The sequence below is a fragment of the Streptococcus infantis ATCC 700779 genome (assembly GCF_000187465.1).
Taxonomy (GTDB): Bacteria; Bacillota; Bacilli; order Lactobacillales; family Streptococcaceae; genus Streptococcus; species Streptococcus infantis.
Window position 1 is genome coordinate 149341 of sequence record NZ_GL732439.1, and the last position, 230686, is coordinate 380026.

At 39.6% G+C, this 230686-nt stretch carries 225 protein-coding genes, 1 other RNA gene, 5 pseudogenes and 1 riboswitch; of the genes and pseudogenes, 185 read left to right on the forward strand and 46 right to left on the reverse strand.

All coding sequences use genetic code 11. From position 1 onward, the window contains the following. Window positions 1–116: 116 nt before the first annotated feature. The 4 genes from folP to folB are packed head-to-tail and all read left to right on the forward strand — an operon-like array spanning window position 117 to window position 3770. Window positions 117–1061 (forward strand): dihydropteroate synthase, encoded by a 945-nt coding sequence (gene folP, locus HMPREF9423_RS03035; protein ID WP_006147869.1) that lies wholly within the window; start codon window positions 117–119, stop codon window positions 1059–1061. A 1-nt stretch (window position 1062) separates the two neighbouring features. Beyond that, a complete protein-coding gene (locus HMPREF9423_RS03040; RefSeq protein ID WP_006147870.1) occupies window positions 1063–2361 on the forward strand; it encodes a bifunctional folylpolyglutamate synthase/dihydrofolate synthase in 1299 nt (432 codons plus the stop codon). A gap of 3 nt (window positions 2362–2364) precedes the next feature. After that, window positions 2365–2919: a GTP cyclohydrolase I FolE gene (gene folE / locus HMPREF9423_RS03045; protein WP_006147871.1), complete on the forward strand. Its 555-nt coding sequence runs from the start codon at window positions 2365–2367 to the stop codon at window positions 2917–2919. A 38-nt stretch (window positions 2920–2957) separates the two neighbouring features. Further along, entirely contained in the window at window positions 2958–3770 is an 813-nt protein-coding gene (gene folB / locus HMPREF9423_RS03050; RefSeq protein ID WP_006147872.1) for a dihydroneopterin aldolase, read from the forward strand. 28 nt (window positions 3771–3798) lie between these two features. Here folB and HMPREF9423_RS03055 read toward each other — a convergent pair whose 3' ends face one another. Further along, window positions 3799–4116 carry a DUF960 domain-containing protein gene (locus HMPREF9423_RS03055; protein ID WP_004251754.1) on the reverse strand — a complete coding sequence of 106 codons (318 nt, stop codon included), beginning with the start codon at window positions 4114–4116 and terminating at the stop codon, window positions 3799–3801. A gap of 204 nt (window positions 4117–4320) precedes the next feature. Between HMPREF9423_RS03055 and ccpA the strand changes: the two genes are divergently transcribed. Then, window positions 4321–5328, forward strand: a complete 1008-nt coding sequence (ccpA, locus tag HMPREF9423_RS03060; RefSeq protein ID WP_004251755.1) for a catabolite control protein A — start codon at window positions 4321–4323, stop codon at window positions 5326–5328. Window positions 5329–5366: 38 nt separating this feature from the next. On the opposite strand, the gene HMPREF9423_RS03065 is transcribed toward ccpA, so the two are convergent. Further along, window positions 5367–6329, reverse strand: a complete 963-nt coding sequence (locus HMPREF9423_RS03065; protein ID WP_006147873.1) for an asparaginase — start codon at window positions 6327–6329, stop codon at window positions 5367–5369. Window positions 6330–6394: 65 nt separating this feature from the next. On the opposite strand from HMPREF9423_RS03065, the gene HMPREF9423_RS03070 reads away from it, so the two are divergent. Continuing rightward, window positions 6395–7786, forward strand: a complete 1392-nt coding sequence (locus tag HMPREF9423_RS03070; protein ID WP_006147874.1) for a Cof-type HAD-IIB family hydrolase — start codon at window positions 6395–6397, stop codon at window positions 7784–7786. A gap of 33 nt (window positions 7787–7819) precedes the next feature. Here HMPREF9423_RS03070 and HMPREF9423_RS0101970 read toward each other — a convergent pair whose 3' ends face one another. Further along, complete coding sequence (locus HMPREF9423_RS0101970; RefSeq protein WP_006155803.1) at window positions 7820–8272, reverse strand: universal stress protein; 453 nt, start codon at window positions 8270–8272, stop codon at window positions 7820–7822. Window positions 8273–8416: 144 nt separating this feature from the next. On the opposite strand from HMPREF9423_RS0101970, the gene HMPREF9423_RS03075 reads away from it, so the two are divergent. Both HMPREF9423_RS03075 and HMPREF9423_RS03080 read left to right on the forward strand, forming a co-directional pair. Then, on the forward strand, window positions 8417–9256 hold the full coding sequence (locus tag HMPREF9423_RS03075; RefSeq protein WP_006147876.1) for a metallophosphoesterase family protein: 840 nt from the start codon (window positions 8417–8419) through the stop codon (window positions 9254–9256). A gap of 70 nt (window positions 9257–9326) precedes the next feature. Then, complete coding sequence (locus HMPREF9423_RS03080; RefSeq protein ID WP_006147877.1) at window positions 9327–9758, forward strand: Rrf2 family transcriptional regulator; 432 nt, start codon at window positions 9327–9329, stop codon at window positions 9756–9758. A 321-nt stretch (window positions 9759–10079) separates the two neighbouring features. Here HMPREF9423_RS03080 and HMPREF9423_RS03085 read toward each other — a convergent pair whose 3' ends face one another. Next, window positions 10080–13817 carry a pullulanase gene (locus tag HMPREF9423_RS03085; protein ID WP_006147878.1) on the reverse strand — a complete coding sequence of 1246 codons (3738 nt, stop codon included), beginning with the start codon at window positions 13815–13817 and terminating at the stop codon, window positions 10080–10082. A 218-nt stretch (window positions 13818–14035) separates the two neighbouring features. After that, window positions 14036–14614: a class I SAM-dependent methyltransferase gene (locus HMPREF9423_RS03090; protein ID WP_006147879.1), complete on the reverse strand. Its 579-nt coding sequence runs from the start codon at window positions 14612–14614 to the stop codon at window positions 14036–14038. 219 nt (window positions 14615–14833) lie between these two features. On the opposite strand from HMPREF9423_RS03090, the gene recJ reads away from it, so the two are divergent. The 13 genes from recJ to glnA all read left to right on the forward strand — a co-directional run bounded on the left by recJ (window position 14834) and on the right by glnA (window position 30509). Further along, window positions 14834–17053, forward strand: a complete 2220-nt coding sequence (gene recJ / locus HMPREF9423_RS03095; RefSeq protein ID WP_006147880.1) for a single-stranded-DNA-specific exonuclease RecJ — start codon at window positions 14834–14836, stop codon at window positions 17051–17053. A 213-nt stretch (window positions 17054–17266) separates the two neighbouring features. Continuing rightward, the gene (locus HMPREF9423_RS03100) at window positions 17267–17923 is read left to right on the forward strand and encodes a COG3942 and LysM peptidoglycan-binding domain-containing protein (protein WP_006147881.1); all 657 of its coding nucleotides are present in this window, start codon (window positions 17267–17269) and stop codon (window positions 17921–17923) included. A 323-nt stretch (window positions 17924–18246) separates the two neighbouring features. Then, window positions 18247–19908: a ribonuclease J gene (locus HMPREF9423_RS03105; RefSeq protein ID WP_006147882.1), complete on the forward strand. Its 1662-nt coding sequence runs from the start codon at window positions 18247–18249 to the stop codon at window positions 19906–19908. A 68-nt stretch (window positions 19909–19976) separates the two neighbouring features. Beyond that, window positions 19977–20756: an alpha/beta hydrolase gene (locus HMPREF9423_RS03110; protein ID WP_006147883.1), complete on the forward strand. Its 780-nt coding sequence runs from the start codon at window positions 19977–19979 to the stop codon at window positions 20754–20756. Window positions 20757–20862: 106 nt separating this feature from the next. Then, on the forward strand, window positions 20863–21564 hold the full coding sequence (locus tag HMPREF9423_RS03115) for a M57 family metalloprotease (protein WP_006147884.1): 702 nt from the start codon (window positions 20863–20865) through the stop codon (window positions 21562–21564). A 69-nt stretch (window positions 21565–21633) separates the two neighbouring features. Further along, window positions 21634–23460, forward strand: a complete 1827-nt coding sequence (gene uvrC / locus HMPREF9423_RS03120) for an excinuclease ABC subunit UvrC (protein WP_006147885.1) — start codon at window positions 21634–21636, stop codon at window positions 23458–23460. Between the two features lie 68 nt (window positions 23461–23528). Then, window positions 23529–24479 carry a 16S rRNA (cytosine(1402)-N(4))-methyltransferase RsmH gene (rsmH, locus tag HMPREF9423_RS03125; protein ID WP_006147886.1) on the forward strand — a complete coding sequence of 317 codons (951 nt, stop codon included), beginning with the start codon at window positions 23529–23531 and terminating at the stop codon, window positions 24477–24479. Window positions 24480–24488: 9 nt separating this feature from the next. Then, window positions 24489–24806, forward strand: coding sequence for a cell division protein FtsL (ftsL, locus tag HMPREF9423_RS03130; RefSeq protein WP_006147887.1), 318 nt, complete (start codon window positions 24489–24491; stop codon window positions 24804–24806). A 3-nt stretch (window positions 24807–24809) separates the two neighbouring features. Beyond that, entirely contained in the window at window positions 24810–27065 is a 2256-nt protein-coding gene (pbp2x, locus tag HMPREF9423_RS03135; protein ID WP_006147888.1) for a penicillin-binding protein PBP2X, read from the forward strand. A gap of 1 nt (window position 27066) precedes the next feature. Further along, window positions 27067–28047 (forward strand): phospho-N-acetylmuramoyl-pentapeptide-transferase, encoded by a 981-nt coding sequence (mraY, locus tag HMPREF9423_RS03140; RefSeq protein WP_006147889.1) that lies wholly within the window; start codon window positions 27067–27069, stop codon window positions 28045–28047. A 119-nt stretch (window positions 28048–28166) separates the two neighbouring features. Beyond that, window positions 28167–28688, forward strand: coding sequence for an FUSC family protein (locus tag HMPREF9423_RS03145; protein WP_006147890.1), 522 nt, complete (start codon window positions 28167–28169; stop codon window positions 28686–28688). Window positions 28689–28770: 82 nt separating this feature from the next. Then, window positions 28771–29127 (forward strand): transcriptional repressor GlnR, encoded by a 357-nt coding sequence (gene glnR / locus HMPREF9423_RS03150; RefSeq protein ID WP_000659542.1) that lies wholly within the window; start codon window positions 28771–28773, stop codon window positions 29125–29127. A gap of 35 nt (window positions 29128–29162) precedes the next feature. Then, window positions 29163–30509 carry a type I glutamate--ammonia ligase gene (glnA, locus tag HMPREF9423_RS03155; RefSeq protein WP_006147891.1) on the forward strand — a complete coding sequence of 449 codons (1347 nt, stop codon included), beginning with the start codon at window positions 29163–29165 and terminating at the stop codon, window positions 30507–30509. 89 nt (window positions 30510–30598) lie between these two features. Here the strand turns inward: glnA and HMPREF9423_RS12575 are convergent, their stop codons facing one another. Beyond that, on the reverse strand, window positions 30599–30736 hold the full coding sequence (locus HMPREF9423_RS12575; RefSeq protein ID WP_029689678.1) for a hypothetical protein: 138 nt from the start codon (window positions 30734–30736) through the stop codon (window positions 30599–30601). Between HMPREF9423_RS12575 and HMPREF9423_RS12580 the strand changes: the two genes are divergently transcribed. From HMPREF9423_RS12580 to HMPREF9423_RS03170, 4 genes and pseudogenes are all read left to right on the forward strand, one after another. After that, a complete protein-coding gene (locus HMPREF9423_RS12580; protein WP_080555153.1) occupies window positions 30683–30832 on the forward strand; it encodes a cell envelope in 150 nt (49 codons plus the stop codon). The two genes, HMPREF9423_RS12575 and HMPREF9423_RS12580, sit on opposite strands and share 54 nt — an antisense overlap. 374 nt (window positions 30833–31206) lie before the next feature. Beyond that, window positions 31207–32472: pseudogene (locus tag HMPREF9423_RS03160) on the forward strand (restriction endonuclease subunit S); the annotation flags it as partial. 56 nt (window positions 32473–32528) lie between these two features. Beyond that, the gene (gene psrA / locus HMPREF9423_RS03165) at window positions 32529–33326 is read left to right on the forward strand and encodes a tyrosine-type DNA invertase PsrA (protein WP_006147894.1); all 798 of its coding nucleotides are present in this window, start codon (window positions 32529–32531) and stop codon (window positions 33324–33326) included. Between the two features lie 43 nt (window positions 33327–33369). Continuing rightward, a pseudogene (locus HMPREF9423_RS03170) lies at window positions 33370–33945 on the forward strand (restriction endonuclease subunit S); the annotation flags it as partial. Here the strand turns inward: HMPREF9423_RS03170 and HMPREF9423_RS12195 are convergent. From HMPREF9423_RS12195 to hsdR, 3 genes are read right to left on the reverse strand one after another with little or no spacing between them, the layout of a single operon-like run. Beyond that, window positions 33893–35458 carry a restriction endonuclease subunit S gene (locus HMPREF9423_RS12195; protein ID WP_006147896.1) on the reverse strand — a complete coding sequence of 522 codons (1566 nt, stop codon included), beginning with the start codon at window positions 35456–35458 and terminating at the stop codon, window positions 33893–33895. The pseudogene HMPREF9423_RS03170 and the gene HMPREF9423_RS12195 sit on opposite strands and share 53 nt — an antisense overlap. Then, the gene (locus HMPREF9423_RS03180) at window positions 35458–36921 is read right to left on the reverse strand and encodes a class I SAM-dependent DNA methyltransferase (RefSeq protein ID WP_000029046.1); all 1464 of its coding nucleotides are present in this window, start codon (window positions 36919–36921) and stop codon (window positions 35458–35460) included. Before HMPREF9423_RS03180 ends, HMPREF9423_RS12195 begins: the two co-directional genes overlap by 1 nt. Before the next feature lie 12 nt (window positions 36922–36933). Then, the gene (gene hsdR, locus HMPREF9423_RS03185) at window positions 36934–39267 is read right to left on the reverse strand and encodes an EcoAI/FtnUII family type I restriction enzme subunit R (protein ID WP_006147897.1); all 2334 of its coding nucleotides are present in this window, start codon (window positions 39265–39267) and stop codon (window positions 36934–36936) included. 354 nt (window positions 39268–39621) lie between these two features. Between hsdR and HMPREF9423_RS12770 the strand changes: the two are divergent. From HMPREF9423_RS12770 to dnaJ, 7 genes and pseudogenes are all read left to right on the forward strand, one after another. Beyond that, window positions 39622–39839: pseudogene (locus tag HMPREF9423_RS12770) on the forward strand (DUF2812 domain-containing protein); the annotation flags it as partial. 21 nt (window positions 39840–39860) lie between these two features. Next, window positions 39861–40373: a DUF2812 domain-containing protein gene (locus HMPREF9423_RS03190; protein ID WP_006147898.1), complete on the forward strand. Its 513-nt coding sequence runs from the start codon at window positions 39861–39863 to the stop codon at window positions 40371–40373. Between the two features lie 162 nt (window positions 40374–40535). After that, on the forward strand, window positions 40536–41570 hold the full coding sequence (gene hrcA, locus HMPREF9423_RS03195) for a heat-inducible transcriptional repressor HrcA (RefSeq protein ID WP_006155718.1): 1035 nt from the start codon (window positions 40536–40538) through the stop codon (window positions 41568–41570). Between the two features lie 26 nt (window positions 41571–41596). Then, a complete protein-coding gene (gene grpE / locus HMPREF9423_RS03200; RefSeq protein WP_006147900.1) occupies window positions 41597–42112 on the forward strand; it encodes a nucleotide exchange factor GrpE in 516 nt (171 codons plus the stop codon). 259 nt (window positions 42113–42371) lie between these two features. Further along, window positions 42372–44195, forward strand: coding sequence for a molecular chaperone DnaK (gene dnaK, locus HMPREF9423_RS03205; protein WP_006147901.1), 1824 nt, complete (start codon window positions 42372–42374; stop codon window positions 44193–44195). 10 nt (window positions 44196–44205) lie between these two features. Beyond that, window positions 44206–44649 (forward strand): hypothetical protein, encoded by a 444-nt coding sequence (locus tag HMPREF9423_RS03210; RefSeq protein ID WP_006147902.1) that lies wholly within the window; start codon window positions 44206–44208, stop codon window positions 44647–44649. A 280-nt stretch (window positions 44650–44929) separates the two neighbouring features. Continuing rightward, window positions 44930–46066, forward strand: a complete 1137-nt coding sequence (dnaJ, locus tag HMPREF9423_RS03215; protein WP_004251795.1) for a molecular chaperone DnaJ — start codon at window positions 44930–44932, stop codon at window positions 46064–46066. 69 nt (window positions 46067–46135) lie between these two features. On the opposite strand, the gene HMPREF9423_RS03220 is transcribed toward dnaJ, so the two are convergent. The 3 genes from HMPREF9423_RS03220 to HMPREF9423_RS03230 form a co-directional block, all read right to left on the reverse strand. Beyond that, entirely contained in the window at window positions 46136–46777 is a 642-nt protein-coding gene (locus tag HMPREF9423_RS03220) for a hypothetical protein (protein ID WP_006147903.1), read from the reverse strand. An 83-nt stretch (window positions 46778–46860) separates the two neighbouring features. Further along, the gene (locus HMPREF9423_RS03225; protein WP_004251799.1) at window positions 46861–47148 is read right to left on the reverse strand and encodes a hypothetical protein; all 288 of its coding nucleotides are present in this window, start codon (window positions 47146–47148) and stop codon (window positions 46861–46863) included. A 9-nt stretch (window positions 47149–47157) separates the two neighbouring features. Beyond that, the gene (locus tag HMPREF9423_RS03230) at window positions 47158–47568 is read right to left on the reverse strand and encodes an HIT family protein (protein ID WP_006147904.1); all 411 of its coding nucleotides are present in this window, start codon (window positions 47566–47568) and stop codon (window positions 47158–47160) included. A 67-nt stretch (window positions 47569–47635) separates the two neighbouring features. Between HMPREF9423_RS03230 and HMPREF9423_RS03235 the strand changes: the two genes are divergently transcribed. The 24 genes from HMPREF9423_RS03235 (at window position 47636) to groL (ending at window position 67251) form a co-directional block, all read left to right on the forward strand. Further along, entirely contained in the window at window positions 47636–48367 is a 732-nt protein-coding gene (locus tag HMPREF9423_RS03235; RefSeq protein WP_006147905.1) for an ABC transporter ATP-binding protein, read from the forward strand. Further along, window positions 48364–49413 carry an ABC transporter permease gene (locus tag HMPREF9423_RS03240; protein ID WP_006147906.1) on the forward strand — a complete coding sequence of 350 codons (1050 nt, stop codon included), beginning with the start codon at window positions 48364–48366 and terminating at the stop codon, window positions 49411–49413. The genes HMPREF9423_RS03235 and HMPREF9423_RS03240 overlap by 4 nt, the downstream gene beginning before the upstream one ends. Before the next feature lie 47 nt (window positions 49414–49460). Then, window positions 49461–50255, forward strand: a complete 795-nt coding sequence (ccrZ, locus tag HMPREF9423_RS03245; RefSeq protein ID WP_006147907.1) for a cell cycle regulator CcrZ — start codon at window positions 49461–49463, stop codon at window positions 50253–50255. Further along, window positions 50252–50887 (forward strand): tRNA (guanosine(46)-N7)-methyltransferase TrmB, encoded by a 636-nt coding sequence (gene trmB, locus HMPREF9423_RS03250; protein WP_006147908.1) that lies wholly within the window; start codon window positions 50252–50254, stop codon window positions 50885–50887. Before ccrZ ends, trmB begins: the two co-directional genes overlap by 4 nt. A 170-nt stretch (window positions 50888–51057) precedes the next feature. Next, the gene (locus HMPREF9423_RS03255; RefSeq protein ID WP_006155737.1) at window positions 51058–52209 is read left to right on the forward strand and encodes a glycoside hydrolase family 3 protein; all 1152 of its coding nucleotides are present in this window, start codon (window positions 51058–51060) and stop codon (window positions 52207–52209) included. Between the two features lie 165 nt (window positions 52210–52374). After that, entirely contained in the window at window positions 52375–52854 is a 480-nt protein-coding gene (rimP, locus tag HMPREF9423_RS03260) for a ribosome maturation factor RimP (RefSeq protein WP_006155725.1), read from the forward strand. 41 nt (window positions 52855–52895) lie between these two features. Further along, window positions 52896–54032: a transcription termination factor NusA gene (nusA, locus tag HMPREF9423_RS03265; protein ID WP_006147911.1), complete on the forward strand. Its 1137-nt coding sequence runs from the start codon at window positions 52896–52898 to the stop codon at window positions 54030–54032. Between the two features lie 21 nt (window positions 54033–54053). Next, a complete protein-coding gene (gene rnpM / locus HMPREF9423_RS03270) occupies window positions 54054–54347 on the forward strand; it encodes an RNase P modulator RnpM (RefSeq protein ID WP_006147912.1) in 294 nt (97 codons plus the stop codon). After that, window positions 54340–54639 carry a YlxQ-related RNA-binding protein gene (locus HMPREF9423_RS03275; RefSeq protein WP_006147913.1) on the forward strand — a complete coding sequence of 100 codons (300 nt, stop codon included), beginning with the start codon at window positions 54340–54342 and terminating at the stop codon, window positions 54637–54639. The genes rnpM and HMPREF9423_RS03275 overlap by 8 nt, the downstream gene beginning before the upstream one ends. 16 nt (window positions 54640–54655) lie before the next feature. After that, window positions 54656–57397 (forward strand): translation initiation factor IF-2, encoded by a 2742-nt coding sequence (infB, locus tag HMPREF9423_RS03280; RefSeq protein ID WP_006147914.1) that lies wholly within the window; start codon window positions 54656–54658, stop codon window positions 57395–57397. 250 nt (window positions 57398–57647) lie between these two features. Then, window positions 57648–57998: a 30S ribosome-binding factor RbfA gene (gene rbfA, locus HMPREF9423_RS03285; protein WP_004251823.1), complete on the forward strand. Its 351-nt coding sequence runs from the start codon at window positions 57648–57650 to the stop codon at window positions 57996–57998. Between the two features lie 118 nt (window positions 57999–58116). Further along, complete coding sequence (locus HMPREF9423_RS03290) at window positions 58117–58896, forward strand: hypothetical protein (RefSeq protein ID WP_006155731.1); 780 nt, start codon at window positions 58117–58119, stop codon at window positions 58894–58896. Between the two features lie 101 nt (window positions 58897–58997). After that, complete coding sequence (locus tag HMPREF9423_RS03295; protein ID WP_000368732.1) at window positions 58998–59231, forward strand: DUF1858 domain-containing protein; 234 nt, start codon at window positions 58998–59000, stop codon at window positions 59229–59231. Continuing rightward, window positions 59231–60565, forward strand: a complete 1335-nt coding sequence (locus HMPREF9423_RS03300) for a DUF438 domain-containing protein (RefSeq protein WP_006147917.1) — start codon at window positions 59231–59233, stop codon at window positions 60563–60565. Before HMPREF9423_RS03295 ends, HMPREF9423_RS03300 begins: the two co-directional genes overlap by 1 nt. 9 nt (window positions 60566–60574) lie before the next feature. After that, on the forward strand, window positions 60575–60829 hold the full coding sequence (locus HMPREF9423_RS03305) for a DUF1912 family protein (RefSeq protein WP_000119707.1): 255 nt from the start codon (window positions 60575–60577) through the stop codon (window positions 60827–60829). A 235-nt stretch (window positions 60830–61064) separates the two neighbouring features. Next, the gene (locus HMPREF9423_RS03310; RefSeq protein WP_006147921.1) at window positions 61065–61355 is read left to right on the forward strand and encodes a DUF4651 domain-containing protein; all 291 of its coding nucleotides are present in this window, start codon (window positions 61065–61067) and stop codon (window positions 61353–61355) included. Further along, window positions 61352–61669, forward strand: a complete 318-nt coding sequence (locus HMPREF9423_RS03315; RefSeq protein WP_006147922.1) for a thioredoxin family protein — start codon at window positions 61352–61354, stop codon at window positions 61667–61669. The genes HMPREF9423_RS03310 and HMPREF9423_RS03315 overlap by 4 nt, the downstream gene beginning before the upstream one ends. Window positions 61670–61678: 9 nt before the next feature. Further along, window positions 61679–62329, forward strand: coding sequence for a YtpR family tRNA-binding protein (ytpR, locus tag HMPREF9423_RS03320; protein WP_006147923.1), 651 nt, complete (start codon window positions 61679–61681; stop codon window positions 62327–62329). 134 nt (window positions 62330–62463) lie between these two features. Then, window positions 62464–63135: a CPBP family intramembrane glutamic endopeptidase gene (locus HMPREF9423_RS03325; RefSeq protein ID WP_006147924.1), complete on the forward strand. Its 672-nt coding sequence runs from the start codon at window positions 62464–62466 to the stop codon at window positions 63133–63135. Window positions 63136–63409: 274 nt separating this feature from the next. Further along, a complete protein-coding gene (locus HMPREF9423_RS03330) occupies window positions 63410–63571 on the forward strand; it encodes a hypothetical protein (protein WP_006155717.1) in 162 nt (53 codons plus the stop codon). A 222-nt stretch (window positions 63572–63793) separates the two neighbouring features. Next, window positions 63794–64555 carry an SDR family oxidoreductase gene (locus HMPREF9423_RS03335; protein ID WP_006147925.1) on the forward strand — a complete coding sequence of 254 codons (762 nt, stop codon included), beginning with the start codon at window positions 63794–63796 and terminating at the stop codon, window positions 64553–64555. Window positions 64556–64628: 73 nt separating this feature from the next. Continuing rightward, a complete protein-coding gene (locus tag HMPREF9423_RS03340; protein ID WP_006147926.1) occupies window positions 64629–65024 on the forward strand; it encodes a single-stranded DNA-binding protein in 396 nt (131 codons plus the stop codon). Between the two features lie 307 nt (window positions 65025–65331). Next, window positions 65332–65616 (forward strand): co-chaperone GroES, encoded by a 285-nt coding sequence (gene groES / locus HMPREF9423_RS03345; protein WP_006147927.1) that lies wholly within the window; start codon window positions 65332–65334, stop codon window positions 65614–65616. 15 nt (window positions 65617–65631) lie between these two features. After that, window positions 65632–67251 carry a chaperonin GroEL gene (groL, locus tag HMPREF9423_RS03350; protein ID WP_006147929.1) on the forward strand — a complete coding sequence of 540 codons (1620 nt, stop codon included), beginning with the start codon at window positions 65632–65634 and terminating at the stop codon, window positions 67249–67251. An 86-nt stretch (window positions 67252–67337) separates the two neighbouring features. Here the strand turns inward: groL and serS are convergent, their stop codons facing one another. The 3 genes from serS to HMPREF9423_RS03365 all read right to left on the reverse strand — a co-directional run bounded on the left by serS (window position 67338) and on the right by HMPREF9423_RS03365 (window position 70564). After that, entirely contained in the window at window positions 67338–68612 is a 1275-nt protein-coding gene (gene serS / locus HMPREF9423_RS03355) for a serine--tRNA ligase (RefSeq protein ID WP_006147930.1), read from the reverse strand. 213 nt (window positions 68613–68825) lie between these two features. Further along, the gene (locus tag HMPREF9423_RS03360) at window positions 68826–69197 is read right to left on the reverse strand and encodes a DUF956 family protein (RefSeq protein WP_004251868.1); all 372 of its coding nucleotides are present in this window, start codon (window positions 69195–69197) and stop codon (window positions 68826–68828) included. Between the two features lie 2 nt (window positions 69198–69199). Then, complete coding sequence (locus HMPREF9423_RS03365; RefSeq protein ID WP_006147931.1) at window positions 69200–70564, reverse strand: aspartate kinase; 1365 nt, start codon at window positions 70562–70564, stop codon at window positions 69200–69202. A 101-nt stretch (window positions 70565–70665) separates the two neighbouring features. On the opposite strand from HMPREF9423_RS03365, the gene HMPREF9423_RS03370 reads away from it, so the two are divergent. The 15 genes from HMPREF9423_RS03370 to HMPREF9423_RS03440 all read left to right on the forward strand — a co-directional run bounded on the left by HMPREF9423_RS03370 (window position 70666) and on the right by HMPREF9423_RS03440 (window position 82759). After that, window positions 70666–71226, forward strand: a complete 561-nt coding sequence (locus tag HMPREF9423_RS03370; RefSeq protein ID WP_006147932.1) for a hypothetical protein — start codon at window positions 70666–70668, stop codon at window positions 71224–71226. 109 nt (window positions 71227–71335) lie between these two features. Then, on the forward strand, window positions 71336–72121 hold the full coding sequence (locus HMPREF9423_RS03375) for an enoyl-CoA hydratase (RefSeq protein ID WP_006147933.1): 786 nt from the start codon (window positions 71336–71338) through the stop codon (window positions 72119–72121). Between the two features lie 92 nt (window positions 72122–72213). Beyond that, window positions 72214–72648, forward strand: coding sequence for a fatty acid biosynthesis transcriptional regulator FabT (gene fabT, locus HMPREF9423_RS03380; protein ID WP_006155724.1), 435 nt, complete (start codon window positions 72214–72216; stop codon window positions 72646–72648). Further along, on the forward strand, window positions 72648–73622 hold the full coding sequence (locus tag HMPREF9423_RS03385) for a beta-ketoacyl-ACP synthase III (protein WP_006147935.1): 975 nt from the start codon (window positions 72648–72650) through the stop codon (window positions 73620–73622). Before fabT ends, HMPREF9423_RS03385 begins: the two co-directional genes overlap by 1 nt. Window positions 73623–73680: 58 nt before the next feature. Further along, window positions 73681–73905, forward strand: coding sequence for an acyl carrier protein (locus HMPREF9423_RS03390; RefSeq protein ID WP_000257840.1), 225 nt, complete (start codon window positions 73681–73683; stop codon window positions 73903–73905). Window positions 73906–74021: 116 nt separating this feature from the next. Further along, entirely contained in the window at window positions 74022–74996 is a 975-nt protein-coding gene (gene fabK, locus HMPREF9423_RS03395; RefSeq protein ID WP_004251880.1) for an enoyl-[acyl-carrier-protein] reductase FabK, read from the forward strand. Further along, the gene (gene fabD / locus HMPREF9423_RS03400; RefSeq protein WP_006147936.1) at window positions 74989–75909 is read left to right on the forward strand and encodes an ACP S-malonyltransferase; all 921 of its coding nucleotides are present in this window, start codon (window positions 74989–74991) and stop codon (window positions 75907–75909) included. The genes fabK and fabD overlap by 8 nt, the downstream gene beginning before the upstream one ends. Window positions 75910–75941: 32 nt before the next feature. Then, window positions 75942–76676: a 3-oxoacyl-[acyl-carrier-protein] reductase gene (gene fabG / locus HMPREF9423_RS03405; RefSeq protein WP_004251884.1), complete on the forward strand. Its 735-nt coding sequence runs from the start codon at window positions 75942–75944 to the stop codon at window positions 76674–76676. 22 nt (window positions 76677–76698) lie between these two features. Beyond that, window positions 76699–77934 carry a beta-ketoacyl-ACP synthase II gene (gene fabF, locus HMPREF9423_RS03410; RefSeq protein ID WP_006155727.1) on the forward strand — a complete coding sequence of 412 codons (1236 nt, stop codon included), beginning with the start codon at window positions 76699–76701 and terminating at the stop codon, window positions 77932–77934. A 2-nt stretch (window positions 77935–77936) separates the two neighbouring features. After that, window positions 77937–78419 (forward strand): acetyl-CoA carboxylase biotin carboxyl carrier protein, encoded by a 483-nt coding sequence (gene accB, locus HMPREF9423_RS03415; RefSeq protein ID WP_006147938.1) that lies wholly within the window; start codon window positions 77937–77939, stop codon window positions 78417–78419. Beyond that, window positions 78416–78838 carry a 3-hydroxyacyl-ACP dehydratase FabZ gene (gene fabZ, locus HMPREF9423_RS03420; RefSeq protein WP_006147939.1) on the forward strand — a complete coding sequence of 141 codons (423 nt, stop codon included), beginning with the start codon at window positions 78416–78418 and terminating at the stop codon, window positions 78836–78838. Before accB ends, fabZ begins: the two co-directional genes overlap by 4 nt. 11 nt (window positions 78839–78849) lie before the next feature. Next, the gene (gene accC, locus HMPREF9423_RS03425; RefSeq protein ID WP_004251889.1) at window positions 78850–80217 is read left to right on the forward strand and encodes an acetyl-CoA carboxylase biotin carboxylase subunit; all 1368 of its coding nucleotides are present in this window, start codon (window positions 78850–78852) and stop codon (window positions 80215–80217) included. 32 nt (window positions 80218–80249) lie between these two features. Further along, window positions 80250–81113 carry an acetyl-CoA carboxylase, carboxyltransferase subunit beta gene (accD, locus tag HMPREF9423_RS03430; protein ID WP_004251892.1) on the forward strand — a complete coding sequence of 288 codons (864 nt, stop codon included), beginning with the start codon at window positions 80250–80252 and terminating at the stop codon, window positions 81111–81113. Next, window positions 81113–81880 (forward strand): acetyl-CoA carboxylase carboxyl transferase subunit alpha, encoded by a 768-nt coding sequence (locus tag HMPREF9423_RS03435; protein ID WP_004251895.1) that lies wholly within the window; start codon window positions 81113–81115, stop codon window positions 81878–81880. The genes accD and HMPREF9423_RS03435 overlap by 1 nt, the downstream gene beginning before the upstream one ends. A 153-nt stretch (window positions 81881–82033) precedes the next feature. Next, a complete protein-coding gene (locus HMPREF9423_RS03440) occupies window positions 82034–82759 on the forward strand; it encodes a CPBP family intramembrane glutamic endopeptidase (RefSeq protein WP_004251898.1) in 726 nt (241 codons plus the stop codon). 53 nt (window positions 82760–82812) lie between these two features. Here HMPREF9423_RS03440 and nusB read toward each other — a convergent pair whose 3' ends face one another. From nusB to gatC, 9 genes are all read right to left on the reverse strand, one after another. Next, entirely contained in the window at window positions 82813–83235 is a 423-nt protein-coding gene (gene nusB / locus HMPREF9423_RS03445) for a transcription antitermination factor NusB (protein ID WP_004251901.1), read from the reverse strand. Beyond that, a complete protein-coding gene (locus tag HMPREF9423_RS03450) occupies window positions 83228–83617 on the reverse strand; it encodes an Asp23/Gls24 family envelope stress response protein (protein ID WP_004251907.1) in 390 nt (129 codons plus the stop codon). The genes nusB and HMPREF9423_RS03450 overlap by 8 nt, the downstream gene beginning before the upstream one ends. A gap of 21 nt (window positions 83618–83638) precedes the next feature. Next, window positions 83639–84199: an elongation factor P gene (efp, locus tag HMPREF9423_RS03455; RefSeq protein WP_004251910.1), complete on the reverse strand. Its 561-nt coding sequence runs from the start codon at window positions 84197–84199 to the stop codon at window positions 83639–83641. An 80-nt stretch (window positions 84200–84279) separates the two neighbouring features. Beyond that, complete coding sequence (locus tag HMPREF9423_RS03460) at window positions 84280–85485, reverse strand: SPFH domain-containing protein (RefSeq protein ID WP_006147942.1); 1206 nt, start codon at window positions 85483–85485, stop codon at window positions 84280–84282. 9 nt (window positions 85486–85494) lie between these two features. After that, window positions 85495–86481: a zinc-ribbon domain-containing transport protein gene (locus HMPREF9423_RS0101985; protein ID WP_006155736.1), complete on the reverse strand. Its 987-nt coding sequence runs from the start codon at window positions 86479–86481 to the stop codon at window positions 85495–85497. A gap of 49 nt (window positions 86482–86530) precedes the next feature. Next, entirely contained in the window at window positions 86531–86923 is a 393-nt protein-coding gene (locus tag HMPREF9423_RS03465) for a hypothetical protein (RefSeq protein ID WP_004251919.1), read from the reverse strand. A gap of 50 nt (window positions 86924–86973) precedes the next feature. Next, on the reverse strand, window positions 86974–88419 hold the full coding sequence (gene gatB / locus HMPREF9423_RS03470) for an Asp-tRNA(Asn)/Glu-tRNA(Gln) amidotransferase subunit GatB (RefSeq protein ID WP_004251921.1): 1446 nt from the start codon (window positions 88417–88419) through the stop codon (window positions 86974–86976). Continuing rightward, window positions 88419–89885, reverse strand: coding sequence for an Asp-tRNA(Asn)/Glu-tRNA(Gln) amidotransferase subunit GatA (gatA, locus tag HMPREF9423_RS03475; protein ID WP_006147945.1), 1467 nt, complete (start codon window positions 89883–89885; stop codon window positions 88419–88421). Before gatA ends, gatB begins: the two co-directional genes overlap by 1 nt. After that, window positions 89885–90187 carry an Asp-tRNA(Asn)/Glu-tRNA(Gln) amidotransferase subunit GatC gene (gene gatC / locus HMPREF9423_RS03480; protein WP_006147946.1) on the reverse strand — a complete coding sequence of 101 codons (303 nt, stop codon included), beginning with the start codon at window positions 90185–90187 and terminating at the stop codon, window positions 89885–89887. Before gatC ends, gatA begins: the two co-directional genes overlap by 1 nt. Before the next feature lie 212 nt (window positions 90188–90399). On the opposite strand from gatC, the gene HMPREF9423_RS03485 reads away from it, so the two are divergent. The 3 genes from HMPREF9423_RS03485 to HMPREF9423_RS03495 all read left to right on the forward strand — a co-directional run bounded on the left by HMPREF9423_RS03485 (window position 90400) and on the right by HMPREF9423_RS03495 (window position 93555). Continuing rightward, window positions 90400–91074 (forward strand): YwaF family protein, encoded by a 675-nt coding sequence (locus HMPREF9423_RS03485; protein ID WP_006147947.1) that lies wholly within the window; start codon window positions 90400–90402, stop codon window positions 91072–91074. A 34-nt stretch (window positions 91075–91108) separates the two neighbouring features. Beyond that, window positions 91109–91801 carry a YwaF family protein gene (locus HMPREF9423_RS03490; protein ID WP_006147948.1) on the forward strand — a complete coding sequence of 231 codons (693 nt, stop codon included), beginning with the start codon at window positions 91109–91111 and terminating at the stop codon, window positions 91799–91801. A 209-nt stretch (window positions 91802–92010) separates the two neighbouring features. Next, window positions 92011–93555, forward strand: coding sequence for a peptide chain release factor 3 (locus HMPREF9423_RS03495; protein WP_006147949.1), 1545 nt, complete (start codon window positions 92011–92013; stop codon window positions 93553–93555). A 275-nt stretch (window positions 93556–93830) separates the two neighbouring features. Here the strand turns inward: HMPREF9423_RS03495 and HMPREF9423_RS03500 are convergent, their stop codons facing one another. The 4 genes from HMPREF9423_RS03500 to trkA all read right to left on the reverse strand — a co-directional run bounded on the left by HMPREF9423_RS03500 (window position 93831) and on the right by trkA (window position 98178). Next, a complete protein-coding gene (locus HMPREF9423_RS03500; protein ID WP_006147950.1) occupies window positions 93831–94535 on the reverse strand; it encodes a CPBP family intramembrane glutamic endopeptidase in 705 nt (234 codons plus the stop codon). A gap of 59 nt (window positions 94536–94594) precedes the next feature. Then, the gene (locus HMPREF9423_RS11850; RefSeq protein ID WP_006147951.1) at window positions 94595–95221 is read right to left on the reverse strand and encodes a hypothetical protein; all 627 of its coding nucleotides are present in this window, start codon (window positions 95219–95221) and stop codon (window positions 94595–94597) included. 164 nt (window positions 95222–95385) lie between these two features. After that, window positions 95386–96825 carry a TrkH family potassium uptake protein gene (locus HMPREF9423_RS03505; protein ID WP_006147953.1) on the reverse strand — a complete coding sequence of 480 codons (1440 nt, stop codon included), beginning with the start codon at window positions 96823–96825 and terminating at the stop codon, window positions 95386–95388. A 3-nt stretch (window positions 96826–96828) separates the two neighbouring features. Next, window positions 96829–98178: a Trk system potassium transporter TrkA gene (gene trkA / locus HMPREF9423_RS03510; protein ID WP_004251938.1), complete on the reverse strand. Its 1350-nt coding sequence runs from the start codon at window positions 98176–98178 to the stop codon at window positions 96829–96831. Between the two features lie 424 nt (window positions 98179–98602). Between trkA and HMPREF9423_RS03515 the strand changes: the two genes are divergently transcribed. From HMPREF9423_RS03515 to HMPREF9423_RS03575, 13 genes are all read left to right on the forward strand, one after another. Then, the gene (locus HMPREF9423_RS03515; RefSeq protein WP_006147955.1) at window positions 98603–99106 is read left to right on the forward strand and encodes a tRNA (cytidine(34)-2'-O)-methyltransferase; all 504 of its coding nucleotides are present in this window, start codon (window positions 98603–98605) and stop codon (window positions 99104–99106) included. Between the two features lie 53 nt (window positions 99107–99159). Continuing rightward, window positions 99160–99378, forward strand: a riboswitch (FMN riboswitch). 148 nt (window positions 99379–99526) lie between these two features. Further along, window positions 99527–100090 (forward strand): ECF transporter S component, encoded by a 564-nt coding sequence (locus tag HMPREF9423_RS03520; RefSeq protein WP_006147956.1) that lies wholly within the window; start codon window positions 99527–99529, stop codon window positions 100088–100090. Further along, window positions 100080–100730, forward strand: a complete 651-nt coding sequence (locus HMPREF9423_RS03525) for a phosphatase PAP2 family protein (protein WP_006147957.1) — start codon at window positions 100080–100082, stop codon at window positions 100728–100730. The genes HMPREF9423_RS03520 and HMPREF9423_RS03525 overlap by 11 nt, the downstream gene beginning before the upstream one ends. Before the next feature lie 26 nt (window positions 100731–100756). Continuing rightward, the gene (locus HMPREF9423_RS03530; RefSeq protein ID WP_006147958.1) at window positions 100757–101176 is read left to right on the forward strand and encodes a ParB-like protein; all 420 of its coding nucleotides are present in this window, start codon (window positions 100757–100759) and stop codon (window positions 101174–101176) included. Further along, on the forward strand, window positions 101151–101636 hold the full coding sequence (locus HMPREF9423_RS03535; protein WP_006155723.1) for a GNAT family N-acetyltransferase: 486 nt from the start codon (window positions 101151–101153) through the stop codon (window positions 101634–101636). The genes HMPREF9423_RS03530 and HMPREF9423_RS03535 overlap by 26 nt, the downstream gene beginning before the upstream one ends. A gap of 231 nt (window positions 101637–101867) precedes the next feature. Then, entirely contained in the window at window positions 101868–102293 is a 426-nt protein-coding gene (gene rplK, locus HMPREF9423_RS03540; protein ID WP_001085808.1) for a 50S ribosomal protein L11, read from the forward strand. 96 nt (window positions 102294–102389) lie between these two features. Further along, entirely contained in the window at window positions 102390–103079 is a 690-nt protein-coding gene (rplA, locus tag HMPREF9423_RS03545; RefSeq protein WP_001085672.1) for a 50S ribosomal protein L1, read from the forward strand. Window positions 103080–103282: 203 nt separating this feature from the next. Next, window positions 103283–104983: an acetolactate synthase large subunit gene (locus tag HMPREF9423_RS03550; protein ID WP_006147960.1), complete on the forward strand. Its 1701-nt coding sequence runs from the start codon at window positions 103283–103285 to the stop codon at window positions 104981–104983. Further along, complete coding sequence (ilvN, locus tag HMPREF9423_RS03555) at window positions 104976–105452, forward strand: acetolactate synthase small subunit (RefSeq protein WP_004251957.1); 477 nt, start codon at window positions 104976–104978, stop codon at window positions 105450–105452. Before HMPREF9423_RS03550 ends, ilvN begins: the two co-directional genes overlap by 8 nt. 167 nt (window positions 105453–105619) lie before the next feature. Continuing rightward, window positions 105620–106642, forward strand: coding sequence for a ketol-acid reductoisomerase (gene ilvC, locus HMPREF9423_RS03560; protein ID WP_006147961.1), 1023 nt, complete (start codon window positions 105620–105622; stop codon window positions 106640–106642). A gap of 80 nt (window positions 106643–106722) precedes the next feature. After that, window positions 106723–107973 carry a threonine ammonia-lyase IlvA gene (gene ilvA, locus HMPREF9423_RS03565; RefSeq protein ID WP_004251960.1) on the forward strand — a complete coding sequence of 417 codons (1251 nt, stop codon included), beginning with the start codon at window positions 106723–106725 and terminating at the stop codon, window positions 107971–107973. Window positions 107974–108055: 82 nt separating this feature from the next. Further along, the gene (locus tag HMPREF9423_RS03570) at window positions 108056–108952 is read left to right on the forward strand and encodes an SPFH domain-containing protein (protein ID WP_004251962.1); all 897 of its coding nucleotides are present in this window, start codon (window positions 108056–108058) and stop codon (window positions 108950–108952) included. A 105-nt stretch (window positions 108953–109057) separates the two neighbouring features. Next, window positions 109058–109273, forward strand: a complete 216-nt coding sequence (locus HMPREF9423_RS03575) for a capsule biosynthesis transcriptional regulator (protein WP_004251963.1) — start codon at window positions 109058–109060, stop codon at window positions 109271–109273. A gap of 84 nt (window positions 109274–109357) precedes the next feature. Here the strand turns inward: HMPREF9423_RS03575 and HMPREF9423_RS03580 are convergent, their stop codons facing one another. Both HMPREF9423_RS03580 and HMPREF9423_RS03585 read right to left on the reverse strand, forming a co-directional pair. Next, on the reverse strand, window positions 109358–110098 hold the full coding sequence (locus HMPREF9423_RS03580; RefSeq protein WP_006147962.1) for an amino acid ABC transporter ATP-binding protein: 741 nt from the start codon (window positions 110096–110098) through the stop codon (window positions 109358–109360). Further along, window positions 110098–111663: an ABC transporter substrate-binding protein/permease gene (locus tag HMPREF9423_RS03585; RefSeq protein WP_006155732.1), complete on the reverse strand. Its 1566-nt coding sequence runs from the start codon at window positions 111661–111663 to the stop codon at window positions 110098–110100. The genes HMPREF9423_RS03580 and HMPREF9423_RS03585 overlap by 1 nt, the downstream gene beginning before the upstream one ends. 130 nt (window positions 111664–111793) lie before the next feature. Here HMPREF9423_RS03585 and HMPREF9423_RS03590 point away from each other — a divergent pair, with 130 nt between their 5' ends. Both HMPREF9423_RS03590 and HMPREF9423_RS03595 read left to right on the forward strand, forming a co-directional pair. Then, a complete protein-coding gene (locus HMPREF9423_RS03590) occupies window positions 111794–113686 on the forward strand; it encodes a DUF2207 domain-containing protein (protein ID WP_006147964.1) in 1893 nt (630 codons plus the stop codon). 61 nt (window positions 113687–113747) lie between these two features. After that, the gene (locus tag HMPREF9423_RS03595; protein WP_006147965.1) at window positions 113748–114593 is read left to right on the forward strand and encodes an undecaprenyl-diphosphate phosphatase; all 846 of its coding nucleotides are present in this window, start codon (window positions 113748–113750) and stop codon (window positions 114591–114593) included. A gap of 34 nt (window positions 114594–114627) precedes the next feature. Here the strand turns inward: HMPREF9423_RS03595 and dinB are convergent, their stop codons facing one another. Then, window positions 114628–115689 carry a DNA polymerase IV gene (dinB, locus tag HMPREF9423_RS03600; protein ID WP_006155720.1) on the reverse strand — a complete coding sequence of 354 codons (1062 nt, stop codon included), beginning with the start codon at window positions 115687–115689 and terminating at the stop codon, window positions 114628–114630. A gap of 239 nt (window positions 115690–115928) precedes the next feature. On the opposite strand from dinB, the gene pflB reads away from it, so the two are divergent. Further along, a complete protein-coding gene (gene pflB, locus HMPREF9423_RS03605; RefSeq protein ID WP_006155735.1) occupies window positions 115929–118244 on the forward strand; it encodes a formate C-acetyltransferase in 2316 nt (771 codons plus the stop codon). Window positions 118245–118648: 404 nt separating this feature from the next. After that, window positions 118649–120751, forward strand: a complete 2103-nt coding sequence (locus tag HMPREF9423_RS03610; protein WP_006147968.1) for an AAA family ATPase — start codon at window positions 118649–118651, stop codon at window positions 120749–120751. 58 nt (window positions 120752–120809) lie between these two features. Here HMPREF9423_RS03610 and HMPREF9423_RS03615 read toward each other — a convergent pair whose 3' ends face one another. Further along, a complete protein-coding gene (locus tag HMPREF9423_RS03615) occupies window positions 120810–121292 on the reverse strand; it encodes an S-ribosylhomocysteine lyase (protein ID WP_004251981.1) in 483 nt (160 codons plus the stop codon). A 205-nt stretch (window positions 121293–121497) separates the two neighbouring features. Between HMPREF9423_RS03615 and HMPREF9423_RS11740 the strand changes: the two are divergent. Continuing rightward, window positions 121498–123479 (forward strand): annotated as a pseudogene (locus tag HMPREF9423_RS11740) (peptide ABC transporter substrate-binding protein). 77 nt (window positions 123480–123556) lie between these two features. On the opposite strand, the gene pbp1a reads toward HMPREF9423_RS11740, so the two are convergent. Next, entirely contained in the window at window positions 123557–125707 is a 2151-nt protein-coding gene (gene pbp1a / locus HMPREF9423_RS03625) for a penicillin-binding protein PBP1A (protein WP_006147971.1), read from the reverse strand. Continuing rightward, complete coding sequence (recU, locus tag HMPREF9423_RS03630; RefSeq protein ID WP_006147972.1) at window positions 125704–126300, reverse strand: Holliday junction resolvase RecU; 597 nt, start codon at window positions 126298–126300, stop codon at window positions 125704–125706. The genes pbp1a and recU overlap by 4 nt, the downstream gene beginning before the upstream one ends. A 67-nt stretch (window positions 126301–126367) precedes the next feature. Here recU and HMPREF9423_RS03635 point away from each other — a divergent pair, with 67 nt between their 5' ends. From HMPREF9423_RS03635 to tig, 16 genes are all read left to right on the forward strand, one after another. Beyond that, the gene (locus HMPREF9423_RS03635) at window positions 126368–126895 is read left to right on the forward strand and encodes an SLOG family protein (RefSeq protein WP_006147973.1); all 528 of its coding nucleotides are present in this window, start codon (window positions 126368–126370) and stop codon (window positions 126893–126895) included. A gap of 69 nt (window positions 126896–126964) precedes the next feature. Beyond that, entirely contained in the window at window positions 126965–127300 is a 336-nt protein-coding gene (gene gpsB / locus HMPREF9423_RS03640; RefSeq protein WP_006152068.1) for a cell division regulator GpsB, read from the forward strand. An 18-nt stretch (window positions 127301–127318) separates the two neighbouring features. After that, window positions 127319–127700: RNase P RNA component class B (rnpB, locus tag HMPREF9423_RS11855), an RNA gene on the forward strand. A gap of 82 nt (window positions 127701–127782) precedes the next feature. Continuing rightward, window positions 127783–128961 carry a THUMP domain-containing class I SAM-dependent RNA methyltransferase gene (locus HMPREF9423_RS03645; RefSeq protein ID WP_006147975.1) on the forward strand — a complete coding sequence of 393 codons (1179 nt, stop codon included), beginning with the start codon at window positions 127783–127785 and terminating at the stop codon, window positions 128959–128961. Further along, entirely contained in the window at window positions 128954–130405 is a 1452-nt protein-coding gene (mapZ, locus tag HMPREF9423_RS03650) for a cell division site-positioning protein MapZ (RefSeq protein ID WP_006155728.1), read from the forward strand. Before HMPREF9423_RS03645 ends, mapZ begins: the two co-directional genes overlap by 8 nt. 76 nt (window positions 130406–130481) lie before the next feature. Then, a complete protein-coding gene (gene gndA / locus HMPREF9423_RS03655) occupies window positions 130482–131906 on the forward strand; it encodes an NADP-dependent phosphogluconate dehydrogenase (RefSeq protein ID WP_006147977.1) in 1425 nt (474 codons plus the stop codon). 11 nt (window positions 131907–131917) lie between these two features. Next, window positions 131918–132607 (forward strand): response regulator transcription factor, encoded by a 690-nt coding sequence (locus HMPREF9423_RS03660; protein ID WP_006147978.1) that lies wholly within the window; start codon window positions 131918–131920, stop codon window positions 132605–132607. Between the two features lie 94 nt (window positions 132608–132701). After that, window positions 132702–133703: an N-acetylmuramoyl-L-alanine amidase family protein gene (locus tag HMPREF9423_RS03665; RefSeq protein ID WP_006147979.1), complete on the forward strand. Its 1002-nt coding sequence runs from the start codon at window positions 132702–132704 to the stop codon at window positions 133701–133703. Between the two features lie 122 nt (window positions 133704–133825). Next, complete coding sequence (mvk, locus tag HMPREF9423_RS03670; protein WP_006147980.1) at window positions 133826–134704, forward strand: mevalonate kinase; 879 nt, start codon at window positions 133826–133828, stop codon at window positions 134702–134704. Further along, window positions 134686–135639, forward strand: coding sequence for a diphosphomevalonate decarboxylase (mvaD, locus tag HMPREF9423_RS03675; RefSeq protein WP_006147981.1), 954 nt, complete (start codon window positions 134686–134688; stop codon window positions 135637–135639). The genes mvk and mvaD overlap by 19 nt, the downstream gene beginning before the upstream one ends. Further along, window positions 135626–136639: a phosphomevalonate kinase gene (locus HMPREF9423_RS03680; protein WP_006147982.1), complete on the forward strand. Its 1014-nt coding sequence runs from the start codon at window positions 135626–135628 to the stop codon at window positions 136637–136639. The genes mvaD and HMPREF9423_RS03680 overlap by 14 nt, the downstream gene beginning before the upstream one ends. Next, window positions 136617–137618: a type 2 isopentenyl-diphosphate Delta-isomerase gene (gene fni, locus HMPREF9423_RS03685; protein ID WP_006147983.1), complete on the forward strand. Its 1002-nt coding sequence runs from the start codon at window positions 136617–136619 to the stop codon at window positions 137616–137618. The genes HMPREF9423_RS03680 and fni overlap by 23 nt, the downstream gene beginning before the upstream one ends. 98 nt (window positions 137619–137716) lie before the next feature. After that, complete coding sequence (liaF, locus tag HMPREF9423_RS03690; RefSeq protein ID WP_006147984.1) at window positions 137717–138415, forward strand: cell wall-active antibiotics response protein LiaF; 699 nt, start codon at window positions 137717–137719, stop codon at window positions 138413–138415. Further along, a complete protein-coding gene (locus HMPREF9423_RS03695; RefSeq protein WP_006147985.1) occupies window positions 138412–139401 on the forward strand; it encodes an envelope stress sensor histidine kinase LiaS in 990 nt (329 codons plus the stop codon). The genes liaF and HMPREF9423_RS03695 overlap by 4 nt, the downstream gene beginning before the upstream one ends. 18 nt (window positions 139402–139419) lie before the next feature. Then, window positions 139420–140052, forward strand: coding sequence for a response regulator (locus HMPREF9423_RS03700; protein WP_006147986.1), 633 nt, complete (start codon window positions 139420–139422; stop codon window positions 140050–140052). A 112-nt stretch (window positions 140053–140164) separates the two neighbouring features. Next, on the forward strand, window positions 140165–141448 hold the full coding sequence (gene tig / locus HMPREF9423_RS03705; protein WP_006147987.1) for a trigger factor: 1284 nt from the start codon (window positions 140165–140167) through the stop codon (window positions 141446–141448). Window positions 141449–141493: 45 nt separating this feature from the next. Here tig and recD2 read toward each other — a convergent pair whose 3' ends face one another. From recD2 to rnhC, 3 genes are all read right to left on the reverse strand, one after another. Then, on the reverse strand, window positions 141494–143860 hold the full coding sequence (gene recD2, locus HMPREF9423_RS03710; RefSeq protein ID WP_006147988.1) for an SF1B family DNA helicase RecD2: 2367 nt from the start codon (window positions 143858–143860) through the stop codon (window positions 141494–141496). Between the two features lie 89 nt (window positions 143861–143949). After that, complete coding sequence (gene lepB, locus HMPREF9423_RS03715) at window positions 143950–144564, reverse strand: signal peptidase I (RefSeq protein WP_006147989.1); 615 nt, start codon at window positions 144562–144564, stop codon at window positions 143950–143952. Window positions 144565–144568: 4 nt separating this feature from the next. Beyond that, complete coding sequence (rnhC, locus tag HMPREF9423_RS03720; RefSeq protein WP_006147990.1) at window positions 144569–145450, reverse strand: ribonuclease HIII; 882 nt, start codon at window positions 145448–145450, stop codon at window positions 144569–144571. Window positions 145451–145536: 86 nt separating this feature from the next. Here rnhC and zapA point away from each other — a divergent pair, with 86 nt between their 5' ends. From zapA to HMPREF9423_RS03745, 5 genes are all read left to right on the forward strand, one after another. Beyond that, a complete protein-coding gene (zapA, locus tag HMPREF9423_RS03725) occupies window positions 145537–145839 on the forward strand; it encodes a cell division protein ZapA (RefSeq protein ID WP_004252047.1) in 303 nt (100 codons plus the stop codon). Continuing rightward, window positions 145836–146384 (forward strand): CvpA family protein, encoded by a 549-nt coding sequence (locus HMPREF9423_RS03730; RefSeq protein ID WP_006147991.1) that lies wholly within the window; start codon window positions 145836–145838, stop codon window positions 146382–146384. The genes zapA and HMPREF9423_RS03730 overlap by 4 nt, the downstream gene beginning before the upstream one ends. A 109-nt stretch (window positions 146385–146493) precedes the next feature. Next, window positions 146494–148830, forward strand: coding sequence for an endonuclease MutS2 (locus HMPREF9423_RS03735; protein ID WP_006147992.1), 2337 nt, complete (start codon window positions 146494–146496; stop codon window positions 148828–148830). Between the two features lie 197 nt (window positions 148831–149027). Next, entirely contained in the window at window positions 149028–149924 is an 897-nt protein-coding gene (locus HMPREF9423_RS03740; RefSeq protein ID WP_006147993.1) for a TDT family transporter, read from the forward strand. A gap of 102 nt (window positions 149925–150026) precedes the next feature. Continuing rightward, window positions 150027–150860: a metallophosphoesterase family protein gene (locus tag HMPREF9423_RS03745; RefSeq protein WP_006147994.1), complete on the forward strand. Its 834-nt coding sequence runs from the start codon at window positions 150027–150029 to the stop codon at window positions 150858–150860. A gap of 63 nt (window positions 150861–150923) precedes the next feature. Here the strand turns inward: HMPREF9423_RS03745 and HMPREF9423_RS03750 are convergent, their stop codons facing one another. Beyond that, on the reverse strand, window positions 150924–151733 hold the full coding sequence (locus HMPREF9423_RS03750; RefSeq protein WP_006147995.1) for an amino acid ABC transporter substrate-binding protein: 810 nt from the start codon (window positions 151731–151733) through the stop codon (window positions 150924–150926). A 232-nt stretch (window positions 151734–151965) separates the two neighbouring features. Here HMPREF9423_RS03750 and HMPREF9423_RS03755 point away from each other — a divergent pair, with 232 nt between their 5' ends. The 5 genes from HMPREF9423_RS03755 (at window position 151966) to brnQ (ending at window position 156393) form a co-directional block, all read left to right on the forward strand. Next, window positions 151966–152571, forward strand: coding sequence for a nitroreductase family protein (locus tag HMPREF9423_RS03755; protein ID WP_006147996.1), 606 nt, complete (start codon window positions 151966–151968; stop codon window positions 152569–152571). 9 nt (window positions 152572–152580) lie between these two features. Next, window positions 152581–153981: a dipeptidase PepV gene (gene pepV, locus HMPREF9423_RS03760; RefSeq protein ID WP_006147997.1), complete on the forward strand. Its 1401-nt coding sequence runs from the start codon at window positions 152581–152583 to the stop codon at window positions 153979–153981. A 53-nt stretch (window positions 153982–154034) separates the two neighbouring features. Continuing rightward, the gene (locus HMPREF9423_RS03765) at window positions 154035–154625 is read left to right on the forward strand and encodes a uracil-DNA glycosylase family protein (RefSeq protein WP_006155738.1); all 591 of its coding nucleotides are present in this window, start codon (window positions 154035–154037) and stop codon (window positions 154623–154625) included. Continuing rightward, window positions 154622–154903, forward strand: a complete 282-nt coding sequence (locus tag HMPREF9423_RS03770) for a rhodanese-like domain-containing protein (RefSeq protein ID WP_006147999.1) — start codon at window positions 154622–154624, stop codon at window positions 154901–154903. The genes HMPREF9423_RS03765 and HMPREF9423_RS03770 overlap by 4 nt, the downstream gene beginning before the upstream one ends. 164 nt (window positions 154904–155067) lie before the next feature. Next, window positions 155068–156393, forward strand: coding sequence for a branched-chain amino acid transport system II carrier protein (gene brnQ / locus HMPREF9423_RS03775; protein ID WP_006148000.1), 1326 nt, complete (start codon window positions 155068–155070; stop codon window positions 156391–156393). Between the two features lie 38 nt (window positions 156394–156431). On the opposite strand, the gene HMPREF9423_RS03780 is transcribed toward brnQ, so the two are convergent. After that, the gene (locus HMPREF9423_RS03780) at window positions 156432–156968 is read right to left on the reverse strand and encodes a DUF1307 domain-containing protein (RefSeq protein ID WP_025170152.1); all 537 of its coding nucleotides are present in this window, start codon (window positions 156966–156968) and stop codon (window positions 156432–156434) included. 132 nt (window positions 156969–157100) lie between these two features. Here HMPREF9423_RS03780 and HMPREF9423_RS03785 point away from each other — a divergent pair, with 132 nt between their 5' ends. The 17 genes from HMPREF9423_RS03785 (at window position 157101) to HMPREF9423_RS03865 (ending at window position 174106) form a co-directional block, all read left to right on the forward strand. Then, on the forward strand, window positions 157101–158138 hold the full coding sequence (locus HMPREF9423_RS03785; RefSeq protein WP_006148002.1) for a M42 family metallopeptidase: 1038 nt from the start codon (window positions 157101–157103) through the stop codon (window positions 158136–158138). 1 nt (window position 158139) lies between these two features. Beyond that, window positions 158140–158610 (forward strand): HIT family protein, encoded by a 471-nt coding sequence (locus HMPREF9423_RS03790; protein ID WP_006148003.1) that lies wholly within the window; start codon window positions 158140–158142, stop codon window positions 158608–158610. Between the two features lie 3 nt (window positions 158611–158613). After that, window positions 158614–159330, forward strand: coding sequence for an LD-carboxypeptidase LdcB/DacB (gene ldcB / locus HMPREF9423_RS03795; RefSeq protein WP_006148004.1), 717 nt, complete (start codon window positions 158614–158616; stop codon window positions 159328–159330). 278 nt (window positions 159331–159608) lie between these two features. Then, on the forward strand, window positions 159609–160655 hold the full coding sequence (gene pheS, locus HMPREF9423_RS03800; protein ID WP_025170153.1) for a phenylalanine--tRNA ligase subunit alpha: 1047 nt from the start codon (window positions 159609–159611) through the stop codon (window positions 160653–160655). After that, complete coding sequence (locus HMPREF9423_RS03805; protein ID WP_006148006.1) at window positions 160655–161164, forward strand: GNAT family N-acetyltransferase; 510 nt, start codon at window positions 160655–160657, stop codon at window positions 161162–161164. Before pheS ends, HMPREF9423_RS03805 begins: the two co-directional genes overlap by 1 nt. Window positions 161165–161240: 76 nt before the next feature. Beyond that, window positions 161241–163646 carry a phenylalanine--tRNA ligase subunit beta gene (gene pheT / locus HMPREF9423_RS03810; protein WP_006148007.1) on the forward strand — a complete coding sequence of 802 codons (2406 nt, stop codon included), beginning with the start codon at window positions 161241–161243 and terminating at the stop codon, window positions 163644–163646. Window positions 163647–163842: 196 nt separating this feature from the next. Continuing rightward, window positions 163843–164736, forward strand: a complete 894-nt coding sequence (locus HMPREF9423_RS03815) for an ABC transporter ATP-binding protein (protein ID WP_006148008.1) — start codon at window positions 163843–163845, stop codon at window positions 164734–164736. Beyond that, window positions 164733–165932 (forward strand): ABC transporter permease, encoded by a 1200-nt coding sequence (locus tag HMPREF9423_RS03820; protein WP_006148009.1) that lies wholly within the window; start codon window positions 164733–164735, stop codon window positions 165930–165932. The genes HMPREF9423_RS03815 and HMPREF9423_RS03820 overlap by 4 nt, the downstream gene beginning before the upstream one ends. Window positions 165933–166036: 104 nt before the next feature. Further along, complete coding sequence (locus HMPREF9423_RS12205) at window positions 166037–166165, forward strand: hypothetical protein (protein ID WP_006155734.1); 129 nt, start codon at window positions 166037–166039, stop codon at window positions 166163–166165. Between the two features lie 221 nt (window positions 166166–166386). Next, window positions 166387–166962, forward strand: coding sequence for a TetR/AcrR family transcriptional regulator (locus HMPREF9423_RS03830; protein ID WP_006155739.1), 576 nt, complete (start codon window positions 166387–166389; stop codon window positions 166960–166962). Continuing rightward, complete coding sequence (locus HMPREF9423_RS03835) at window positions 166959–167639, forward strand: ABC transporter ATP-binding protein (protein WP_006148012.1); 681 nt, start codon at window positions 166959–166961, stop codon at window positions 167637–167639. The genes HMPREF9423_RS03830 and HMPREF9423_RS03835 overlap by 4 nt, the downstream gene beginning before the upstream one ends. Before the next feature lie 3 nt (window positions 167640–167642). After that, window positions 167643–168788: an FtsX-like permease family protein gene (locus HMPREF9423_RS03840; protein WP_006148013.1), complete on the forward strand. Its 1146-nt coding sequence runs from the start codon at window positions 167643–167645 to the stop codon at window positions 168786–168788. Between the two features lie 262 nt (window positions 168789–169050). Next, window positions 169051–169185, forward strand: a complete 135-nt coding sequence (locus tag HMPREF9423_RS03845; RefSeq protein ID WP_233419425.1) for a dTDP-6-deoxy-D-glucose-3,5-epimerase — start codon at window positions 169051–169053, stop codon at window positions 169183–169185. A gap of 177 nt (window positions 169186–169362) precedes the next feature. Further along, the gene (rpoE, locus tag HMPREF9423_RS03850) at window positions 169363–169938 is read left to right on the forward strand and encodes a DNA-directed RNA polymerase subunit delta (protein ID WP_006148015.1); all 576 of its coding nucleotides are present in this window, start codon (window positions 169363–169365) and stop codon (window positions 169936–169938) included. A gap of 269 nt (window positions 169939–170207) precedes the next feature. Beyond that, a complete protein-coding gene (locus tag HMPREF9423_RS03855; protein WP_006148016.1) occupies window positions 170208–171815 on the forward strand; it encodes a CTP synthase in 1608 nt (535 codons plus the stop codon). 96 nt (window positions 171816–171911) lie between these two features. Continuing rightward, window positions 171912–172865, forward strand: a complete 954-nt coding sequence (locus HMPREF9423_RS03860) for a class I SAM-dependent methyltransferase (protein WP_006148017.1) — start codon at window positions 171912–171914, stop codon at window positions 172863–172865. Window positions 172866–172915: 50 nt separating this feature from the next. Beyond that, the gene (locus tag HMPREF9423_RS03865) at window positions 172916–174106 is read left to right on the forward strand and encodes an acetate kinase (protein WP_006155691.1); all 1191 of its coding nucleotides are present in this window, start codon (window positions 172916–172918) and stop codon (window positions 174104–174106) included. Window positions 174107–174165: 59 nt separating this feature from the next. Here the strand turns inward: HMPREF9423_RS03865 and birA are convergent, their stop codons facing one another. After that, window positions 174166–175101: a bifunctional biotin--[acetyl-CoA-carboxylase] ligase/biotin operon repressor BirA gene (birA, locus tag HMPREF9423_RS03870; protein ID WP_006148019.1), complete on the reverse strand. Its 936-nt coding sequence runs from the start codon at window positions 175099–175101 to the stop codon at window positions 174166–174168. Window positions 175102–175312: 211 nt separating this feature from the next. On the opposite strand from birA, the gene HMPREF9423_RS03875 reads away from it, so the two are divergent. Then, window positions 175313–176503 carry an O-antigen ligase family protein gene (locus tag HMPREF9423_RS03875; protein WP_006148020.1) on the forward strand — a complete coding sequence of 397 codons (1191 nt, stop codon included), beginning with the start codon at window positions 175313–175315 and terminating at the stop codon, window positions 176501–176503. Between the two features lie 42 nt (window positions 176504–176545). On the opposite strand, the gene HMPREF9423_RS03880 is transcribed toward HMPREF9423_RS03875, so the two are convergent. Continuing rightward, on the reverse strand, window positions 176546–177094 hold the full coding sequence (locus HMPREF9423_RS03880) for an NADPH-dependent FMN reductase (RefSeq protein WP_004252139.1): 549 nt from the start codon (window positions 177092–177094) through the stop codon (window positions 176546–176548). Window positions 177095–177362: 268 nt separating this feature from the next. On the opposite strand from HMPREF9423_RS03880, the gene HMPREF9423_RS03885 reads away from it, so the two are divergent. From HMPREF9423_RS03885 to HMPREF9423_RS03905, 5 genes are all read left to right on the forward strand, one after another. Beyond that, complete coding sequence (locus HMPREF9423_RS03885) at window positions 177363–177851, forward strand: cell wall elongation regulator TseB-like domain-containing protein (protein ID WP_006148021.1); 489 nt, start codon at window positions 177363–177365, stop codon at window positions 177849–177851. Next, a complete protein-coding gene (locus tag HMPREF9423_RS03890) occupies window positions 177848–179026 on the forward strand; it encodes a pyridoxal phosphate-dependent aminotransferase (protein ID WP_006148022.1) in 1179 nt (392 codons plus the stop codon). The genes HMPREF9423_RS03885 and HMPREF9423_RS03890 overlap by 4 nt, the downstream gene beginning before the upstream one ends. Window positions 179027–179175: 149 nt before the next feature. Further along, window positions 179176–180519, forward strand: coding sequence for an asparagine--tRNA ligase (asnS, locus tag HMPREF9423_RS03895; RefSeq protein ID WP_006148023.1), 1344 nt, complete (start codon window positions 179176–179178; stop codon window positions 180517–180519). Window positions 180520–180743: 224 nt separating this feature from the next. After that, complete coding sequence (locus HMPREF9423_RS03900) at window positions 180744–181943, forward strand: MFS transporter (RefSeq protein WP_006148024.1); 1200 nt, start codon at window positions 180744–180746, stop codon at window positions 181941–181943. 67 nt (window positions 181944–182010) lie between these two features. Next, window positions 182011–182778 carry an epoxyqueuosine reductase QueH gene (locus tag HMPREF9423_RS03905; protein WP_004252154.1) on the forward strand — a complete coding sequence of 256 codons (768 nt, stop codon included), beginning with the start codon at window positions 182011–182013 and terminating at the stop codon, window positions 182776–182778. Window positions 182779–182856: 78 nt separating this feature from the next. On the opposite strand, the gene ntdP is transcribed toward HMPREF9423_RS03905, so the two are convergent. From ntdP to HMPREF9423_RS03920, 3 genes are all read right to left on the reverse strand, one after another. Beyond that, the gene (ntdP, locus tag HMPREF9423_RS03910; protein ID WP_004252157.1) at window positions 182857–183390 is read right to left on the reverse strand and encodes a nucleoside tri-diphosphate phosphatase; all 534 of its coding nucleotides are present in this window, start codon (window positions 183388–183390) and stop codon (window positions 182857–182859) included. Between the two features lie 87 nt (window positions 183391–183477). After that, entirely contained in the window at window positions 183478–184254 is a 777-nt protein-coding gene (recX, locus tag HMPREF9423_RS03915; protein WP_006155693.1) for a recombination regulator RecX, read from the reverse strand. 10 nt (window positions 184255–184264) lie between these two features. After that, window positions 184265–185041 carry an aminoglycoside phosphotransferase APH(3') gene (locus HMPREF9423_RS03920; RefSeq protein WP_006148026.1) on the reverse strand — a complete coding sequence of 259 codons (777 nt, stop codon included), beginning with the start codon at window positions 185039–185041 and terminating at the stop codon, window positions 184265–184267. A 55-nt stretch (window positions 185042–185096) separates the two neighbouring features. Between HMPREF9423_RS03920 and rlmD the strand changes: the two genes are divergently transcribed. The 13 genes from rlmD to whiA all read left to right on the forward strand — a co-directional run bounded on the left by rlmD (window position 185097) and on the right by whiA (window position 197645). Continuing rightward, window positions 185097–186464 (forward strand): 23S rRNA (uracil(1939)-C(5))-methyltransferase RlmD, encoded by a 1368-nt coding sequence (gene rlmD, locus HMPREF9423_RS03925; RefSeq protein ID WP_006148027.1) that lies wholly within the window; start codon window positions 185097–185099, stop codon window positions 186462–186464. A 117-nt stretch (window positions 186465–186581) separates the two neighbouring features. Next, the gene (gene tpiA / locus HMPREF9423_RS03930) at window positions 186582–187340 is read left to right on the forward strand and encodes a triose-phosphate isomerase (protein WP_006148028.1); all 759 of its coding nucleotides are present in this window, start codon (window positions 186582–186584) and stop codon (window positions 187338–187340) included. 230 nt (window positions 187341–187570) lie between these two features. Beyond that, window positions 187571–189307 carry an ABC transporter ATP-binding protein gene (locus tag HMPREF9423_RS03935; RefSeq protein ID WP_006155560.1) on the forward strand — a complete coding sequence of 579 codons (1737 nt, stop codon included), beginning with the start codon at window positions 187571–187573 and terminating at the stop codon, window positions 189305–189307. 10 nt (window positions 189308–189317) lie between these two features. Next, complete coding sequence (locus HMPREF9423_RS03940) at window positions 189318–191099, forward strand: ABC transporter ATP-binding protein (RefSeq protein ID WP_006148030.1); 1782 nt, start codon at window positions 189318–189320, stop codon at window positions 191097–191099. Between the two features lie 149 nt (window positions 191100–191248). After that, on the forward strand, window positions 191249–191767 hold the full coding sequence (locus tag HMPREF9423_RS03945) for a Dps family protein (protein WP_006148031.1): 519 nt from the start codon (window positions 191249–191251) through the stop codon (window positions 191765–191767). Window positions 191768–191894: 127 nt separating this feature from the next. Next, window positions 191895–192401 (forward strand): dihydrofolate reductase, encoded by a 507-nt coding sequence (locus HMPREF9423_RS03950; protein WP_006148032.1) that lies wholly within the window; start codon window positions 191895–191897, stop codon window positions 192399–192401. Beyond that, a complete protein-coding gene (locus HMPREF9423_RS12215) occupies window positions 192401–192571 on the forward strand; it encodes a hypothetical protein (RefSeq protein WP_000442255.1) in 171 nt (56 codons plus the stop codon). The genes HMPREF9423_RS03950 and HMPREF9423_RS12215 overlap by 1 nt, the downstream gene beginning before the upstream one ends. A 31-nt stretch (window positions 192572–192602) precedes the next feature. Beyond that, entirely contained in the window at window positions 192603–193835 is a 1233-nt protein-coding gene (gene clpX / locus HMPREF9423_RS03960; protein ID WP_006148033.1) for an ATP-dependent Clp protease ATP-binding subunit ClpX, read from the forward strand. A gap of 8 nt (window positions 193836–193843) precedes the next feature. Continuing rightward, a complete protein-coding gene (gene yihA / locus HMPREF9423_RS03965) occupies window positions 193844–194431 on the forward strand; it encodes a ribosome biogenesis GTP-binding protein YihA/YsxC (RefSeq protein ID WP_006148034.1) in 588 nt (195 codons plus the stop codon). Window positions 194432–194440: 9 nt separating this feature from the next. Then, entirely contained in the window at window positions 194441–194821 is a 381-nt protein-coding gene (locus HMPREF9423_RS03970) for a RidA family protein (RefSeq protein WP_001140424.1), read from the forward strand. Window positions 194822–194872: 51 nt separating this feature from the next. Beyond that, a complete protein-coding gene (gene rapZ / locus HMPREF9423_RS03975) occupies window positions 194873–195763 on the forward strand; it encodes an RNase adapter RapZ (protein ID WP_006155572.1) in 891 nt (296 codons plus the stop codon). Beyond that, the gene (locus tag HMPREF9423_RS03980; protein WP_006148036.1) at window positions 195760–196737 is read left to right on the forward strand and encodes a YvcK family protein; all 978 of its coding nucleotides are present in this window, start codon (window positions 195760–195762) and stop codon (window positions 196735–196737) included. The genes rapZ and HMPREF9423_RS03980 overlap by 4 nt, the downstream gene beginning before the upstream one ends. After that, window positions 196734–197645 carry a DNA-binding protein WhiA gene (whiA, locus tag HMPREF9423_RS03985; RefSeq protein ID WP_006148037.1) on the forward strand — a complete coding sequence of 304 codons (912 nt, stop codon included), beginning with the start codon at window positions 196734–196736 and terminating at the stop codon, window positions 197643–197645. Before HMPREF9423_RS03980 ends, whiA begins: the two co-directional genes overlap by 4 nt. A 31-nt stretch (window positions 197646–197676) precedes the next feature. On the opposite strand, the gene HMPREF9423_RS03990 is transcribed toward whiA, so the two are convergent. Then, window positions 197677–198645, reverse strand: a complete 969-nt coding sequence (locus tag HMPREF9423_RS03990; RefSeq protein ID WP_006155557.1) for an NAD(P)/FAD-dependent oxidoreductase — start codon at window positions 198643–198645, stop codon at window positions 197677–197679. 132 nt (window positions 198646–198777) lie between these two features. On the opposite strand from HMPREF9423_RS03990, the gene cdaA reads away from it, so the two are divergent. The 12 genes from cdaA to HMPREF9423_RS04050 all read left to right on the forward strand — a co-directional run bounded on the left by cdaA (window position 198778) and on the right by HMPREF9423_RS04050 (window position 210234). Beyond that, window positions 198778–199635, forward strand: coding sequence for a diadenylate cyclase CdaA (cdaA, locus tag HMPREF9423_RS03995; protein WP_006148039.1), 858 nt, complete (start codon window positions 198778–198780; stop codon window positions 199633–199635). After that, window positions 199622–200401, forward strand: coding sequence for a CdaR family protein (locus HMPREF9423_RS04000; RefSeq protein WP_006148040.1), 780 nt, complete (start codon window positions 199622–199624; stop codon window positions 200399–200401). The genes cdaA and HMPREF9423_RS04000 overlap by 14 nt, the downstream gene beginning before the upstream one ends. Window positions 200402–200433: 32 nt before the next feature. Further along, the gene (glmM, locus tag HMPREF9423_RS04005; RefSeq protein ID WP_006148041.1) at window positions 200434–201783 is read left to right on the forward strand and encodes a phosphoglucosamine mutase; all 1350 of its coding nucleotides are present in this window, start codon (window positions 200434–200436) and stop codon (window positions 201781–201783) included. 66 nt (window positions 201784–201849) lie between these two features. Next, window positions 201850–202224, forward strand: a complete 375-nt coding sequence (locus HMPREF9423_RS04010) for a DUF1149 family protein (RefSeq protein WP_004252208.1) — start codon at window positions 201850–201852, stop codon at window positions 202222–202224. Between the two features lie 4 nt (window positions 202225–202228). Next, window positions 202229–203077 carry a DegV family protein gene (locus HMPREF9423_RS04015; RefSeq protein WP_006148043.1) on the forward strand — a complete coding sequence of 283 codons (849 nt, stop codon included), beginning with the start codon at window positions 202229–202231 and terminating at the stop codon, window positions 203075–203077. 262 nt (window positions 203078–203339) lie between these two features. Next, window positions 203340–204107 carry a 4-hydroxy-tetrahydrodipicolinate reductase gene (gene dapB / locus HMPREF9423_RS04020; protein ID WP_006148044.1) on the forward strand — a complete coding sequence of 256 codons (768 nt, stop codon included), beginning with the start codon at window positions 203340–203342 and terminating at the stop codon, window positions 204105–204107. Beyond that, the gene (locus HMPREF9423_RS04025; RefSeq protein WP_006148045.1) at window positions 204104–205303 is read left to right on the forward strand and encodes a CCA tRNA nucleotidyltransferase; all 1200 of its coding nucleotides are present in this window, start codon (window positions 204104–204106) and stop codon (window positions 205301–205303) included. The genes dapB and HMPREF9423_RS04025 overlap by 4 nt, the downstream gene beginning before the upstream one ends. After that, window positions 205300–207213, forward strand: coding sequence for an ABC-F family ATP-binding cassette domain-containing protein (locus tag HMPREF9423_RS04030; protein WP_006148046.1), 1914 nt, complete (start codon window positions 205300–205302; stop codon window positions 207211–207213). The genes HMPREF9423_RS04025 and HMPREF9423_RS04030 overlap by 4 nt, the downstream gene beginning before the upstream one ends. Then, complete coding sequence (locus HMPREF9423_RS04035; protein ID WP_006148047.1) at window positions 207168–207761, forward strand: hypothetical protein; 594 nt, start codon at window positions 207168–207170, stop codon at window positions 207759–207761. The genes HMPREF9423_RS04030 and HMPREF9423_RS04035 overlap by 46 nt, the downstream gene beginning before the upstream one ends. Before the next feature lie 141 nt (window positions 207762–207902). Then, the gene (locus tag HMPREF9423_RS04040; RefSeq protein ID WP_006148048.1) at window positions 207903–208415 is read left to right on the forward strand and encodes an adenine phosphoribosyltransferase; all 513 of its coding nucleotides are present in this window, start codon (window positions 207903–207905) and stop codon (window positions 208413–208415) included. 191 nt (window positions 208416–208606) lie between these two features. After that, entirely contained in the window at window positions 208607–209551 is a 945-nt protein-coding gene (metA, locus tag HMPREF9423_RS04045; protein WP_006148049.1) for a homoserine O-acetyltransferase MetA, read from the forward strand. A gap of 8 nt (window positions 209552–209559) precedes the next feature. Next, window positions 209560–210234, forward strand: coding sequence for a DnaD domain-containing protein (locus HMPREF9423_RS04050; RefSeq protein WP_006148050.1), 675 nt, complete (start codon window positions 209560–209562; stop codon window positions 210232–210234). A gap of 46 nt (window positions 210235–210280) precedes the next feature. Here the strand turns inward: HMPREF9423_RS04050 and HMPREF9423_RS04055 are convergent, their stop codons facing one another. Continuing rightward, complete coding sequence (locus HMPREF9423_RS04055; RefSeq protein WP_006148051.1) at window positions 210281–211732, reverse strand: alpha-amylase; 1452 nt, start codon at window positions 211730–211732, stop codon at window positions 210281–210283. 260 nt (window positions 211733–211992) lie between these two features. Between HMPREF9423_RS04055 and HMPREF9423_RS04060 the strand changes: the two genes are divergently transcribed. The 19 genes and pseudogenes from HMPREF9423_RS04060 to tarQ all read left to right on the forward strand — a co-directional run bounded on the left by HMPREF9423_RS04060 (window position 211993) and on the right by tarQ (window position 230513). Continuing rightward, window positions 211993–213156 carry a class I SAM-dependent rRNA methyltransferase gene (locus tag HMPREF9423_RS04060; RefSeq protein ID WP_006148052.1) on the forward strand — a complete coding sequence of 388 codons (1164 nt, stop codon included), beginning with the start codon at window positions 211993–211995 and terminating at the stop codon, window positions 213154–213156. Next, complete coding sequence (gene aroD / locus HMPREF9423_RS04065; RefSeq protein ID WP_004252228.1) at window positions 213153–213830, forward strand: type I 3-dehydroquinate dehydratase; 678 nt, start codon at window positions 213153–213155, stop codon at window positions 213828–213830. The genes HMPREF9423_RS04060 and aroD overlap by 4 nt, the downstream gene beginning before the upstream one ends. Further along, window positions 213820–214674: a shikimate dehydrogenase gene (locus tag HMPREF9423_RS04070; RefSeq protein ID WP_006148054.1), complete on the forward strand. Its 855-nt coding sequence runs from the start codon at window positions 213820–213822 to the stop codon at window positions 214672–214674. Before aroD ends, HMPREF9423_RS04070 begins: the two co-directional genes overlap by 11 nt. A gap of 18 nt (window positions 214675–214692) precedes the next feature. Beyond that, window positions 214693–215760, forward strand: a complete 1068-nt coding sequence (gene aroB, locus HMPREF9423_RS04075) for a 3-dehydroquinate synthase (protein WP_006148056.1) — start codon at window positions 214693–214695, stop codon at window positions 215758–215760. Between the two features lie 9 nt (window positions 215761–215769). After that, entirely contained in the window at window positions 215770–216936 is a 1167-nt protein-coding gene (aroC, locus tag HMPREF9423_RS04080; RefSeq protein ID WP_006148058.1) for a chorismate synthase, read from the forward strand. A 9-nt stretch (window positions 216937–216945) separates the two neighbouring features. Continuing rightward, the gene (locus tag HMPREF9423_RS04085) at window positions 216946–218049 is read left to right on the forward strand and encodes a prephenate dehydrogenase (protein ID WP_006148059.1); all 1104 of its coding nucleotides are present in this window, start codon (window positions 216946–216948) and stop codon (window positions 218047–218049) included. 11 nt (window positions 218050–218060) lie between these two features. Further along, on the forward strand, window positions 218061–218666 hold the full coding sequence (locus HMPREF9423_RS04090) for a hypothetical protein (protein ID WP_006148060.1): 606 nt from the start codon (window positions 218061–218063) through the stop codon (window positions 218664–218666). A 51-nt stretch (window positions 218667–218717) separates the two neighbouring features. Continuing rightward, window positions 218718–219056 carry a YlbF/YmcA family competence regulator gene (locus HMPREF9423_RS04095; RefSeq protein WP_006148061.1) on the forward strand — a complete coding sequence of 113 codons (339 nt, stop codon included), beginning with the start codon at window positions 218718–218720 and terminating at the stop codon, window positions 219054–219056. Between the two features lie 89 nt (window positions 219057–219145). After that, complete coding sequence (aroA, locus tag HMPREF9423_RS04100; protein ID WP_006155563.1) at window positions 219146–220429, forward strand: 3-phosphoshikimate 1-carboxyvinyltransferase; 1284 nt, start codon at window positions 219146–219148, stop codon at window positions 220427–220429. Then, window positions 220422–220898, forward strand: a complete 477-nt coding sequence (locus tag HMPREF9423_RS04105; protein ID WP_006148063.1) for a shikimate kinase — start codon at window positions 220422–220424, stop codon at window positions 220896–220898. The genes aroA and HMPREF9423_RS04105 overlap by 8 nt, the downstream gene beginning before the upstream one ends. Next, complete coding sequence (pheA, locus tag HMPREF9423_RS04110) at window positions 220895–221743, forward strand: prephenate dehydratase (protein ID WP_006148064.1); 849 nt, start codon at window positions 220895–220897, stop codon at window positions 221741–221743. The genes HMPREF9423_RS04105 and pheA overlap by 4 nt, the downstream gene beginning before the upstream one ends. Beyond that, window positions 221740–223068 (forward strand): LCP family protein, encoded by a 1329-nt coding sequence (locus HMPREF9423_RS04115; protein ID WP_006148065.1) that lies wholly within the window; start codon window positions 221740–221742, stop codon window positions 223066–223068. The genes pheA and HMPREF9423_RS04115 overlap by 4 nt, the downstream gene beginning before the upstream one ends. 142 nt (window positions 223069–223210) lie before the next feature. After that, window positions 223211–223570, forward strand: a pseudogene (locus HMPREF9423_RS04120) (LicD family protein); the annotation flags it as partial. A gap of 102 nt (window positions 223571–223672) precedes the next feature. Further along, window positions 223673–224884, forward strand: a complete 1212-nt coding sequence (locus HMPREF9423_RS04125) for a CDP-glycerol glycerophosphotransferase family protein (protein ID WP_006148067.1) — start codon at window positions 223673–223675, stop codon at window positions 224882–224884. Beyond that, the gene (locus HMPREF9423_RS04130) at window positions 224884–225849 is read left to right on the forward strand and encodes a glycosyltransferase (RefSeq protein ID WP_006148068.1); all 966 of its coding nucleotides are present in this window, start codon (window positions 224884–224886) and stop codon (window positions 225847–225849) included. Before HMPREF9423_RS04125 ends, HMPREF9423_RS04130 begins: the two co-directional genes overlap by 1 nt. A 7-nt stretch (window positions 225850–225856) precedes the next feature. Continuing rightward, window positions 225857–226960 (forward strand): glycosyltransferase, encoded by a 1104-nt coding sequence (locus HMPREF9423_RS04135; RefSeq protein WP_006148069.1) that lies wholly within the window; start codon window positions 225857–225859, stop codon window positions 226958–226960. Between the two features lie 12 nt (window positions 226961–226972). Beyond that, window positions 226973–227992: a sulfotransferase family protein gene (locus HMPREF9423_RS04140; protein WP_006148070.1), complete on the forward strand. Its 1020-nt coding sequence runs from the start codon at window positions 226973–226975 to the stop codon at window positions 227990–227992. Between the two features lie 32 nt (window positions 227993–228024). Continuing rightward, entirely contained in the window at window positions 228025–229479 is a 1455-nt protein-coding gene (locus HMPREF9423_RS04145; protein WP_025170155.1) for an O-antigen polysaccharide polymerase Wzy family protein, read from the forward strand. Then, window positions 229479–230513, forward strand: a complete 1035-nt coding sequence (gene tarQ / locus HMPREF9423_RS04150) for a teichoic acid biosynthesis protein TarQ (RefSeq protein ID WP_006148072.1) — start codon at window positions 229479–229481, stop codon at window positions 230511–230513. Before HMPREF9423_RS04145 ends, tarQ begins: the two co-directional genes overlap by 1 nt. The last annotated feature ends 173 nt before the right edge of the window (window positions 230514–230686 follow it).

The window sequence follows — 230686 nt, forward strand, 5'->3', positions numbered from 1 at the left end:
ACACTTTTTTTTTGCGCTCTTTTAAAGTTTGAGAGTAGCGAGGGATAATTGGACAGAATCCAAAAAAAACAGTAAAATAGAGGAATACCAATCTAAATGAAATTTGAGTAATAATCGTGGAAAAAAGAGACAATCATACAAAAACAGCTATTTGCGGTATTATCAATGTCACCCCAGATTCTTTCTCTGATGGGGGCCAATTTTTTGCTATTGAAGAAGCCTTAAAACAAGCTCGAAAATTGATTGCTGAAGGTGCCACTATTTTAGATATCGGTGGAGAGTCTACTCGACCTGGAAGTAGCTATGTTGAGATTGAAGAGGAAATCCAACGTGTGGTTCCAGTCATTAAGGCTATCCGTCAAGAAAGTGATGTTCTGATTTCGGTAGACACTTGGAAAAGTCAAGTTGCAGAAGCAGCTCTAAAAGCTGGTGCCCATATAGTCAATGACATTACAGGTCTTATGGGGGATGAGAAGATGGCGGAAGTGGTTGCTAAAGCTGGAGCTCAGGTAGTCATCATGTTTAATCCAGTCATGGCACGCCCTCAGCACCCTAGTTCACTTATCTTTCCTTATTTTGGCTTTGGAGAGCCTTTTACAAAGGAAGACCTAGATGAGTTTGAAAAACTACCAGTAGAAGAATTGATGACAGCTTTCTTTGACCGTGCTCTAGTAAGAGCGGAAAAAGCAGGAATTTCGAAAGAAAAGATCATGCTGGATCCTGGGATTGGCTTTGGCTTGACCAAAAAGGAAAATCTGCTACTTCTACGTGACCTTGATAAATTACACGAGATGGGCTATCCTATCTTTTTAGGAGTCTCTCGCAAGCGCTTTGTCATCAATATTCTGGAAGAAAATGGTTTTGAAGTAAACCCAGAAACTGAAGCAGGCTTCCGAAATCGTGATACTGCTTCAGCTCATGTGACCAGTATCGCTGCTAGACAGGGTGTAGAAGTGGTGCGTGTACACGATGTAGCCAGCCACAAGATGGCAGTCGAGATCGCGTCTGCTATTCGTCTGGCAGATGATGCGGAAAATTTAAACTTGAAACAATATAAATAAGATGAATAAAAACGAAACGAATCAGTGGATAGCTAACTATCGGACAGACCAACCGCATTTTGGTTTGGAGAGGATGATGAAGCTATTAGCCCTACGTGGCAATCCCCATCTGAAACTCAAGGTTATCCATATCGGAGGAACCAATGGTAAGGGATCTACTATAGCCTTTTTGAAGAATATGTTGGGAAAGATGGGGCTAAGAGTTGGAGTCTTTAGCTCACCCTATCTGATTCATTACACGGATCAGATTGCCATTAATGAGGAATCTATCCCAGAAGCAAGATTAGAGACCATGATGGTAGACTATCGCTCACTACTTGAGGGGGAGCATGCTCAAGCCTTGCAAGGAACGACAGAATTCGAGATTATCACTGCTATAGCCTATGACTATTTTGCTTCTGAGCAAGTCGATGTGGCCATTATGGAAGTCGGTATGGGTGGACTTTTGGATAGTACCAATGTTTGTCAGCCTATCTTAACAGGTATTACGACCATTGGCCTGGATCACGTAGCTTTACTAGGGGATAGCTTGGAAGCTATCGCGGAGCAGAAAGCTGGAATTATCAAACAAGGAGTTCCCTTGGTAACAGGAAATATTGTCCCAGAAGCCCTAGCAGTTATCAACCAAATCGCGGAAGCGAAAGCGGCTCCTAGACTTGTTTATGGGGAAGATTATCAAGTTAGCCATCATGAGAGTATGGAGACGGGAGAAGTCTTTGACTATACAAGCCCGCTTAGACAAGGTCGCTTCCAGACAGGATTGCTGGGTTTGCACCAGATAGAGAATGCTGGGATGGCACTAGCTTTACTTGATACTTTTTGTAAAGAAGATGGTCGAGAACTAGCAAGCAATGACTTGCTTGCTCAAGCTTTGGAAGAAACAAGCTGGCCTGGACGCTTTGAAGTTGTTTCTAGAAGACCTTTGATGATTTTAGACGGGGCTCACAATCCCCATGCTGTCAAGGCTTTGTTAGCTAGCTTGGAAGAACGATTTGCTGATTATCACAAGGAAATACTTTTTACATGTATCAAAACCAAGGCCTTGGAGGATATGTTAGACTTGTTAGAAACTTTGCCAGATACTGAGTTGACGTTGACTCACTTTGATGACGGTCGAGCGACAGACGAAAAAGTACTAAAAAAAGTAGCTTATTCTAGAAATTTCAACTATCAAAGTTGGCAGGAATTTCTAGACCAAAAAATGACAGAAAATGAAGAGAAAAAAACAGTTAGGATAGTAACGGGCTCATTATACTTTTTAGCCCAAGTGAGAGCCTATCTGATGGAGAGGAAAAATTAGAGAATGGATACACAAAAAATTGAAGAAGCTGTAAAAATGATTATCGAGGCAGTTGGTGAGGATGCAAATCGTGAAGGTTTGCAGGAAACACCTGCCCGTGTTGCTCGTATGTACCAAGAGATTTTTTCAGGACTTGGTCAAACTGCGGAGGAGCATTTGTCAAAATCCTTTGAAATTATTGATGACAATATGGTAGTAGAAAAGGATATCTTTTTCCATACCATGTGTGAACATCACTTCTTGCCATTTTATGGGAAAGCTCATATCGCCTACATTCCAGACGGACGTGTGGCAGGTTTGTCAAAGCTAGCTCGTACTGTGGAAGTTTATGCTAAAAAGCCACAGATTCAAGAGCGCTTGAATATCGAAGTGGCTGATGCTTTGATGGACTATCTTGGTGCCAAGGGTGCTTTCGTTGTTATTGAAGCAGAGCATATGTGTATGAGCATGCGTGGTGTTCGAAAACCAGGAACTGCAACCTTGACAACAGTAGCTCGTGGAGTTTTTGAGACAGACAAAGATCTTCGAGATCAAGCATACCGTCTCATGGGGTTATAAAAATCGATTCAAACGATTTTTTCTAGAAAGGACTAGTTATGGATCAATTGCGTATTAAAGATCTAGAAATTTTTGCCTATCATGGTCTTTTCCCGAGTGAGAAAGAACTAGGTCAAAAATTTATCATTGATGCAAGCTTATCCTATGATATGACCAAGGCTGCTACGGACTTAGATTTGGAAGCTTCTGTCCATTATGGCGAGCTCTGTCAGCAATGGACGACTTGGTTTCAGGAAACCACTGAAGACTTGATTGAAACAGTTGCCTACAAACTAGTAGAGCGCACTTTTGAAACCTATCCAATAGTTCAAGAAATTAAACTGGAACTCAAAAAACCATGGGCGCCTATTCATCTACCACTAGACACCTGTTCAGTAACCATCCATCGTTGCAAACAAAGAGCCTTTATTGCTCTAGGTAGCAATATGGGGGATAAAACGGCTAATCTCAAGCAAGCTCTTGAAAAAATAAGTACTCGTGGGATTCGTATTCTCAAAAAGTCTAGTGTGATTACAACTGAGCCTTGGGGTGGTGTCGAGCAAGATAGTTTTGCCAATCAGGTGGTTGAAGTAGAAACTTGGCTGCCGGCTCCAATCTTGTTAGAAACCTTGTTGGACATTGAGGCAGAAATGGGTCGGGTTAGAGAAGTGCATTGGGGACCTCGTTTGATTGATTTGGACTTGCTCTTTGTGGAGGATCAGGTCATTTATAACGATAATCTCATCTTGCCGCATCCTTATCTTGCTGAGCGACTCTTTGTCTTAGAGTCGCTGCAGGAAATTGCACCTCATTTCATCCATCCAGTCCTAGGACAACCGATTCGTCACTTATATCAAGAATTGAAAAAATAAGAAAACTCTAGTCAGAAGGCTAGAGTTTTTAAAATAGGTCATTTTCTTCAGGTAGGAGGATGGTTTCCTTACCGTCCATATCCATAACAAGTACTTTCGGTGGGTACAATGGGTCAAAGGGATGATTAAAATCGAAGTCAATCGTAGTCGGTAGATGCTCACTTGAAAAACGGAAGGTGATGGAACCGTTACTGTTTAAGAGCTGAAATTCTAACTCATCTTCTAATTCAAAAACATGCTTTAAAAAATGATCAATAATGTACCAGATTGAGTCGATAACATCGTCTGGGAGATTGGTTACCACACCAAAGCTGGCACAACGTCTATGAGAATCCGTAAAAGCCATCCATGCCTCCTACTTAATTTTTTATTATCATACTGCAAACTGGCCTAAAAATCAAGAAAAGTAAACTAATTTACAAAAATATGATTATCGGTGAAATTTTTTCAAAGAAAGTTCAATTAATCCTTGAAAATGCTTACAATTAGTGGTAAACTAGTAGTGGTGTAAACATGAAAACAAAATTTTCAACATTAGAAAGGAAACGGTATGAACACAGATGATACAGTAACAATTTATGACGTTGCCCGAGAAGCAGGAGTTTCAATGGCAACTGTCAGTCGTGTAGTCAATGGCAACAAGAATGTCAAAGAAAACACTCGTAAGAAAGTTCTAGAGGTGATTGATCGCCTAGACTATCGCCCAAATGCAGTAGCTCGTGGCTTGGCAAGCAAACGTACAACAACTGTTGGGGTTGTCATCCCAGATATCACTAACACGTATTTTGCTGCGCTAGCAAAAGGGATTGATGATATTGCAGAGATGTACAAATATAACATCGTCCTTGCGAATAGTGATGAGGATGATGAAAAAGAAGTGGCAGTAGTGAATACACTCTTTTCAAAACAAGTTGATGGTATTATCTTTATGGGCTATCACTTAACAGAGAAAATTCGCTCAGAGTTTTCACGTTCACGTACTCCTGTAGTTCTTGCAGGAACAGTGGATGTAGAACACCAGCTTCCAAGTGTTAATATTGATTATAAGAATGCTACTGCGGATGCTGTTCGCCATTTGTTGAAGCGTAACAAAAAAATTGCCTTTGTGAGTGGTCCATTGGTAGATGATATTAACGGTAAAATTCGCTTGGTTGGCTACAAAGAAGCTTTGAAAGCAGCAGGAGTTAACTATAGTGAAGGACTTGTATTTGAATCTAAATATCGCTATGATGATGGTTATGCTCTGGCAGAGCGCTTAGTTTCTTCTAAAGCAACTGCAGCGATTGTGACTGGTGATGAATTGGCAGCTGGTCTCTTGAACGGCTTGGCTGATCATGGAGTTTCAGTACCAGAAGACTTTGAAATCATTACGAGTGATGATTCTCAAATTGCTCGCTTTACTCGACCAAGCCTTACAACTATCGCACAACCCTTGTATGACTTAGGTGCGATTAGTATGCGTATGTTGACTAAAATTATGCATAAAGAGGAATTAGAAGAACGTGAAGTCCTCCTACCTCATGGTTTGACAGAGCGCAAATCAACTCGCAAAAAGTAATAAAAAACCAGGAATCTAGCTGATTTCCTGGTTTTTTATTATCCTTCCATATATGTTTGGAGTTGTTCGCCCTTAAGTCCAGCATTGATTGCGATAAGAAGCTTTAGTCTTGCTTTTTGAGCGTTTAGTTCTTTTACAAAATATACACCATCATTCTGAAGACAAACACCACCGCCTTCGTAGGCGTAAACAGGTTCTGCAATCCCATTGAAACAACGTGAGACTAGTGCAATAGGAAGTCCTGCTTGACTGAGAGATTTTAATTTTTCAGCTGTTTCCTTGGGTACATTTCCAGCACCAAAAGCCTGAATAATCAATCCATCTAGTTGGTCAACAGGAAGTAAATCGAGAAGTTCATCGGTCATGCCCGCATAAACAGGGATAATAGGGACCAACCCTTGAATGCTCTCAAGGTCAAAACGAACACGAGGTTCTGCCGTTTTGAAGTAGAGAATTTCCTGCTTCATAATGAGCCCGAGTGGTCCATGAGTCGGTGTTTGAAAGGTACTAACGTTAGTAGTATGCGTTTTTGTGACATATTTGGCGGCGTGAATTTCATCGTTCATAACGACCAAGACACCCTTATCTGCAGCCTTGTCATCACTGGCCACACGTAAGGCGCTAAGATAGTTGTAGACACCATCACTTCCCAGTTCATTAGAAGATCTCATGGCACCTGTCAGGACGATAGGCATATGAGGTACCTCCATGGTGTCGAGGAAATAAGCCGTTTCTTCTAGTGTATCTGTCCCATGTGTAATGACAACACCATCATAGGACGATGCCTCTTGTTTAATTTTATGGTAGAGGGCTAACATATGCTTAGGCTTGATGTGTGGACTAGGCAAATTTAAAAAATCCAAGGAATGGACTTCGATACCTTCGAGAGGATTAGAGATATGATTCATAGGGTTATCAGCACTAGTCCTTACAGCTCCAGATTCATCTGCCTGCATGGAGATAGTGCCACCAGTATGTAAAACAAGGATTTTCTTAGTCATGATTCACTCACTTTTTCTGAAATGTGGTATAATCATTGTATCATAAAAGAAAGGAATGAGATAGAATGGAAGTCAAAGCTGTGTTTTTTGATATTGATGGAACGCTTGTAAATGATAGTAAGAGTGTTTTGAAGTCCACAAAGGAAGCTATCAAGATTGTGAAAGAACAAGGGGTGCTTGTTGGGGTAGCAACAGGGCGAGGACCTTTTTTTGTTAAGGATTTGATGGACGATTTGGACCTGGATTTTGCAGTGACCTACAATGGCCAATATATCTTTAACAAAGATCGTGTTCTTTTTGCTAGCCCTATTGATAAGAGAAGCCTCAGACAAATCATCTCGTATGCCAAGGAAAATCGAAAAGAGATTGCCATGGGAACGCGACAAGACGTTGTCGGTTCTCGGATTATGTCCTTTGGGCTCAGCCCTCTTTCACAACTCGTCAGTCGATTTGTACCTAAATTTTTGACTCGTACTGTTAGTCATTCCTTTAATCGTATGGTCAGTAAGGCCCTTCCTCAGAAGGAAGATGATTTGTTGAACTTAATCAATCAACCAATCTATCAGGTGCTTATGTTGATGACGCCTGAGGAGACAAACCATGCTGCTGAAGCATTAAATCATTTGAAATTTACCAGAAGTAATCCATTCGCGGCCGATATTATCAATCAAGGAAATTCTAAGTTAGAGGGTATCCGTCGTGTCGGGAAAGAGTATGGTTTTGATCTCAATCAAGTCATGGCCTTTGGGGACTCAGATAATGATTTGGAAATGTTGGCTGGTGTTGGGATGTCTGTTGCCATGGGAAATGGTAGTAGCAGCGTAAAAGAAGTTGCTAAGCATATTACTGCCAGCAACCAAAATGATGGGATTCACAAGGCTTTGGAATATTTTGGAGTTTTGTCTTCTGAAAAAGTCTTTGTCAGTCGTGACTATCATTTTAACAAGGTTAAAACCTTCCATCATATGATGGACGAGCGAACTCAAGAAGAACCAATAGCTTGGGATTTGCAAGGGGCAACTCATCGCGCCGGCTTTAAGATTGAAGAGTTAGTTGAATTTGTCCGTGCTGCAAGCAATTCTGAAGAGGAATTTCAACAAGCTGTACAAGATTTGCACCAGGCACTTGATGTATCAGCAGATAAAGTTTCTCAAAAAATACCGGCTAAAAGTACTTTGGTTGGACAAGTCGATGCCTTGATTGATACTCTCTATTTTACGTATGGTAGTTTTGTACTGATGGGAGTAGATCCAGAGCGGATATTCGAGATTGTCCATCAGGCAAACATGGGTAAAATATTCCCAGATGGCAAGGCACAGTTTGATCCTGTGACTCACAAGATACTTAAGCCAGAAGGCTGGGAGGAGAAGTATGCTCCAGAACCAGCTATCAAGAAGGAACTTGCGCGTCAGATTAGAGCTTATGAACGTCATAAAGAAAGAAAAAATAAACAATAAAAAGGAGCGCATTGGCTCCTTTTTTTAGTCTAATTATAAAGTTTTATCCTTGTCTCGGACGACGAGAAGGTCAACGCTTGTGTGGCGAAGGATATATTCAGATGAAGATCCGACAAGCAACCGTTCGAAGGCGTTAAGTCCTGTTGCTCCAACCAAAATCAAATCAACGTGTTCTTGATCAGGGATTGTTTTAGCCAAAAGAGTTTTAGGATTTCCCATTTCGATGACAACTTGAATATCTTTAAGACCAGCGTCTCTTGCACGCTTTTCGTATTCTGCCATCAACTCTTGTGCCTCGACTTGTAACTCTTCGTAAACTTCTGCATCGAATGTTGAAATGCTTTGAAGAGCACGAGTATCGATTACATGCGCAATGGTTAATTTAGCCTGGTTACGTAATGCTGACTGAACTCCTTTGATAAAAGCCAAATCAGCTTCTTTAGAACCGTCGACTGCTACCATGATGTTTTCGTAACGTTGTGTCATAGCAAAAACCTCCTCATTTCTTATCACCTTCATTGTAATCCTTTTCACTAAAAAAGTAAAGTAAAAAATGATAGCAAACAAGATGCTTTTGACTTTGGTTTTGAGAGTGTTATAATTAAAGGAGAGAAGGCAAGAGGAGATCATATGACAAAAATTGCGGTACTTTCAGATATCCATGGAAATACAAGAGCACTGGAAGCTGTTTTAGCAGATGCGGAGAAGGCAGGCGCTGAGGAATATTGGCTCTTGGGAGATATTCTCATGCCTGGGACAGGACGAAAAAATATTCTCAGACGATTAGAGGACTTGCCGATTACGATTCGAGTTCTGGGAAATTGGGAAGAGAGTTTATGGCGAGCAGCTCATCGAAAATTAGATACAAGTAGACCTAGCCATCGCTACCTCTTGCGCCAATGCCAGTATATTATGGAAGAAATTAGTCTAGATGATATTGAAGCTCTACAGGCATTTCCCATGCACACACACCGCCAGTTTGGAAATCTGAAGGTAGGGATAAGCCATCATTTGCCGGATAAAAATTGGGGGCGAGAGTTGATTCATCTGGGAAAACAAGAGGACTTTGACCGTCTTGTCACCAATCCGGACTGTGATATTGCCATTTATGGTCATATCCATCAGCAGTTTCTTCGCTATGGAAGTGGTGGGCAACTGATTTTAAATCCAGGCTCAATTGGGCAACCGTTCTTTTTATCAGCAAGTCTACGTGAGGATTTGCGGGCCCAGTACATGATTTTGGAGTTTGATGACAGGGGATTAAAAGATATAGATTTTCGTCGTGTTGATTACGATGTTGAGTCAGAATTACAATTGGCTAGAGATTTGAAATTGCCCTACTATGAGGTATACTATGAAAGCTTAGTCAACGGAATTCACCATACCCATAATCAGGACTTGTTGCACGAAATCGCTCAGAGTCAAGGACATGATGTTGAATTGGACGACTGGCTTAGTCGTAACTCTTGACATTACAACTCTAGGAGATATAATAAATATAAGAGAAGAATGAGCTTTGTTGATAATAAAGGAGGACTGCATGCAAATTTCAAGCCGATTTACCATTGCGACACATATGTTGGTAATCATTGCCCTAAAAGGGAAGGAAAGCAAGGTGACTAGTGATTTTCTCGCTAGTAGTGTTGGAGTCAATCCTGTTATTATCCGAAAAACTTTGTCCCAACTGAAAAAAGCAGACTTGATTTCCGTCGCGCGTGGAACTGGAGGGGCAGAGATTATCAAAGAGCTAGAGGACATCAGTCTTTTGGATATTTATCAAGCGGTGGAATGCCTTGGAAAGACTGGACAACTCTTTAGTTTCCATGATAATCCTAATCCTGACTGTCCAGTAGGAGCCAATATCCATGGGGTTTTAGATGAAAAGTTAGATAAAATTCAAGAAGCCATGGAAGAAGAATTAAGCCAAACTAGTCTGGCCCGAGTAGTGGCGGATGCAGAAGCAAGAATCTAAAATTAAGAGGACCTAAGGTCCTCTTTTTATTTTTAGCTAATTATGATGAAATTTAATTAGATAAAGGAGGAAGAAATGTATCTCGTTGTAGGAATTGTATCAGCCTTTATCCGTGAATTTGTAGCTCTATGTGTGACATTAAAGTGGCTCTTTGTGTTCTTCTACGGATTATGATTCCTAGCTCTTCTTTTATCCTATAAGGGAATTCTTTGGTCATAAAAGTCTCTATTTTAACTCGTTCATGTAAAAAAGCAAGAATTTTTTAGTTCTTGCTTTTTTATTGATTATTTATGACGTGCTGTCTTATTGAAGTCTATAGCCCTATTTTTCCTCTTTTTTCTTTAGGAAGCTTCCAAGTCCAAGAAGAGACAGAATGCTGAATCCAGCAAGAGCAAGAGGTGATTTGTTTTCAGTTCCTGTGTTTGGAAGGACTTTTTGAGAAAGACCCTCTACAACAGTTTCTTGAGTTTCAGGCTGGACAGCTAGGTTTTGGGCCTGATTTTGTTCTACTTTCAAGCTAGAAAGATCAAATTCTGGCTTTTCTTCCACAGCTGGAGCGACAATGGCACCACCTTGAGACAAGCGGAGAACGACAGCAGTGAGAGCGTTCAATTTCAAGCCTTTTTCAGTCCATTCGAGACCTTGAGGGTTGGCAATTCCTACCGGTCCTGCTTGGTTTTCATCAGCCAAGACTTCGGCCTTTCTCAAGTGGGCAAAGTCTGTTTCTAGAGTGAATTCACGTTCTTTATCATCTGCATTGACAAAGACAGCGTAGATATCCCCATTTGGAGCAGTAATTTGGTAGCCGATGACCACGTCTTCTTTTTCAACACCATTTTGTCCTGGGACAGTAATGAGGCGGACACGCTCCTTGATATCTTCAAGACTCTTGAGTCGGAAGGCATCTGTAGATTTACGAAGGGCAATCAAACCTTTCATGTAGTCGCGACTCTTAACATTTTCAGGATATGCTTTTTTATCTGTTGCCTTGGTCCAGTCAAATTTGTTGACAGCATCGCTAGAGTCATAAGAGTCATGGATGAAGTAAGGATAGACAAATGGATTGCCATCCTTATCACGCAACAAGTGAGATTTGTTTGGAACCTTATCCTCTGAAACAGGAGTTTTGTAGGCTGGGTCCAAGAATTGTTTGGTACGTCCATATTCCTGACCAGAGTGGATAAATGGTGTTCCTTGTGCTGTTAAGACCATGAGGTTTCCAAGTCGTAAACGACGATGGATTTCCGCATAGTTTTCGGCCTTACTTGGGTCTTTTTTGATAGATTGGGCAATGATGTCAAAGAGAGTCAAGTTATCGTGGGCTGCGATATACTGAATAACATCTCCTGGGTTGTCCGCTTCAAAATTGGTTGGTTGAGCAATGAGGTTCTTAAAGATGGTATTGACATCACGTTTGCCACCTGTGATAAAGGCAGGCTGCCCTTCGTTTGGATAGCCAGACTTGAGGTTGTTGCGGATGTCGTCTGAAAAGACAGCGACAGTATCTGTTTTCTTCATCCAATCTTGGTCAGCAGGTTGTACAGGCGTATTTTCATCACCAGTGTAGGTTCTCCAGCCTTCACCTAACATGATAAGGTTTGGATTGAGGGCGCGTGCAGCCTTGTAAGCTTCTTCGATTGAAGCCGCATCGTGATCACCCATCATATCGAAACGGAAACCATCCACTTTGTAGGTGTCAACCAGATACTTGATAGAGTCTACCAAGACACGTTTAGACATATAATGGGTTGTTCCTAAACGACCACCACCAAAGCTAGTACGTGGCGAACCATCAGCATCCATGAAGTGATAGTAGTTTGGCTCAAGGTCTTCAAAGATATCGACGTTGGCAGTATGGTTGTAGACCACGTCCAAGATAGCTCCCATGCCACGTTTATGGATTTCGTTGATGAGATTTTTGAATTCCGCGATACGTTTTTCTGGATCCTTGGGATTGCTAGAGTACATACCAGTCAAGGAGAAGTAGTTTTGAGGGTCATATCCCCAGTTGTAGTTGCTGTTGCTTGAAGCATAGGCAGATAATCGCTCTTTGTTTTTCAATTCATTGACATAGTAGTAAGACAAGACTGGGAGAAGTTGGATGTGGGTCACGCCCAAATCTTTGAGATAATCGAGCTTCTCGATAAAGGCTTCAAAGGTACCAAATGGCTTAGTCAAGTCTTTTGCGATGGTAGGATCTGAAGTGAAGTCACGAACATGAGCTTCATAGATGACGGCATCTTCACGCGATTTGAAGTTGCGAATCTTACCATAAGTCAAGTTTTGCGGACCTAGTTTTGATGGGTCCACAAAGGCAGCTTTAGCTACTTTATGGGCAGGGTCTGTTTTTGCTAGATCACTATTCCAAGCTGCTAATGATTTGGCATAAGGGTCAAGAACGAGGACAGTTTTACCTTGGCGTTCGATTTGGTAGTGGTAGTAGTAGCCAGTGTAGTTGCTGATGCCAAGTCCTGAATTCTCATCCAAGGTTTGGTTCCAAGTTCCTTTTTCTCCCTTTTTAAGATCGACGGTTCCAACAACTTTTTCAGGGTCCTTCTTGTCATAGACGACAACGGAAACCTTATCAGCACTTGGAGACCAGAGAGTCAAATCAACACGTTTGCCATCTTCTTTAAGAGTTGCACCGAGTGGGCCATCGTAACTATAAGTCTCGTCTTTGAGACGCCAGCTAGAACGTGTGGTAAATCGGTCTGAATTGTAGCTGACAGTGTAAGGGTTTTGAGTGTCAGAGAAGTCGCCGATATAGGTCACTTTCTTACCAGCTTCATCCACTTCCACGTCTGTGATAGCTACTTTATTTCCTTGATAATCAGTGATGCCGGAGTGTTTGAGGATATCGTCTTTCTTAGCTCCAACTAGTGTAGAGAAACTACTTTCGATACGAGATTTAGCCACGTGTTGGGCACCAGTCATACGAATATCGTGCACGTAATAAGGGTTGGTGTAGATGGTTTCATCATCATCCTTGAGGAAAATCTGACTGTGATTTTTTAGATCAGTGAATTTATAATCTTCTTTTCTGATTTTCACATCATCGCCTTTCTTGCTTTCGTCTAGTAGTAAAAATCCAAATTCTCTAGCGGCTTCATTGAGTGGAATATCGATGTAGCGTCCGTGTTTTCCTGTTGCGGTAAAGTCAGTACCGTCAGGCCATTCTCCACTGCTTGGCTTTTTGACATCTCCCCAATACCAGAGTGATTTTTTATCATAGTTACCATCAGTACGGTAGTAGTTGACGCGGACAGTTCCCGCAGGCTGAGGTTGGTAGTTGTAAACTTTGTAGTTTTCATCTAGCCAAGCTTCATTCATTTTTGGAGATAGACGCTCTACAGAACGGTCTCCAGTAAGATTATCCCCTTTTGTATTATTGATGAGGAAGCTGACTTTCTTGGCTTGTTCATTTTTGAGTTTGACATCTAGGTAATAGCCATAATCGTCTTGTTTGGCATCTTTAAATGACTGGGCTCCATTTGGCCAATTTTCAGAAGGTTTTTCTACATCGTCCCAAGTCCAGAGACCTTGAGAATCCTTAGCTTTTTCTGGGAGTTTTTTTACATGGATACGGAAGTAGTTGTCTGCGATTGGAGTTTCAGAATTAGTTTCTACTTTTGTTTTTTCATCTGAAACTGGACTTGCAGCTACTTCAGTTTTTTTATCCTCTGAAGTTGTGGCTGGCTCTTCTTTCTTTTCTACTTGATCGCTAGAAGGATTGGTTGTAGCACCCTCAGCTTTAGCACTTTCAGTAGTTAAAGCTACTTCAGATTCTTTAGCCTTTTCTTCAGTTTTAAGGGAATCGTTTTCATTGTTTTGACCAGAAACAGGAATTGGAGCTGGCATAGAATCTGTATCTGCAGGGTTAACAGTAACAGCGCTTACATTTTCTCTAGTGCTTGATAAATTCTCATCTGCAGCAACATGAGGAGTTGCAAGAGCTAGTAGGATAAAGCTCGCTCCGATAAGGACTGATCCTGTTCCGTTTTTCAAAGAACGGATACTATAAACCATTTTTTTCTCGCGTTGGGGGAATATGTTCTTCATCAATAGTCTCCTATAAATTTATTTTAAAATTAGTATAACACGGGGTAAAAAATTATGCAAGCGTTTTCCTAGATGTTTTTTTATGCCAACAAGAAACTCTCCTTATTCTTTAAGGAGAGTTTTTATAATAGAAGTAGTTGGAAAGAAGTAGATAGAAAAGCTTGATAACTGAAGAAAAAATGAAGTAGAATTATTTCAGCGCTTGTTCTAAGAAGTGATTATCTTATCGCCGATGTGAGAAATAGTTGAGAAGGTTTATCAAGGAAAAGAGTGTCGGAACTATAAAGTATTTGGGTCTGAATGTCTGAGAAGCCATGATTTTTAAGAGTCTCCTCAAGTTCCGAAATAATAAAACCATGGTTTTCTCCATCTGGTACGGTATAATCAGCGATAAATAGTTGTCCTCCGAGAGTCAAATGTTCTTTGAACATAGCTAGACCGGAATCAAAATGAGGCATGTGATGAAGAACACGACTAACGATAATGAGATCGAATGTTTGCTCCAATGGCTTAAGCACTAAGTCTTGTTGAATCAAGTGTAGATTTTCAAGTTTTTGGTTTTCAACCTTGATACGAGCTTGCTCCAGCATTTTTTCTGCGATGTCAACCAAGGTCACTGACTTGGATTGTTTGGCTAGAGGAAGAGCGATAAGTCCAGTTCCTCCTCCAAAATCTAGGATTGATTTGGTGGATAGCTCAGAGACTTGTTGCTTGATCTCTGCATTTACAAGGTCTGCTAGAAATTGGTTTTTGGGAGAATCGAAAGATTCTGCTCGATGATTAAAATGATGTTCCATGTCAATAGTGTAGCATAAAGAGAGGATGTTTTAAAATGTTGGCTAGGTCTTGTTGGAAAGGGATAGAGTTATCGACTGGTGTTTAGCTTCTTTTTTAAGCTTGATAAGGACCAGAGTTTTTTGGGATTTTGATTGAAAGAGTTAAGGAAATAAAGAGGAGAAAAACTTGAAATCATGTTATAATAAAACGATAGAATCGTAAGAAAGAGTGGATGAATTTTGATTATTCCGACTTATAATTGGCAATTTGCACCTCAAGTTGAGGATGCAGATTTTACAAAAATCGCCAAGAAAGCTGGGCTAGGGCCTGAAGCTGCTCGTTTATTATTTAGCCGTGGTATTAAGGATGAAGATAGTTTGTCTCGTTTTTTGGCACCAAGTCTAGATGATTTACACGATCCCTATCTTCTCCACGATATGGACAAGGCAGTGAATCGTATTCGTCGTGCTATAGAGCAGGGGGAATTTATCCTCGTTTATGGAGACTACGATGCAGATGGGATGACATCAGCTTCTATCATTAAAGAAACATTAGAACAATTAGGAGCCGAGTGTTTAGTCTATCTTCCTAATCGTTTTACAGATGGTTATGGTCCTAATGCCAGTGTCTACAAGTACTTCATTGAGCAACAAGGGATATCCTTGATTGTAACCGTAGATAATGGAGTTGCAGGGCATGAGGCTATTGACTTGGCTCAATCTATGGGAGTAGATGTTATTGTAACGGATCACCATTCTCTACCAGAGGTCTTACCAGATGCTCATGCAATCGTTCATCCGGAGCATCCTGAATCAGACTATCCTTTTAAACATTTGGCGGGTTGTGGAGTGGCTTTTAAACTAGCTTGTGCCCTCTTGGAGGAAGTGCAGGTTGAGTTGCTTGATTTGGTTGCTATTGGGACGATTGCAGACATGGTCAGCTTGACAGATGAAAATCGAATCATGGTTCAGTACGGTTTAGAAGTTTTGCGCAATACCCAAAGACTAGGCCTCCAAGAACTATTTGAAATAGCAGGGATTTCTAGCAGTGACCTTACAGAAGAAACTGTTGGTTTTCAGTTAGCACCACGATTAAATGCCCTAGGACGCTTGGATGATCCTAATCCTGCTATTGAGTTACTAACTGGCTTTGATGATGAAGAGGTACGTGAGATTGCCCTCATGATTCAAGATAAAAATGAAGAACGCAAGGAAATCGTTCAAGCCATTTATGAAGAAGCTAAAAGTTTGGTAGACCCTAACAAAAGTGTTCAAGTTTTAGCCAAAGAAGGTTGGAACCCAGGAGTGCTTGGGATTGTAGCTGGTCGCTTGTTGGAAGAATTAGGACAGACAGTTATTGTTCTGAATATTGAAGATGGCCGTGCCAAGGGGAGTGCTCGAAGTATTGAAGCAGTCGATATCTTTGAAGCCTTGAATCCGCATCGGGAACTTTTTATTGCCTTTGGTGGGCATGCAGGCGCTGCAGGTATGACACTTGAAGCGGAACAGCTAGACGCCTTATCGGAAATTTTAGAAACCTATGTAAAAGACAAAGGGATAGATGCCAAGGGCAAGAATACATTATATCTAGATGAAGAATTAGATTTGGAAAGCCTAAGTTTAGAGACGGTTAAAAGTTTTGAACGATTAGCTCCTTTTGGAATGGATAACCAAAAACCTATTTTTTATATTCGAGATTTTCAAGTTGAAAATGCTCGTTCTATGGGAGCGGGAGACAGTCATCTAAAATTGAAGATTTCCAAAGGGACCGCGAGCTTTGAGGTAGTAGCTTTTGGTCAAGGATCAAAGGCTACAGAATTTTCTCAGGTAAAACAACTGGAATTGGCAGTTACCCTTTCTGTTAACCAGTGGAATGGGCAAACAACCCTCCAGTTGATGATGGTAGATGCCCGTGTGGACAGTGTTCAACTTTTTAACATCCGTAGTAAGAGTTTAGAGCTACCAGAGGGAGTGCCTGTCCTAGATTTTACCAGCGATTTACCAGAAATGCTTTCTAGCCCAGCAATCGTTGTAAAAAATATTCCCGAGGATCTCAGTCTTCTCAAACAAGTGTTTCAAGAACAGGATTTCTCTGCTATTTACTTTAAAAATGATATCGCTAAAGCATACTATTTGACAGGTTATGGTACAAGAGAGCAATTCGCTAAGCTTTATAAGACAATCTACCAGTTCCCAGAATTTGATATTCGTTATAAGCTCAAGGACTTATCAGCTTATTTGAAGATAGAACAGATTTTGCTAGTCAAAATGATTCAGATTTTTGAAGAACTTGGTTTTGTCACAATTGATAATGGTGTAATGAAAGTAAATAAAGATGCTGATAAACGGGACATCGCTGAAAGTCAGATTTATCAAAATCTCAAACAAACTGTTAAAGATCAAGAAATGATGGCACTTGGAACAGTACAGGAAATCTATGATTTCCTAATGGAAAAATAGAAGAAAAGAAGCTGAGGTGAATAATCTCAGTTTTTTTAACCACTCTTATTGATTTAATTATTTGTGTTTGTTAAAACTTCATGTATTAAAAATATAACTATTTGTAACATGACTTAAATATAACTCTAAAACAAATGTCATCTAAATCAGGTATGATTCTCTTTGTAAACAACAAATAGGAAATGATAAACAAAATAAAGGGAGAAATTTATTATGAAAAAAACAGTTGCTAAACTGACTCTTGGTTTGACGTCCACCGCTATTTTAGCGTCTGTAGGTGCTCAAACTGTTAGCGCATCTTCTTACGTTGTCCAAGACGGAGATTCATTTTTTGCTATTGCTACTGCAAATGGCATGGATCCTTATGAGTTGGCAGCAAATAACGGGAAAAGCATTTTTGATATGATCCACCCAGGGGATGTGCTAGAAGTAAGCGGTCCAGCTCAGGCTACTTATTCATACGGTGCTCCGGCTTCTGAGGCAACTAGTACTTTGAATCCTGCTTCAGATGATGATGTTGTCGTGAATACTCCGACAGACTATGGAAACTCATATCCTGTTGGTCAGTGTACATGGGGCGTGAAAGAATTGGCTCCTTGGGCTAGTAACTGGTGGGGAAATGCTAATACTTGGGCGATTTATGCTAGTGCTCAAGGTTATCGTGTAGGAGATGTTCCAGTAGTAGGTGCAATCGCCGTTTGGGACGGTGGTGAATATGGACACGTTGCTTATGTGACAGATGTACAAAATGAGAATTCTATCCAGGTATTGGAAGCAAACTACAGACGTCAAAAACAAATTGCTAACTATCGTGGTTTCTTTAATCCACATGAATTTTTAGGTAAAGTTACTTACATTTATCCAAACTAAAGATGATTAAAAAGATTTAGAGTTTCTAAATCTTTTTTTATTTGTGAGTAAGCTCCTTATTACGATTTTTTGCCGAGTAGTTGCTTGTGAAGTAAGGCCCTAGCTCCTTTGGCGGATAGCGATTTCGCAAAGAGAAAACAAAGCAAAGCGATTCGGTTATCAGTGGTGAATGAACTCTAGCTAAAATCCTATCTTCATTTTGAAAATTAGTAAAAAAATGGTATAATGAGAGGAAAAGATTCGGATAAAAGTAAATTGAACTTTTAAAAAAAGAGAGTTGTGAAGACTCTACAAACACGTTATAGTAATGCTTCGGAGGAAAAATGACCAATATTAAATTAACAACTCTGGGCGGTGTTCGTGAAAATGGAAAAAACATGTACATCGCAGAAATTAATGACTCAATCTTTGTTTTAGATGCAGGCTTGAAATATCCTGAAAATGAGCAGTTGGGTGTCGATGTCGTTATTCCAAATATGGAATATCTGTTTGAAAATAGCGACCGTATTGCAGGTGTCTTTTTAACGCACGGACATGCGGATGCGATTGGAGCTCTTCCTTATCTTTTGTCAGAAGTGAAAGTTCCTGTTTTTGGTTCAGAGTTGACAATTGAGCTTGCTAAGCTTTTTGTTAAAGGAAATGATAGTGCTAAAAAATTCGATGACTTCCATGTTATTGATGAAAATACAGAAATCGACTTTGGCGGTACGGAGGTTTCCTTCTTCCGCACAACTCATTCTATCCCAGAGAGTCTGGGTGTCGTTTTAAAAACATCTGAAGGAAGTATCGTTTATACAGGGGACTTCAAATTTGACCAAACGGCTAGCGAATCATACGCAACAGATTTCGGACGTCTAGCTGAAATTGGTCGTGAAGGAGTTTTGGCTCTTCTAAGTGATTCTGCAAATGCTGACAGTAATATTCAAGTAGCCAGCGAAAGTGAAGTTGGTGATGAAATTACGCAAACCATTTCTGACTGGGATGGACGTATCATCGTAGCTGCCGTTGCAAGTAACCTTTCTCGTATTCAGCAAGTCTTTGATGCTGCTGCAGATACAGGACGTCGCGTTGTTTTGACTGGATTTGATATTGAAAATATCGTTCGTACAGCCATTCGCTTGAAAAAATTGTCATTGGCTAACGAAAGTCTCTTGATTAAACCTAAAGATATGTCTCGTTTTGAAGACCACGAGTTAATTATCCTAGAAACCGGTCGTATGGGTGAACCAATTAATGGACTCCGTAAAATGTCAATCGGTCGTCACCGCTATGTTGAAATCAAGGATGGAGACTTGGTTTATATCGTTACAACGCCATCAATCGCTAAAGAAGCTGTTATGGCACGTGTAGAAAATATGGTCTACCAAGCAGGTGGTGTCGTTAAACCGATCACTCAAAGCTTGCGTGTATCAGGACATGGGAATGCGCGTGATCTTCAATTGATGATCAATCTCTTGCAACCTCAGTATCTCTTCCCAATCCAGGGTGAATACCGTGAGTTGGACGCTCATGCCAAGGCTGCTATGGCTGTTGGGTTGTTGCCAGAACGCATTTTTATCCCGAAAAAAGGCACAACCATGTCTTATGAACATGGGGACTTTGTCCCGTCTGGTGCAGTTGCTGCAGGTGATGTCTTGATTGACGGAAATGCCATCGGGGATGTTGGGAACGTGGTTCTTCGTGACCGCAAGGTCTTGTCAGAAGATGGTATCTTTATCGTAGCTATCACTGTTAACCGTCGTGAGAAGAAAATTATCGCTAAAGCGCGAGTACATACGCGTGGATTTGTCTATCTCAAGAAGAGTCGCGATATTTTACGTGAAAGTACAGAGTTGGTGAACCAAACTGTTGAAGACTATCTCCAAGGGGAGGACTTTGACTGGGCTGATCTTAAAGGTAAGGTTCGTGACAATTTGGCTAAATTCCTTTTTGAACAAACGAAACGTCGTCCAGCCATTTTACCAGTAGTCATGGAAGCAAAATAAGGATTAAATAGCAAGAGAGAAAGTCGAGTTTCGGCTTTTTCTTATCTCAAACGAATAAGGAGCAAGTTATGGCAGTAATGAAGATTGAGTATTACTCAGAAGTTTTAGGTATGGAGTGGGGAGTAAATGTACTCTATCCGGATGCATCTCGGGTGACAGAGCCAAACAGTAAAGATATTCCAGTTCTCTATCTCCTTCATGGAATGTCAGGGAACCACAACAGTTGGCTCAAACGGACCAATGTAGAACGCTTGCTACGTGGGACCAATCTGATTGTTGTCATGCCAAATACAAACAACGGCTGGTATACAGATACTCAGTATGGCTATAACTATTACACAGCTCTAGCAGAAGAGTTGCCTAAGGTGCTCAAACGCTTCTTCCCCAATATGACCAACGAGCGAGATAAAACCTTCATTGCTGGTTTATCAATGGGCGGCTACGGTTCCTTTAAGTTAGCACTGTCAACTGACCGTTTCTCCCATGCAGCTAGCTTTTCTGGGGCGCTTAGCTTCGAGAAGTTTTCTCCTGAGAGTCAAGATTTAGGAACGCGTGCCTACTGGCGAGGTGTTTTTGGCAAAGTTAATGATTGGGTGAATAGCCCTTACTCGCTTGAGACCCTTGCCAAAAAGTCAGACAAGGAGACCAAACTCTGGGTTTGGTGTGGCGAACAAGATTATCTCTATTCTGCCAATAATCTAGCAGTTAAAAATCTTAAGAAACTTGGTTTAGATGTGACTTATAGCCATAGTGCAGGAACCCATGAGTGGTATTATTGGGAAAAGCAATTGGAACGTTTTTTAACTACCTTGCCAATTGATTTTGTTTTGGAAGAACGTTTATCCTAATTTTAGCTTTCTTTCAGCTTGTTTTAGTAGAATAAAGAATCTATCTTTAGAATGGGAATCCATGACTTAAAGATGGGTTCTTATTTTTTTAGAAAGGTGGGCAATTATGGGCTGGATTATTCGTGTGTTATGTCGGTTTTTACTAGGGATTTTACGTATGTTTTGGCGCCTTGTATGGACGCTTATCTTCTTCATTCTCATCACTTTTGGGATTCTCTGGTATGTGACAGGTAATTTACCTGCTACTTTAAATCAAGTTAGCAAAGTGGTTCGAGTCGGCCAAGCAGGTTGGGATCAATGGCAAGAAACTGGCAAGTTGCAAGGTTTGTCTCAGACAGATCATCATCAAGATTCAGGAGCAAAATGGTCAAAGGCGCAAGCAACTATCTATATTGATCCTCAAATGGATGCCACTTTCCAAAAGGCCTACCGTGAAGCAATTGCTAACTGGAACCAGACAGGGGCATTTAACTTTGAGCTTGTAACAGAAGCGGATCAGGCCGATATTTTCGCTACCGAAATGAATGATGGTTCGACAGCTGTAGCAGGTGAGGCGGAGAGTCAGACAAATCTCCTAACCAAACAATTCATTTCAGTGACCGTTCGCTTGAATCATTATTATCTATCCAATCCAAACTATGGATATACCGATGATCGTATCATGCATACAGCAGAGCATGAACTAGGTCATGCGATTGGTTTGGAACACACCAATGAAGTTTCGGTTATGCAACCAGCAGGCTCTTATTATGGAATCCAAGCTCAAGATGTAAAAGAAGTTCAAGAACTATATGAGTCTGGGGAATAAGTGATTTTCTAAGGAAACTGGAGCTCTCTGATTTAAGCAATACAGGGGGCTTTTTGCTATAATGGAATTATGAATAACTTGATTAAATCAAAACTGGAGCTCTTGCCTACTAGCCCTGGTTGTTACATTCACAAAGATAAAAACGGCACTATCATTTATGTAGGAAAGGCTAAAAATCTGCGCAATCGGGTGCGCTCCTACTTCCGTGGGAGCCATGATACCAAGACAGAAGCTCTGGTATCTGAGATTGTAGATTTTGAGTTTATTGTTACGGAGTCTAATATTGAAGCCTTGCTTCTTGAAATCAACCTCATCAAGGAAAACAAGCCTAAGTACAATATTATGCTCAAGGATGATAAGTCTTATCCCTTTATCAAAATCACAAATGAGCGCTATCCTCGCTTGATTATCACCCGTCAGGTCAAAAAAGACGGAGGTCTCTATTTTGGTCCCTATCCGGATGTGGGGGCAGCCAATGAAATCAAACGGCTATTGGATCGGATTTTCCCTTTTCGCAAGTGTACCAATCCTCCTTCTAAGGTTTGTTTTTATTACCATATCGGCCAGTGTATGGCTCATACGGTTTGTCGCAAGGATGAAGCTTATTTTAAAGCAATGTCCCAAGAAGTCTCTGATTTTCTCAAGGGACAAGACGATAAAATCATTGATGACCTCAAGGAGAAGATGGCTGTGGCAGCCCAAAGTATGGAGTTTGAACGTGCCGCGGAATACCGTGATTTGATTCAGGCTATTGGCACCCTTCGGACTAAGCAACGAGTCATGGCTAAAGACCTCCAAAACCGTGATGTATTTGGTTACTACGTGGATAAGGGTTGGATGTGTGTTCAGGTTTTCTTTGTCCGTCAAGGTAAACTGATTGAACGCGATGTCAATCTCTTTCCTTATTACAATGACCCAGATGAAGATTTCTTGACCTATGTGGGACAGTTTTATCAAGAAAAATCTCACTTGGTACCTAATGAAATTTTGATACCTCAGGATATTGATGGAGAAGCCGTTAAGGCTTTGGTAGATACCAAGGTTCTTAAGCCCCAACGTGGTGAGAAGAAGCAACTAGTCAATCTGGCTATCAAAAACGCTCGTGTTAGTTTAGAGCAGAAGTTTAATCTATTAGAGAAATCAGTTGAAAAGACTCAAGGAGCTATTGAAAATCTTGGGCGACTTCTACAAATTCCAACCCCAGTCCGTATCGAGTCTTTTGATAACTCTAATATTATGGGGACTAGTCCAGTCTCAGCTATGGTTGTTTTTGTTAACGGAAAACCGAGCAAGAAGGATTACCGTAAGTATAAAATCAAGACTGTGGTCGGACCAGATGACTATGCAAGTATGCGAGAGGTTATTCGTAGACGTTATGGACGGGTCCAGCGTGACGGTTTGACACCGCCAGATCTAATCGTAATCGATGGTGGTCAGGGACAGGTTAATATTGCTAAGCAGGTTATTCAAGAAGAGTTAGGCTTAGATATTCCGATTGCAGGACTTCAAAAGAATGACAAGCACCAAACCCATGAATTACTTTTTGGAGATCCGCTTGAGGTGGTAGAGTTGTCTCGAAATTCTCAGGAATTTTTCCTCTTGCAACGCATTCAGGACGAGGTACACCGCTTTGCCATTACATTCCACCGTCAACTTCGTTCTAAAAATTCCTTCTCCTCTCAATTGGATGGAATTGAAGGCTTGGGGCCAAAACGTAAGCAGAATTTGATGAAATATTTCAAATCTCTGACAAAAATCAAGGAAGCTAGCGTGGACGAGATTGTTGCAGTTGGTATACCAAGAGCAGTGGCAGAGGCAGTTCATCAACACTTAAATCTAGAAGAAGACTCAGCGCTAGCTCAAGTAGCTGAGAAACCTCTTGAATACAAGGAATAAAGTAGCAATGGAATGTTTTGGCTTTAGTGGGTGCAAGCTAGTCGGATTTGTGGTAAAATAGATAAGATATGACAAAAGAATTTCATCATGTAACGGTCATGCTCCATGAGACCATTGATATGCTAGATGTAAAACCTGATGGTATTTACGTTGATGCGACCTTGGGAGGAGCAGGACACAGCGAGTATTTATTAAGTAAGTTAAGCGAGAAAGGGCATCTCTATGCCTTTGACCAAGACCAGAATGCCATTGATAATGCGCAAAAACGATTGGCTCCCTATATCGAAAAGGGAATGGTCACCTTCATCAAGGATAATTTCCGTCATTTGAAGGACCGCTTACATGACTTAGGTGTGACTGAAATTGATGGAATTTGTTATGATTTAGGTGTGTCAAGCCCGCAGTTGGATCAGCGTGAACGTGGTTTTTCCTATAAGAAGAATGCACCGCTGGATATGCGCATGAATCAGGAAGCTAGTTTGACCGCTTATGAAGTCGTTAATCACTACGACTACCATGATTTGGTAAGAATCTTTTTCAAATATGGAGAGGACAAGTTTTCCAAACAGATTGCTCGAAAAATTGAACAGGCGCGTGAACAGAAACCGATTGAGACAACAACCGAATTGGCAGAGATTATTAAATCTGCCAAACCGGCAAAGGAGCTCAAGAAAAAAGGTCACCCAGCCAAACAAATTTTCCAAGCTATCCGTATAGAGGTCAATGATGAACTGGGTGCTGCAGATGAATCAATCCAGCAGGCTATGGATATGTTGGCTCTAGATGGCAGAATATCAGTGATTACCTTCCATTCGCTGGAAGATCGCTTGACTAAGCAACTATTTAAGGAAGTTTCGACAGTGAAGGTTCCAAAAGGCTTGCCATTCATCCCGGATGATCTCAAGCCTAAGATGGAATTAGTCTCTCGCAAGCCGATTCTACCAAGCAAGGAGGAGTTGGAAGCCAATAATCGTTCCCACTCAGCCAAGCTACGAGTAGCTCGAAAAATTCACAAGTAAGGGGATAAAATGGTAGACAAAAGAGAAACGACGAGCCAGTTACTGCAAGCTCGTATCAAGAGATTTTCACGTGTTGAGAAGGCCTTTTACCTTTCGATTGCCATTACAGCCCTGATCTTAGCAGTAAGTGTTGTCTATATGCAAACAAAGCTCCTGCAAGTTCAGAGTGAGTTAACAACAGTTAATAATCAAATCGAAGAAAAGAAGACCGAACTAGATGATGTCAAGCAAGAAGTTAATGAATTGATCCGATCAGAACGCTTGACAGGAATTGCAGACTCGCAAGAGTTGCAATTAAACAATGGAAATATCCGATCGGCGGAGTAATATATGAAAACATGGAAAGAAAAAATAGTACACTTTGCCATTAAGAATCGCAGAACTCCTCTAGAAAACCGCAGACGAGTTGGGAAAAGCCTTAGTCTCTTGGCTGTCATTCTCTTTGCTGTTTTTTTGGTTAACTTTGCGGTGATTATTGGTACGGGAAAGAAGTTTGGTGTTGACCTGGTCAAAGAAGCATATAAGGTTCATCAAACAACTCGAACAGTCCCTGCTAAGAGGGGAACCATTTATGATCGTAATGGAACTCCGATTGCAGAAGATGCAACCTCCTACAATGTTTATGCGGTCATTGATAAGGATTATAAGTCTGCGAATGGAGATATTCTATATGTTGAGGAATCTCAGTACAATAAGGTAGCCGAAATTTTCCATAAGTACTTGGATATGGAGGAGACCTATGTCAAAGATCAACTCTCTCAACCCAATCTCAAACAGGTTTCCTTTGGTACTAAAGGAAATGGGATTACCTACGCAAATATGATGTCCATAAAAAAGGATCTAGAAGCTGCCAAGGTTGAGGGAGTGGATTTTACCACAAGCCCCAATCGAAGTTATCCAAATGGGAAATTTGCTTCATCCTTCATTGGTCTAGCCCAGCTCCATGAAAATGAAGATGGTTCAAAGAGTCTTATTGGAACATCTGGTATTGAAAGCTCCTTGAATAGCTTGTTAGCAGGGACAGATGGTATTATTACCTATGAAAAAGACCGTCTAGGTAATATCGTTCCTGGTACAGAACAAGTCACCCAACAGACCGTAAACGGGAAAGACGTCTATACGACCCTATCTAGTCCTTTGCAGTCCTTTATGGAAAGTCAAATGGATGCCTTTCAAGAGAAAGTAAAAGGCAAGTATATGACAGCGACCTTGGTCAGTGCAAAGACCGGTGAAATCCTCGCTACCACCCAACGACCTACCTTTAATGCAGATACTAAAGAAGGAATCACTGAGGACTTTGTTTGGCGTGATATTCTTTATCAAAGTAACTATGAACCAGGATCAGCCATGAAGGTTATGACGTTAGCTTCTTCTATTGATAATAATACCTTCCCAAGTGGAGAATACTTCAATAGCAGTGAATTTAAAATGGCGGATGCGACGACTCGAGATTGGGATGTTAATGATGGTTTGACTACTGGTGGGATGATGACTTTCTTACAAGGTTTCGCTCACTCCAGTAATGTTGGAATGAGTCTACTTGAACAAAAAATGGGAGATGCTACTTGGTTGGATTATCTAAAACGCTTTAAATTTGGGGTTCCAACTCGCTTTGGCTTGACAGATGAATACGCTGGTCAACTTCCAGCTGATAATATTGTTAGTATTGCTCAAAGCTCATTTGGGCAAGGAATTTCAGTGACACAAACACAAATGCTTCGTGCCTTTACAGCTATTGCTAATGATGGAGTTATGCTGGAGCCAAAATTTATAAGTGCTATTTATGATACTAACAATCAGTCTGTACGTAAGTCACAAAAAGAAATAGTAGGAAATCCTGTTTCCAAAGAGACAGCAAGCACAACTCGAAATCACATGATCTTAGTTGGGACGGACCCTCTATATGGAACTATGTATAATCACTACACAGGAAAGCCAATTATAACAGTTCCTGGACAAAATGTAGCCCTCAAGTCTGGTACAGCCCAAATCGCTGATGAGAAAAATGGAGGATACTTGGTTGGTTCTACCAATTATATTTTCTCAGTTGTGACTATGAATCCTGCTGAAAATCCTGATTTTATCTTGTATGTAACGGTTCAACAACCTGAACATTATTCAGGTATCCAGTTGGGAGAATTTACCACCCCAATCTTGGAGCGTGCTTCTGCGATGAAAGAATCTCTCAATCTTCAATCAACTGCTAAAAGTCTGGATCAGGTTACCACTACGACTAACTATGCTATGCCTTCGACAAAAGACTATAGCCCTGGAGATTTGGCAGAAGAACTACGACGTAACCTTGTTCAACCAATCGTTATCGGTTCAGGAACGAAAATCAAAGAAAGTTCAGTGGCAGAAGGAACCAATCTAGACGCAAATGCGCAGATCTTACTCCTTTCTGACAAGGTAGAAGAGATGCCTGATTTGTATGGTTGGTCTAAGAAGAATGTCGAAACTTTTGCAAAATGGCTGGATATCGAAGTTGAATTTGAAGGTACAGGAGAAACTGTAAAAAAACAAAGTGTTCGTACCAATACAGCTTTAAAAAATATACAGAAAATAAAAATAACTTTAGGAGATTAGAATGCTAGTTTCTATCTTTTCTGGAATCCTTACTTTTGTTCTTACAGTGGTAGGAATTCCAGCTTTTATCCGTTTTTACCGTAAAGCACAGATTACTGGTCAACAGATGCATGAGGATGTTAAGCAACACCAGGCAAAAGCTGGGACGCCGACAATGGGAGGAATTGTCTTCCTCGTAACAAGCGTTTTAGTTAGTTTAGTTCTTGCACTTTTTACTAATCAACTAACCAACAATGTTGGAATGATCCTCTTTATTCTCGTTTTGTATGGTTTGGTTGGCTTCTTAGATGATTTCCTCAAGGTTTTTCGTAAAATCAATGAAGGGCTCAATCCTAAACAAAAGTTCTTGCTTCAATTAGTAGGAGGAGTTATCTTCTATCTCTTTTATGAAAGAGGCGGGGATGTCTTAAATGTATTTGGGTATCCATTGCACTTAGGCTTTCTTTACATTTTCTTTGCTCTCTTCTGGTTAGTTGGTTTTTCAAATGCTGTTAACTTGACTGATGGAATTGATGGCTTGGCAAGTATCTCAGTAGTGATTAGCCTATCTGCCTACGGAGTCATTGCTTATGTACAAAATCAATTGGATATTCTCTTAGTGATTCTTGCCATGATTGGTGGTCTTCTTGGTTTCTTTGTCTTTAACCATAAGCCTGCTAAGGTATTCATGGGAGATGTCGGAAGTCTTGCTCTTGGAGGAATGTTGGCCGCTATTTCTATGGCGCTGCACCAAGAATGGACGCTACTCCTGATTGGTATAGTGTATGTTTTTGAAACAACATCTGTCATGATGCAAGTTACCTACTTTAAGTTGAGTGGCGGAAAACGTATCTTCCGAATGACACCAGTTCATCACCATTTTGAGTTGGGTGGATTTTCAGGTAAAGGTCAAGCCTGGAGTGAGTGGAAGGTCGATTTCTTCTTCTGGGGAGTGGGCTTGCTTGCTAGTCTTCTAACGTTAGCTATTATGTACTTGTTCTAAAAATAGAATGATAAATCATAGAAAAAGAGAAGGATTTTTCCCTTCTCTTTTTCTATTTTTGAATCCTTTTCTCAAAAAAAGTAAAAATATGGTAAAATGGAAAAAAGAAAGTTGAGATTATGAGTTATTTTAAAAAGTATACATTTGACAAATCTAAGTTTAAGTTAGGGATGCGAACGTTTAAAACAGGAATCGCTGTTTTTTTGGTCCTTATGATTTTTGGTTTTTTTGGATGGAAGGGACTTCAAATCGGAGCGCTAACGGCTGTCTTTAGTTTGAGAGAAGACTTTGATAAGAGTGTTCATTTTGGTACTTCTCGTATTTTAGGGAATAGCATCGGTGGTTTTTATGCACTCATTTTCTTCCTCCTAAATAATTTTTTTCATGGAGCCTTTTTGGTAACTCTCCTGGTTGTTCCGATTTGTACCATGTTAACCATTATGACAAATGTCGCCATGAATAATAAGTCGGGAGTCATCGGTGGAGTTGCAGCCATGTTGATTATTACCCTATCAATTCCGAGCGGAGAGACTGTTTTGTACGTGTTTGCTCGAGTTTTTGAGACTTTTATGGGTGTTTTTGTAGCAATTCTAGTAAATTATGATATTGATCGCTTGCGGAGTCTCATACAGAAAAAATAAAATAATGTCATAAGATATGACATTAACAATTGACGATTGAATTTTTTTAGACTATAATAGACAGAAAGAAGAGGAAGTGCACATGAAGGAAAAAGAATTTCGTCGCAATATGGCAGTTTTCCCCATTGGTAGTGTTATGAAGCTGACCGATCTTTCGGCGCGTCAAATTCGTTATTATGAAGATCAGGAGTTGATAAAACCTGATCGAAACGAAGGTAACCGCCGGATGTATTCTTTAAATGATATGGATCGGTTGCTTGAGATTAAGGACTATATCTCTGAAGGTCTGAACATTGCTGCTATCAAGAAAAAATATGCCGAACGTGAGGCGAAAGCCAAGAAACCAGTTAGTCAAACTGAGGTTCGTCGTGCCCTTCGGAATGAAGTTCTTCAACAAAGTCGCTTTGCTTCTCAACAATCACCTTTTGGTCGCGGTTAGGCAACCGCAAGTCGTCATATATAAGGAGAAAAACCATGCCAATCACAGCTGCAGATATTCGTCGTGAAGTTAAGGAAAAAAATGTAACCTTTATCCGTCTCATGTTTTCAGATATTTTGGGAACAATGAAAAACGTCGAAATTCCTGCTACAGATGAACAACTAGACAAGGTCTTGTCAAACAAGGCTATGTTTGATGGATCTTCTATTGAAGGGTTTGTTCGTATCAATGAATCAGATATGTACTTGTACCCTGACCTGGACACTTGGACTGTCTTCCCTTGGGGAGATGAGAACGGTAGTGTCGCAGGATTGATCTGTGATGTCTATACAACAGAAGGAGTGCCATTTGCTGGAGATCCTCGAAGCAATCTTAAACGAGCTCTTCATCACATGGAGAAAGTTGGATTCAAATCTTTCAACCTTGGTCCGGAACCAGAATTCTTCCTATTCAAGCTTGATGAAAATGGAGACCCAACTCTTGAGGTGAATGACAAGGGTGGTTACTTTGATTTGGCGCCTACAGACCTTGCCGATAATACCCGTCGTGAGATTGTAAATGTCCTGACTAAAATGGGATTTGAGGTAGAGGCTAGTCACCACGAAGTTGCCGTAGGTCAACATGAGATTGACTTTAAGTATGATGAAGTTCTTCGTGCTTGTGACAAGATTCAAATCTTTAAACTTGTTGTAAAAACAATTGCGCGTAAACATGGTTTGTATGCAACCTTTATGGCTAAACCTAAATTTGGTATCGCTGGTTCAGGAATGCACTGCAATATGTCCTTGTTTGATGATGAAGGGAACAACGCCTTCTTTGATCCAAATGATCCAAAAGGAATGCAATTGTCAGAAACAGCCTATCATTTCCTTGGTGGTTTGATCAAGCACGCCTACAACTACACAGCTATCATGAACCCGACAGTTAACTCATACAAACGTTTGGTTCCAGGGTATGAAGCACCTGTTTACATCGCTTGGGCTGGTCGTAACCGTTCACCGTTGGTGCGCGTTCCTGCTACTCGTGGAATGGGAACACGTTTGGAATTGCGCTCAGTAGACCCAATGGCAAATCCATATATCGCAATGGCTGTTCTTTTGGAAGTTGGTTTGCACGGTATTGAAAACAAAATCGAAGCACCAGCGCCAATCGAAGAAAACATCTATATCATGACTGCAGAAGAGCGTAAAGAGGCTGGCATCACAGACCTTCCATCAACTCTTCACAACGCTTTGAAGGCCATGACAGAAGACGAAGTGGTTAAAGCAGCTCTAGGTGAACACATCTACACTAGCTTCCTTGAAGCCAAACGAATTGAGTGGGCAAGCTATGCAACCTTCGTTTCACAATGGGAAATTGATAATTATTTAGACCTTTACTAATAGAGAAGAAAGATTGTCTGAGGGTAAGCAGTCATACAGCAGTCTAAGCAATCGAATACTTATAACCCCTAAATTAGCGATTTCGGTCGCTATTTATTTTTCGAAAAATCCTCTTGATTCTTTTGCAAATTAAATCTATCATCAAACGTGTAGAAGAAAACCAAGGAGTCATTATAGAAAAATTCAATTTTGAAAACAATATCGGGAAAGAAAACAAACTGCCTCAAATCGAAATCTACAAGCTCACTAACTTTTGCAAGCTTCAAAATTACACATCTGTAAATATTTTTTTGAAAGATATATTTGAACCTATAGTGAATTGAGACTAGAATAGTACACTGCATCTGCTAAAACATTTCTAGAAATTAATTTAACTTTCCTAATCGATTTGTTCACATCTTATTTCAATCTACTATATTATCCCAATAAATGATGATGGCGATCGTTTTGTTTATGCTTGTCGATTTTTGAATCTTGAACGACCAGAAGAATATTTCTGCCGAGGTTGCTAAACGAAAAAACCTGAAAATATTGAATTTTAGTACGAACAACTATAGGCAGAAAAAGTGGAGGTTTTGAATATTCGTTTGGAAGTAAAAAATTAAACTATCTACAATCTCATCAACAATAAACCTATTTTAACTCCATTATCTATAGGCATATTTTTACGCCTTTTTATATATTTGAAGCACATAAGAAACATTATGAGAAGTTTGCTGATGGAAGCACTCAAGAAATTGATGTTCCTTATGATATTCCTGAGAATTGGAAGTGGGTGAGGATAAAATCAATTTATTGGAATTTTGGGCAAAATAAGCCAGAGAAATTCTTTAGGTATATAGATACGTCTAGTATTGATAGAAAAAAGAATATAATCAACTATAAAAATCTACAATATCTTTCACCTGAACAAGCTCCTTCCCGTGCTAGAAAATTAGTTTCGCAGAATAGTGTCTTATTTTCAACAGTTAGACCATATCTAAAAAATATTGCTGTAGTTAGAGAACTTAAAGAGTATTTGATAGCTAGTACAGCATTTATTGTTTTGGATACTTTACTTAACGAAACATATTTGAAATATTATTTATTATCAGATAATTTTATCAATCGTGTTAATAATAAATCTACTGGAACAAGTTATCCTGCAATCAATGATTATAATTTTAATCTATTGTTAATTGCTATCCCTCCGCTAGCCGAACAACAACGAATAGTAGAAGTAATCGAATCAGCTTTAGAAAAAGTAGATGAATATGCTGAAAGTTATAATAGACTAGAACAGCTAGATAAAGAATTTCCAGATAAACTAAAAAAATCTATTCTTCAATATGCTATGCAAGGAAAATTAGTTGAACAAGACCCAAATGATGAATCAGTCGAAGTTTTACTTGAAAAAATACGAGCAGAAAAACAAAAACTCTTCGAAGAAGGCAAGATTAAAAAGAAAGATTTAGAGATTTCAATTGTTTCCCAAGGAGATGATAACTCTTATTATGAGGAAGTACCAAATACTTGGCAACTTTTTAAATTAAAAAATTTATTGCAATTGGATAATGGAACTAAACAACAAAATGAACGTCTTATTTATTGGGATGTAAAGACTTTACGAGGGATTAAGGATGCTGAATTTAAAGAAAAAGGCAATAAAGTACATTCAAAAGATACAGTAATTCTTGTAGATGGAGAAAATTCAGGAGAGTTATTTATAATACCTCATGATGGATATATGGGGTCAACGTTTAAGAAAATTCACTATCTAGAAGCTGGGTCAAAGAAATATATAGATTTATATATAGACAGTAAAAAAGAACTTTTAAAAAATTCAAAAACTGGATCTGCGATCCCTCATCTTAATAAAACATTATTTAAAGAACTTATAGTCGCCCTTCCTCCAATCCAAGAACAAAAACGTATATCAAGTAAAATCACTCAAATATTCTCACAAATTAATCGACTAATTTAGTATAATAGTTTTACGTGCGGTGGAATTTCTATCAAACATAAGATAGGAGTTTTACGTTGAAAGATTTTGAATTACATTTGAAGAAAGATGGTTTAGCTGAAAATACTGTGCGTTCGTACCTTTATGGTGTTCGATTTTTCTTGGAGAATTACGAACTCAAAATGGAAGATTTATTTGAATACAAGGGATATTTATTAGACAATTTTAAACCTAAAACTGTCAATTTGCGCCTACAAGGAGTAAATAAATATCTGGTCTTTATTGGTCATGATGATTTGAAATTAAAATTTGTCAAAGTACAGCAAAAACCGTTTTTAGAAGATGTCATTAGCCATGCTGATTACCTTTTTCTTAAACGTAGTTTGAAAAAAGATGGTATTTTAAAATGGCATTTTGTCGTTTGGTTTTTAGGTGCAACTGGGGCTCGTGTAAGTGAACTTATTAAACTAAAAGTAGAGCATGTAGAAATCGGTTATTTTGACATTTACTCAAAAGGTGGTAAAATTCGTAGACTGTACATTCCTAAAAAATTAAGAAATAGTTGTCTTAGTTGGTTAGAATCAGAAAATCGCCGAAGTGGTTATTTATTTTTGAATAAATTTAACGAACCAATTACAGCAAGAGGAGTTGCTCAACAGTTAAAAAATTATGCAGATAAATACAAAATGAATTCTAAAGTAGTCTATCCTCATTCTTTTAGACATTTATTTGCTAAGAATTTTTTAGCGAAGTATAACGATATTGCTTTGCTAGCAGATTTGATGGGGCATGAAAGTATAGAAACTACTCGAATTTATCTAAGAAAAACAGCTACCGAACAACAAAATATTGTAGATAAAATTGTTAATTGGTAAAAAAATAACAGGTGGTCAAATTGACTATCTGCTATTTTTTTGTGATTATGGCTCTTATTATGGGAATATACCTATGAATTGGGTTGTTATAAAAATAAAAGATATTTTTTCAATAAATACAGGTCTTTCTTACAAGAAGGGCGATTTAAGCATTAATAATAAAGGTGTTAGAATTATACGTGGTGGTAATATTAAGCCTTTAGAATTTTCTCTTTTAGATAATGATTACTACATTGATACACAATTCATCTCCTCTGAGCAAGTTTATTTAAAACATAATCAGCTAATAACACCTGTATCAACCTCTTTAGAACATATTGGAAAGTTTGCAAGAATCGATAAAGATTATGATGGTGTTGTGGCTGGTGGATTTATTTTCCAATTAACACCATTCGAAAGTTCAGAGATTACTTCAAAATTTCTATTATTTAACTTGTCCTCTCCGTTATTTTATAAACAATTGAAATCAATAACTAAACTATCAGGTCAAGCTTTATATAATATTCCTAAAACTACACTGAGCGAGCTATTAATTCCGTTAGCTCCTTTTGAGGTACAGGAACTTATTACTCAGAAAGTTGAGAAACTTTTTGAAAAAGTAAGTCAATTCCCTGAGTAATACGCATTTGTTCATTCCTAGGTAATACAGGAATCAATATGTTCCCCAAGTTATTTTTACTAACACCTCCAATTATTCCAGATTTATTTTTTTGGAAATCACTTAAAAATTGTGGACTTTGAAGAAAATAATAAAGAAATTTATTTTCTCCGTAGTAAAATGATAAATTGCACAACTTATTACCAAAGCAGACATCTTGTTTCAACAGTCCTATTTTGCGTCCAGCACTGCCACCTTCTAAGCACAGCAATACAGAATTGAAATAGCTAATTTTGAATTTTGACAAATAGTTATCGGGAATTCTAATGCCGTTATCATAATTAATGGTATTATCAAAATTGACATCCTTGGTAGCAATATAATTAATCCCATCTACTCCAGAAAAATATTTTTTCTTTTCAGTAGAGTTAATACTATTTCCAGTGTAGAGATTGGAGACGCTGTCTAGAGTTGAAAGCATCCAGTTTCTCGGTAACTGCTTATAATAAGAGTTATCATCTCCTTGGGAAACAATTGAAATCTTCAAATCTTTCTTTTTAATCTTGCCTTCTTCAAAGAGTTTTTGTTTTTCTGCTCGTATTTTTTCAAGTAAAACTTCGACTGGTTCATCATTTGGGTCTTGTTCTACTAATTTTCCTTGCATAGCATATTGAAGAATAGATTTTTTTAGTTTATCTGGAAAAATTTTATCTAACTTTTGTAGTTGATTGTAGCTCTCAGCATATTCATCTACTTTTTCTAAAGCTGATTCGATTACTTCTACTATTCGTTGTTGTTCGGCTAGCGGAGGCAATAGCATAGGAACTTCATATTTTAAAAATTTTATTGAAGCTAAATTTTTTATCGCTGAACCTATAGAATGCTCTTTTAGTGTATTAATCAAACTCGTAAACATCCATTTAAAATACTGTGAATCTATTATATCTGAGTTTAACGTAAGTTTTAATAATGCTTGATTTATAACTCCATTATAATAATTTGAAGGTATTTGAAAGATTTCTCCAATAGTACCTGCACAAGATATTAAAATATCTCCTGCTTTTATTGAAAAATTTTTTAAACGTATATAATCACTCTCTTTTAACCAATAGTCTCCATAATCTATAGTTTTTCTTATAGCATTACCTTGTTCATAAACCTTATATGTATGTTCTCCTTTCGGAACAAACATTGACTTTGTTATAGAACTACCAAAAGGACCTCTTTTTATTGAGCCGTCCTCTAATGCACAAATGTCTGGTAAATAAACTATGGCCCATCCTTTAGGTATATTATGTTTAAACTCTTTTATACTTCCATCAGCAAACTTCTCATAATGTTTCCCATCATCACCACGAAATATCTCGGTTTCCTTTTTATCTCGTTTGATTTTTCCTTCACTGATAAGTTTTTCTTTTTCAGCTTTAATTCTCTTTAACAATTCACTTGCAGGTTCGTCATTGGGATTTTGCGGCACTAATTTCCCTTCCATCGCTCTTTGGAGAATGCTTGCTTTAAGTTGTTCTGGTGTCATTATTTGTCCTCCAACAACTGCAAAATATCAGCTAATACATTATCAATCTTATGATTTAAAGTTGCTCTTTCCGCTTGATAATTCTGAATCAACTCAAAGGGATTTAAGATTTCCTCTTCCTCTTTTGGAAAACCACACTGGTCTAAATTATAATTCAACTCAGCCAATTCACTAGGTGTAAATGATTTAGATTTGTAGAACTTACCTTCCAGAATCTCTTCACGATTTTCCCACCAGTCACGAACAGGATTGAAGTGTTCTGACTTCATCGGCTTAGTTTTCGAGAAATTTTTATAACCATCTGGCATATCTAAACGATAAAACCAAGTTTCTTCTGTTTTCTTTGTTTTATCAAAGAAAAGAATGTTCGTATGGATTCCTGTATACGGTGCAAAGACACTATGAGGCAACCTAATAATCGTATGCAAGTTGAACTCATCTACCAGTTTTTGTTTCAAGCGAGTTTTTACACCTTCACCAAATAGAAAACCATCAGGTAAAATAACTCCAACACGACCATTTTCTTTCAAACGATACATAATGACAGCCATAAATAAATCAGCCGTTTCAGAACTCCGTAATTCTGCTGGAAAGTTATTTTTTATTGTTTCTAATTCTGACCCTCCAAAAGGTGGATTCATCATAATAATGTCAAATTTTTCATCATCCGTATATTCACGAACATTTTTCTCCAAAGTATTTCCATGAACAATTTTAGGGTCATCGATTTCGTGAAGAAACAGATTTGTAACTGCTAAAAGATGAGGAAATGCTTTCTTTTCAATACCAAAAACAGCTGTATTATATTTTTTGGTATCTTCACTAGTTTTACGTTGACTACTTAAACGGTTCAGAGTCGAAGTTAAGAAGCCTCCTGTTCCGCAAGCAAGGTCTGCCATTGATTCTCCAAGCTTTGGGTCAAGAACTTCGGCGATAAAATCAGTCGCTGCACGTGGCGTATAAAATTCTCCTGAGTTGCCAGCATTTTGAATATCTTTAAGAATTTTTTCGTAAATATCATTAAACGAATGACGATCTTCAGGGCTATTGAAATCAACTTCATCAATAACATTGATGACTTGGCGTAACAAGACGCCATTTTTCATATAGTTGTTCGCATCTTCAAAAGCTGATTTAACAATCGTTTTTCGAATAGGCATATTTGAAGTTATTTCAAGCTCTTTCAACTCTTTGAATAACTTGTTATTGACAAAATCAAGTAATTCATCGCCTGTCAATACCCGTTCCCCATTTTGAGCATGAGCCCAATTCCGCCATTTTAATTCCTCTGGGATAATTGACTCATACTCGTCTTCTTCTAATTCCCAAACCATTTCACGGCTATCATAAATTTTTAAGAATAATAACCAAGACATTTGCTCAATACGTTGAGCATCACCATTAACACCAGCATCGTTTCGAGTGATATCTTGAATTCTTTTTACAAATGATGTAATTGACATACTTTCCTTTCATTAAGCTACTGTAAATAGCTCTTTCTCCAATTCTTTAATTGCTTGTAAATATCGTTTTTTATCTCCAAAATAAGTATTGATGATTTTGAAGGTTCCACCATATATCTGAAATTCTGGAAGTTTTAATGTTTCAATGCTTTCGAGTTCTCCAATACCTTTATCCATGTATTTGTCCAGTAAAATTTCCAAAACAGCACGCGCTTCCTCACTATATTTATATAAATATCCGCTTTGTTTGAGTTTATTGACACGTTCCGTTTTGGTTAATTCTTTTTGACCATAGGCAAGTTTTAGGAGTAAATCAAAATCATCGATTTCTTGTTCTGATATTCCCTCCGACTCTCGAATAGCATCTAGATAAACTCCTTTTTTATAAAGTTCGTCTAAGATAAGCTTCTTTTTATCCGCCGTATGCCAAACTGTGATAAAATCGTTCAAAGTGGCGTAGCTACCTAAGATATTCTTCCGAGTGTAGTCGGTCAGGCTTTCGGTAATCAGTTTCCCATTTTCGTCCAATACTTGAACAGTAGAATTAAGAATGGTAACCTGCTTATCTGTAACGATATATTTTTCTACTGGGTCACCACCTTCGTTTACAAAACCAGGTGTAGTACCATTGTTTGTTTTTGCGCCCGTTTCCAGAACCTTCACTGGTTCACCATCAAAATCAGGGTCAGCAAACAAATTGGTAACATTTCGAAAATCAATAATCGTAAAAAATTCTTTCCCCTTTTGAGGATAAAGACGTGTGCCACGACCAATAATTTGTTTAAATTCAGTCATGGATTGGATATTAGAGTCTAAAACAATCAAACGACATGTTTTAGCATTAACTCCTGTCGTTAATAATTTAGACGTTGTTACAATAGCGGGAAAATTAGAATTGACATCCATAAAGTTATCCAGTTGAGCTTTTCCTTCAGCGTTGTCACCAGTTACTTGCATGACATAACGATAGTCTTCTTGGACTAAGTCTAGATTCTCTTTTACAAGCGCAGCACGCATTCGCTCGGCATGGTCAATATCAACACAAAAAACAATTGTCTTATCAAATCGTGCATTGTTTTGCTTCATATAATCAGAAACAAACTTGGCAACTCTTTGCGTTCTATCATCAATGACAATGGTTTTGTCAAAATCTTTCCTGCCGTAGTACCTATCTTCTATTAATTGTCCGTTAGTATCAACTTTTCCAGTTTCTGGACGATAACCATCCACATCCACATCTAAATTAACCCTCATAACACGATATGGAGCCAAAAAACCATCCTCGATTCCCTGTTTTAAACTATAAGTATAGATTGGCTCACCAAAGTATTCCATATTGGAAGCATTCTTGGTTTCTGTAGGAGTAGCGGTCATCCCAATTTGTGTAGCAGAACTGAAATAATCAATCACCTTGCGCCAGTTACTGTCTTCCTTAGCTGAGCCACGGTGCGCTTCATCAATTATGATTAAATCAAAGAAATCTTTGTCGAACTTTTGATAATGTGTTTCAGTTCCATCTTCACCAGTTAGTTGCTGATAAAGCCCCAGATAAATTTCAAAAGAATTTAATTTTTCAGGAGCAGTCAAAAGTTTTGGTGTAATTTTCGTCATTACCTTTTCGAATGGCTTAAAGTCTTCAGCCATCGTTTGGTCTACTAAGATGTTTCTATCCGCTAAGAATAAAACTCGTTTAGCCAAACCAGCTTTTCGAAGGCGATGAATAATTTGAAAAGCCATGAACGTTTTCCCCGTTCCTGTTGCCATCACAAACATTACTCGTTTTTGTCCTCTGGCAACTGTTTCAATAGTACGGTTGATAGCTATTTGCTGATAATAGCGTGGCGTTTTCATTGAGAAGGCGTCTGTATAGTATGGAGTTGAGATAGCTTCTGTAATTTCGTACGTCAATCCTTTTTCCTTCGTCATACGAGAAAATAATTCTTCACGAGTAGGGAATTCGTCTAACTCCAGTTCACGTTCTTCTCTCGTGATACGGTCGTGTTCAATAAAGCCATCACCATTCGAAGAATAAACAAATGGAACATCTAAAATCTCTCCATATTCAATAGCTTGTTGTAATCCTGCTCGAACGCTGTGTTTATTATCCTTTGCCTCAACAATTGCAATTCGAGTTCCAAATTGGTAATACAGTGAGTAGTCTGATTTTTTTCCTTCTTTACGTCGAGCCTTATCTCCTCTAACCTCAATTCGACCATCAGTGAAGTATTCTTCGTAAGCGATATGCTCACCATTTTTCCATCCTTTGGATACAATAGCAGGAGTGATGAAATTTGCTTTAATATCCTCCTCACTCATTTCTTTCTTAGACTTTATAAACTCAACCATATTGAACCCTCCGCATTCTAAAAATCTACTCCTCCATAAAATAAACTATCAGAACAAATTATACTTCTATTATATCATATTTATAAAAATACTCTGCTAAATTGTTGAAAATAAGTATACAATATACTTTAGCATCGAGTCAGATTATCTCCGCATAACACCGCTATTTTTCGCTGTTTTCGGCAGGCGACTTATTATCATTCTACAAGCACTTTCAGTCGGGCTGGTGAGCTATTTTTCAAAAATAAATAATCACATTTAAACATTTTGAAAGTATAAAATATCTACATCAGCCGTTCAAAAATTGGCGTAAATTTTACCATAATATTTTTGTTTAAATAAAGATTTTTTTATGTCAAACGGATTTTAACAATGCGGATGCTTCCTATTTTGCTTCTCTTTTTACGCTACTACCGGTTTTCTCAAAGTTTGTCAGTGGAGGTAGTTCTTTCAGTTGGGGAATGTTTTTGATTGTTATCATAGACTGTACTTTATTGATAGTTTTCACGATTCAGATTTTTTATATTTTTTGGAGATTGTTTCAAAAGTGGAGAGAATTATCTGATAAATAAAACCATTTTGGAGGTTAGACAATGAATAGCAAAGTACAATTTCGAATGTTTACCATTTTTGATTTGGATAAGGTAGAAGATTATTTGCATGAGATGCATTTGAAAGGTTGGAAATTTAAATCGAATCGTTTTGGCTTTTTCTATTTTGAACCATGCCGACCAGATGATGTGATTTACCGTGTGTGGAATACTAGCAACCTTAGAAAAAATGAGGTAGATTTACAAAATATTAAGGATAGAGGATGGGAATATGTGAAAAATTGTTCTTATACTGTTTTTCAAAAAGCAACTTGTGATGTAGATTTAAATGATCATTCTTTCATGGACAATCGTCTTCGATGGGCTGATGTGAAATCTAGACTTCGTACATCTACAGTTTCTATCTCTGGCGGTCTAGTTGTTTGTATGAGCTTGTTTCGCGAAAGTCTCTCTCAGTCTTTCTTCCTTATCTTTGCCCTTTATGCCCTCATGATTTCCTATCTAATCTATAGTTTTTACAGACTTAAAAAGAAATATCTTGTGAATGTAAGATGATTTTCTAGGTCCTCAGACTGATTTTTAGCACTCTTGATAAAAGAGTGCTAATTTTTTGAGTTTTTGTCTTGACATTCTTTTCTAAGGGTGTATAATAGAATCATAAGTTAGCACTTGGATGCGTCGAGTGCTAAAAAAGATCTATCAGAGAGGAGTGACGAGATGGTTACGGAACGTCAGCAGAATATTTTAAATCTGATTATTGACATCTTTACCAAAACGCACGAACCTGTTGGATCTAAAGCCTTGCAAGAGTCTATTAACTCCAGTAGTGCTACCATTCGAAATGACATGGCAGCTCTAGAAAAGCAAGGTTTGCTTGAAAAGGCACATACTTCCAGTGGTCGGATGCCGAGTGTGGCTGGATTTCAATACTATGTCAAACACTCCTTATCCTTCGACCGTTTAGCCGAGAATCAAGTTTATGAGATTGTAAAAGCCTTTGATCAAGAATTCTTCAAGCTTGAGGATATTCTTCAAGAGGCAACGAAAATCTTGTCAGACTTGAGTGGTTGTACGGTTGTAGCGCTGGATGTAGAACCAAGTAGGCAGAAGCTGACAGCTTTTGATATTGTTGTCCTCGGGCAACATACAGCTCTTGCTGTTTTTACGCTTGATGAGTCTAGAACAGTTACCAGTCAGTTTTTGATTCCGAGAAATTTCTTGCAGGAGGATTTGAACCGCCTCAAGACCATGATTCAAGAACGTTTCCTGGATCAGACTGTTTTGGATATTCACTACAAGATTCGGACGGAGATTCCGCAAATTATCCAACGTTACTTCACAACAACGGATAATGTTATGGATCTTATTGAGCATATCTTCAAAGAAATGTTCAATGAAAATATCGTGGTTTCTGGCAAAGTCAATCTTTTGAATTTCGCTAATTTAGCGGCCTATCAATTTTTTGATCAGCCACAAAAGGTAGCTTTGGAAATTCGAGAGAATCTGATTGGCGACCAGATGCAAAGTGTCCGAGTGGCTGATAGCCAAGAATCTTGTCTTGCTGACTTAGCAGTGATTAGCAGTAAGTTCCTGATTCCCTATCGTGGGTTTGGAATTCTTGCGATTATAGGACCGATAAATCTGGATTATCAACAATTGGTTAATCAACTTAATGTTGTCAATCGAGTTTTGACTATGAAGTTGACGGATTTTTACCGCTATCTCAGCAGCAATCACTATGAAGTGAATTAAGATTGAAATCATTAAAGGAGGCGAAAATGGCCCAAGATATAAAAAATGAAAAAGTAAAAGAAGAGGAAGTTGTTGAACCAGTAGAAGAAACAACTCCCGAGAAGTCGGAATTGGACTTGGCTAATGAACGTGCCGAGGAGTTTGAAAACAAATATCTTCGTGCCCACGCAGAAATGCAAAACATTCAGCGTCGTGCCAATGAAGAGCGCCAACTTTTGCAACGTTATCGTAGCCAAGATTTAGCAAAAGCAATCTTGCCATCGCTTGATAACCTTGAACGAGCTCTTGCTGTTGAAGGTTTGACAGATGATGTCAAAAAAGGACTAGAAATGGTCCAAGAAAGCTTGATTCACGCTCTGAAAGAAGAAGGAATTGAAGAAATTCCAGCGGACGGTGAATTTGACCATAATTACCATATGGCCATTCAAACAGTTCCAGCTGATGATGAGCATCCGGCAGATACCATCGCACAAGTCTTTCAAAAAGGCTACAAACTACATGACCGTATCCTACGCCCAGCCATGGTGGTTGTGTATAACTAGGCTAGAGAACTTAAAAACTTGTCCGAAACGACACTAAACTATGAAGAAAGATAAGAGGCAAGCCGGAGGCTTGCAAGGAAAATATTTCCTGCTGTGTTGAAAATTTCAGTAGCTTGTGCTACTGAAACAGGGGATTTTTGAGACAATAGGCTCAAAAATAAGTGATGAAATCCCGAAGGGAGTTGCTCACGTCCCCACCACTTAAGGGGAATATTAAGAAAAATCAAAAATAGAATATAAAATTTAAGGAGAAGAACACATGTCTAAAATTATCGGTATTGACTTAGGTACAACAAACTCAGCAGTAGCAGTTCTTGAAGGAACTGAATCAAAAATCATCGCAAACCCAGAAGGAAATCGTACAACTCCATCTGTAGTTTCTTTCAAAAACGGTGAAATCATCGTTGGTGACGCTGCAAAACGTCAAGCAGTCACAAACCCAGATACAGTTATCTCTATCAAATCTAAGATGGGAACTTCTGAAAAAGTTTCTGCTAACGGGAAAGAATACACTCCACAAGAAATTTCAGCTATGATCCTTCAATACTTGAAAGGTTATGCTGAAGAATACCTTGGTGAAAAAGTAACCAAGGCTGTTATCACAGTTCCAGCTTACTTTAACGATGCTCAACGTCAAGCAACTAAAGACGCTGGTAAAATCGCTGGCCTTGAAGTAGAACGTATCGTCAACGAACCAACTGCAGCAGCTCTTGCTTACGGTTTGGATAAGACTGACAAAGAAGAAAAAATCTTGGTATTCGACCTTGGTGGTGGTACATTTGACGTATCTATCCTTGAATTGGGTGATGGTGTCTTCGATGTATTGGCAACTGCAGGGGATAACAAACTCGGTGGTGACGACTTTGACCAAAAAATCATCGACTACTTAGTAGCAGAATTCAAGAAAGAAAATGGTATCGACTTGTCAAACGACAAGATGGCTCTTCAACGTTTGAAAGATGCAGCAGAAAAAGCTAAGAAAGACCTTTCTGGAGTGACTTCAACTCAAATCAGCTTGCCATTTATCACTGCTGGTGAGGCTGGACCTCTTCACTTGGAAATGACTTTGACTCGTGCTAAATTCGACGATTTGACTCGTGACCTTGTAGAACGTACAAAAATTCCAGTTCGTCAAGCCCTTTCAGATGCAGGTTTGAGCTTGTCAGATATTGACGAAGTCATCCTTGTCGGTGGTTCAACTCGTATCCCTGCCGTTGTTGAAGCTGTTAAAGCTGAAACTGGTAAAGAACCAAACAAATCAGTGAATCCTGACGAAGTAGTTGCAATGGGTGCTGCCATCCAAGGTGGTGTGATCACTGGTGATGTGAAAGACGTTGTCCTTCTTGACGTAACGCCATTGTCACTTGGTATCGAAACAATGGGTGGAGTCTTCACAAAACTCATCGACCGCAACACAACAATTCCAACATCTAAATCACAAGTCTTCTCAACTGCAGCAGACAACCAACCAGCCGTTGATATCCACGTTCTTCAAGGGGAACGCCCAATGGCAGCAGATAACAAGACTCTTGGACGTTTCCAATTGACAGATATCCCAGCTGCACCTCGTGGTATTCCACAAATCGAAGTAACATTTGACATCGATAAGAACGGTATCGTATCTGTTAAAGCCAAAGATCTTGGAACTCAAAAAGAACAAACAATCGTTATCCAATCTAACTCAGGTTTGACGGACGAAGAAATTGACCGCATGATGAAAGATGCAGAAGCAAACGCTGAAGCAGATAAGAAACGTAAAGAAGAAGTAGACCTTCGTAACGAAGTAGACCAAGCTATCTTTGCGACTGAAAAGACAATCAAAGAAACTGAAGGCAAGGGCTTCGATGCAGAACGTGATGCTGCACAAGCTGCCCTTGATGATCTTAAGAAAGCTCAAGAAGACAACAACTTGGACGAAATGAAAGCAAAACTTGAAGCATTGAACGAAAAAGCTCAAGGACTTGCTGTGAAACTCTACGAACAAGCCGCAGCAGCGCAACAAGCCCAAGCAGGAGCAGAAGGCGCACAAGCAACAGGAAACGCAGGTGATGACGTCGTAGACGGAGAGTTTACGGAAAAATAAGGAAAAAACAATGGTTACTAATATTAATCTATTTGAATCACAAGATTCTAAGCAACAATATGAGGCGTTTGTCAAATTGGCAAATGAAAATTATAATGAGCTCAAGAATCAAATTAAAACACAATTTCAAGATAGTAAAGAAGGATTAGAGGAATATAAAGTAAATATTCTTGCTGAGCATGAATATAAAGAATATGGTATAAATATAATTAACAATGTGCTTTTTGGGATTTTTTTACCCGCTATTATGGTCCATTTAACGACTACGGTTGCGATAAATTTGCAATTAGAGAATAATAATTTAGCTGCAGCTTTAATTGGAACAGTTATAGGAGGATTGTTTGTTATTGTAACGGTTTATTATTTAGGTAAGCAAAGTAAAAATAGTAAAAATAGAAAAAAATCTATTTCTTTAAACAAAGCAATCTTGTTTTTAGAAAACTATGAACTTTAGTTGAATAAATTGAAAAATCCAGAGGTTGCAACCCAGCCTCTGTTTTTCGGTAAAAAGGGAATAAACCTGATTGATGTTGGGTTTGATTCACAATATCAATAGAAAGGAACAAAGAGCGTTCGGGGAATTGAACTCGAGCTCTTAAGTTTCTTACTCAATATGAAAGAAAGGAACTGAACCCGACCTAAATTCTCGGAAAAAAGATAAATCTGTCTAGGAGCATCGCTCCTGCGTCAGATTTCCTATTTTTCAGTCGAATTTTACGGTCTTGGTATCTTAAATGAACAATACTGAATTTTATGACCGTTTGGGCGTTTCAAAGAATGCATCTCAAGATGAGATTAAGAAAGCCTATCGGAAATTATCTAAAAAATATCACCCAGATATCAACAAAGAACCTGGTGCTGAGGAAAAGTACAAGGAAGTTCAAGAAGCCTATGAGACTTTAAGTGACGAACAAAAGCGGGCAGCTTATGACCAATATGGTGCGGCTGGAGCCAACGGTGGCTTTGGTGGTGCAGGCGGTTTCGGTGGCTTCGATGGTGCAGGTGGTTTTGGTGGATTTGAAGATATCTTCTCAAGTTTTTTCGGCGGAGGCGGTTCTTCTCGCAATCCAAACGCTCCTCGTCAAGGTGATGACCTCCAGTATCGCGTCAATTTGACTTTTGAAGAAGCCATCTTTGGTACTGAAAAAGAAGTCAAATACAATCGTGAATCAAGCTGTCGTACTTGTAACGGATCAGGTGCTAAGCCTGGAACAAGTCCAGTTACTTGTGGACGCTGTCACGGTTCTGGTGTTATCAACGTCGATACTCAAACACCGCTTGGTATGATGCGTCGCCAAGTAACCTGTGATGTCTGTCATGGTCGCGGAAAAGAAATCAAAGATCCATGTACAACATGTCATGGAACAGGTCATGAAAAACAAGCCCACAGTGTCCATGTGAAAATTCCAGCAGGTGTCGAAACTGGTCAACAAATTCGTCTAGCTGGTCAAGGGGAAGCAGGCTTTAACGGTGGTCCTTATGGAGACTTGTATGTAGTCGTTTCTGTTGAAGCAAGCGATAAATTTGAGCGTGAAGGAACAACTATTTTCTACAAGTTAAACCTCAATATCGTCCAAGCAACTCTTGGTGATACTGTCGATATCCCAACCGTTCACGGTGATGTTGAATTGGTGATTCCAGAGGGAACTCAAACCGGTAAACGATTCCGTCTACGCGGTAAGGGAGCTCCAAGCCTTCGTGGTGGTGCTGTTGGTGACCAATACGTGACGGTTAATGTCGTGACTCCGACAGGCTTGAACGATCGCCAAAAAGCAGCCTTGAAAGAATTCGCAGCTGCAGGTGATTTGAAAGTCAATCCAAAGAAAAAAGGCTTCTTTGACCATATAAAAGATGCCTTTGAGGGTGAATAAAACAAAAGAGCCATAAGGCTCTTTTTTGTTTGTAGTTAGTAACGGAGAAAAGATTCTCTGACTGATCTGCTATTGATACTTTTGAGTGAGCAGGCCGGCTTCATCCATTTCCTGGATGAGTTGCTTGATTTCCGCTTCTTTACCAGGTTTCACGGTGACAGTATCAATATGCTTAATCGCCGAATTATCCTGAATATCTACCAAGGTCAATGCTTTTTCATAGAATGCGACACCCTTTTTTAGGCTCTCCTGATCCTTCCAATATAGAATTGAGTAATTAGGATTTGGTTTCTTTCCGATTCCTTGTAAATAATTCCTACTTTCCTCCTCTAAAAATTGTATTAAACCATGATTGAATAAGTTATCTTCTACTGAGTGATAGGAGATATCTCCTGTGTTTAAGACATAGACTTTGAGTCGGTTTTTAGTTAGGTTTGGACTTTCTTTAAGGACTGGGTGGCTATTGATGACCTCATCTGAGAAAGTCACATAAAAATCCAAGCCTCCCCCCTCGTATTGATAGTGTCCGTTTGATTCAACTTTCTCAGGAGGCAGGTCAAGGGAGATAAAGATTTGTTTTAAGGTTTCATTTCCTTCTCGGATGTCACTTGATGAAGCCTTGAAAAGATTGGTCACAAGTAGAAATGCTAGGGTTACAAAAAGACAGAAGCAACCAAAAATAATCAAGATGACTTTTAAAAACTGTTTCATGTTTAGTCCCTCCCTTTTCTGTTAGGAGCTGGTAATCCAAGATGGATTTAAGGGGATATAAGGAAAGTTGGATGCTTTCTTTTTTAGTTTTCTTCAGTTTCTCGTAGTTCTTTTATCACAGCAAGTCTTGCTTGGAGGTCTTTCTCTAAGACTTTAAATTTGTAAGTGAGGTCTTCTTGATACTCCTTGATGACTTCTTTTTGTTGATTGATAATTTGTAAGCTATTTTGGATAACATCTAAATCACCTTTGATTGCTTCAACGCGATCAGTTGTATCTAAAACTTCTTCAGTGATAACTTCACGATTTTTAACGAGGAGGTAAGATCCGACTGCTGATCCAGCAAAAAGTAGTAAATTTGATAGTTTCATAGGAACTCCTTAAGCATTTTTGATCGTTTCAGCGACTTGGGCAAGTTTGTCAAAGTCAGGTTCATGGGCAACAAAGTCAATTTTTAGGTCATCATCGGCACCATAACGAGGAACGAGGTGGACATGGGTATGGAAAACGGTTTGTCCAGCGATTTCTTCGCAGTTGGCGATGATATTCATGCCTTCAGCTTGGGTAGCCTTCATGACCTTTTGAGCAATAACCGGAATCTTTGCAAAGAGTTGGCTAGCGCTCGCAGCATCCATTTCTAAAAGATTGCGATAGTGTTCTTTAGGTACGACCAAGGTATGACCAGGTGTTACTTGAGAAATATCAAGAAAGGCAAGGACTTGCTCATCCTCATAAACCTTGGCTGCAGGGATTTCTCCTGCTAAAATCTTACAAAAAATACAATCTGACATAAAAACCACCTCTAGTGTATTGAATTTTGATATAATATAGCTACATTATACCAGATTCGGAGAAAATATGTTAGAAATTAAAAACCTGACAGGAGGCTATGTTCATGTCCCTGTCTTGAAAGATGTGTCCTTTACAGTTGAGAGCGGACAGTTGGTAGGTTTGATAGGTTTGAATGGTGCGGGGAAATCTACGACTATCAATGAGATTATTGGTCTTTTGACGCCATATAGTGGGGCGATTAAGATTGACGGATTGACTCTAGGAGAGGATGCTACGAGCTATCGCAAGAAAATTGGTTATATCCCTGAAACTCCTAGCTTGTATGAAGAATTGACTCTCAAAGAGCATATTGAGACAGTTGCTATGGCCTATGGTATCGAGCAAAATATTGCTTTTGAACGTGTGGAGCCGCTTTTAAAAATGTTCCGTTTGGATCAAAAATTGGATTGGTTTCCAGTTCATTTTTCCAAAGGGATGAAGCAAAAGGTTATGATTATCTGTGCCTTTGTAGTGGATCCTAGTCTCTTTATCGTAGACGAACCTTTCCTTGGTCTTGACCCTTTGGCGATTTCAGATTTGATTCAACTTCTAGAAGCGGAAAAGAAAAAAGGAAAGTCTATCCTTATGAGTACCCACGTTCTTGATTCTGCTGAAAAGATGTGTGACTCTTTTGTCATTCTTCACAAAGGTCAAGTAAGAGCCAAAGGAAATCTCCAACAACTCCGAGAGGCCTTTGATATGTCAGAAGCAAGCCTCAATGATATCTATTTGGCTCTGACCAAAGAGGAGGAGCTATGAAGGACTTGTTTTTAAAACGAAAGCAGGAATTTCGCAAGGAATGCTTGGGCTATCTCCGTTATGTGCTCAATGACCATTTTGTCTTATTTTTGTTGGTGTTGTTAGGATTTTTGGCTTACCAGTACAACCAGTTGCTCCAACACTTTCCTGAGAATCATTTCCCAATCCTAATTTTGATTGGGATGATATCTATTTTACTTTTGCTTTGGGGTGGTATTGCGACCTATCTAGAAGCGCCTGACAAACTATTCCTTTTAGTTGCTGAAGAAGAGGTGAGAAAACACATCCAGAAGCAAAGTCTGATTTCTTTCATCTTTTGGGTCAGTGTGCAGACTCTCTTTTTGCTCCTGTTTGCGCCTTTATTCTTAGCCATGGGTCTTGGTTTGCCGATTTTTGGAGTCTATCTCCTTGTCTTGGGGATAGTAAAATATGTGATTTTTCGCCAAAAGTCTAGCAATTTTTTCCTTGGAAATGGACTTGACTGGGATTATGTTATTGCCCAGGAAAGCAAACGTAAGCAGTTCTTGCTTCGATTTTTTGCTCTCTTTACCCAGGTCAAGGGAATTTCAAACAGTGTTAAGCGCCGAGCTTATCTGGACTTTATTCTCAAGGGAGTTCAGAAAGTACCAGGAAAAATCTGGCAGAACCTCTATCTTCGTTCCTATCTGAGAAATGGAGATTTATTCGCCCTTAGTCTGCGACTCATAATCCTATCTTTGACCGCTCTCATCTTCATTGAGCAATCTTGGATTGCAGTCGCAATTGTAATTTTATTCAATTATCTTTTGTTATTCCAGCTTCTAGCCCTCTATCATGCCTTTGACTATCAATATTTGACGCAATTATTCCCAGGAGGTAAGGGGCAAAAAGAGAAAGGCTTGAAGGAAATTTTGAGAGCGATTGGGGTCTTTGTATTAATCTTGGAAAGTCTCATAGGATTGCTTGTTTTTAAGGACAAAATTCTTGTTCTAGCACTTGTGGGAGCAAGTCTTGTCTTGCAATTTCTTTATTTGCCGTATCAACTGAGAAGATTGGTTGACGAATAGCATAAAAATTAGTAGAATAATAAGGAAACTTTATTCGGAGGAAAGAAATGGACTTGGGTGATATTGAGCTAACGCTAACCCCGATATCTGGGAAGAGCGGAAAAGCTTATATGGGAAGTTATCCTGATGGAAAACGTGTTTTTATAAAAATGAATACTTCTCCAATCCTGCCTGGTTTAGCTAGAGAGCAAATTGCACCACAATTGCTCTGGAGCCGTCGTTTACCAGACGGCCGTGATATGTCCGCTCAGGAATGGTTGACAGGAAAAATTTTGACGCCAAGCGATATGAACCGTAAACAAATTATCGATATTTTGACACGTTTACACTGTTCACGTCCCTTAATGACCCAGTTGACACGATTGGGATATGCAATGGAAACACCTTCGGATTTACTTCAGTCATGGGTAAACAAGGCTCCGGATGCTTTAAAAAACAACCAGTATCTACGTATGGTTTTAGGTGATTTGCGTGAGAATCTTCCTGGCTTTAGGGAAGACTATGCAACCATAGTCCATGGAGATGTTCGTCATAGCAACTGGTTTGAGACAGAGAGTGGCTTGATTTATTTAGTAGATTGGGATTCCGTTCGCTTGACTGATCGTATGTTTGATGTGGCCTATCTGCTCTGTCACTATATTCCAGAGTATCAGTGGCAAGAGTGGCTTGCTAATTATGGCTATAAGTATAATCAAACTGTCTTGAATAAGTTATATTGGTATGGTCAACTGTCATTTTTGAGCCTCATTACCAAATACTATGAAAATCAAGATTTGGATAATGTAAATCGGGAAATCTATGCTTTGCGTAGCTTCCGAGAAAAGTATGGAAAGAAAAAATGAGAGTTAGAAATCGTAAAGGGGCAACAGAACTGTTAGAGGCTAATCCGCAGTATGTTGTCTTAAACCCCGCAGAAGCTAAAGGAAAGTGGCGAGATTTATTTGGCAATGACAATCCAATCCATGTAGAGGTTGGTAGCGGTAAAGGTGCTTTCGTAACAGGAATGGCCAAACAAAATCCTGGAATCAACTATATCGGGATTGATATTCAGAAGTCTGTATTAAGCTATGCCCTAGACAAGGTCTTAGAAGTTGGAGTTCCCAACATCAAACTTTTATGGGTTGATGGTTCAGAATTGACCAATTATTTTGAAGATGGTGAAATCGACCGCTTGTATTTGAATTTCTCGGATCCATGGCCTAAAAAACGCCATGAGAAGCGTCGTTTGACTTATAAGAGCTTCTTGGACACTTTCAAACGAATCTTACCTGAACACGGTGAAATTCATTTCAAGACAGATAATCGTGGCTTGTTTGAATATAGCTTAGTGAGCTTTTCACAATATGGCATGAAACTCAAGGACGTTTGGTTAGATTTACATGCCATCGACTTTGAAGGAAATGTCATGACTGAGTATGAGCAAAAGTTTTCAAGCAAGGGTCAAGTCATTTATAGAGTTGAAGCTCAGTTTTAATGTAAAGACTTGTTAGTGAAAAACTGTCGTTCACTCAAATATAATGTAAATATGTACCTCAAGGATTTAGTTTTGTCTTCGACAGGACTAAATCCTTGAGTTTTTTTAATAGATTTGGGATTTTGATAAGTGTGTACTTGTGCCCTGATAAGTGGTATAATGAAGGGGTTATGAGAAGAAGCATAAAACCTTTTGTAGTCTATCTTTTCTTTCTCCTTGTGATAGGTGGTTTGATTTTTTTGGATCATCAACATCATCGACAGGCAGATGTGCAAGTAGAAAAAGCTGAGAAAACTACTCAAACCAGTGAAACAGATAAGGAAAAGGTTGTTGAAGATAGATTAGCCACAATGACCTTGGAGGAGAAAGTCGGGCAATTATTCTGGGCTAGAGTTCCTGCCGATCATCAAATAGAAGATCTCAAATCCTATCATTTGTCTGGTTATATCTTATTTGGACGAGATTTTGAAGGACGAACCTTAGAGGATATGAAAGTTTTGACAAGTCGCTACCAAGCCGCTTCAAAGACTCCTTTATTGATTGGTTCCGATGAAGAAGGAGGAACAGTAACTCGTATCAGTTCTATTTTGGATACTTCTTTCCAATCTCCTATGACCCTTTATCATCAAGGAGGGATGGAGGATGTTCTTTCTGATACTAGGAAAAAGGCAGAGGTGCTGAAATCTGTTGGTATCAATGCTGGACTCTTTCCAGTTGCGGATCTTGCAGGTGATTCATCAGCCTTTATTTACGATCGGACCATCGGACAAGATGCCCAAACAACTGCAAGTTATGTTAAGCAAGTTGTAGAAGAACTTCAAAAGAATAAGGTCGGTTCAACCTTGAAGCATTTCCCAGGGTATGGTGATAATGGAGACAGTCATACCGACATTATCCAAGACAACCGCTCTTTGGAAGATTTAAGACAAGCAGATTTTCTACCCTTTCAAGCTGGCATAGATGCAGGTGCGGATAGTATTTTAATTTCTCACAACATCCTGACTAAAATTGATACAGTGCCGTCATCTATCTCGCCAAAAATCAACGAAATTCTTCGCAAGGAGCTGAATTTTAAAGGTGTCATAATGACGGATGATTTAGATATGGCAGGATTAGCCGATTTTGTCAGTCAGGATGAAGCTGCTCTCCAGGTAATATTAGCTGGAAATGATCTAATCCTAGGTTCTTCCTACCAAACTCAGATTCCTTATCTATTAAAGAAAATTTCTTCTGGGGACTTGACAGAAGAACGTATTGATGAGTCTGTAAGACGTATTTTAGCATGGAAATATGACTTGGGATTATTCGATATGTCTCAGTAAAAGGAAACGTCATTTATAAAATCATGCAGAAACCTTTGAAGGAAAGCCTTCTATTGGTTGTGAAAAGGTCAAATCCTTGCAGGTTGGATTGATTTGTGTTATACTAATAACAAGAATATAAGAAAGAGAGGCGGGGAGATATCTTCGCCTCTTGCTTATGAGGAGGTGGACGCAATCGCAACTATCGTTGAATTAGTCAGAGAAGTCGTAGAACCTGTTATTGAAGCTCCTTTTGAACTCGTAGATATCGAGTACGGAAAGATTGGCAGTGACATGATTCTTAGTATTTTTGTAGACAAGCCTGAAGGAATCACCTTGAATGATACGGCAGACTTGACTGAAATTATCAGTCCTGTCCTAGATACTATCAAGCCGGATCCCTTCCCAGAACAATATTTCCTAGAAATAACAAGTCCAGGATTGGAGCGTCCTTTGAAAACCAAGGAAGCAGTCGCTGGAGCGGTTGGGAAATACATCCATGTCGGGCTCTATCAAGCCATCGATAAGCAAAAGGTTTTTGAAGGAACCTTGTTGTCCTTTGAAGAGGATGAGTTAACTATGGAATATATGGATAAAACTCGCAAGAAAACAGTCCGAATTCCATATAACTTGGTATCAAAAGCACGTTTAGCAGTAAAATTATAGAAAGAAAGGATAACTTTTGAGAATTCAAAAGTAAAAAGAACATGAGTAAAGAAATGCTAGAGGCCTTCCGCATTTTGGAAGAAGACAAGGGAATCAAGAAAGAAGATATCATCGACGCAGTCGTAGAATCACTTCGTTCTGCTTACCGTAGACGCTATGGTCAATCTGATAGTGTAGCTATTGATTTCAACGAAAAGACAGGGGACTTTACTGTCTATACTGTCCGTGAAGTTGTTGATGAAGTATTTGATAGCCGTTTGGAAATCAGTTTAAAAGATGCCCTTGCTATTAATTCAGCCTATGAGCTTGGTGACAAAATCAAATTTGAAGAGGCACCAGGGGAGTTTGGTCGTGTAGCAGCCCAATCTGCGAAACAAACAATCATGGAAAAAATGCGTAAGCAAACACGTGCCATTACCTACAATACATACAAAGAGCATGAACAAGAAATCATGTCAGGTACAGTAGAACGTTTTGACAACCGCTTCATTTATGTCAATCTTGGCAGCATCGAAGCCCAATTGTCTAAACAAGACCAAATTCCTGGAGAAGTTTTTGCTTCTCATGACCGTATTGAAGTCTATGTCTACAAAGTGGAAGACAACCCTCGTGGAGTTAACGTTTTTGTAAGTCGTAGCCATCCAGAAATGATCAAGCGTTTGATGGAACAAGAAATTCCAGAAGTGTACGATGGAACTGTTGAAATCATGAGCGTAGCCCGTGAAGCAGGTGACCGTACAAAGGTTGCTGTTCGTAGTCACAATCCTAACGTGGATGCTATCGGAACAATCGTTGGACGTGGTGGAGCGAACATCAAGAAAATCACTAGCAAATTCCACCCAGCTCGCTACGATGCTAAGAGTGACCGCATGGTACCGGTAGAAGAAAACATCGACGTTATCGAGTGGGTAGCAGATCCAGCTGAGTTTATTTACAATGCTATTGCTCCTGCTGAAGTTGACCAAGTTATCTTTGATGAAAATGACAGCAAACGTGCCTTAGTCGTTGTGCCGGATAACAAACTATCACTTGCTATCGGTCGTCGTGGACAAAATGTTCGCTTAGCAGCACATTTGACTGGTTACCGTATCGATATCAAGTCTGCAAGTGAATTTGAAGCTATGGAAGAAGCAGGTCAAGTGGATTACGCTGAAACAGACGAATTGACTGAAGAATAAGATCTGCTATAGGAGGGAAAGATGAAAACAAGAAAAATCCCTTTGCGCAAGTCTGTTGTTTCCAACGATGTGATTGACAAGCGAGATTTACTTCGTATTGTCAAGAATAAAGAAGGTGAGGTCTTTATCGACTCGACAGGCAAGGCTAATGGCCGGGGTGCTTATATCAAGCTAGACAATGCAGAAGCCCTAGAGGCTAAAAAGAAAAAAGTCTTTAACCGTAGCTTTAATATGGAAGTCGAAGAAAGCTTTTATGACGAGTTGATCGCCTATGTTGATCACAAAGTAAAAAGAAGAGAGTTAGGACTTGAATAAGCAAAAAGTAAGTAATCTCTTGGGATTGGCTCAGCGAGCAGGGAAAATCATCTCGGGTGAAGAAATGGTAGTCAAAGCCATTCAAGACCGGAAAGTTAAATTGGTATTTCTAGCTTATGATGCTAGCCCAAATCTAACCAAGAAGATTCAGGATAAAAGCCACTATTATCAAGTAGAAGTTATTACCGTGTTTTCAACACTGGAATTAAGCATAGCAGTCGGGAAATCAAGAAAAGTTTTGGCTGTGACAGATGCTGGATTTACAAAGAAAATGAGGTCTCTTATGGAATAGAAGAGGAGGACATGATTTGTCTAAGAAAAGATTGTACGAAATCGCAAAAGAACTTGGAAAAGAAAGTAAGGAAGTTGTAACGCGTGCAAAAGAGCTGGGCTTGGAAGTGAAAAGCCATGCTTCAAGCGTAGAGGCTGCTGCTGCTGAAAAAATTATAGCTAGCTTTAAGCCTGCTGCTCCTAAGGCAGAGGCAAAACCTGCAGCGGCAAAAGCAAGTGAAGCGAAGGTAGAAAGTAAACCAACTACGCCAGCAACTCCTAAGGAAGAAAAAGTTGTAGCTGCAAGACCACAGAGTCGAAACTTTAAGGCGGAACGTGAAGCGCGTGCCAAAGAGCAAGCGGAACGACGCAAGCAAAACAAGGGTAACAACCGCGATCAACAACAAAACGGTAACCGTCAAAAGAACGATAACCGTAATGGTGGCAAACCTGGTCAAGGGAACCGTGACAATCGTCGTTTTAACGACCAAGGGAAGAAACCACAAGGCCAAGGAAATCGTGGCAATGATTATCGCCAACAAGCTGATAATCGTCCCAACCAAGCTGGTCCTCGTATTGACTTTAAAGCTCGAGCAGCAGCTCTGAAGGCTGAGCAAAATGCAGAATACGCACGCTCAAGCGAGGAACGCTTCAAACAGTCTCAAGTTGCCAAAGAAGCCTTGGCTCAAGCTAATAAACGCAAGGAGCCAGAAGAAATCTTTGAAGAAGTTGCTAAACTAGCTGAACAAACTCAGCCTGTAGTTGAAGTAGCTCCTGTAGCCAAAGAGGCTGTGGTGGATACACGTCGTAAAAAGCAAGCTCGACCAGCTAAAGAACGTGATGATTATGATCACGAGGAAGATGGTCCTAGAAAACAACAAAAGAATCGAAGTAGTCAGAATCAAGTGAGAAATCAAAGAAATAGTAACTGGAATAACAATAAGAAAAATAAAAAAGGCAATAAACAAAATAACCGTAATCAGGCTCCAAAACCTATTACAGAGCGTAAATTCCATGAATTGCCAACAGAATTTGAATATACAGATGGTATGACCGTTGCGGAAATCGCAAAACGTATCAAACGTGAACCAGCTGAGATTGTTAAGAAACTATTTATGATGGGTGTTATGGCCACTCAAAACCAATCTTTGGATGGAGAAACAATCGAACTCCTCATGGTTGATTATGGAATTGAAGCTAAACAAAAGGTAGAAGTGGACAATGCGGATATCGAACGTTTCTTCGTAGAAGATGGATATCTAAATGAAGACAAGTTGGTTGAACGTCCACCAGTTGTAACTATCATGGGACACGTTGACCATGGTAAAACAACCCTTTTGGATACCCTACGTAATTCTCGTGTCGCTACAGGAGAAGCAGGTGGTATCACTCAGCATATTGGTGCCTACCAGATTGAGGAAAATGGTAAGAAGATTACCTTCCTTGATACACCAGGACACGCGGCCTTTACTTCTATGCGTGCACGTGGTGCCTCTGTTACCGATATTACGATCTTGGTCGTAGCGGCAGATGACGGGGTTATGCCTCAAACTATCGAAGCCATCAACCACTCAAAAGCAGCTAATGTTCCAATCATTGTTGCTATTAACAAGATTGATAAACCAGGTGCCAACCCAGAACGTGTAATCGGCGAATTGGCTGAACACGGTGTTATGTCAACAGCTTGGGGTGGAGATTCTGAGTTTGTAGAAATCTCAGCTAAATTCAACCAAAATATCGATGAACTCTTGGAAACTGTTCTTCTTGTAGCTGAAATTCAAGAGCTCAAAGCAGACCCAACCGTTCGTGCCATCGGTACTGTTATCGAAGCTCGCTTGGATAAAGGAAAAGGTGCGGTTGCAACCCTCCTTGTTCAACAAGGTACCTTGAATGTCCAAGACCCAATCGTTGTTGGTAATACTTTCGGACGTGTCCGTGCCATGACCAATGACCTTGGACGTCGTGTTAAGGTTGCAGGACCATCAACACCAGTATCTATTACAGGTTTGAACGAAGCACCGATGGCGGGTGATCACTTTGCCGTTTATGAAGATGAAAAATCTGCTCGTGCAGCTGGTGAAGAACGTGCCAAACGTGCTCTTATGAAGCAACGTCAAGCTACACAGCGTGTAAGCCTTGAAAACCTCTTTGATACTCTTAAAGCTGGTGAACTCAAGTCTGTTAACGTCATCATCAAAGCCGATGTCCAAGGTTCAGTTGAAGCCCTTTCTGCCTCACTACAAAAGATTGATGTGGAAGGTGTAAAAGTTACTATCGTCCACTCAGCAGTTGGTGCTATCAACGAATCTGACGTGACTCTTGCGGAAGCTTCAAATGCCTTCATCGTAGGTTTCAATGTACGTCCTACACCACAAGCTCGCCAACAAGCAGAAGCAGACGATGTAGAAATCCGTCTCCACAGCATCATCTACAAGGTTATCGAAGAGATGGAAGAAGCCATGAAAGGTATGCTTGATCCAGAATTTGAAGAAAAAGTTATCGGTGAGGCGATTATCCGTGAAACCTTCAAAGTGTCTAAAGTCGGAACAATCGGTGGATTTATGGTTACTAGCGGTAAAGTTACCCGTGACTCTAAAGTCCGTGTTATTCGTGACGGTGTCGTTATTTACGATGGTGAACTTGCAAGCTTGAAACACTATAAAGATGACGTCAAAGAAGTTACAAACGGCCGTGAAGGTGGTCTCATGATTGATGGCTACAATGATATCAAGATGGATGATGTGATTGAAGCCTATGTCATGGAAGAAATTAAACGCTAAGATTTTTGCTCCTTTCTTAGGTGGTGTGGGACGCAAGCAAACCCAAGGTTTCATTGCTTATTTTTGAGCCTAGAGTCTCAAAAATCCCCAGTGATTGAACTGAATGATCAGCCCAATCACTTTCACCACGGCGAAAGAAGCGGATGATTTCAAATTGAACTTCGTTTCAATTTGAATTGAAAATCAATAAGTTTAAAAATAGCTAGGTCTGCTGGCCTAGCTTTTGATTCAATAGAGAGGAAGGAATAGCATGGGAAATCATTTCCGTACGGATCGTGTAGGCATGGAAATCAAGCGTGAAGTCAATGAGATTTTGCAAAAGAAAGTCCGTGATCCTCGTGTCCAAGGCGTGACCATCACAGATGTTCAGATGCTAGGTGACTTATCTGTAGCTAAGGTTTACTACACCATTTTGAGTAATCTTGCTTCAGATAATCAAAAGGCCCAAATTGGCCTTGAAAAAGCAACCGGAACTATCAAACGTGAGCTTGGTCACAATTTGAAATTGTATAAAATTCCAGACTTGACCTTTGTCAAAGACGAATCCATCGAGTATGGAAACAAGATTGACGAAATGTTACGCAATCTGGATAAGAAATAAGAAAGAGGGATAACCCTCTTTTTTGTATAAAAAATAAGGCAGCGGGTGAAAACGCTTTATATTTTTTTAAATATGTGGTATGATATTGTATAATATAAAATTTAAGGGAGATATTAAAATGGCTGAGCAAGATTTAGCTATGCAAGTATTGGAACAAGTGGTGAAACTACCTGTTGTGAAAGTTGATCGTTCAAAGTTTTTAGTGGATAAGTTTTCTAAAGAATTAGATCCGAAGGATATCTCAACATTATTGGAGCAGGGTCCTTCTAGCTTGCTATCTCAGGAAATCTTAGATAGAGTTGCTAATGCTTGTATTATGGATAATGTCTTGCTGGCCAGTGGGACCTCTGTTTTGGCTGGATTGCCTGGTGGGCTTGCCATGGCAATTACCATACCAGCAGATGTAGCTCAATTTTATGCTTTTTCATTAAAATTAGCTCAAGAATTGGGATATATTTACGGTTACGATGACCTTTGGGCTTCTCGTGATGAATTAAGTGAGGATGCTCAAAATACCCTCTTGCTATATCTTGGTGTCATGCTTGGGGTAAATGGTACAGCTGCCTTGCTTCGAGCAGGAGGTGTTGCTGTTGCTAAGCAAGTGATGAAAACTGTTCCTCAGAAAGCCTTGACAAAGACGCTCTGGTATCCAATTTTGAAAAAAGTTTTGAAAATTTTTGGTGTTAATCTGACAAAGGGAGGCCTAGCCAAAGGAATGGGGAAATTCATTCCTATCTTAGGTGGTATTATTTCAGGTGGCTTAACATTTGCGACCATGAAACCAATGGGAGAAAGCTTGCAACAGGAGTTATCTAAATTAGTTAACTATAATGAAGAGCAATATCAAGAAGATATAGAAACTATTCGAAAAGAAGCAGAAATCATCGAAGCAGAGTAATAGGAAGAAACTAGTAGGCTTGTACTGCTAGTTTTTTTATCCAAGCCCTTGTGGTATAATGAAAAAAGAAAATCCTGTGTGAAAACAGAATGGAGGTTCTCATGGACAATATAATCGATGTATCAATTCCAGTTGCGGAAGTGGTGGATAAACATCCAGAAGTTTTAGATATTTTGGTTGAGCTTGGTTTTAAACCTCTTGCAAATCCCTTGATGCGAAATACGGTTGGGCGTAAAGTATCGCTTAAACAAGGCTCAAAGCTTGAAGGGACTCCTATGGATAAGATTGTGCGTACGCTTGAAGCAAATGGTTACGAAGTGATCGGGTTAGACTAATGACAGATGAACGTATTCATATCCTGCGGGATATTTTATTAGAATTGCATAATGGAGCCTCTCCAGAGTCCGTTCAGGAACGCTTTGATGCGACCTTTACTGGTGTATCAGCTATCGAGATTTCTCTTATGGAGCATGAGTTGATGAACTCTGACTCAGGCGTAACCTTTGAAGATGTCATGGAACTCTGTGATGTTCATGCCAATCTCTTTAAAAATGCTGTTAAGGGTGTCGAAGTTGAGGACACCGATCATCCTGGTCACCCTGTGCGTGTCTTTAAGGATGAAAATCTAGCCCTCCGTGCTGCTCTGATTCGGGTCCGTAGATTGCTCTCGACTTATGAATCTGTGGACGATGAGGAAATGCTGGCGGAGATGCGTAAGGGTTTGGTACGTCAGATGGGGCTTGTTGGTCAATTTGATATCCACTACCAGCGCAAGGAAGAGCTCTTTTTTCCTATCATGGAACGTTATGGACATGATTCACCTCCCAAAGTCATGTGGGGAGTGGATGATCAGATTAGGGATCTCTTTCAAACAGCCTTAGTGGCAACTAAGTCGCTCCCAGAAGTGCCAATTTCCACCGTAAAGGAAGCTTTTGAAGCTTTTGCGACAGAGTTTGAAAGTATGATTTTTAAGGAAGAATCAATCCTTCTCATGATTCTGCTTGAATCCTTTACCCAGGATGACTGGATTCAGATTGCTGAGGAAAGTGATGCCTATGGATATGCTATTATCCGCCCGTCTGAGAAATGGGTTCCTGAACGTCAACGTTTTGTTGAGGAGAAAAGTGTAGAAGAACCAACTCAGCCAGAAACTGTAGATGGACAAGTTCAGCAAGTGATCGATACGCCAGAAGGTCAGTTTACTATCACCTTTACACCAAAGGAAAAGGAAACGGTGCTAGATCGCAATAGCCAGCAGGCTTTTGGCAATGGTTATCTCTCAGTTGAACAAGCCAATCTTATCCTTAATCACCTCCCTATGGAGATTACCTTTGTTAATAAGAATGATATCTTCCAGTATTATAATGACAATACTCCAGCGGATGAAATGATTTTCAAGAGGACACCGTCTCAAGTTGGACGAAATGTCGAACTCTGCCACCCGCCAAAATATTTGGATAAAGTCAAAACGATTATGCAAGGTCTTCGTGAGGGGAAAAAAGACAAGTACGAGATGTGGTTCAAGTCCGAGTCACGAGGTAAGTTTGTCCATGTTACCTACGCTGCAGTACATGATGAAAATGGGGAATTTCAAGGAGTCTTGGAATATGTTCAGGATATCCAACCTTACCGTGAGATTGATACAGACTTTTTCCGTGGATTAGAATAAGGAGAAAAAATGAGTTACGAGCAAGAATTTATGAAGGAATTTGAAGCCTGGGTTAATACCCAAATCATGATTAACGATATGGCACATAAGGAAAGTCAAAAGGTCTATGAAGAAGATCAAGATGAGCGCGCTAAAGATGCCATGATTCGCTACGAGAGTCGCTTGGATGCCTACCAGTTCTTACTAGGTAAATTTGAAAACTTCAAGGCAGGCAAGGGATTCCATGATTTACCAGAAGGTTTGTTTGGCGAGAGAAATTATTAATGTTTAGAAATTGGAAAGGAGGCTGGGACAAAAGTCCTAGCCTCTCAATTGTCTTTGGATTGTCGAGCAAGACGCAGTGGTTGAGTGGGCTCTACTACGCTGATTTTATCAGCTTTTACAGCCCTACTCAACTGTGCGGAGGTGGGACGACGAAATCGAATTCTAACGAATTACCGATTTCTGTCCCACTCTCTTTTTCATTGTTCCTTGAACCTTTTTGTGTTACAATGTTAGCATGAAAACGAAAAATATTATTAAAACAGGTTTAGTCGTGGCAGGGCTTGGAGCACTTGCCTTTGGTGCCAAGAAAGTAGCTGATGATCACAAACTCATGAAGACACAGGAAGAGTTAACTGCTATTGTGCGTGGCTATTTTTCAGAAATGGGTGAGATTGGGACTCTATATGTCCAAGTATACGAAAGTAGCCTAGAACGTCTTGTTGGTGGTGTCATTTTTGAAGATGGTCGTCACTATACCTTTGTCTATGAAGATGAAGATCTCATCTACGAGGAGGAAGTCTTATGATTTCTCCTAAGAGTTTAGAAGAATTAGCGGATTTAGTAGAGCAGGATGGCAAAAAGGTCTTCCTTTTTGTTGCGGATTGGTGTGGCGATTGTCGTTATATCTATCCTGCCTTGCCAGAGATTGAAGAGACAAATCCAGAGTTCACTTTTATACGGGTAGACCGAGATGAGTACATGGAACTTGCTAAACTTTGGGATGTTTACGGAATTCCTAGTCTTGTTGTATTAGACAAGGACAAGGAGATTGGGCGCTTTGTCAATCGTAACCGTAAAACTAAGGAAGAGATTAATCACTTTTTAGCAGGATTGAAATAGGAGAAAAGAATGATTTTTACATACAATAAAGAATATGTCGGCGATGTCCTTATGGTCATCGTGAAAAACAGTGAAGATGCCAAACTAGATGTTGAGCGTAAAGGTAATGTAGCGCGTATTTTCCTAAAGGAAACTGCCGAAACTGTCGCTTGGAATATTTTTGAAGTTTCTAGCTTATTTGAGATTGAGAATCGTGGCCAAGTATTTCTAACAGACGACCAAGTAGCTCGTTTGAATCAAGAATTGCAGGCACAAGGTTTTTCTGAAGAAATCATTAACGACAAGGAACCAAAATTTGTGGTTGGTGAGATTGTAGAGATGGTTGCGCATCCAGATAGTGATCACTTGAATATCTGCCAAGTTGCTGTTGGAAATGACAAAACAGTACAAATCGTGGCAGGTGCTCCAAATGCGCGTGTCGGTTTGAAAACTATTGTAGCTCTTCCAGGAGCTATGATGCCAAAAGGCAATCTCATTTTCCCAGGTGAACTTCGTGGTGAAAAGAGTTTTGGGATGATGTGTAGTCCTCGTGAACTTGCCTTGCCAAATGCTCCACAAAAACGTGGTGTTATTGAATTATCAGAAGACCAGGTAGTTGGAACACCCTTTGACTCAGCTACACACTGGACTCGATTACCAACGACAACAGCGAATTGTTGAGTGTGTAACTTTGCTCGTGAAATCCTAGAAATCTTTTGGCGAAAGTTTTTTAAGTCTTGAATTGTGCACCTAGTTTGACAATTCAGGACAAATGAATAACCATGTCGCCCTACTAACGTTGAGGAGAAATATTTATGCCTGATTTTGCTAAAATAGATAAAAAGTCTGTATATACTACGATCATTGGTTTGTTTCTAATGGCAGCGTTGTCTTTGACAAAGATAATACCTGAACTTTCTTTGTCAGGTCTCACTGTACTGATTGGTATTCTCTTTTTCTTTGTTCTTGAACATTTTGATAAAAAATCACATATAGAATCAGGTTTGCGCTTTAAATCATTTTTCGATGATTTGAAAAAACAAGGGGTAATTCTTTTGGTCTTGCTTCCTGTAGGAACCGCTGCAGCAACTTTGCTTATCGGCGATATGATATTTAAGGGCGCTTTTGCTAGTCATATTTTGGGAAGAACGGATGGTATGTTATCCTTCGATAAAATACCGCTCCTTATGGTTCAAATAGTAATCGCAGCCTTGGGGGAAGAAATTGCATGGAGAGGTTTCTTTCTTGGTAAGTCAATGAGAATTATACCATTTTGGCTTTGTGCCATTCTATCTTCTTTATTGTTCGCGATAGCCCATATTTCTAGTGGAAGCGTTGGGCTTGTAAGCTACGATATTTTCATGATTTTTGTTGATAGTATCATCTATGCAATGATTTATAAAAAGTCTGGGAATTGTTTGATTTCTACACTTTCTCATATTCTTGGAAATGCAACAGGAATTCTTTTGCTAATGATGTATAGCTAGACAGATTTTAATGTTATCTAGCTAATAAAGGATTTTCATTATAGGGAGGAAATGGTCACTATCAGCAAAAGAGGGCTAGATGACTTGATTTATAAAAGTAAGGAATCTTGCTAAAAACTTGAATAATAAAAAGCATTGTTTTGTACAGACCCCAAAAAGTTAGACAATTAATTTATCCAAAGGATTTAGTTCTGTATTGCACAAGACGGAGTCCTTTTGCTATCTTTATAAGTTTTACATGATTTACTTGTGGTTTATCCTCATAATTTCCATAATGGCTATCGGTATTTTATCCCTTGGAGTAGTAGCTGGTATGGGAGGAAAACTTACGTTTGGTTTCTTTGTTTTATCTTTTTTAGGTGTAGTTCTATTTAGTTTCTATATTTTTAGTATTCTAAAAGAGATAAAGGAATTAAAGCAAATAAAAGGTAAGTGAATAGATAGACGTAATCTAATTTGAATTGTCTTTATCTGGGCTATACATCCGTATCTTGAACAGGTTACTAAAAAGTTACTAAAATTTGAAAAATGAGTCTATTTTGAAAGATTCAAAAGTCCTAAAACCCTATTAAATCAAGGATATAAGATTTAAAAAGTGTATTCATAGAACTGTTTAATCACTAAAAGTGATTTATAATCTTTGACAGAGGGAAATAAGATGGCAAAAAATGTAGTCATTACAGGTGCAACATCAGGTATTGGTGAAGCCATTGCGCGTGCTTATCTAGAAAAGGGTGAGAATGTTGTACTCACAGGGCGTCGAACAGAAAGACTCGAGGTCTTAAAAAACGAGTTTTCAGAAGCCTTTCTGAATCAAAAAGTCTGGACCTTTCCATTAGATGTTACAGATATGAGCATGGTAAAAACTGTTTGTTCAGAAATTTTAGAAACTGTAGGTCAGGTTGATATCTTGGTCAATAATGCTGGACTGGCTCTAGGTTTATCGCCTTATCAGGACTATGAAGAGTTGGATATGTTGACCATGCTGGATACCAATGTCAAGGGTTTAATGGCGGTTACGCGTTGCCTCTTGCCTTCCATGGTAGCAGCTAATCAAGGGCATATTATCAATATGGGTTCTACTTCAGGGATTTACGCCTATGCTGGTGCAGCAGTCTATTCAGCAACCAAGGCTGCAGTTAAAACTTTTTCAGATGGGCTTCGGATTGACACCATTGCGACAGATATCAAGGTGACCACTATTCAGCCAGGAATTGTAGAGACTGATTTTTCAAAAGTCCGTTTCCATGGAGATGAGGCACGGGCGGCGACAGTCTATCAGGGACTCGAAGCTTTGCAGGCGCAAGATATCGCTGATACTGTCGTTTATGTGACCAGTCAACCACGTCGTGTGCAAATCACCGACATGACTATCATGGCCAATCAACAAGCAACTGGATTTATGATTCACAGAGATTAACATTATTTAAAAAAGTTACAAATTTTGTAACTTTTTTTGATTTCCTTCGAATAAATAAGTAGGAGGATGAAAAATGTATAATAAAGTTATTATGATTGGACGTTTGACGTTTACACCAGAATTGCACAAAACCAACAATGACAAGTCAGTGGCTCGTGCGACTATTGCTATTAATCGTCGTTTCAAGGACCAAAATGGGGAACGTGAAGCTGACTTCATCAATATTGTTGTCTGGGGGAAACTTGCAGAAACCTTGGCTAGCTACGCGACTAAAGGCAGTCTCATTTCTGTCGATGGGGAGCTTCGTACCCGTAAGTTCGAGAAGAATGGTCAGACCAACTATGTGACCGAGGTTCTCGCTACAGGCTTCCAACTTTTAGAAAGTCGTGCCCAACGTGCTATGCGTGAAAATAATGCAGGCCAAGACTTAGCAGATCTAGTTTTGGAAGAGGAGGAACTTCCCTTCTAAAATGATAGGAGGCTGGGACAAAAGTCCTAGCCTCTCAATTGTCTTTGGATTGTCGAGCAAGACGCAGTGGTTGAGTGGACTCTACTACGCTGATTTCATCAGCTTTTACAGCTCTACAAAACTGTGCGGAGGTGGGACGACGAAATCGAATTCTAACGAATTACCGATTTCTGTCCCACTCTCTTTTTTATGCTATAAATCAGACTTTTTTCTTGACTATTTTTGACCAAGTGATACAATAGAACTATGGTTTAGCACTCATACACAAAGAGTGCTAATGATATGATTGTATTATGGAGGAAGACAAATGTTGAAACCATTAGGCGACCGTGTGGTCTTAAAAATTGAAGAAAAAGAAGCAACTGTTGGGGGATTCGTCCTCGCAAAATCAGCCCAAGAAGAAACGAAAACCGCTACAGTAGTGGCTACTGGACAAGGTGTTCGTACCTTGAGCGGTGAGCTAGTTGCTCCAAGTGTAAAAGCTGGAGATCATGTTTTAGTTGAAGCTCATGCGGGTATTGATGTCAAAGATGGGGATGAAAAATACCTCATCGTGGGTGAAGCTAGTATCTTGGCAATCGTTGAAGAATAGAAGGAGAAAGTAAGTATGGCAAAAGACATTAAATTTTCATCTGATGCACGTTCAGCTATGGTTCGCGGTGTTGATATCTTAGCAGACACTGTTAAAGTAACTTTGGGACCTAAAGGTCGTAACGTTGTTCTTGAAAAATCATTTGGTTCTCCATTGATTACCAACGACGGTGTAACAATCGCCAAAGAAATCGAATTGGAAGACCATTTTGAAAATATGGGTGCCAAATTGGTATCAGAAGTAGCTTCTAAAACTAATGATATTGCTGGTGACGGGACAACTACTGCAACAGTATTGACTCAGGCTATCGTTCGTGAAGGAATCAAAAACGTAACTGCCGGTGCAAATCCAATCGGTATCCGTCGTGGGATTGAAACTGCGGTTGCTGCAGCTGTTGAAGCCTTGAAGAACAATGCAATTCCAGTTTCTAACAAAGAAGCGATTGCGCAGGTCGCTGCCGTTTCATCTCGTTCTGAAAAAGTTGGTGAATACATTTCTGAAGCCATGGAAAAAGTTGGGAAAGACGGAGTTATCACTATTGAAGAATCACGTGGTATGGAAACCGAGCTTGAAGTGGTAGAAGGAATGCAATTTGACCGTGGTTATCTATCACAGTACATGGTGACAGATAATGAAAAAATGGTCGCAGACCTTGAAAATCCGTACATTTTAATCACTGACAAGAAGATTTCAAATATCCAAGAAATCTTGCCACTTCTAGAAAGTATTCTTCAAAGCAGCCGTCCGCTCTTGATTATTGCAGATGATGTTGATGGTGAAGCTCTGCCAACCCTTGTCTTGAATAAGATTCGTGGGACTTTCAACGTAGTTGCTGTTAAGGCTCCTGGTTTCGGTGATCGTCGTAAAGCTATGCTAGAAGATATCGCCATCTTGACAGGTGGAACTGTTATCACTGAAGACCTTGGTCTTGAGTTAAAAGATGCTACCATAGAAGCTTTAGGGCAAGCAGCTAAAGTGTCTGTAGATAAAGATAGCACAGTCATTGTTGAAGGTGCAGGAAATCCTGAAGCGATTGCTAACCGTGTAGCTGTCATCAAGTCTCAAATCGAAACAACAACTTCAGAATTCGACCGTGAAAAACTCCAAGAACGCTTGGCTAAATTATCAGGTGGAGTAGCAGTTATCAAGGTCGGTGCTGCAACTGAAACTGAATTGAAAGAGATGAAACTCCGTATCGAAGATGCCCTTAACGCTACTCGTGCAGCAGTAGAAGAAGGTATTGTTGCAGGTGGGGGTACTGCCTTAGTGAATGTCATTCCAGCTGTTGAAGCTTTAGAATTGACAGGTGACGAAGCAACAGGACGTAGCATTGTTCTTCGTGCCTTAGAAGAGCCGGTTCGCCAAATTGCCTACAATGCAGGCTATGAAGGTTCAATCGTTATCGATCGTTTGAAAAATGCAGAAGCTGGTACAGGCTTCAACGCTGCAACAGGTGAATGGGTGAACATGATTGAAGCAGGTATTATCGATCCTGTTAAGGTTAGCCGTTCAGCCCTTCAAAACGCAGCTTCAGTAGCAAGTCTTATCTTGACAACAGAGGCCGTTGTGGCTAACAAACCAGAACCGGTAGCACCAGCACCAGCTATGGATCCATCAATGATGGGTGGTTACTAATAAATAAAAACAGGTAGAAATCATGATTTCTACCTGTTTTTTAACATGATATGCAAAAGAGGAAGTTATGCTTCCTCTTGTTTATTTTATGGTTTGATAACTTCAGCTCCACCCATGTATGGACGAAGGACTTCAGGAATAGTAACAGAACCATCTTCGTTTTGATAGTTTTCAAGAATAGCAGCAACGGTACGTCCAACAGCAAGTCCAGAACCGTTCAAGGTGTGGAGAAGTTTAACCTTACCATCGGCTTCATCACGGTAGCGGATTTGGGCACGACGTGCTTGGAAATCTTCTGTATTTGAACAGCTTGAGATTTCACGGTAAGTATTTTGTGCTGGGATCCAAACTTCCAAGTCGTAAGTCTTAGCAGCTGAGAAGCCCATATCTCCTGTTGAGAGAGCTACCACACGGTATGGAAGGTTGAGTTTTTGAAGGATATTTTCAGCGTTGGCTGTCATTTTCTCCAATTCTTCATATGACTCTTCAGGTTTAGCAAATTTCACCATTTCAACCTTGTGGAATTGGTGCAAACGGATTAAACCGCGAGTATCGCGACCAGCAGAACCAGCTTCAGAACGGAATGATGGACTCATAGCAGTAAAGTAGATTGGCAGTTCCTTACCATCGATGATTTCATCACGGTAGTAGTTAGTCAAAGGTACTTCAGCTGTAGGAATGAGGACATAGTTGGTATCGCTGATCTCAAAAGTATCATCCTTAAATTTTGGATAATTTCCGGTACCAAACATAGAATCATGGTTAACCATGTAAGGGGTGATGACTTCAGTATAACCTTCTTTTCCGTGTTCATCCAACATAAAGTTGTAGATGGCACGTTCCAAACGAGCTCCGAGGCCTTTATAGAAGAGGAAACGAGCTCCAGTGACTTTTCCACCACGTTCCCAGTCAAGAATACCAAGGTCTTCTCCGAGATCCCAGTGGGCTTTTGGTTCAAAGTCAAACTCACGAGGAGTTCCCCAACGGCGAACTTCTACGTTATCATCTTCGTCTGCCCCAATAGGAACACTGTCAGCTGGAATATTTGGAAGAGTAGTGGTAAATTCTGTCAATCTAGCATCGATTTCAGCTAATTCTGCATCGAGTGCTTTGACTTCGGCAGATAGGGTTTGCATGGCAGCAATCTTATCATCGGCATTTTCCTTATTGCGCTTAGCTTGAGCAATTTCAGCAGAAACCGTGTTACGCTCTGCCTTGAGGGTTTCAACCTTAACCAAGATGTCACGACGTTTAGCATCGATTTCTTTCATCTCGTTCAAGATAGCAGCATCTACACCACGTGTAGCCAATTTTTCTGCGACAGCATCAAAGTCTGTACGAATACGTTTGATATCTAGCATATAAACTCCTTTATGAAAAAAGCACACCTGACAAAGCGTTGGAGTGGCAGAGCCACGGTTCCATCCAACTTCACAGGTGTGCACTTGATTCTGTATTTGATTTAAAACAACGGTAGAATTTCACCTATCTCTCCTATCTGCTCGCAGCACCCGCAGACTTTCTGGAAGAAGAGGATAACCTACTTATCCGTTTCTATGATTATACTAAAATTTCTATTTTTTTGCAAATAGATTTTTGATTTTACGACCGATGATTTGGAGTAAGGTTGGAAGCTTCACAACCTTTTCATTTCCGATTTTTTCCCGAGCAATTTTAAGAATTTTTCCGGAGTCTTTTGAGGCAAAGAGGAATTTTCCTTGGTCTGTAAAAACTTCAAAATGACGACTAACCTTACGGCCTGAAACATTGGCTCCGATTTGATTAACGCTAGACCATGGGATTTGAATATAATCCTCAATATTGCGATCCGAGTAAAACTCCAAGGCTTGGTCTCCTACCAGAAATTTTCCAACTTTTCCTTGTATAGATAGGTAAGAAGTTCCAGTAGTTTGTAAGTCAACGACTTTATTGAGAGATTGTGCCATGTTTAGTCTTCCTTACTTTCACCGAAAAATGCTTGGTAGAGAGCCTTAAGAGCCGCTTTTTCTTGGTCTTTGTGGACAACGAACATGATAGAAACTTCACTAGAACCTTGTGACATCATTTGAATGTTGATATTGTTTTCAGATAAGGCACGAGTGGCTGTAGCAGTTACCCCGATATGGCGCTTCATTTTTTCGCCAACAATCATGATGATAGACAGGTCATGTTCGATTTCAGCGTGGTCGACCTCTGCTTTTTGAACAAGTTGACGGAGGATTTCTTCCTCTTTGATTGGTGTAAGCTCGCGCTCACGAAGGATGATAGACAGGTCATCGATACCTGTAGGCATGTGTTCCCAACCAATATTCAGATCTTCTAGAATTTGAAGTACTTTACGACCAAAACCAACTTCACGGTTCATGAGGTACTTAGACATATTGATGCTGACAAAACCAGAATCACCAGCAATCCCCACTACTGGGAATTCATCACTACTGTGTTTCAGAACGATGCGAGTACCTGGATGGTCAGGATTATTGGTATTTTTGATAACAAGAGGGATTTTCCCGCGGTAGGCTGGAAGGAGTGCTTCGTCATGTAGTACAGAGAAACCTGCATAGGCCAATTCCCGCATTTCACGGTAAGTCAATTCAGGGATTGAGTGTGGCTTGTGAATGATACCAGGGTGGGCAGCGAAAATTCCGTCAACATCAGTAAAGTTTTCATAAAGGTCAGCTTTAACTCCAGCTGCGATAATTGAACCAGTAATATCTGATCCACCACGAGAGAAGGTACAGATTTGATCTTCCTTGGTCACGCCAAAGAATCCTGGGATAACTAGAACTTCTGTACCATTATTGAGCTCTTCAATTTTATCATAACTTGAAGGAATGATGCGAGCATTTCCAGGTTCGCTTGTAACAACAATACCAGCCTCTCGTGGATGAACATAGCGAGCTTCTAATCCATTTTGGTTAAAGTAAGCCGCAATGAGTTTAGCGTTGTTATTTTCCCCTGCAGCAAGGAAGGTATCGTAAAGAAATTCATTGTTTTCAATTGGAAGGGTAGCGAGAGTTCGGATGCTTTTAGAGATTCGTTCTAAAACAGCTGGTTTAAGCCCTAGTTCGCTAACCATTGCAGCGTAACGATCGATAATCCAATTTTGACTAGCACTGATATCATTTCCTGCTACATAATCACGATAATATTTAATCAAAGCATCCGTAACCTTGGTATCTTTAGCATCGCGCTTTCCTGGTGCAGATACAACTACAAAACGACGTTCAGGGTCACTTTTTACAATGTTTAAAACCTTTTTCAATTGGCTTGCAGAGGCGAGTGAACTTCCTCCAAATTTTACAACCTTCATAAAAACTCCTCAGTTTGTATTTTATACGATTATAGCAGAAAGAAGGGCTTTTTTCAATCTGCAATAGGAAAGGCTCATCTGATGAAAGGAGTTGGGGGAAGATGATTAAAAGAGTGGTTTGTTTAATCTTGCTAGTCCTTACCTTCATGATGATTCCTACAAATATCGGAGCCAGTTCTCATCCTCTTCCCAGTGGTCGTTTGAACGGAGAAGAATTAGCGATGGAGTATGCGCAGGAGCGTCAGATTTCAGTTGAGAGGGCTAAAATTATCTTATCTATCGGCTTGTCAGATAGTAAGGCAAGGACCTATCGAATTCTCTCTGAAAAGCTTATCGTCAATCCTAACTATGAAGCTAGAGTCAAGTTTTATTGTCGAACAGATGAAAGTGGACAATATAGAGGAATCACGAAACTCTTAGCTACAAGTCTGGTTAACAAGGACGGAGACAAGGAAGCTCCTTTTACAGGCAATCTTTTTGCCTACCTTGAAGATCCAAATCGTATTTTTTACATGGTTTCAGGAGAATTTTACTATAAAGGATCCAACCAAGAACAGCTCTATCAGAGAGAAGGAGGGCGAATGCTTGAAGTGATTTATGATTTCATGGATGATACAAGTACTGGTTTTCCTGTATTTTTAGAGACCAAACTAAGGTTTTAAAATCGGCCGAGACACTTTCGGTCGATTTTTCTCTTGTCTTATAAACAAGAAAAAGATATACTTTGAAGATAAAATATTTTAATCAGCTTTTTAAATTAAAGGAGTGGCTATGAATCATATTATCTTTCAAATTCAAGACGATTTAGCGGTGATTACTTTAAATCGTCCCGAGGTGGCAAATGGTTTCCATATTCCTATGTGTGAAGAAATTTTAGAAGCACTGGAATTAGCTGAAAAAGACGATTCCGTTTCATTTATTCTCATCAATGCTGCTGGTAAGGTGTTTTCTGTCGGTGGCGATTTAGTTGAAATGAAACGTGCTGTCGATGAGGATGATATTGCTTCCTTAACTCGAATTGCTGAATTGGTCAATACTATTTCTTATAAGATTAAACAGATTCCTAAGCCTGTTATCATGGAGGTAGATGGAGCAGTTGCTGGAGCTGCAGCCAATATGGCCTTGGCAGTTGATTTCTGTATCGCATCTGACAAGTCTAAATTTATCCAGGCTTTTGTAGGTGTAGGATTGGCTCCTGACGCGGGTGGCTTATTCTTGCTGACAAGATCGCTCGGTGCAACTAGAGCAACTCAATTAGCTATGACAGGAGAAGCTTTCACCGCTGAAAAGGCAATGGAGGCAGGAGCTCTATATCGTCTATGTACTAGTGAACAATTAGAAAAAACAAGAGAACAATTGTTGAAGAAGTTGAGACGTGGCTCTTCAAATTCCTATGCTGCGATTAAGAAACTTGTTTGGGAAAGTGAATTCAAGCAGTGGCATGAATATGCTCAACTTGAATTGGAACTACAAAAATCACTATCCTATACGGAAGATTTTAAAGAAGGTGTTCGTGCACATTCTGAAAGAAGACGTCCAAAATTTGTCGGGAAATAAAAAATACTTGCACTATTCTTTGAAGTTTGATATACTTTTTTTGTCAAATGTTTTGATTATTGAACTTTTTTTTGATAAAGGAGGGAAGAGAAATGGACTATCAACAAGTCAATGACTATTTAACATCAATTTTTAACAACGTCCTAGTGATCGAGGAAGTAAGTTTGCGAGGTAGTCGTTTCAAAGACATCTCTATCAAAGAAATGCACACGATTGATGTTATCGGTAAGTATCCAGAAGTGACTCCAAGTCAAGTGTCCAAAGAATTGATGGTAACTCTAGGGACTGTGACAACGAGTTTAAACAATTTGGAACGAAAAGGATACATCGAACGTATCCGTTCAGATAAAGATCGTCGTGTAGTGCATCTGCATTTGACAAAGAAAGGTCGTCTCGTTCACCGTCTTCATAAACGTTTCCATAAGGCCATGGTCGAAAGAATTATCGAGGGCATGAGTCCTGAAGAGATTGAAGTTATGGGAAAAGGGTTGACGAATCTTTATCACTTTTTGGAGGATTTGAAGTAATGGCTTTTGCAAAAATAAGCCAGGTCGCTCATTATGCTCCAGAGCAGATTATCACTAACGAAGACTTGGCTCAGGTCATGGATACGAGTGATGAATGGATTTCAAGTCGGACAGGGATTAAAGAACGCCATATTTCTAAGACAGAATCAACAGGAGATTTGGCTACAGAGGTTGCAAGACAACTTCTAGAGAAGGCAGGGATTTCTGCTGATGAGCTAGATTTCATCATTATAGCGACTATGACACCTGACTCAATGATGCCCTCAACCGCAGCTCGTGTTCAGGCAAAGATTGGCGCTCATAAGGCTTTTGCCTATGATTTAACAGCTGCTTGTAGTGGATTTGTTTTTGCCCTATCGACTGCAGAAAAGTTCATTTCTTCAGGAACATATCGAAAGGGTCTGGTTATCGGTAGTGAGACCATGTCAAAATCTTTGGATTGGTCTGACCGCTCAACAGCTGTCTTGTTCGGAGATGGAGCTGGTGGCGTCCTACTTGAGGCAAGTGACCAAAAACATTTCTTAGCTGAAAATCTCAATAGCGATGGTTCTCGTGGTGAGTGTCTCACTTATGGACAGACAGGATTGATTTCACCATTTTCGATTCAAGAAGAACCAGATGTTTTCTTGAAAATGGATGGGAGAGCAGTTTTTGACTTTGCAATTCGAGACGTGGCTAAATCTATTAAACAGACCATCGAAAAAAGTCCAATATCAGCAGATGAACTCGATTATCTCTTGCTTCATCAAGCTAATATTCGAATTTTAGATAAGATGGCTAGAAAAATCGGTGTCGATCGTGACAAGCTTCCTGCTAATATGATGAAGTATGGAAATACTAGTGCGGCAAGTATCCCGATTTTACTTTCTGAGTGTGTAGAAGAAGGGTTCATCCATTTGGATGGTAGCCAAAATATTCTCTTGTCAGGTTTCGGTGGAGGTTTGACATGGGGCACACTTATTGTTACAATTTAGGTAATCATGTGGTGATCACATTGTTATAAAAAAACTATTTATTTTAAAGGAGTCTATCATGGCAGTATTTGAAAAAGTACAAGAAATTATCGTTGAAGAACTTGGAAAAGATGCATCAGAAGTAACACTTGAATCTACTTTTGATGATTTGGATGCAGATTCATTGGACTTGTTCCAAGTAATCTCAGAAATCGAAGACGCTTTTGATATCCAAATCGAAGCTGAAGACAACTTGAAAACAGTTGGCGACTTGGTTGCTTACGTTGAAGAGCAAACTAAATAATTAGAATAAATAAAGAAGGAGTAGGGGAGACCCGCTCCCTCTTGTTTAGGTAATAGTTTGACCGTCAAATTATAATAAAGTCGAACTATTACGTAAGCAAGACTTATGGAGGCAATATGAAAACACGTATCACTGAATTATTAAATATTAAATATCCTATCTTCCAAGGTGGAATGGCCTGGGTAGCAGATGGCGATTTGGCTGGAGCTGTTTCAAAAGCTGGTGGTCTCGGAATCATTGGTGGAGGAAACGCACCTAAAGAAGTGGTTAAAGCCAACATCGATAAGATTAAATCGTTAACAGACAAGCCTTTTGGTGTCAATATCATGCTCTTGTCTCCATTTGTTGATGATATTGTTGACCTCGTTATTGAAGAAGGGGTTAAGGTAGTCACAACTGGTGCAGGGAATCCAAGTAAATATATGGAGCGATTTCATGAAGCAGGAATCACTGTTATTCCTGTAGTTCCTAGCGTAGCTTTGGCTAAACGCATGGAAAAAATCGGTGCAGATGCTGTCATTTGTGAAGGTATGGAAGCCGGTGGACACATTGGTAAATTAACAACCATGACCTTGGTTCGTCAAGTTGCAGCGGCTGTTTCAATTCCTGTTATCGCTGCAGGTGGTATTGCAGACGGTGAGGGAGCTGCTGCTGGATTTATGCTTGGTGCGGAAGCTGTGCAAGTAGGAACTCGTTTTGTAGTTGCTAAAGAATCAAATGCTCATCCAAACTACAAAGCTAAGATTTTAAAAGCTCGTGATATTGATACAACTATTTCAGCACAACATTTTGGTCACGCAGTTCGTGCCATCAAAAATCAATTGACTCGTGATTTCGAGCAAGCTGAAAAAGATGCCTTTAAACAAGAAAATCCAGATTTAGAAATCTTTGAACAAATGGGTGCTGGAGCCTTAGCTAAGGCTGTTGTCCATGGTGATGTAGATGGCGGTTCAGTAATGGCCGGCCAGATTGCAGGTTTGGTATCTAAAGAAGAAACAGTTGAAGAAATCTTAAAAGATATCTACTATGGTGCAGCTGAGAAAATTCAAAAAGAAGCCGCTCGTTGGGCAGGAGTTACAAGAAATGACTAAAACAGCCTTTCTATTTGCAGGTCAAGGAGCCCAGTACCTTGGAATGGGACGTGAACTATACGACCAATATGCTATCGTCAAGGAAACAATCGACCAAGCTAGCCAGGTCTTAGGTTATGATCTTCGTGACTTGATTGATAACGATGAAACGAAGCTAAATCAGACTCGTTACACACAACCAGCTATTTTGGCTACATCCGTTGCCATTTACCGACTACTAAAGGAGAAAGGTTACCAACCAGATATAGTGGCAGGCCTGTCTCTTGGTGAATATTCTGCCCTTGTAGCTAGTGGTGCCTTGGATTTTGAAGATGCAGTGGCTCTAGTTGCTAAACGTGGGGCTTATATGGAAGAAGCGGCACCTGCTGGGTCTGGTAAAATGGTAGCCGTACTCAATACTCCAGTTGAAGTTATTGAACAAGCTTGTCAAGAAGCTTCTCAACTTGGTGTTGTGACTCCAGCTAACTACAATACCCCAAGCCAAATTGTTATTGGTGGTGAGGTGGTTGCTGTGGATCGTGCAGTTGAACTCTTGCAAGAAGCAGGAGCAAAACGCTTAATTCCGCTAAATGTTTCTGGACCTTTCCATACAGCTTTATTGGAACCTGCTAGTCAAAAATTAGCTCAAGTCCTAGAAGATGTTGAGTTTAATGACTTTGCTTGTCCACTTGTTGGTAATACAGAAGCAAAAGTCATGGAAAAAGAACGAATTGCAGAACTCTTGACTCGTCAAGTCAAGGAACCTGTTCGTTTCTATGAAAGCATTGCAGTTATGCAAGAAGCTGGTGTGACACGTTTTATCGAGATTGGTCCTGGGAAAGTCTTGTCAGGATTTGTTAAAAAGATTGATAAAACTGCTCAACTTGCAAATGTGGAAGATCAAGCAAGTTTACAAGCACTCTTAGAAAATTAGACCAAAATGGTAGAAGTTCTGAAAGGAGAAAAATGAAACTAGAACAGAAAAATGTCTTTATTACAGGCTCAAGTCGAGGAATTGGTCTTGCCATTGCTCATAAATTTGCCAGCTTGGGAGCCAACGTTGTCTTGAATAGTCGTGGTGAAATCTCCGAGGAGCTTCTAGACGAATTTAAACCTTACGGGGTGAAGGTCCTTGCTATTTCTGGTGATGTTTCTGACTTTACGGATGCAAAACGAATGGTGGACCAAGCCATTGAAGAGCTAGGTTCAGTTGACGTCCTTGTTAATAATGCTGGGATTACTCAAGACACTCTCATGCTGAAGATGACAGAAGATGATTTTGAGAAGGTCTTGAAAGTCAATCTAACGGGAGCCTTCAACATGACGCAAGCAGTCTTGAAGCAGATGATAAAAGCTCGTGAAGGGGCCATTATCAATATGTCCAGTGTCGTTGGTTTGATGGGTAATATCGGTCAAGCAAACTACGCTGCTTCTAAGGCTGGTCTAATTGGATTTACCAAATCAGTAGCACGTGAGGTAGCCAACCGTAATGTACGTGTCAATGCCATTGCACCAGGAATGATCGAATCAGATATGACTGCAGTCCTATCTGATAAGGTAAAAGATGCCATGTTGGCACAAATTCCGATGAAACAATTTGGTCAAGCTGAGCAAGTGGCAGAGGTCACAGCCTTTCTTGCAAGCCAAGATTATCTAACGGGACAAGTCATTGCAATTGATGGTGGACTTACCATGCAATAAGAGTTAAAATAGAGGTATGAAAATGAAACTAAATCGTGTAGTAGTAACAGGTTATGGATTAACATCTCCAATTGGGAATACGCCAGAAGAATTTTGGAACAGTTTAAAGAATGGAAAGATTGGGATTGGTGAAATCACCAAGTTTGATCACAGTGCTTTTGACGTCCATAATGCAGCAGAGATTAATGATTTTCCTTTTGACAAATATTTTGTAAAAAAAGATACCAATCGTTTCGATGATTATTCTTTGTATGCCTTGTATGCTGCTCAAGAAGCAGTTGACCATGCTAATCTTGACGTAGAAGCACTTGATAAAGACCGCTTTGGTGTCATCGTTGCATCAGGTATCGGTGGAATCAGAGAAATCGAAGACCAAGTCCTTCGACTTCACGAAAAAGGACCAAAACGTGTTAAACCATTAACACTTCCAAAAGCCTTGCCAAATATGGCTGCAGGAAATGTAGCTATGCGCTTTGGTGCCAATGGTATCTGTAAATCTATCAACACAGCTTGTGCTTCATCAAATGACGCTATCGGAGATGCCTTCCGTTCTATCAAATTTGGTTTCCAAGATATCATGCTGGTTGGTGGCTCAGAATCATCTATTACTCCATTTGCGATTGCCGGTTTCCAAGCCTTAACAGCTCTTTCAACAACAGAGGATCCAACTCGTGCTTCTATTCCATTTGACAAAGACCGTAATGGATTTGTCATGGGTGAAGGATCAGGTATGTTGGTTCTTGAAAGCTTAGAGCACGCAGAAAAACGTGGAGCAACTATCCTTGCCGAAGTTGTTGGTTATGGAAATACTTGTGATGCCTACCATATGACTTCACCACATCCAGAAGGTCAAGGTGCGATTAAGGCTATGAAGTTGGCTTTGGAAGAAGCAGAAATTTCTCCAGACCAAGTAGCTTATGTCAATGCTCACGGTACATCAACTCCTGCTAATGAAAAGGGAGAAAGTGGTGCTATCGTAGCGGTTCTTGGTAAGGAAGTACCTGTATCTTCAACCAAGTCATTTACAGGCCACTTGCTCGGTGCAGCAGGTGCAGTTGAGGCTATTGCAACAATTGAAGCAATCCGTAACAACTATGTTCCAATGACAGCTGGAACAACAGAAGTGTCAGACTACATTGAAGCAAACGTTATTTATGGACAAGGCTTGGAACATGAAATTCCTTATGCTATTTCAAATACTTTTGGATTTGGTGGGCATAATGCAGTTCTTGCTTTCAAACGTTGGGAGAATAAGTAAAAATGAATTTAAATGAAATCAAAGACTTGATGGCACAATTTGATCAGTCAAGCTTGAAAGAATTTTCTTATAAAAATGGAACGGACGAGTTGGTCTTCAGTAAGAATGAAGCGAAACTTGTGGCAGAAACAAGTCCAGCACCTCAACCTGTAGTTCCAGCAGCTGTACCTACAGTTGCACCACAAGCTCCAACTACAACACAAGTTGTAGAAGCAGTTCCAGAATCAAGTGCTAGTGAATCTGTAGCTGAGGGGGACCTTGTAGAAAGTCCACTTGTCGGTGTTGCTTACTTGGCTGCCGGACCAGACAAACCTAATTTTGTTTCAGTCGGTGATACTGTTAAAAAAGGCCAAACCTTGGTCATCATTGAAGCTATGAAAGTTATGAATGAAATTCCAGCACCTAAAGACGGTGTTGTAACAGAAATTCTTGTTGAAAATGAAGAAATGGTTGAGTTTGGGAAAGGCTTGGTACGTATCAAATGATTGATATTCAAGGAATTAAAGAAGCTTTGCCACACCGTTATCCCATGCTCTTAGTAGATCGTGTCTTAGAAGTTAGTGAAGATACAATTGTTGCTATTAAAAATGTAACGATTAACGAACCTTTCTTCAATGGTCATTTTCCTCAATACCCAGTTATGCCTGGAGTCCTCATTATGGAAGCCTTGGCTCAGACAGCAGGTGTTTTGGAATTGTCTAAACCTGAAAACAAAGGGAAACTTGTCTTCTATGCTGGCATGGATAAGGTTAAGTTTAAGAAACAAGTTGTTCCTGGTGATCAGCTTGTCATGACAGCAACTTTTGTCAAACGTCGTGGCACAATCGCCGTAGTAGAAGCGAAGGCAGAAGTAGATGGTAGGCTTGCAGCAAGCGGTACTTTGACCTTTGCTATTGGAAACTAGGGAGGTTTTCCATGTTTCGTAAGATTTTAATTGCCAATCGTGGTGAAATTGCTGTTCGTATTATTCGTGCGGCACGAGAGTTAGGAATTGCTACAGTTGCTGTTTATTCGACTGCTGACAAGGAAGCTCTCCACACGCTTTTGGCTGATGAGGCTATCTGTATCGGCCCTGGGAAGGCTACAGAATCTTATCTGAACATCAATGCCATCCTATCAGCTGCGGTCTTGACTGAAGCTGAAGCTATTCACCCTGGATTTGGTTTTTTAAGTGAAAATTCCAAATTTGCAACTATGTGTGAAGAAGTCGGTATCAAATTTATCGGGCCATCAGCTCGAGTAATGGATGTCATGGGAGATAAAATTAACGCCCGTGCTCAAATGATTAAGGCTAATGTGCCTGTCATTCCAGGATCAGATGGAGAAGTCCATACTGCAGAAGAGGCTCTGGCTATTGCCGAAAAAATTGGTTATCCAGTTATGCTGAAAGCTTCAGCTGGAGGTGGTGGTAAAGGAATTCGTAAGGTTGAAAAGGCAGAAGACCTTGTATCAGCCTTTGAAACAGCCTCTAGTGAAGCCAAAGCAAACTTTGGAAATGGGGCTATGTACCTCGAGCGTGTGATTTATCCTGCTCGCCACATTGAGGTACAGATTCTTGCTGACCAGATGGGACATGTGATTCACCTAGGTGAGCGCGACTGTTCGCTTCAGCGGAATAACCAAAAGGTTTTAGAAGAAAGTCCTTCGATTGCTATTGGGAAAACACTGCGTAATGAAATTGGTGCTGCAGCAGTCCGTGCAGCGGAATCTGTTGGTTATGAAAATGCTGGGACCATCGAATTTCTACTAGATGAAGCAACTGGGAAATTCTACTTTATGGAGATGAATACTCGTGTCCAAGTAGAACATCCAGTAACCGAATTTGTTTCTGGTGTGGATATTGTCAAGGAACAAATCCGTATTGCGTCAGGTCAACCTTTGACTCTGAAGCAAGAAGACATTGTTCTAAAAGGACATGCTATTGAGTGCCGTATCAACGCAGAAAACCCAGCCTTTAATTTTGCACCGAGTCCAGGTAAGATCACTAATCTTTATCTACCAAGCGGTGGTGTTGGCTTGCGTGTTGACTCTGCAGTTTATCCAGGGTATACCATTCCACCATACTATGATAGTATGATTGCTAAAATTATTGTTCATGGTGAAAATCGTTTTGATGCACTCATGAAAATGCAAAGAGCTCTTTATGAACTCGAAATTGAAGGGGTCGTCACCAATGCTGATTTTCAACTCGATTTGATTTCAGATCGTCGTGTGATAGCAGGGGACTACGATACTTCATTCTTGATGGAAACTTTCTTACCACAATATCAAGAAAAAGAATAATATAAAAAGTATGAGACTGAAAAGGGGGATGTATGGCTCTATTTAGTAAAAAAGATAAATATATACGAATTAATCCCAATCGTTCACTTAGAGAAAAGCCCCAAGCCAAGCCTGAGGTTCCAGACGAACTCTTCTCAAAATGTCCAGGTTGTAAACATACCATTTACCAAAAGGATTTGGGGAGTGACCGTATTTGTCCTCACTGTGGCTATACCTTCCGTATTTCAGCTCAAGAGCGTCTTGCTTTAACCATTGACATGGGAAGCTTCCTAGAGATGTTTACAGGAATTGAGACACAAGATCCATTGGAATTTCCAGGCTACCAGAAAAAATTAGCCTCTATGCGTGAAAAAACAGGTCTTGATGAGGCTGTTGTTACAGGAACTGCTTTGATTAAGGGTGAAAAAGTTGCTCTTGGAATCATGGATTCTAACTTTATCATGGCGTCTATGGGAACAGTAGTTGGTGAAAAAATCACTCGTTTGTTTGAATACGCGACAGCTGAAAAATTACCAGTCGTCTTGTTTACAGCATCTGGTGGAGCACGTATGCAAGAAGGAATCATGAGTTTGATGCAGATGGCTAAAATCTCTGCAGCAGTCAAACGTCATTCCAATGCAGGTCTCTTTTACCTAACAATCCTTACTGATCCAACAACTGGTGGTGTTACAGCTTCCTTTGCTATGGAAGGGGATATTATCTTGGCAGAGCCTCAAAGTTTAGTAGGATTTGCTGGACGTCGTGTCATTGAAAATACCGTAAGGGAAGATTTGCCAGAGGATTTCCAGAAGGCAGAGTTTTTGTTAGAACATGGATTTGTGGATGCGATTGTTAAACGGAGAGAATTGCCAGATATGATTGCTCGATTAGTAAGGTTACATAAGGGGGATTGTTGATGAATATTGCAAAAATCGTCAGAGAAGCACGTGAACAAACCCGCTTAACTGCCTTGGACTTCGCAACAGGAATATTTGATGACTTTGTAGAGCTACATGGTGATCGCTCTTTCCGAGATGATGGTGCTGTTATTGGTGGTATCGGTTGGTTGGGAGACCAAGCAGTAACTGTTGTTGGAATTCAAAAAGGTAAAAGCTTACAGGATAATCTTAACCGTAACTTTGGACAACCTCATCCTGAAGGTTATCGAAAAGCCCTTCGCTTGATGAAGCAGGCTGAAAAATTTGGCCGTCCTGTTGTAACTTTTATCAACACGGCTGGTGCCTATCCTGGTGTCGGAGCAGAAGAGCGTGGGCAAGGTGAAGCTATTGCCCGTAACCTCATGGAGATGAGCGATCTTAAGGTGCCAATTATTGCCATTATTATCGGTGAAGGTGGCTCAGGAGGGGCTTTAGCTCTTGCAGTAGCTGACCGTGTTTGGATGTTAGAAAACTCGATCTATGCAGTTCTCAGTCCTGAAGGCTTTGCGTCTATTCTATGGAAGGATGGCAGTCGTGCTATGGAAGCTGCTGAGTTGATGAAAATTACTTCATTCGAATTGCTAGATATGAAAATTGTTGATAAGGTTATCTCTGAGGTAGGTCTATCAAGTAAAGATCTGATCAAGCAAGTCAAAGAACAACTCCGAGCAGAACTTGATGAACTTGGTAAACTGCCACTAGAGCAGCTCATTGAGGAACGTTACCAACGCTTTAGAAAATATTAAAAAGTAAGCTAGGACTAAGATATAGTTCTAGCTTTTTCGATTCTATAAAATACATTTCAGTATGAAAAATTGACTCTTGTAAAAATATCTGTTAATATAACAAGGGATGCGTGTGCTATAAAAATAAGTCAACAAACATTTTTGGGAGTGAGTATGAAAAAACTAGGGCATTTGGGAATCTATACATTACTGGTATTCCTATCAATTTATCTACTAGATTTCAGTAGTCTTTATCTGGCTAAGATGTTTGTCTGGGGTATGGATGGCTATTCTATTATTGTAGCAGTAGAGCAACTAGCTCTTTTAGGGCTATTTATCTATTGGCTTAAAAAGAAAAAAATGCTCTATATTTTTGAGAAAAGGGGCTCGAAAAAATCCAGATTCTTTTACCTTGTAGTTAGTCTAGTGGCTACTTATTTTGTCCGTCAGTTGTTAAGTGCTTTTTACTTACAGTTTAGTCGCTTCATTAATAACAACTATATCTTTGAAGACCTTCTTTCGGTCCTATCCTTCAGTGAGCAATCTACTATTTTAACGACTTGCTTCTCTTTTATCTCCGTTGTCATTTTGGGGCCTATATTGGAGGAGATTGTTCATAGGGGATATTTTATGAACACCTTCTTTCCCCAGTCCAAATACTACTTGGATGTCATCTTATCAGCTCTTATATTTGGGCTCAGTCATTTGGTATTGTCCCATCGCGACCCCATCAGTTTGATGGTTTATAGTTTTTCCGGTCTTTTCTTTGCTTTAGTTTACCGATGGACAAAGAATCTAAAAATCACCATCCTGTGCCATAGTTTTATTAACTTTCTCATTCATGCAGATTTCATCTGGTTGTTGCTTTCTAATTTAATCTATAATCGTTTTTTTAGATAGCATTTGAGGAGACAAATAAAAAGTGTTTGATATCTATCAAACACTTTTTATATTTAATTTTCTTCAGTTACAAATTGACTGAGCAGTCCGTTAATGAAACGGGCTGATTTTTGATCTGAAAAGCTTTTTGCAAGTTCAATAGCTTCATTCACAGCTACAAGTTGAGGAGTATCAAAGGAAGTGATTTCGAAAACTCCTAAACGCAATAAATTCTTTTCAACTAAGGTTAAACGTTCAATCGTCCAACCAGACTTTAAATGCTGAGTGATTTGTTTGTCTAGTTCCTCTTTTTGAGCTTGAACACCAGATACAAGATCGATTAGGAAGCTAGGGAGTTTTACCTCGTCGTCTTCTCGATCATGAGTATAAGCGAAGCGACAAGCAGTTTCAATATCAGAACCATATTCAAGACTCATCAGTGCTTGGAAAGCACATTTTCGTAGTTCGCGTCTAGATTCTAATAATGGACTAGTCATTGAGGAAGTCCTCATCAAACAAATCTTTTAATGCTGGTTTTGGTGTTTTATCTGGTGCAATACCAGCAACGTGAATATTCACAGCATTGAGTTCTACATCAGCCATATTACGAACGGCATCTTTTACAGCTTTTTGAATAGCCATTGCAACCTTAGGAACCTTGACACCATACTCAAGATAGAGATAGATATCAGCTATTAGTTCTTCTTCAGATTCTTTTAGATAGACGCCACGACCGAGTGAAAGTTTTGAAAGGGTGTCAGATACTGATTTGTTTGAAAAAGAGTGGACACCATCAACTTTAGCTGTAGCGATTGCAATGATTTTTTCAAGTACACGTGGGGCGATAACGATTTCGCCTAATTGTTCTTCAATTCCCATAGAATGACCTCTTTCTAGAGATTAGGCACGAGAAACGTAAGTTCCTTCTGCAGTGTTGATAACGAGTTTTTGTCCTGCTTCGATGAAGTCTGGAACGTTCACGACAAGTCCAGTTTCCATTGTAGCTGGTTTACCAGAACCGGTAACAGTTGCACCTTTAATAGATGGTTGAGTTTCAGCAACTGTCAATTCAACAGTTGTAGGTACTGTTACACCGATTACTTCAGTTCCGTAAAATTGAATTTTAACTTCAGAATTTTCAAGGATGTAAAGCAATTCATTTTCAACATTTACAACTGGAATTTCGTATTGGTCGTAAGTTTCAGTGTTCATAAAATAAGCTGTATCGTCCATTTTGTACAAGTATTGTGCTGGCACAGTTTCGATAATCGCTTGTTCAAATTTTTCCTCTGGACGGTAGCTAGTTTCAAATGTTGAACCAGTACGGACATCACGCAATTTCATACGCATGATAGTGTTTCCTTTACCTGGTTTGTGGTGGCTAGCTTCCAAAACGCGGATCAATTTTCCGTCAGCTGTTTCAAAGGTCATACCAGCCTTTAATTTACTTGCTTCGATCATGTTTTTACCTCTTTAATAAAATAATTTACTCTTTATTGTATCATAAGTCGCAAGATTTCTCAAATATCAGGGAAGTGAAATTAGTTGACAGGAACGATGTTTCCTTCTTCGTCTTTGGTTACCAATACGTACTTGCCATCGACTTCGATGTAGAAGTTTTTATTAGTTGGTTGTTCAGGAGTAGCAACTTGCTCAGGACTTGAAGTTTGTACCGGATTAACAACTTGGTTTGGATCAGCAGGTTGTACCGGGGGAACAGTTTGATTTGGGCTAACAGGTTGAGCTTGTTGGTTTAATTGACCACCAAGTGTTTGCCCTAGGTTCATTCCCATAATCATGTTCATACCATTGCCATTACCTTCGTTATTAGCTGCAGCAATAAGAGCTTCGTTACGAGCACGACGTTCTTCAATCTCGATGGTATTGTATTTCATAGCAACGAGTTCGCTGTCAAGTTTACGTACAATCTCCATGCTTTCTTGGTCGTAGCTCAAATCCTCAAGAAGGATATTGGTTGCTTCAATACCGTAAAGTCCTGTCCATACCTTGTTGACTTCTTGTTTAGCAAGTTCATTGAAAGTATCTTGGTTGGCATTGAGGCTATAGATATCAACTCTGTTTTCATTGGTATACTTAGCGATAGCAATTGCGATTTTAGGAGAGATATTTTGTCGAAGTGTTCCTTGAGCAATATCTTGGAGTGTAAATGGTTTATGATCTTCAATTTGTTGACTGATCGAGCTGACATAGAAAAGTACAGGATCAGCAACTTTGATATCAAACAAACCGTAAAAACGGATATTGAGCATTTGTTGGTAACGTTCACTGAAATACTCTACAGCATTTTGGGTACCAAATTTATTCCCTGCGATTGGTTGCATACGGATAAAGATGATTTCTTGTCGAGTAATAACTTGTCCACCAAAAGAGAAGCGGTTTTTGAAGTTTTCCCAAGTACCCTTGATTCCACCTTTTTCAAGGAGCCAAGCGTTATCACCTGCACGCCATTCATGGCTTCCAGCTTCAAGTACATCCCCTAGGAAGGTACCATTATTGACAAGAACAGCAACATATCCTTGAGGAACAATGACAACAGAACCGTCTGTTAATAGTCCTGTATTTTGATTGCTTTGTCTTGAACCACCGTCAGGATCTTTTGTAAGAAGTTGGCCCTTGATGGCCATAACATCTGCAGAGACTTGGTCTGGAAGTACAACGGCTTCCTTGAATTTGCTATCATTAAAACTATTTAGCCCAGCTGAAAGGGCAGCGCGAATAAATCCCATAATTTCCTCCTAATTATAAAGTTCGTCTTCATCCACAACTTCATAGGTGTCAAGAACCCATTGATTTGGACTACGTGTGAGCTCAGCGCCGCAGTATTCACATTGGCTAATAGCTGAGATTTTCAGTGGAGCACCACAGTTTGGACAGTGGTCGCTAACAGCTTCATCTTGAACATTGTTTTCAGTTTGGCTACCATGTTTGCGGATGAAGTTCATTTGATAAACTGTAAATAGATCTTGTTGAGGGTCTCCCTCAATAACCTTACGAGTCTTGTCGTCGATGACATAGTCTCTCAAGGTAGATGATAAGATGACGACTAAAGTATCATTTCCATCTGGATTACTATTGAAATCTTTGATTCGGACATTTTCAACGTAAACGCGTTCCAAAACATTCGTTGTTTGAGATTGGATATAGTCTTCCAGTTGAGCACTGTGTTGAGTATAGAGACTAACACTTTCAAGAGAACGCACCAAGTTCCAATCCTTTTTAGTCCAAGCAGCCTGCAACTGGATATAAACTTCTTTAGCCCATGAAGTGAAAGCAGAGGCATCAAAGTTTGGATCATAGTATCTAAGTCGATCAATGGCTTGTATATTATTTTCAACTCGACGATGGCTAGTTGGTTGTGGTTGGTAGCTAGTAGAACTTCCATAAGATTTACCAGATGATGAATTCTGGTCATTCAGATATTTGATAAGCATGAAGAGTATGAAACCTCCGACACCAAACATAATCAGAATGTTCATGCCAGTGCTTAAAGAATCTCCCAAATTCGAGTAACTACCACCAGAACGATAGCTGCTTCTAGAAGAAGAACTACCACTTGAACGGCTTCGGCTAGAGCTACTACTTCGAGAACTGCTACTGCTTCGTGAGCTACTGCGACTAGAGCTACCACTTCGAGAATGTCCAACACCTGCATCGATGGATTGTAGGGGTGTCACAAATAGAAGAAGCAAGCAAGTAGTGATAAGAGTATATAACTTTTTCATATGTCTCCTAACTATGTGAGTACAAAAATAGTTTTTGCTAAATTTATGTCTATAAAGAGTTTTGGAGTTTTATAGTTTTATTTTCAATAAACCACCCTATAATCCAACCAAATACGAGTATATAATTCTCGATAGCACCAATCGCATTAACAGGAGAATGAAATTCAATAAAATTTAACAAATGATTTGTTCCTATTCCTATACCACCAATAATGAGGGCAAGAAGGGCAATTCTCAGGTAAAACCAATCGTACTTAATATTAACGGCAAGAATAATAATTAAGACAGCTAGATTCCAAATTCCAATTTCTCTTTGCCATCCTGCAGAAACACCGTAACCAGAATGCTCTCCCATATATGATGGGAGAAAGATTTGTAGAATAGAAGCACCCAACATGGCGACGATAACTAAAATAAATAGTACTCGTAAAAATTTGTTCATTTATTCTCCTTTCTATTTTTTAGTAGAAAAGTCTATTAGCGAAAGTATATTTACTCGTTCTCTTTCAACTTAGCCAATTCTTGGGCAAGTAGTTTGAGGGCTACTTGTGGGTTGGCTTGTCCTTTAGTCGCTTTCATGAGGAATCCTGTGAAGGCCTTGTCGGCGTTACGTTTTCCTGACTTGAAGTCAGCAACAGCTGCTTCGTTATCGGCAAAGACTTGGTGGATAATTGGAATCAAGATATCTGGATCTGAGATTTGAACCAAACCAGCTTTTTCCACGTATTCACGAGCGCCTCCACCATTTTTAGCTAGGTGAACAAAGACTTTTTTTGCAATCTTAGATGAGATAGTGCCGTCTTCGATGATGGCAATCATTTCAACCAAGTTTTCTGGTGTCAATTCGATTTGTTCCAGTGTCTTGCCTTCAGCGTTCAAGAATTGAGCGACTTCACCTTGGAGCCAGTTAGAGACTTGCTTAGCATCACCACCAAGTGAAACTGCTTTCTCAAAGAAGTCAGAAGTGACTTTGTTGGCAGTCAACTGGCTAGCATCGTAGTCTGATAATCCGAGTTGAGAGACATAGCGTGCACGGCGCTCTTTTGGAAACTCTGGCAACTCAGTGCGCATTTCATCAATCCACTCTTCTGAGATTTCAAAGAGTGGTAGATCTGGCTCTGGGAAGTAGCGGTAGTCTGCAGCCCCTTCCTTAACACGCATGAGGATAGTTGCCTTGTTGGCTTCATCATAACGGCGTGTTTCTTGGCGGATTTGACCACCTGAGCGAAGGATTTCAGCTTGACGTTGGACTTCATATTCAAGACCCTTGCGAACGTTTGAGAAGGAATTGAGGTTTTTTAACTCAGTCTTGGTACCGAATTTCTCTTGACCATAAGGACGAAGCGAGATGTTGGCATCCACACGCATAGAACCTTCTTCCATTTTAACGTCAGAAATGCCAGCGTATTGGATAACCTCTTTGAGGGCTGTTAGATAAGCATAAGCTTCTTCTGGTGAACGCATGTCTGCTTCAGATACAATCTCAATCAAAGGCACCCCTTGACGGTTGAGGTCAACATAAGAGTAACCATCTGTACCATGCGTGTTTTTACCGGCGTCTTCTTCCAAGTGAGCACGTTCAATACCGATTTTCTTAGTTGTACCGTCTTCTAGCTCCACTTCAATCCATCCATTGTAACCGATTGGTTCATCAAACTGAGAAATTTGGTAGGCTTTAGGATTATCTGGATAGAAGTAGTTCTTACGGTCAAAGTGCATCTTCTTGTGGATGTCCATGTTGAGGGCAAGAGCTGCCTTGATACCAGCATCGACAACACCTTTATTGAGAACTGGTAGTACGCCTGGGAAAGACCAGTCAATCACGTTAGTGTTGGCATTTTGGTCATTCCCAAAGTGGGCAGAAGTAGGTGAGAAGATTTTTGAATTGGTGTTGAGCTCTACGTGGACTTCAAGTCCAATGACTGTTTCAAAGTTCATTAGTTATCACCTCCAAAAATCACGGGTTGTTGTTTGTGGTAGTCTGTTGTTGCTTCAAAAGCAGCAGCAACTTGGTAGATAGTTTCTTCTGAATACTTAGGACCAATCAATTGGAGTCCTACTGGTAGACCTTGAACAAATCCAGCAGGAATAGAAATACCTGGGAGACCAGCTAAGTTGACAGGAATTGTCAAGAGGTCAGCTAAGTACATAGCAACTGGATCGTGGTTGAGTGAATCCAAGTCGTAGGCAACGCTAGGAGCAGTTGGTCCCAAAATCAAGTCGTAATCCGCAAAGACGTTTTCGAAATCTTGGATGATAAGGGTGCGAACTTGTCCAGCCTTCTTGTAGTAGGCATCATAGTAACCTGATGAAAGGCTGAAAGTACCTAGCATGATACGACGTTTAACTTCTTCACCGAAACCTTGGCTGCGGCTGTTTACATAGATTTCATCAAGATTAGTTGCATCTTCTGCACGGTAGCCATAACGGATACCATCAAAGCGTTGCAAGTTTGATGAAGCTTCTGATGAAGCGATGATGTAGTAAACCGCTACACCGTATTTAGAGTGGGGAAGGCTAACTTCTTCGACGATAGCACCAAGTTTTTCAAAGTGCTTAGCAGCATTCAGAATGACTTCCTTAACTTCTGGGTCAATCCCTTCGCCAAGATACTCTTTAGGCAAAGCAATTTTCATTCCCTTGATGTCTTGACCGATTTTTGAAGTAAAGTCAGCAATGCGAATAGGGGCAGAAGTAGAGTCTTTGACATCTTCGCAGGCAATCGCATTGAGCAAGAGAGCATTTTCCTTAACAGTTGGTGCAAAAGGTCCAATTTGGTCTAATGAGCTACCAAAAGCAATGAGACCGAAACGTGAAACTGTTCCATAGGTTGGTTTGAGACCAACAATCCCGTTAAAGGCAGCAGGTTGGCGGATAGAACCACCAGTATCAGAACCAAGTGATAAACGGACTTGCCCTGAAGCTACAGCTGCAGCTGAACCACTTGATGATCCACCAGGAACCTTGCTGTGGTCCCAAGCATTTTTGGTTGCACCGTAGTAAGAAGTCTCACCTGATCCACCCATGGCAAATTCGTCCATGTTGGTTTTCCCAACAACGATCATGCCCTTAGATTTTGCATTGGCAACAGCTGTGGCATCAAAAATAGGTTCGTAGTTATAGAGCATTTTTGAAGCTGCTGTTGTTAAGAGACCATCTGTAGAAATGTTGTCCTTAACAGCTAGGGGAATCCCAGAAAGAACATTGTCAGCGTCAATTCCAGTTTCGTCAATAGCTTTAGCTTGAGCAAGAGCTTGGTCTTCAGCGATTGTAACAAAAGAATTGAGTGCTGTCTCACGAGATTTGATATCTTCAAGAGTTGCTTGTGTTAGTTCTGTTGCAGAAATTTCCTTAGAGACAAGGAGATTGTGCAACTCTTCAATCGTTTTATTGTTAAAAGTCATTAGGCGTCTCCTCCATCATCTAGGATAGCTGGCACCTTGATATAGTAGTTATCTTTTTCAGGTACATTTTTAAATAAGCGATCACGATCTGTTCCTTCTTCGGCCACATCAGGTCGGAGAACAGTTTTACGGTCAGCCATCGTTGTAGTAGGTGCGACACCAGTAGTGTCGACTTCACTGAGCAATTCGACCATATCAACAATTTTTGAGAGTGTTGTCGCAAACTCTGCAGTTTCTTCTTCTGAGAATTTTAATTTTGAAAGATTGGCAACGTGAGTTACCTCTTCTTGCGTAATTTTCATCGGATATCCTTTCGTGAAATGATGATTCTTTATCTGTTCTATTTTACCATATTTTCCTATAAATAAGGCAAGCCAAGCTAAAAAGAAACAGAAATTGAAAAATACTTTTTATTTCGATATAATGGTTGAAATTAGAAGAAAGAATAACAGTCGTTTTTAGTTGGTAAAAAGGATGTAGCATTGACTCAACTAGAACACGTTAAGGATGACATATGACGCTTTGGGAGTTGCTTTTTACCAGTAAAAAGACAGTTCCTCCTCATTTGGGAGCCTGGTACTTTTTATTACCTACTTCTTTGGTAATCATAGCTGTTTTATCGATTCGTTTCGCATCATCTAAAGGTTACAGAAACTTTTGGTATTGGGGACAATTGATTCAGTTGCTCATTATCAACGCTTGGTATATTGCTGCACGTCTGCCCCTATCTGAGGCTCTCCCTTTTTACCATAGTCGCATGGCTATGTGGATGATTCTTTTTGCCCCTAATAAGACCTTTTTCAAGCAATATTTTGCCTTAGTGGGAGTTTTTGGTTCTATCATGGCTTTGGTTTATCCAGTCTTTTATCCTTTTCCTTTCCCTCATGTTTCGTCTGTGAACAATGTTTTCGGACACTGGGCCCTCTTGGCTAACTGCTTGATTTATCTTGTTAGATATTATAAAGTTGAAAAAGGGGATACTTGGAAAATATGCCAGATGACTTTTGGGGTTAATGCCATTATCTTTCTTGCCAACCTCTTGACAGGAGGAAATTATGGCTTTATGAGCAAGCCACCTGTGATTGGAGATCATGGTAGTTTGCTTAACTATTTGATAGTGACCAGTTTGATGACAGGTATTCTCATCCTTATCAATCAACTCGTTAAATATAAACATAAGAATAGTTAATATACAACTGAATTCGTTACCTTAAGGAGACTTTATGCATCATTTTATTACAAGAACCCAAACGACGCCACCGCCTATTCCGATTTTTTGGTATGGAGTTATGATAGGCCTTCTCGCCTTGTCTATTTATGCTTCTCTTACTTACTACAAAAATCCCAAATTTGTTCGATTGTTTAAGTGGATTCAAATAGCGCAATTGCTAGCTCTTTATACTTGGTATATAGGTTTTAGCATTCCATTTTCGAACAGCCTGCCTCTTTACCATTGCCGTTTGGCCATGTTCGCGGTTGTTTTCTTACCTGACAAATGGAAAACCAAGCAGTATTTTGCCCTTATGGGAGCCAGCGGCGCAGTATTTGCTTTAGGCTATCCTGTTTTTGACCCCTATGATTTCCCTCATATTACCAGCTTTTCTTTCCTGATTGGCCATTATGCTCTCTTGGTCAATTCCCTGGTCTATCTCATGAATCACTACGATAAAAACCTACTTAAAAAGTATCGAATTATCGCCTACACTTTTATTCTCAACATTTTCCTAGTTGGGGTCAATCAAGTAACAGGTGGGAATTACGGACTCTTGAATACGACGCCGTTTATTCCAGATGCCCCTATATGGATAAAGTATCTTCTGGTTTCAATCATTCTTTCTTCAGCCTTAGTGCTCTTTGATATTTTGTTTAAAAAACGTTGGGAAAAGAAAATTGCTCTAGAAAAAATAAAATTTTGAAGAGATTGTAACTAGCGATACAAAATAAATATTGAATAAAAGAATCTTATGAGCAGGTCTAGTATCTTGACCTGCTTTTTCTTGTGTAAGCAATTGAAAAACTCTCTAAAATCCGATATAATGGAGTGTTGAAAGGAATGTTAGGGTCCGATGTAATAAAGAGTGATTATAAATTGAAATCATTAAAAAAGTAGAAAGAAAGAGAACTTATGAGTATTCAAGAAGAAATTAAGAAACGCCGTACCTTTGCCATCATCTCTCACCCGGACGCGGGGAAAACAACCATTACTGAGCAATTGCTCTATTTTGGGGGAGAGATTCGTGAGGCAGGTACTGTAAAAGGGAAGAAAACAGGAAACTTTGCTAAGTCAGACTGGATGGATATCGAGAAACAACGTGGGATTTCGGTAACCTCATCTGTCATGCAGTTTGACTACGATGGGAAACGGGTAAACATCCTAGACACTCCAGGACACGAGGACTTTTCAGAAGATACCTATCGTACCTTGATGGCGGTGGATGCTGCGGTCATGGTAGTGGACTCTGCCAAGGGTATCGAGGCCCAAACCAAAAAATTATTTGAGGTTGTCAAACACCGCGGGATTCCAGTCTTTACCTTTATGAACAAGCTGGACCGTGACGGTCGTGAACCACTAGATCTCTTGCAAGAATTGGAAGAAGTCTTGGGTATTGCAAGTTATCCAATGAACTGGCCAATCGGGATGGGGAAGGCCTTTGAGGGGCTCTATGATCTCTATAACCAACGTTTGGAACTCTACAAAGGGGATGAACGTTTTGCCAGCCTAGAAGATGGCGATAAACTCTTTGCCAGCAACCCATTCTACGAACAAGTGAAAGAGGATATCGAACTCTTGAATGAAGCAGGAAATGAATTCTCAGAGGAAGCCATTCTTGCAGGTGATTTGACACCAGTCTTCTTTGGCTCGGCCTTGACTAATTTTGGGGTGCAGACCTTCCTTGAAACCTTCCTTAAGTTTGCTCCAGAACCTCATGGACACAAGAAAACAGACGGAGAAATTGTTGATCCTTATGACAAAGACTTCTCAGGATTTGTCTTTAAAATTCAAGCCAACATGGACCCTCGACACCGTGACCGCATCGCATTTGTTCGAATTGTATCGGGTGAATTTGAGCGCGGTATGAGTGTCAATCTCCCTCGTACTGGTAAGGGAGCTAAACTTTCTAATGTCACCCAATTTATGGCGGAAAGTCGTGAAAATGTGACCAATGCCGTAGCAGGAGATATCATCGGAGTTTATGATACAGGGACCTACCAGGTTGGAGATACGCTTACTGTTGGCAAAAACAAGTTTGAGTTTGAACCACTACCAACCTTCACGCCTGAGATTTTCATGAAAGTTTCGCCTAAGAACGTTATGAAACAAAAATCCTTCCACAAGGGAATGGAACAGTTGGTACAAGAAGGAGCCATCCAGCTTTATAAGAATTACCAAACAGGTGAGTATATGCTAGGTGCTGTTGGACAACTCCAGTTCGAAGTCTTTAAACACCGTATGGAAGGCGAGTATAACGCTGAAGTTGTCATGACTCCAATGGGTAAAAAGACAGTTCGTTGGATTAAACCAGAAGATTTAGATGAACGCATGTCTTCAAGTCGAAACATCTTGGCAAAGGACCGCTTTGACCAACCTGTCTTCCTTTTCGAAAATGACTTTGCCCTCCGCTGGTTTGCGGACAAGTATCCAGATGTGGAGTTGGAAGAAAAAATGTAACTCAGTACCAACAATTGGAACTAAAGTTCCTAATTGTTGGACGCTAGTCGCTATTCGGCGAACTAGCTAACTGCCTTACTAACTACGTTTGGCAAATATAATCGATTTGCCAAACTCTGTGTCGTAATCTAATAAACGGTAACAGTTAAAAAGTGGATTAGCTACCTGCCTCATTAACTTAGTTTGGAATCACTCAAAGAATAAACAAAAAGACTAGAAATTAGATATATTTCTAGTCTTTTTATTTTAAATTATATTAGTAGTGGAACTTCTATTTATTGAAAAGCATCTATACCAACAACTTTGATAAGGAATGTAAGGAGGATAAGCAATAGAATGCTGACTCCATTATTCACTAGGTGCAGTAAGATAGACATCTCTAGACGTTTGGTGCGATAAGCAGTCCAAGTTAAGACTGCAGACATCCAGCCATAGATCAAGAAAGAAGGAAGATTATTTGGGATATGGGCTATAGTGAAGAGAAACCAACCTAAAATATATCCAATTTTCTCGTATCCTTCGAAGAGTTTAGTAGGGATGATACCTCGACAGATAACTTCCTCACAAATAGGTGCCACTAGGGCAACCACGAAAATGCTGGAAATTAGAGAGCTTTCTGACATGATGCTATTGATAGCCTCTTGATTCGAAGTAGTTGTTTGCTTCAGAAGTTGTAACCAAATCGCACCAATCAGATTTCCTGTGACAATGGCTACATAACTAAGAGCAATTCGAGGGGCGTCATTAATAGTAAAGAGTTTTGATTTTAGATTTAATAACTTACTTTTGTGAGCACCATATAAAAAGAGTGTAACAACAGCAGTAGAGACAAGTCCCACTATTAGAGATGACCAGATAGATCCAAGTTGCGTTTTTTGAAGTAACATTAAAGTCACGATAGGAACTTGCGATAGGCACATAGCGACAAGAAAGATTCCTAGCCAAATCAATCGTTTACGATAATCTTTTAAAAAATTCATTCATATATCTCCTAAAAATTTATTTCATTATAGCATACTTCTGACAGGAATTCTATTAACTACCAGAACATAAGCGTAGATAAAACAAGTAAGATGTTTCGAATTAAATGACTATAGAAGGATAAATCTTGTCTTAAGGTTTTAGGAAATAAAAAGTTTAGAAAGCTGACTCCCAAAAGGATATAAAAACTGACAGAAAGAATGGTTAAAGGATTGTGCAGAAAAAATAAACTAAGAAAGATAAGGGTTGTTAGCCTGCCTGTCTTTTTATGAGTTGGTAATTTTCTCCATTTGTTTAACGGCAGAAAGGTAGCAATATCAAGTCCGAAAAGGAAAAAGAAAGAGATGAGTAACAAGTCAACGATTTCTTTTTGTAGTAGAGTGTCAGTGCTTATGCTTTCAAACAAAATAAAACATACTCCAGCAAGGTTAATGATAACCATGCTGCTATACAATAAAAAGAAGGATCGACTACGATTGTGTAGCTGACTATTCACATAATCATGTCCTGAAAGATAGTGGATAAATGTACAGATACCTGCTAAAAACAGTAAGAGAAGTAAAAAGTAAAAGCAGGATTGTTTGAGTGTTAAAGCAATACCAGGCCAAACTAAGCAACTACAGCAGCCTAAATATACCAAGGAAATCAATAAAAGAAGTTGGATTGATTTGTTCATTTTTTCCATATAAAACCCCTACGTTTTTTTAAAATTATAACTAAAATGATTCATGAAAAATCATCATTTTCTCAAGTGTTATTTTTTGACTCTCAACTGTCTTTTAAAAATCTTATCAACAGAAAAAAACATCCCTCATTTTTTGAGGGATGTGCTTTTTGATAATAACATTGCTAACGCTTAGACCAGGTTCGCTTCATAAAGAGTAATATGATTGGATAAATTTCAAGACGTCCTGCAATCATTGCAAAGGATAGGAGGAGTTTTGAAAATGGACTAAAAATTGAGAAACTTGCAGTTGTTCCGAGAATTGGGCCGATATTGTTAAAGCAACTAAAAACGGCACTCGTAACAATCATTAAATTGTCAGCATCTAAACTGATAATGAACATTAAGCTGAGTAGAATCATGACGTAAACTACAAAGTACTTGAGAATCTTGTGCTGGGTATCCTTATCAATTACCGTTTGGTTAACATGGAGAGTTAAAACACGGTGAGGGGATATGGTAGACAAAAATTGATTTTTAGCAATTTTAGCTAGAATAACTCCACGCATCACTTTGAGACCACCAGCAGTAGATCCAGCAGAACCACCAATCGCCATCAACATCAGTAGGATATACTGAGAAAACAAAGGCCAATTGGTTATGTTTCCGTAACCGAAACCAGTTGTAGTGATGATATTAGAAACTTGGAAGAAGGCCATCTCAAAACTTTGTGAAACGCCACTATAAAGGTGGAGTGTATTGAGAGTAATTAAGCCGGTAGAAACGACGACAATCAAGAGATAAGCACGAAGCTCCTCATCGAAAAAGAATTCCTTGACTCGACGAAGCATGAGATAGTAGTAGAGGTTGAAGTTGACACCAAACATCAAGACCCCAACACTCGTCAGATAGGTAATGAGAGAACTGTGATAGTGGGCAATTCCATCATTATAAACAGTAAAGCCACCTGTACCAGCAGTACCCATAGCGATGACAAAACTATCGTAGAGTGGCATCCCAGCAAGGTAATAAATAATTACAAAGAGGGCAAACATAGCCAGGTAGAGGATATAAAGAATTTGAGCTGTATTTTTTAGCTTAGATACAACCTTACCAAATACTGGTCCAGGAACCTCTGCCTTCATAACCTCTAAGTGACTGTTTTTTGCATTGTCCATGATAGCTAGGGCAAAAACCAGCACCCCCATCCCTCCGATAAGGTGAGTAAAACTCCTCCAAAATAGAAGGGAACGGCTTAAGACAGAAACATCATTTAAAATGGTTGCTCCCGTTGTTGTGAAGCCAGAACTAATCTCAAAGAAGGCGTCTATCATATTGGGAATTTGTCCTGAAAAGACAAATGGAAGGGCACCAAAGAATGACCAGAGAATCCAACAGAGAGCTACAATTAAGACCCCTTCTTTTGCATAGATTCGCTGTTTTTTAGGCTTACTGATAATTCCCAGAAGACCTAGAACAACAAGGATTCCGATGGTAGAGAAAAGAGCTGTAAAAACTTGACTCGATTCTCGATAATAAAGAGCAATGCTAACTGGAACTAAGAGTAGACCAGCCTCGATCAAGAGTAGCTTTGCAAGAAGAAATCGTACCATACTTCTATTCATAGCTTACCTCTCTAACAGATCATAGATCTTGGTGATATTTGATAATAGTGTGATGACAACTAACTTATCACCGACTTGAAGGCTATCTTCACCTGTGGGGAAGATTGTTTTTCCATTGCGAATAATAGCAGCAATTAAAATATCTTTTTTGAGTTTCAATTGAGACAAAGGTTTACCAGTCATCTTGTTAGCTTCCTTGATAAGGAATTGAAGAGTCTCAACCTGTCCATTTGCTAGGTGGTGCATCGCTTGAAGATCTGAATATTGGGCATTGGCACGACCATGGATAAAGTGCATAATCGTATCAACAGCGATGGTTTTTGGTGTGATGATACTAGAAAACTCAGGCGCATGGATAATCTCTAAGAGACTAGTTCGATTGACCTTAGTGATGTTTTTCTGAACACCCACACTATCCAAGAACATAGATGTAATAATGTTTTCTTCGTCAACTCCAGTAAGGGTTGCGACCGCATCGTAGTGTTGGGCACTTTCTTCTAGGAGAATATCTTTTGCAGTTCCGTCCCCTTGTACAATATAGAGTTTTGGATATTTTTGACTGAAAAAGGCAGCTCTTTCAGGATTGACCTCAATAACCTTGGTATCGATACGACTGTCTTTTAGCATACCTAAGAGATAGTAAGCAATTTTCCCAGCTCCTATGATGAGTAAACTCTTAACAACTCTGGACTTAATATAGTTGTGGAAGAGCATCATATCGACACGATGTCCTGTCACAAAGATACGGTCTTTATCTTCTAAAATCATATCTCCACTAGGAATCATGAGTTTGTGGTCGCGTTCGATAGCACAGACAATAACATTGCCAAACTTTTTACGGAAATCAGCAATAGACATCTGACAAATATTACTGAAATTTCGTACCTTGAATTCCATTAAGCTGACTAATCCACCTGCAAAACGCTCAACAGAAAGAGCATTGGGGAAGTCTATAATATTAGCGATAGCACGAGCTGCTAGGAGTTCAGGGTTTACAATGAGTGAAAATCCAAGAATATTTTTTTCTTTAAAGTAAGGGTTGGAATATTCAGGATTTCGTACACGAACAATGGTTTCCTTTGCTCCCATTTTTTTGGCTAAAACAGCCGAAACCATATTGACTTCGTCGTATTGAGTCATGGCAATGAAAATATCACAATCTTGAACATTGGCTGCTTCTAACATAGCAAAGTCAGCTCCGTTACCTGCGATTCCCATAATATCAAAACGGCTGGTCAAGTATTTTAGAACAGTTTCGTTCTGTTCAATTAAGACAACATCATGGTTGTCAGCAACCAGTGAACGACAGAGGGCAGAACCTACTTTTCCCCCTCCGACAAGAATAATCTTCATAGTTAGTTAACCTACTTTTTCAATATGTCTCTATCATACCTTTTTTTAGAAAAAAATGCACTCAACAACCGACTGTTTCCTTCTTTAATAAAGGGATTAGGGGAATTCGGATAAATATTTTGCTTTAAACATCATATGCTTATGAAAAAACTTGTTCCGAAAATTCTTAATCAATGTAAATTCTATGATATTGCTTGCTGAAAGTTGAAATTTTAACTTTTGTAAATATGCTTGTAAAAAAAATGAAAAAATCAAGTCATTTCTATTGACAATCAGGCTGAAAGTGTTATACTAAAAAAGTAGTTTCGCTGATTTACTTCAAACCTGTTGTGAGGTAAGTTAACGATGCCTTAACCACGCTGTTTGCTGAGCTTGACTCCGGGCAGTGTGGCTATTTTTTTGCACTAGTGAGAGGAAGCAAGGCATGGCCAATCATATTGTATTGTTTGAACCACAAATTCCACAAAATACGGGAAATATTGCACGAACCTGTGCGGCGACGAATGCGCCCCTTCATATTATCAAACCGATGGGCTTTCCGATTGATGATCGTAAAATGAAGCGAGCCGGGCTAGACTATTGGGACAAACTTGAAATCTATTTTTATGATTGTTTAGATGAATTTATGAAAAAAATAGATGGTCAACTCTACTTGATTTCCAAGTTTGCAGAAAAGGTCTATTCAGATGCTGACTTCACGATAGAAGGAAACCATTATTTTCTTTTTGGACGTGAAGATAAAGGTTTGCCTGAGGAATTTATGCGGGAACATCCTGAAAAAGCTCTCAGAATTCCTATGAATGATGAACATGTCCGTAGTCTCAATGTATCCAATACAGTATGTATGATTGTCTATGAGGCCCTTCGTCAACAAAATTTTGCGGGTCTCGAACTGGTTCATACTTACGAAACGGATAAGTTGAAATAAATACTGAGAAGAGATAAAATGCTTGCGCTTGCAAGCTTTTTTTGTTATCATTAGAGGGTCTTCAGGGCAGGGTGTGATTCCCGACCGGCGGTAAATTTGACTAGCTATTTTAGCTTTCTCTTCGTTGTCTTGTCTCGATATACTTTAAGTATTATCTTCGACTGCGACGTCTAGATAAAACTAAAATATCTTAGCCAAATAAGTCCGCGAGCGCAAGCTGATGTGGTGAGATTCCACAACCGACAGTATAGTCTGGATGGGAGAAGACGAAAGGATAGCTTTGTCTATTCGGCTTCATTGTAATAGAAATAAAACCAGTTTCTTTGTAAGCTTAGGTTGTTTTTTGAGACAGTTAAGAGAGTAGATAGAGAGAAACTTTCCAACTTCTTCTGATTTTATAGAAAATTGGAGGAACCTGTTATGACAAACACACGTCGACTTTCGACCATTGCAATTTTATCAGCACTTTCATTTGTGTTGATGTACTTTGACTTTCCGCTTCTACCGGCAGCAGCCTTTTTAAGGATTGAGTTCAGTATCTTACCAGTTCTTGTAGGTTTGGTAGTCTTGGATTTACCAGCTGCTTTAGGAGTACTATTCCTTCGGTCCTTGCTGAAAATCCTTCTGAACAACCAAGGAGTTAGTACCTATATTGGTTTGCCGATGAATATCGTAGCCTTAGGAGTCTTTGTTCTTGCTTTTGGTCTGATTTGGAAAAAAGAGCGTACAACCATGCGTTTTGTCCTAGCTTCATTAGCAGGGACGATTGGTCTTACTTTAGCCATGTTAGTTCTAAACTACGTTTATGCTGTACCTTTGTACGCAAAATTTGCTAACTTCGATATAGAGAACATTCTAGGACTTAGTAATTACTTGTTGGCAATGGTCTTACCATTTAATTTGATTGAAGGAGTCATCTTTGCCATCTCATTCTGGTTATTATTTGTCCTCTTGAAACCAACTTTGAAATACTATGAAAGATAAACAAACATATTTAACAAAGGGCTCTTTTGCCCTTTTACTATTTGTAATTCTGGGTTATGTCGTTAAGTTTTATCCAGAACAATTGATACCATTTGATTCGTCTATCCAGACAGCAATCCGTGGAGATTTACCAGCTATATTGACAACTATCTTTCGAGGGATTACTCGTCTGATTGACTTACCAATCGTTATTTCTTGGGCAATTCTATTGACTGTTATTTTTTATCTGAAAAAGTGGAAGTCAGAAAGCCTTTTAGTAGCTGGCAATCTTAGTTTGGCTGGAATTTTAATTGTGTCCTTAAAATACATCTATCAACGTCCCCGACCTGAAATTTTACACTTGGTCGAAGAAGAGGGCTTTTCTTTCCCTAGTGGTCACTCGCTAGCAGTAACCCTCCTAATCGGTTCTCTAATTATCATTGTGGGACAGAGAGTGAAAGATAGGACTGTAAAGCTCATTCTCCAGATTTTACTGGGAATCTATCTAGTAAGTGTAATCATTTCCAGAGTCTATCTGGGAGTTCATTACCCATCAGATGTTCTTGCCAGTCTCTGTCTGGGTCTTGGAATTCTATTCATTGAATTTCCATTTTATGACAAACTTCGCTTTCAATGGCGCTTTACAGGCAAACAAAAGTAGATATTAACTCTTCTTGAGGAGAAAAAATGGAAGTCAAGATAAAAAATCTTCATCCAACTCAACTATACTTATCAGAAAAGAAGTTGCAAGATATCCAGATGCTTTATCAGTCGGCTGAAATCATCAATATGGATCCAATCAGTGTTCTTGCATTTGGAGATCGCTTGCTGATTACAGATGGGCATCACAGAGCTTACCAAGCTTTGTTAGCAGGTCGGGATACGATTTTTGCTGAGTGGGATAAAGATGGTGGTGATGAACTATATCATCTCTATGCACAAGCTTGTGAGGAAAGAAAGATTTACTCTGTTCTGGATTTAAAAAATCATATCTTAGCCCAAGATGAGTATGAAGCAAAATGGTATAACTGGTGTGATGGTTTTAATCAAGCAGCGGAGCTAGTATTAGGAGTAGAAAATGATGACAAAAATCATTCAGATAGATGATTCCCTACGTCTAGTTCCTTATTTTTTAGCAGATCATCAGGATGCAGCTTTGGCCTGGTATCAAGATGTGGATTTGGTTGAATTTGTAGATGGAGTCAGAAGCCCCTATAATGTAGAAAAATTGAATGCTATGTATTCCTATTTAGAAAAACACGGGGATTTGTTTTGGATTGAGTTTAGAGAAAAGGGAGAGTGGTTTCCAATTGGGGATGTAACCTTATCTCAGGAGAATCTTCCTATTGTGATTGGCAATCCGACTTATCAACATCAAGGAATTGGACGCAAGGTATTGAAGACTTTGATTGATCTAGCTCGGAAAAAGGGTTGGAAACAATTGAAAGTTCAAGAAATCTATGATTTCAATTATGCCTCCAGACGATGTTTTGAGTCCCTTGGATTTGTGGAAAGTGGAAGTACTGAAAAAGGGAAAAGCCTGCTCTTAAAACTGGATTCCTACTAAACTTTATTATTTCTTATAATCGCTCAAAACAGAGCGGTTTTTTGTTTGTAGTTCAGAACTCTTTCACGAAAGAAATAATAGCCAAATTCAGTAATAAAATTTCTCTAAAAATAGAATTTTTCTCTTGCATTTGAGATAGATTAGTGTATAATAGTGGGGTATGTGTAAAACATACTTGTGGGAGGTAAAAATCTCTAAATTACCGCCAAAACCACAAAGGAGGATTTAAAAATGGCTAAAAAAGTCGAAAAACTTGTAAAATTGCAAATCCCTGCTGGTAAAGCTACACCAGCTCCACCGGTTGGACCTGCTCTTGGTCAAGCTGGTATCAACATCATGGGATTCACAAAAGAGTTCAACGCTCGTACAGCTGATCAAGCTGGTATGATCATTCCAGTTGTTATCTCAGTATACGAAGATAAATCATTTACTTTCGTTACTAAAACACCACCAGCTGCTGTTCTTTTGAAAAAAGCTGCAGGTGTTGAAAAAGGATCAGGTACACCTAACAAAACTAAAGTTGCTACAGTTACTCGTGCACAAGTACAAGAAATTGCAGAAACTAAGATGCCAGATTTGAACGCTGCAAACATTGAGTCTGCAATGCGTATGATCGAAGGTACTGCTCGTTCTATGGGATTCACTGTTGTTGACTAATCAATAACTTCCCTATATAACCCGCAAGACTTCATCATTTCGAGAAGTGACGTGGGAGATGAAAATCGATTGAACCACTTACAAGGAGAATAGAAAATGGCTAAAAAAAGCAAACAACTTCGTGCTGCTCTTGAGAAAATCGACAGCACAAAAGCATACAGCGTAGAAGAAGCTGTAGCTCTTGCAAAAGAAACTAACTTTGCAAAATTTGACGCAACTGTAGAAGTTGCATACAACTTGAACATCGACGTGAAAAAAGCTGACCAACAAATCCGTGGAGCAATGGTATTGCCAAACGGTACTGGTAAAACAGCTCGCGTTCTTGTATTTGCACGTGGTGCAAAAGCTGAAGAAGCTAAAGCTGCTGGTGCAGACTTCGTTGGTGAAGACGACCTTGTTGCTAAAATCAACGACGGTTGGTTGGACTTCGACGTAGTTATCGCTACACCTGACATGATGGCTCTTGTTGGACGTCTTGGACGTGTCCTTGGACCACGTAACTTGATGCCAAACCCTAAAACTGGTACTGTAACAATGGATGTTGCTAAAGCAGTTGAAGAGTCTAAAGGTGGTAAAATTACTTACCGTGCTGACCGTGCAGGTATCGTACAAGCTATCATCGGTAAAGTTTCATTTGAAGCTGACAAGTTAGTAGAAAACTTCAAAGCATTCAACGAAACAATCCAAAAAGCTAAACCAGCTACTGCTAAAGGAACTTACGTAACAAGCTTGACAATCACAACTACTCAAGGTGTTGGTATCAAGGTTGACGTTAACTCACTTTAATTAGTAAATAATCAAAAGGTTGGGACAATTTGTCTCAACCTTTTTTCTATTAAAAGGTAAAAATACATATAAACTTTCTAATCTATTTGATAGTGTAAAGTATCTAGATAGAAAATTCAGAAAATTGTTTCTTTTGTCTTGAAAATTTTTGAAAAAATGGTATTATAGAAACAAGTCATTTTAAGAGAAGAGAAAGGGGAACGATGGAGAAACTCATTTTAGACTCACCAAAGTCAGGTTCGGAACTCGTTTTGGAAACGCTCCGTGACCTAGGAATCGATACGATTTTTGGTTATCCAGGCGGGGCTGTATTGCCTTTATATGATGCTATTTATAATTTTAAAGGCATCCGCCATATTCTAGGTCGCCATGAACAGGGATGTCTTCATGAAGCAGAAGGTTATGCTAAGTCAACAGGGAAACTTGGTGTCGCAGTCGTCACAAGTGGACCAGGAGCTACAAATGCCATTACGGGTATTGCAGATGCTATGAGCGACAGCGTTCCTCTTTTGGTTTTTACAGGTCAAGTGGCAAGAGCGGGTATCGGTAAAGATGCTTTCCAGGAAGCAGATATCGTCGGTATTACCATGCCAATTACCAAATACAACTATCAGGTTCGTGAGACAGCAGATATTCCACGTGTGATTACAGAGGCTGTACATATTGCGACTACGGGTCGCCCAGGGCCAGTTGTTATTGACTTGCCAAAAGACGTTTCTGCTCTTGAAACGGATTTTGTCTATTCTTCAGAGATAGATTTACCAAGTTATCAACCAACTTTAGAGCCTAATGAGATGCAAATCAAGAAGATCTTGAAGCAACTCTCTAAAGCTAAGAAGCCAGTTTTGTTAGCTGGTGGTGGAATTAGCTATGCAGAGGCTGCTGCGGAGTTAAATGAATTTGCAGAACGTTACCAAATTCCTGTTGTAACAACACTTTTGGGACAAGGGACTATTGCCACTAGTCACCCGCTTTTCTTAGGTATGGGTGGAATGCATGGTTCATTTGCAGCAAATATAGCTATGACAGAAGCTGATTTTATGATTTCGATTGGGTGTCGCTTTGACGACCGTTTGACTGGTAATCCTAAGACATTTGCGAAGAATGCCAAAGTAGCGCATATTGATATCGATCCAGCAGAGATTGGTAAGATTATCGCTGTTGATATCCCAGTTGTCGGAGATGCTAAAAAGGCCTTACAGCAGTTACTAGCGGAGCCAATCGTTCGTAACAATACTGAAAAATGGATTGAAAAAGTTACCAAAGATAAGAATCGTGTTCGTTCTTATGATAAGAAGGAACGTGTCGTCCAACCACAAGCGGTTATTGAACGTATAGGCGAATTGACTAAGGGTGATGCCATTGTCGTAACTGACGTCGGACAACACCAAATGTGGACAGCTCAATACTATCCATACCAAAACGAGCGTCAACTCGTAACTTCAGGTGGACTAGGAACCATGGGATTTGGAGTTCCTGCAGCCATTGGAGCAAAAATTGCCAATCCAGATAAGGAGGTCGTGCTCTTTGTCGGTGATGGTGGTTTCCAAATGACCAATCAGGAATTGGCAATCTTGAACATCTACAAGATTCCAATCAAGGTCATCATGCTTAATAACCATTCACTTGGGATGGTTCGTCAATGGCAAGAAGCCTTCTACGATGGTCGAACATCAGAGTCAGTCTTTGACAGCCTCCCAGATTTCCAATTGATGGCTCAAGCCTATGGAATTAAGAATTATAAATTTGATAATCCTGAAACCTTAGAAAAGGATTTGGAAGTCATTTTGGAAGATGTACCAATGTTTATCGAGGTAGATATTTCTCGTAAAGAGCATGTTTTACCAATGGTACCAGCTGGTAAGAGTAATCATGAGATGTTGGGGGTGAAGTTTAATGCGTAGAATGTTAACAGCCAAACTTCAAAACCGGTCAGGAGTTCTCAATCGTTTTACCGGTGTCTTGTCTAGACGCCAAGTTAATATTGAGAGTATCTCGGTAGGGGCGACAGAAAATCCTAATGTGTCAAGGATTACCATTATCATTGATGTTGCATCTCACGATGAAGTAGAGCAAATCATCAAACAACTCAACCGTCAGGTCGACGTTATTCGTGTCCGTGATATCACAGATAAACCACACCTCGAGCGTGAAGTGATTCTGATCAAGGTCTCAGCACCAGCTGAGAAGCGAGCAGAAATTTTAGCTATTATCCAGCCTTTCCGTGCAACTGTTGTTGATGTGGCTCCGAGCTCCATTACTGTTCAGATGACTGGGAATGCTGAAAAGAGTGAAGCTTTGATTCGGGTTATTCGACCATACGGTATCAAGAATATCGCTCGTACGGGTGCAACTGGATTTACCCGCGATTAATACTCTTCGAAAATCAAATTCAAATCACGTCAGCTTTGCCTTGCCGTACTCAAGTACAGCCTGCGCCTAGCTTCCTAATTTGCTCTTTGATTTTCATTGAGTAAAAAATAACTTAAGTTTGTTAAACCAGCCTAAATGGCAATAAATATAGAAAAGAGAGAAAAACTATGGCAGTTCAAATGGAATACGAAAAAGATGTAAAAGTAGCAGCACTTGATGGTAAAAAAATCGCTGTTATCGGTTATGGTTCACAAGGTCATGCTCACGCTCAAAACTTGCGTGATTCAGGTCACGATGTGATCATCGGTGTTCGTCCAGGTAAATCTTTTGATAAGGCAAAAGAAGATGGTTTTGATACTTATACAGTAGCAGAAGCAACTAAATTGGCTGATGTCATCATGATTTTGGCACCAGACGAAATCCAACAAGAATTGTACGAAGCAGAAATTGCTCCAAACTTGGAAGCTGGGAATGCAGTTGGATTTGCGCATGGTTTTAACATCCACTTCGAATTCATCAAAGTTCCTGCAGATGTAGATGTCTTCATGTGTGCTCCTAAAGGGCCAGGACACTTGGTACGTCGTACTTACGAAGAAGGATTTGGTGTCCCAGCACTTTACGCTGTGTATCAAGATGCAACAGGAAATGCTAAAAACATCGCCATGGATTGGTGTAAAGGTGTTGGTGCAGCACGCGTTGGTCTTTTGGAAACAACTTACAAAGAAGAAACTGAAGAAGATTTGTTTGGTGAACAAGCAGTTCTTTGTGGTGGTTTGACTGCCCTTATTGAAGCTGGTTTTGAAGTCTTGACCGAAGCTGGATATGCTCCAGAATTGGCTTACTTTGAAGTGCTTCACGAAATGAAACTCATCGTTGACTTGATCTACGAGGGTGGATTCAAGAAAATGCGTCAATCAATTTCTAACACAGCTGAATACGGTGACTACGTTTCAGGTCCACGTGTTATCACTGAACAAGTGAAAGAAAACATGAAAGCAGTTCTTGCTGACATCCAAAACGGTACATTTGCCAACGACTTTGTCAACGACTACAAAGCTGGACGTCCAAAATTGACTGCTTACCGTGAACAAGCAGCTAACCTTGAAATTGAAAAGGTTGGTGCAGAGTTGCGTAAAGCAATGCCATTTGTTGGTAAAAACGACGATGACGCATTCAAAATCTACAACTAATTTTTGAGAATAAAAATAGAAGGCGAGTTGGGGGGTACCTAACCCGCTTTTTATCTTGAAAAAGAATCAAGGAGAAGATTATGCTTAGTGCAAAAGATGTGGTGAAGGCCCACAAGGTTCTGAGTGGTGTCGTAGCCAATACACCACTTGACTACGATCATTATTTATCAGAAAAATACGGTGCTAAAATTTATCTCAAAAAAGAAAATGCTCAACGAGTCCGCTCTTTTAAAATTCGTGGAGCTTATTATGCCATCTCACAATTGACTAAGGAAGAACGTGAACGTGGTGTAGTGTGCGCATCAGCGGGAAATCACGCTCAAGGTGTTGCCTACACTTGTAACGAGATGAAAATTCCTGCAACAATCTTTATGCCAATTACAACGCCTCAACAAAAAATTGGTCAGGTTCGTTTCTTTGGTGGAGATTTTGTAACCATCAAATTGGTAGGAGATACCTTTGATGCTTCGGCTAAGGCAGCTCAAGACTATACAGTTGCTGAAAATCGTACCTTTATTGATCCCTTTGATGATCCCTATGTTCAAGCTGGTCAAGGAACAGTGGCTTATGAAATTTTAGAAGAAGCGCGAAAAGAATCCATTGATTTTGATACCGTCTTGGTGCCTGTAGGAGGTGGAGGACTCATTGCAGGAGTTTCTACTTATATAAAGGAAACGAATCCGGCTATTGAAGTTCTGGGTGTAGAAGCTAACGGAGCTCGTTCCATGAAGGCAGCATTTGAGGCTGGAGGTCCGGTTAAACTCAAAGAAATTGATAAGTTTGCAGACGGGATTGCTGTGCAGAAGGTTGGACAATTGACCTATGAAGCAACCCGTAAAAATGTTGAAACGCTTATCGGAGTGGATGAAGGTTTAATCTCTGAGACCTTGATAGATCTATACTCTAAACAGGGGATTGTAGCTGAGCCTGCAGGTGCTGCTAGTGTGGCGGCCTTGGAAGTACTGTCAGATTATATAAAGGGTAAGACTATTTGTTGTATTATCTCTGGAGGAAATAACGATATCAACCGTATGCCAGAGATGGAAGAGCGTGCCTTGATTTATGATGGCATCAAGCATTACTTTGTGGTAAACTTCCCACAACGTCCAGGTGCACTTCGCGAGTTTGTAAATGATATTTTAGGACCGAATGACGACATCACTCGTTTTGAGTATATTAAACGTGCCAGCAAGGGAACAGGACCAGTCTTAATCGGGATTGCTCTTGCTAACAAGCATGATTATGCGGGCTTGATTCACCGAATGGAGAAATTTGATCCGTCTTATATTAACTTGAATGGGAATGAAACTCTATATAATATGCTTGTTTAATATCCTATAAAATTTTTATCATATCATTTGCCTAACCTATATACGAGTGCTATAATGTAAGTGAAGAAAGGGGGAGATTCCCATGGTTTTACAAGTTTTACTTGTTCTAGTGATTCTAATGCTTATTGTAGGAGCTATGTTAGTGAGCTCTGTTTATGTCGTTCGTCAACAGTCTGTTGCAATTATCGAACGATTTGGTAAGTATCAAAAGTTAAGTAATAGTGGTATTCATCTACGGGCACCATTTGGCATTGACAAAATTGCAGCTCGTGTGCAGCTACGCCTTTTACAAAGTGAGATCGTGGTTGAAACCAAAACCCAAGATAACGTTTTTGTGACTATGAATGTCGCAACTCAGTATCGTGTAAATGAGTTAAACGTTACAGACGCTTACTATAAATTGATGAGACCTGAAGCTCAAATCAAATCTTATATTGAAGATGCATTGCGCTCATCTGTTCCTAAGTTAACTTTGGATGAATTGTTTGAGAAAAAAGATGAAATTGCATTAGAAGTTCAAAAACAAGTAGCGGAAGAAATGTCAACGTATGGGTATATTATCGTTAAGACGCTCATTACCAAAGTTGAGCCGGATGCAGAAGTCAAACAATCAATGAACGAGATTAATGCTGCCCAACGTAAGAGAGTGGCAGCTCAAGAATTGGCTGAAGCAGATAAAATTAAGATCGTTACAGCGGCAGAAGCTGAGGCAGAAAAAGATCGCCTCCATGGTGTGGGGATCGCAGAGCAGCGAAAAGCAATTGTTGATGGACTTGCTGATTCTATTAAAGAGTTAAAAGGAGCCAATGTCGAATTAACTGAAGAACAAATTATGTCAATACTATTAACCAATCAGTATTTGGATACATTGAATAATTTTGCAGATAAACAAGGAAATAATACAATATTCTTGCCAGCAAATCCTAATGGAGTTGAAGATATTCGAACCCATATATTATCAGCTTTGAAAGCTAAATAATTACAATCTTAACGCAATAATCTAGTTAATATATGTGTTTTAATTGACAAATATTATAAAAACATATAGAATGATGTTGCGTAAAGAAAAAAATAGGAGAATAACATGGCTAAGTCTAACTTTGAAAAAGTAGAAGCAGTTGTTAGCTGGGTTCGTGATAAGAAGATCACAGGGTATCGTATTTCTAAGGAAACGAATGCGCGTGAGATGTCTATCATTGCTTTGGCTCAAGGACGTGCGAAAGTTAAAAACATTTCCTTTGAAACAGCCCTCGGCTTAATTGATTTCTACAATAAAAATCATGAAAAATTTGAAGATTAGTCTTTGGATATAGGCAGGTTCGAAAAGAACCTGCCTTTTCATTTTAGGAAATATAAAAAGACTGCAGGTTGCAGTCTTTTTTGATTATCCAAGATAGCGTTGTAAAAATTCTCTGGTGCGTTCTTCTTTAGGATTGGTAAATAGATCTTCAGGTTTGCCTTCTTCTGCAATAACCCCCTTATCCATAAAGATAACACGGTTTGATACATCGCGAGCAAATTCCATTTCGTGGGTTACAACGATCATAGTCAAGCCTTCTTGAGCTAGTTCTTGCATGATTTTGAGAACTTCACCGACCATTTCAGGGTCGAGGGCTGATGTAGGCTCGTCAAAGAGAATGGCATCAGGATTCATAGAAAGAGCACGAGCAATAGCCACACGTTGCTTTTGACCACCAGAAAGTTGCTTTGGTTTGGCTTGCCAGAAACGTTCTCCCATACCAACCTTTTCAAGGTTTTCTTTTGCAATTTTCTCTGCTTCTGAGTGTTCACGTTTGAGAACAGTTGTCTGTGCCACAATCGTATTTTCGAGAACATTGAGATTTTCAAAAAGGTTAAAGGACTGGAAAACCATACCTAGTTTTTCACGGTAGTGAGTAAGGTTATACCCTTTTTCAAGGACGTTTTCACCGTGATAAAGAATTTCACCTTCAGTTGGGGTTTCGAGAAGGTTGATAGAACGTAGGAATGTTGATTTACCACTTCCGGAACTACCGATGATAGAAATCACTTCTCCTTTATGAATAGTGAGTGAGATGTCTTTTAGGACCTCGTTTTGCCCATAGGATTTTTTGAGGTGTTTGATTTCAAGAATGGGTTGATTCATTATTTCAAATCCTCCGTTTGCATTTGGTTAGCACCTGTTGTGTAGGTATCCATATCCATACGTTTTTCAATGTAACGGAGAATACGCGTTACTGTAAAGGTAAGGACAAAGTAGATAACTGCGATGATGGTAAAGGTTTGGAAGTATTGGTAAGTTTGTGTTGCTACTGTATTTCCTGAGAAGTAAAGCTCTACAACAGAGATAACATTCAATACAGAAGTATCCTTGATGTTGATGACGAACTCATTACCAGTCGCAGGTAGGATATTTCGAACTACCTGAGGTAAAACAATCTTACGCATGGTTTGATTATGTGTCATACCAAGTGCAGTAGCTGCTTCAAATTGTCCCTTGTCAACAGCCAAGATACCACCACGAACGATTTCTGTCATGTAGGCACCGGTATTGATAGAAACGATAAAGATAGCAGCGAGAGTACGGTCTAGGTTGATTCCGAAAGCTTGGGCAGTTCCATAGTAGATAACCATAGATTGTACAATCATAGGAGTTCCACGGAAAATTTCAATATAGATATTGAGAATCCAACCAACTATATTTTGAATGACATAGAAAAAATGATTTTCAGATTGGGGCGCAGTACGGAAAACACCGATAGCAAGACCAATAACGAGACCAACGATAGTACCGATAATGGAAATTAAAAGTGTGATTCCGGCACCTCGCAAGAGTTGTTGCCAGTTTTCACTTAGAATTTTAGCAACTTGGCTAAAGAAATTACTGCTGTTTTCTTCAGTAGTTGTAGCTTGAACAGGTTGTTCTTTAATCATACGATCCATTAGGGCAACTTGTTCTTCTTTAGTGATGGTTTCAATGCTAGCATTGATTTGGCTGATACGTTCGTCATCCTTACGAAGACCGATAGCGATAGAGGTATCCTCTTCTCCAGTTTTAAAACCAGGTTCAGGCTGAATCATTTTAAATTTGGCATTTGCTGATTCAGCAGTTAGAGCCTCTGGTCGTTCAGAAACATAGGCATCAATGACACCAGCTTCAAGAGCTTGACGCATTTGAGCGAAATCACCCATGGCAGTTTCCTTCTGAGCACCTGAGATTTGTGAAATCAAGTCGTAAAGGTAAACACCTTGTTGAGAAGTAATTTTTGCTCCACTAAAGTCATCTAGTGTTTTGGCGTTTGCATAGGCAGAATCTTTTTTGACTAAAAGTACGGGTTCGCTGGTATAGTAACTACTTGAGAAGGCAATTTCTTGCTTACGTTCAGCGGTTGGACTCATACCTGCAATAATCATATCAATCTTACCAGAAGTAAGGGCTGGAACAAGTCCTTCCCATTTTGTTTTTACAATGAGTGGTTCTTTACCCAGATCTTTAGCGATTTTTTTTGCAATTTGAACATCGTAACCGTTAGCATATTGGTTTGTTCCATCGATTTTGACAGCGCCGTTACTGTCGTCGTCTTGTGTCCAGTTGAAGGGGGCGTAAGCTGCTTCCATCCCGATGCGTAAATATTCATCGGCTTGGACCTGGCTAACTAGTCCTAGAGTAAGGGCTAGGCTAGCAAGGATAGATAAGCATAATTTTTTCATGTTTTCTCCTATTTCTAGTCTAAAAATGGCTCCCTCTATTGTATCTAAAAATGGTGAGATTTTCAATACAAGTAAACCCTTACTTGGAAAAAAATGATATAATGAGAAAAAGGTCAAAAGAGGCTATATTATGAAAAAAAGATGGTTAATAGTACTTATATTTACTTGTCTGATAATTGTTCCCAAACTGGTTTTTGCCGTGGAGTTTAGCATTCCATCCTATAATGGAGAACTGTATATTCATGCAGATAATACAGCGGAATTTAGGCAGAAGATAGTTTACCAGTTTGAGGATGATTTTAATGGGCAAATCGTGGGCCTTGGTCGTGCAGGTAAGATGCCTAGCGGATTTGAAATTGATCCTCATCCAAAGGTTGAGGCCTCTAAAAATGGTCATAAAATCGAAAATCTTACTAGCGAAGTAACAGAAGAAACGAATGGTTATACTGTTAAAGTTTATAATCCAGGTCAGGAAGGGGACAGGGTTGAAGTGGAACTTACCTGGCATTTGAAAAATCTTCTTTTCTTATATAATGATATCGCTGAATTAAATTGGCAACCCTTAACCGACAGTTCAGAATCTATTGAAAAATTTGAGTTTCATGTAAGGGGAGATAAGGGGGCCGAAAAACTCTTTTTCCACACAGGGCAACTTTTTAGAGAGGGAAGGATTGAACAGAGTGGTCCTGACTATACTATTCGTTTAGATAATCTTCCGTCTCAGCGTGGAGTCGAGTTGCATGCTTACTGGCCGCGAACCGATTTTGCTAGCGCTATGGATCAGGGCTTAAAAGGAAATCGTTTAGAAGAGTTTAACAAGATAGAAGACTCGATTGTTAGAGAAAAAGAGCAGAGTAAACAACTCGTTACTTGGGTGTTTCCTTCAATACTTTCCATCTCCTTGTTATTGAGTATCTGCTTCTATTTTATTTATAGAAGAAAAACCACTCCTTCAGTCAAATATGCCAAAAATCATCGTCTCTATGAACCGCCGATGGAATTAGAGCCTATGGTTTTATCTGAAGCTGTTTACTCAACCTCCTTGGAGGAAGTGAGTCCTCTAATTAAAGGAACAGGCAAATTCGACTTCAACCAGCTTATTCAGGCTACCTTGTTAGATGTAATTGACCGTGGGAATGTCTCTTTTATTTCAGAAGGAGATGCAGTTATTTTAAGGTTGGTAAAAGAAGATGGCTTGGCAATCTTTGAGAGAACCTGTCTAAATCTGGCCTTTTCAGGTAAAAAAGAAGTTGCTGTTTCTGATTTGTTTGCGGATTATAAGGTCTCTGAGAGTCTTTACCGTGGAGCAAAAGCTGCTGATGAAAGACGGATTCAAACAAAAGGTCGTAAGCTCAAATCCTCTTTCGAAGAAGCATTGAAAGAGATGCAAGAAGGAGTGAGAAATCGGGTTACCTTCTGGGGACTCCCAGATTACTATCGTCCTTTAACTGGTGTGGAAAAGGCCTTGCAAGTGGGTATGGGACTTTCTACTATCCTACCTCTATTTATCGGATTTGGTTTGTTCTTGTACAGTTTAGATGTTCATGCTTATTTTTACCTCCCTTTGTCAGTACTTAGTTTTCTAGGTTTGGTTTTGGCTGTTTTCTATTATTGGAAGCTTCGACTAGATAATCGTGATGGTGTCCTAAATGAAGCAGGAGCAGAAGTCTACTATCTCTGGACCAGTTTTGAAAATATGTTGCGTGACATTGCACGATTGGATCAGGCTGAATTGGAAAGTATTGTTGTTTGGAATCGTCTATTAGTGTATGCAACTTTGTTTGGATATGCTGACAAGGTTAGCCATTTGATGAAGGTTCACCACATCCAAGTAGAAAATCCAGATATCAATCTCTATGTAGCTTATAGCTGGCACAGTATGTTTTATCATTCAACAGCACAAATGAGCCATTATGCTAGTGTCGCAAATACAGCAAGTACCTTTTCTGTATCATCCGGAAGCGGTAGCTCTGGTGGTGGTTTCTCAGGCGGTGGTGGCGGAGGAAGTGTTGGTGCTTTCTAAAGAAAACTAAACACAGCCTTTAAAAGTATGATATAATGGAGGATAGAAAAAGGAGTTATCTATGTATCTTATTGAAATTTTAAAATCTATCTTTTTTGGTATTGTTGAAGGAATTACGGAATGGTTGCCGATTTCGAGTACTGGTCACTTAATTTTGGCAGAAGAGTTTATCCAGTATAAAGATCAGAATGAAGCCTTTATGTCTATGTTTAACGTAGTCATTCAACTGGGTGCTATCCTAGCCGTTATGGTTATCTACTTTAACAAACTTAATCCTTTCAAACCAGGCAAGGATAAAGTTCAAGTTCGTAGAACTTGGCAATTATGGTCTAAAGTATTTGTTGCGACACTCCCTCTTCTTCTAGTCTTTAAGTTTGATGATTGGTTTGATACTCACTTCCATAATATGGTTTCAGTAGCCATTATGTTGATTGTTTATGGAGTTGCTTTCATTTATCTTGAAAAACGCAACAAAGCACAAGCAATTGAGCCAACAGTAACTGAGTTAGATAAGTTGCCTTATAAAACAGCCCTCTATATTGGTCTTTTCCAAGTCTTGGCCCTTTTACCAGGAACTAGCCGTTCAGGTGCGACTATCGTCGGTGGTTTGTTAAATGGAACCAGTCGTTCAGTGGTGACAGAATTCACCTTCTATCTAGGAATTCCAGTTATGTTTGGAGCCAGCGCTTTGAAGATTTTTAAATTCATCAAGGCTGGAGAAGTCTTGACTTTTGGCCAATTCTTCTTACTCTTGGTAGCCATGGTAGTAGCTTTTGCAGTCAGCATGGTTGCTATTCGTTTCTTGACCAGCTATGTCAAAAAACACGACTTTACAATGTTTGGTAAATACCGTATTGTCCTTGGGAGTGTGTTGCTACTTTATAGCTTTGTTCGATTATTTGTATAAGAAAGAAACCTTGAAGGAAGATCCTTCAAGGTTTTTAAAATCCTGTCATAGTGACTCCCAATAAGCGGACACCCTTGTCTTTATCACTCAGTGTTTCGTAGAGTTGGATAATGCTTTGTGCGATTTCTTCAGAGTCTTGTGTTTGTTGGCTCAGTGTTTTTCGTTTTGTCAAAGTAGAAAAGTCAGCATAGCGGATTTTCAAAATGACGATTTTACCACTTTTTTCATGTTTTTGAAGACTAAGAGCCACTTTTTCCGAAAGGAGAGTTAGCTCTTTTTTTATATCTTCATCCAGACTTAAAATCTTACTGTAAGTTTTTTCTTTACCAATAGACTTACGGATACGATTTGATTTAACGGGAGAATTATCAATACCTCTGGCTTTACGATAAAGGTCAAAACCGAGTCGTCCGAAACGATCAATGAGAGTGATTTCAGAAATCTCTAAAAGGTCAGTACCCGTAAAAACGCCCATTTGATGGAGTTTTTCAACTGTTTTCTTACCTACACCGTGGAATTTAGCGACATCCATTTGCTTGAGGAAATTTTCAGCTTCATCAGGGAGAATGACTGTCAAACCACGAGGCTTTTGATAGTCACTTGCCATTTTAGCCAAAAATTTATTGTATGATACACCGGCAGAAGCTGTTAATTGTAATTCATTCCAGATATCCTGCTGAATTAATCGAGCAATTTTTACAGCAGATTTGATACCAAGCTTGTTTTCAGTTACATCTAGATAAGCTTCGTCGATACTCATGGGTTCAATTTTATCCGTATATCGTTTAAAAATAGATCGAATCTGTTGGCCAACAGTAGTATATTTTTCATAGTTCCCAGAAATAAAAATAGCTTGAGGACAGCGTTCATAAGCCTCTTTTGAATTCATGGCTGAGTGGATCCCGAATGCTCTCGCTTCATAACTACAGGTTGAAACAACACCCCTGCCTCCTGTTTTCCTAGGGTCGCTACCAATAATAACAGGTTTCCCTTTAAGCTTAGGATTGTCACGAATTTCTACAGCAGCAAAAAAGGCATCCATGTCAATATGGATGATTTTGCGGGATAAATCATTCATCAATGGAAATATGAGCATGGGCTGTCCTTTCTTTGATGGATTTTCTAGCTTCATTATACCCTTTTTCAGAAAAAATAGGAAATAGCTAATTATTTTTCAAAACTATAATACAGTTTCCAATAAAAAAAACAACTGTATTATAAAAGAAAGTGTTAAAAAAGAGTGATTTCACTTGTTGAAATCGTTTACTGTGTGTTATACTGAATATATGAATGTAACAGATGACTGTTACTAGAAAGATAAAAGAGGACATTAACATGGTTGTTAAGACAGTTGTTGAAGCACAGGACATTTTTGACAAAGCCTGGGAAGGCTTTAAAGGTGTTGACTGGAAAGAAAAAGCAAGTGTGTCACGCTTTGTACAAGCTAACTACACACCTTATGATGGAGATGAAAGCTTCCTTGCAGGACCAACAGAGCGTTCACTTCACATCAAAAAAATCGTAGAAGAAACTAAAGCACACTACGAAGAAACTCGTTTCCCAATGGACACTCGTCCAACATCTATCGCTGATATCCCTGCAGGATTCATCGACAAAGAAAACGAAGTTATTTATGGTATCCAAAACGATGAACTCTTCAAATTGAACTTCATGCCAAAAGGTGGTATCCGTATGGCTGAAACTACTTTGAAAGAAAATGGATACGAACCAGATCCAGCTGTTCACGAAATTTTCACAAAATATGTAACAACTGTTAACGACGGTATCTTCCGTGCTTACACTTCAAACATCCGTCGTGCTCGCCACGCTCACACTGTAACTGGTCTTCCAGATGCATACTCACGTGGACGTATCATCGGTGTTTATGCGCGTCTTGCTCTTTACGGTGCAGACTACTTGATGCAAGAAAAAGTAAACGATTGGAACTCAATCGAAGAAATCGATGAAGAAACAATCCGTCTTCGTGAAGAAATCAACCTTCAATATCAAGCATTGCAACAAGTTGTACGCTTGGGTGATCTTTACGGAGTTGACGTTCGCAAACCAGCGATGAACGTTAAAGAAGCTATCCAATGGGTAAACATTGCCTTCATGGCTGTCTGCCGTGTTATCAACGGTGCTGCTACATCTCTAGGACGTGTGCCAATCGTATTGGATATCTACGCAGAACGTGACCTTGCTCGTGGTACATTTACTGAATCAGAAATCCAAGAATTTATTGATGATTTCGTTATGAAACTTCGTACAGTTAAATTTGCTCGTACAAAAGCTTATGACCAATTGTACTCAGGTGACCCAACCTTCATCACAACTTCTATGGCTGGTATGGGTAACGACGGTCGTCACCGTGTTACTAAGATGGACTACCGTTTCTTGAACACTCTTGACAACATCGGTAACTCTCCAGAACCAAACTTGACAGTTCTTTGGACTGACAAATTGCCATACAACTTCCGTCGCTACTGTATGCACATGAGCCACAAACACTCTTCAATCCAATACGAAGGTGTTACAACAATGGCTAAAGATGGATACGGTGAAATGAGCTGTATCTCATGTTGTGTGTCTCCACTTGACCCAGAAAACGAAGAACAACGTCACAACATCCAGTACTTCGGTGCTCGCGTTAACGTTCTTAAAGCTCTTCTTACTGGTTTGAACGGTGGTTACGACGATGTTCATAAAGACTATAAAGTATTTGACATCGAACCAATCCGTGACGAAGTTCTTGAATTCGAATCAGTTAAAGCAAACTTTGAAAAATCTCTTGACTGGTTGACTGACACTTACGTAGATGCTTTGAACATCATCCACTACATGACTGATAAGTACAACTACGAAGCTGTTCAAATGGCCTTCTTGCCAACTAAACAACGTGCTAACATGGGATTCGGTATCTGTGGATTTGCTAACACTGTTGATACATTGTCAGCTATCAAGTACGCTACAGTTAAACCAATCCGTGACGAAAATGGCTACATCTACGATTACGAAACAATCGGTGAATACCCACGTTGGGGTGAAGATGACCCACGTTCAAACGAATTGGCAGAATGGTTGATCGAAGCTTACACAACTCGTCTACGTAGCCACAAACTTTACAAAGACGCAGAAGCTACTGTATCACTTTTGACAATCACATCTAACGTTGCTTACTCTAAACAAACTGGTAACTCACCAGTCCACAAAGGTGTATACCTCAACGAAGATGGTTCTGTGAACTTGTCTAAACTTGAATTCTTCTCACCAGGTGCTAACCCATCTAACAAAGCTAAAGGTGGATGGTTGCAAAACTTGAACTCACTTGCTAGCCTTGACTTTGGTTATGCAGCTGATGGTATCTCATTGACAACTCAAGTATCACCACGTGCTCTTGGTAAAACTCGTGACGAACAAGTTGATAACTTGGTAACAATCCTTGATGGTTACTTCGAAAACGGTGGACAACACGTTAACTTGAACGTTATGGACTTGAACGATGTTTACGAAAAGATCATGTCAGGTGAAGACGTAATCGTACGTATCTCTGGATACTGTGTAAACACTAAATACCTCACTCCAGAACAAAAAACTGAATTAACACAACGTGTCTTCCACGAAGTTCTTTCAATGGATGATGCATTGAGCTAAGATTTATAAATAGTAAATCAAAAACCAGTCACTCTGACTGGTTTTTTTGTTATAAAATTTTTTAAAAAAAATTAGTCAAATTTGGTCAAAACTATTGACTAAAACTGACCAAAGTGATATACTAAGAACATAAGGATAAGGAAAGTCCTTAGAAAACCTTGATTTTAAGATGATTGTATATACTATCTTAAGATCAAAGTATGGGTAAAACCTAGAAAAGAGGTACAACCTATGGTTAACATTAGTATTTTTAGAAGTCCAATCGAAAAACCTGTATTGGATAAAGAAAAACCTGAAATTATACGTAGAGTAGCAAATAGCTAGTCTAAATTTTTTGAAACAAAGGTCAGAGAAAGTCAAACTATTTTGACTAAGTAAATTTGAAAACAAACGAGGTATGAAATATGAATAACAACTTTAATAACTTTAACAACATGGATGATTTATTTAACCAATTGATGGGTGGTATGCGTGGATACAGTTCAGAAAACCGTCGTTACTTGATTAACGGCCGTGAAGTAACACCTGAAGAATTCGCTATTTACCGTCAAACCGGTCAACTTCCAAGCGAAGGAAGTGAACAAGCTCAGTACGTTCAAGGTAAAGGTGTGAAACAAGATGGGGTTCTTGCAAAACTTGGACGTAACTTAACAGCAGAAGCTCGTGAAGGGAAGTTGGACCCAGTGATTGGACGTAATAAAGAAATCCAAGAAACTTCTGAAATTCTTTCTCGTCGCACAAAGAATAATCCAGTTCTCGTCGGTGATGCTGGTGTTGGTAAAACTGCAGTAGTAGAAGGATTGGCCCAAGCTATCGTGAACGGTGACGTTCCTGCAGCAATCAAGAATAAAGAGATCATTTCTATTGATATTTCTGGACTTGAAGCTGGTACTCAATACCGTGGTAGCTTTGAAGAAAATATTCAAAACTTGGTAAACGAAGTCAAAGAAGCTGGAAATATTATCCTTTTCTTCGACGAAATTCACCAAATCCTTGGTGCTGGTAGTACAGGTGATGGTCAAGGGTCTAAAGGTCTTGCTGATATCTTGAAACCAGCTCTTTCACGTGGGGAATTGACAGTGATTGGGGCAACAACTCAAGATGAATACCGTAATACCATCTTGAAAAATGCAGCCCTTGCTCGTCGTTTTAATGAAGTAAAAGTTAATGCTCCATCTGCTGAAGATACTTTCAAGATTCTTCAAGGTATTCGAGATCTTTATCAACAACACCACAATGTTATTTTGCCAGATGAAGTCTTGAAAGCTGCCGTTGATTACTCTGTTCAATATATTCCACAACGTAGCTTGCCGGATAAGGCTATTGACCTTGTGGATGTGACAGCTGCTCACTTGGCAGCACAACACCCAGTGACAGATGTGCATGCAGTTGAGCACGAAATTCAAGCGGAAAAAACTAAACAAGAAGAAGCTGCGGCTAAAGAAGATTATGAAGCAGCTCTAAATGCAAAAGTCCGTATCGAAGAGCTTGAAAAGCAAATTGCTAATCATACAGAAGATCACAAGGTTACAGCTACTGTAAATGATGTAGCTGAGTCTGTCGAACGGATGACGGGTATTCCAGTATCTCAAATGGGTGCAACCGATATCGAACGCTTGAAAGATATGGGTCACCGTTTGCAAACTAAGGTTATCGGTCAAGACAAGGCTGTTGAAGCAGTCGCAAAAGCTATCCGTCGGAACCGTGCTGGGTTTGATGAAGGTAACCGTCCAATCGGTAGCTTCCTCTTCGTCGGACCTACTGGTGTTGGTAAAACAGAGTTGGCTAAACAATTGGCCCTTGATATGTTTGGTACCAAAGATGCAATCATCCGTTTGGACATGTCAGAATATAGCGACCGTACGGCCGTTTCTAAATTAATCGGTACAACTGCAGGTTATGTAGGTTACGATGACAATAACAATACCTTGACGGAACGCGTCCGTCGCAATCCATACTCTATCGTCCTTCTTGACGAAATTGAAAAGGCGGATCCTCAAGTGATTACCTTGCTCCTTCAAGTATTGGATGATGGTCGTTTGACAGACGGTCAAGGAAATACCGTCAACTTCAAGAATACCGTAATTATCGCTACTTCAAATGCTGGCTTTGGTTACGAAGCCAACTTGACAGAAGATGCGGATAAACCAGAACTCTTGGATCGTTTGAAACCATTCTTCCGTCCAGAATTCTTGAACCGTTTTAATGCTGTCATCGAATTCTCACACTTGAGCAAAGAAGATCTTTCTAAGATTGTAGACCTTATATTGGTTGAAGTTAACAAGACGCTTTCTAAGAAAGACATTGACTTGGCAGTGAGCGAAGCTGCTAAAGAATACATGACTGAAGAAGGCTACGATGAAGTCATGGGTGTTCGTCCACTCCGTCGTGTGGTTGAACAACAAATTCGTGACAAAGTCACAGACTTCCACTTGGATAACCTTGATGCTAAACACCTAGAAGCTGACATGGAAGATGGTGTTTTGGTCATTCGTGAAAAAGCCTAAATCAAGTTTTAGAAAATAAAAAAAGGAACCAGTTCAAAAGCTGGTTTCTTTTTAATTATTAGATGACATGACGTTCAAAGGCATCGTCTGAGATTCCTTGTTGGAGAATCAATTTTGCCCATTCTTTAGCTGAAAATAGGCTGTGATCCTTGTAGTTTCCACAAGATTCAATAGTTGTTCCTGGGACATCTTCCCAAGTTGTTGTCTCAGCGATTTCCTTCAATGAATCCTTGATGACAGCTGCGATTTCAGCGCTAGAATGACGTCCCCACATAATCATATGGAACCCTGTACGACAACCAAATGGTGAACAATCGATCATACCGTCGATGCGAGTACGGATTAGCTTAGCCAAGAGGTGCTCAATAGTATGAAGTCCAGCAGTAGGGATAGAGTCCTCATTTGGTTGAACCAAGCGGATATCAAAGTTAGAAATGATATCTCCTTTCGGTCCAGTCTCTTCTCCAATCAAGCGGACATAAGGAGCTTTTACAATCGTATGATCTAGTTCAAAACTTTCAACAATAACTTCTTTTGACATGGTATTTCCTTTCAACTTTCTTCTTTCATTATATCATAAAGATATAGTTGATAAATGTCAATGATTGAAATTTTCCTAAAAAGATTTTCAAATTAGAAATAGAGGAAGAAAATATTTTCAAATCAATTTGAAAAATTCTGAAAATTGTATTGACACTTAGCAAAAAAGGGACTATAATGTATAAAAAGTCAAAAAGGAGTTTATTATGAAATTTTCAAAAGTAATGGCCCTAGCAGGAGTGACTCTGTTAGCGTCAGGTGTTTTGGCAGCTTGTTCAGGTTCAGGCTCTAGTGCAAAAGGTGAGAAAACTTTTTCTTACGTTTATGAAACAGATCCAGACAGCCTCAACTATCTGACAACAGGTAAGGCTGCGGTTGCTAATATCACAAGTAATGTTGTTGACGGTTTGATGGAGAATGACCGTTACGGGAACTTCGTGCCATCTATGGCAGAAGACTGGTCAGTATCTCAAGATGGTTTGACTTACACTTATACAATTCGTAAAGATGCTAAGTGGTACACTTCTGAAGGTGAAGAGTATGCACCTGTGAAAGCTCAAGACTTTGTAACAGGTCTTAAATATGCAGCTGATAATAAGTCAGAAGCTCTTTATCTTGTTCAAGAATCTATTAAAGGTCTTGACGCTTATGTCAAAGGTGAAGTAAAAGATTTCTCAGAAGTTGGAATCAAGGCAATTGATGATCAAACTGTTCAATACACTTTGAATAAACCAGAAAGCTTCTGGAACTCTAAGACAACCATGGGTATTCTTGCACCGGTCAATGAAGAATTTCTTACTTCAAAAGGAAGTGACTTTGCCAAAGCAACAGATCCAAGCAGTATCCTTTATAACGGTCCTTACTTGTTGAAATCATTGGTAGCTAAATCTTCAGTAGAATTCGAAAAGAATCCAAATTATTGGGATAAGGACAATGTTCATATTGATAAAGTAAAACTATCATTCTGGGATGGTCAAGATACAGGCAAACTTGCAGATACCTTTAAGGATGGTGGCTTCTCAATGGCTCGTCTCTTCCCAACAAGTGCAGGATATCCTGAACTTGAAAAAGAGTTTAAGGATAACATCGTTTATACACCACAAGATTCTGCTACTTTCTTGGTTGGGACAAATATTGACCGTCAGTCTTACAAGTACACTTCTAAGACTACGGATGAACAAAAGACATCAACTAAAAAAGCTCTCCTAAACAAAGACTTCCGTCAAGCCATTGCCTTTGGTTTTGATAGAACAGCTTATGCTTCTCAAGTTAATGGAGAAAGCGGAGCAAGCAAACTTCTTCGTAACTTGTTCGTACCACCAGCTTTCGTACAAGCAGATGGTAAAAACTTTGGTGAGTTGTCAAAGAAAAATTGGTAACCTATGGTGACGAGTGGAAAGATGTGAATCTAGACGACGCTCAAGATGGTCTATACAATCCTGAAAAAGCGAAAGCAGAATTTGCTAAAGCTAAGACAGCTCTCCAAGCAGAAGGGGTTCAATTCCCAATTCATTTGGATATGCCAGTTGACCAAACTAATACGACAAAAGTTCAACGTGTTCAGTCATTGAAACAATCACTTGAAGCAACATTAGGAACCGACAATGTCGTTGTTGATATTCAACAACTTCAAAAAGATGAAGTCTTAAATGTTACCTACTTTGCTGAAACAGCTGCTGGAGAAGATTGGGATCTCTCAGATAACGTTGGATGGTCTCCAGACTACATTGACCCATCTACTTACCTTGATATCATCAAACCATCTGTTGGTGAAAATACTAAGACTTATCTAGGATTTGATGCTGGTACAAACAACGCTGCTGCCAAACAAGTTGGTTTGGAAGATTACGAAAAGATGGTTGTTGAAGCTGGAAATGAAGACACAGATGTTTCAAAACGTTATGATAAATATGCTGCTGCCCAAGCTTGGTTGACAGATAGTGCTTTGATTATCCCAACAACTTCTCAAACTGGACGTCCAATGTTGTCTAAGATGGTACCATTCACCCTTCCATTTGCTTACTCAGGTAACAAGGGTATGAGTGAAGCCCTCTTGTACAAGTACCTTGAACTTCAAGATAAACCAGTAACTGCTGATGAATATCAAAAAGCTCAAGATAAATGGAAGAAAGAAAAAGAAGAATCTAATAAAAAAGCGCAAGAAGATCTTGCAAACCATGTAAAATAAAAAAGGTGGAGTTAGTCATTAACTCCACTTTTTCATTAATAAAAGACCTAGGAAGATGTTTTCTAGGTCTTTTTTGATTATTGTTGCCCTTGAGGATTTGGATTTTGTTGAGGATTTGGATTTTGTTGAGGATTTTGATTTGTATTTGGAGCAGTTTGGTTTTGTCCATTATTTGGGCTAGTAGTTTCAGCTACTGTAGTTTGATTTGCGGTTGTTGTAGTAGGAGCTTCTGTAGTAGCTTGTTGGGTTGTTTGAGGGATCCAGTTACTACGAGCGCCAACTTTGAAGACATACTCACCATTACGATACAAGCCCTCAGGCATTGTCCAATCACCTGGGTGATCATCCTCGGAGAGGTACTCCATCATTGATCGGTAGATGTTGGCCGCTACTCTAAATCCATCTCCTTCGATTGGAGTGAGGCGGTTTGAATAACCTGTCCAAACAGCCATTGAATATTTGCGGGTATATCCTACAAACGTTTCATCAGGTGCGACATAATCGTATCTCTTAATGTAATTTTCAATTTCATCATCTGTATAGTTAGATGTACCCGTTTTACCTGCTTGAGGTAACCAAGACATATAGGCACCACGACCAGTTCCGTAGGTTAATACGGTTTTCATCATTTCTGTCATCATATAGGCAGTAGTCTCCTTCATGGCACGTGAGCCAGGATCAGAGTACTCTTTTGAACTACCGTCACTAAAGACAATCTTGTTGATATACATTGGTTTATGGTAGATACCACCGTTAGCAAAAGCAGCGTAAGCAGCAGCCATTTTTTCGCTGCTTGCACCATATTTTCTATTTGATTCAGTTGTATTACTTGATATAGCATTAGCATAGACCATAGTTGGGTAGTCAATTCCTAGACCATTTAAGAAAGTTTTAGCTTGGTCTAATCCGACCTTTTCAAGTGTTTCGACTGCTGTCACGTTACGAGATTGTTGGATGGCATACTGAAGGGAAATATTTCCGAAGTATGCTTTATCCCAGTTGTAAAGAGGGATATTTGTACCTGGATAGTTGTAGGGAGCATCTTTAAGCATGTAGGCTGTTGAGTCATAAATTCCATACTCTAGTGCGGGAGCATAGTCTGTAATTGGTTTCATGCTAGAACCCCAGTCGCGGTTGGTTTCAACGGCCTGATTGAGTCCGAAGGACACATTGCTAGACTGGTGTCTAGAACCAAGCTGAGCAATAACTTTACCATTTGTAACGTCTACGATAGTAGAAGCTGCTTGAAGTTCATCATCCGGATAATAAACATACTCATCTGTGTTGTATATATCCCAAAGACGCTTTTGAACGTCTTGGTCTACGTTGGTGTAGACGTCCATTCCAGTAGTTAAAAGGTTGTAACCTGTCTCTGTTTCAACTTGTTCAATCACTTCTTTAAGGTAATTATCTAAGTATGGAGGATAGGTGTTGCTTCCCTTCAAACTTTGTAAACCATCAGTAATAGGTGTATTTATAGCCGTTTCATATTGTTCAGCTGTTAGATAGCCTTGCTTTTGCATCTCTGATAGGACTAGATTACGACGTTCTGTTGCTTCTTCTGGATGAGAATAAGGATCATATTGGTTAGGAGCCTGTGGCATTCCAGCTAGAAGAGCAAGTTGTGGAATTGATAGGTCTTTTAAATCTTTACCATAGTAACTTTGAGCTGCAGTTTGCATCCCATAGTTACCATTTGACATGTATACTTTATTGATGTAATATGTCAAAATTTCTTGTTTAGTTGCAGTTCTTTCTAACTGAATAGCTAGCCAAGCTTCTTGGGCTTTACGTGAGATTGTTTGGTCTGACGAAGAAGTTGAAAAGTAAGTTAATTTTATCAACTGTTGCGTCAAGGTTGAACCACCTTGGAGGCCATTGCTACGGAGGTTTCGTAAGAAAGCGCCCATGATACGGATACTGTCAATCCCTCTGTGGTTAAAGAAGCGGTGATCCTCGATAGAGACAATTGCATTAACCAGTTCAATAGGAATTTCATTGCTTTGAGCATTGACACGACGTTCGGCTCCTAAGTCAGCAATCAATTCGTTTTTACTGTCGTAAATCTTACTTGAAGTTGTTGCTACCAGTTTGCTTTCAGAAAGTTCTGGTGCTTTAGATACGTAGTAGAAGAAGACACTCGCACCAATCAATATCGAAGCGATAAAGGCTACTAAGAATCCAATCCCTAGATATTTAGCGATGCGCCAGATAAGTTGTTTGATCATATTGTTTTACCACCTAGTAAATGTTGTTTGACGATATCGAGATAAGGTATTTGAGGAAAGGCTTGTTGTTCAATTACAAAACCGTGCTCTCTGATATAATCAAGCGGCAGTGATTTTTTCCCCATATCCTGATGATAAAAACGGATGAGGTCAATTGCCGGTAATAAATATGTTTCCTGATAAGAAGAAAAATGGATTAGGACGAAGCAAATTCCCTTTTGTTCAAGAACCTGTTCCATATGCTGTATCTGATGAGAATGGAAGTTCTTCATCGGGAAAGCATTTTTTTGTCTGGTTTCCTTTGCTTCGAAATCGATGTAAAATCCTTCATAAACACCCGAGTAGTCAGTAGTTGAAGCTTGTCTAAAATAGGCTTCAACAATTTTAGCGCGACTCCGTTGAGGGTAGTCGACCCGAACAATCTGAACTGGGGTTGGCTTTTTGTGAATGACTGCTATTCCATGTGATAGATAGTAGTCATTGGTAGCATTAATCATCTTTTCAAAGCTCATACCTCGATTTGCGAAATTTTTAGTTTGAGGTAGAGAAGTTTTGCTTGGTTTAGATGAAAGTTTATGTGGATAGTTGACCATAGTCCTCCTTATTGGTACAATAACATCACTCTATTATACCACAAAGGTTTTCAGAAAGGGTGAAAAAATGCATACAGCCTTGGTTTTGGGATACTCAGCTTTTGATTTGGGAGTGTTTAATGAAAAGGACATTCGCTTAAAAATTATCAAAAAAGCCATTCGAAGAGATTTGGAAAGAATGGTTGAGGAAGGGTTGCAATGGCTAGTGTTCACAGGTTCTCTTGGTTTTGAACATTGGGTTTTAGAAGTCGCCAAGGAAATGAAAGATGACTATGGATTCCAACTAGCGACTATTTTTGATTTTGAAACACATGGCTCGAATTGGAATGAAGCAAATCAGATCAAATTGAGTGATTTTAAACAGGTCGATTTTATCAAGTATGCCTATCCGGCTTATGAGCATAAAGGTCAATTGAGAGATTACCAGATTTTTTTACTTGAAAATACAGATGGAGCCTATCTTTTTTATGATCAAGAAAACGAAACAAAACTGAGATTTTTTTACGAACTGATGAAAAAGAAAGACAACTATATTACAAAAAGATTAACATTTGAGGATTTAAACGAAATAGCCGAAAATTTTTCCGAAAATTGAGGCTTTGACCTTGCTTTTTGTTTGCCTTTTTTTATATAATAATACTAGTAACTGAGAATGGAGAGAGACATGGCAAGTATTATTTTTACAGCAAAAGATATTTTTGAGCAGGATTTCGGAAGAGAAGTACGTGGATACAGTAAAGCAGAGGTAGATGAATTCTTAGATGACGTTATCAAGGATTATGAAACCTATGCAGCGTTGGTTAAATCATTGCGCTTGGAAGTCGCAGAATTGAAAGAACAATTGGCGAACAAACCTCAAGTGGAACCTGTATCTGTAACGTCTGAGCCTGCTGAGCTTGGAAGTACGACTTCTATGACTAACTTTGATATCTTGAAACGCTTGAATCGTCTTGAAAAAGAAGTATTTGGCAAACAAATCGTAGAAAATTCTGATTTCTAAGAATCATACAGTTGTGCAATTTTTGGATAATCGCGTGGAGAGTTTATCTTTTCATGAGGAAAGTCCATGCTAGCACAGGCTGTGATGCCTGTAGTGTTTGTGCTAGGCGAAACCATAAGCCTAGGGACGAGAAATCGTTACGGCGAGTGAATAGACTAAGTTTTCGGATATGTTTTAGTAGCTCTGAAAGTGCCACAGTGACGAAGTCTCTCTGGAAACAGAGAGAGTGGAACGCGGTAAACCCCTCAAGCTAGCAACCCAAATTTTGGTCGGGGCATGGAGTGCGCGGAAACGAACGTAGTACTCTGACTGCTAGCAGCTTCTAGCTGTTAGTGGTAGACAGATGATTATCGAAAGAAGTGGTCCTAGTCACTTCTGGAACAAAACATGGCTTATAGAAAATTGCATATAGGTTGGGGCTGAGAAATTTTCTCAACCTCATTTTTTAAAGGTGAACAAGAGAAAGGTCTTTAAAGACTGACATGAAACAAACATTTAATTTAATCGCGACTGCTGCAGCAGGCTTAGAGGCTGTTGTAGGTCGGGAAGTGCGTGCACTTGGCTATGACTGTCAAGTTGAGAATGGTCGCGTTCGCTTTGAAGGAGATATAAAGGCAATTATTGAAACTAATTTGTGGCTACGAGCTGCAGATAGGATTAAGATTGTTGTTGGGACTTTTCCTGCAAAAACATTTGAAGAACTTTTTCAAGGAGTTTTTGCCTTAGATTGGGAAAACTATTTACCACTTGGAGCGCGTTTTCCAATTTCAAAGGCTAAGTGTGTCAAATCAAAACTTCATAATGAACCTAGTGTTCAAGCTATCTCTAAAAAGGCAGTTGTCAAGAAATTGCAGAAACATTATGCTCGACCAGAAGGTGTTCCGCTGATGGAAAATGGTCCAGAGTTTAGAATAGAGGTTTCAATTCTTAAAGATGTTGCGACTATCATGATTGACACAAGTGGCTCTAGTCTTTTCAAACGAGGTTATCGTACTGAAAAAGGTGGTGCTCCTATTAAAGAGAACATGGCAGCAGCAATTCTGCAATTATCAAACTGGTATCCAGATAAACCTTTGATTGATCCAACCTGTGGTTCAGGAACCTTCTGTATTGAGGCAGCTATGATTGCTCGTAATATGGCACCAGGCTTACGCCGTTCCTTTGCTTTCGAAGAATGGAATTGGGTTAGTGATCGTTTGATTCAGGAGATTCGTACGGAAGCTAGCAAGAAGATTAATCGTGAGATTGAGCTAGACATCATGGGCTGTGATATCGATGGCCGCATGGTGGAAATTGCTAAGGCAAATGCTCAGGCTGCGGGGGTTTCTAAGGATATCCACTTTAAGCAGATGCGCGTGCAGGATTTGCGAACAGATAAGATTAATGGAGTTATTATTTCGAATCCACCATATGGGGAACGCTTATCAGATGATGCAGGAGTAACAAAGCTCTATGCAGAGATGGGAGACGTATTTGCTCCACTCAAAACCTGGAGTAAGTTTATCCTGACCAGTGATGAAGCTTTTGAAAGTAAATATGGTAGTCAGGCTGATAAAAAACGGAAACTCTATAATGGTACTTTGAAAGTTGATTTATATCAATATTTTGGTCAACGAGTGAAAAGACAAGATGTCAAAGTGGAAAGGAATGCAAATGAGTAAGAAAAGACGCGATAGCCATCACAAGGATGAGCAAGAATCTAAATTTGAATTTGAAGAGGCTAAAGATTTAACGGTTGGTCAGGCTATTCGCAAGAACGAAGAGGTTGAAGCAGGTGTGACTCCAGATGATACCATCTTAGATAAATATATCAAGCAACACCGTGAAGAAATCGAAGCAGACAAATTTGAAAATTTACAAACGAAAAAAGAGGAGTCTACTCAAAGCTTGGATGATATGATCCAAGAAGTGATAGAAACTACTGAACAAGAAAATGTGTTAAGTCCGGAAGAGGAAGCGATTGCTCTTGTAGTAGCCACAGATACAACTGAAATCGTTGCCCAAGAATCCGAAGAAGAGGAAACGAGAGTTCTCGAGCAACCTTTTAAGGATGAATTGGAAGCTGTGGAAATGGCTGAGGTTGATAGCTCCGAAGTTGCAGTGGTTTATGAGAAAAATGAAGAACAACTTCAACCCTTGTCTCGTTCTGCTCAAGCAGATGATAAACCACAAAATAAAAAGAAATGGGCAATTTTGTCAGCTATTATTTTAGGTTTCCTCTTAATTTTTGGAGGTGGTTATTACGTTTATCGTCAGATTACGCGTTCTTCTCAAGAGATTCAAACGAAGGCGGCGGATTCAGGTTTGGTAAGCAATCAGTCAGTCTATGAACAATTCAATACGCTCTACGACACGTTTTATACTGATGAAAACAAAACAGCTCTTAAAAATAGCCAGTTTAGTCAACTGAATCAATTGAAGGAACTTCTAGATAAACTTGAAGGAGCGAGAGAACATACTCTGGCCAAATCAAAATATGATAGTCTAGAAACTCAAATAAAGGCTATCCAAGAAGTGAACTCTCAATTTGAAACTCCAGCTATTACAGATGGTGTCTTGGATACAAATGCAAAAATCAAAGCGGATGCTAAATTTACAGATATCAAGACTGGTAATACTGAAATTGACAAACTTCTAGATAAAGCAATCAGCCTTGGTAAGAGCCAACTAGCAAGTACAACAACGGCCTCAACAACAGCCTCGACAACAGCAGCGAGCCAGGAAGCGTCAAGCCCAACAACAGAAAGCAGTCCATCTACTTCAACAAGTGATACTGCGGCATCTACTAATAGTGGCTTGTCAAGCGAAGGTGTTAATTTGCAAAGAAGCGCTAGCCGAGTACCGTATAATCAATCTGCTGTAAACGATAGTAGTAATCCTGCCTGGACCTTCGCAGATGGTGTTCTTGAACAGATCCTTGAGACATCCCGTGCGCGTGGATATATCACTGGAAACCAATATATCTTGGAACGTGTAAATATTGTGAATGGCAATGGATATTACAATCTTTACAAACCAGATGGAACTTATCTCTTCACTCTAAACTGTAAGACAGGATACTTTGTTGGGAATGGTTCTGGCCATGCGGATGATTTAGACTACTAGTCAAATTGTTATAAAATTCTTTCTTTTCACAGATAAACGTGATAAAATAAAACATATTAAATAAGAGGAGTGTCACATGACAAAAGCAAACTTTGGTGTTGTTGGTATGGCCGTAATGGGTCGTAACCTTGCCCTTAATATTGAATCTCGTGGATACACAGTTGCTATCTATAACCGTAGTAAAGAAAAAACAGAAGATGTTGTTGCTTGCCATCCTGAAAAGAACTTTGTGCCAAGCTATGATATCGAAAGCTTCGTAAACTCAATTGAAAAACCACGTCGTATCATGCTCATGGTTCAAGCAGGACCTGGTACAGACGCAACCATCCAAGTCCTTCTTCCACACTTGGATAAAGGCGACATCTTGATTGACGGAGGAAATACTTTCTATAAAGATACTATCCGTCGTAACGAAGAATTGGCGAACTCTGGTATCAACTTCATTGGTACAGGTGTTTCTGGTGGTGAAAAAGGTGCCCTTGAAGGTCCTTCTATCATGCCTGGTGGACAAAAAGAAGCTTATGAATTGGTAGCAGATGTTCTTGAAGAGATCTCTGCAAAAGCACCAGAAGATGGTAAACCATGTGTGACTTACATCGGCCCTGATGGAGCTGGTCACTATGTGAAAATGGTCCACAATGGTATCGAGTACGGTGATATGCAATTGATTGCAGAAAGCTATGACTTGATGCAACACTTGCTTGGCCTTTCAGCTCAGGATATGGCTGAAATCTTTACTGAGTGGAACAAGGGCGAATTGGACAGCTACTTGATCGAAATCACGGCTGATATCCTTGGACGCAAAGATGATGAAGGTCAAGATGGTCCAATCGTAGACTACATCTTGGATGCTGCAGGAAACAAAGGAACTGGTAAATGGACTAGCCAATCAGCACTTGACCTTGGTGTGCCATTGTCTCTTATCACTGAGTCAGTGTTTGCACGTTACATCTCTACTTACAAAGAAGAACGTGTTCATGCTAGCAAAGTTCTTCCAAAACCAGCTGCTTTCAAATTTGAAGGAGACAAGGCTGAGTTGATTGAAAAGATCCGTCAAGCCCTTTACTTCTCAAAAATCATTTCTTACGCACAAGGTTTTGCGCAATTGCGTGTAGCTTCTAAAGAAAATAACTGGAACTTGCCATTTGCAGACATCGCATCTATCTGGCGCGATGGATGTATCATCCGTTCTCGTTTCTTGCAAAAGATTACAGATGCTTACAACCGTGATGCAGACCTTGCTAACCTTCTTTTGGATGAGTACTTCTTGGATGTAACTGCTAAGTACCAACAATCAGTTCGTGATATCGTAGCTCTTGCTGTTCAAGCAGGTGTACCAGTACCAACCTTCTCAGCTGCCATCACTTACTTTGATAGCTACCGTTCAGCTGACCTTCCAGCAAACTTGATCCAAGCACAACGTGATTACTTTGGTGCCCACACATACCAACGTAAAGACAAAGAAGGAACATTCCACTACTCTTGGTATGACGAAAAATAAGTAGGTCAGCCATGGGGAAACGGATTTTATTACTTGAGAAAGAAAGAAATCTAGCTCATTTTTTAAGTCTGGAACTCCAAAAAGAGCAATACCGAGTTGATCAGGTAGAAGAGGGTCAAAAAGCCCTCTCCATGGCTCTTCAGACTGACTATGACTTGATTTTACTGAATGCTCATCTAGGGGATATGACAGCCCAGGGTTTTGCAGAACAGTTGAGTCGGACTAAGCCAGCTTCGGTTATTATAGTCTTGGACCATCGAGAAGAATTGCAAGACCAACTTGAAACAATCCAGCGTTTCGCTGTTTCATATATCTACAAGCCAGTCATTATTGATGATTTGGTGGCTCGTATTGCAGCAATTTTCCGAGGTCGGGATTTTATCGACCAACACTGTAGTCAAATGAAGGTTCCGACATCCTATCGCAATCTGCGAATGGACGTAGAACATCATACTGTCTATCGTGGTGAGGAAATGATTGCCCTCACACGTCGTGAATATGACCTTTTGGCTACCCTTATGGGAAGCAAGAAAGTTTTAACTCGAGAGCAGTTGCTGGAAAGTGTTTGGAAGTATGAAAGTGCGACCGAAACCAATATCGTGGATGTTTATATCCGTTATCTACGTAGCAAACTTGACGTAAAAGGTCAAAAGAGTTACATTAAAACCGTGCGTGGTGTGGGTTACACCATGCAAGAATAGAAAAGCAGTTACCTTGTGTAACTGCTTTTTTTGAAATTATTATATATTGACATATAGTTTAGTCTTTGCTACAATCATTTTGGAGGAAGCAAGAATGAAATTTTTGAAAAAAAAGATGCAAGTTGGACTAGCAGTATTCTTCTTAGGTCTTTTAGCGACAAGTACTGTATTTGCGGACGATGCTGATTCAGAAGGTTGGCAATTTGTCCAAGAAAATGGTAGAACCTACTACAAGAAGGGTGACATCAAAGAAACGGCCTGGCGAGTGATTGATGGAAAAACCTATTATTTTGATTATAATGGTGAAATGGTTGTTGGTTGGCAATACATTCCGTTTCCATATCAAGGAAGTACCATTGGTCCTTATCCAAATGGTACGAGGTTGGAATTTATGCCAATGTCAAAATGGTATTACTTTGCTCAAGATGGGGTTCTTCAAGAATTTGTTGGCAAGCAAGTTTTAGAAGCAAAAACTGCTACAAATACCAACAAACATCATGGGGAACAATATGATAGTCCAGCAGAGAAACGAGTCTATTATTTTGAAAATCAGCGTAGCTATCACACTTTAAAAACAGGTTGGGTTCATGATGAGGGGCATTGGTATTATTTACAGGAGGATGGTAGCTTCGATGCTCGTATCAACAGTTTAACGGTTGGGGAGCTAGTGCGTGGCTGGACAAATGATAACTCAACTTGGTACTATCTAGATCCAACAACCGCTGCATTGCAAACTGGTTGGCAATACCTTGGTAACAAGTGGTACTATCTCCGTTCATCAGGTGCTATGGCGACTGGTTGGGTGAAAGATGGTTCAACTTGGTATTATCTTGACGCTGAAAATGGGGATATGAAAACAGGTTGGGCTTCTATCAATGGCTATTGGTATTACTTCCGTTCATCAGGAGCTATGGCGACAGGCTGGCTTCAAGACGGCTCAACTTGGTACTACCTCAATGCAAGTAATGGCGATATGAGGACTGGATGGTTCCAAGTTAACGGTAAATGGTACTATGCCTATAGTTCAGGTGCCTTAGCTGTAGATACCACAGTAGGTGGCTACCAGGTCAACTATAATGGTGAATGGGTCCAGTAATGAAAACAAGCGATTGTGAAGGAAACAATCGCTTTTTTTGTGAAAATATAATAAAATAGAAAGGAATAAAGTTCTAAAATTTTATCTAGAAACAGACGCTTTTCGTCTGATAGTAGGATTAAATGACAAAAGAAGTTGGTGTCGGTCAGGCACATAGTAAAATTATTTTAATAGGAGAGCATGCAGTCGTTTACGGCTATCCAGCCATCTCTTTGCCTCTTTTAGAGGTTGAAGTGACTTGTCGGGTGGTTCCAGCAGCGACACCATGGTGTCTTTTTGAAGAAGACACCTTGTCCATGGCAGTTTATGCTTCCCTAGAGTATCTGAATATCAAAGATGCTTACATCCGTTGCCAAATTGACTCAGCTATTCCAGAAAAACGTGGAATGGGTTCTTCGGCAGCCATTAGCATTGCGGCTATTCGCGCTGTATTTGATTATTACCAAGCAGAACTACCGCGAGATGTGTTAGAAATTCTGGTCAATCGCGCTGAGATGATTGCCCATATGAATCCTAGTGGATTGGATGCTAAGACCTGCCTTAGTGACCAGCCTATTCGTTTTATCAAGAATGTTGGTTTTGAAGAACTAGCCATGGACTTGTCGGCTTATCTGGTCATTGCAGATACAGGAGTCTACGGACACACTCGTGAAGCTATTCAGGTTGTAGAGAGCAAGGGTAAGGAAGCTTTACCTTTCTTGTATGCACTTGGAGAGTTGACCCAGCAAGCAGAAGAAGCAATAAAAGCAAGAGATGCCGTGATGCTGGGAGAGATTTTAACAAAAGCGCATGGAAATTTAAAAGAAATAGGAGTTAGTAGCCTTGAGGCTGATGCCTTGGTGGAAACTGCTCTTCAACATGGTGCTTTAGGTGCTAAGATGAGTGGTGGTGGTTTAGGTGGCTGTATCATAGCCTTAGTAGCCGACTATCACCAAGCTCAAGATTTAGCTGAAAGATTAGAAGAGAAAGGAGCTGTTCAGACATGGATCGAAAGCCTGTAACAGTACGTTCCTATGCCAATATTGCTATTATTAAATATTGGGGAAAGAAGGCAGAAAAAGAGATGGTTCCTGCGACTAGCAGTATCTCTCTGACTTTAGAAAATATGTATACGGAGACGACACTTTCTCCTTTACCAGCAGATGCAACCGCTGATGCCTTTTACATCAATGGTCAGTTGCAAAACGAAGCTGAGCATGCCAAGATGCGTAAAATCATTGACCGCTACCGTCCTGAAGGAGCAGGGTTTGTTCGTATCGATACTAAGAACAATATGCCAACAGCAGCAGGCCTTTCTTCAAGTTCCAGTGGTTTATCTGCCTTGGTCAAAGCTTGTAATGCATATTTCCAACTTGGACTGAATCGCAGAGAATTGGCCTTGGAAGCTAAGTTTGCATCGGGTTCTTCATCTCGTAGTTTTTATGGCCCCTTGGCAGCCTGGGACAAGGATAGTGGAGAGATTTATCCTGTCGAAACTGACTTGAAACTAGCTATGATTATGTTGGTCTTGGAAGACCAGAAAAAACCAATTTCCAGTCGAGATGGGATGAAGCTTTGTGTCGAAACTTCTACGACTTTTGATGAGTGGATTCGTCAATCTGAACAAGATTACAAGGATATGTTAGTCTACCTCAAGGAAAATGACTTTAAGAAAGTTGGAGAATTGACAGAGAAGAACGCCTTGGCTATGCATGCTACGACAAAAACTGCAACTCCATCCTTCTCTTATCTGACAGATGCTAGTTACGAGGCAATGGATTTTGTTCGTCAGCTTAGAGAAAAAGGAGAATCTTGCTACTTTACCATGGATGCAGGGCCTAATGTAAAGGTTCTTTGTTTAGAAAAAGACTTTGAACATTTATCAGAACTTTTAGGTCAACGCTATCGCTTAATCGTTTCAAAAACAAAGGATTTGAGCCAAGATGACGATTGTTAAAACTTGTGGGAAGCTCTATTGGGCTGGGGAGTATGCCATTTTAGAACCAGGACAGTTGGCGCTAATAAAGGCTATTCCCATCTATATGACGGCTGAGATTAAAGCGTCTAATGTTTATCGACTCTACTCAGATATGTTTTCCTATAGTGTAGACTTGCGACCAGATTCTTCATATGCCTTGATTCAAGAAACAGTTGCCTTGGTGGAGGAGTATCTAACTGCCCAAGGAGTTGAACTGCATCCTTTTTCTTTAGACGTTCGTGGGAAAATGGAGCGTGAGGGCAAGAAGTTTGGCCTAGGTTCTAGTGGTAGTGTAGTTGTCTTGGTTATCAATGCCATGCTTGCCTTCTATGAAAGATTAGCTGACAGAGAACTCTTGTTTAAATTGGCGAGTGCTGTACTTCTGAAACGTGGGGACAATGGCTCCATGGGGGACATTGCCTGTATCGTATCAGAAGACCTCGTCCTCTATCAGTCATTTGACCGTGAGAAAGTGGCACAATGGCTAGAAAAGGAAGAACTGCAAGCTGTATTAGCACGTGATTGGGGCTTTTCTATTAGGAGTGTTGAACCAGCTTTGAAATTTGATTTTCTGGTTGGTTGGACCAAGGAAGTGGCTGTATCAAGTCATATGGTTAAGCAAATCAAGGATAATATGAATTCTAGATTTTTACAGGCTTCGAAAGAAACAGTAGCTAACTTGGTAAAGGATTTGGAGGTAGGTCAAGAAGAAACCATTATTGACTTGCTGGAACAAGCCAGCCAACTTTTAGAAGGCTTGAGTTCAGAAATTTACACACCTTCGCTCAGACAACTAAAAAATGCCAGCCGAGATTTGAAAGCTGTTGCTAAAAGCAGTGGTGCTGGTGGTGGAGACTGTGGGATAGCACTTAGTTTTGACCAAGATTCGACCACATTACTGAAAAAACGCTGGGCTGATTTAGGAATTGAGCTCTTGTATCAAGAAAGGATGGAACATGACGACAAATCGGAAGGATGAACACATCCGCTATGCCCTTGAACAAAACAGTACTTATAATAGTTTTGATGAAGTTGAACTGATTCATTCTTCGCTACCCTTATATGACTTAGATGAAATTGATCTTTCGACAGAATTTGCAGGGCGAAAATGGGACTTTCCTTTTTATATCAATGCCATGACGGGTGGAAGCGATAAGGGGAGAGAAATCAATCAAAAGCTGGCTCAGGTGGCAGATGCTTGTGGGATTTTATTTGTGACGGGCTCATACAGCGCTGCACTCAAGGATCCTTCAGATGACTCTTTTTCAGTCAAAACTAGTTACCCTAACCTCCTACTTGGAACCAATATTGGCTTAGACAAACCTGTAGAACTAGGATTACAAACAGTTAAAGAGATGAATCCCCTTCTATTACAAATTCATGTTAATGTCATGCAGGAATTACTTATGCCAGAGGGTGAACGTCAATTTAGATTATGGCAACATAATCTTTCAGATTATGTTGAGCAAATCTCTGTGCCACTTGTTTTAAAAGAAGTCGGCTTTGGCATGGATGTGAAAACCATTGCTAAGGCTTATGAGATGGGAATACGAACCGTTGATTTGTCTGGTCGTGGGGGAACGAGCTTTGCCTATATCGAAAACCGTCGCAGTGGACAGCGTGACTACCTAAATGACTGGGGTCAATCGACCATGCAAGCTCTTCTAAATGCCCAAGACTGGAAAGACAAGATGGAACTTTTGGTTAGTGGAGGAGTTCGCAATCCACTAGATATCATCAAATGCTTAGTGTTTGGAGCCAAGGCAGTTGGTCTATCACGCACTATGTTAGAGCTGGTTGAAAATTACTCTGTTGATGTCGTTATTTCCATTATTGAAAGCTGGAAGGAAGACCTACGCTTGATTATGTGTGCCCTTAATTGTAAAAAAATTGAGGATTTGCAAGAGGTCGACTATCTCTTATATGGAAAATTAAAAGAAGCAAAAGACCAAATGTAAAGAAAGAGGTCGGGATTTTAGTCCCGACCTCTTTATCATTCCTCAGACTGATGTGACTTTTGGGATTTGTGATACAATTAAATAGAGAGGTCGGTTACATGCGAAAATTTCAAATTTTTCTATTTATTGAAGCTTGTTTATTGACAGGAGCTCTGATTATGATGGTATCAGAGCATTTTTCCCGTTTTCTACTGATATTGCTCTTGTTTTTACTGCTGATTCGATATTATACTGGAAAACAGGGGAACAATTTTATTTTAGTGGCAGTGAGCATCCTATTTTTCTTTATCATCATGCTCAATCCCTTTGTCATTTTAGCCATCTTTGTGGCCTTGATATACAGCCTGTTCCTACTTTACCCTATGATGAACCAGGAAAGAGAAGATACCAATCTGTTTTTTGAAGAAGTAGTGACGGTAAAGAGGGAGAAAAATCGCTGGTTTGGGAATCTCCACCATTTTTCAAGTTACCAGACTTGTCGTTTTGATGATATCAATCTCTTTCGCCTTATGGGGAAGGATACCATTCATCTAGAGCACGTGATTTTGAGCAATCATGATAATGTCATCATCTTGAGAAAACTGGTCGGCACAACCAGAATTATCGTACCAGTGGATGTGGAAGTCAGCCTTAGTGTTAATTCTTTGTATGGAGATTTAACCTTTTTTGACCAGCCTAAACGTGCTTTGCGTAATGAGCAATTTCATCAAGAAACCAGAGATTATCTCAAGAGTCCTAAGAGTGTTAAGATTCTTTTGACAACTATGGTTGGAGATGTTGAGGTGGTGAGAGGATGAAAAAGCAACCCTATATTTTAATTGGTCTCACCTCATTTCTCTTTGTTGCTTTTCTATTTCGAAGCATTTTTAAGGTCTTAGATTTGGAATGGACTTCTCTTTTCCAAGATTTAGAAAAGACAGAAAAAGTCCTATTTCTAGCTTTGATGTTTAGTCTTGCTCTAGCCTTTTTATTGGTCTTGTTTTGGACAATGGTTGATGAAATTTCAAGAAGAAGAATCCAAGCAAATCTTAAACGTCTGCTAGCAGGTAAAGATATTAAAAGCCTTGGAGATGCTGATTTAGACGCAAGTTTTAGAAATCTATCAGGCAAGCTTGGTTTATTGACAGAAGCCATTCAAAAAGCGGACAATCAAGCCTTGGTCAAGGAAGAAGTGATTATTGAAAAGGAGCGCAAGCGAATCGCGCGTGACTTGCATGATACGGTTAGCCAAGAAATTTTTGCTGCCCATATGATTTTATCAGGACTCAGTCAACAAGCTTCCAGATTAGACAAAGAGAAGATGCAGACACAACTCCAGAGTGTGACAGCTATTTTGGAGACAGCCCAGAGAGATTTGCGTATCCTACTCTTGCATTTACGGCCAATTGAACTGGAACAAAAGAGTCTAGTTGAGGGGATTCAGTTGCTTCTCAAAGAATTGGAAGAAAAAAGTGAACTCAAAGTCAGTTTTAAATATCAGGTAGACGAATTGCCTAAAAAGATTGAGGAGCATGTCTTTCGTATCGTCCAAGAATTGATTAGTAACACTCTCCGTCATGCCCAAGCTTCTTGTCTAGATGTTTATCTTTATCAAACGGAAACTGAATTGCAGTTGAAGGTAGTAGACAATGGTCTCGGTTTTCAGTTAGATGATGTTGATGAACTAAGCTATGGACTACGCAATATCAAAGAACGAGTGGAAGATATGGCAGGGAGCATACAACTATTAACAGCACCCAAGCAGGGTTTGGCAGTGGATATTCGGATCCCCTTGCTTGATTGACGAACAAAAGGAAATAAAATGAAACTATTATTAGTAGATGACCACCAAATGGTGCGTCTTGGATTAAAAAGTTATTTTGAACTACAAGATGATGTAGAGGTTGTTGGAGAAGCAACTAATGGCGCAGAAGGGATTTCCATGGCCTTGGAGCTTCGTCCAGATGTGATCGTCATGGATATTGTTATGCCTGAAGTCAACGGAATTGACGCAACTCTAGCTATTCTCAAAGAATGGCCGGAGGCTAAAATTTTGATTGTGACTTCTTATCTAGACAATGAAAAAATCATGCCAGTCTTAAATGCTGGAGCTAGGGGTTATATGCTCAAGACATCAAGTGCCGATGAGTTGTTCCATGCTGTTCAAAAGGTGGCAGCTGGAGAGCTAGCTATCGAACAAGAGGTGAGTAAGAAAGTAGAATACCACCGCAATCATATGGAACTTCACGAAGAATTAACTGCGCGAGAACGCGATGTCCTTCAACTGATTGCCAAGGGCTATGAAAATCAGCGCATTGCAGATGAGCTCTTTATCTCCCTTAAGACAGTTAAAACCCATGTCTCCAATATCCTAGCCAAACTTGAGGTCAGTGATCGTACCCAGGCAGCAGTTTATGCTTTTCAACATCATCTGGTGGGTTCTGATGAATTTTAAGAGACATAGGATGTAACTGAAGCATGGACGAAAAGCGCATCCATTACTTGAAAAAGTTCGCTACTATGTGGTATAATGGACTGTATTAAAAATTTTAAGGAGAAATGACAGAATGTCTGTATCATTTGAAAACAAAGAAACAAACCGTGGTGTCTTGACTTTCACTATCTCTCAAGACCAAATCAAACCAGAATTGGACCGTGTATTTAACTCAGTAAAGAAAACTCTTAACGTTCCAGGTTTCCGTAAAGGTCACCTTCCACGTCCTATCTTCGACCAAAAATTTGGTGAAGAAGCACTTTACCAAGATGCAATGAACGCTCTTTTACCAGACGCTTATGAAGCAGCTGTTAAAGAAGCAGGACTTGAAGTAGTTGCTCAACCAAAAATTGATGTAACATCAATGGAAAAAGGTCAAGACTGGGTTATCACTGCAGAAGTTGTTACAAAACCTGAAGTTAAATTGGGTGAATACAAAAACCTTGAAGTATCAGTTGATGTAGATAAAGAAGTAACTGACGCTGATGTTGAAGAGCGTATCGAACGTGAACGCAACAACTTGGCTGAATTGGTGATCAAAGAAGGTGCTGCTGAAAACGGCGACACTGTTGTTATCGACTTTGTTGGTTCTATCGACGGTGTTGAATTTGACGGCGGAAAAGGTGAAAACTTCTCACTTGGACTTGGTTCAGGTCAATTCATCCCTGGTTTCGAAGACCAATTAGTTGGACATTCAGCTGGTGAAACTGTTGACGTTATCGTAACATTCCCAGAAGACTACCAAGCAGAAGACCTTGCAGGTAAAGAAGCTAAATTCGTAACAACTATCCACGAAGTTAAAGCTAAAGAAGTTCCAGCTCTTGACGATGAACTTGCAAAAGATATCGACGAAGAAGTTGAAACTCTTGACGAATTGAAAGAAAAATACCGCAAAGAATTGGCTGCTGCTAAAGAAGAAGCTTACACTGATGCCGTTGAAGGTGCAGCAATCGATAAAGCAGTTGAAAACGCTGAAATCGTAGAACTTCCAGAAGAAATGATCCACGAAGAAGTTCACCGCTCAGTAAATGAGTTCCTTGGGAACTTGCAACGTCAAGGTATCAACCCTGACATGTACTTCCAAATCACTGGAACTACTCAAGAAGACCTTCACAAACAATACGAAGCAGAAGCTGAGTCACGTACTAAGACTAATCTTGTTATCGAAGCAGTTGCCAAAGCTGAAGGATTTGACGCTACTGAAGAAGAAATCCAAAAAGAAATCGAGCAATTGGCTGCAGATTACAACATGGAAGTTGCACAAGTACAAAGCTTGCTTTCAGCAGATATGTTGAAACATGATATCACAATCAAGAAAGCTGTTGAATTGATCACAAGCACTGCAACAGTAAAATAATCTGAAAAGATAAAAAACCACCAGATTCGGTGGTTTTTTTGTGCTTTATTTTCCGAAAAACTCATCAAGATCATCTTGGCTAATTCCAATCATGGCTGGGATACTAGTCCAATTTTCTTCAGTCAGGATGTAAGGTTGATGTGGATCAATCTGGTTTTCTGTTTCAAGAATTGGCTCATTTATTTCTTCAGAGCTTTCAGTTAAGTCGCTGAAACGTTCAATCAGATAGGTTTTTCGAGCTGTTCCAATATGTTTAGTTGCATAATCAAAGGCTTGAAGTTCACCGAGTAGAATGAGTTTGCTTCTAGCCCGAGTAATAGCAGTGTAGATAAGGTTACGCTCCAGCATACGCTTGCTAGCACTGGTGATGGGAAGAAAGACAACTGGGAATTCACTTCCTTGAGATTTATGGATACTCATGGCGTAGGCAAGACGAATTTTATACCATTCGTTGCGTGGATAGACGACTTCGTTCCCATCAAAATCAATCATCATTTCATCTTGTTTTGATTCAGTGTATTTTCCAGGAATGAGGTCTGTGATGTAGCCTAGGTCTCCGTTAAAAACGTTAACTTCTGCATCGTTTACCAAATGAATGACCTTATCTCCGCTACGATACTGAAACTGACTTGCTTCAAAACTAATCTGTCCCTTTTGAAGAGGATTGAGCAGTTCTTGCATGAGTTGATTGATGGCATCGATTCCTGCTGCTCCACGATACATAGGAGCTAGAACTTGGATGTCTCGTGCAGGGATGCCACTTCTGATGGCAGCATCTAGGATTTTTTCAATGGTCGCTGGGATCTGGTTACTAGCGATTTCAAAGTAGGAACGGTCTGCTTTTTTCTGAGTGAAATCTGCAGGTAAAATTCCCTGACGAATCTGACTCGCAAGTGTGACAATGGTTGATTCTTCGCTCTGGCGGTAGATTCTTTCCAAGCGTGTTTGCGGAATACTTGGAATCTGGAGCAAATCAGCCAGAACTTGACCTGGGCTAACCGAAGGCAACTGATCACTATCTCCAACGATGAGAATTTTACTAGTAGAGGAAATGTTTGAGAAGAGTTGATTGGCTAGCCAGGTATCTACCATTGAGAACTCATCCACGATGATAAAATCAGCATCTAGATAATCTTCCAAATGACTGGTATCATCGTCTCCAGTCATACCTAAATGACGGTGAATCGTTGCACTAGGCAAGCCTGTCAACTCATTCATGCGACGTGCTGCACGACCAGTTGGAGCAGCAAGGAGAATCGGTAGATTACTTTTCTTTCGAAGGTCCAGTCCTTCTAATAGAGCATAGACACCAATAATCCCATTGATAACAGTGGTTTTCCCAGTACCAGGTCCGCCAGTCAGGATAAAGACCTTGTTTTGGATAGCATCACAGATTGCCTGTTTTTGAATGGCATCGTATTGGATGCCTAATTCTTCCTCGACAATTGCGATTTGCTCCTGGATGATTTCGGTTTCTTGTTTATCGGTTTCTTCTTTTTCAAGGATACGAATGAGGTGATTGTGAATCCCTTCCTCAGCGAAAAAGAGACTGTTGTCAAAGATTTTGGTGTCAACTTGTTGGACTTTTTCTTCTTCAATGAGATTGGACAATTCTTGAGCAAGTTGACTTGGTTCTAGTTCTACAGGACGTGAGGATTCCAGTAGATTTAGAGTCTTTTCTAATAAGTCTCTAGCTTCAACATAAGTATCCCCGCTTTCCATACAAGCGTTTAAAAGGCTATGAATGAGTCCTGCTCGGAAACGTTCAGGTGCCTGGCTTTCAATGCCCAATTCTTGCGCCAATTGGTCAGCGATGGTAAAACCCAATCCCTTGATATCTTCTACCAACTGGTAGGGATAATTTTCAACGATATCGATGGTTTTCTCTTTATAGGTATCCTGGATTTGAATAGCTAATTTATTGGGAATTCCGTAGTTGGCAAGTTTGGCTAAAACCATTTCTGTCCCGTAGTTGAGGCGAAGCGTAGAAACGAAGGCCTCACGACTTTTAGAAGACAGCCCTGAGATAGTTTCAAGTTTTTCAGGATGTTCAAGGATTTCATCGATAGTATTTTCTCCATAGAGTTCCACAATCTTTTGGGCAGTTTTAAGACCAATCCCTTTGAAATGAGTACTTGAAAAATACTTGACCAATCCCTTACTAGTTGGTTTTGCTCTTTCGTAACGGGAAATCTGCAGTTGTTCTCCGTATTTGGAGTGTTGGATAATCTGCCCCCAGAAAGTGTATTCTTCTCCCTCGATGACATCAGCCATGGTCCCTGTAACAATGATCTCGAAATCATCAAAGTCCTCAGCATTGGTATCCTCTATATCTAAGAGTAGAATACGGTAAAAATTGCTGACATTTTCAAAAATAATACGTTCAATCGTACCTGTAAAATAGACTTCCATATAATTCCTTTACATTCCTAAATGAAATCAAATCATTCAGAATAGAATGAGAAGAGGCTGAGATTCGTGTTCTCGGCCTCTTAGTGTTATTAGAATGTTCCGATACGTTTGAGTGGCCAGAAACGGAATTTGGCTTCACCAGTGATATCTTTTGCCTTAAAGGTACCAACATGTCGACTGTCGCTAGATACCAGACGGTTATCACCTAGGAGGAGGTATTCTCCTTCTGGAACAGTGAAGGTAAAGCTAGTGTTGTAATTAACATCTAGGGTAAAGGTCTGAGCCTTTTGAGCTAAAGTTCTAAAGTAATCTCCCTTTTTACCATCCCAACCAGTTCCAGTATAAGTGCTTTGGAGTTTATCTTCCTTGAAACGCTTAAGGTATTCTGCTAAATAGGGTTCATCGGTTTCTTGATTGTTGATGTAGAGTTTATCATTTTCGTAACGGATGGTATCACCTGGCAATCCGATGACTCGCTTCACGATATCTTTATTCCCTTCATCCTCATGAGCGACAACTATATCAAAGCGATCGATTGGGAGGTGTTTAACAACAAAGAGAATTTCCCCGTCAGCTAGAGTAGGGTCCATGGAATGTCCTTCTACACGAACATTGCTCCATAGAAAGAGACGGCTGAGACCTACTAGGGCAATAATCAGGAAGAAAATTCCCCACTCTTTTAAAAATATTTTAAAATAATTCATACTTTTACCTTTCTAGAAGTTGCTTAGCTTTTTCAGTGTTTTTAAAATGCAGTTTTGCGCAGAAGCTGAGCCCTTTCATTCCATATGCTTGTAAGATTTGACTGGCAACCTTATCAGAAGCGGCACCAGCCCCACTCGGAAGTTGGTATCCCAGCTCTCGTCCTAGGTTTTCAAGATTTTCTAGGAAGAGATCACGCGCAATGATGGAGCTGACAGCGACGGCCAAGTATTTGCCCTCAGCTTTTTCCTCTAGCGTGACTGGATTAGAAAAGTGATTTGCTTCGTTTTTTAGATACTTTTGATAATTTTGTGAGCTTGTAAAGGCATCGATAACAATTTTTTCAGGTTCAACTTCCTTTTGAAGGAGGAGATAGATTGCTTGATTGTGGAGAGCTACCTTGACAGAAACGGCGTTGTAGCGCTCACCGATGACTTCGTTATACTTACTTGGCGAAAGAAGGAGTGCTTGATGCTGAATCTTCTCCTTAAGAAGGGAAGCAAGCTGACGAATCTTTTGGTCAGTTAGTGTTTTAGAATCTCCAACCCCGACTTTTCGTAAAAAGTCATGCTGATCAGGAGTTACAAATGACGCCACTACAGCCAGACCACCGAAGTAGGAACCATTTCCAACCTCATCTGTTCCAATCAAGGGGAAATTTTGCCCGCTAACTACTTGTTCTACTTGATAACCAAAAAATCTAGCATAGCTTTCAGCAGCTTCTCCTTGCAAGAGGACTTTCCCAGATGTATAGACGGAAACACTGGCTTGAGGAAGTTTTAAAAAGTAGCGAATATAAGGATTTTTACTAGGAGTGAGTGCATGTTCATGCTTTTGAACAAAAGTCTGAATTTCCTTTTCACTCGGAGTTAATGTGATACTTGCCATAGTCTCTATTGTACCATAAAAGCGCTAGAATTGGTAAAAACTGACAAACTTAGTGAAATTTGGTATAATATCGTGAGGTGAATTTTATGGCAAATTTAAATCGATTCAAGTTTACATTTGGGAAAAAAACATTAACGCTGACAACTGAACATGACAATCTTTTCATGGAGGAGATTGCTAAAGTTGCGACGGAAAAGTATGAAGCAATCAAAGAACAAATGCCTGGAGCTGATGATGAGACAGTAGCTATTCTCTTAGCGGTTAACTGCTTGTCAACACAGCTCAGCCGTGAGATTGAATTTGATGATAAGGAGCAAGAGTTAGAATCGCTCCGTTATAAAGTGGTTGCGGCTAAACAAGAGCAGAGTAAGATTGAGGATTCCCTATGATTTCCATTCTACTCTTATTAATCCTTGCTTGGAGCTTTTATATTGGCTACCGCAGAGGAATTATTTTACAAGCATATTATCTTGTAGCAACGATTGTCTCAGCTTATTTTGCAAGCAAATATTACCTAGCTTTAGGACAGAAGTTCAATTTATTAATCCCTTATGCTAATCCGCAGGAAGGACAGGGAACTTTCTTTTTCCCACCCAATCAACTTTTCCAACTAGATAAAGTTTTTTATGCAGGTGTCGGCTTCCTCTTAGCCTTTACGATTTTTTACTGCATTGGCCGTTTGTTTGGTCTTTTTCTAAACCTAGTACCAAGTGAGATACTTGATGGGAAATACTACCGTATCGGTGCGGGTGTGCTATCAATCGGTGTGACCTTGTTTGTCCTCCAGATGATGCTAACGATTCTCGCGACTGTGCCATTACAAATTGTTCAAAATTCACTTGAAAATAGCTTTGTAGCTAGACATATCATCCAAAGCATTCCATTCACAACTAATTTTATTAAACATCTTTGGGTTACTAAAATAATCGGTTAAAAAGGGCGGGAACTATTCCTAGCCTTTTGTTTACAATTTCGAAAAGTAAGAGATTGATTTAAAGAATTGAAAATAAGAAAAGCCATAACTTTTATACTAAGGAAATAAGATGAATACAAAAATACTAGAAACGTTAGAATTTAACAAGATTAAGGCTTTATTTGAACCTCATCTTTTGACGGAACAAGGACTAGAACAGTTAAAAGAGCTAGTCCCAACAGATAAAGTTGATAAAATTAGACAGGCCTTTGCAGAGATGAAGGAGATGCAAGAACTCTTTGTTGAGCATCCTCATTTTAGCATTTCGGCAACAAAAGATATTGCGGCTACCTGTAAACGTTTGGAGATGGGTGCTGATCTCAACATAGAGGAATTTCTCCTTCTCAAACGTGTCATATTTGCCAGCCGTGAACTGAAAAATTTCTATGATAATCTTGAAAATGTACGCTTGGACCACTTGGCAAATTGGTTTGAGAAACTTCATGATTTCCCACATCTACAGGGCAATCTCCAGGCCATCAATGAAGCTGGATTTATTGAGAATTTTGCTAGTGAGGAACTAGCACGAATCCGTCGTAAAATCCATGATAGCGAGAGCCAAGTTCGTGACGTCTTGCAAGACCTTCTCAAACAAAAGGCTCAGATGTTGACTGAAGGCATCATCGCTAGTAGAAATGGTCGCCAGGTTCTTCCTGTCAAAAACACCTATCGTAATAAGATTGCCGGTGTGGTTCATGATATTTCTGCCAGCGGGAACACTGTCTATATCGAACCGCGTGAAGTAGTCAAGCTGAGTGAGGAAATCGCCAGTCTTCGTGCAGACGAGCGCTATGAAATGATGCGTATCCTGCAAGAACTCTCTGAGCGAGTGCGACCTCATGCGGCTGAAATTGCTAATGATGCATGGATTATTGGGCATTTGGACTTGATTCGGGCTAAGGTTCGCTTTATCCAAGAGACAGGAGCAGTAGTGCCACAAGTCTCTGAAGGACAGGAGATTCAACTCCTTCATGTTCGTCATCCCTTGGTGCAAAATGCTGTTGCTAATGATGTACACTTTGGTAAGGATCTAACAGCCATCGTTATCACTGGTCCCAATACGGGTGGTAAGACCATTATGCTTAAAACCTTAGGTTTGACGCAATTGATGGCTCAGTCAGGTTTGCCGATTTTGGCGGATAAGGGAAGTCGTGTGGGGATTTTTGAGGAAGTCTTTGCGGATATTGGAGACGAACAATCCATCGAACAAAGTCTTTCAACCTTCTCTAGTCACATGACTAATATTGTTGATATTCTTGGTAAGGTCAATCAAAACTCGCTTTTGTTGCTAGATGAGCTTGGAGCAGGAACAGATCCCCAAGAAGGTGCAGCCCTTGCCATGTCTATCCTAGAAGACTTGCGTTTGCGTCAGGTCAAGACTATGGCAACCACTCACTATCCTGAACTCAAGGCCTATGGGATTGAAACGGCTTATGTTCAAAATGCCAGCATGGAGTTTGATACAGCTAGCTTGCGCCCGACCTATCGCTTTATGCAAGGCGTACCTGGTCGAAGCAATGCCTTTGAGATTGCTAAACGTCTCGGCTTGTCAGATGTCATCGTAGGTGACGCTAGCAAGCAGATCAATCAAGACAATGATGTCAATCGAATTATTGAGCAATTGGAAGAGCAGACGCTTGAAAGCCGTAAACGTCTTGAGAATATTCGCCAAGTTGAGCAAGAAAACCTCAAGATGAATCGTGCCCTCAAAAAACTTTACAATGAGCTTAATCGTGAGAAGGAAACAGAACTCAATAAGGCGCGTGAGCAAGCTGCTGAGATTGTTGACTTAGCTCTGGCAGAAAGTGATGATATTCTTAAAAATCTTCACAGCAAATCTCAACTAAAACCACATGAAATTATCGAAGCCAAGGCCAAACTCAAGAAGTTAGCACCTGAAAAAGTAGATCTTTCTAAAAACAAGGTCCTCCAAAAGGCTAAGAAAAAACGAGCTCCAAAAGTTGGGGATGATATCATCGTTTTAAGCTATGGTCAACGAGGTACCTTGACCAATCAACTCAAGGATGGTCGTTGGGAAGCTCAAGTTGGCTTGATTAAGATGACGCTTGAAGAAAAAGAGTTTGACTTGGTTCAGGCTCAGCAAGAAGCACCAGTCAAGAAAAAACAAGTCAACGTTGTCAAACGGGCAGGTGGTAAAGGTCCACAGGCTCGACTAGACCTTCGTGGCAAACGTTATGAGGAAGCTATGGAAGCCTTGGATGCCTTTATCGATCAAGCCCTACTCAACAACATGGCTCAAGTGGACATCATCCATGGTATCGGTACAGGAGTCATCCGTGAAGGAGTAACCAAATATCTCCAAAGAAACAAGCAGGTTAAGAGCTTTGGTTATGCGCCGCAAAATGCAGGTGGAAGTGGTGCAACAATCGTTACCTTTAAAGGCTAACCAAGCTATAGAATGAAATGTCAAAAAAGTACCTATCAAGTGATAGGTACTTTTTTGATGAATTTATTTTAATCATTATTGTTAGTGAGTATTTTAAAAGGGGACAATCGTTTTATAGCCAAAAAAATTTATGAAGCCTTGTCTAGCTGAGCTTTATTTATGCTATACTGATAGTAACGTCATTTTCGGAGGTTGGTATGAAAAAACTCCCCTTAGCCTTTTCAGGTTGCTTATTGGGATTGGCTGGAGCAGGAAATCTCATCTTGGATATTTTTCCGCTTTTATCACACATCTTTAGTTTGTCAGGCTTGATTTTATGGTTTTATTTTTTGGTGAGCCACCTCAATAACTGGCATGAAAGTAAGCAAGAATTAAAGAAAGCCCCTGTTTTGTCAGGAATGGCAACCTTTCCCATGGCAGGGATGATTTTATCGACGTATTTATTACGAATCTTACCCCCGAACATGAGCATTGTTGCACAGATTCTCTGGTGGTTTGCTTTTCTTCTAGATGTTTACCTCATCTTATACTTTACAAAGAACTATGCCTTGGTTAAACAAAGGGCCAGTGCAACACCAACTTGGACGGTTCTTTATGTAGGAATAGCAGTAGCAACCTTGACCTACCCAGTGGTGGGCATTGTTGGGATTGCCTATGGAGCTTGGATTTTTGGTTTTATCTTAACTCTTATCCTTTACCCTCTAATTTATCAAGATTTAAGGAAAAATCCATTACCGCTCGCTTTGCTGGGACAAGAAGGAATCTATTGTGCTCCATTTTCTCTCCTTTTGGCAGCATTAGTGAGAGTAGGAGGATACAGTCTTCCTAGTTGGATTTTACTAGTTATGATCCTTGCATCACAGACCTTCTTTTTCTTTGTCCTTAGTCGCTTGCCAAGGATTTTAAAACAAGGTTTCCAACCAGCCTTCTCAGCCCTAACCTTTCCAACCATCATCACAGCAACTTCATTGAAAATGTCCCAAGGCATTCTGCAGTTTCCGGTCCTTAACCTTGTCGTTTGGTTAGAGATTATCATTTGTTTAACAATCCTCATCTACGTATTAGTAGAATATGTGAAATATTTAAGGAACTAAAAGAACCCCTAGCACGGAGAAGTGAGATGAAGAAAGGTGCAGACCTATAACGGTGTAAGGGATAGCTAGAATAAATAAATACGAATAAAGAGAGTGTGTAAAATGAACCATAAGATTTCAATTTTATCAGACATTCATGGCAACACGACAGCCTTAGCTGGAGTGCTTGAGGACGCTAAAAATTTGGGAGCGACTGAATATTGGCTTCTGGGAGATATTTTTCTTCCTGGGCCGGGAGCAAATGACTTGGTGGCTCTTTTGAAAGGCCTTCCCATTACAGCATCTGTTCGAGGCAACTGGGATGATTGTGTGTTAGAGGCTTTAGATGGGCAATATGGTTTAGAGGATCCCCAAGAAATCCAGCTTATGCGATTGACCCAGTATCTGATGGAGCGCATAAACCCCGAGCATATTGATTGGTTGAGAAAGCTACCTATGGTAGCCAAGAAAGAAGTAGAAAGCTTGTGCTTTTCTCTTTCACATAATTTGCCTGAGAAGAATTATGGTGGTGATTTGCTGGTTGAAAATGATACCGAAAAATTTGACCAGTTACTTGATGAAACTACTGATGTAGCCGTCTATGGTCATGTTCACAAGCAGTTGCTTCGTTATGGTAGCCAAGGTCAACAAATCATAAATCCAGGTTCGATTGGTATGCCTTATTTTGACTGGATAGGGCTGAAAAATCACCGTGCCCAGTATGCCTTACTTGAGGTTGAAAATGGTGAATTAGTCAATATCCAATTTCGTAAGGTTGTTTATGACTATGAAGCAGAGCTAGAATTAGCCCAGACCAAATATCTTCCTTTCATCGAAATGTATGAAGAATTACGACGTGAGGACAACTATCAAGGCCATAATAGAGATTTGTTAGCTAGTTTAATTGAAAAGCATGGATATGTAGAGGATGTGAAGAATTATTTTGATTTTTTGTAAGAGTTGCTTTAATTAACAGATACTAAATAAACGATTGGACGAGCCAATCGTTTTTAGTATATCTTATTGTAATTGAGATTGATCTGGTAGGTAGGAACCACCGAGATAGGTTTTGCTAAGTTTTTCAAGGGTTCCATCTTGGTAGAGTTCTTTAAGGACCTTGTCAAATTGTTCTTTAAATTCTTTTTGATCGCTTGAGAAGATAATGTAGTTATTTGGATTATCATTGCTTTCCAAGTCGACTACGTTCAAGTCTAATCCTCGGTCTTGGATAATCTTTTGAACAGAGATTTTATCAAAGATTAGGAAATCAAATTCACCATTGGCGAGGTCAGTCAGGCGTTTAGCGACATCCTCACCAGAGTATTGGATGGTGGCAGGATTGTCGGAGTGATTTTGATTCCAGTCCGTAACAACCTTGGCAGTAGAAGTTCCAGTGTCATCCCGAGTAGTTTTACCAGCGATGTCTTGAAGAGAGGTAAGAGCCTTGTCTTTTCTGCTCACGAGAACCAAAGGATTTTTTGCGATTGGGAGTGAGTAGAGGTATTTGTCGGCTCTCTCTTTGGTGTAGCTCAAGTTGTTGGCAGCAGCTTGGTAACGACCAGCATCAACTCCAGGGAAGATACTCTCCCAAGCAGTTTTTTGAAATTCAATCTTGTATTGATCCAGTTTTTCATCGACCACTTTTAAAACTTCAACATCATATCCAGTTAAATTACCATCTTTTTCAAAGTCAAAAGGAGGGATGTCTCCGGCAGTAGCTACGACAATGGTTTTAGGGCTAGCAGTGGAAGTTGAAGTACTATCCTGTTTAGATTGTCCACAGGCGACCAACAAGGGACTAATGGCTAATAATAAGAATAATTTTTTCATGTGTGTCTCCTTTACTTCATGATACCTAGCTTACCAGACAATCAATCAAATAGCCGATATATATTTTTTATGGAAGTGATAGAAAAATATTATAATTTTCAGTTTGAGTTTGTAATCTAAAATTTAAAATCAGATAAGAAAAAGATAATTTAGGCCACAAATGAAAAATCTCTGCAAGCTCTTTCAGAATGTGGTAAAATGGAAGCAGTAGAAATAGAAAAGGAAATCAATTATGAAATTTCTTGAGTTAAATAAAAAACGTCATGCGACTAAGCATTTTATTGATAAACCAGTTGATCCCAAGGATGTTCGAACAGCAATCGAAATCGCAACCTTGGCACCGAGTGCTCACAACAGTCAGCCTTGGAAGTTTGTTGTGGTTCGCGAGAGAAATGCTGAACTAGCAAAATTGGCTTACGGTTCAAACTTTGAGCAAGTAGCATCTGCCCCTGTAACCATTGCCTTGTTTACAGATACTGACCTAGCTAAACGAGCTCGCAAGATTGCCCGTGTTGGTGGAGCAAAGAACTTCTCAGAAGAACAACTTCAGTACTTTATGAAAAATCTTCCAGCAGAGTTTGCGCGTTACAATGAACAACAAATCAGTGACTACCTAGCCCTTAATGCAGGATTGGTTGCGATGAACTTAGTCCTTGCATTGACTGACCAAGGAATCGGTTCAAACATTATCCTTGGTTTTGACAAATCAAAAGCCAATGAAGTCTTGGAAATTGAAGAACGCTTCCGTCCAGAGCTTTTGATCACAGTAGGATATACAGACGAGAAGTTGGAACCAAGCTACCGCTTGCCAGTAGATGAAATTATCGAAAAAAGATAGGAAGTAAAAATGACAGTTATTGATTTTACAGCAGAAGTAGAAAAACGTAAAGAAGCCCTCTTGGCTGACTTGTTCAGCCTTTTGGAAATCAACTCAGAACGTGATGACAGTAAGGCAGATGCGCAGCATCCTTTTGGACCTGGTCCGGTAAAAGCTTTGGAGAAATTCCTTGAAATCGCAGACCGTGATGGTTACCCAACAAAAAATGTCGACAACTATGCAGGACATTTTGAGTTTGGTGAAGGGGAAGAAGTTCTCGGAATCTTTGCCCACATGGACGTAGTGCCAGCAGGTAGCGGATGGGACACTGATCCTTATACTCCAACCATCAAGGATGATCGTCTCTATGCGCGTGGTGCTTCAGATGACAAGGGTCCTACAACGGCTTGTTACTATGGTTTGAAAATCATCAAAGAATTGGGCCTTCCAACTTCTAAAAAAGTTCGCTTTATCATCGGAACTGATGAAGAATCAGGTTGGGCAGACATGGACTACTACTTTGAGCATGTAGGACTTGCGAAGCCAGACTTTGGTTTCTCTCCAGATGCTGAATTCCCTATTATTAATGGTGAAAAAGGAAATATCACAGAATACCTCCACTTTGCTGGTGAAAACAAAGGTGCAGCCCGTCTTCACAGCTTCACAGGTGGTTTGCGTGAAAACATGGTGCCAGAATCAGCAACTGCAGTTGTTTCAGGGGACTTGGCTGATTTGCAAGCGAAACTAGATGCCTTTGTTGCAGAGCACAAGCTTAGAGGAGACATTCAAGAAGAGAATGGTAAGTACAAGGTTACGATTATCGGTAAATCTGCCCACGGTGCTATGCCTGCTTCAGGTGTCAATGGTGCAACTTACCTTGCTCTCTTCCTCAGCCAGTTTGCCTTTGAAGTACCTGCAAAAGACTTCCTTGACATTGCTGGTAAGATTCTTTTAAATGACCATGAAGGCAAAAACTTGAAAGTGGCTCATGTGGATGAAAAGATGGGTGCTCTTTCTATGAATGCTGGTGTCTTCCGCTTTAATGAAACAAGTGCTGACAATACCATTGCCCTTAACTTCCGTTATCCAAAAGGAACAAGTCCAGAGCAAATCAAGTCAGTTCTTGAAAGCTTGCCAGTTGCTTCAGTTAGTCTTTCTGAACATGGTCACACACCTCACTATGTACCAATGGAAGATCCGCTTGTCCAAACCTTGTTAAATGTTTATGAAAAACAAACAGGTCTTCAAGGGCATGAACAAGTTATTGGTGGTGGAACCTTCGGACGTCTCTTAGAACGTGGTGTAGCCTATGGTGCTATGTTCCCAGATTCTATCGATACCATGCACCAAGCCAATGAATTTATCGCCTTGGATGATCTCTTCCGTGCAGCAGCCATCTACGCTGAAGCTATCTATGAATTGATCAAATAATGCTATAGAAGTCTGAGATTTTATGCTTAGACTTCTTTTTGGAGGGAGAGCAGATGTCTCAAATCGAAAGAATCAAACAAGCCATCATGGCTGATCCACAAAATCAACACTATACTGAGCAAGGAATCGAACCTCTCTTTGCAGCTCCCAAAACAGCTCGTATTAATATCATTGGGCAGGCACCTGGGCTAAAAACCCAAGAAGCTGGACTTTACTGGAAGGATAAAAGTGGTGACCGCTTGCGAGAGTGGTTGGGTGTGGATGAGGATACTTTTTACAATTCAGGTTACTTTGCAGTTATGCCCATGGATTTCTATTTTCCTGGACATGGGAAATCTGGTGACTTACCACCACGCCCAGGTTTTGCAGAAAAGTGGCACCCTAAACTTTTGAAAGAATTACCAGATATTCAATTAACACTCTTGATTGGCCAGTATGCGCAGGCTTACTATCTGCATGAGAAAGTCAGTGGCAAGGTAACGGACCGTGTGCATCGGTTTAAGGATTATTTGCCTGATTATTTCCCTTTGGTGCACCCGTCACCTCGGAACCAAATCTGGATGAAAAAGAATCCTTGGTTTGAAGCAGATGTTTTGCCTGACTTGAAAGAAAGAATTCAAAAAATTCTCGGAGAAGAAAAATGAGAGAAATTACTTTTAATGATTTTTACCAACTATACCAGAAAGAGTCGTTTTCTATATTAGATGTGAGAGAAGTAGAGGAATTTGAGACTCTTCATTTAGAAGGCGCTCGTAATTTACCTCTCAGCCAATTAGCTGATGCATATAAACAACTAGATAAGGATAATCTTTACTACGTGATTTGTAAATCAGGAATGCGTTCAGCACGCGCTTGTCAATTTTTAGCAGAACAAGGATATGAGGTTATCAATGTCCAAGGTGGCATGGATGCCTTAGAATAAGAAAATCTCCCTTTAAGACCGAAAATAAGAAAGGTTTTAAAGGGAGTTTATTTGCTCTAAAAATCAGAAAATTGAAAACATTTTAAAATTATTCCGAAATAGCCTTTTCAAGCCTTTAATCATGTTATACTAAGAAAGTATTTTATTTTTTATAAGGAGAGTTTATGGCTAAAAAAGGTGCTTTAACAGGATTACTCCTGTTTGGAATATTTTTTGGTGCGGGTAATTTGATTTTCCCCCCTACCCTAGGTGCTCAATCTGGGGAACACTTTCTCCCTGCCATTGCAGGATTTGTACTTTCAGGTGTCGGACTTGCCGTCTTGACCTTGATCATCGGGACCTTAAATCCTAAGGGATATATCTATGAGATTTCTACAAAGATTTCTCCTTGGTTTGCAACGATTTATCTAGCAGTTTTGTACTTGTCGATTGGTCCATTCTTTGCCATTCCACGTACTGCAACAACTTCTTATGCAGTAGGGATTAGTCCCCTCTTGGCAGATGCTGACAAAGGTCTAGGCTTGATTGTCTTTACCCTTATCTACTTTGTTGCAGCATACTTAATCGCGCTTAATCCTTCAAAGATTTTGGATCGTATCGGCCGTGTTTTGACTCCAGTTTTTGCCCTCTTGATTATCATCTTGGTAATCCTTGGAGCCCTCAAATATGGTGGAAATGCTCCACAAGCAGCTACAGCAGCTTATCAAGCTTCAGCATTTGGAGCAGGATTCCTTGAAGGATATAATACTCTAGATGCTCTCGCATCTGTTGCCTTTAGTGTAATCGCGGTTGAAACCTTGAAACAACTTGGATTTTCGAGTAAAAAAGAGTACATCTCAACCATTTGGGTGGTCGGAATTGTCGTAGCGCTTGGCTTTAGTGCTCTATACATTGGCCTAGGTTTCCTTGGAAATCACTTCCCGATGACAGAAGAAGCGATGAAGGGTGGAACTCCAGGAGTTTATATCTTGTCACAAGCGACCCAAGAAATCTTTGGTTCAACAGCTCAATTATTCCTAGCAGCCATGGTAACAGTAACTTGCTTCACAACGACTGTAGGTTTGATTGTTTCAACTGCTGAATTCTTTAACGGACGTTTCCCACAACTCAGCTATAAGGTTTATGCGACTGTCTTTACCTTGATTGGTTTTGCAATTGCCAACCTCGGTCTTGATGCAATCATCAAATATTCTATCCCTGTCCTAGTTATCTTGTATCCAATTACTATTGTGATTGTTATGATTGTGATTGTGAACAAATTTGTACCACTTTCAAAACCAGGCATGCAATTGACGATGGGTCTTGTTACAGCTATTGCCGTAGCTAGTATCTTGGGAAGTTCATTTGAAGTGACCTTCCTTGCCAACATTGTGAATGCTCTACCATTTTCTAAGGCTTCCTTGCCATGGTTGGTGCCAGCTATTGTTGGAATCTTACTTTCTCTTGTTCTTCCAAATAAGCAAAAGAGTGAAGCTTTTGAGATGGAATAAAAAAACCTTGGCGTATGCCAAGGTTTTTTCAATTACTCTTAGTTAGTTTGTTCTTTATAACCATGTTCTGTTAACATTTTCTTAGAGGCTTTAAAGCTCACGTTTTTTCCAACGCCTGAGTATTCTTCTGGTAAAGCTTCTCTAAGTTCATCTAGACTTGCAACTGAAAGGTCGATTTCAAGATCTTGAACGACTTTACCGTCTTTGATCTCAACTGATAGAGTTACACCTTTGAGTCCCTTGTATCCTTTGTAGGTTTCTTCAATTAGATTTTTTAAATCATCTGCAGTATTGTTTAGGGCTTCAGGGTCAGCGACGTTATGAGCGGTTTGTTTCACAACGTTATCACCATCAACTGTATAGGTCAATGTTGACTGAATACCGGGCTGAGAATCATTTACAAAAGTAACAGTTTTTAGTTCGGATTTCTTTTCAGTAGTTTCAGCTTCAGTCGTTTTTACCTCAGTTGACTCTGCTTTTGAGGAGTTAGAAGTTGTTGATGATTGTTTTGAACATCCCAACAAGAATGCCAACGATAAGGCTAAGAGAAGTGTCGTTTTGAAATATTTGTTCATATTTTTTCCTTTCATCATAAGAACTTTTTTCATTATACCATAAAATGCTTTTGCAATCAAAGTATATTCATTTTTCCTTTTTACACATACTAAAATGGGAAAAGTGATATAATATTAGGAAGAGGTGAAGAAATGAATCAAACTGTAGAATATATCAAAGAACTAACTGCTATCGCATCACCAACTGGTTTCACACGTGAGATTACGAATTATTTGGTTGAGACTCTTGAAAAACTAGGTTATCAACCAATCCGTACTGCCAAAGGTGGTGTCAACGTTACTGTCAAAGGTAAAAATGATGAGCAACAGCGTTATGTTACTGCCCATGTGGATACCTTGGGAGCTATCGTTCGCACTGTTAAACCAGATGGTCGTCTTAAAATGGACCGTATTGGTGGCTACCCTTGGAATATGATTGAAGGCGAAAACTGTACAGTTCATGTGGCCAGTACAGGTAAAACGGTATCTGGAACGATTTTGATCCACCAGACTTCTTGTCATGTATATAAGGACGCTGGCACTGCTGAACGCACGCAGGACAATATGGAAGTGCGTTTGGACGAAAAAGTGACCAATGAAAAAGAAACACGCGCACTTGGTATTGAGGTTGGTGACTTTATCAGCTTTGACCCACGAACTGTCGTAACTGAGACAGGCTTTATCAAATCGCGTCATTTGGATGATAAGGTCAGTGCAGCTATCCTTCTAAATCTCCTTAAAGTCTATAAGGAAGAAGGGATTGAACTTCCTGTCACTACGCATTTTGCCTTCTCGGTCTTTGAAGAAGTGGGACATGGTGCTAACTCAAGTATCCCTAGTCAAGTTGTTGAGTACCTAGCAGTAGACATGGGAGCAATGGGAGATGACCAGCAGACGGATGAGTACACAGTGTCAATCTGTGTCAAAGATGCTTCTGGACCTTATCACTATGAATTCCGTCAACATCTGGTTGCTCTAGCAAAAGAACAAGACATTCCATTTAAACTCGATATCTATCCATTTTACGGTTCAGATGCTTCTGCAGCTATGTCAGCTGGAGCAGAAGTCAAACACGCCCTTCTAGGAGCGGGTATCGAGTCTAGTCACTCTTACGAGCGAACTCATATCGATTCTGTTCTTGCTACTGAGCGTATGGTGGACGCTTATCTTAAGAGTGAGTTGGTGGACTAGGATGTGCCTAATTTGTCAACGAATTGAATGGATTAAGGCAGGGGAAAATCCTTACTTTGTGAAGGAACTGGAAACAGGCTATGTTGTCATTGGAGATCACCAGTATTTTGAAGGCTATACTCTATTCCTAGCAAAAGAACATGTCACAGAATTACACCATATGGATACTCCTGTCAAACTACGATTTTTAGAGGAAATGAGTCTGGTCCAAGAAGCTGTCTCTAAGGCCTTTTCTGCTGAAAAGATGAATGTAGAGTTGTTGGGAAACGGTGATGCACATGCCCACTGGCATATTTTTCCGAGACGAGAGGGTGATATGAAGGGACACGGTCTTAATGGTCGTGGTCCAGTTTGGTGGGTTCCTTGGGAAGAAATGGTCGCTGAAGAATATCAGGTTAAGGGAAGCAAATTAGAAGGTTTGGTTGAAACTTTATCTGAAACTTTGGACCAAATGATAGAAATGAAAGGATAAACAATGAAAAAAAGATACCTTGTATTATCAGGATTGCTAGCCTTGACATTGGCTGCTTGTTCGCAAGAAAAGCCAGCAACTTCAGAAAATCAGACTTCAACTGAAGAAAAAACCGTCCAAGAAGGGACTGTCGGTAGTAAATCTCAGGAAGCAAGCCAGAAAAAGGCAGAAGTAGTTAATAAGGGAGATTACTATAGCGTTCAAGGGAAGTACGATGAGATTGTTATCGCTAATAAGCATTATCCCTTGTCTAAAGACTATAATCCAGGGGAAAATCCCACAGCAAAGGCTGAGTTATTGAAGCTTATTGCTGCTATGCAGGAAGCAGGTTTCCCAATCAGCGACCACTATAGTGGTTTCAGAAGTTATGAAACTCAAACTCAACTTTATCAGGACTATGTCAACAAAGACGGAAAGGCAGAGGCTGACCGCTATTCTGCTCGGCCTGGATATAGTGAACACCAAACTGGACTAGCATTTGACCTTATCGGTACAGATGGAGATTTAGTGACAGAAGAAAAAGCTGCCCAATGGCTTTTAGATCATGCTGCTGACTATGGTTTTGTCGTTCGCTATCTCAAAGGTAAGGAAAAAGAAACAGGCTATATGGCTGAAGAATGGCACCTTCGCTACGTCGGAAAAGAAGCCAAGGAAATCGCTGCAAGTGGTCTCAGCTTGGAAGAGTATTACGGTTTTGAAGGTGGGGACTATGTTGATTAGTCGCAAAATATCTTGCAAGAATGCTTGAAATTTGATAAAATGAATAATAATTAAATAGGAATCTGCAAGACTAGTATCTCAGGGGAAGTATATCAGGGAGGAGAGCCGTGACTGAAAGCTCTCTATATGAAAGCTGGGTGAATTCACTTGCCTATGGATTCAGAAATAAAGGTCTGACTTGTCAGATAAAAACGGATGGTACCGCGTGTCAACGCTCCGAGTGTGGAGTTTTTGGCATGTGGTTTTCTTTTTATCTACGAGAGACTGATGGAGGAATTATGTCAACTATTGAAGAACAATTAAAAGCGCTTCGTGAAGAAACGCTAGCTAGCTTGAAGCAGATTTCTGCTGAAAATGAAAAAGAGTTGCAAGAATTGCGCGTCTCTGTCCTTGGTAAAAAAGGTTCCCTTACTGAAATCCTGAAAGGGATGAAAGACGTTTCTGCAGAAATGCGTCCAATTATCGGAAAACACGTCAATGAAGCTCGTGATATTTTGACAGCTGCATTTGAAGAATCAGCTAAGCTCTTGGAAGAAAAGAAAGTTGAAGCTCAACTAGCAAGTGAGAGCATTGATGTTACGCTTCCAGGTCGTCCAGTTGCGACTGGTCACCGTCACATCCTCACACAAACTAGTGAGGAAATTGAAGACATCTTCATCGGGATGGGTTACCAAGTAGTGGATGGTTTTGAAGTAGAACAAGACTACTATAACTTTGAACGTATGAACCTTCCAAAGGATCACCCAGCTCGTGATATGCAGGACACTTTCTATATCACAGAAGAAATCTTGCTTCGTACTCACACGTCTCCAGTTCAGGCGCGTGCTATGGATGCCCATGATTTTTCAAAAGGGCCTTTGAAGATGATCTCACCAGGACGTGTATTCCGTCGTGATACGGATGATGCAACCCACAGTCACCAGTTCCACCAGATCGAAGGTTTGGTTGTTGGGAAAAACATCTCTATGGCTGACCTTCAAGGAACTCTCCAGTTAATTGTACAAAAAATGTTTGGTGAAGAGCGTCAAATTCGTTTACGCCCATCTTATTTCCCATTCACTGAGCCATCTGTTGAGGTGGATGTTTCATGCTTCAAGTGTGGAGGAGCCGGCTGTAACGTATGTAAGAAAACTGGTTGGATCGAGATTATGGGTGCCGGTATGGTTCACCCACGTGTCCTTGAGATGAGTGGTATCGATGCGACTGTTTACTCTGGCTTTGCCTTTGGTCTTGGTCAAGAGCGTGTAGCTATGCTTCGTTACGGAATCAACGATATCCGTGGATTCTACCAAGGCGATGTCCGCTTCTCAGAACAGTTTAAATAATGATTAGAAAAGTAGAAATAGCAGATGTTGAGGTGTTAGCAAAAATTGCCAAACAAACCTTTCGTGAAACATTTGCGCATGATAATACGGAAGAGCAGTTACAGGAATACTTTGAAGAGGCTTATAATCTGAGAGTTTTGTCAACTGAGTTGGAAAATCCTGAATCCGAAACCTATTTCATTATGCATGAAGAGGAGATAGCTGGCTTTCTCAAAGTCAACTGGGGAAATGCTCAAACTGAGAGAGAATTAGAGAACGCTTTTGAAATTCAACGCCTCTACGTGCTACAAAAATTCCAAGGATTTGGACTTGGTAAGCAACTATTTGAATTCGCTCTGGAACATGCCGAAAAAAATGGTTTTTCCTGGGCTTGGTTAGGTGTTTGGGAGCATAATACAAAAGCTCAAGCATTTTATAATCGATATGGTTTTGAAAAATTTAGTCAACATCGTTTTATGGTTGGGCAAAAGGTAGATACGGATTGGTTACTGAAAAAGAAATTAAGGTAAGAAGATGATTCTTCTAATGAAATGATAGGAAAGGAAAAAAACTAGAGTGACAACTGTCATTCTGGAGAACTAAATTATGCTTGTATCTTATAAATGGTTAAAAGAATTGGTGGACATTGATGTACCATCACAAGAGTTGGCTGAAAAAATGTCAACCACAGGGATCGAGGTAGAAGGTGTGGAATCACCTGCTGCTGGTCTCTCAAAAATTGTCGTCGGTGAGGTCTTGTCTTGTGAAGATGTGCCCGAAACACACTTGCATGTCTGCCAAGTCAATGTGGGTGAAGAAGAAGCTCGTCAAATCGTCTGTGGTGCACCGAATGTGCGTGCTGGTATCAAGGTTATGGTGGCTCTTCCGGGAGCTCGCATTGCGGACAACTACAAGATTAAAAAAGGAAAAATCAGGGGCTTAGAGTCACTAGGGATGATTTGTTCACTAGGTGAGTTGGGTATTTCTGACTCCGTTGTACTGAAAGAATTTGCAGATGGCATCCAAATCTTGCCAGATGAGGCTGTTCCAGGTGAGGAAGTATTTTCTTATCTAGACTTGGATGATGAAATCATCGAACTTTCTATCACTCCAAACCGTGCAGACGCTCTCTCTATGCGTGGGGTAGCTCACGAAGTAGCAGCTATCTATGACAAGGCAGTCAATTTTAAAGAATTTACTTTAACAGAAACAGACCAAGCTGCAGCAGATGCTCTTTCAGTCAACATTGACACAGACAAGGCTCCTTATTATGCAGCTCGTATCTTGGACAATGTGACTATCGCACCTAGTCCACAATGGTTGCAAAACCTCCTCATGAACGAAGGCATTCGTCCGATCAATAATGTGGTTGACGTGACCAACTATATCTTGCTTTACTTTGGTCAGCCTATGCATGCCTTTGACTTGGATACCTTTGAAGGGACTGATATCCGTGTGCGTGAAGCACGTACTGGTGAGAAATTAGTGACCTTGGATGGGGAAGAGCGAGAGTTGGAAACAACTGATTTAGTGATTACGGTTGCTGACAAACCAGTAGCCCTTGCAGGTGTCATGGGCGGACAAGCGACAGAAATCTCTGAAAAGTCTACTCGTGTCGTCCTTGAAGCTGCTGTCTTCAATGGCAAATCTATCCGTAAGACAAGTGGTCGTCTCAACCTTCGTTCTGAATCATCTTCTCGCTTTGAAAAAGGCATCAATGTGGCAACCGTTAATGAAGCCCTTGATGCAGCAGCAAGCATGATTGCAGAATTAGCTGGTGCTACAGTGCGGAAGGGCATTGTTTCAGCAGGCCAGTTGGACACTTCTGATGTAGAAGTTTCTTCAACCCTTGCAGACGTCAACCGTGTCCTCGGTACAGAGCTTTCCTACGCAGATGTAGAAGATGTCTTCCGTCGTCTTGGATTTGGCCTTTCTGGAAATGCAGAAGCCTTCACAGTTAGCGTTCCTCGTCGCCGTTGGGATATCACTATCGAAGCAGACCTCTTTGAAGAAATTGCTCGAATTTATGGTTATGATCGCCTGCCAACCAGTCTTCCAAAAGACGATGGGACAGCCGGTGAGTTGACAGCGACACAAAAATTGCGCCGTCAAGTTCGTACCATTGCAGAAGGTGCTGGATTGACGGAAATCATCACCTACGCTCTGACAACTCCTGAAAAAGCAGTGGAGTTTACGACTGCACCAAGTAACTTAACGGAGCTCATGTGGCCAATGACTGTGGACCGTTCTGTTCTCCGTCAAAATATGGTTTCAGGTATTTTGGATACCGTAGCTTACAACGTAGCGCGTAAGAACAAAGACTTGGCTCTTTATGAGATCGGAAAAGTCTTCGAGCAAACGGGTAATCCAAAAGAAGACTTGCCAAATGAAATCAACAGCTTTGCTTTTGCATTGACTGGTTTAGTCGCTGAAAAAGACTTCCAAACAGCAGCCGTTCCTGTTGACTTCTTCTATGCTAAGGGAATTCTGGAAGCTCTATTTGCTCGCTTGGGTCTTGAAGTGACCTATACAGCAACGCAAGAGATCAAGAGTCTTCACCCAGGACGTACAGCCTTGATCTCACTTGGTGATCAAATTCTTGGATTCCTCGGTCAAGTGCACCCTGTGACGGCTAAGGCTTACGATATTCCAGAAACTTATGTGGCAGAGCTTAACCTTTCAGCTATCGAGAAAGCTCTTCAACCATCAGCAGCCTTTGTGGAAATTACTAAATTCCCAGCAGTCAGCCGTGATATCGCCCTTCTCCTCAAAGCAGAAGTGACTCACCAAGAGGTGGTTGATGCTATTCAAGCCGCTGGCGTAAAACGTTTGACAGGCATCAAACTCTTTGACGTCTTCTCAGGTGAAAAACTAGGACTTGGCATGAAGTCTATGGCCTACAGCTTGACCTTCCAAAATCCAGAAGATAGCTTGACTGACGAAGAAGTCGCACGCTACATGGAAAAAATTCAAGCTTCTCTCGAAGAAAAAGTCAATGCAGAAGTGCGTTAATAGTCTAAAATCCATCCTGAGGGATGGATTTTTTTGTCTTTGTAAATGCCGAATATTGGAAAGAAAAATGAAGTTGAATCTTATTCGGTTTGATATAAAAAATGCCTAGTAAATTCTACTAATAAAAATGTACATAAATCCTTGTAATGACTAAAAAAAGGAGTATAATGAGAGTAAGATTAGTAGGAGGTGGATTATGTTAGAAGTCCGCAATCTTGAAAAAAGTTTTGGTCCCAAACAAGTCTTGTTTGGCGTTGATTTTCAAGCTCGGCCTGGAAGAATTTTAGGTCTAGTTGGGAAAAATGGAGCAGGGAAAACAACCATTTTTCATAGTATTTTGAAATTTTTGGATTATCAAGGAGAAATTCAGTTTGATGACCAGGAAATTCGTCAGGAGACTTACGCTCGGATAGGTTATTTGCCTGAAGAACGCAGTCTCATGCCTAAGTTGACAGTTCTAGAGCAGGTTCGTTACCTAGCCATGTTAAAAGGAATGGATGCCAAAGAAGTCAAAGAAAAACTCCCTCAATGGATGGAGAAGCTGGAAGTCAAGGGGAAATTGACAGATAAGATTAAGAGTCTCTCAAAAGGGAATCAACAGAAGATTCAGCTGATTATTACTTTAATGCATGAACCAGATCTAATTATCCTAGATGAACCTTTTAGTGGACTGGATCCAGTCAATACTGAACTGCTCAAGCAGGTTATCCTCAAAGAAAAAGAACGTGGTGCAACCATTATCTTTTCAGACCACGTCATGACCAATGTCGAAGAGCTATGTGATGATATCCTTATGATTCGTGATGGGCGTGTCGTCTTGCATGGACCAGTCCAAGATGTTCGTAATCAATACGGCAAAACGCGACTCTTTGTTGCAAGTGAAAAGTGTCAGGAAGACTTGGAAAAACTCCCACATGTCACTCATGTTAGTTTGACCAAGCAGGGGATTTGGAAGCTCATCCTAGATGATGAAAATGCTGGGCAGGAGCTCTTTGCTATCTTGACTCAAGGTCAATACATCGCGACCTTTGACCAACAAGCTCCAACAATCGATGAAATCTTTAAACTAGAATCAGGGGTGGAAGTATGAGAAATATGTTGGTTGTAATCAAAGAAACTTATTTACGTCATGTCAAATCCTGGAGTTTCTTCTTTATGGTAATCTCGCCGTTTCTCTTTATCGGCTTGTCTGGCGGAATTGGCTATCTACAAGGCTCCTCCCTGGCTCAGAATAATAAGGTGGCAGTAGTTAGTTCGGTGCCTGCTGTAACAGAGAGTCTTAAATCGACCAATGGCATTAATTTTGACTATAAGGATGAAGCAAGCGCCCAAGAAGCTGTCAAGGATGAAAAAATCAAGGGCTATCTAACGATTGATCAAGAAGGTAGTGTCCTCAAGGCAGTCTATCACGGTGAAACTTCACTAGAGAGTGGCATTAAGTTAGCTGTGACAACTAAGTTGAATGAACTCCAATACCAACTCAATCGTTCGGAGGCACATTTATCTCAGGAACAGGAACAACACTTGGCACAAACGATTCAATTCTCAGAGCAGATTGATGAATCTAAGGAAAGTAAGAAGATGGTCCAAACCTTTGCGGCGGCAGGACTGGGTTTCTTCCTCTATATGATCTTGATCACTTATGCCAGTGTCACTGCTCAAGAGGTAGCCAGTGAAAAAGGGACAAAAATTATGGAAGTGGTCTTCTCAAGTATTCGTGCTAGTCACTATTTTTACGCACGCATGATTGCCTTACTTCTTGTCATTTTGACTCATATTGGTATTTATGTTGTAGGCGGACTTGGAGCTATCTTATTCTTTAAGGATATGCCTTTCTTGGCTAATTCAGGTATTCTAAGCCACTTGGGAGAAGCTTTTTCGGTCAATACCTTGTTGTTTGTCTTGGTCAGTCTCTTTATGTATGTGGTCTTGGCAGCCTTCTTAGGTTCTATGGTTTCTCGCCCTGAAGATGCAGGAAAGGCCTTATCTCCGTTGATGATTTTGATAATAGCTGGTTTTGTTGGCGTTACTGCCCTAGGTGCTGCAGGAGATAATTTGATTTTGAAAATCGGTTCTTATATTCCTTTCATCTCGACCTTCTTTATGCCTTTCAGAGCTATTAATGGTTATGCAAATAGCATCGAGGCTTGGATCTCTCTTGTAATAACAGTTGTATTTGCCGTAACTGCAACAGCCTTTATCGGACGTATGTATGCCAGCCTAGTCCTCCAAACAGATGATTTAGGTATCTGGAAAACCTTTAAACGAGCTTTAAGCTATCACTAAAAGAGACACCTTCAGTGAATACTGGAGGTGTTTTTGCTTTACGAATTCATTGCTGTCTGGTCTTCTTTACTTTATAATTAAAGAAGAATGAAAAGGAGGCGGCCATGAACTATATGGATGTTGCTGAAAATGAGCATTTGTTAATCATTGTCCTTAGGATGATGCTGATCATCCAGATGAGTGAAGATGAGGTGGAGGCGGCCTTGTCGATTGGTATCAACACCTTGACCTAACGGATATCTATGGCTATGGCTAGTGTGAGGTTCTGCTGGGTAAAGTTTTCAAGCGCCGTTCGAATCTTCGGGACTAGATTTAGTATACCAGACGTCACTTGTATCAGTGGGCTGGTTTTTTTGTTCTATGCTTTACAGATTTTTCTTGACAAGTTTTCTTTGTTATGGTAATATTTTAGGCAACAAGTGTTGCGCAACAAATGTTGCACGAAAGGAGTCTTATGCCACCCAAGGTTAAATTTAGTAAAGAGGCTATGATTGGGACAGCTTTACAATTGGTGAGAGAAGAGGGAATAGCTAGTTTAACGGCTCGAGCATTAGCGGAAAAACTGGGAGCCACACCAAGAGTCATTTTTGGGCAATTTGCAAATATGGCTGAGTTACAAGCAGAGGTTATTGTTGCTGCGGAAATGGTCGTGGTGGAGTATATACGAAAGGCTTTAGAAGATGAGAAGCCTTTTCGATCTGTCGGGGTTGCTTATATCCTGTTCGCCTCAAAAGAGCCCCAACTTTTTCAATTGCTTTTCCAAAATCCTAGCAAAGATCCGATTCGTCGCTTTCAAGATTTTCTTCCCATGAAGGATCATAGTTACCAATTGGTTCTGGATTCGATTGTCGCAGACTATCCGTTGACGCTAGAGGAGGCTAGTCGCTTGTACCAGCATCTATTCATCTACTCACACGGCATGGCCTCTATGGTTGCTTCTGGTATTTATCAGTTCAGCATGGAAGAAGTGATTGGTTTATTGACAGAAGTTTGTCAATCTCTCATCAAAGAAATGGTAGGAAAGAAATGATTCAACTAGAAAATGTATACAAAGGCTACGGCCAAACCAAGGTTTTAAAAGGGATTGATCTACAGATTCAAGACCAGGATGATGTAGTTATCCTAGGTCCTTCTGGATCAGGAAAGTCAACCCTCTTAAACGTGTTATCCGGATTAGAAAAGGTAGATGAGGGGCATATTCTCATTCAAGGACAGTATTTATCGCAGCTCACGGATGCTCAATTGACGGCCTTTAGACGTGAGAAGATTGCCTTTATTTTCCAGCAGTATTATTTATTGCCGAATCTCACGGTTAGACAAAATGTTAAGATGGGAGCTGACCTGGCAGACAATCATGATTTTTTGCAGATTATCGAGGATTTGGGACTTGGCGATAAGCTGAACAAGTATCCGAGTGAATTGTCTGGTGGGGAACAGCAGAGAGTCTCCATTGCACGTGCCCTGGCCAAAAAGCCAGAGATTCTTTTCTTAGATGAGCCGACGGGGGCCCTGGATGAAGAAACAGGGCGCAAGATTCTCGACTATATCTGGAAGTTAAAGGAAAAGCTTGGTTTTACCCTCATCATGGTGACGCACAACCAAAATATTGCGGATATGGCCAGAACCATCATTCGTGTCAATAGTGGCAAGATTACCCAAGTTGTGACCAACGATCAGCCTCAGACTGCCTATGAGATTGGATGGTAAGCCATGTTTTCAGTAAAAGATATTCGAAAATTAGTTGTCGTCAGTATCATTGGGGCTTGTGCGGTTTTTGTGGTCAATCTCTTCTTGAATTTTTATCTTGATATCGAGCAGTTGGAGATTTCTAAAACCAATCCGATGATTATGGCCTATTATGATGCTCAGGTTTCGCTATCTTGGATGGTGGCCATGGTCAGTGGGGTTGTCTTGTCCTTGACGTCGATCCTTCTCATGTGTTTTTATATCAAACAATTTGTCGATGACCACAAGGAACAATTAGGGATTTTAAAGGCTTTGGGCTATAGCAATGGCCAGTTGGCGAAACGATTTTGGGTTTTTGGGCTCAGTTTTGGAGTTGGAGCGCTTTTTGGCTATTTCTCTTCTTTTCTTATGATGGGTCATTTTTATGACTTTCGTAATGAAAAGGGGATCCTGCCAGAAATCACCATCAATTTTCACTGGCAGCTCTTAGTTGCATTGGTGATCCTTCCAACAGCATTTTTTATGCTTCTCGCGATTGGCTATGCTAGAAGACAACTACAAACGCCGGCCCTTCGCCTATTGAAAAAGTCCCCAAGTCCGATCAAAGTCAAAAGGAGAAAGAGGGCTCCTAAGAAAGAGAAAGACTTCCTAAAAGAGCTGTCTTCGTCACTGATTTGGGGAAGAAAATCGATCCTGTTTTTTGTGGTCTTTGGCTCCATGTGTTTCGCGGCCATGGTTCAATTGTCTTTTGGCCTCAGGGACTACACAGATGACATCATCCAAACCATGATGATCATGATTGGCTTGATCCTTTCTTTCTCGATCCTCTTTTTGTCATTGGGGATTGTCGTTTCAGAAAGTCGTGAAACCTTGGCCCTCATGAAGGCTTTTGGCTACACAGATCGTGAATGCCAAAGTCATATTCTCGCTCCCTATCGTTTGTGGGCCTATCTAGGCTTTTGCCTTGGGACGGCTTATCAATACGGTATCATGGAAATCTTGATTGGTGTGATCAAAGACACGGTACCTGAAAAGATTGAGCACAACTTTGACTGGAACGTTTGCTTTTGGACTTTGATCGTTTTTGCTGTGGTTTATGAAAGTCTCTTTTATCTATCCAACAGAAAACTCCAAAAACAAACCATCAAAGAAGTGCTCTTAGCTGAATAAATAGAAAAGTCTGGGACAAAAGTCCTAGCCTCTAAATTGTCTTTGGATTGTCGAGCAAGACGCAGTGGTTGAGTGGACTCTACTACGCTGATTTCATCAGCTTTTACAGCCCTACTCAACTGTGCGGAGGTGGGACGACGAAATCGAATTCTAGCGAATTACCGATTTCTGTCCCACTCTCTTTCTTTTGAAAATCATTGACAGAGAGAGGCTTTTCCGCTATTTTAGGGGAATGAAAGAAAAGGAAAGGAAAGGGATTGAGATGAAACGGAGTTACTGGCAGGACCTGAAAGGGGCCTTTTACTTAATCTGGCGCAATAAATGGTCCTTTATCTCTATAGGGATTCTCTTGCAGTTTGTGGCTGGTATTGGGGCTGTGACCTTGTGTCATAAATAAATCAATAGACCTGTGAGTGTATCTCCCAGGTCTTTCAATTAGCTGAAATATTTCACATTAATTTCTTCTAAACCTTTGACTAATAAAGAAAATTATCGTACAATAAAGAGTACGTGATAAAATGAGACCAGAGTTTATATACTCTGGCGTTAGTAGTAAAAAAAGAGGAGAAACGCTTTGGAATTAGAAGTATTTGCTGGGCAAGAAAAAAGTGAACTATCTATGATTGAGGTGGCTCGTGCCATCTTGGAACAACGTGGTCGCGACCACGAGATGCATTTTAGCGATTTGGTCAATGAAATCCAAAACTATCTTGGTACCTCTAATAGCGATATTCGCGAAGCACTACCTTTGTTCTATACAGAGTTGAACTTTGATGGGAGCTTCATCTCTCTTGGAGATAACAAGTGGGGCCTTCGTTCATGGTATGGAGTAGATGAAATTGATGAAGAAATCATTGCTCTTGAAGAAAGTGACGATGAAGAAGTAGCACCTAAAGCTAAGAAAAAACGTGTCAATGCCTTTATGGATGGAGATACGGATGCCATTGATTATGGTGCAGATGATCCAGAGGATGAGGACGCCTACGAAGAAGATCCAGCTCTTTCTTATGATGATGAAAATCCAGACGATGAAAAGAACGAAGTAGAAGCCTACGACGCTGAAATTAACGAAATCGCACCAGATGATCTTGGGGAAGATGTTGATCTCGTTGAAGAAGATGACGAAGATTCTGAGGAAGAAGAAGAATAATACCAAACAACAAGGAAATCTCCTTGTTGTTTTCTTTTCTGCAGTAGAACTATAAATCTAGTAAAGAATGACATTTGACAAATGAGCCAAATTGAGGTAAGATATTGTTCGGGCACCTCTTTTTGAGGTCGGAGCTTCCTAGTTACTAGGGAGCTATTTTTGTTTTTCCAGGAAAATGATCATCCTGGATTGTAGTTATCGGTGAAGATCTTGTTTTCTTAGTCCCCCTCTAGTGAACAAGATCTTGAGCATTTTAGAAAGAGGAATCTATGTCTACGAAATATATTTTTGTAACTGGTAGTGTGGTGTCATCTATTGGGAAAGGGATCGTTGCGGCGAGCCTAGGACGGCTCTTGAAAAATCGTGGTTTGAAGGTAACCATCCAAAAATTTGACCCTTATATCAATATCGATCCAGGAACCATGAGCCCTTACCAGCACGGGGAAGTCTTTGTAACAGATGATGGGGCTGAGACAGATTTGGACTTGGGTCACTATGAACGTTTTATTGATATCAATCTCAATAAATACTCAAACGTGACAACTGGTAAAATCTACAGCGAAGTTCTTCGTAAGGAACGTCGTGGGGAGTACCTCGGTGCAACTGTCCAAGTCATTCCTCATATTACAGATGCCTTGAAAGAAAAAATCAAGCGTGCCGCCCTAACAACTGACTCTGATGTTATTATTACAGAGGTTGGGGGAACAGTCGGCGATATTGAGTCCCTTCCATTCTTAGAGGCGCTTCGTCAGATGAAGTCTGATGTCGGAGCAGAAAATGTCATGTATATCCATACAACCTTGCTTCCTTACCTCAAGGCGGCTGGAGAAATGAAGACCAAGCCGACTCAACACTCTGTCAAAGAATTGCGTGGTTTGGGAATCCAGCCAAATATGTTAGTCATTCGTACAGAAAAACCAGCAGGACAAGGGATTAAAAACAAACTAGCCCAGTTCTGTGATGTGGCACCAGAAGCAGTTATCGAGTCCTTAGACGTAGATCATCTTTACCAAATTCCGCTTAATCTGCAAGCTCAAGGCATGGATCAAATCGTCTGTGACCATTTGAAGATTGATGCACCGGCAGCAGATATGACAGAGTGGTCAGCTATGGTTGATAAGGTTATGAATCTAAAAAAACAAGTCAAAATTGCTCTTGTTGGTAAGTATGTCGAGTTGCAAGATGCCTACATTTCTGTCGTAGAGGCCTTGAAACACTCTGGTTATGCCAATGATACAGAAGTCAAGATTGATTGGGTCAATGCTAACGATGTGACAGCTGATAATGTAGCGGAACTATTAGATGACGCTGATGGAATTATCGTTCCAGGTGGTTTTGGTCAACGTGGGACAGAAGGTAAGATTCAAGCGATTCGCTATGCTCGAGAAAATGATGTACCAATGTTGGGAGTCTGCTTGGGAATGCAATTGACTTGTATCGAGTTTGCCCGTCATGTTTTGGGACTTGAAGGAGCTAATTCAGCAGAGCTTGATCCTGATACAAAATATCCGATCATCGATATCATGCGTGATCAGATTGATGTTGAGGACATGGGGGGAACCCTTCGTTTGGGACTTTATCCTTCTAAGTTGAAACGTGGTTCTAAGGCAGCAGCAGCTTATCATAACAAAGAAGTGGTCCAACGTCGCCACCGCCACCGTTATGAGTTTAACAATGCCTTCCGTGAACAGTTTGAAGGGGCAGGATTTGTCTTCTCAGGTGTTTCACCAGACAATCGCTTGGTCGAAATTGTTGAAATCCCAGAAAACAAATTCTTTGTGGCTTGTCAGTACCATCCAGAACTTTCAAGTCGTCCAAATCGTCCAGAAGAACTTTACACTGCTTTTGTAACAGCAGCTGTTGAAAATAGTAAATAGTAGAATAAACCTTTGAGAGTCATCTCAGAGGTTTTTATTTGTTTTCAGTATTATGAAAATCTGGAAAATCAGCTCTGAATTTGGTAAGATAAGATTATGGATTTTGAAAAAATTGAACAAGCATATACCTATTTACTAGAAAATGTCCAAATCATTCAAAACGATTTGGCGACAAGTTTTTATGATGCCTTGATTGAACAAAATGGGATCTATCTGGATGGTCAGACAAATCTGGAAGATGTCAAGAAAAACAATCAAGCCTTAAAACGTCTGGCACTTCGAAAAGAGGAGTGGTTACGGACCTATCAATTTTTGTTAATGAAGGCAGCTCAAACAGAACCTCTTCAAGCCAATCACCAGTTCACACCGGATGCGATTGGTCACTTGATGATTTTTATCATTGAACAACTTTTCCCTGCTGAAAATGTGAGCTTATTGGAATTGGGATCTGGGATGGGAATTCTGGGAGCTAGTTTCTTAACGTCCATGAACAAAAAGGTAGATTACCTGGGAATAGAACTTGATGACCTCTTGATTGACTTGGCGGCAAGCATGGCGGAAGTAATGGATCTTAAAATGGGCTTTGTCCAAGGAGATGCAGTACGTCCACAAGTATTAAAAGAAAGTGACATCATTGTGAGCGACCTGCCTGTCGGTTACTATCCAGATGATCAGATAGCCTCACGCTATCAAGTAGCGGCTAAGAATGAACATACTTATGCTCATCATTTGTTAATGGAACAATCACTCAAGTATCTCAGAACAGGAGGCTATGCGATTTTTCTAGCTCCAACAGATCTCCTGACAAGTCCTCAGAGTGAACTTTTGAAATCATGGCTGACTGAACAGGCTCAACTAGTGGCTATTGTAGCCTTACCCGAGGATCTCTTCGCCCAAGGAGCTCAGTCTAAGAGCATTTTTGTCCTACAAAAAAGGACAGGAGAAGGAGTTGAACCATTTGTTTATCCACTTACCAGTCTTCGTGACCCTGAAATTTTGATGGAATTTAAGGAAAATTTTCAAAATTGGTGTCAAGGGCATGAAATCTAGTGCAAATTTTGGTATAATAGTTGAAAACGCTTAAAAAGGGGAATAAATTTATGACAAAAACCATTGCAATTAACGCTGGAAGCTCTAGCTTGAAATGGCAACTATATCAAATGCCAGAAGAAAAGGTGCTTGCAAAAGGTTTAATTGAGCGAATCGGATTGAAGGATTCTGTTTCAACAGTTAAGTTTGATGGTCGTTCTGAAGAACAAGTTCTTGATATTGAAAACCATACCTTGGCTGTTAAGATTTTACTTGATGACTTGATTCGTTTTAATATTATTAAAACTTATGATGAAATTACTGGTGTCGGACACCGTGTTGTTGCAGGTGGAGAGTACTTCAAAGAGTCTACAGTTGTTGAAGGTGATGTCTTAGAAAAAATTGAAGAACTAGGACTTCTTGCTCCATTGCACAACCCTGCCAATGCAGCTGGGATTCGTGCCTTCAAAGAATTGTTGCCAGATATTACAAGTGTAGCAGTCTTTGATACATCATTCCACACAACAATGCCAGAGAAGGCATACCGTTATCCATTACCAACTAAGTACTATACAGAAAACAAGGTTCGTAAATATGGAGCACACGGTACAAGTCACCAATATGTTGCTCAAGAAGCAGCAAAACTTTTGGGACGTCCATTAGAAGAGTTGAAGTTGATCACTTGCCATATTGGTAACGGTGCTTCTATCACAGCTGTTAAAGGTGGTCAATCAATCGATACATCAATGGGATTCACTCCACTTGGTGGTGTTATGATGGGAACTCGTACAGGGGATATTGATCCAGCCATCATTCCTTATTTAATGCAATATACAGAGGACTTTAACAAGCCTGAGGACATCAGTCGTATTCTTAATCGTGAGTCAGGATTGCTGGGTGTTTCAGGGAAGTCTAGTGATATGCGTGATGTGATTGCTGCAATGGAAGCAGGGGATCATGATGCTGCTTTGGCATTTGAAATGTATGTTGACCGTATCCAAAAACACATTGGACAATACTTGGCAGTCCTAAACGGGGCAGATGCTATTATCTTTACTGCTGGTGTTGGTGAAAATGCAACTCTTGTGCGTGAGAAAGTTATTTCAGGTATCTCTTGGTTTGGTTGTGATCTAGACCCAGAGAAAAATGTCTTTGGAGTAACTGGAGACATTTCTACAGATGCTGCGACACTTCGTGTACTTGTCATCCCAACGGATGAAGAACTTGTCATTGCGCGTGATGTTGAGCGTTTGAAAAAATAAATGATAAGAAAAACGACCTTTTCGAAAGAGAGGTCGATTTTTTATTTTTAAAAAATAATTCACCATTTAGTGAGCGAAACTTCGCCACTATTGAGCCAAATTTTTTCACCAGTAGCTAATTGGATCTGTAGTTGACCCTGGTCAGAGATATCACAAGCTTTTCCTGAGATGATTTCTTGATCTTTCTTAAAGGAAATATCTTTGCCTAAAACAATTGATTGTTTTTTATAAAGGTAAAGCAGCTCATCGGCCTCAGTTTCGTAGAAACATTTCCAGATTTCTGCAATCAGCTCGTTGCGAGTGATTGGGCTATTTTGAGAGAAGAGACTTCCAGCTTTCCCTTGTAGGTTTTTTGGAAAATCAGCGATAGTAAAGTTGATACCAACACCAATAATAACATCTGTGACAAGGCCCGTTTCGACAGAAGTGATGGCTTCAGTTAGAATACCGGCTATTTTTTTCTGATTTAGGTATAAATCATTTACCCATTTGATATCTAAATCAATTAGACAAAGGTTTTTAACAGCCTTATAAATTGCGGCTGCAGTCAGAAGTGTATAAGCTGGTAGATCTAGATAAGAGAGATTGGGCTTGAGGTGGAGAGACATGTAAATCCCACCTTGTTCTGGAGAATAGTAGGGGCGTTGAAATCGACCACGTCCCATAGTTTGGCCTGTTGATAGGTAGAGTGTATCTTCTTTGGCACCAGCTTCCATGGCCTCCTTGGCATCACTCTGGGTTGATTTGGTGATAGGTTTAAATTGAACTGAGATTGGGCTGTTAGCTTCTATTTCTTGAGGTAAGATTAGGTCACCGTGAAGAAGTTTGTAGCCACGATTTTTGATGCTGTCAATTTCTAAACCTTCCTGCTGGAGGCGTTGGATAGCCTTCCAAACAGAGGTGCGAGAGAGGTTTAATATTTCAGCAATTTTCTCTCCGCTTAAATAATCTGTTTCATGAGCTAAGATTTTGTAAACTTCTTGGTAGGATTTCATACTAGGTCCTTTCTGGAACAACTAGATTTATTGTACCATATTTTTAAAAAAGGATGCGCGCTTTGAGAGATATCTTAGCTCGCTATAAAATTTTACCTAGTTTTAGTCAGGATGACATGGACAAAGTGGTTTTCAAATCATTTGAAAAATGGTAAAATGTTTTAATAGTTTATTTATCTGAGCTTTATAGCGCAGAGAGAAAGGATCTGTTGTGAAATCAATAGGTATCATTGAAAAATTGAAAGGCTTATCCAAGCAAGAGCTAGTCTTACTAGCTGTTATTCTAAGTATTTTCTTGCCTTTTTATATTTTCGTTATTATTCTTATCGCCTACTTAATAGGTCTAATATTTACAGGAGAGATGAAGGGGATATTAAAACGATTGTCCCACCATTCTATCTTACTTTTATTTATCGGCTATAGTGGTGTTATCTCTCTTTTAGCTCAAAATGTGATGGGGATGGTTTCCACTTTAGGAATGTTCCTCTTTGCAATTTTCTTTTATTATTACCAAGCCCATTTAACCCCTAAGTTTTTCAGATTAGTATTGCAATCGGTTATGTCGCTTAGTGTGCTAGCATCAGTTTTTGCAGCTTTAGAGCACTTTCAGATTGTAAAGAAATTTGATTATACTTTCTTATCACCTAAGATGCAGGTCTGGCATCAGAACCGTGCAGAAGTAGCCTTCTTTAATCCTAATTATTATGGGATTATCTGTTGCTTCTGTATTATGATTGGATTTTACCTAATTAGTACGACTCGATTGAGATGGTTGAGAATTTTCTCTCTCATTGCGATCTTTGCAAATTTGTTTGGCTTGAATTTCACCCAAAATAGAACAGCTTTTCCAGCCATTATCTTTGGTGCGATTATTTATCTTTTCACAACCATTAAGAACTGGCGTGCCTTCTGGCTCAGTATCGGAGTCTTTGGTGTTGGTCTAGCCTTTCTCTTCTCGAGCGATTTGGGAGTTCGAATGGGGACGCTCGATTCATCTATGGAAGAACGAGTGTCGATCTGGAATGCAGGTATGACCTTATTCAAACAAAATCCCTTCTGGGGCGAGGGGCCCCTAACTTATATGCATTCCTATCCTCGTATTTTTGCTCCATATCACGAACATGCTCATAGTATATACATTGATACGATATTGAGTTACGGTGTGGTTGGAACGGTATTGTTAGGAATAGCTTCTTCTGGTCCAATTCGAATGTTGATTGATATGAGTCAGGAGCCGAGCAAGCGTCCGATTGTTGGTCTTTATCTTTCATTCTTAACAGTAGTTGCTGTGCATGGAATTTTTGATTTGGCCCTCTTTTGGATTCAATCCTCCTTCATTTTCCTTTTAGTAATGTGTAGTTTACCATTAAAACATAGTATGATTGGAGAATTTGTTGAATAAACAAAAAGATAGTAGAAATGAGATTTTCTACTATCTTTTTTATTATTGAATAGCTTGAAGTAAATCTTTAGCTTGTTGTTTAAGAGAAGTAGTGACGCTATCTTCAAGGACTAATTGACCATCTGCCCAGGCAGAATCATTAACACGGGCTGCGGTAAAATCACCAACAACCTGTGTACGGATAAATGGCAAGAGGTCTTTGTAAATTGCAAAGAGTTGATCGTGTCCTGCATTTGCTACAGATGATACTGTAACAATCTTATCTTGAAGAGCAGATGCTCCACGAGTGTCAGACAAGTCAATTGCGCGTGAAAGCCAGTCAAGTAAGTTTTTCACAGTCCCTGGAATTGAGAAATTGTAGACTGGAGAGAAGATCCAGATAGCATCAGCAGCTTGAACAGCTTCGCGAGCCGCTGTAACAGCTGGAAGTGTAGGAACTTCAAGGTCTTGGCTAAAGAGAGGAATGGCTGAGTAGTCAAGGTAACTTACCTCGGCTTTGCCAGCAAGTGCCTTTTCAGCTTCTAGTGCCATTTGGTGATTGAATGAACCTTCACGAAGTGAACCAACGATAAACAATACTTTTTTAGACATAGGGAGTCTCCTTTAAATTTCAATCTTTTAATCAGAATCACTCTGTTGTTATAATATATGTTACAACACGATAAAATCATTTGCAAGGGATATGCTCAGAAAATAAAATCAATAGAATCTAAGTTTTTGATTAAAAATGAAGACTGTAGAAAAGTCTATAAAAACACGGCTTGAAGTTATGTAATGATATCCTAAATACGTATTGAAAGTCCAGATTCCTCCCCTAACTTCACTTGTAATTCCCTAGGATAGATGGTAAAATAGACGAGTGAAAAAGAGACAGAAAAAAGAAAAAAATTCCCTATTATTTCAGTACATCATTGGTATAACTTTGTTAACTCTAGTCATCACTTCTTCCTTTCTCTACTTGGTATGGCTCAGCATGAAGCCTTATCGAACTGCAAAGGTAGAAGGTGAAAGAATCGCTAAGCAGTATGCAAATCTAGAAACGGTTAGCCAGATTGATATCTTCAATGGTTTAGAAAGCTATTATAGTGTTCTTGGCCAAGATAAGAACCAGAAACCTGTTGCTGTCTTAATAGAGAAAAGTAGCAACAATATTTACGTATATCAACTAGAAAATGGTACTTCTCAAGAAAAAGCAGAAGCAGTTGTCAGAGAAAAAGGAGCAACTGAGATCGACAAGATTACCTTCGGACGGTACGCTGAAAAGCCTGTCTGGGAAATCAAGTCTGGAGGAGACTATTATCTGGTAGATTTTGAATCTGGCGCCTTAGTCGAAAAGGAGAAACAATGAAATTATCCAAACGTGTCTTAGAGATGGAAGAAAGCGTTACTCTGGCTAGTGATGCAAGAGCAAAGAAGTTAAAGGCTGAAGGAAAAGACGTTCTTTTCTTGACTTTAGGTCAGCCTGATTTTCATACTCCTGAAAATATTCAGGATGCTGCGGTTGCAGCCATTCGAGATGGTCGCGCGTCTTTCTATACGGTAGCTTCAGGTTTGCCTGAGTTAAAAGCAGCAGTCAATACCTATTTTGAAAGATATTATGGGTATTCTGTAGCAGCTAACGAGGTGACTTTTGCGACTGGTGCCAAGTTCTCCCTTTATACTTTCTTTATGGCTGTGATTAATCCAGGTGATGAGGTTATCATTCCAACACCATACTGGGTCAGCTATGGGGATCAGGTTAAGATGGCCGAAGGCCTTCCAGTCTTTGTCCAAGCCAAGGAAGACAATCACTTTAAAGTGACTGTGGAGCAATTAGAAGCAGCTCGAACAGATAAGACTAAAGTCTTGGTACTAAACTCACCATCTAATCCGACTGGGATGATCTATTCTCGTGAGGAATTGTTAGCCATTGGAAATTGGGCAGTTAAGCATGATATTCTTATCCTGGCCGATGATATTTATGGACGTTTGGTCTATAACGGGAATGAGTTCGTTCCAATCTCTAGTCTGTCAGAAGCTATTCGCAAACAAACTATTGTCATCAATGGAGTGTCTAAGGCCTACGCTATGACAGGATGGCGTGTTGGTTATGCAGTAGGTGATCCAGAAATTATTGCTGCTATGAGCAAATTGACTGGTCAAACAACTTCAAACCTAACCGCTGTTTCACAATACGCAACAATCGAGGCCTTAACTGGTTCACAAGACTCCGTAGAAACCATGCGTCAGGCTTTCGAGGAACGTCTCAATACCATTTATCCTCTCTTGTGCCAAGTCCCTGGCTTTGAAGTAGTCAAACCGCAAGGAGCTTTCTACCTCTTCCCAAATGTTAAAAAAGCTATGGAGATGAAAGGCTATACAGATGTAACAGCATTTACAACGGCTATTCTTGAGGAAGTTGGTCTGGCCCTGATTACAGGAGCAGGATTTGGAGCACCAGAGAATGTCCGTCTCAGCTATGCGACAGACTTGGAAACTCTTAAAGAAGCCATTCGTCGCTTGCACCAATTTATGGAAAAATAAAACTAAGATCTTCGTCGTCTTGACGGAGATTTTTTTGGATATAACCTGAGATTTTTCTCTGATAGAATCTAGCTATCAGGCATTATTTGTGGTACAATAGTGGGTAATAATGTCTTTAGACAAGTTAAACAAAAAAAGGAAGATAAAACATGACAAAACGTGTAACAATTATCGAAGTAAAAGACTACGTTGGTCAAGAAGTCACTATTGGTGCTTGGGTTGCTAACAAGTCAGGAAAAGGAAAAATTGCCTTCTTGCAATTGCGTGACGGAACCGCCTTCTTCCAAGGTGTGGCTTTCAAACCAAACTTTATCGAGAAATTTGGTGAAGAAGTAGGTCTTGAAAAATTTGATACGATCAAACGTCTAAGCCAAGAAACTTCAGTCTTTGTAACAGGGATTGTTAAAGAAGACGAGCGCTCAAAATTTGGTTATGAGTTGGATATTACAGACATCGAAGTGATCGGTGAATCTCAAGACTACCCAATCACACCAAAAGAACACGGAACTGACTTCTTGATGGACAACCGTCACTTATGGCTCCGCTCTCGTAAGCAAGTAGCGGTTATGCAAATCCGTAACGCGATTATCTATGCGACTTATGAGTTTTTCGACAAGAACGGCTTCATGAAATTTGATAGCCCAATCCTTTCAGGAAATGCTGCAGAAGATTCTACAGAACTTTTCGAAACTGACTACTTTGGAACACCAGCTTACTTGAGCCAATCAGGACAGCTCTATCTTGAAGCAGGTGCTATGGCTCTAGGTCGCGTCTTTGACTTTGGTCCAGTATTCCGTGCAGAGAAATCTAAGACTCGCCGTCACTTGACTGAGTTCTGGATGATGGATGCGGAGTACTCATACTTAACACACGACGAGTCACTTGACTTGCAAGAAGCTTATGTTAAAGCATTGCTTCAAGGAGTTCTAGATCGTGCTCCTCAAGCCTTGGAAACCTTGGAGCGTGATACAGAGCTCTTGAAACGCTATATTGCTGAGCCGTTCAAACGCATTACTTACGATGAAGCCATTGACCTCTTGCAAGAGCATGAGAACGACGAAGATGCTGACTACGAACATCTTGAGCATGGAGATGATTTCGGTTCACCACACGAAACTTGGATTTCAAACCACTTTGGTGTACCAACATTTGTGATCAACTACCCAGCAGCCATCAAGGCCTTCTACATGAAACCAGTTCCTGGAAATCCAGAGCGCGTGCTTTGTGCAGACTTGCTTGCGCCAGAAGGTTACGGAGAAATTATTGGTGGTTCCATGCGTGAGGAAGACTACGATGCCCTTGTCGCTAAGATGGAATCACTTGGAATGGATCTTACAGAGTACGAATTCTACCTTGACCTTCGTAAATATGGTACAGTACCACACGGTGGATTTGGTATCGGTATCGAGCGTATGGTAACCTTCGCAGCAGGTACAAAACACATCCGTGAAGCTATTCCATTCCCACGTATGTTGCACCGTATCAAACCTTAATAACTATAAAAACGCCAGTTGGCGTTTTTATACTCTTCGAAAATCAAATTCAAACTACGTCAGCTTCACCTTGCCGTACTCAAGTACAGCCTGCGGCTAGCTTCCTAGTTTGCTCTTTGATTTTCATTGAGTATTACTTTAAATGAAAGAGGTGGAGAAAATGTAGGCAAATCTCAGTAAGTCTTTTAGAAACAATCATATTACTTATTGAAAGAGAGAAAACAATGTTTAAAAGAACTTACAAACGCAATATTCCACTCCTAGCAGGTCTGGAATTCACATCTTATTTTGGAATTACCAGTTTTTGGATTTTATTCTTCATTCAAAATGGTCTTTCCTTACTTCAAATCGGTCTATTAGAGAGTATCTTTCATGGGACCAGCCTCTTGTGTGAAATCCCATCTGGTATGTTGGCAGATCGATTTAGCTACAAGACCAATCTCTATTTGGCTCGCTTGGCCAGTATTGGATCCTCTATCTTGATTTTGTTTGGTCAGGGAAATTTTTGGATTTATGCGCTTGCCATGATGGTCAGTGCTTGGTCCTATAATTTTGACTCGGGAACCAGCACCGCTTTCTTATATGATTCTGCGGTAGAAGCGGGTCAAAAGGACAGATATCTTCAGATTTCTAGCTTTTTGTCTGGTGTGGCAGAAGTCACCCGAACCCTAGGTACAGTTGTCGCAGGCTTCTTTATTCACGGAGCATTGGCTTTGACCTATCTAATTGCTATTGGATTATCTTTTCTTTCTATAATCTTGATTTATTTTATGAAAGAACCAATGGCCAAGAGAGAGAAAAATGAATCCTTGACCTTTAAAATGATTGTCCAACAAGTTCGTAAAGAATGGCAGGAAAAACCAGTACTTTTTTACTGGATGCTGACTTATCAGCTAATAGGGACACTCATGTGTATGTTTTACTTTTACTATCAACAGAAAATAAGTGACTTATCAGGCTGGCAGGTTTCACTGGTCATGCTGATTGGTAGTGGCTTAAATCTTATAGCAGTTTATGTAGCTAGTCAAATTGGTAAAAAATGGAATAGCAATCTAGTTTTTCCGACTCTTGTTGCACTAACGGGCTTGGCCTTGTTGTTGGTGTTTTCAGGAACCCCCTTTGCTTTTCTTCTTGTATATCTTTTAACCAATACACTTTATGCAGTTTATCAGCCTATCTATTTCAATGACTTACAAGGTTATTTACCTTCCAGTGTAAGAGCAACTATGCTTAGTATCAATTCCATGCTCTTTAGTCTTTCTATGATTGTCATTTTCCCACTGACAGGTTGGTTGATTGATCGTTGGGGCCTTGTAGCTGTCTTTTTAATTCTTGGTCTTATCTTGCTTTTAAGTTATCCTATATTAATAATCGGTCTGACAAGGATGGGCAAGCTATTAAATCAGGACTTAAAAACTGAATAAAGCACGAAACCCTATTTGCCCAAAGAGCCTTCTTGTGATAAAATAACAAGAAGAAAAGGAGAAGAGCATGATTGATGTTGAAGAAATTCTAAGTAAGATGAATCCCAATCAAAAGATCAACTATGACCGTGTCATGCAAAAGATGGTCCAAGTTTGGGAAAAAAATGAAGAAAGACCAACTATTCTCATGCACGTCTGTTGTGCTCCCTGCAGTACCTACACTTTAGAGTACTTGACTAAGTATGCCGATGTGACCATTTATTTTGCTAATTCCAATATCCATCCCAAGGCTGAGTATCACAAGCGTGCTTATGTGACCCAAAAGTTTGTCAGTGATTTTAATGAGAGAACTGGCAACAACGTCCAATACCTAGAAGCACCATACGAACCCAATGAATACCGTAAACTGGTTCGAGGTTTGGAAGAAGAACCGGAAGGTGGGGATCGCTGCAAGGTTTGTTTTGACTATCGTTTGGACAAGACAGCTCAAGTAGCTATGGACTTGGGATTTGACTACTTTGGTTCAGCCCTAACCATCAGCCCTCACAAAAATTCACAAACCATCAATAGTATTGGGATTGATGTACAGAAAATTTACACCACTCACTATCTTCCCAGCGATTTTAAGAAAAATCAAGGCTACAAACGCTCTGTAGAAATGTGTGAAGAGTACGACATTTATCGCCAATGCTACTGTGGCTGTGTCTATGCTGCTCAAGCACAGAATATTGACTTAGTACAGGTCAAGAAGGATGCGACAGCTTTTATGGTAGATAAGGATATAGAAAAAGACTATTCTCACATCAAATTCACTGTTACGAAGTTAGATATTTAAAGGAAAACCTGCCTCAAGGCAGGTTTTTGCTTATAAAAAAAAACGAGGTCAGGATTTTGTTCCTGACCTCTGACAACTTTACCGATTCTTTAGTTCTACGTAGCGTTTGTACCAAATGTTGACATAGGCTTCTGAGAAGGGGCCTCGTTCATTGTTGATCCAATCAACAAGAATCTTAACATGCTCTTTCAAAATATAGTCTAAGTCATCAGGATAATTCATCTTACGCTTATGACGTTCATACTCTTCAACGTCCAAGAGGCGTTTCTCACCATCTGTAAAAACTTTAACATCTAAATCATAGTCGATGTATTTTAAAGCTTCTTCGTCTAGATAGTATGGGCTAGCCATGTTGCAATAGTAGGAAATCCCATTATCACGAATCATGGCAATGATATTAAACCAATATTTTTTGTGAAAGTAAACAATAGCCGGCTCTCGAGTCACCCAACGACGACCGTCACTTTCGGTAACAAGTGTGTGGTCGTTGACGCCGATAATAGCGTTCTCTGTTGTTTTTAGTACCATGGTGTCTCGCCAAGTACGGTGAAGACTCCCATCATGCTTATAACTTTGAATTGTAATAAAGTCGCCTTCTTTTGGAAGTTTCATAACTAACCAACTTTCTACAATTTATAAGTTTATCGTTTACTATTGTATCACATTTTTGTTTAAAGTTCTTAGTTTTTCGTGAAAAAATTAAAGATATTCTCTGAGAGCGCTGGCTATATCCGAAAAATCGTAGCCTTTTCGTGCTAAAACTTGGGTCAAACGCTGCTTGAGTTCGTATCCTTCATACTTACGCGAATATTTTCGATATTGCTTATCCAACTCTTTAAAGATTAGTTCCTGAACAGTTTCCTCTTCTACCTGGCTATCCAGTTGGTCAAAGGCTGTTTTAGCTTCCGAGTAGGAAAACCCTTTGTTGGTAAGATTTTGGATTATCTTGTCTTGTAGAGCACGAGCAGGCAATTTACCCTGATATTTTTTCAGTAGTTTTTCGGCTGTACGCTCTGCGACTTCCATCAGATCAAATTCTTGTAAGACGTCTTGGATAACAGCCTTAGCAACTCCTTTTTGAGAGATTTTTTGAATGAGCATGTAGCTTCCCTTGTCACCAGATAGCTGATTGGAATTTATGATCGCATAAGCATATTGACGGTCATTGATCCAGTTGTCATCTTTGAGGGCTTGGATGACTTGGGGTATGATTTTCTCATCAATCTTATGTTTAATTAAATAGTCTCTGACTTCTTTTTCAGTACGGGCCTTGAAGGATAAGTGGTAGAGCGCCAAGTTTTTTCCGTAGGAAAATTGTGCAAATGTCTGAATTTCTGCAAACTCTTGAGGACTAATTTCCTTATCCTTGGTCAACATAAAGCGAACAATGGTATCCTCTGTAATATAGCAGGTTTGGTCGCTATCAAGTTCTAGCAGATAGAGTCTTTTTTTCTTTTCAAGTTTTGTGATTTTCATGGTATTCCTTTTATCCAAACGCTTCAAAGGCAGCAACGAGTCGAAGTTTATTTACATCGACCTGTTCTCTCCCATAATAGTCAAGAAATAGTTCAGCGTATTTAGGGTCATGTAGGTTATAGTTGAGTGACCAAACTGCCCAAAAGAGATCGATGTGTCGGTCACTGAAATCAGCTAAGACAAGGTCAATAAAGCAAGAGAAGTGGTCAACATCCTTTAGAATAAAATTCGGTAGACAGGCATCCCCGTGAATAAAGGCATCTGTCTTTAAAAGGTACCCTTGTTCTTGGATGAGTTGGAAGGCCTCTTCGCGACTGTTAATCTGGAATTGGGGTAGGAGCGCCTTGGCATAGAACTCCCCTTTTTTATAGTTTTTAAAGGCTCTTTCTTTATAGGCTTGTAAATGATTATCTGATGGAAATTTTTGCGGATAAAAGCTGTGAAGCTTTTTAAGAGCCTCTGCCATGGTACGGCAGATTGTCTCTGGCTGGTCTAAAAAAGCGAGAGCATCATGACCAATAGCCTCTTTAGTCAGGAGGTAGTCTTTATCCGTAGATAGATAGTGGATGACTGGAGTTCCTATTCCCTCTTGTTCAAACAAACTTGCAATTCTAGCTTCTCGCTCTAATCTTCCCTTTTGATCTATTTTCAAATAGTAACCTGAATCAAGATAGAGAACCCTTGCGCCTGAATGAGAAGAGCTGTCAGAAAGAGTTGCTCCCTCTATATAAGTTCGTAATTGTTCAGGAAAATCCAATGGGGAAAAATGAGATATCTTTGTATTCATGGTTTTATTGTAACATATTCTTAAACATTGAGAAACTACGTGGTATAATAGACTTATGAGTCTTAAAGTCAAACAAAAAATTCCATTAAAAATTAAGCGTATGGGGATTAACGGGGAAGGTATCGGATTTTTCCAGAAAACCCTTGTTTTTGTTCCAGGCGCCCTCAAGGGTGAAGATATCTATTGTCAGGTGACTTCCGTTAAGCGTAATTACGTTGAGGCCAAACTGCTTGAGGTCAATAAAAAATCTAAGTTTCGAGTAGTACCAGACTGCACCATTTATAATGAGTGTGGTGGATGTCAAATCATGCATCTGCATTATGACAAGCAGCTGGAGTTCAAGACGGATCTTCTCCATCAAGCTCTGAAAAAATTTGCACCTGCAGGCTACGAAAACTATGAGATTAGACCAACCATTGGTATGCAGGAACCCAAGTATTATCGAGCTAAACTACAATTCCAAACTCGAAAGTTTAAGGGCCAGGTCAAGGCAGGATTATATGCTCAAAATTCGCATTATCTGGTTGAATTAAAAGACTGCCTAGTCCAAGATAAGGAAACGCAAGCTATTGCCAATCGCATTGCTGAACTCTTGACCTACCATCAAATTCCGATTACAGATGACCGGAAAATCCTTGGAGTTCGGACCATCATGGTTCGTCGAGCACGGAAAACTGGGCAAGTTCAGATTATCATTGTGACCAATCGTCAATTAAATCTGACTCAATTTGTGAAAGATTTAGTCAAGGATTATCCTGAAGTAGTGACTGTCGCAGTCAATACCAATACCGCTAAAACTAGTGAGATTTATGGGGACAAGACAGAGATTATTTGGGGACAGGATAGTATTCGTGAGGGTGTATTAGACTATGAATTTTCTCTTTCACCTCGAGCTTTTTACCAACTCAATCCTGAACAGACAGAAATTCTCTATAGTGAAGCCGTTAAGGCCTTGGACGTAAATGAGAATGACCATCTGATTGATGCCTATTGTGGTGTTGGAACCATTGGTTTTGCCTTTGCCAAAAAAGTTAAAAGTCTGAGAGGGATGGATATTATTCCAGAAGCTATTGAGGATGCCAAAGAAAATGCCAAGCGCATGGGTTATACCAATACTCACTATGAGGCAGGTACAGCAGAGGAGATTATCCCTAGATGGTATAAGGAAGGCTATCGTGCGGATGCCTTGATTGTGGACCCACCACGTACTGGTTTAGATGACAAGCTCTTGGATACCATCGTTAAATACGCTCCTGAAAAGATGGTCTACATTTCCTGTAATGTATCTACCCTGGCGCGTGATCTAGTCCGCTTGGTTGAAGTCTATGACCTGCATTATATCCAGTCGGTTGATATGTTTCCGCACACTGCTAGGACAGAAGCAGTGGTTAAATTGACCAAGCGCAAATCATCTTCTAAATAGAAATAAGAGCACGAAAATTTTTGAAAATCAGCTTTCTGGTTACAGAGTAAAATTTGCAAGCTCCCTCTATTTATGATAAAATAAGTAGAAAATAAAATGAAAAAAGAGGTATGTGAAATGTCACGTAAACCATTTATCGCTGGTAACTGGAAAATGAACAAAAACCCAGAAGAAGCAAAAGCATTCGTTGAAGCTGTAGCATCAAAACTTCCTTCAGCTGACCTTGTTGAAGCTGGGATCGCAGTTCCTGCACTTGACTTGACAACAGTTCTTGCTGCTGCTAAAGGAACTAACCTTAAAGTTGCTGCTCAAAACTGCTACTTTGAAAATGCAGGTGCTTTCACAGGTGAAACTAGCCCACAAGTTTTGAAAGAAATCGGTACTGACTATGTTGTGATCGGTCACTCAGAGCGCCGTGACTACTTCCACGAAACAGATGAAGACATCAACAAAAAAGCAAAAGCAATCTTTGCGAACGGTATGCTTCCAATCATCTGTTGTGGTGAGTCACTTGAAACTTACGAAGCAGGAAAAGCTGCTGAATTCGTAGGTGCTCAAGTTTCAGCTGCTCTTGCAGGATTGACTGCAGAACAAGTAGCTTCATCAGTTATCGCTTATGAGCCAATCTGGGCTATCGGTACTGGTAAATCAGCTTCACAAGACGATGCACAAAAAATGTGTAAAGTTGTTCGTGACGTTGTAGCAGCTGACTTTGGTCAAGAAGTAGCTGATAAAGTACGTGTTCAATACGGTGGTTCAGTTAAACCTGAAAACGTTGCAGAATACATGGCTTGTCCAGACGTTGACGGAGCTCTTGTTGGTGGTGCATCACTTGATCCAGAAAGCTTCTTGGCATTGCTTGACTTTGTAAAATAAGCTTCAAATATCTGAGACAGACAGTTCCCTCCCTCGAGGTTAAGACTGCCTGTCTTCTTTTTAGTAAAAAGGCGTGCGAAAGCACGCTCTTTTCTGCATTTTATACTCAATGAAAATCAAAGAGCAAACTAGGAAGCTAGCCGCAGGCTGTACTTGAGTACGGCAAGGTGAAGCTGACGTGGTTTGAATTTGATTTTCGAAGAGTATTAGAAGAAAAAGAAAGGAGAATCATGCTGTATATTTTGTCTTATCTCAAACGTTATCCCAAGTGGCTAGTGTTAGACTTTCTCGGAGCTATTTTCTTTGTCATTGTCAATCTAGGTCTACCGACTGTTCTTGCTCGTATGATTGACCAGGGGATTAATCAAGGTAATGAAGAAAAGCTCTATTTTTGGGCTATCGTCATGTTGGTTATTATCGTCTTAGGAACATTTGGGCGGGTTGTTCTATCCTATGCTGCTAGTAAATTGACCACCAATATGGTTAAGGACATGCGGAATGATGTCTATGCTAAGTTACAAGAGTATTCTCATCATGAATATGAACAAATCGGTGTGTCTTCACTAGTTACTCGTATTACCAGTGATGCCTTTGTTCTCATGCAGTTTGCAGAACAAACGCTTAAGTTGGGTGTTATCACACCCATGATGATGCTATCGAGTATTCTCATGATTTTCTTGACCAGTCCTTCACTAGCTTGGATTGTAGCTTTTTCAGTTCCTTTTCTAGCTGTAGTAGTCCTTTATGTGGCAGTGAAAACGCGCCCCTTATCTGAAAAACAACAGAAAACACTGGACAAGATAAACCAATATGTCCGTGAAAATTTGATGGGCTTGCGAGTGATTCGTGCCTTTGCTCGTGAAGACTTCCAAGAAAACCGTTTCGAAGAGAAAAATGCAATCTATGCGGATAATTCAAATCGTTTGTTCAAATTGACTGGTTTGACAGAGCCACTTTTTGTGCAAATCATTATTGCCATGATTGTAGCTATCGTTTGGTTTGCTCTTGATCCCCTCAAGCACGGTAGTTTGCAGATTGGGGATTTGGTGGCCTTTATCGAGTATAGTTTCCATGCCCTCTTGTCTTTCCTTTTCTTGTCAAACCTCTTTACCATGTATCCACGTACGGCTGTGTCTAGTGAGCGTTTGAAGGAAATCATGGATATGCCTATTTCCATTGATCCAAATGAGGACGGAATTCAAGAAACAGAAACACATGGTTACTTAGAATTTGATAATGTGACCTTTGCTTATCCTGGGGAAACAGAAAGCCCTGTTTTGCATAATATTTCCTTTACTGCTAAACCGGGAGAAACCATTGCTTTTATCGGTTCGACTGGGTCAGGTAAGTCTACTCTGGTTCAGTTAATTCCTCGTTTTTATGATGTTACACTAGGGAAAATTAAGGTCGATGGTGTTGATGTCCGGGATTACCGTCTCAAATCACTCCGCCAGAAAATTGGATTTATTCCACAAAAGGCCTTGCTCTTTACAGGGACTATCGCAGACAATCTCCGTTACGGGAAAGAGGATGCCAGTCATGAGGACTTGCACCAAGCAGCTGATGTGGCCCAAGCCAAAGACTTTATCGAAAGTCGAGAAGAAGGTTTTGCAACGCATCTGGCCGAGGGCGGAAGCAACCTATCAGGTGGTCAGAAACAACGTTTGTCGATTGCCCGAGCAGTCATCAAGGGCCCAGATATCTATATCTTTGATGATTCTTTCTCAGCCTTGGACTACCGTACAGATGCTATCTTACGCCGTCGTCTCAAGGAAGTGACACAAGACGCTACGGTATTGATTGTTGCGCAACGTGTTGGAACTATCATGGATGCTGACCAGATTATCGTCCTTGATAAGGGTGAAATCGTTGGTCGTGGTCGTCATGAAGAATTAATGGAAACCAATGACATTTATCGAGAAATTGCTGAGTCGCAGCTGAAAAATGCGTCTCTAACAGAAGAATAGGAGGTAAAGGATGAAACAACAATCTAGTCTAGCTCGTCTATGGAGCTATTTAAAAGCCTACCGATTCTCTGTTTTCTTCGCAGTCTTCTTGAAAATAGTCAGCGTCATTATGAGTGTTATCGAGCCATTCATATTGGGGCTTGCTATCACTGAGTTAACAAGAAATCTCCTTGCTATGGCAAATGGTGTTGCAGGAGCGGGTATCAATACCAGCTATATCGCAGCAATTCTAGTGTTCTATCTCTTGCGTGGTCTTCTCTATGAGTTGGGTTCTTACTACTCAAACTACTTTATGACCAATGCTGTGCAGTCTATGGTACAGGATTTGCGAAATGAAATGAGTGAAAAAATCAACCGCATCCCTGTGTCTTACTTTGACAAGCACCAGTTTGGAGATTTGTTAGGCCGTTTTACCAGTGATGTAGAGACTGTTTCAAATGCCCTTCAACAATCCTTCTTACAGATTGTCAATGCAGTCTTTACCATTCTTTTTGTTATGGGAATGGTGCTCTATCTAAATATTCAGTTGGCTATCGTTGTCATTTTATCGATTCCGGTTACCTATTTTGGAGCTAAAATAATTCTGGATCGTTCGCAACCATACTTTAAACAGCAGGCAGCTATATTGGGACGTATGAATGGATTTGTACAGGAAAACTTGACAGGTTTCAATGTTCTAAAACTTTTCGGACGCGAAGAAAACTCTCAAGAGAGATTTGAAAAGATTACGGATGAATTGCAACAGGTTGGATTCAAGGCGAGCTTTATTTCAGGATTGATGATGCCTGCCCTTCATATCGTGTCTGATTTAACTTACTTAATTGTTGCAGTATTAGGTGGATTGCAGGTTATCGCAGGCCGCTTAACCATTGGTAATATGCAAGCTTTCGTTCAGTATGTGTGGCAAGTTAGCCAGCCGATCCAAAATATCACTCAATTAGCTGGACAAATGCAAAGTGCTAAGTCTTCGCTTGACCGTGTCTTCGAAGTTCTAGATGAACAGGAAGAAGTTCAAACTACAGAAGTAAAAGACTTGGCACCATTGACAGGTCAAGTTAGTTTCAAAAATGTCGATTTCCAATATGTGGAAAACAAACCATTGATTCGCAATTTTAACTTAGATGTTGAACCTGGAGAGATGGTAGCTATCGTTGGACCTACTGGAGCAGGGAAAACAACCTTGATTAACCTTCTCATGCGTTTTTATGATGTAACTGCTGGAGCTATTTTAGTGGACGGTCAAGATATTCGAGACTTATCTCGTCAGGACTATCGTCGACAGTTTGGTATGGTCCTACAGGATGCCTGGCTCTATGAAGGCAGTATTAAGGAAAATCTTCGCTTTGGAAATCTTGAGGCAACAGATGAAGAAATCGTTGAAGCTGCTAAGGCGGCCAATGTTGAACACTTTATCCGCACCCTTCCTGGTGGCTATAACATGGAAATGAACCAAGAGTCAAGTAATATTTCTCTTGGGCAAAAACAGTTGTTAACTATCGCGCGTGCTCTCTTGGCGGATCCCAAAATCTTAATTTTGGACGAAGCGACCTCATCAGTCGATACTCGTCTAGAGCTCTTGATTCAAAAGGCCATGAAACGTTTGATGAAGGGGAGAACAAGCTTTGTCATTGCCCATCGACTTTCGACTATTCAGGAAGCTGACAAAATTTTGGTGCTGAAAGATGGGCAGATTATCGAACAAGGAAATCATGAAAGTCTCTTAGCTTCAAAAGGTTTCTATTATGATCTTTATCAAAGTCAATTTTCTAGTAAAAACAGAGAAAATAGCTAGGATAAATAGCCACTCATTTTCTTAAATTATCAGTCAATTACAACTTTTTTAATATGGGTTAATTTTCTTGCTTTTGTCTACTAGGTGTAGTATACTGAGGTAGTAATCAATAAATATGGTTACAAAAATAATTTAACGAGGTGAAAAAAATGGTTGAATTGAAAAAAGATGCATTAAAAGATGTAACAACATTATCTAAGACAGCTCCTGAAACGCTAGTAAAAACGAAGGAAGTCTTGAATCAAGCCGTGGCAGACTTGTACGTAGCGCATATCGCTCTTCATCAAGTACACTGGTACATGCGTGGACGTGGTTTTATGGTATGGCATCCTAAGATGGATGAATACATGGATAGCCTTGATGGTTACCTTGATGAAATCAGCGAACGCTTGATCACTCTTGGTGGCAAACCTTACTCTACTTTGACAGAATTCCTTCAACACAGTGAAATCGAAGAAGAAGTTGGAGAGTTCCGTAACGTAGAAGAAAGCTTGGAACGTGTCCTTGAAATTTATCGTTACCTTATCACTCTTTTCCAAAAAGCTTTGGATGTAACTGATGAAGAAGGTGATGATGTAACCAATGATATCTTCGTTGGTGCTAAGGCAGATCTTGAAAAAACAGTCTGGATGCTTGCAGCAGAATTAGGACAAACACCTGGTTTGTAAGATACTGTATTTTTCTAAAAATCCGTAGAATTTTTCTACGGTTTTTTTCTATTCAGGAGGGCATTCCAAAACAGTCTTTTTTGAAGATTTTTGATAAAATAGAACTATCAATGAAAAGGATGAAAGCATGACAAAGAAAATCGTAGCCATTTGGGCTCAAGATGAAAAGGGTGTAATCGGAAAAGAGGATCGCTTGCCATGGCATTTGCCAGCAGAGTTAAAGCATTTTAAAGAAACAACCTTGAATCATGCCATTTTGATGGGGCGTGTAACCTTTGATGGAATGGGACGACGTTTGCTTCCAGGACGTGAAACCTTGATTTTGACACGCAATCCCGAAGAATCAATTGAAGGAGCTCTGGTTTTCCAAAATGTTGAGCAGGTTTTAGACTGGTATCATCATCAGGATAAGAATCTCTATATCATTGGTGGCAAGCAGATTTTTCAGCTTTTTGAACCTTATCTCGATGAGATTATTGTGACACAAATTCATGCTCAAGTTGAAGGGGATACCTATTTCCCAGAAGATTTTGACTTGACTGTTTTTGAGACTGCTGCAAGCAAATCTTATTCCAAAGATGAGAAAAATGTCTATGATTTTACCATCGAATATAGAAAGAGAAAGGAAGTCTAATGGAGCGCAGTATTTTTGGATTTTTTACAGCTCTTTTGTGTGCTGTCTGTCTTGTAGCTGGAACACACGCTTTTCGTAAAAAGCGCTTTGGACTTGCTACTCTGCTTTGGCTTAATGCTTTTACAAACTTGGTAAATAGCATTCATGCTTTTTATATGACCTTATTTTAGATTGAATGAATAGTTAGAACGGAAGGGAATCATGTCTACAAATAGGAAAAATGATATGATGGTTTATTGCTCATTTTGTGGCAAAAGCCAAGAAGAAGTAAAGAAAATAATCGCTGGAAACAACGCCTTTATCTGTAATGAGTGTGTGGAGTTAGCCCAGGAAATCATTCGTGAGGAGTTGGCAGAGGAAGTCCTAGCAGACTTGTCTGAAGTACCAAAACCAATCGAACTCCTCAATATCTTAAACCACTATGTGATTGGTCAGGATCGTGCCAAACGTGCCTTGGCAGTGGCTGTATATAACCACTACAAACGCATCAATTTCCACGATACGCGTGAAGAGTCAGAAGATGTGGATTTGCAGAAGTCAAACATCCTGATGATTGGTCCAACTGGATCAGGGAAAACTTTCTTGGCTCAGACTTTGGCTAAGAGCTTGAATGTGCCTTTTGCAATTGCAGATGCGACAGCTCTGACTGAGGCTGGGTATGTGGGTGAGGACGTGGAAAATATCCTCCTCAAACTCTTGCAGGCAGCTGATTTTAACATTGAACGAGCAGAGCGTGGAATTATCTACGTAGACGAAATCGACAAGATTGCTAAGAAGAGCGAGAACGTGTCTATCACACGTGATGTTTCTGGTGAAGGTGTGCAACAAGCCCTCCTCAAGATTATCGAGGGAACTGTAGCTAGCGTCCCACCTCAAGGCGGACGCAAACATCCTCAACAAGAAATGATTCAAGTGGATACCAAAAATATCCTCTTCATCGTGGGTGGTGCCTTTGATGGCATCGAAGAGATTGTCAAACAGCGTCTGGGTGAAAAAGTGATTGGCTTCGGACAAAACAACAAGGCCATTGACGAAAACAGCTCATACATGCAAGAAATCATCGCAGAGGATATTCAAAAATTCGGTATTATTCCTGAATTAATTGGACGCTTGCCTGTCTTTGCAGCCTTGGAGCAGTTGACTGTAGATGATTTGGTTCGCATCTTGAAGGAACCAAGAAATGCCTTGGTTAAACAATACCAGACCTTGCTTTCTTATGATGATGTAGAGCTTGAATTTGACGATGAAGCTCTTCAGGAAATTGCAAACAAAGCCATCGAACGTAAAACAGGTGCGCGTGGTCTTCGCTCAATCATCGAAGAGACCATGCTAGATGTTATGTTTGAGGTTCCAAGTCAAGAAAATGTGAAAACAGTTCGTATCACAAAAGAAGCGGTTGACGGAACAGCTAAGCCAATTCTAGAGACAGCCTAGAGGTGACTATGGAAATCAATACACACAATGCTGAGATTTTGCTTAGTGCAGCCAACAAGTCCCACTATCCGCAGGATGAACTTCCTGAGATTGCTCTTGCAGGGCGCTCAAATGTTGGTAAATCAAGTTTTATCAATACCATGCTTAATCGTAAAAATCTAGCTCGTACCTCTGGAAAACCAGGAAAAACACAACTACTCAATTTCTTTAATATTGATGACAAGATGCGTTTTGTGGATGTGCCTGGCTATGGTTATGCCCGTGTTTCCAAAAAGGAACGCGAAAAATGGGGTCGTATGATTGAGGAGTACTTGACTACTCGAGAAAATCTTCGAGCGGTTGTTAGTCTCGTTGACCTTCGTCATGACCCGACAGCAGATGATGTACAGATGTACGAATTTCTTAAATATTACGAAATTCCTGTCATCATTGTGGCGACTAAGGCAGACAAGATTCCGCGTGGGAAATGGAATAAGCACGAATCAGCTATTAAAAAGAAATTAAACTTTGATCCAAGTGATGATTTTATCCTCTTTTCTTCAGTGACAAAAGCAGGAATGGACCAAGCTTGGGATGCTATCTTAGAAAAACTGTGAGGAATACATATGGCAAAAACAATTCATACAGATAAAGCTCCAAAGGCAATCGGGCCTTACGTTCAAGGAAAAATCGTTGGGAACCTTTTGTTCGCTAGCGGTCAAGTTCCACTATCTCCTGAAACTGGAGAAATCGTAGGAGAAACAATCCAAGAACAGACAGAACAAGTCTTGAAAAACATTGGAGCTATTTTAGCAGAAGCAGGAACAGATTTTGATCATGTTGTTAAAACAACTTGTTTCTTGAGTGATATGAACGACTTTGTTCCTTTTAATGAGGTATACCAAACAGCCTTTAATAAGGAGTTTCCAGCTCGTTCAGCTGTGGAAGTAGCTCGTCTTCCTCGCGATGTAAAAGTCGAAATTGAAGTCATCGCAGAGATTGGATAAGCGAGTTGAAGTTTGGTTCTTCCAAACTTCTTTTGATATAAGGAGACTATGATGACAATGAAACAACTTCACCTGGTGATTGTAACAGGAATGAGTGGTGCAGGGAAAACCGTAGCCATTCAATCTTTTGAAGATTTAGGATATTTTACGATTGATAATATGCCACCTGCTCTCTTGCCAAAGTTTTTGCAGTTGGTAGAGACCAAGGATGACGACCACAAGTTGGCCCTAGTGGTGGATATGCGTAGTCGTTCTTTCTTCTCAGAGATTCAGGCTGTCTTGGATGAATTGGAAAATCAAGATGATTTGGACTTTAAAATCCTCTTTTTGGATGCGGCAGATAAGGAATTGGTAGCACGCTATAAGGAAACTAGAAGAAGTCACCCTCTAGCAGCAGATGGTCGTATCTTGGACGGGATCAAATTGGAACGCGAACTCTTGGCTCCATTAAAAAATATGAGTCAAAACGTGGTTGACACAACAGAGTTAACTCCTCGTGAACTTCGTAAAACCATTGCAGAGCAATTTTCGGACCAAGAACAAACTCAGTCCTTCCGTATCGAGGTCATGTCTTTTGGATTTAAATACGGAATTCCAATTGATGCTGATTTGGTATTTGATGTTCGCTTTTTACCAAACCCATACTATTTTCCAGAACTTCGTAATCAGACGGGTGAGGACAAGGCGGTTTATGACTATGTTATGAATCATGAGGAATCTGAGGATTTCTACCGACATTTGTTAGCATTGATTGAACCAATTCTACCAGGTTATAAAAAAGAAGGCAAATCAGTCTTAACGATTGCGATTGGTTGTACTGGTGGACAACATAGAAGTGTTGCTTTTGCCAAGCGTTTAGCAAATGACCTATCTAAAAGTTGGCCTGTAAATGAAAGTCATCGTGATAAAGACCGAAGAAAGGAAACGGTAAACCGTTCATGAGAAAACCCAAAATTACGGTGATTGGTGGTGGAACCGGGATCCCTGTTATTTTAAATAGTCTACGGGAAAAAGACGTCGAAATTGCAGCCATAGTAACCGTTGCGGATGATGGTGGTTCTTCAGGTGAATTGCGTAAGAATTTTCAACAGTTGACACCTCCAGGGGATTTACGTAATGTCCTTGTAGCCATGTCAGATATGCCAAAATTCTATGAAAAGGTCTTTCAATACCGTTTTTCAGAGGATGCTGGTGCTTTTGCTGGTCATCCATTAGGAAACATTATCATAGCTGGATTATCTGAAATGCAGGGTTCGACCTATAATGCCATGCAATTGCTGAGTAAATTCTTCCATACTACAGGAAAGATTTATCCCTCTAGTGACCATCCTTTGACGCTCCATGCTGTCTTTAAAGATGGATCAGAAGTTGCTGGGGAAAGTCACATTGCAGATCATCCAGGTATGATTGACCATGTCTATGTGACAAACACTCTAGATGATGAAAAACCGCAGGCTAGCCGTCGAGTTGTCAATACTATTCTTGAGAGTGATATGATTGTCTTGGGACCAGGTTCACTCTTTACTTCGATTTTACCTAATATCGTCATTGAAGAAATCGGTCAGGCACTTCTGGAAACTAAGGCAGAGATTGCCTATGTTTGCAATATTATGACTCAACGTGGAGAAACGGAGCATTTCTCAGATAGTGATCACGTAGCAGTCTTGCATCGTCATTTGGGCCGTCCATTTATCGATACTGTCCTTGTTAACATCGAAAAGGTTCCGAGGGATTATATGGACACCAACCGTTTTGATGAATATCTGGTTCAGGTTGAACATGATTTTGAAGGCTTGCGTCAGCAAGTTCCTCGTGTTATTTCATCCAATTTCTTACGTTTGGAAAATGGGGGAGCCTTCCACGATGGTGATTTAATCGTAGATGAGCTCATGCGAATCATACAGGTGAGAAAATGAGTTTTACAGTAGCAGTAAAAGAAGAAATTCTAAGTCAGCATCACCTGAGTCGTCATGAATTGTCAGCTATTATCAAGATGTCTGGTAGTATTGGCTTATCTAGTTCTGGTTTGACCTTGTCCGTCATAACAGAAAATGCTAAGTTGGCTCGACATCTCTATGAATCTTTCTTACACTTCTATGGAATCAAGTCAGAGATTCGTCACCACCAGAGAAGTAATCTTCGGAAAAATCGTGTTTATACCGTATTTACGGATGAGCGAGTCCAAGAACTTTTAGCAGATTTGCGTTTGGCCGATTCATTCTTTGGTCTGGAGACTGGGATTGATCCAGAGATTTTAGGAGATGAGGAAGCTGGACGTGCTTATCTTTGTGGAGCCTTTTTGGCAAATGGGAGTATTCGGGATCCTGAGTCAGGCAAGTATCAGTTAGAAATAAGTTCTGTTTATCTGGACCACGCCCAAGGGATTGCTTCGCTCTTACAGCAGTTCTTGCTAGATGCAAAGGTTATCGAACGAAAAAAGGGGGCAGTGACCTATCTTCAACGAGCTGAAGATATTATGGATTTCCTGATTTTAGTGGGAGCCATGGAGGCGAGAGATACTTTTGAAGGTGTCAAGATTCTCCGAGAAACTCGGAATGATCTCAATCGTGCTAATAATGCGGAGACAGCAAATATCGCTCGTACTGTTTCAGCGAGTATGAAAACCATCAACAATATCAGTAAAATCAAGGATAGAATTGGTTTGGATAATCTTCCAGCAGATTTGCAGGAAGTAGCGCATTTACGTATCCAACATCCGGACTACTCTATCCAGCAATTGGCAGACAGTTTGACAAATCCACTCACAAAAAGTGGTGTCAATCATAGATTGCGAAAGATAAATAAAATTGCAGATGAACTTTAAAACCACGAATCAAAGGATTCGTGGTTTTTTCTTATAGACTAGTAGAGTGTTTTGGTTGTACTTTTTGTTCTGGATCAATGTAGTTAATGGCATTGTTAACTGCAGTAGGTGCTTCACCTAGACCTGTCGCAATCAAGTCAATCTTACCTTCGTAGTAGCAGCAGTCTCCAATAGCGTAAATTCCTGCCTGACTTGACTCTTGTTTACTGTTGACGATAATCTTATGACGATTCAGTTCTAATCCCCAATTTTTAAGATTACCGACAGAAGATTTGAAACCATAGTTGACAAAGAGGTGGTCCAATTCAATGGTTTCAGTCTCATCGGATTTGACTTTTGTGATTTCAAGTTTGTCTAAAGTTTTTCCATCTCCTAGGAGTTGACTTGGCACAAATGGTGTTTTGATGCTAACAGATGATTCTTGAAGGGCTTGGACACTATGTTCAAGCGCACGGAAGTTGTCCCTACGGTGAACAAGTGTAGTAGGAGCAATCTTTTCAAAAGCTAAGGCCCAGTCCACAGCTGAGTCTCCTCCACCCAGGATGGTTACTTTTTTGCCAGCATATTGTTGAATGTTAGAAACGTGGTAGTGGATATTTTCATAACTATCAACACCATCCAATTCAAGTGGACGCGGTTTAAAGGCACCTCCACCCATAGCGATAATGACAGCTTTACTAGTATGAGTTCCTTTAGTGGTTGTAATCTTAAAAACACCATCTTCTTTTTCAATTTCAAGAACAGTTTCATTGAGATGGGCTGGTGTATCAAACCCTTGTAATTGTTCTAACAAGCGATTAGTTAATTCTTCACCAGTGAGATTTGGGAAACCTGGGACATCAAGAATTTGTTTTTCAGGATAAAGAATGGCAGGTTGGCCACCTAATTGAGGAAGAGAGTCAATGATTTGTACTTTAGCTTGACGTAAATTAGCATAAAAGGCTGCGAAAAGACCAACTGGGCCACCTCCTACGATGGTGATATCAAATAGTTCAGACATGGTTTCTCCTTGTTTCATTTTTATCATTTTATTCTATCATATTTTCTGCAAATTTAAAATGAGGTAGGGGGGAGAAAATTTCCATTAAAAATGGTATAATGAAGAGAAGCTTTTTTGGAGAGGGGACACAGGATGAATTTTCAGCAATTATCTAATCTTCAATACTGGTCTAGTTTGTTTTCCAGTCCTTGGAGTATTGCGATAAATGTGATTGATATTCTAATCGTTGCTTATATCTTATATCAATTTACAAAATCAATTGCAGGAACCAAGATTATGATTCTGGTTCGAGGCGTTATAGTTTTTATCTTGGCTCAGATTGTGGCTAATTTTTTGGGCTTGACGACTATTTCCTGGTTGATTAATCAATTGATTACCTATGGAGTTATTGCAGCGGTTGTTATCTTTTCTCCAGAAATTCGGACAGGTTTGGAACGATTAGGTCGAGCTACGGATTTCTTTTCAAATACTCCTATGAGTTCAGAAGAGCAGATGGTCCAGGCTTTTGTAAAATCGGTTGAGTATATGAGCCCACGGAAGATTGGAGCTTTGGTAGCTGTTCAACGTGTGAGAACCTTGCAGGAGTACATCGTTACAGGAATTCCTTTGGATGCTAAGATTTCTGCTGAGTTATTAATTAACATCTTTATCCCAAACACACCTTTACATGATGGTGCAGTCATTATAAAAGGTGATCGAATAGCTGTAACATCTGCTTATCTTCCACTTACTGAGAACACTGGTATTTCTAAGGAGTTTGGGACAAGACACCGTGCAGCCATTGGTTTATCAGAAGTTTCAGATGCCCTTACTTTTGTTGTGTCAGAAGAAACTGGAGGTATATCCATCACCTACAATGGTGTCTTCAAACATGATTTAAGTTTGGAAGAATTCGAGGAAGAACTACGTCGTATTCTGATACCTAAGGATTCAGATGAACCAAGCTTAAAAGAACGTTTATTGGGAGGGTGGAATAATGAAAAGAAATAGTCTTTATATCATCACATCACTCCTCTTTGCATGTGTCCTATTTATCTATGCAACATCAATCAATTATCAAAACAATACTAATGTGAGACAAACTAAAACTGAAACCTACACCAATACAGTAGTCAATGTACCGATTGATATTCAGTATGATAGTGAGCAGTATTTCATTAGTGGATTTAGCTCAGAAGTAACGGTATTTCTGACTGGTTCAAATCGGGTGACTTTGGCCAGTGAGATGCAAGAGAGCACTCGTAAATTTAAAGTGACTGCGGATTTATCACAAGCTACAGAAGGAACGATTGAAGTTCCCTTAACCATTGAAAACCTTCCAAGTGGTTTGACAGCTGTGGCAACACCACAAAAGATCACAGTCAAGGTTGGTAAGAAAGTTACTCGAGATAATGTACCTGTTGTACCTCAAATTGATTCTAGTCAAATTGATGAGAAGATTATAATCGAACGTGTGACTGTTTCTGATGAAAAAGTTTCAGTAACCAGCGACGCAGATACTTTGTCTAAGATTGATCGAATTGTTGCAGTTTTGCCAACGAGTGAAAAAATAACTGGGAATTATTCAGGGTCAGTACCTTTACAAGCTGTCGACAGGAATGGGACCGTTTTACCAACAGTTATTACTCCTTTTGAGGTTACTATGAAAGTAATAACTAAACCAGTCCGAACAACAAATAGTTCAACCACAACAAGTAATACTTCATCTACTGAAAACTCTTCAACGACAGCAGCAGAAACGAAGTCAGAATCTTAAAATAAACATTATACTAGAAAAGGAATGATAAAATGGGTAAATATTTTGGAACGGACGGAGTCCGTGGAGAAGCAAACGTAGAATTAACGCCAGAATTGGCCTTTAAATTGGGTCGCTTTGGAGGATATGTCCTCAGTCAACATGCGACAGAAGCGCCTAAGGTTTTTGTTGGACGCGATACACGTATTTCAGGGGAAATGTTAGAAGCAGCCTTGATTGCTGGTCTTCTTTCTGTGGGAATTCACGTTTATAAACTTGGTGTACTTGCTACGCCTGCAGTAGCATATTTGGTGAAAACTGAAGGAGCGAGCGCAGGTGTCATGATTTCAGCTAGCCACAACCCAGCCCTTGATAACGGAATTAAATTCTTTGGTGGAGATGGCTTTAAGCTAGACGATGAAAAAGAAGCAGAAATCGAAGCCTTGCTTGACGCCAGTGAAGATACTCTCCCACGTCCAAGTGCTGAAGGATTAGGTACTGTTGTTGATTACCCAGAAGGATTGCGCAAGTATGAAGCCTACCTGGTTTCAACTGGAACAGGTCTTGAAGGGATGAAGGTAGCCTTGGATACTGCAAATGGAGCAGCTTCTACAAGTGCTCGTCAAATTTTTGCAGATTTGGGTGCTCAAATCACTGTCATTGGAGAGAATCCAGATGGTTTGAACATTAACTTGAATGTTGGTTCGACTCATCCAGAAGCCTTGCAAGAACTTGTAAAAGAAAATCAATCAGCCATTGGTTTAGCCTTTGATGGGGACAGCGATCGTTTGATTGCAGTAGATGAAAACGGTGAGATTGTCGACGGTGATAAGATTATGTATATCATCGGTAAATACCTTTCTGAAAAAGGTCAATTGGCACAAAATACAATTGTAACAACAGTTATGTCCAACCTTGGCTTCCATAAAGCCTTGGACCGTGAAGGCATTAATAAAGCTGTCACTGCTGTTGGAGACCGCTATGTAGTTGAAGAAATGAGAAAATCAGGCTACAATCTCGGTGGAGAACAGTCAGGTCACGTTATCTTGATGGACTACAATACAACTGGTGATGGTCAACTTTCAGCAGTTCAATTGACTAAGATCATGCAAGAAACAGGTAAGAGCTTATCTCAATTGGCTTCAGAAGTAACAATTTACCCACAAAAATTGGTTAATATCCGTGTGGAAAACACCATGAAAGACAAAGCCATGGAAGTACCAGCTATCAAGGCTATTATCGATAAGATGGAAGAAGAGATGGCAGGTAACGGACGTATTCTCGTTCGCCCAAGTGGAACTGAGCCACTCTTGCGAGTCATGGCTGAAGCACCAACAACTGAAGAAGTAGATTACTATGTGGATACCATTGCTGAAGTTGTGAAAGCAGAAATCGGAATTTAGGAAAGTTAGCAGAAAATAAGAAAATATGTTACAATGTCAAAGTAAATTGTAACCATGGAGAATATGATGAATTTAAAACGTGAACAAGAATTTGTAAGTCAGTATCACTTTGATGCGCGTAATTTTGAATGGGAAAATGAGAACGGAATTCCTGAAACAAAGGTTGATGTGAACTTCCAACTACTTCAACATGACCAAGAAAATCAGGTGACTTCTCTCGTAGTTGTTTTGAGCTTTATGATTGTCTTTGATAAATTTGTTATCAGTGGTACTATTTCTCAAGTGAACCATGTTGAAGGTCGTATCGTAGATCAACCAAGTGACTTTAGTCAAGAAGAAGTTGAGACGCTTGCTCGTCCTTCTTTGGATATGTTAAACCGTTTGACTTATGAAGTGACGGAAATTGCACTAGACTTACCAGGAATTAATTTGGAGTTTTAAAAGAATGAAATTAGCGGTCATAACAGACTCATCTGCTTTTCTACAAGCGGAAACCTTGCGGAAAGAAGATTTATTTGTGCTTGACATTCCTGTGAATATCGACGGACAGGAGTATGTTGAAGGTGTAAATCTAACCGCTCAAGAATTTTATGAAAAAATGGCTCGTTCATCTGAACTACCTAAAACAAGTCAACCAAGTATTGCAAAGTTGGATGAAATTTTATCATCATTAAAAGAAAAGGGCTATACTCATGTTTTGGGTCTCTTTCTATCTTCTGGAATTTCAGGGTTTCACCAGAACATCCAGTATATGACGGATGAGTTCGAAAGTCTAACCATCGCTTTTCCTGATACTCGAATTACAAGTGCACCACTAGGATTCATGGTGGAAAGTGTGTTTCAATGGTCTGAGCAGGGTGATGATTTCCAGTCTATACTAGATAAGTTAACCGAACAGATTGAAAATACTTCAGCCTTTATCATGGTAGATGACCTTGATCATCTGGTTAAAGGTGGTCGTTTATCAAATGGCGCAGCTATTTTAGGGAATCTTCTTAGCATTAAACCAATTCTATATTTCAATGACCAAGGTGTTATCGAAGTTTATGAGAAGGTTCGTACAGAGAAGAAAGCAACAAAACGTTTGGTTGAAATTGTTAAAGAAGCAACAGCTAATGGCAATTACCAGATTACTGTCATTCACGGGAATGCTCCTCAAAAAGTAGCAGACTTGCGTCAGCTTTTGTTAGACGGCGGAGTAGCTACAGACATTTCAATTGCAACCTTCGGTAGTGTTATAGGGACTCACCTTGGAGAAGGAAGTATTGCTTTAGGTTATACACCAATCGTCTAGATTGTTCTTACAGGCTTTGAATCTTAAAATTGAACACGGACTATCTGCCTCTTGAAAAAAGATGCCTGTCTTGCCTTTCGTGGAAAGTCAGCGCCATTCCCTATTTTTCATGGGCAGCTAACGTCCTTTGTATCTTAGAATTGAACACGCCTGGAACCCTATGTGAAAAAGATAGTTCTTCCAAGGAAAAGAAACTCCTTGATCAGAACTCCTATTTTCACTTTGTGTTCTTGCAGGCTTTGTATCTTAGATAGGAGTAAAGATGAGTATTCGAGTGATTATTGCTGGTTTTAAGGGAAGAATGGGCCAATCTGCTTGTCAGATGGTTTTGTCTGATCCTGAACTTGAACTAGTAGCTGTTTTGGATCCTTTTGAGTCTGCATCTGAATGGCAAGGAATTCCAGTATTCAATGATAAAAATGACTTAGCAGGCTTTGATGCCCATGTTTGGGTGGACTTTACTACACCAGCTGTCGCCTATGAGAATACACTCTTTGCTCTTGAACATGGCTTTGCTCCAGTAGTAGGAACGACAGGTTTCACCAGTCAAGAAATCGAAGAATTAAAAGAATTGTCTCGTTTCAAAGGCTTGGGTGGATTGATTGCTCCTAACTTTGCCTTGGGTGCTGTCTTACTGATGCAATTTGCAGCACAGGCAGCTAAATACTTCCCAAATGTGGAGATTATTGAACTTCACCATGATAAGAAAAAAGATGCTCCAAGCGGGACAGCTATCAAAACAGCTGAGTTGATGGCTGAAGTTCGTGAGTCTATTCAACAAGGTGCTAGCGATGAGGAAGAACTCATTGCGGGAGCACGAGGAGCTAACTTTGATGGTATGCGAATTCATTCGGTCCGTTTACCTGGTTTGGTAGCTCATCAAGAGGTCATTTTTGGAAATCAAGGAGAGGGATTGACTCTGCGTCATGACTCCTATGATCGTAGCTCCTTCATGACAGGGGTGAATTTGGGAATCAAAGAAGTTGTCAAGCGTCATGAGCTTGTCTATGGATTAGAACACTTACTATGAAATTAACAAAAATGCCTTCTGAATTTCAGAAGGCTTTACCAGTATTAGAAAAAATTAAAGAAGCAGGATTTGAGGCTTATTTTGTGGGTGGCTCTGTTAGGGATGCCATTCTTAACCGCCCCATCCATGATGTGGATATCGCGACTTCATCTTATCCAGAAGAGACCAAGCAGATTTTTCCACGCACAGCTGATATCGGCATTGAGCATGGGACCGTTTTGGTTTTAGATGGAGATGAAGAGTACGAAGTCACCACTTTTCGAACAGAGGATGTCTATGTAGACTATCGGAGACCAAGTTCTGTTTCTTTTGTTCGTTCACTCGAAGAAGATCTCAAACGCCGAGATTTCACAGTCAATGCCTTTGCCTTGGATGAGACAGGGAAAATCGTTGATTTATTTGATGGTCTCAGAGATTTAGAAAATCAAGTCCTGCGAGCTGTCGGTGTAGCTAGTGAACGTTTCAATGAAGACGCGCTACGCATCATGCGTGGCTTTCGTTTCCAAGCTAGTCTTGGTTTTGAACTCGAGCAAGAAACGTTTGAAGCGATGAAGGCCTTAACGCCACTCTTAGATAAAATTTCTGTGGAGCGCATCTTTGTTGAGTTTGATAAGCTTTTACTGGCTCCCTATTGGCGAGTAGGTTTATCTTCTATGATTGAGAGTCAAGCTTATGACTATCTTCCAGATATGGTAGGCAGTCAGGAGAAACTCCAGTCTTTGTTTGATTTAGAAAAAGATTTTACTTTTGAATCTTCTGAGCAAGCTTGGGCAGCACTTTTATGGGTTTTAGAAGTGGAAGATGCTCAACAATTTTTGAAACATTGGAAGACTTCACGCCAATTTGCTAAGCAAGTACAGAATTTGCTGTCTATTTTGGCTCTCCGAGAAGAAGGGGAACTAGGTAACCGTGATTGTTACCGTTTTGATTTGGACTTGCTTCTACAAGCTGAAAATCTTCGCAGAGCTCAAGGGAAGGAAGTCAATCCACAAGCGATCACAGAAACCTACGAGAGCTTGACTATTCATGATAAGAAAGAGATGCAAATTAATGGTGGCATTCTCATCAAGGAATATGGCTATCATCCAGGTCCAGAATTAGGAGATGTTTTAGAGGAAATTGAGTACGCTATTGTGGATGGTAATCTAGATAATGAAGTGGAAGCCATTCATGCATACTTAAGGGAGAGAAAATGAGTGATTTTATCGTTGAAAAACTAAGTAAATCAGTTGGTGATAAGACTGTTTTTAAGGATATTTCCTTTATTATCCATGACTTGGATAGAATCGGTCTTATCGGTGTCAACGGAACCGGGAAAACAACCCTTCTAGATGTTCTTTCTGGCGTTTCAGGTTTTGATGGTGACGTAAGCCCATTTTCAGCAAAGAGTGATTACAAGATTGGTTATTTGACTCAGGATCCAGATTTTGATGACAGCAAGACTGTCTTAGATACTGTCTTATCAAGTGATTTGAAGGAAATCCAGTTAATACGTGAGTATGAACTGCTCATGCTTAACTATAGTGAGGACAAGCAGGCTCGTTTAGAACGGGTTATGGCGGAGATGGATTCCCTCCAAGCATGGGAAATCGAAAGTCAGGTCAAGACTGTTCTCAGTAAACTAGGCATTCAAGAATTATCAACTCCTGTTGGAGCTTTGTCGGGTGGTCTTCGTAGACGGGTTCAATTGGCGCAAGTGCTTTTAGGGAATCATGATCTCTTACTTCTTGATGAGCCTACCAACCACTTGGATATTGCGACCATCGAGTGGCTGACACTTTTCTTGAAGAATTCCAAGAAGACCGTTCTCTTCATCACCCATGACCGTTACTTCCTAGATGCTCTTTCTACGCGAATTTTTGAATTGGATAGAGGTGGATTAACAGAGTATCAGGGGAATTACCAAGATTATGTCCGTCTCAAGGCTGAACAGGATGAGCGTGACGCAGCTCTTCTTCACAAAAAGGAACAACTTTACAAACAAGAATTAGCTTGGATGAGACGGCAACCTCAAGCTCGTGCGACCAAGCAACAAGCTCGTATCAATCGATTCCATGACTTGAAAAAGGAAGTTTCAGATACTAGCCTTGAGACAGACTTGAGCATGAATTTTGAAACTAGCCGTATCGGTAAAAAAGTTATCGAGTTTAAGGATGTTTCCTTTGCCTATGACGATAAACCGATTCTGAAACATTTTAATCTTTTGATCCAAGCCAAAGACCGTATCGGAATCGTCGGGGACAATGGTGTTGGGAAGTCAACTCTTCTTAATCTTATTGCAGGAAGACTTGAAGCGACTGAAGGACAAGTTATCATCGGTGAAACAGTTCGTATCGCTTATTTCTCTCAACAAATCGAAGGTTTAGATGAAAGCAAGAGAGTTATCAATTACTTGCAGGAAGTGGCAGAAGAGGTTAAGACTAGTGGTGGTACTACGACTTCAATCGCTGAGTTACTAGAACAATTTCTCTTCCCTCGTTCAACGCATGGAACCTTGATTGAGAAGCTGTCAGGTGGAGAGAAGAAACGTCTTTATCTCCTCAAACTTCTCTTGGAAAAACCAAATGTTCTCCTCTTGGACGAGCCAACAAATGACCTAGACATTGCGACCTTAACAGTTCTAGAAAATTTCTTACAAGGTTTTGCAGGACCAGTCTTGACAGTTAGTCATGACCGCTATTTCCTTGATAAGGTAGCAACTAAGATTCTTGCTTTTGAAGATGGGACCATCCGTCCTTTCTTTGGACATTACACTGACTATCTGGATGAAAAGGCCTTTGAAGCAGAAGCAGTAACACAAAGTCAAAAAGTTGAGAAGGAAAAAGTCGTCAAAGTCCGTGAAGAGAAGAAACGGATGACCTACCAAGAAAAGCAGGAATGGGCAAGTATTGAAGGTGACATCGAAGCCTTGGAAAACCGCATCTCTTCTATAGAGGAAGAAATGCTAGCAAATGGTTCTGACTTTGGGAAACTAGCTACCCTTCAAAAAGAGTTAGACGAGAAAAATGAAGACATACTGAAAAAATATGAACGCTATGAATATTTAAGTGAGTTAGTAAAATGGAAGAAACAATTATTAAATGGAGTAGTAAGAAAATCGTTTTGAGCCTTATTCTTTATCTACTAGAATTGGCTATTCTACTTTGGATCTTTTCGTTTTTGCTGAGCTATCCCGAAGAACCACCTGGGGGATTGGTGGCCTTAATCCTCTTTATTGGTTTCTTGATCCTCATCGTTGGCTTCATTTTGTATCAACATTTGCGACGGCTTTTTTCTGATAAAGAGTATTTGAAATGTACGGCTCAAGGATTTTCCTATAAACCATATCCAAAGAAAGACTGGCAGTTTTATTCCTGGGGACAGGTAGAAAAGTTTGCTCTCACGAGAATTAAGGGCAGTAGAAATGCAAGGGATTTTTATATGATTGAGGTTCAGTTTTATGACAAGGAACTTTTAAAATCCAACTCTTTCTGGAATCGTCTTCGAAGTAGATATACAAGTTCAAAACATTCTAATGTTTTGAAAATCCCAATCTATTTGCTGGATGTTGGCTTACCAAAGAGAGTATTTGAAACCATGTCTTACTTTGAGCGAGAGTGGCGCATCCAACAGAATCGTCAACGGAATCAAACTTCTAAAAGCAAAAAGAAGTAAAGATTTCATTGATCGAGCGAATCTCCGAATTTTATGAAGGTCTGAGGGGCTTTGGAACGATATTCCAAGGCTTCTTTCTATTTTGCTTTTCTAGGAATTATGGTATAATAGGGAGTAAAAACTTTAAAAGAAAGAAACGCTATGAACTTAAAAGATTACATTGCAAGTATTGAAAATTATCCACAAGAAGGAATTACTTTCCGTGATATTAGCCCATTGATGGCAGATGGAAATGCCTACAGTTATGCTGTTCGTGAAATTGTTCAATATGCTACTAATAAAAAGATTGATATGATCGTAGGACCAGAAGCTCGTGGATTTATCGTTGGATGTCCAGTCGCTTTTGAGTTGGGAATTGGTTTTGCGCCTGTTCGTAAACCTGGCAAGTTGCCACGTGAAGTCATTTCAGCGGACTACGAAAAAGAATATGGAGTTGACACTTTGACTATGCACGCAGATGCTATCAAACCAGGACAACGTGTTCTTATCGTAGATGACCTCTTGGCAACAGGTGGTACTGTTAAAGCAACCATCGAAATGATTGAAAAATTGGGTGGAGTCGTAGCAGGTTGTGCCTTCTTGATCGAACTGGATGAACTCAAAGGTCGTGAAGCTATCGGAGATTACGACTATAAAGTGCTGATGCATTATTAATGAAAAACAGTCCCTAGGGCTGTTTTCTCTTCATTTGATATAAAAATAAGCTATATCTAGTTAGAGAAAAACTATAATTGAAAACTATATCTTCATACAGTATAATAAAGGGAAAGAGAAACGTCAGCATTTTTCCCCGTTGACGATACCATGTTTACTTGAGTCCAATATGATACAGTAAGGAGATTTCTATGCCGATTCGAATTGATAAAAAATTACCAGCAGTTGAGATTTTACGAACGGAAAATATTTTCGTCATGGATGACCAGAGGGCGGCTCATCAGGATATTCGACCACTGAAAATTCTGATTTTAAACTTGATGCCACTGAAAATGGTTACAGAAACTCAGCTTTTACGCCATTTAGCCAATACTCCTTTGCAGTTAGATATTGAATTTTTATATATGGAAAGTCATCAGTCGAAAACAACTCGTTCTGAGCATATGAAGACTTTTTATAAGACCTTCTCAGAAGTTCAAGACCAGTATTTTGATGGCTTGATTATTACAGGTGCTCCAGTTGAACATCTCCCTTTTGAAGAAGTGGACTATTGGCAAGAGTTTACCCAAGTTATCGATTGGTCTAAGACTCATGTCTTTTCAACCCTGCATATTTGTTGGGGGGCACAGGCGGGTCTATACTATCGCTATGGCGTAGATAAATACCAGATGGACCAGAAGCTTTCTGGGATTTATTCTCAAGATGTTTTGAAAGAAGGTCATCTTCTACTGAGAGGTTTTGATGATTTATATGTATCCCCTCATTCTCGCCATACAGAAGTCCACAAAGAAGATATTCTAAACAAAACAAATCTAGAGATTTTAGCATCAGGAGAAGAGGTAGGAGTCTCTATCCTTGCGAGTCGAGATTTGAGAGAAGTCTATAGCTTTGGGCATTTAGAGTATGATCGCGATACGCTCGCAAAGGAATATTTTAGAGATCTAGATGCTGGTTTAGATCCACATATACCAGAAAATTATTTCAAAAATGATGACATTCATGAACTTCCTTGTATGAGGTGGAGTTCATCTGCAGCTCTCTTCTTTAGTAACTGGGTAAATTATGCAGTTTACCAAGAAACACCGTTTGAGTGGAAGAGTGCGGAAGATGATGTGTCTCATTTTGGATATTTATAAGAGGAATTATGACATATTTAGATGCTTTCAAATCAGGAAACTTAGTGTTACCGAGTGACCTGCTCTTACATTACAATCAACTGTTCTCGTCAAGTGATGATTTCTTGGTTTGGCAGTTCTTTTACCTACAGAATACAACGGCTTTAGGTGAATTGTCTCCAAGTCAGATTGCTGAAAAAATCGGCAAAAATGTCACTGAAGTCAATCAGGCTATTTCACGATTGACTGACAAAGGGTTGCTTCAATACCGAACCATTGAACTTAATGGCGAAATAGAAGTAATCTTCGATGCAACTCTTGCCTTAGAGCGCCTAGACCAACTGTTTGAAAAACAAGCTCCAAACCAGGTGCAATCTGCTCCAAATGATTTAAAGAGCTTGGTAGATACTTTCCAACAGGAGCTAGGTCGTCTATTGAGCCCATTTGAAATTGAAGACTTGGAAAAGAGTTTGAAAGAAGACGGAACTAGTGCGGATTTGATAAAAGAAGCCTTACGAGAAGCTGTTCTAAATGGAAAACCAAATTGGAAATATATCCAAGCTATCCTACGAAACTGGCGTCATGAAGGGATTAGGAGTGTAGCCCAGGTAGAAGCGAAACGTCAAGAGAGAGAGGCAACAAACCCTCAAAATGTTCAGGTTTCATCTGATTTTAAAAATGCCATGGATCTTTGGAAAGACTAATATTTAGCAATAAAAAAACTTGCCTATGGCAAGTTTTTTTGTGTTCTTAATAAGTAAGTCCCCAAACACTGACAGAACGTTCAGCAACTGGGAAGTCACCATATCCTTCAGCATTAATAGTCACTTGGTCTGAATGGTTGCCAAGTAAATCAACAAAAGTATGATCAGCCCATTCTGGACCTACAAACATGGTTTTGTAATTCTCTTGAGCGTTTGAGATAAGAATGGCAAGAGGCGATTGGTTGTCAGCTCCAGAACGAACCCAACCGATACAATTAGGGTCATCAAAGTAGTCCGTCTGCTCTCCATAAGCCAAATCTTTTCGGATAGCTAAGAGACAGTCAAGAACTTCTTTAAAATCTTGCTGAGCATATTGACCAGAGATACCGTAGTAGTCTCCGTAAAAGACACATGGAAGCCCCTGCTCGCGCAAAAGAATAAGAGCATAGGCTGCTGGTTTAAACCATTCTTCTACAGTAGATTCTAAGGCTTGTCCTCGTTGAGTATCATGGTTTTCGACAAAGGTTACAGCTTTATCTGGTTTGATTTGAACCAGACTATCATTAAAGATGGTACGCAAATCGTAGTCTGCACCAGCCTGGCTTGCTTCAAAGAGATTCATATGGAGGCGTACATCGACAAGGTCAAAGCGCTCTTCAATCTTTTCGAGATAGTCAAGGTTGGCGTCCTTGTCTGGATTCCAGAATTCTCCAAAGACATAGAAGTCTTGTCCATATTTCTCTTTGATGTCACGAATGAAATTACGCATAAAGAAAGAGTCAATATGCTTGACTGCATCTAAACGAAAACCAGCTACGCCAGTCGTTTCCATGAACCAATCAGCCCAATCGTAGATATTTTGTATGACTTCTGGATGCTTAAAATCTAAGTCCGCATACATGAGATAGTCATAGTTACCATTTTCGTTATCGACTAATTCTTCGTGGGCCCACCCCTTATTATCTCCCTGAATGAGATAGATGCCAGACTTCCGTCTTTTGGCATCGTAATCAGTTCCTGTGAAGTGGTACCAATGCCAGTGGAAATCATTGTAGGTGTTTTGTCTTCCATCAAAAGTAAAGTTTGTCCAACCATTGATGGTAAAAGGTTCTCCAAGTTCAATAGTGCGATCTTCTGGGTCGACTTCAATAACCTGGAAGGATTCTAAACGGTCTGCAGCTGCCTTGTGGTTTAAGACGACGTCAGCCATAGGTTGAATCCCGTGAGATTTAAGTGTTTGAATGGCTTGAAGATAGTCTTCTTTGAAACCGTACTTGGTACGCACAGTTCCTTTTTGGTCAAATTCACCGAGGTCAAAAAGATCATAGACACCATAACCGACATCTTTTTCGTTGGTAGCTTTAAAGGCAGGTGGCATCCAGACGTGGCTAATTCCTAGATTTGCAAGGTGCTCAGCATCATCGGTAAGTCGCATCCAGTGTTGTCCATCGTGGGGAAGGTACCACTCAAAATATTGCATTAGGGTTTGATTTTTCATAGATAGTCCTCATACTTAACAATTTAAGAATCATTTTACCACAAAGCAAGTAAATGCACAAACGTTTGCGCTACAAAAATAGACCTCAGGATGTGAATGTCTATTTTTACGGTAATAGAATGAAATTTCTCAACACAAATGACCATTCTCATTTAGAAATCATCAAGCAGAAACAAAAAGCTTGGATAGTTCCTATGACATCAATGGAGAAATCACTTTCTACTTTGTGAATTTTCAACAAATTTGATATAATTGTATCTATGAATAGAGTATTCGTCAGTCGGCGTGTTGAAAAAAAACTACACAAAGGTCAGGTTCTTTTGGAAGAAGTTGATTTTCCAGACTTATCTGAAACTGATCAGGAAGTTGAACTTTTCAGCCAAAGCAATGAGTTTATAGGAAAGGCTTATTTATCTCGTCAAAATAAGGGAATTGGCTGGTTTATATCTAACCAGAACATTTCTTTTAAACAAACCTTCTTTGAAAGTTTGTTTAAGCAAGCCAAACAAAAACGTTCTTCCTACTATCAAGATGAGTTGACAACTGCCTTTCGTTTGTTTAATCAAGAAGGTGATGGTTTTGGTGGGATGACGCTGGATCTCTATGGGGATTATGTTGTCTTTTCCTGGTATAACTCCTATATCTATGGAATTCGCCAAGAGATTATTGCAGCCTTTAATCAAGTTTTTCCAGAAGTCCTAGGAGCCTATGAAAAGATTCGCTTTAAAGGTCTAGACTATGAGTCTGCCCACATCTATGGTCAAGAAGCGGCTGAATATTTCACTGTTCTCGAGAATGGAGTCTTGTACCAAGTCTTTATGAATGACGGTCTCATGACAGGGATTTTCTTGGATCAGCATGAAGTTCGTGGGAGCTTAGTTGATGGTTTAGCTATGGGGAAATCCTTACTCAATATGTTTTCCTATACAGCAGCTTTCTCAGTTGCTGCAGCTATGGGGGGAGCTAGTGAAACAACTTCTGTAGACCTAGCCAAACGTTCAAGAGAACTATCAGAAGCTCATTTTCATGCCAACGGTTTGAGTCTAGACAATCATCGACTGCTTGTCATGGATGTCTTTGAATATTTTAAATATGCTAAGAGAAAAGGTTTAAGCTATGACGTGATTGTTCTGGATCCGCCTAGCTTTGCCCGAAATAAAAAACAAACATTCTCTGTAGCTAAGGATTATCATAAGTTGATTTCCCAAAGCCTAGAGATTTTAAACCCAGGTGGAATCATTATTGCTAGTACCAATGCGGCTAATGTTTCCCGTCAAAAATTTACAGAACAAATCGACAAAGGATTTGCTGGTAGAAAGTATCAGGTCCTTCATAAATATGGACTTCCAGCAGACTTTGTCTACAATGAAAAAGATGAAAGTAGTAATTACCTCAAAGTGATTACCATGAAGGTTAGTAAATGAAATTAATTGTTTCTGTCATGCCAAGAAGTATAGAAGAGGCTCAGGCTATTGATGTTATGCGGTATCATGATGCAGATATCATTGAGTGGAGAGCAGACTTCTTACCCAAGGAAGCTATCTTGCAGGTAGCGCCAGCTATTTTTGAAAAATTTGCAGGTCGTGAGCTTGTTTTCACTTTACGTACTCGTGCCGAGGGTGGTCAAATTGAGCTCTCTTCAGAAGAGTATGTTCAAATGATCAAGGAAGTGGCACAGCTTTATCAACCAGATTATATTGATTTTGAGTATTTTAGCTACAAGGATGTTTTTGATCAGATGTTGGACTTTCCAAATCTCGTCTTGAGCTACCATAACTTCCAAGAAACACCTGAGAATCTAATGGAAATATTGTCTGAGTTAACAAGTTTAAATCCTAAGGTTGTGAAAATAGCTGTTATGGCTAATACAGAACAAGATGTGTTAGATCTGATGAACTTTACACGTGGCTTTAAAACACTGAATCCTGAACAAGAATATGTAACGATTTCTATGGGAAAAGTGGGCAAGGTCTCTCGTATTACTTCAGATGTGACTGGTTCTAGTTGGTCTTTTGCAAGCCTAGATGAAGCTAGTGCTCCAGGACAAATTTCACTATCTAGCATGAAAAAAATTAGGGAGCTTCTAAATGAAGATTGATGGCTACACACGTTTAGCAGCTGTAGTCGCAAATCCTATCAAACACTCCATTTCTCCCTTTATTCACAATAGCGCTTTTGAAGCAACCAATACCAATGGTGTTTATCTTGCTTGGGAAGTAGATGCGACTGAACTAGCAGAAACAGTTGCTAATATTCGTCGCTATCAGATGTATGGAATCAATCTTTCCATGCCTTACAAGGAACAAGTGATTGCTTATCTGGACCAGTTGAGCGAGGAGGCTTGTTTAATTGGTGCTGTGAATACAATTGTGAATCGAGAAGGAACATTAATTGGATATAACACAGATGGCAAGGGATTCTTTAAGAGCTTGCCTTCTTTTAAAATATCAAGGAAAAGATTGGTTTTGTTAGGAGCAGGCGGTGCAGCCAAGGCAATTTTGGCACAGGCAATCTTGGATGGAGTGAGTCAGATTTCTATCTTTGTTCGTTCTTCATCCATGGAAAAAACAAGACCTTACTTAGAAAAAATACAGAATGCGACTGGATTTAGAGTAGATTTATTTGCATTAGAGGATGTTCAAGATCTTCAAGACAGCATCACTAAAGCTGACCTCTTGGTAAATGCGACTAGTGTGGGCATGGATGGATCCTCTCAGCCGATCCCGACCAGCATCGTTTTACCAGAGAAGCTCATGGTAGCAGATGTGATTTATCAACCCTTTGAAACTCCATTTCTAAAGTGGGCTAAAGAGCAGGGAAATCAATCTATCAATGGCCTTGGCATGCTGCTTTACCAAGCTGCTGAAGCTTTTGAGTTATGGACAGGCAAGGAAATGCCAACAGATCAAATCTGGGAATTATTAAAACAAAAGTACCAATAAAGAAAAAGGAGATCTGCTATGAAAATTAGAATAGACCTTCCACATCATCCTTACGATATTCAGATTGAAAAAGGATGCTTGTCTCAAGCAGGAAAATGGTTGTGCGAACTTTGGCAACCGCAAAAAGTCGTTATCATTACCGATAACCATGTGGCTTCTCTCTATGCAGAAAAAGTAAAATTGAGCTTAGAGGATGCTGGCTTTCAAGTGGCAGTTTTTGACTTTCTAGAGGGTGAAGAGCGAAAAAATTTAACCACAGTTCAAAAGGCTTATGAATTTCTAGTTAAGCAAGACTTGACTCGCAGTGACGGCATCGTAGCTCTAGGTGGTGGTGTCGTTGGTGATTTGGCTGGCTTTGTAGCCTCAACCTATATGCGAGGTATTCACTTTGTTCAAATTCCGACTAGCTTGACAGCTCAAGTTGACTCTTCAATCGGAGGTAAGACAGGAGTGAATACTCCTTTTGCCAAGAATATGGTGGGAACTTTTGCCCAGCCAGATGGTGTTTTGATTGATCCAAACGTTCTTGAAACCTTAGGGAAGAGAGAATTGATTGAAGGAATGGGGGAAGTCATCAAGTATGGCTTAATTGAAGATCCAGAACTCTGGAACTTATTATTTGAAATGGATGGTTCCGTAGATAGTATTTTGGAGCATTCAGAAAGTTTGATTGAGCATTCTTGTCAGGTTAAGCGCAAGATGGTAGTTGAAGATGAGTTGGATAATGGCATTCGTTTGTATCTCAACTTTGGTCATACAATTGGCCATGCCATCGAAGCAACTGCTGGTTACGGAAAAGTCATGCACGGTGAGGCAGTAGCTATGGGAATGGTTCAGGTCTCTAAGGTAGCAGAAGAAAAAGGACTCATGCCAGAGGGAATAACTCAGTCCATCCGAGAGATGTGTCAGAAGTTTGGTCTTCCTGTTGATTATGAAAACTGGGACCTTGACAAGCTCTATCAGGCTTTGACTCATGACAAAAAAGCGCGTGGCAATACCATGAAGTTAGTCTTGGTACCAGAACTTGGTTCAGCAATGATTCACCCAGTTTCTCTCGAAGAAATGAAAGATTACTTAGTAAAATAAGGAGAATGTATGAGATATTTAACAGCAGGAGAATCACATGGTCCTCGTCTGACAGCAATTATTGAAGGAATTCCAGCAGGACTGCCTTTGACTGCAGAAGATGTTAATGAGGATCTCAAACGTCGCCAAGGCGGTTACGGACGTGGTGGTCGTATGAAGATTGAAAGTGATCAAGTTGTCTTTACTTCTGGTGTTCGCCACGGGAAGACGACAGGCGCTCCAATTACCATGGATGTCATTAACAAAGACCACCAAAAATGGCTGGATATCATGTCTGTCGAGGATATTGAGGATAAACTTAAAAGCAAACGAAAAATCACTCATCCGCGCCCAGGTCACGCAGATTTAGTTGGCGGGATTAAATACCGCTTTGATGACTTGCGAAATTCTTTGGAACGTTCATCTGCCCGTGAAACAACTATGCGGGTTGCAGTTGGAGCAGTAGCCAAGCGGCTTTTAGCTGAGCTTGATATCGAAATTGCTAACCATGTTGTTATCTTCGGTGGTAAGGAAATCAATGTTCCAGAAAACTTAACAGTCTCAGAGATTAAGAAACTGGCTGCCCAGTCTGAAGTTTCCATCGTCAACCAAGAACGTGAGCAGGAGATTAAGGACTATATTGACCAGATTAAGCGAGATGGGGATACCATCGGAGGTGTTGTAGAAACAGTTGTCGGAGGTGTTCCAGTTGGTCTTGGTTCTTATGTCCAATGGGATCGTAAACTAGATGCTAGACTAGCTCAAGCAGTTGTTTCTATCAATGCCTTTAAGGGTGTGGAGTTTGGTCTTGGTTTTAAAGCAGGCCATCTTAAGGGTAGCCAAGTCATGGATGAAATCCTCTGGTCATCAGAGGATGGCTATACTCGTCGAACTAATAACCTTGGAGGTTTCGAAGGTGGCATGACCAATGGCCAACCGATTATCGTTCGTGGAGTTATGAAGCCAATTCCGACTCTCTACAAGCCGTTGATGAGTGTCGATATTGAAACACATGAGCCTTATAAAGCAACAGTAGAGAGAAGTGATCCTACTGCTCTTCCAGCAGCAGGTGTCGTTATGGAGGCAGTCGTAGCAACGGTTTTGGCTCAAGAAATACTTGAGAAATTCTCCTCTGATAATCTGGAAGAATTAAAAGAAGCTGTTGCGAAACATCGGGAGTATACAAAGAATTATTAAGGAGTTCTTATGGCAAAAACTATCTATATCGCAGGACTAGGTTTGATTGGTGCTTCCATGGCACTCGGAATCAAGCGGGATTATCCTGATTATGAAATTTTAGGATACAATCGTAGTCAAGCGTCTAGAGATATTGCCTTGGAGAGAGGAATGATTGACCGAGCGACGGATGACTTTGCCAGTTTTGCTCCACTTGCAGACGTCATCATTCTAACCCTGCCAATCAAGCAAACTATTGCCTTTATTAAGGAATTGGCCAACTTGGGATTGAAAGAAGGTGTCATTATTTCTGATGCTGGATCGACCAAGTCAGCTATTGTAACTACAGCTGAAAAATGTTTTGCTGATAAGTCTGTTCGCTTTGTGGGAGCTCATCCCATGGCAGGGAGCCACAAGACAGGAGCGGCATCTGCAGATGTCAACCTCTTTGAAAATGCTTATTATATCTTCACGCCATCTAGTCTGACAACTCCGGATACGCTCGAAGAAATGAAAGACTTGCTGTCAGGTCTCCATGCTCGTTTCATTGAAATTGATGCTGAAGAGCATGACCGAGTGACTTCTCAGATTAGCCATTTTCCGCATATCTTAGCATCAGGCCTGATGGAACAAACTGCAAGTTATGCTGAAGAGCATGAAATGGCGAGACGCTTTGCGGCAGGTGGTTTTCGTGATATGACTCGGATTGCCGAAAGTGAGCCTAGTATGTGGACTTCTATCCTCTTATCCAATAGGGATACCATTATTGAACGCATCGAGGACTTCAAGGGCCGTTTGGACGAGATTGGACAAGCTATCAGTAAGGGTGACGAAAACCAAATCTGGAATTTTTTCAATCAAGCGCGTGAGCAACGTCAGGCTATGGAAATCCATAAACGCGGAGGAGTAGACAGCTCATTTGACCTTTATGTAGATGTTCCCGATGAGGAAGATGTGATTTTACGCATCTTGGAATTGCTACGTGGAACTTCTTTGGTCAATATCCATATCAATGAGGAAAACCGTGAGGATGTTCACGGAATTCTGCAAATTTCCTTTAAGAATGCTCAGGATTTAAAACGTGCTGAGCAAGTCATTACAGAAAATACAGACTACACAGTCGTTATTAAATAAGGAGGACAATTATGTCAAATAGGGGAATTAAATCTGTATTAGGTATTATCTTTATAACTGTCATGTTACTTAGTGGATGTGCTATTAAAAATGGCCATAAAAAAAGTTCAGATGTTAATGTTGATACGACAACTGTCAAGGTTGATGAGACAACAGAGAGTTCAAAAAATGAATCAAGTGTTGAGAAAAAGACTCCTAAATTTGCAGATGATAAAGTTGTAAATGATTTTATCAATAACTATAACGACATTTCTAATAGTCCATTAGAAAATATCAAAAAAGGAAATATAAAAATAAAATACTTCGCAACAAGCTACGGTTATTACTTGGAACTTTTACATGCAAATGATACTGATAAAATTAATGTAACAATTAATCAAACAAATGAAAATAGTTCATCGGGTGTAGCAGGGATGAAAGAAGTATTTCATGATATTGTTAAATCGATTGAATCATCCTTATCTGATGATGATATAAATAACTTTTTTGATAAACTTATATCAAATGAAATAAAAACAGGTTCTAATTTAGGAACTTTGAAGATAGACTATATACCAGATAAGGAATTAAGCAATGGACATTCAAGAGGTCATATAAAAGTAATTGCACAACAATAAAAATTACAGAGTGACTAGTAATTTTATAAGAAAAGAATAAGGAGGACAATTATGTCAAATATTTATGATAGTGCAAATGCACTAAGTCGTGGACTACGCGAATTGCCTGAATACAAGGCAGTTAAAGAAGCTAGAGATGCCATCCAAGCGGATTCAGAAGCAAGCAAAATTTTTGCAGATTATATTGCTTTTCAACATGAAATCCAAGTCATGGCGCAAACTGGTCAAATTCCAGACGCTTCTTTCCAAGAAAAAATGGAAAGCTTTGGTAAGAAGATTCAAGGGAACTCTCTCTTGTCAGAATTCTTTGCCAAACAGCAACAACTTTCTATCTACCTTTCTGATATTGAAAAAATTGTTTTTGAACCGATTTCAGAACTTTTAAAATAAGAATTCACCTCATAAAGTCAGGAATTTTCAAGAAATTTCTGACTTTTTATGATAAAATAAGAAAAAGTATTGTCAGTATGAGGGCCGGTATGAAATTAAAAACAAACGTTAAGCACTTAAATGGTAGTATTCGAGTACCAGGAGATAAGTCCATCAGTCATCGCTCTATCATTTTTGGAAGCTTGGCTGAGGGTGAGACTAAAGTTTATGATATTTTGCGAGGAGAAGATGTCCTTTCGACCATTCAAGTTTTCCGTGACCTTGGTGTTGAGATTGAGGACAAAGACGGTGTCGTTACCATTCAAGGTGTTGGGATGGATGGATTAAAAGCACCTCAGAAAGCCCTGGATATGGGGAATTCTGGGACATCTATTCGTTTAATTTCAGGCGTCCTTGCTGGTGCAGACTTTGAAGTAGAGATGTTTGGGGATGACAGTCTTTCTAAACGCCCAATGGATCGTGTAACTCTTCCCTTGAAAAAAATGGGAGTTAGCATTTCTGGTCAGGCAGAGCGAGACTTGCCACCGTTGCACTTAAAAGGAACGAAGAACTTAAAACCTATTCAATACGAATTGCCAATTGCTTCTGCCCAAGTCAAGTCAGCCTTGATTTTTGCGGCTTTGCAGGCTCAAGGACAGTCAGTCATTATCGAGAAGAAGTGCACTCGTAATCACACAGAAGATATGCTCCAACAATTCGGAGGTGATTTGAGTGTCGATGGTAAGAAAATCACTGTTCAAGGGCCACAGAAACTTAGTGGACAAACGGTTGTCGTACCAGGAGATATTTCTAGTGCAGCCTTTTGGTTAGTAGCAGGTTTGATTGTGCCAAACTCTCGTGTGGTACTTAAGAATGTCGGTATTAATGAAACACGTACAGGTATTATCGATGTTATCCGAGCTATGGGCGGGAAATTAGAGATTACTGATATTGATCCAATTGCCAAATCTGCAACCTTGACTGTCGAGACTTCAGAACTAAACGGGATAGAAATTGGCGGAGCCTTGATTCCACGTTTAATTGATGAATTGCCGATTATCGCGCTCCTTGCTACCCAAACTCAAGGTCAAACAGTTATCAAAGATGCAGAAGAACTCAAGGTTAAAGAAACGGATCGCATTCAAGTTGTTGCGGATGCTTTAAACAGCATGGGAGCAACTATTACTCCTACAGCAGACGGAATGATTATCAAAGGGAAATCTGCCCTCCATGGAGCCAAAGTCAACACCTTTGGAGACCACCGTATCGGTATGATGACAGCCATTGCAGCTCTCTTAGTTGCAGATAGAGAAGTTGTATTGGATCGAGCCGAAGCTATTAATACTAGCTATCCAAGCTTCTTTGATGATTTGGAGACTTTGATTCATGGCTAAGGTTTTACTAGGTTTTATGGGTTCAGGAAAAACTACTATTGCTAGAAAGCTAGATCCTGACTTTGTAGACATGGATGCCTTGCTGGAAGACCGACTGGGGATGCCGATTGCTCGTTTCTTTGAAGAAAAAGGAGAAGCAGCTTTTCGTCAGGTGGAATCAGAAGTTTTAGCTGATTTGCTAAAAACAGATCAAGTTATCTCCACAGGTGGAGGAATAGTCATTTCTCCTCGAAATCGTACCTTGCTTAAGCAGAATCCAGACAACATCTACCTTAAAGCAGATTTTGAGACACTTTACCAGCGAATTTCAGCTGATAAGGACAATCAACGACCACTATTTCTAAACAATAGTAAGGAAGATTTAGCTACGATTTTTGATGAAAGACAAATCTGGTATGAGGAAGTGGCTAGTCAGATTGTTGATGTATCAAGATTAAGCCCAGAGGAAATTATAGAGGAACTGAAATGAAAATTGCCTATCTAGGTCCCAAAGGATCTTTTTCGCACCATGTAGTGCAAATGGCTTTTCCTCATGAGGAACTAGAGCCTTTTTCAAATATTACGGACGTTATCAAGGCCTATGAACAAGGTTTGGTGGACTATTCAGTAGTGCCAGTTGAAAATTCTATTGAAGGTAGTGTTCATGAGACACTGGACTATCTTTTCCATCAAGCTCGCATTCAAGCTGTTGCAGAGATTGTTCAGCCAATCCACCAACAATTGATGGCAGTACCAGGACAGTCTAAAATAGAGAAAATCTTTTCTCATCCGCAGGCATTGGCACAAGGGAAGAAATTTATTGACGAGCATTATCCAGACGCTCAACTAGAAGTCACTGCCAGTACAGCATACGCTGCGCGCTATGTTTCCGAACATCCAGATCAGTCTTTTGCGGCCATTGCCCCCAAAAGTTCGGCTGGAGAATATGGTTTGGAATTAATTGCTGAAGATATTCAAGAGATGGAAGCCAATTTCACTCGCTTTTGGGTGTTAGGTCCCAAGGCACCACAAATGCCCTTGAAAGCAAATGCTAAGAAAATGAGTCTAGCATTGACCTTGCCAGACAATTTACCTGGCGCTCTTTACAAGGCACTCTCGACCTTTGCTTGGCGCGGGATTGACCTGACTAAGATTGAGAGTCGTCCCCTTAAAACAGCCTTGGGTGAATACTTTTTTATCATTGATGTAGACTATGCTGATAAAGAATTGGTCTATTTTGCTCAAAAAGAATTAGAAACGATTGGAATCCAGTATAAAATACTAGGATCTTACCCTATCTATACCATACAGGATAAAGGGAAGGAGAAGGAATGACTAGAGAAAATCCTCTGACACACCATGAGAAACTACGTTACGACTATCTATTAAAAAACATCCACTATCTAAATGATAAAGAAAAGAGAGAGTTTGCTTTTTTACAAGCTAAGCTGGATGGTCAACAAGAAGCTCGTTCAGTTGTAGTAGAAGAAGCAGAAAACCAAGACTATACGGAACCTAACACAGGTCTTCCGAGTTATACAAATCGAAGCCGTGCTAGTCGACGTAGTAGTCTCCCTCAACCAAAAGCTAAGATTCCTAAGCAGAAGAAACCAAAAAAACCAAAGAAAAAAAGAGTCTTTCGCTTTAAACGCATACTTGCTTGGTTAGGGATGCTGTTGCTTTGTGCTGCAGTAGGAATGATTTTCATGTTCTTGAAAGGTTTCCAGTCAGCAAATCCGAATGGCTCAAGTGGGTCGAAAGATGCCAAGGCTGCCCAAGTTGAAGTCTTTAATGGACAGGATACAAGAGATGGTGTCAATATTCTTATTTTAGGGACAGATGGCCGTATTGGACAGAATAGTGCAGAAACACGTACAGATTCCATTATGGTTCTAAATGTAAGTGGTAAGGATAAAAAGCTTAAGCTGGTCAGCTTTATGCGAGATAACCTAGTTTATATTGATGGCTATAGTCAAGTCATTAACGGTCAAAAACAAGCTGACCATAAGTTGAACTTGGCCTACGAATTGGGGGAACAAGAAGGAAAACAAGGGGCTGAAATGGTACGTAAGGTCCTCAAAGATAACTTTGACCTAGATATCAAATACTATGCCCTTGTCGATTTCCAAGCCTTTGCGACTGCCATTGATACGCTTTTCCCTGACGGTGTGACTATTGATGCCCAATTTTCAACTCTAAATGGAGTTCCAGTTACAGAAGCTACAGTCGGTGATGACTTGCATGCAACAGAAACCGAGTCACCTACACAGACTATTAAAGTCGGAACGCAACAAATGAATGGTTCTACTCTCCTTAACTATGCACGTTTCCGCGATGATGATGAAGGGGACTATGGCCGTACTCGTAGACAGCAACAAGTCATGACGGCTGTCCTACAGCAGATCAAAGATCCTACAAAACTTTTCACAGGTTCAGAAGCACTTGGTAAAGTATTCGCCATGACATCTACAAACCTTCCTTATACCTTCTTATTGACCAACGGATTATCCGTCCTTGAAGGAGGTCAGAACGGTATTGAAAGACTAACAGTCCCGGAACTTGGCGACTGGGTAGATGACTATGATGTCTATGGAGGTCAAGCGCTTCGAGTGGATCAAAAAGCTTACCAGAATAAGCTAGCCCAAATGGGATTCAGATAAAAAATAAAATAAAATCAAAGCTTGAAACGTCTAACTAAATGGGTGTCTCAGGCTTTGATTTTTCACATGGTTAGATGGATTTTTTGGTCATTTTTATGGTATAATGAAATGATGTAATTCTATAGAAGAGGACGAGAAAGAGATGAGTGATTTAAAGGCTATTCAGGCTCGTAGTTTAGAAATGGCTGAATATTTTGTCGCCTTTTGTAAGGAGCATAACTTGCTCTGTTATTTATGTGGCGGAGGTGCTATCGGTGCTTTACGGCATAAGGGTTTCATCCCTTGGGATGATGATTTGGACTTCTTTATGCCCCGCAAGGACTATGAAAAACTAGCAGAGTTATGGCCTCTATATGCGGATGAGCGTTACTTCCTATCAAAGAGTTCTAAAGACTATGTAGACCGTAACCTCTTTATCACCATTCGAGATAAGGAGACGACTTGTATCAAGCCTTATCAACAAGATTTGGATCTACCACACGGTTTGGCCTTGGATGTATTAATATAGAAGCATTATCTAAAACATCATCTTTTAGTTTTGTTCAAAAAGAACAATGGTGGAGTTTAAATTAAACTACAAACCTGTAGAAGTGGAGGAACAAATTTGAACAGAAATTTTGTTGAGAAGTTAAGATTGATTTCTATTAAAGATATTATTTCGCTTATATTTATTTTTCCTATAGCCTATGTTATTTCTCTATTCTTTAGACGTAGAAATAAAAATCTAATACTAATATGTGAAAGTGAAAAAGAAGCTAGAGATAATGGCTATTGGTTGTTTAAATATATTAGAGAAAATCACCCAGAGGAGAATGTAATATATGTTATTGATCTGAAATCTCCTGATGCTCATAAAGTCAAAGAGTTAGGAGAATGTATACAGTACTGGTCTCTGAGACATTGGATTTATTATCTAAGTGCAGGAGTAAATGTAAGTACACAAAAAGCAGGAAATCCTAATGCAGCTGTTTTTAATCTTATGGAAGTATATTTAGGATTAAAAACTAATAAAGTATTTTTACAGCATGGAATAACAGTTTCGGATGCCAAATGGTTATATTATGAAAATACAAAAATGCGTGGCTTTATATGTGGGGCAGAGCGAGAGTATAATGTAATAGAAGAAAAATTCGGGTATCCAAAAGGGTATGTACAATATTTGGGATTTCCAAGATTTGATAATCTCCATAATAACATTGTAAAAAATAATCAAATTCTTGTTATGCCTACTTGGAGAGAATGGTTAAATTTAAATACTAAAGCTAGAAATAATTTTAATGAAGGAAGTATTTTTACTGAAAGTGAATACTTTAAAAAATGGAATGAATTTTTAGTAAATGATGACTTAAGAAACTTTTTAGAAAAAAATAATCTAACTTTAATTTTTTATCCGCATAGAAACATGCAAAAAAATTTACAAGAATTTCAAACTTCTACAGATAATATTATATTGGCAGATTGGAAAAAATATGATATACAAGAATTATTAAAAGAGTCAGCTTTTTTAATTACAGATTATTCAAGTGTATTTATGGACTTTGCTTATATGAGAAAACCAGTTTTGTTTTATCAATTTGATTATAAAAAATTTAGGGAAGGACAGTACGAAGAAGGATATTATAACTATAAAGATGGATTTGGAAAATCTATAGATACCCTAGATGAATTGATAACAGAGATAAAAAAACAATTTAAAAATAATTGGATTTTGGAAGATAAATATAAAGGAAAAATTGATAAGTTTTTTAGAATACATGATGATCAGAATTCTAAGAGAGTATATTCGTTTATAAAAGAAATAATAGGAAAAAAATAATGAAACTAACTATAGGTGTACCAGTATACAACGGTGAAAAATATATATCACGTTGCATAGATTCTATCGCAAAAGAGTATGAGGCAGTGAAAGATAAAATAGAATTAGAACTGCTAATTGTAAATGATGGATCAAAGGATAGTAGTGAAACAATGTTAAAGGGATATAGTGAAAAATTATCCTATCTAAAAGTTATATCTCAAGAAAATAGAGGATTAGCCCATGTTAGAAGAGTAACTTTAGAGGAGGCAAGTGGAGATTATCTATGGTTTGTTGATGTAGATGATGAGATAGAAAAAGGTGCACTAAAATTTATAGCTAATCAAAAATTAGAAGAAGTAAATATTTTTGATTATAGGGTGGGATACGAGAATAGTGAGTTGGACTATATAAGTATGGGAATAGAAGAGTATACTATACTAAATTCGAATAAAGAAAGAAAACTTTTTACCCTACCAAATGCTGTATGGCATTATATATATGATTTAGAATTCTTAAGAAAAACTAAATTAACATTTAAAAGTGGCTATTTATATGAAGATTTCGAGTTCATGGCAAGACTTTGGCCTAATGTAACTAAAGCAAAATATTTTAATTTTAGTATATATAAATACTATTTAACTGAAGGTTCTATTATGCGTGGCGGAACAGCTATTAATAAAATAAGAGATATAGAAGTAATGTTAAAGAGTGTAGAAGAATATTATGCAGAAAATTATCCAGGGGAATATAAAGAAGAGTTAGAATATTATAACTGGTACCATATTTTGTATGGTGGATACGCTAATATTTTAAGAATTGATGAAAAGTCTCCCTTATTAAAAGATTATCTTGAAAAAGTAAATAAAAAATATCCTAATTGGATAAAAAATAAATATTTAAAGATTCAACCTTTAAAGAGAAAACTACTGATGTATTTAATAAAATATAATCAAAAAAGTATAGTAAAAAAACTATTGAAATAGGTGAAATATGAGTAAAAAGAAAATTTTATTTATTACCTGGTCTTTTAGTTTGGGTGGTGGATCTGAAAAAATTTTGGAAAACATTTCCAATGGATTAACTGATGAATATGAAATTGATGTTTTAGAGATAAACCATCACGGTATTGGACAAAGTAACAATAGAAAAGTCAATGTATTAAAACCTATATTCAAAAACCTAGAAAATGCTAGTGTTTTTAACAAAATTAAGTGGAAGCTATTTTTGTTTTTTCCAAAATTATTTAGATATCTAGTAACAAGGAAAAAATATGATTATGAAATAGCATTTAATTATTTATATCCAGTTTACTTACTTAATAACGATGCGAAAACAATGTCGTGGAATCATGGAACAATTTATAATTTGCAAAATCATAAAATATCTAGGATTAGACAAGGTAAAAAACTAAGATCTGTTAACAAAATAATAGCTATTTCAGAAAAAACAGAAGAATCCATCAAAGAAATTTATCCTGAGTATAAGAAAAAAATAGAACTAGTATATAATGGATATGATTTTAATGATATCAATGCTAAATCTCTTGAAAATGCGGAAATTAAATTTGAAGAGGATAGTCTTATCTATATAGGACGAATAGAAGAATCAAAAGGCATAAAGAGACTGTTAGAAATTTTTAAGAATGTGGTTGAAAAGATTCCCCATAAAAAATTATATCTATTAGGCAAAGGCGATTTAGAGGAATATGTTAATAAATTTATACTTGATAATCAATTAGAGAACAATGTTTTTATGCTGGGCTATGTTAAAAATCCGTATCCATACATAAAAAAATCTTCTTATGTCATTTTATTATCAGAAGCAGAGGGCTTTCCTACCGTTTTAGTCGAAAGTTTAGCTTTGGGAAAGGGATTCATTAGTACTCCTGTAGGGGGAACAAATGAACTATATAATTCTCAAAAATGTGGCTTTGTTTCAGACAACAATGAAGAAATTACCAATTATATTGTAGAAGAACTTAGTAAAAATAAGGAAAATAGAATAATAAAGTCGGAAGTGTGTAGAGAACATGTAGATAAATTTTCCTTAGATAAACAAGTTGCTAGTATAAAAAAAATCATTAAAGAATTATAGGATGATAAAAATATGGATAAAATCATAGTTCCTATGAGTTATATGGGAAGTGGATCTTCTGCTGTGACAGATTTATTAAAAGAATATGAAGGAATAAACACAAAAAATTCAGACTTTGAGTATGTATTCTTATATGCACCCGATGGATTATTTGATTTAGAATATAAATTACTATATAATAATAATGCTATAAGAAGCGATGAAGCCATAAAGAATTTTAGAAAACTCATGGAAAAGTTGTATCATTATGATGGTTGGGGAATAGCTAATTATAAAGATAAAATATCGCATAACTTCATGAATGTGGTAGAATCTTATTTGGATTCTATAATAACTAATAAATATCAGGGGATTTGGTATTATCATCAAAAACCTTCAAAAATTGCCTGGCTTATGAGAGTAATAAAGAGAATTATCTTTAAAAAGACAACAAAGCCAAAACAAGTGCAATTAGAAATGAGTATGGTATCGTCGGATGATTTTTATGAAAAAAGTAGAAAATTTATTTTAAATGTAATAAAAGAAATTTCGGATAAAGAAGAGTATATAGTCCTAGATCAGCTTTTATTGCCTCATAATCTTAATATAATTGATAATTATAAAATTGAAGAGTTATTTCCAATAATAATCTCTAGAGATCCTCGGGATGTATTTATAATGAATAAATACTTTTGGAAGCCCAGAAATCAAGAGGTGCCATATCCAACCGATGTTAAGGAATTTTGTAATTATTACAAAATGATGAGAGAAAATGAGAAAAAAACAAATACTTTAGCATTACGATTAAATTTTGAAGATTTAGTTTTGAATTATGAGGAAACAAAACAAGATATAGAAAATTTCATCGGTATAGATTCTATCCATCATAAAGCAAAGTTTGAGTATTTCAACCCAGCTATTTCTGTGAATAATTTACAAGTTTACAATAGAGACGATAAATACAGGGAGGAAGTAGAAGTGATAGAGTTAGAATTATCAGAGTACCTATATAATTTTAAGGAACGTATTGTTTCTACTGGGGATGTTTTTTAAATTTTCGTGTAAAGGGATGAGGTGAGTATTTGATATTAGATTGGAAAAGAGTGTATTATTTAATTACGCTATTTAGCTATGTTATAACTATTTTTTTAGGAATTGCATATATATATAATAACTCGATTATTACGTTACTGATAACTTTAGTTATGCTTATTATAAGTAGTGTTTTATATTGTTTTAACAATATAAAGTATTATGTAATCCACCTTATTTTTTACATAACAATATTTCTTTTTTTAGTATCTAGACCAACAATAGATTATTTCAAATACGGACTAATAAATACCTATCAGGAAGATGCCTATAGATTTTCATTTTTGGCTGTTATTGTTTCTATTATTGGATTAACGATAGGAGGTTTATTAGTTTCTAAAAAAGAAAATAATAAAAAAGAGGGATATGAAACCCAAAAATCTAGATTATTCATACATAGTATAAGAAAGGTATCTCTAACAGTATTTTTAATTTCATATCCGTTCTATTTAATTAGGTTAATCGAACGGCTAATGTATAGAATAAATGTATCATATTATGAATATTATGCAGAGTTCAAAAGTGAACTGCCCTATTTTACATATACATTATCGACGTTTGTAGTTTATGCTATGTGTATTTACTTAGCTACTAAACCAAGTAAGCGTCATTCTACAATAGTATTAGGCCTGTTTGTTACGGCTAATATAATAAACCTTTTAATAGGAACAAGAAATCCATTTGTACTTAGTTTGATATTTTCATTTATTTATTATTTTATGAGAAATCAGACAGAAAAAGGAGTATGGATAGGTATTAAAGAAAAAGCTATACTCTATATAGGTACACCAATCATGATGCTAGTTATGGGTTTTTTGAATTATGCCCGTGATGGGGCAGGAATTGGTAATATGAGTTTTTCTGAACTTTTGATAGATTTTATCTATAAACAAGGGACTAGTTTTGGTGTTTTAGCGAGAGGCTACTTATACGGAAGTAATTTGCCGATACGAGAATTTAGAAATTATACCTTTAGTCCCATAATTGAGTATATCACTAGGGGAAATTTAGGAATTTTATTTGGTGGGACTCCATTTGTTAGTGCTAATAATAGCATCGAGTTAGCTCTTGAAAGTGATAGATATGCTCATAATATCTCGTACATTGTTTTGAGACAAGATTATTTAGCAGGACATGGAATAGGCGGAAGCTATATAATGGAGATATATACTGATTATGGTATGATTGGAATATTTTTGCTGAGCATTATAATGGGAATATGTTTTATATTCATGATGAAAACTTCATATAAACCAGGGATACTGTTGTTTAGTATTACATTATTAATTTTAAATAATTTGTTCTTTATGCCAAGAGGGAGCTTTACGGAGAGTTTCTTTAATTTAGTTACATTGCAATATTGGGGGATAGTTATTGTTATATTTTTTGTAGCAGGTTTAATAAATAGAAAAGTAAAACACGTAATTAACAATAAAGGAGATGTATAATGTTTGATAATTATTCGATTGCAGATTTATTTGCAAATATTTATAAAAAAAGAGTATTAAATCTAGTTTCATTAGTCGTTCTATTTCTATGTTTAGCAGTTCCATACTCTTATAAAGTGCTTACAACAAAGTCTATTGTAAAGGATACTAGTAATTATTCTAGTTATCTTTCATATAAGATAACTGCGCCGTTAGAGGAGAACACAGTACCTAATAATACAATTGGAGGATACAGTGATTTCTATGGTCATTTAATTAAATCTAATTTAAATGGTGCTTATTTATTCAATGATCTACCTGAAGAAGATATGAAAAAAATCGCTTCAGAGTTAGGGACAAGTGAGATTACACTTAAAAATTCAAATTTTGATTTTTGGGACAAAAAAGTAGAAGTGAGTTCCTTATTAAACAATGCTGGGATCACGGTAAAAATATTGACACAGAGTAAATTAGCAAATGATAATATCGAACAGAAATTAGATTTGTTAATAGATAAATATAAACATGTATACTCTGGTGTCACAGTTGAAAAATTAGAGACAGTTTATTCAAAAGAGCTTAAAAATAGTGACAGAGAATCTGGAGTTAGTAAAGCTACTTTGTTTATTCGTTTGATTATACTAGGAATAGGTGCTTTGATTTTAGTATTATTTGCTAATATAGCAGCTTATATTTTCAATCCAACTATCAATAGGGCGGGCGATTATGAAAAATATGGTGTAGATTTTATTGTAAAAATAGATAATCAAGAGAATTTTAAAGACATTTTAGATTATAAAAATGGAAATAAGAATTTACTATTATTGGCAACAAATAAAAACGTTATTGATAAATTTTCTAAAACATATGCTAAAGTTTTGCCAGAAAATATTCTAATAGGAAATATGAGTGACATTAAGTCAATACTAGAATCTGATAATATTTTATTTATTGAAGAATATGGAATAACTAAATATAAAAATTTTGAAGAAAATTTACAGGTTATAAAAAATTTAAATAAAAATTTGTTAGGTGTAGCTACATATAGATTATAATATATGTAAAAGATAGAGAAAGGTATACTATTTTTCTAAAATTTAGCTATCTTTACTAACTGTTATTGAGTGAATAAAAATTAAATCTGAAGTGGATAGAAGAAGTCTACTACATGAAAAGTCATCATTTGATGGCTTTTTTGTGTGCGACGAGCACATCGGACATTGGCGCT

What these genes read in the sequence shown, in the direction of transcription:
- HMPREF9423_RS03040 (WP_006147870.1), top strand. Translation starts at nt 1,063, where the DNA reads ATGAATAAAAACGAAACGAATCAGTGGATAGCTAACTATCGGACAGAC.
- folE (WP_006147871.1), top strand. Translation starts at nt 2,365, where the DNA reads ATGGATACACAAAAAATTGAAGAAGCTGTAAAAATGATTATCGAGGCA.
- folB (WP_006147872.1), top strand. Translation starts at nt 2,958, where the DNA reads ATGGATCAATTGCGTATTAAAGATCTAGAAATTTTTGCCTATCATGGT.
- HMPREF9423_RS03055 (WP_004251754.1), bottom strand. Translation starts at nt 4,116, where the DNA reads ATGGCTTTTACGGATTCTCATAGACGTTGTGCCAGCTTTGGTGTGGTA.
- ccpA (WP_004251755.1), top strand. Translation starts at nt 4,321, where the DNA reads ATGAACACAGATGATACAGTAACAATTTATGACGTTGCCCGAGAAGCA.
- HMPREF9423_RS03065 (WP_006147873.1), bottom strand. Translation starts at nt 6,329, where the DNA reads ATGACTAAGAAAATCCTTGTTTTACATACTGGTGGCACTATCTCCATG.
- HMPREF9423_RS03070 (WP_006147874.1), top strand. Translation starts at nt 6,395, where the DNA reads ATGGAAGTCAAAGCTGTGTTTTTTGATATTGATGGAACGCTTGTAAAT.
- HMPREF9423_RS0101970 (WP_006155803.1), bottom strand. Translation starts at nt 8,272, where the DNA reads ATGACACAACGTTACGAAAACATCATGGTAGCAGTCGACGGTTCTAAA.
- HMPREF9423_RS03075 (WP_006147876.1), top strand. Translation starts at nt 8,417, where the DNA reads ATGACAAAAATTGCGGTACTTTCAGATATCCATGGAAATACAAGAGCA.
- HMPREF9423_RS03080 (WP_006147877.1), top strand. Translation starts at nt 9,327, where the DNA reads ATGCAAATTTCAAGCCGATTTACCATTGCGACACATATGTTGGTAATC.
- HMPREF9423_RS03085 (WP_006147878.1), bottom strand. Translation starts at nt 13,817, where the DNA reads ATGAAGAACATATTCCCCCAACGCGAGAAAAAAATGGTTTATAGTATC.
- HMPREF9423_RS03090 (WP_006147879.1), bottom strand. Translation starts at nt 14,614, where the DNA reads ATGGAACATCATTTTAATCATCGAGCAGAATCTTTCGATTCTCCCAAA.
- HMPREF9423_RS03100 (WP_006147881.1), top strand. Translation starts at nt 17,267, where the DNA reads ATGAAAAAAACAGTTGCTAAACTGACTCTTGGTTTGACGTCCACCGCT.
- HMPREF9423_RS03105 (WP_006147882.1), top strand. Translation starts at nt 18,247, where the DNA reads ATGACCAATATTAAATTAACAACTCTGGGCGGTGTTCGTGAAAATGGA.
- HMPREF9423_RS03110 (WP_006147883.1), top strand. Translation starts at nt 19,977, where the DNA reads ATGGCAGTAATGAAGATTGAGTATTACTCAGAAGTTTTAGGTATGGAG.
- HMPREF9423_RS03115 (WP_006147884.1), top strand. Translation starts at nt 20,863, where the DNA reads ATGGGCTGGATTATTCGTGTGTTATGTCGGTTTTTACTAGGGATTTTA.
- uvrC (WP_006147885.1), top strand. Translation starts at nt 21,634, where the DNA reads ATGAATAACTTGATTAAATCAAAACTGGAGCTCTTGCCTACTAGCCCT.
- rsmH (WP_006147886.1), top strand. Translation starts at nt 23,529, where the DNA reads ATGACAAAAGAATTTCATCATGTAACGGTCATGCTCCATGAGACCATT.
- ftsL (WP_006147887.1), top strand. Translation starts at nt 24,489, where the DNA reads ATGGTAGACAAAAGAGAAACGACGAGCCAGTTACTGCAAGCTCGTATC.
- pbp2x (WP_006147888.1), top strand. Translation starts at nt 24,810, where the DNA reads ATGAAAACATGGAAAGAAAAAATAGTACACTTTGCCATTAAGAATCGC.
- mraY (WP_006147889.1), top strand. Translation starts at nt 27,067, where the DNA reads ATGCTAGTTTCTATCTTTTCTGGAATCCTTACTTTTGTTCTTACAGTG.
- HMPREF9423_RS03145 (WP_006147890.1), top strand. Translation starts at nt 28,167, where the DNA reads ATGAGTTATTTTAAAAAGTATACATTTGACAAATCTAAGTTTAAGTTA.
- glnR (WP_000659542.1), top strand. Translation starts at nt 28,771, where the DNA reads ATGAAGGAAAAAGAATTTCGTCGCAATATGGCAGTTTTCCCCATTGGT.
- glnA (WP_006147891.1), top strand. Translation starts at nt 29,163, where the DNA reads ATGCCAATCACAGCTGCAGATATTCGTCGTGAAGTTAAGGAAAAAAAT.
- HMPREF9423_RS12195 (WP_006147896.1), bottom strand. Translation starts at nt 35,458, where the DNA reads ATGACACCAGAACAACTTAAAGCAAGCATTCTCCAAAGAGCGATGGAA.
- HMPREF9423_RS03180 (WP_000029046.1), bottom strand. Translation starts at nt 36,921, where the DNA reads ATGTCAATTACATCATTTGTAAAAAGAATTCAAGATATCACTCGAAAC.
- hsdR (WP_006147897.1), bottom strand. Translation starts at nt 39,267, where the DNA reads ATGGTTGAGTTTATAAAGTCTAAGAAAGAAATGAGTGAGGAGGATATT.
- HMPREF9423_RS03190 (WP_006147898.1), top strand. Translation starts at nt 39,861, where the DNA reads ATGAATAGCAAAGTACAATTTCGAATGTTTACCATTTTTGATTTGGAT.
- hrcA (WP_006155718.1), top strand. Translation starts at nt 40,536, where the DNA reads ATGGTTACGGAACGTCAGCAGAATATTTTAAATCTGATTATTGACATC.
- grpE (WP_006147900.1), top strand. Translation starts at nt 41,597, where the DNA reads ATGGCCCAAGATATAAAAAATGAAAAAGTAAAAGAAGAGGAAGTTGTT.
- dnaK (WP_006147901.1), top strand. Translation starts at nt 42,372, where the DNA reads ATGTCTAAAATTATCGGTATTGACTTAGGTACAACAAACTCAGCAGTA.
- HMPREF9423_RS03210 (WP_006147902.1), top strand. Translation starts at nt 44,206, where the DNA reads ATGGTTACTAATATTAATCTATTTGAATCACAAGATTCTAAGCAACAA.
- dnaJ (WP_004251795.1), top strand. Translation starts at nt 44,930, where the DNA reads ATGAACAATACTGAATTTTATGACCGTTTGGGCGTTTCAAAGAATGCA.
- HMPREF9423_RS03220 (WP_006147903.1), bottom strand. Translation starts at nt 46,777, where the DNA reads ATGAAACAGTTTTTAAAAGTCATCTTGATTATTTTTGGTTGCTTCTGT.
- HMPREF9423_RS03225 (WP_004251799.1), bottom strand. Translation starts at nt 47,148, where the DNA reads ATGAAACTATCAAATTTACTACTTTTTGCTGGATCAGCAGTCGGATCT.
- HMPREF9423_RS03230 (WP_006147904.1), bottom strand. Translation starts at nt 47,568, where the DNA reads ATGTCAGATTGTATTTTTTGTAAGATTTTAGCAGGAGAAATCCCTGCA.
- HMPREF9423_RS03235 (WP_006147905.1), top strand. Translation starts at nt 47,636, where the DNA reads ATGTTAGAAATTAAAAACCTGACAGGAGGCTATGTTCATGTCCCTGTC.
- HMPREF9423_RS03240 (WP_006147906.1), top strand. Translation starts at nt 48,364, where the DNA reads ATGAAGGACTTGTTTTTAAAACGAAAGCAGGAATTTCGCAAGGAATGC.
- ccrZ (WP_006147907.1), top strand. Translation starts at nt 49,461, where the DNA reads ATGGACTTGGGTGATATTGAGCTAACGCTAACCCCGATATCTGGGAAG.
- trmB (WP_006147908.1), top strand. Translation starts at nt 50,252, where the DNA reads ATGAGAGTTAGAAATCGTAAAGGGGCAACAGAACTGTTAGAGGCTAAT.
- HMPREF9423_RS03255 (WP_006155737.1), top strand. Translation starts at nt 51,058, where the DNA reads ATGAGAAGAAGCATAAAACCTTTTGTAGTCTATCTTTTCTTTCTCCTT.
- nusA (WP_006147911.1), top strand. Translation starts at nt 52,896, where the DNA reads ATGAGTAAAGAAATGCTAGAGGCCTTCCGCATTTTGGAAGAAGACAAG.
- rnpM (WP_006147912.1), top strand. Translation starts at nt 54,054, where the DNA reads ATGAAAACAAGAAAAATCCCTTTGCGCAAGTCTGTTGTTTCCAACGAT.
- rbfA (WP_004251823.1), top strand. Translation starts at nt 57,648, where the DNA reads ATGGGAAATCATTTCCGTACGGATCGTGTAGGCATGGAAATCAAGCGT.
- HMPREF9423_RS03290 (WP_006155731.1), top strand. Translation starts at nt 58,117, where the DNA reads ATGGCTGAGCAAGATTTAGCTATGCAAGTATTGGAACAAGTGGTGAAA.
- HMPREF9423_RS03295 (WP_000368732.1), top strand. Translation starts at nt 58,998, where the DNA reads ATGGACAATATAATCGATGTATCAATTCCAGTTGCGGAAGTGGTGGAT.
- HMPREF9423_RS03300 (WP_006147917.1), top strand. Translation starts at nt 59,231, where the DNA reads ATGACAGATGAACGTATTCATATCCTGCGGGATATTTTATTAGAATTG.
- HMPREF9423_RS03305 (WP_000119707.1), top strand. Translation starts at nt 60,575, where the DNA reads ATGAGTTACGAGCAAGAATTTATGAAGGAATTTGAAGCCTGGGTTAAT.
- HMPREF9423_RS03310 (WP_006147921.1), top strand. Translation starts at nt 61,065, where the DNA reads ATGAAAACGAAAAATATTATTAAAACAGGTTTAGTCGTGGCAGGGCTT.
- HMPREF9423_RS03315 (WP_006147922.1), top strand. Translation starts at nt 61,352, where the DNA reads ATGATTTCTCCTAAGAGTTTAGAAGAATTAGCGGATTTAGTAGAGCAG.
- ytpR (WP_006147923.1), top strand. Translation starts at nt 61,679, where the DNA reads ATGATTTTTACATACAATAAAGAATATGTCGGCGATGTCCTTATGGTC.
- HMPREF9423_RS03325 (WP_006147924.1), top strand. Translation starts at nt 62,464, where the DNA reads ATGCCTGATTTTGCTAAAATAGATAAAAAGTCTGTATATACTACGATC.
- HMPREF9423_RS03330 (WP_006155717.1), top strand. Translation starts at nt 63,410, where the DNA reads ATGGCTATCGGTATTTTATCCCTTGGAGTAGTAGCTGGTATGGGAGGA.
- HMPREF9423_RS03335 (WP_006147925.1), top strand. Translation starts at nt 63,794, where the DNA reads ATGGCAAAAAATGTAGTCATTACAGGTGCAACATCAGGTATTGGTGAA.
- HMPREF9423_RS03340 (WP_006147926.1), top strand. Translation starts at nt 64,629, where the DNA reads ATGTATAATAAAGTTATTATGATTGGACGTTTGACGTTTACACCAGAA.
- groES (WP_006147927.1), top strand. Translation starts at nt 65,332, where the DNA reads ATGTTGAAACCATTAGGCGACCGTGTGGTCTTAAAAATTGAAGAAAAA.
- groL (WP_006147929.1), top strand. Translation starts at nt 65,632, where the DNA reads ATGGCAAAAGACATTAAATTTTCATCTGATGCACGTTCAGCTATGGTT.
- serS (WP_006147930.1), bottom strand. Translation starts at nt 68,612, where the DNA reads ATGCTAGATATCAAACGTATTCGTACAGACTTTGATGCTGTCGCAGAA.
- HMPREF9423_RS03360 (WP_004251868.1), bottom strand. Translation starts at nt 69,197, where the DNA reads ATGGCACAATCTCTCAATAAAGTCGTTGACTTACAAACTACTGGAACT.
- HMPREF9423_RS03365 (WP_006147931.1), bottom strand. Translation starts at nt 70,564, where the DNA reads ATGAAGGTTGTAAAATTTGGAGGAAGTTCACTCGCCTCTGCAAGCCAA.
- HMPREF9423_RS03370 (WP_006147932.1), top strand. Translation starts at nt 70,666, where the DNA reads ATGATTAAAAGAGTGGTTTGTTTAATCTTGCTAGTCCTTACCTTCATG.
- HMPREF9423_RS03375 (WP_006147933.1), top strand. Translation starts at nt 71,336, where the DNA reads ATGAATCATATTATCTTTCAAATTCAAGACGATTTAGCGGTGATTACT.
- fabT (WP_006155724.1), top strand. Translation starts at nt 72,214, where the DNA reads ATGGACTATCAACAAGTCAATGACTATTTAACATCAATTTTTAACAAC.
- HMPREF9423_RS03385 (WP_006147935.1), top strand. Translation starts at nt 72,648, where the DNA reads ATGGCTTTTGCAAAAATAAGCCAGGTCGCTCATTATGCTCCAGAGCAG.
- HMPREF9423_RS03390 (WP_000257840.1), top strand. Translation starts at nt 73,681, where the DNA reads ATGGCAGTATTTGAAAAAGTACAAGAAATTATCGTTGAAGAACTTGGA.
- fabK (WP_004251880.1), top strand. Translation starts at nt 74,022, where the DNA reads ATGAAAACACGTATCACTGAATTATTAAATATTAAATATCCTATCTTC.
- fabD (WP_006147936.1), top strand. Translation starts at nt 74,989, where the DNA reads ATGACTAAAACAGCCTTTCTATTTGCAGGTCAAGGAGCCCAGTACCTT.
- fabG (WP_004251884.1), top strand. Translation starts at nt 75,942, where the DNA reads ATGAAACTAGAACAGAAAAATGTCTTTATTACAGGCTCAAGTCGAGGA.
- fabF (WP_006155727.1), top strand. Translation starts at nt 76,699, where the DNA reads ATGAAACTAAATCGTGTAGTAGTAACAGGTTATGGATTAACATCTCCA.
- accB (WP_006147938.1), top strand. Translation starts at nt 77,937, where the DNA reads ATGAATTTAAATGAAATCAAAGACTTGATGGCACAATTTGATCAGTCA.
- fabZ (WP_006147939.1), top strand. Translation starts at nt 78,416, where the DNA reads ATGATTGATATTCAAGGAATTAAAGAAGCTTTGCCACACCGTTATCCC.
- accC (WP_004251889.1), top strand. Translation starts at nt 78,850, where the DNA reads ATGTTTCGTAAGATTTTAATTGCCAATCGTGGTGAAATTGCTGTTCGT.
- accD (WP_004251892.1), top strand. Translation starts at nt 80,250, where the DNA reads ATGGCTCTATTTAGTAAAAAAGATAAATATATACGAATTAATCCCAAT.
- HMPREF9423_RS03435 (WP_004251895.1), top strand. Translation starts at nt 81,113, where the DNA reads ATGAATATTGCAAAAATCGTCAGAGAAGCACGTGAACAAACCCGCTTA.
- HMPREF9423_RS03440 (WP_004251898.1), top strand. Translation starts at nt 82,034, where the DNA reads ATGAAAAAACTAGGGCATTTGGGAATCTATACATTACTGGTATTCCTA.
- nusB (WP_004251901.1), bottom strand. Translation starts at nt 83,235, where the DNA reads ATGACTAGTCCATTATTAGAATCTAGACGCGAACTACGAAAATGTGCT.
- HMPREF9423_RS03450 (WP_004251907.1), bottom strand. Translation starts at nt 83,617, where the DNA reads ATGGGAATTGAAGAACAATTAGGCGAAATCGTTATCGCCCCACGTGTA.
- efp (WP_004251910.1), bottom strand. Translation starts at nt 84,199, where the DNA reads ATGATCGAAGCAAGTAAATTAAAGGCTGGTATGACCTTTGAAACAGCT.
- HMPREF9423_RS03460 (WP_006147942.1), bottom strand. Translation starts at nt 85,485, where the DNA reads ATGGGATTTATTCGCGCTGCCCTTTCAGCTGGGCTAAATAGTTTTAAT.
- HMPREF9423_RS0101985 (WP_006155736.1), bottom strand. Translation starts at nt 86,481, where the DNA reads ATGAAAAAGTTATATACTCTTATCACTACTTGCTTGCTTCTTCTATTT.
- HMPREF9423_RS03465 (WP_004251919.1), bottom strand. Translation starts at nt 86,923, where the DNA reads ATGAACAAATTTTTACGAGTACTATTTATTTTAGTTATCGTCGCCATG.
- gatB (WP_004251921.1), bottom strand. Translation starts at nt 88,419, where the DNA reads ATGAACTTTGAAACAGTCATTGGACTTGAAGTCCACGTAGAGCTCAAC.
- gatA (WP_006147945.1), bottom strand. Translation starts at nt 89,885, where the DNA reads ATGACTTTTAACAATAAAACGATTGAAGAGTTGCACAATCTCCTTGTC.
- gatC (WP_006147946.1), bottom strand. Translation starts at nt 90,187, where the DNA reads ATGAAAATTACGCAAGAAGAGGTAACTCACGTTGCCAATCTTTCAAAA.
- HMPREF9423_RS03485 (WP_006147947.1), top strand. Translation starts at nt 90,400, where the DNA reads ATGACGCTTTGGGAGTTGCTTTTTACCAGTAAAAAGACAGTTCCTCCT.
- HMPREF9423_RS03490 (WP_006147948.1), top strand. Translation starts at nt 91,109, where the DNA reads ATGCATCATTTTATTACAAGAACCCAAACGACGCCACCGCCTATTCCG.
- HMPREF9423_RS03495 (WP_006147949.1), top strand. Translation starts at nt 92,011, where the DNA reads ATGAGTATTCAAGAAGAAATTAAGAAACGCCGTACCTTTGCCATCATC.
- HMPREF9423_RS03500 (WP_006147950.1), bottom strand. Translation starts at nt 94,535, where the DNA reads ATGAATTTTTTAAAAGATTATCGTAAACGATTGATTTGGCTAGGAATC.
- HMPREF9423_RS11850 (WP_006147951.1), bottom strand. Translation starts at nt 95,221, where the DNA reads ATGGAAAAAATGAACAAATCAATCCAACTTCTTTTATTGATTTCCTTG.
- HMPREF9423_RS03505 (WP_006147953.1), bottom strand. Translation starts at nt 96,825, where the DNA reads ATGAATAGAAGTATGGTACGATTTCTTCTTGCAAAGCTACTCTTGATC.
- trkA (WP_004251938.1), bottom strand. Translation starts at nt 98,178, where the DNA reads ATGAAGATTATTCTTGTCGGAGGGGGAAAAGTAGGTTCTGCCCTCTGT.
- HMPREF9423_RS03515 (WP_006147955.1), top strand. Translation starts at nt 98,603, where the DNA reads ATGGCCAATCATATTGTATTGTTTGAACCACAAATTCCACAAAATACG.
- HMPREF9423_RS03520 (WP_006147956.1), top strand. Translation starts at nt 99,527, where the DNA reads ATGACAAACACACGTCGACTTTCGACCATTGCAATTTTATCAGCACTT.
- HMPREF9423_RS03525 (WP_006147957.1), top strand. Translation starts at nt 100,080, where the DNA reads ATGAAAGATAAACAAACATATTTAACAAAGGGCTCTTTTGCCCTTTTA.
- HMPREF9423_RS03530 (WP_006147958.1), top strand. Translation starts at nt 100,757, where the DNA reads ATGGAAGTCAAGATAAAAAATCTTCATCCAACTCAACTATACTTATCA.
- HMPREF9423_RS03535 (WP_006155723.1), top strand. Translation starts at nt 101,151, where the DNA reads ATGACAAAAATCATTCAGATAGATGATTCCCTACGTCTAGTTCCTTAT.
- rplK (WP_001085808.1), top strand. Translation starts at nt 101,868, where the DNA reads ATGGCTAAAAAAGTCGAAAAACTTGTAAAATTGCAAATCCCTGCTGGT.
- rplA (WP_001085672.1), top strand. Translation starts at nt 102,390, where the DNA reads ATGGCTAAAAAAAGCAAACAACTTCGTGCTGCTCTTGAGAAAATCGAC.
- HMPREF9423_RS03550 (WP_006147960.1), top strand. Translation starts at nt 103,283, where the DNA reads ATGGAGAAACTCATTTTAGACTCACCAAAGTCAGGTTCGGAACTCGTT.
- ilvN (WP_004251957.1), top strand. Translation starts at nt 104,976, where the DNA reads ATGCGTAGAATGTTAACAGCCAAACTTCAAAACCGGTCAGGAGTTCTC.
- ilvC (WP_006147961.1), top strand. Translation starts at nt 105,620, where the DNA reads ATGGCAGTTCAAATGGAATACGAAAAAGATGTAAAAGTAGCAGCACTT.
- ilvA (WP_004251960.1), top strand. Translation starts at nt 106,723, where the DNA reads ATGCTTAGTGCAAAAGATGTGGTGAAGGCCCACAAGGTTCTGAGTGGT.
- HMPREF9423_RS03570 (WP_004251962.1), top strand. Translation starts at nt 108,056, where the DNA reads ATGGTTTTACAAGTTTTACTTGTTCTAGTGATTCTAATGCTTATTGTA.
- HMPREF9423_RS03575 (WP_004251963.1), top strand. Translation starts at nt 109,058, where the DNA reads ATGGCTAAGTCTAACTTTGAAAAAGTAGAAGCAGTTGTTAGCTGGGTT.
- HMPREF9423_RS03580 (WP_006147962.1), bottom strand. Translation starts at nt 110,098, where the DNA reads ATGAATCAACCCATTCTTGAAATCAAACACCTCAAAAAATCCTATGGG.
- HMPREF9423_RS03585 (WP_006155732.1), bottom strand. Translation starts at nt 111,663, where the DNA reads ATGAAAAAATTATGCTTATCTATCCTTGCTAGCCTAGCCCTTACTCTA.
- HMPREF9423_RS03590 (WP_006147964.1), top strand. Translation starts at nt 111,794, where the DNA reads ATGAAAAAAAGATGGTTAATAGTACTTATATTTACTTGTCTGATAATT.
- HMPREF9423_RS03595 (WP_006147965.1), top strand. Translation starts at nt 113,748, where the DNA reads ATGTATCTTATTGAAATTTTAAAATCTATCTTTTTTGGTATTGTTGAA.
- dinB (WP_006155720.1), bottom strand. Translation starts at nt 115,689, where the DNA reads ATGCTCATATTTCCATTGATGAATGATTTATCCCGCAAAATCATCCAT.
- pflB (WP_006155735.1), top strand. Translation starts at nt 115,929, where the DNA reads ATGGTTGTTAAGACAGTTGTTGAAGCACAGGACATTTTTGACAAAGCC.
- HMPREF9423_RS03610 (WP_006147968.1), top strand. Translation starts at nt 118,649, where the DNA reads ATGAATAACAACTTTAATAACTTTAACAACATGGATGATTTATTTAAC.
- HMPREF9423_RS03615 (WP_004251981.1), bottom strand. Translation starts at nt 121,292, where the DNA reads ATGTCAAAAGAAGTTATTGTTGAAAGTTTTGAACTAGATCATACGATT.
- pbp1a (WP_006147971.1), bottom strand. Translation starts at nt 125,707, where the DNA reads ATGATCAAACAACTTATCTGGCGCATCGCTAAATATCTAGGGATTGGA.
- recU (WP_006147972.1), bottom strand. Translation starts at nt 126,300, where the DNA reads ATGGTCAACTATCCACATAAACTTTCATCTAAACCAAGCAAAACTTCT.
- HMPREF9423_RS03635 (WP_006147973.1), top strand. Translation starts at nt 126,368, where the DNA reads ATGCATACAGCCTTGGTTTTGGGATACTCAGCTTTTGATTTGGGAGTG.
- gpsB (WP_006152068.1), top strand. Translation starts at nt 126,965, where the DNA reads ATGGCAAGTATTATTTTTACAGCAAAAGATATTTTTGAGCAGGATTTC.
- HMPREF9423_RS03645 (WP_006147975.1), top strand. Translation starts at nt 127,783, where the DNA reads ATGAAACAAACATTTAATTTAATCGCGACTGCTGCAGCAGGCTTAGAG.
- mapZ (WP_006155728.1), top strand. Translation starts at nt 128,954, where the DNA reads ATGAGTAAGAAAAGACGCGATAGCCATCACAAGGATGAGCAAGAATCT.
- gndA (WP_006147977.1), top strand. Translation starts at nt 130,482, where the DNA reads ATGACAAAAGCAAACTTTGGTGTTGTTGGTATGGCCGTAATGGGTCGT.
- HMPREF9423_RS03660 (WP_006147978.1), top strand. Translation starts at nt 131,918, where the DNA reads ATGGGGAAACGGATTTTATTACTTGAGAAAGAAAGAAATCTAGCTCAT.
- HMPREF9423_RS03665 (WP_006147979.1), top strand. Translation starts at nt 132,702, where the DNA reads ATGAAATTTTTGAAAAAAAAGATGCAAGTTGGACTAGCAGTATTCTTC.
- mvk (WP_006147980.1), top strand. Translation starts at nt 133,826, where the DNA reads ATGACAAAAGAAGTTGGTGTCGGTCAGGCACATAGTAAAATTATTTTA.
- mvaD (WP_006147981.1), top strand. Translation starts at nt 134,686, where the DNA reads ATGGATCGAAAGCCTGTAACAGTACGTTCCTATGCCAATATTGCTATT.
- HMPREF9423_RS03680 (WP_006147982.1), top strand. Translation starts at nt 135,626, where the DNA reads ATGACGATTGTTAAAACTTGTGGGAAGCTCTATTGGGCTGGGGAGTAT.
- fni (WP_006147983.1), top strand. Translation starts at nt 136,617, where the DNA reads ATGACGACAAATCGGAAGGATGAACACATCCGCTATGCCCTTGAACAA.
- liaF (WP_006147984.1), top strand. Translation starts at nt 137,717, where the DNA reads ATGCGAAAATTTCAAATTTTTCTATTTATTGAAGCTTGTTTATTGACA.
- HMPREF9423_RS03695 (WP_006147985.1), top strand. Translation starts at nt 138,412, where the DNA reads ATGAAAAAGCAACCCTATATTTTAATTGGTCTCACCTCATTTCTCTTT.
- HMPREF9423_RS03700 (WP_006147986.1), top strand. Translation starts at nt 139,420, where the DNA reads ATGAAACTATTATTAGTAGATGACCACCAAATGGTGCGTCTTGGATTA.
- tig (WP_006147987.1), top strand. Translation starts at nt 140,165, where the DNA reads ATGTCTGTATCATTTGAAAACAAAGAAACAAACCGTGGTGTCTTGACT.
- recD2 (WP_006147988.1), bottom strand. Translation starts at nt 143,860, where the DNA reads ATGGAAGTCTATTTTACAGGTACGATTGAACGTATTATTTTTGAAAAT.
- lepB (WP_006147989.1), bottom strand. Translation starts at nt 144,564, where the DNA reads ATGAATTATTTTAAAATATTTTTAAAAGAGTGGGGAATTTTCTTCCTG.
- rnhC (WP_006147990.1), bottom strand. Translation starts at nt 145,450, where the DNA reads ATGGCAAGTATCACATTAACTCCGAGTGAAAAGGAAATTCAGACTTTT.
- zapA (WP_004252047.1), top strand. Translation starts at nt 145,537, where the DNA reads ATGGCAAATTTAAATCGATTCAAGTTTACATTTGGGAAAAAAACATTA.
- HMPREF9423_RS03730 (WP_006147991.1), top strand. Translation starts at nt 145,836, where the DNA reads ATGATTTCCATTCTACTCTTATTAATCCTTGCTTGGAGCTTTTATATT.
- HMPREF9423_RS03735 (WP_006147992.1), top strand. Translation starts at nt 146,494, where the DNA reads ATGAATACAAAAATACTAGAAACGTTAGAATTTAACAAGATTAAGGCT.
- HMPREF9423_RS03740 (WP_006147993.1), top strand. Translation starts at nt 149,028, where the DNA reads ATGAAAAAACTCCCCTTAGCCTTTTCAGGTTGCTTATTGGGATTGGCT.
- HMPREF9423_RS03745 (WP_006147994.1), top strand. Translation starts at nt 150,027, where the DNA reads ATGAACCATAAGATTTCAATTTTATCAGACATTCATGGCAACACGACA.
- HMPREF9423_RS03750 (WP_006147995.1), bottom strand. Translation starts at nt 151,733, where the DNA reads ATGAAAAAATTATTCTTATTATTAGCCATTAGTCCCTTGTTGGTCGCC.
- HMPREF9423_RS03755 (WP_006147996.1), top strand. Translation starts at nt 151,966, where the DNA reads ATGAAATTTCTTGAGTTAAATAAAAAACGTCATGCGACTAAGCATTTT.
- pepV (WP_006147997.1), top strand. Translation starts at nt 152,581, where the DNA reads ATGACAGTTATTGATTTTACAGCAGAAGTAGAAAAACGTAAAGAAGCC.
- HMPREF9423_RS03765 (WP_006155738.1), top strand. Translation starts at nt 154,035, where the DNA reads ATGTCTCAAATCGAAAGAATCAAACAAGCCATCATGGCTGATCCACAA.
- HMPREF9423_RS03770 (WP_006147999.1), top strand. Translation starts at nt 154,622, where the DNA reads ATGAGAGAAATTACTTTTAATGATTTTTACCAACTATACCAGAAAGAG.
- brnQ (WP_006148000.1), top strand. Translation starts at nt 155,068, where the DNA reads ATGGCTAAAAAAGGTGCTTTAACAGGATTACTCCTGTTTGGAATATTT.
- HMPREF9423_RS03780 (WP_025170152.1), bottom strand. Translation starts at nt 156,968, where the DNA reads ATGAACAAATATTTCAAAACGACACTTCTCTTAGCCTTATCGTTGGCA.
- HMPREF9423_RS03785 (WP_006148002.1), top strand. Translation starts at nt 157,101, where the DNA reads ATGAATCAAACTGTAGAATATATCAAAGAACTAACTGCTATCGCATCA.
- HMPREF9423_RS03790 (WP_006148003.1), top strand. Translation starts at nt 158,140, where the DNA reads ATGTGCCTAATTTGTCAACGAATTGAATGGATTAAGGCAGGGGAAAAT.
- ldcB (WP_006148004.1), top strand. Translation starts at nt 158,614, where the DNA reads ATGAAAAAAAGATACCTTGTATTATCAGGATTGCTAGCCTTGACATTG.
- pheS (WP_025170153.1), top strand. Translation starts at nt 159,609, where the DNA reads ATGTCAACTATTGAAGAACAATTAAAAGCGCTTCGTGAAGAAACGCTA.
- HMPREF9423_RS03805 (WP_006148006.1), top strand. Translation starts at nt 160,655, where the DNA reads ATGATTAGAAAAGTAGAAATAGCAGATGTTGAGGTGTTAGCAAAAATT.
- pheT (WP_006148007.1), top strand. Translation starts at nt 161,241, where the DNA reads ATGCTTGTATCTTATAAATGGTTAAAAGAATTGGTGGACATTGATGTA.
- HMPREF9423_RS03815 (WP_006148008.1), top strand. Translation starts at nt 163,843, where the DNA reads ATGTTAGAAGTCCGCAATCTTGAAAAAAGTTTTGGTCCCAAACAAGTC.
- HMPREF9423_RS03820 (WP_006148009.1), top strand. Translation starts at nt 164,733, where the DNA reads ATGAGAAATATGTTGGTTGTAATCAAAGAAACTTATTTACGTCATGTC.
- HMPREF9423_RS12205 (WP_006155734.1), top strand. Translation starts at nt 166,037, where the DNA reads ATGAACTATATGGATGTTGCTGAAAATGAGCATTTGTTAATCATTGTC.
- HMPREF9423_RS03830 (WP_006155739.1), top strand. Translation starts at nt 166,387, where the DNA reads ATGCCACCCAAGGTTAAATTTAGTAAAGAGGCTATGATTGGGACAGCT.
- HMPREF9423_RS03835 (WP_006148012.1), top strand. Translation starts at nt 166,959, where the DNA reads ATGATTCAACTAGAAAATGTATACAAAGGCTACGGCCAAACCAAGGTT.
- HMPREF9423_RS03840 (WP_006148013.1), top strand. Translation starts at nt 167,643, where the DNA reads ATGTTTTCAGTAAAAGATATTCGAAAATTAGTTGTCGTCAGTATCATT.
- HMPREF9423_RS03845 (WP_233419425.1), top strand. Translation starts at nt 169,051, where the DNA reads ATGAAACGGAGTTACTGGCAGGACCTGAAAGGGGCCTTTTACTTAATC.
- HMPREF9423_RS03855 (WP_006148016.1), top strand. Translation starts at nt 170,208, where the DNA reads ATGTCTACGAAATATATTTTTGTAACTGGTAGTGTGGTGTCATCTATT.
- HMPREF9423_RS03860 (WP_006148017.1), top strand. Translation starts at nt 171,912, where the DNA reads ATGGATTTTGAAAAAATTGAACAAGCATATACCTATTTACTAGAAAAT.
- HMPREF9423_RS03865 (WP_006155691.1), top strand. Translation starts at nt 172,916, where the DNA reads ATGACAAAAACCATTGCAATTAACGCTGGAAGCTCTAGCTTGAAATGG.
- birA (WP_006148019.1), bottom strand. Translation starts at nt 175,101, where the DNA reads ATGAAATCCTACCAAGAAGTTTACAAAATCTTAGCTCATGAAACAGAT.
- HMPREF9423_RS03880 (WP_004252139.1), bottom strand. Translation starts at nt 177,094, where the DNA reads ATGTCTAAAAAAGTATTGTTTATCGTTGGTTCACTTCGTGAAGGTTCA.
- HMPREF9423_RS03890 (WP_006148022.1), top strand. Translation starts at nt 177,848, where the DNA reads ATGAAATTATCCAAACGTGTCTTAGAGATGGAAGAAAGCGTTACTCTG.
- asnS (WP_006148023.1), top strand. Translation starts at nt 179,176, where the DNA reads ATGACAAAACGTGTAACAATTATCGAAGTAAAAGACTACGTTGGTCAA.
- HMPREF9423_RS03900 (WP_006148024.1), top strand. Translation starts at nt 180,744, where the DNA reads ATGTTTAAAAGAACTTACAAACGCAATATTCCACTCCTAGCAGGTCTG.
- HMPREF9423_RS03905 (WP_004252154.1), top strand. Translation starts at nt 182,011, where the DNA reads ATGATTGATGTTGAAGAAATTCTAAGTAAGATGAATCCCAATCAAAAG.
- ntdP (WP_004252157.1), bottom strand. Translation starts at nt 183,390, where the DNA reads ATGAAACTTCCAAAAGAAGGCGACTTTATTACAATTCAAAGTTATAAG.
- recX (WP_006155693.1), bottom strand. Translation starts at nt 184,254, where the DNA reads ATGAAAATCACAAAACTTGAAAAGAAAAAAAGACTCTATCTGCTAGAA.
- HMPREF9423_RS03920 (WP_006148026.1), bottom strand. Translation starts at nt 185,041, where the DNA reads ATGAATACAAAGATATCTCATTTTTCCCCATTGGATTTTCCTGAACAA.
- rlmD (WP_006148027.1), top strand. Translation starts at nt 185,097, where the DNA reads ATGAGTCTTAAAGTCAAACAAAAAATTCCATTAAAAATTAAGCGTATG.
- tpiA (WP_006148028.1), top strand. Translation starts at nt 186,582, where the DNA reads ATGTCACGTAAACCATTTATCGCTGGTAACTGGAAAATGAACAAAAAC.
- HMPREF9423_RS03935 (WP_006155560.1), top strand. Translation starts at nt 187,571, where the DNA reads ATGCTGTATATTTTGTCTTATCTCAAACGTTATCCCAAGTGGCTAGTG.
- HMPREF9423_RS03940 (WP_006148030.1), top strand. Translation starts at nt 189,318, where the DNA reads ATGAAACAACAATCTAGTCTAGCTCGTCTATGGAGCTATTTAAAAGCC.
- HMPREF9423_RS03945 (WP_006148031.1), top strand. Translation starts at nt 191,249, where the DNA reads ATGGTTGAATTGAAAAAAGATGCATTAAAAGATGTAACAACATTATCT.
- HMPREF9423_RS03950 (WP_006148032.1), top strand. Translation starts at nt 191,895, where the DNA reads ATGACAAAGAAAATCGTAGCCATTTGGGCTCAAGATGAAAAGGGTGTA.
- HMPREF9423_RS12215 (WP_000442255.1), top strand. Translation starts at nt 192,401, where the DNA reads ATGGAGCGCAGTATTTTTGGATTTTTTACAGCTCTTTTGTGTGCTGTC.
- clpX (WP_006148033.1), top strand. Translation starts at nt 192,603, where the DNA reads ATGTCTACAAATAGGAAAAATGATATGATGGTTTATTGCTCATTTTGT.
- yihA (WP_006148034.1), top strand. Translation starts at nt 193,844, where the DNA reads ATGGAAATCAATACACACAATGCTGAGATTTTGCTTAGTGCAGCCAAC.
- HMPREF9423_RS03970 (WP_001140424.1), top strand. Translation starts at nt 194,441, where the DNA reads ATGGCAAAAACAATTCATACAGATAAAGCTCCAAAGGCAATCGGGCCT.
- rapZ (WP_006155572.1), top strand. Translation starts at nt 194,873, where the DNA reads ATGACAATGAAACAACTTCACCTGGTGATTGTAACAGGAATGAGTGGT.
- HMPREF9423_RS03980 (WP_006148036.1), top strand. Translation starts at nt 195,760, where the DNA reads ATGAGAAAACCCAAAATTACGGTGATTGGTGGTGGAACCGGGATCCCT.
- whiA (WP_006148037.1), top strand. Translation starts at nt 196,734, where the DNA reads ATGAGTTTTACAGTAGCAGTAAAAGAAGAAATTCTAAGTCAGCATCAC.
- HMPREF9423_RS03990 (WP_006155557.1), bottom strand. Translation starts at nt 198,645, where the DNA reads ATGTCTGAACTATTTGATATCACCATCGTAGGAGGTGGCCCAGTTGGT.
- cdaA (WP_006148039.1), top strand. Translation starts at nt 198,778, where the DNA reads ATGAATTTTCAGCAATTATCTAATCTTCAATACTGGTCTAGTTTGTTT.
- HMPREF9423_RS04000 (WP_006148040.1), top strand. Translation starts at nt 199,622, where the DNA reads ATGAAAAGAAATAGTCTTTATATCATCACATCACTCCTCTTTGCATGT.
- glmM (WP_006148041.1), top strand. Translation starts at nt 200,434, where the DNA reads ATGGGTAAATATTTTGGAACGGACGGAGTCCGTGGAGAAGCAAACGTA.
- HMPREF9423_RS04010 (WP_004252208.1), top strand. Translation starts at nt 201,850, where the DNA reads ATGAATTTAAAACGTGAACAAGAATTTGTAAGTCAGTATCACTTTGAT.
- HMPREF9423_RS04015 (WP_006148043.1), top strand. Translation starts at nt 202,229, where the DNA reads ATGAAATTAGCGGTCATAACAGACTCATCTGCTTTTCTACAAGCGGAA.
- dapB (WP_006148044.1), top strand. Translation starts at nt 203,340, where the DNA reads ATGAGTATTCGAGTGATTATTGCTGGTTTTAAGGGAAGAATGGGCCAA.
- HMPREF9423_RS04025 (WP_006148045.1), top strand. Translation starts at nt 204,104, where the DNA reads ATGAAATTAACAAAAATGCCTTCTGAATTTCAGAAGGCTTTACCAGTA.
- HMPREF9423_RS04030 (WP_006148046.1), top strand. Translation starts at nt 205,300, where the DNA reads ATGAGTGATTTTATCGTTGAAAAACTAAGTAAATCAGTTGGTGATAAG.
- HMPREF9423_RS04035 (WP_006148047.1), top strand. Translation starts at nt 207,168, where the DNA reads ATGGAAGAAACAATTATTAAATGGAGTAGTAAGAAAATCGTTTTGAGC.
- HMPREF9423_RS04040 (WP_006148048.1), top strand. Translation starts at nt 207,903, where the DNA reads ATGAACTTAAAAGATTACATTGCAAGTATTGAAAATTATCCACAAGAA.
- metA (WP_006148049.1), top strand. Translation starts at nt 208,607, where the DNA reads ATGCCGATTCGAATTGATAAAAAATTACCAGCAGTTGAGATTTTACGA.
- HMPREF9423_RS04050 (WP_006148050.1), top strand. Translation starts at nt 209,560, where the DNA reads ATGACATATTTAGATGCTTTCAAATCAGGAAACTTAGTGTTACCGAGT.
- HMPREF9423_RS04055 (WP_006148051.1), bottom strand. Translation starts at nt 211,732, where the DNA reads ATGAAAAATCAAACCCTAATGCAATATTTTGAGTGGTACCTTCCCCAC.
- HMPREF9423_RS04060 (WP_006148052.1), top strand. Translation starts at nt 211,993, where the DNA reads ATGAATAGAGTATTCGTCAGTCGGCGTGTTGAAAAAAAACTACACAAA.
- aroD (WP_004252228.1), top strand. Translation starts at nt 213,153, where the DNA reads ATGAAATTAATTGTTTCTGTCATGCCAAGAAGTATAGAAGAGGCTCAG.
- HMPREF9423_RS04070 (WP_006148054.1), top strand. Translation starts at nt 213,820, where the DNA reads ATGAAGATTGATGGCTACACACGTTTAGCAGCTGTAGTCGCAAATCCT.
- aroB (WP_006148056.1), top strand. Translation starts at nt 214,693, where the DNA reads ATGAAAATTAGAATAGACCTTCCACATCATCCTTACGATATTCAGATT.
- aroC (WP_006148058.1), top strand. Translation starts at nt 215,770, where the DNA reads ATGAGATATTTAACAGCAGGAGAATCACATGGTCCTCGTCTGACAGCA.
- HMPREF9423_RS04085 (WP_006148059.1), top strand. Translation starts at nt 216,946, where the DNA reads ATGGCAAAAACTATCTATATCGCAGGACTAGGTTTGATTGGTGCTTCC.
- HMPREF9423_RS04090 (WP_006148060.1), top strand. Translation starts at nt 218,061, where the DNA reads ATGTCAAATAGGGGAATTAAATCTGTATTAGGTATTATCTTTATAACT.
- HMPREF9423_RS04095 (WP_006148061.1), top strand. Translation starts at nt 218,718, where the DNA reads ATGTCAAATATTTATGATAGTGCAAATGCACTAAGTCGTGGACTACGC.
- aroA (WP_006155563.1), top strand. Translation starts at nt 219,146, where the DNA reads ATGAAATTAAAAACAAACGTTAAGCACTTAAATGGTAGTATTCGAGTA.
- HMPREF9423_RS04105 (WP_006148063.1), top strand. Translation starts at nt 220,422, where the DNA reads ATGGCTAAGGTTTTACTAGGTTTTATGGGTTCAGGAAAAACTACTATT.
- pheA (WP_006148064.1), top strand. Translation starts at nt 220,895, where the DNA reads ATGAAAATTGCCTATCTAGGTCCCAAAGGATCTTTTTCGCACCATGTA.
- HMPREF9423_RS04115 (WP_006148065.1), top strand. Translation starts at nt 221,740, where the DNA reads ATGACTAGAGAAAATCCTCTGACACACCATGAGAAACTACGTTACGAC.
- HMPREF9423_RS04130 (WP_006148068.1), top strand. Translation starts at nt 224,884, where the DNA reads ATGAAACTAACTATAGGTGTACCAGTATACAACGGTGAAAAATATATA.
- HMPREF9423_RS04135 (WP_006148069.1), top strand. Translation starts at nt 225,857, where the DNA reads ATGAGTAAAAAGAAAATTTTATTTATTACCTGGTCTTTTAGTTTGGGT.
- HMPREF9423_RS04140 (WP_006148070.1), top strand. Translation starts at nt 226,973, where the DNA reads ATGGATAAAATCATAGTTCCTATGAGTTATATGGGAAGTGGATCTTCT.
- tarQ (WP_006148072.1), top strand. Translation starts at nt 229,479, where the DNA reads ATGTTTGATAATTATTCGATTGCAGATTTATTTGCAAATATTTATAAA.